General features: G+C 56.5%; 222 protein-coding genes, 6 tRNA genes and 1 pseudogene (2 of these 229 running past the window's edge). 138 read left to right on the forward strand and 91 right to left on the reverse strand.

Going from position 1 to position 230,686, the window contains the following annotated elements:
• Positions 1-1,379, forward strand: partial view of a tetratricopeptide repeat-containing sulfotransferase family protein gene (locus tag Q0915_RS06785; protein WP_299481140.1) — the 3' portion only. Its footprint begins 193 nt before the window's first position; the window shows 1,379 of its 1,572 coding nt (coding positions 194-1,572); its start codon lies off the left edge, out of view; it ends in the stop codon at positions 1,377-1,379.
• 32 nt (positions 1,380-1,411) lie between these two features.
• On the opposite strand, the gene Q0915_RS06790 is transcribed toward Q0915_RS06785, so the two are convergent.
• Genes Q0915_RS06790 through Q0915_RS06800 form a run of 3 tightly spaced genes read right to left on the reverse strand, consistent with a single transcriptional unit; the run spans position 1,412 to position 4,862 of the window.
• The gene (locus Q0915_RS06790) at positions 1,412-1,972 is read right to left on the reverse strand and encodes a hypothetical protein (RefSeq protein ID WP_299481142.1); all 561 of its coding nucleotides are present in this window, start codon (positions 1,970-1,972) and stop codon (positions 1,412-1,414) included.
• A complete protein-coding gene (locus Q0915_RS06795; protein ID WP_299481144.1) occupies positions 1,969-2,664 on the reverse strand; it encodes a DUF1214 domain-containing protein in 696 nt (231 codons plus the stop codon). Before Q0915_RS06795 ends, Q0915_RS06790 begins: the two co-directional genes overlap by 4 nt.
• Positions 2,661-4,862 carry a PBP1A family penicillin-binding protein gene (locus Q0915_RS06800; RefSeq protein WP_299481146.1) on the reverse strand — a complete coding sequence of 734 codons (2,202 nt, stop codon included), beginning with the start codon at positions 4,860-4,862 and terminating at the stop codon, positions 2,661-2,663. The genes Q0915_RS06795 and Q0915_RS06800 overlap by 4 nt, the downstream gene beginning before the upstream one ends.
• Before the next feature lie 232 nt (positions 4,863-5,094).
• Here Q0915_RS06800 and Q0915_RS06805 point away from each other — a divergent pair, with 232 nt between their 5' ends.
• Positions 5,095-5,556, forward strand: a complete 462-nt coding sequence (locus tag Q0915_RS06805) for a YcgN family cysteine cluster protein (protein ID WP_299482133.1) — start codon at positions 5,095-5,097, stop codon at positions 5,554-5,556.
• Here Q0915_RS06805 and Q0915_RS06810 read toward each other — a convergent pair.
• Positions 5,553-6,236 (reverse strand): TetR/AcrR family transcriptional regulator, encoded by a 684-nt coding sequence (locus tag Q0915_RS06810; protein ID WP_366525249.1) that lies wholly within the window; start codon positions 6,234-6,236, stop codon positions 5,553-5,555. The genes Q0915_RS06805 and Q0915_RS06810 overlap by 4 nt on opposite strands.
• A gap of 65 nt (positions 6,237-6,301) precedes the next feature.
• Here Q0915_RS06810 and Q0915_RS06815 point away from each other — a divergent pair, with 65 nt between their 5' ends.
• Positions 6,302-6,883, forward strand: a complete 582-nt coding sequence (locus Q0915_RS06815; protein ID WP_299481150.1) for an NAD(P)H-dependent oxidoreductase — start codon at positions 6,302-6,304, stop codon at positions 6,881-6,883.
• A gap of 9 nt (positions 6,884-6,892) precedes the next feature.
• Here the strand turns inward: Q0915_RS06815 and Q0915_RS06820 are convergent, their stop codons facing one another.
• The 4 genes from Q0915_RS06820 to Q0915_RS06835 all read right to left on the reverse strand — a co-directional run bounded on the left by Q0915_RS06820 (position 6,893) and on the right by Q0915_RS06835 (position 10,628).
• Positions 6,893-8,245, reverse strand: coding sequence for a transglycosylase SLT domain-containing protein (locus tag Q0915_RS06820; RefSeq protein ID WP_299481152.1), 1,353 nt, complete (start codon positions 8,243-8,245; stop codon positions 6,893-6,895).
• 229 nt (positions 8,246-8,474) lie between these two features.
• Positions 8,475-8,990, reverse strand: a complete 516-nt coding sequence (locus tag Q0915_RS06825) for a DUF3833 family protein (protein ID WP_299481154.1) — start codon at positions 8,988-8,990, stop codon at positions 8,475-8,477.
• A 64-nt stretch (positions 8,991-9,054) separates the two neighbouring features.
• Entirely contained in the window at positions 9,055-10,059 is a 1,005-nt protein-coding gene (locus Q0915_RS06830) for a P1 family peptidase (RefSeq protein WP_299481156.1), read from the reverse strand.
• Between the two features lie 50 nt (positions 10,060-10,109).
• The gene (locus Q0915_RS06835; protein ID WP_299481158.1) at positions 10,110-10,628 is read right to left on the reverse strand and encodes a flavin reductase; all 519 of its coding nucleotides are present in this window, start codon (positions 10,626-10,628) and stop codon (positions 10,110-10,112) included.
• Between the two features lie 210 nt (positions 10,629-10,838).
• Here Q0915_RS06835 and Q0915_RS06840 point away from each other — a divergent pair, with 210 nt between their 5' ends.
• Positions 10,839-11,942: a branched-chain amino acid ABC transporter substrate-binding protein gene (locus Q0915_RS06840; protein WP_299481160.1), complete on the forward strand. Its 1,104-nt coding sequence runs from the start codon at positions 10,839-10,841 to the stop codon at positions 11,940-11,942.
• Positions 11,943-12,032: 90 nt separating this feature from the next.
• Here the strand turns inward: Q0915_RS06840 and Q0915_RS06845 are convergent, their stop codons facing one another.
• Positions 12,033-12,626, reverse strand: a complete 594-nt coding sequence (locus Q0915_RS06845) for a YceI family protein (RefSeq protein WP_299481162.1) — start codon at positions 12,624-12,626, stop codon at positions 12,033-12,035.
• A gap of 357 nt (positions 12,627-12,983) precedes the next feature.
• Between Q0915_RS06845 and Q0915_RS06850 the strand changes: the two genes are divergently transcribed.
• The 3 genes from Q0915_RS06850 (at position 12,984) to Q0915_RS06860 (ending at position 14,689) form a co-directional block, all read left to right on the forward strand.
• Positions 12,984-13,469 carry a L,D-transpeptidase gene (locus Q0915_RS06850; protein ID WP_299482136.1) on the forward strand — a complete coding sequence of 162 codons (486 nt, stop codon included), beginning with the start codon at positions 12,984-12,986 and terminating at the stop codon, positions 13,467-13,469.
• A gap of 267 nt (positions 13,470-13,736) precedes the next feature.
• Complete coding sequence (locus Q0915_RS06855; protein ID WP_299481164.1) at positions 13,737-14,351, forward strand: ferric reductase-like transmembrane domain-containing protein; 615 nt, start codon at positions 13,737-13,739, stop codon at positions 14,349-14,351.
• A 32-nt stretch (positions 14,352-14,383) separates the two neighbouring features.
• Positions 14,384-14,689 (forward strand): PepSY domain-containing protein, encoded by a 306-nt coding sequence (locus tag Q0915_RS06860; protein WP_299481166.1) that lies wholly within the window; start codon positions 14,384-14,386, stop codon positions 14,687-14,689.
• Between the two features lie 7 nt (positions 14,690-14,696).
• Here the strand turns inward: Q0915_RS06860 and Q0915_RS06865 are convergent, their stop codons facing one another.
• Together Q0915_RS06865 and Q0915_RS06870 are read right to left on the reverse strand one after the other, a co-directional pair.
• On the reverse strand, positions 14,697-15,905 hold the full coding sequence (locus Q0915_RS06865; protein WP_299481168.1) for a VWA domain-containing protein: 1,209 nt from the start codon (positions 15,903-15,905) through the stop codon (positions 14,697-14,699).
• A gap of 158 nt (positions 15,906-16,063) precedes the next feature.
• Entirely contained in the window at positions 16,064-17,002 is a 939-nt protein-coding gene (locus tag Q0915_RS06870; RefSeq protein ID WP_299481170.1) for a MoxR family ATPase, read from the reverse strand.
• A 167-nt stretch (positions 17,003-17,169) separates the two neighbouring features.
• Between Q0915_RS06870 and Q0915_RS06875 the strand changes: the two genes are divergently transcribed.
• Together Q0915_RS06875 and Q0915_RS06880 are read left to right on the forward strand one after the other, a co-directional pair.
• Positions 17,170-17,517 (forward strand): cytochrome c, encoded by a 348-nt coding sequence (locus Q0915_RS06875; protein WP_299481171.1) that lies wholly within the window; start codon positions 17,170-17,172, stop codon positions 17,515-17,517.
• Between the two features lie 147 nt (positions 17,518-17,664).
• A complete protein-coding gene (locus Q0915_RS06880; RefSeq protein WP_299481173.1) occupies positions 17,665-17,937 on the forward strand; it encodes a Usg family protein in 273 nt (90 codons plus the stop codon).
• A 12-nt stretch (positions 17,938-17,949) separates the two neighbouring features.
• Here the strand turns inward: Q0915_RS06880 and Q0915_RS06885 are convergent, their stop codons facing one another.
• The gene (locus Q0915_RS06885; protein ID WP_299481175.1) at positions 17,950-18,750 is read right to left on the reverse strand and encodes a methyltransferase; all 801 of its coding nucleotides are present in this window, start codon (positions 18,748-18,750) and stop codon (positions 17,950-17,952) included.
• A gap of 1 nt (position 18,751) precedes the next feature.
• Complete coding sequence (locus tag Q0915_RS06890; protein ID WP_299481177.1) at positions 18,752-18,988, reverse strand: DUF2007 domain-containing protein; 237 nt, start codon at positions 18,986-18,988, stop codon at positions 18,752-18,754.
• Positions 18,989-19,244: 256 nt separating this feature from the next.
• Here Q0915_RS06890 and Q0915_RS06895 point away from each other — a divergent pair, with 256 nt between their 5' ends.
• Positions 19,245-20,180 carry a polyprenyl synthetase family protein gene (locus Q0915_RS06895; protein WP_299482139.1) on the forward strand — a complete coding sequence of 312 codons (936 nt, stop codon included), beginning with the start codon at positions 19,245-19,247 and terminating at the stop codon, positions 20,178-20,180.
• An 88-nt stretch (positions 20,181-20,268) separates the two neighbouring features.
• Here the strand turns inward: Q0915_RS06895 and Q0915_RS06900 are convergent, their stop codons facing one another.
• Complete coding sequence (locus Q0915_RS06900) at positions 20,269-21,150, reverse strand: 4-(cytidine 5'-diphospho)-2-C-methyl-D-erythritol kinase (protein ID WP_299481179.1); 882 nt, start codon at positions 21,148-21,150, stop codon at positions 20,269-20,271.
• Positions 21,151-21,161: 11 nt separating this feature from the next.
• On the reverse strand, positions 21,162-22,946 hold the full coding sequence (locus Q0915_RS06905; protein WP_299481182.1) for a tetratricopeptide repeat protein: 1,785 nt from the start codon (positions 22,944-22,946) through the stop codon (positions 21,162-21,164).
• 276 nt (positions 22,947-23,222) lie between these two features.
• Between Q0915_RS06905 and ppdK the strand changes: the two genes are divergently transcribed.
• Both ppdK and meaB read left to right on the forward strand, forming a co-directional pair.
• The gene (gene ppdK / locus Q0915_RS06910) at positions 23,223-25,895 is read left to right on the forward strand and encodes a pyruvate, phosphate dikinase (RefSeq protein ID WP_299481185.1); all 2,673 of its coding nucleotides are present in this window, start codon (positions 23,223-23,225) and stop codon (positions 25,893-25,895) included.
• Between the two features lie 36 nt (positions 25,896-25,931).
• Positions 25,932-26,876, forward strand: coding sequence for a methylmalonyl Co-A mutase-associated GTPase MeaB (gene meaB / locus Q0915_RS06915; RefSeq protein ID WP_299481188.1), 945 nt, complete (start codon positions 25,932-25,934; stop codon positions 26,874-26,876).
• Positions 26,877-26,888: 12 nt separating this feature from the next.
• Here meaB and Q0915_RS06920 read toward each other — a convergent pair whose 3' ends face one another.
• The 3 genes from Q0915_RS06920 to map form a co-directional block, all read right to left on the reverse strand.
• Entirely contained in the window at positions 26,889-29,168 is a 2,280-nt protein-coding gene (locus tag Q0915_RS06920) for a bifunctional diguanylate cyclase/phosphodiesterase (RefSeq protein WP_299481191.1), read from the reverse strand.
• A gap of 173 nt (positions 29,169-29,341) precedes the next feature.
• Entirely contained in the window at positions 29,342-30,043 is a 702-nt protein-coding gene (gene radC, locus Q0915_RS06925) for a DNA repair protein RadC (protein WP_299481194.1), read from the reverse strand.
• A gap of 20 nt (positions 30,044-30,063) precedes the next feature.
• Positions 30,064-30,894: a type I methionyl aminopeptidase gene (gene map, locus Q0915_RS06930; RefSeq protein ID WP_299481197.1), complete on the reverse strand. Its 831-nt coding sequence runs from the start codon at positions 30,892-30,894 to the stop codon at positions 30,064-30,066.
• Between the two features lie 223 nt (positions 30,895-31,117).
• On the opposite strand from map, the gene Q0915_RS06935 reads away from it, so the two are divergent.
• From Q0915_RS06935 to Q0915_RS06950, 4 genes are all read left to right on the forward strand, one after another.
• A tRNA-Leu gene (locus Q0915_RS06935) sits at positions 31,118-31,203 on the forward strand.
• Positions 31,204-31,557: 354 nt separating this feature from the next.
• Positions 31,558-32,163 carry a VPLPA-CTERM sorting domain-containing protein gene (locus Q0915_RS06940; protein ID WP_299481200.1) on the forward strand — a complete coding sequence of 202 codons (606 nt, stop codon included), beginning with the start codon at positions 31,558-31,560 and terminating at the stop codon, positions 32,161-32,163.
• Positions 32,164-32,429: 266 nt separating this feature from the next.
• On the forward strand, positions 32,430-33,233 hold the full coding sequence (locus Q0915_RS06945; RefSeq protein ID WP_299481203.1) for an ABC transporter ATP-binding protein: 804 nt from the start codon (positions 32,430-32,432) through the stop codon (positions 33,231-33,233).
• 838 nt (positions 33,234-34,071) lie between these two features.
• Entirely contained in the window at positions 34,072-43,494 is a 9,423-nt protein-coding gene (locus tag Q0915_RS06950; RefSeq protein WP_299481206.1) for a DUF5801 repeats-in-toxin domain-containing protein, read from the forward strand.
• 110 nt (positions 43,495-43,604) lie between these two features.
• Here the strand turns inward: Q0915_RS06950 and Q0915_RS06955 are convergent, their stop codons facing one another.
• The 6 genes from Q0915_RS06955 to Q0915_RS06980 form a co-directional block, all read right to left on the reverse strand.
• Complete coding sequence (locus Q0915_RS06955) at positions 43,605-44,204, reverse strand: hypothetical protein (protein WP_299481209.1); 600 nt, start codon at positions 44,202-44,204, stop codon at positions 43,605-43,607.
• Positions 44,205-44,444: 240 nt separating this feature from the next.
• A complete protein-coding gene (locus Q0915_RS06960; RefSeq protein ID WP_299481212.1) occupies positions 44,445-45,026 on the reverse strand; it encodes a transglutaminase-like cysteine peptidase in 582 nt (193 codons plus the stop codon).
• A gap of 405 nt (positions 45,027-45,431) precedes the next feature.
• Positions 45,432-46,745, reverse strand: coding sequence for an HlyD family type I secretion periplasmic adaptor subunit (locus Q0915_RS06965; RefSeq protein WP_299481216.1), 1,314 nt, complete (start codon positions 46,743-46,745; stop codon positions 45,432-45,434).
• Complete coding sequence (locus Q0915_RS06970; protein ID WP_299481219.1) at positions 46,742-48,946, reverse strand: type I secretion system permease/ATPase; 2,205 nt, start codon at positions 48,944-48,946, stop codon at positions 46,742-46,744. The genes Q0915_RS06965 and Q0915_RS06970 overlap by 4 nt, the downstream gene beginning before the upstream one ends.
• A gap of 194 nt (positions 48,947-49,140) precedes the next feature.
• Positions 49,141-50,505, reverse strand: coding sequence for a TolC family outer membrane protein (locus tag Q0915_RS06975; protein ID WP_299481222.1), 1,365 nt, complete (start codon positions 50,503-50,505; stop codon positions 49,141-49,143).
• A 330-nt stretch (positions 50,506-50,835) separates the two neighbouring features.
• Positions 50,836-51,726 (reverse strand): LysR family transcriptional regulator, encoded by an 891-nt coding sequence (locus Q0915_RS06980; RefSeq protein ID WP_299481224.1) that lies wholly within the window; start codon positions 51,724-51,726, stop codon positions 50,836-50,838.
• Positions 51,727-51,840: 114 nt separating this feature from the next.
• Here Q0915_RS06980 and Q0915_RS06985 point away from each other — a divergent pair, with 114 nt between their 5' ends.
• The 7 genes from Q0915_RS06985 (at position 51,841) to Q0915_RS07015 (ending at position 59,276) form a co-directional block, all read left to right on the forward strand.
• Positions 51,841-52,998, forward strand: a complete 1,158-nt coding sequence (locus Q0915_RS06985) for an ABC transporter ATP-binding protein (protein ID WP_299481227.1) — start codon at positions 51,841-51,843, stop codon at positions 52,996-52,998.
• Positions 52,998-53,918, forward strand: a complete 921-nt coding sequence (locus tag Q0915_RS06990; RefSeq protein ID WP_299481230.1) for a sugar ABC transporter permease — start codon at positions 52,998-53,000, stop codon at positions 53,916-53,918. Before Q0915_RS06985 ends, Q0915_RS06990 begins: the two co-directional genes overlap by 1 nt.
• Positions 53,915-54,850 carry a carbohydrate ABC transporter permease gene (locus Q0915_RS06995; RefSeq protein ID WP_299481233.1) on the forward strand — a complete coding sequence of 312 codons (936 nt, stop codon included), beginning with the start codon at positions 53,915-53,917 and terminating at the stop codon, positions 54,848-54,850. Before Q0915_RS06990 ends, Q0915_RS06995 begins: the two co-directional genes overlap by 4 nt.
• Positions 54,851-54,971: 121 nt before the next feature.
• Positions 54,972-56,231: an extracellular solute-binding protein gene (locus tag Q0915_RS07000; RefSeq protein WP_299481236.1), complete on the forward strand. Its 1,260-nt coding sequence runs from the start codon at positions 54,972-54,974 to the stop codon at positions 56,229-56,231.
• A 78-nt stretch (positions 56,232-56,309) separates the two neighbouring features.
• A complete protein-coding gene (locus Q0915_RS07005) occupies positions 56,310-57,134 on the forward strand; it encodes a phosphodiesterase (protein ID WP_299481239.1) in 825 nt (274 codons plus the stop codon).
• A 177-nt stretch (positions 57,135-57,311) separates the two neighbouring features.
• Positions 57,312-58,487 carry an alpha-D-ribose 1-methylphosphonate 5-triphosphate diphosphatase gene (locus tag Q0915_RS07010; protein WP_299481242.1) on the forward strand — a complete coding sequence of 392 codons (1,176 nt, stop codon included), beginning with the start codon at positions 57,312-57,314 and terminating at the stop codon, positions 58,485-58,487.
• A 192-nt stretch (positions 58,488-58,679) separates the two neighbouring features.
• Positions 58,680-59,276, forward strand: coding sequence for an NAD(P)H-dependent oxidoreductase (locus tag Q0915_RS07015; protein ID WP_299481245.1), 597 nt, complete (start codon positions 58,680-58,682; stop codon positions 59,274-59,276).
• An 18-nt stretch (positions 59,277-59,294) separates the two neighbouring features.
• On the opposite strand, the gene phnE (Q0915_RS07020) is transcribed toward Q0915_RS07015, so the two are convergent.
• The 4 genes from phnE (Q0915_RS07020) to phnC (Q0915_RS07035) form a co-directional block, all read right to left on the reverse strand.
• A complete protein-coding gene (phnE, locus tag Q0915_RS07020; RefSeq protein ID WP_299481248.1) occupies positions 59,295-60,152 on the reverse strand; it encodes a phosphonate ABC transporter, permease protein PhnE in 858 nt (285 codons plus the stop codon).
• A 2-nt stretch (positions 60,153-60,154) separates the two neighbouring features.
• Positions 60,155-61,069, reverse strand: coding sequence for a phosphonate ABC transporter, permease protein PhnE (phnE, locus tag Q0915_RS07025; RefSeq protein ID WP_299481251.1), 915 nt, complete (start codon positions 61,067-61,069; stop codon positions 60,155-60,157).
• A 64-nt stretch (positions 61,070-61,133) separates the two neighbouring features.
• A complete protein-coding gene (gene phnD, locus Q0915_RS07030) occupies positions 61,134-62,042 on the reverse strand; it encodes a phosphonate ABC transporter substrate-binding protein (protein WP_299481254.1) in 909 nt (302 codons plus the stop codon).
• A gap of 89 nt (positions 62,043-62,131) precedes the next feature.
• Positions 62,132-62,953 carry a phosphonate ABC transporter ATP-binding protein gene (gene phnC, locus Q0915_RS07035; RefSeq protein WP_299481257.1) on the reverse strand — a complete coding sequence of 274 codons (822 nt, stop codon included), beginning with the start codon at positions 62,951-62,953 and terminating at the stop codon, positions 62,132-62,134.
• 300 nt (positions 62,954-63,253) lie between these two features.
• On the opposite strand from phnC (Q0915_RS07035), the gene Q0915_RS07040 reads away from it, so the two are divergent.
• From Q0915_RS07040 to Q0915_RS07070, 7 genes are all read left to right on the forward strand, one after another.
• Positions 63,254-64,126 carry a PhnD/SsuA/transferrin family substrate-binding protein gene (locus Q0915_RS07040; RefSeq protein WP_299481260.1) on the forward strand — a complete coding sequence of 291 codons (873 nt, stop codon included), beginning with the start codon at positions 63,254-63,256 and terminating at the stop codon, positions 64,124-64,126.
• Positions 64,126-64,941: a phosphonate ABC transporter ATP-binding protein gene (phnC, locus tag Q0915_RS07045; RefSeq protein ID WP_299481263.1), complete on the forward strand. Its 816-nt coding sequence runs from the start codon at positions 64,126-64,128 to the stop codon at positions 64,939-64,941. Before Q0915_RS07040 ends, phnC (Q0915_RS07045) begins: the two co-directional genes overlap by 1 nt.
• On the forward strand, positions 64,934-65,767 hold the full coding sequence (phnE, locus tag Q0915_RS07050; RefSeq protein WP_299481266.1) for a phosphonate ABC transporter, permease protein PhnE: 834 nt from the start codon (positions 64,934-64,936) through the stop codon (positions 65,765-65,767). The genes phnC (Q0915_RS07045) and phnE (Q0915_RS07050) overlap by 8 nt, the downstream gene beginning before the upstream one ends.
• Entirely contained in the window at positions 65,764-66,441 is a 678-nt protein-coding gene (locus Q0915_RS07055) for a class I SAM-dependent methyltransferase (protein WP_299481269.1), read from the forward strand. The genes phnE (Q0915_RS07050) and Q0915_RS07055 overlap by 4 nt, the downstream gene beginning before the upstream one ends.
• Before the next feature lie 241 nt (positions 66,442-66,682).
• Positions 66,683-68,107 carry a TrkH family potassium uptake protein gene (locus tag Q0915_RS07060; RefSeq protein ID WP_299482142.1) on the forward strand — a complete coding sequence of 475 codons (1,425 nt, stop codon included), beginning with the start codon at positions 66,683-66,685 and terminating at the stop codon, positions 68,105-68,107.
• A gap of 38 nt (positions 68,108-68,145) precedes the next feature.
• On the forward strand, positions 68,146-68,850 hold the full coding sequence (sfsA, locus tag Q0915_RS07065) for a DNA/RNA nuclease SfsA (RefSeq protein WP_299481272.1): 705 nt from the start codon (positions 68,146-68,148) through the stop codon (positions 68,848-68,850).
• A gap of 186 nt (positions 68,851-69,036) precedes the next feature.
• Positions 69,037-69,303, forward strand: a complete 267-nt coding sequence (locus tag Q0915_RS07070; RefSeq protein WP_299481275.1) for a hypothetical protein — start codon at positions 69,037-69,039, stop codon at positions 69,301-69,303.
• A 104-nt stretch (positions 69,304-69,407) separates the two neighbouring features.
• Here the strand turns inward: Q0915_RS07070 and Q0915_RS07075 are convergent, their stop codons facing one another.
• The 5 genes from Q0915_RS07075 to Q0915_RS07095 form a co-directional block, all read right to left on the reverse strand.
• Complete coding sequence (locus Q0915_RS07075) at positions 69,408-69,938, reverse strand: L,D-transpeptidase (RefSeq protein ID WP_299482145.1); 531 nt, start codon at positions 69,936-69,938, stop codon at positions 69,408-69,410.
• A gap of 317 nt (positions 69,939-70,255) precedes the next feature.
• Positions 70,256-70,765, reverse strand: a complete 510-nt coding sequence (gene gpt / locus Q0915_RS07080) for a xanthine phosphoribosyltransferase (RefSeq protein ID WP_299481278.1) — start codon at positions 70,763-70,765, stop codon at positions 70,256-70,258.
• Positions 70,766-70,779: 14 nt separating this feature from the next.
• Entirely contained in the window at positions 70,780-71,526 is a 747-nt protein-coding gene (locus Q0915_RS07085; RefSeq protein WP_299481281.1) for a molybdopterin-binding protein, read from the reverse strand.
• 73 nt (positions 71,527-71,599) lie between these two features.
• The gene (locus Q0915_RS07090; RefSeq protein WP_299481284.1) at positions 71,600-72,799 is read right to left on the reverse strand and encodes an FAD-dependent monooxygenase; all 1,200 of its coding nucleotides are present in this window, start codon (positions 72,797-72,799) and stop codon (positions 71,600-71,602) included.
• A 14-nt stretch (positions 72,800-72,813) separates the two neighbouring features.
• A complete protein-coding gene (locus Q0915_RS07095) occupies positions 72,814-73,059 on the reverse strand; it encodes a zinc-finger domain-containing protein (RefSeq protein WP_299481287.1) in 246 nt (81 codons plus the stop codon).
• 203 nt (positions 73,060-73,262) lie between these two features.
• On the opposite strand from Q0915_RS07095, the gene Q0915_RS07100 reads away from it, so the two are divergent.
• Together Q0915_RS07100 and Q0915_RS07105 are read left to right on the forward strand one after the other, a co-directional pair.
• Positions 73,263-74,018, forward strand: a complete 756-nt coding sequence (locus Q0915_RS07100; protein WP_299481290.1) for an alpha/beta hydrolase — start codon at positions 73,263-73,265, stop codon at positions 74,016-74,018.
• Positions 74,019-74,073: 55 nt separating this feature from the next.
• The gene (locus tag Q0915_RS07105; RefSeq protein ID WP_299481293.1) at positions 74,074-74,958 is read left to right on the forward strand and encodes an alpha/beta hydrolase; all 885 of its coding nucleotides are present in this window, start codon (positions 74,074-74,076) and stop codon (positions 74,956-74,958) included.
• A gap of 100 nt (positions 74,959-75,058) precedes the next feature.
• Here the strand turns inward: Q0915_RS07105 and Q0915_RS07110 are convergent, their stop codons facing one another.
• The gene (locus Q0915_RS07110; protein ID WP_299481296.1) at positions 75,059-75,871 is read right to left on the reverse strand and encodes an enoyl-CoA hydratase-related protein; all 813 of its coding nucleotides are present in this window, start codon (positions 75,869-75,871) and stop codon (positions 75,059-75,061) included.
• Positions 75,872-76,036: 165 nt separating this feature from the next.
• Here Q0915_RS07110 and cysE point away from each other — a divergent pair, with 165 nt between their 5' ends.
• The gene (cysE, locus tag Q0915_RS07115) at positions 76,037-76,858 is read left to right on the forward strand and encodes a serine O-acetyltransferase (protein WP_299481299.1); all 822 of its coding nucleotides are present in this window, start codon (positions 76,037-76,039) and stop codon (positions 76,856-76,858) included.
• A 117-nt stretch (positions 76,859-76,975) separates the two neighbouring features.
• Entirely contained in the window at positions 76,976-77,191 is a 216-nt protein-coding gene (locus Q0915_RS07120) for a DUF3126 family protein (protein ID WP_299481302.1), read from the forward strand.
• 66 nt (positions 77,192-77,257) lie between these two features.
• On the opposite strand, the gene Q0915_RS07125 is transcribed toward Q0915_RS07120, so the two are convergent.
• Positions 77,258-77,971, reverse strand: coding sequence for a hypothetical protein (locus Q0915_RS07125; protein WP_299481305.1), 714 nt, complete (start codon positions 77,969-77,971; stop codon positions 77,258-77,260).
• 212 nt (positions 77,972-78,183) lie between these two features.
• Between Q0915_RS07125 and Q0915_RS07130 the strand changes: the two genes are divergently transcribed.
• Positions 78,184-78,510 carry a hypothetical protein gene (locus Q0915_RS07130; protein ID WP_299481308.1) on the forward strand — a complete coding sequence of 109 codons (327 nt, stop codon included), beginning with the start codon at positions 78,184-78,186 and terminating at the stop codon, positions 78,508-78,510.
• Between the two features lie 6 nt (positions 78,511-78,516).
• Positions 78,517-79,044, forward strand: coding sequence for a gamma carbonic anhydrase family protein (locus Q0915_RS07135; RefSeq protein WP_299481311.1), 528 nt, complete (start codon positions 78,517-78,519; stop codon positions 79,042-79,044).
• A 148-nt stretch (positions 79,045-79,192) separates the two neighbouring features.
• On the opposite strand, the gene Q0915_RS07140 is transcribed toward Q0915_RS07135, so the two are convergent.
• Positions 79,193-79,807: a transglutaminase-like cysteine peptidase gene (locus Q0915_RS07140; RefSeq protein ID WP_299481314.1), complete on the reverse strand. Its 615-nt coding sequence runs from the start codon at positions 79,805-79,807 to the stop codon at positions 79,193-79,195.
• Between the two features lie 751 nt (positions 79,808-80,558).
• On the opposite strand from Q0915_RS07140, the gene Q0915_RS07145 reads away from it, so the two are divergent.
• Positions 80,559-81,215: a transglycosylase domain-containing protein gene (locus Q0915_RS07145; RefSeq protein ID WP_299481317.1), complete on the forward strand. Its 657-nt coding sequence runs from the start codon at positions 80,559-80,561 to the stop codon at positions 81,213-81,215.
• A 296-nt stretch (positions 81,216-81,511) separates the two neighbouring features.
• Here Q0915_RS07145 and Q0915_RS07150 read toward each other — a convergent pair whose 3' ends face one another.
• From Q0915_RS07150 to Q0915_RS07160, 3 genes are all read right to left on the reverse strand, one after another.
• A complete protein-coding gene (locus tag Q0915_RS07150) occupies positions 81,512-82,573 on the reverse strand; it encodes a hypothetical protein (protein WP_299481320.1) in 1,062 nt (353 codons plus the stop codon).
• A gap of 585 nt (positions 82,574-83,158) precedes the next feature.
• Complete coding sequence (locus Q0915_RS07155) at positions 83,159-83,788, reverse strand: PilZ domain-containing protein (RefSeq protein ID WP_299481323.1); 630 nt, start codon at positions 83,786-83,788, stop codon at positions 83,159-83,161.
• 352 nt (positions 83,789-84,140) lie between these two features.
• On the reverse strand, positions 84,141-84,773 hold the full coding sequence (locus Q0915_RS07160) for a PAS domain-containing protein (RefSeq protein WP_299481326.1): 633 nt from the start codon (positions 84,771-84,773) through the stop codon (positions 84,141-84,143).
• Between the two features lie 552 nt (positions 84,774-85,325).
• Between Q0915_RS07160 and Q0915_RS07165 the strand changes: the two genes are divergently transcribed.
• On the forward strand, positions 85,326-86,111 hold the full coding sequence (locus tag Q0915_RS07165; protein WP_299481330.1) for a rhomboid family intramembrane serine protease: 786 nt from the start codon (positions 85,326-85,328) through the stop codon (positions 86,109-86,111).
• A 113-nt stretch (positions 86,112-86,224) separates the two neighbouring features.
• Positions 86,225-86,656: a CBS domain-containing protein gene (locus tag Q0915_RS07170; RefSeq protein WP_299481333.1), complete on the forward strand. Its 432-nt coding sequence runs from the start codon at positions 86,225-86,227 to the stop codon at positions 86,654-86,656.
• A 148-nt stretch (positions 86,657-86,804) separates the two neighbouring features.
• Here Q0915_RS07170 and Q0915_RS07175 read toward each other — a convergent pair whose 3' ends face one another.
• The 10 genes from Q0915_RS07175 to folE form a co-directional block, all read right to left on the reverse strand.
• Positions 86,805-87,071, reverse strand: coding sequence for a hypothetical protein (locus tag Q0915_RS07175; RefSeq protein WP_299481336.1), 267 nt, complete (start codon positions 87,069-87,071; stop codon positions 86,805-86,807).
• 67 nt (positions 87,072-87,138) lie between these two features.
• Positions 87,139-87,846, reverse strand: coding sequence for a NapC/NirT family cytochrome c (locus Q0915_RS07180; protein WP_299481339.1), 708 nt, complete (start codon positions 87,844-87,846; stop codon positions 87,139-87,141).
• Between the two features lie 31 nt (positions 87,847-87,877).
• Complete coding sequence (locus Q0915_RS07185; RefSeq protein WP_299481342.1) at positions 87,878-88,330, reverse strand: nitrate reductase cytochrome c-type subunit; 453 nt, start codon at positions 88,328-88,330, stop codon at positions 87,878-87,880.
• A 5-nt stretch (positions 88,331-88,335) separates the two neighbouring features.
• The gene (gene napH / locus Q0915_RS07190; RefSeq protein ID WP_299481345.1) at positions 88,336-89,259 is read right to left on the reverse strand and encodes a quinol dehydrogenase ferredoxin subunit NapH; all 924 of its coding nucleotides are present in this window, start codon (positions 89,257-89,259) and stop codon (positions 88,336-88,338) included.
• Positions 89,256-90,068, reverse strand: coding sequence for a ferredoxin-type protein NapG (gene napG, locus Q0915_RS07195; RefSeq protein WP_299481348.1), 813 nt, complete (start codon positions 90,066-90,068; stop codon positions 89,256-89,258). Before napG ends, napH begins: the two co-directional genes overlap by 4 nt.
• A gap of 26 nt (positions 90,069-90,094) precedes the next feature.
• Entirely contained in the window at positions 90,095-92,587 is a 2,493-nt protein-coding gene (gene napA, locus Q0915_RS07200) for a nitrate reductase catalytic subunit NapA (RefSeq protein WP_299481352.1), read from the reverse strand.
• A gap of 3 nt (positions 92,588-92,590) precedes the next feature.
• Positions 92,591-92,875, reverse strand: coding sequence for a chaperone NapD (locus tag Q0915_RS07205; protein WP_299481355.1), 285 nt, complete (start codon positions 92,873-92,875; stop codon positions 92,591-92,593).
• Positions 92,872-93,393, reverse strand: a complete 522-nt coding sequence (gene napF / locus Q0915_RS32075) for a ferredoxin-type protein NapF (protein WP_366525252.1) — start codon at positions 93,391-93,393, stop codon at positions 92,872-92,874. The genes Q0915_RS07205 and napF overlap by 4 nt, the downstream gene beginning before the upstream one ends.
• A gap of 376 nt (positions 93,394-93,769) precedes the next feature.
• Entirely contained in the window at positions 93,770-94,225 is a 456-nt protein-coding gene (gene hisI / locus Q0915_RS07210) for a phosphoribosyl-AMP cyclohydrolase (RefSeq protein WP_299481358.1), read from the reverse strand.
• 46 nt (positions 94,226-94,271) lie between these two features.
• Positions 94,272-94,907, reverse strand: a complete 636-nt coding sequence (folE, locus tag Q0915_RS07215; protein ID WP_299482148.1) for a GTP cyclohydrolase I FolE — start codon at positions 94,905-94,907, stop codon at positions 94,272-94,274.
• 287 nt (positions 94,908-95,194) lie between these two features.
• Between folE and Q0915_RS07220 the strand changes: the two genes are divergently transcribed.
• From Q0915_RS07220 to Q0915_RS07230, 3 genes are all read left to right on the forward strand, one after another.
• The gene (locus tag Q0915_RS07220; protein WP_299481361.1) at positions 95,195-95,647 is read left to right on the forward strand and encodes an iron-sulfur cluster assembly scaffold protein; all 453 of its coding nucleotides are present in this window, start codon (positions 95,195-95,197) and stop codon (positions 95,645-95,647) included.
• A 27-nt stretch (positions 95,648-95,674) separates the two neighbouring features.
• A complete protein-coding gene (gene yidD / locus Q0915_RS07225) occupies positions 95,675-96,028 on the forward strand; it encodes a membrane protein insertion efficiency factor YidD (protein ID WP_299481364.1) in 354 nt (117 codons plus the stop codon).
• A gap of 99 nt (positions 96,029-96,127) precedes the next feature.
• A complete protein-coding gene (locus Q0915_RS07230) occupies positions 96,128-97,909 on the forward strand; it encodes a radical SAM protein (protein ID WP_299481367.1) in 1,782 nt (593 codons plus the stop codon).
• Here Q0915_RS07230 and Q0915_RS07235 read toward each other — a convergent pair.
• Positions 97,904-98,803 carry a DMT family transporter gene (locus tag Q0915_RS07235; RefSeq protein WP_299481370.1) on the reverse strand — a complete coding sequence of 300 codons (900 nt, stop codon included), beginning with the start codon at positions 98,801-98,803 and terminating at the stop codon, positions 97,904-97,906. The genes Q0915_RS07230 and Q0915_RS07235 overlap by 6 nt on opposite strands.
• A gap of 129 nt (positions 98,804-98,932) precedes the next feature.
• Between Q0915_RS07235 and Q0915_RS07240 the strand changes: the two genes are divergently transcribed.
• The 3 genes from Q0915_RS07240 (at position 98,933) to Q0915_RS07250 (ending at position 102,504) form a co-directional block, all read left to right on the forward strand.
• On the forward strand, positions 98,933-99,385 hold the full coding sequence (locus tag Q0915_RS07240; protein WP_299481373.1) for an Lrp/AsnC family transcriptional regulator: 453 nt from the start codon (positions 98,933-98,935) through the stop codon (positions 99,383-99,385).
• Positions 99,386-99,536: 151 nt separating this feature from the next.
• Complete coding sequence (gene thrS / locus Q0915_RS07245) at positions 99,537-101,507, forward strand: threonine--tRNA ligase (RefSeq protein WP_299481376.1); 1,971 nt, start codon at positions 99,537-99,539, stop codon at positions 101,505-101,507.
• Positions 101,508-101,646: 139 nt separating this feature from the next.
• Positions 101,647-102,504 (forward strand): lysophospholipid acyltransferase family protein, encoded by an 858-nt coding sequence (locus tag Q0915_RS07250; RefSeq protein ID WP_366525253.1) that lies wholly within the window; start codon positions 101,647-101,649, stop codon positions 102,502-102,504.
• A 54-nt stretch (positions 102,505-102,558) separates the two neighbouring features.
• Here the strand turns inward: Q0915_RS07250 and Q0915_RS07255 are convergent, their stop codons facing one another.
• Positions 102,559-103,602: a hypothetical protein gene (locus tag Q0915_RS07255; RefSeq protein WP_299482151.1), complete on the reverse strand. Its 1,044-nt coding sequence runs from the start codon at positions 103,600-103,602 to the stop codon at positions 102,559-102,561.
• Between the two features lie 374 nt (positions 103,603-103,976).
• Here Q0915_RS07255 and Q0915_RS07260 point away from each other — a divergent pair, with 374 nt between their 5' ends.
• From Q0915_RS07260 to Q0915_RS07280, 5 genes are all read left to right on the forward strand, one after another.
• Positions 103,977-104,573, forward strand: coding sequence for a nitroreductase (locus tag Q0915_RS07260; RefSeq protein WP_299481382.1), 597 nt, complete (start codon positions 103,977-103,979; stop codon positions 104,571-104,573).
• A 2-nt stretch (positions 104,574-104,575) separates the two neighbouring features.
• A complete protein-coding gene (locus tag Q0915_RS07265) occupies positions 104,576-105,178 on the forward strand; it encodes a flavin reductase family protein (protein ID WP_299481385.1) in 603 nt (200 codons plus the stop codon).
• 301 nt (positions 105,179-105,479) lie between these two features.
• A complete protein-coding gene (locus tag Q0915_RS07270; RefSeq protein WP_299481388.1) occupies positions 105,480-106,781 on the forward strand; it encodes a transglycosylase SLT domain-containing protein in 1,302 nt (433 codons plus the stop codon).
• Between the two features lie 102 nt (positions 106,782-106,883).
• Complete coding sequence (locus Q0915_RS07275; RefSeq protein WP_299481391.1) at positions 106,884-108,038, forward strand: DUF2336 domain-containing protein; 1,155 nt, start codon at positions 106,884-106,886, stop codon at positions 108,036-108,038.
• A 159-nt stretch (positions 108,039-108,197) separates the two neighbouring features.
• A complete protein-coding gene (locus Q0915_RS07280; RefSeq protein ID WP_299481394.1) occupies positions 108,198-109,070 on the forward strand; it encodes a DMT family transporter in 873 nt (290 codons plus the stop codon).
• Between the two features lie 2 nt (positions 109,071-109,072).
• Here the strand turns inward: Q0915_RS07280 and Q0915_RS07285 are convergent, their stop codons facing one another.
• The 4 genes from Q0915_RS07285 to phnX form a co-directional block, all read right to left on the reverse strand.
• A complete protein-coding gene (locus Q0915_RS07285; protein WP_299481398.1) occupies positions 109,073-109,603 on the reverse strand; it encodes an Hpt domain-containing protein in 531 nt (176 codons plus the stop codon).
• Positions 109,604-109,707: 104 nt separating this feature from the next.
• Positions 109,708-110,520 (reverse strand): NAD kinase, encoded by an 813-nt coding sequence (locus tag Q0915_RS07290; RefSeq protein ID WP_299481401.1) that lies wholly within the window; start codon positions 110,518-110,520, stop codon positions 109,708-109,710.
• A gap of 135 nt (positions 110,521-110,655) precedes the next feature.
• Complete coding sequence (locus Q0915_RS07295) at positions 110,656-111,489, reverse strand: trypsin-like serine protease (protein ID WP_299481404.1); 834 nt, start codon at positions 111,487-111,489, stop codon at positions 110,656-110,658.
• A gap of 206 nt (positions 111,490-111,695) precedes the next feature.
• Positions 111,696-112,478, reverse strand: a complete 783-nt coding sequence (gene phnX, locus Q0915_RS07300; protein WP_299481407.1) for a phosphonoacetaldehyde hydrolase — start codon at positions 112,476-112,478, stop codon at positions 111,696-111,698.
• A gap of 470 nt (positions 112,479-112,948) precedes the next feature.
• On the opposite strand from phnX, the gene cyoA reads away from it, so the two are divergent.
• The 5 genes from cyoA (at position 112,949) to adhP (ending at position 117,961) form a co-directional block, all read left to right on the forward strand.
• A complete protein-coding gene (cyoA, locus tag Q0915_RS07305) occupies positions 112,949-113,869 on the forward strand; it encodes a ubiquinol oxidase subunit II (protein ID WP_299481410.1) in 921 nt (306 codons plus the stop codon).
• Positions 113,869-115,908 carry a cbb3-type cytochrome c oxidase subunit I gene (locus tag Q0915_RS07310; protein ID WP_299481413.1) on the forward strand — a complete coding sequence of 680 codons (2,040 nt, stop codon included), beginning with the start codon at positions 113,869-113,871 and terminating at the stop codon, positions 115,906-115,908. Before cyoA ends, Q0915_RS07310 begins: the two co-directional genes overlap by 1 nt.
• Positions 115,908-116,513 carry a cytochrome o ubiquinol oxidase subunit III gene (gene cyoC / locus Q0915_RS07315; RefSeq protein ID WP_299481416.1) on the forward strand — a complete coding sequence of 202 codons (606 nt, stop codon included), beginning with the start codon at positions 115,908-115,910 and terminating at the stop codon, positions 116,511-116,513. Before Q0915_RS07310 ends, cyoC begins: the two co-directional genes overlap by 1 nt.
• A 10-nt stretch (positions 116,514-116,523) precedes the next feature.
• Complete coding sequence (gene cyoD / locus Q0915_RS07320; RefSeq protein ID WP_299481419.1) at positions 116,524-116,829, forward strand: cytochrome o ubiquinol oxidase subunit IV; 306 nt, start codon at positions 116,524-116,526, stop codon at positions 116,827-116,829.
• 115 nt (positions 116,830-116,944) lie between these two features.
• Complete coding sequence (adhP, locus tag Q0915_RS07325; RefSeq protein WP_299481422.1) at positions 116,945-117,961, forward strand: alcohol dehydrogenase AdhP; 1,017 nt, start codon at positions 116,945-116,947, stop codon at positions 117,959-117,961.
• Between the two features lie 68 nt (positions 117,962-118,029).
• On the opposite strand, the gene mscL is transcribed toward adhP, so the two are convergent.
• Together mscL and Q0915_RS07335 are read right to left on the reverse strand one after the other, a co-directional pair.
• On the reverse strand, positions 118,030-118,464 hold the full coding sequence (mscL, locus tag Q0915_RS07330) for a large conductance mechanosensitive channel protein MscL (RefSeq protein ID WP_299481425.1): 435 nt from the start codon (positions 118,462-118,464) through the stop codon (positions 118,030-118,032).
• A gap of 199 nt (positions 118,465-118,663) precedes the next feature.
• Complete coding sequence (locus Q0915_RS07335) at positions 118,664-119,521, reverse strand: LysR family transcriptional regulator (protein WP_299481428.1); 858 nt, start codon at positions 119,519-119,521, stop codon at positions 118,664-118,666.
• A gap of 95 nt (positions 119,522-119,616) precedes the next feature.
• On the opposite strand from Q0915_RS07335, the gene Q0915_RS07340 reads away from it, so the two are divergent.
• The 7 genes from Q0915_RS07340 to Q0915_RS07370 all read left to right on the forward strand — a co-directional run bounded on the left by Q0915_RS07340 (position 119,617) and on the right by Q0915_RS07370 (position 125,624).
• Complete coding sequence (locus Q0915_RS07340) at positions 119,617-119,997, forward strand: tautomerase family protein (protein WP_299481431.1); 381 nt, start codon at positions 119,617-119,619, stop codon at positions 119,995-119,997.
• Between the two features lie 157 nt (positions 119,998-120,154).
• A complete protein-coding gene (locus tag Q0915_RS07345; protein WP_299481434.1) occupies positions 120,155-120,424 on the forward strand; it encodes a hypothetical protein in 270 nt (89 codons plus the stop codon).
• Between the two features lie 126 nt (positions 120,425-120,550).
• A complete protein-coding gene (locus Q0915_RS07350; protein ID WP_299481437.1) occupies positions 120,551-121,477 on the forward strand; it encodes a TAXI family TRAP transporter solute-binding subunit in 927 nt (308 codons plus the stop codon).
• 107 nt (positions 121,478-121,584) lie between these two features.
• On the forward strand, positions 121,585-123,447 hold the full coding sequence (locus tag Q0915_RS07355; protein WP_299481440.1) for a TRAP transporter fused permease subunit: 1,863 nt from the start codon (positions 121,585-121,587) through the stop codon (positions 123,445-123,447).
• 16 nt (positions 123,448-123,463) lie between these two features.
• Positions 123,464-124,042: a cupin domain-containing protein gene (locus Q0915_RS07360; protein ID WP_299481443.1), complete on the forward strand. Its 579-nt coding sequence runs from the start codon at positions 123,464-123,466 to the stop codon at positions 124,040-124,042.
• Positions 124,043-124,083: 41 nt separating this feature from the next.
• The gene (locus Q0915_RS07365; RefSeq protein ID WP_299481446.1) at positions 124,084-124,608 is read left to right on the forward strand and encodes a ricin-type beta-trefoil lectin domain protein; all 525 of its coding nucleotides are present in this window, start codon (positions 124,084-124,086) and stop codon (positions 124,606-124,608) included.
• Between the two features lie 374 nt (positions 124,609-124,982).
• On the forward strand, positions 124,983-125,624 hold the full coding sequence (locus Q0915_RS07370) for an aspartyl/asparaginyl beta-hydroxylase domain-containing protein (protein ID WP_299481449.1): 642 nt from the start codon (positions 124,983-124,985) through the stop codon (positions 125,622-125,624).
• Positions 125,625-125,704: 80 nt separating this feature from the next.
• Here the strand turns inward: Q0915_RS07370 and Q0915_RS07375 are convergent, their stop codons facing one another.
• From Q0915_RS07375 to Q0915_RS07405, 7 genes are all read right to left on the reverse strand, one after another.
• The gene (locus Q0915_RS07375) at positions 125,705-126,361 is read right to left on the reverse strand and encodes a hypothetical protein (protein WP_299481452.1); all 657 of its coding nucleotides are present in this window, start codon (positions 126,359-126,361) and stop codon (positions 125,705-125,707) included.
• Complete coding sequence (locus Q0915_RS07380) at positions 126,358-127,272, reverse strand: M23 family metallopeptidase (protein WP_299481455.1); 915 nt, start codon at positions 127,270-127,272, stop codon at positions 126,358-126,360. The genes Q0915_RS07375 and Q0915_RS07380 overlap by 4 nt, the downstream gene beginning before the upstream one ends.
• Before the next feature lie 14 nt (positions 127,273-127,286).
• A complete protein-coding gene (locus Q0915_RS07385) occupies positions 127,287-128,564 on the reverse strand; it encodes an HlyD family type I secretion periplasmic adaptor subunit (RefSeq protein ID WP_299481458.1) in 1,278 nt (425 codons plus the stop codon).
• Positions 128,565-128,626: 62 nt separating this feature from the next.
• On the reverse strand, positions 128,627-130,729 hold the full coding sequence (locus Q0915_RS07390) for an ATP-binding cassette domain-containing protein (RefSeq protein ID WP_299481461.1): 2,103 nt from the start codon (positions 130,727-130,729) through the stop codon (positions 128,627-128,629).
• Between the two features lie 8 nt (positions 130,730-130,737).
• Positions 130,738-131,658 (reverse strand): hypothetical protein, encoded by a 921-nt coding sequence (locus Q0915_RS07395; RefSeq protein WP_299481464.1) that lies wholly within the window; start codon positions 131,656-131,658, stop codon positions 130,738-130,740.
• The gene (locus Q0915_RS07400) at positions 131,645-132,538 is read right to left on the reverse strand and encodes a hypothetical protein (RefSeq protein WP_299481467.1); all 894 of its coding nucleotides are present in this window, start codon (positions 132,536-132,538) and stop codon (positions 131,645-131,647) included. Before Q0915_RS07400 ends, Q0915_RS07395 begins: the two co-directional genes overlap by 14 nt.
• A 59-nt stretch (positions 132,539-132,597) precedes the next feature.
• A complete protein-coding gene (locus tag Q0915_RS07405; protein ID WP_299481470.1) occupies positions 132,598-132,939 on the reverse strand; it encodes a hypothetical protein in 342 nt (113 codons plus the stop codon).
• Positions 132,940-133,442: 503 nt separating this feature from the next.
• On the opposite strand from Q0915_RS07405, the gene Q0915_RS07410 reads away from it, so the two are divergent.
• The 6 genes from Q0915_RS07410 to Q0915_RS07435 are packed head-to-tail and all read left to right on the forward strand — an operon-like array spanning position 133,443 to position 139,102.
• The gene (locus Q0915_RS07410; protein ID WP_299481473.1) at positions 133,443-134,459 is read left to right on the forward strand and encodes a radical SAM/SPASM domain-containing protein; all 1,017 of its coding nucleotides are present in this window, start codon (positions 133,443-133,445) and stop codon (positions 134,457-134,459) included.
• The gene (locus Q0915_RS07415; protein WP_299481476.1) at positions 134,456-135,361 is read left to right on the forward strand and encodes a hypothetical protein; all 906 of its coding nucleotides are present in this window, start codon (positions 134,456-134,458) and stop codon (positions 135,359-135,361) included. Before Q0915_RS07410 ends, Q0915_RS07415 begins: the two co-directional genes overlap by 4 nt.
• 3 nt (positions 135,362-135,364) lie before the next feature.
• Positions 135,365-136,345 (forward strand): phosphotransferase, encoded by a 981-nt coding sequence (locus Q0915_RS07420; protein ID WP_299481480.1) that lies wholly within the window; start codon positions 135,365-135,367, stop codon positions 136,343-136,345.
• 14 nt (positions 136,346-136,359) lie between these two features.
• Complete coding sequence (locus Q0915_RS07425; RefSeq protein ID WP_299481483.1) at positions 136,360-137,511, forward strand: glycosyltransferase; 1,152 nt, start codon at positions 136,360-136,362, stop codon at positions 137,509-137,511.
• Positions 137,508-138,419 (forward strand): hypothetical protein, encoded by a 912-nt coding sequence (locus tag Q0915_RS07430; RefSeq protein WP_299481486.1) that lies wholly within the window; start codon positions 137,508-137,510, stop codon positions 138,417-138,419. The genes Q0915_RS07425 and Q0915_RS07430 overlap by 4 nt, the downstream gene beginning before the upstream one ends.
• Entirely contained in the window at positions 138,416-139,102 is a 687-nt protein-coding gene (locus tag Q0915_RS07435; protein ID WP_299481489.1) for a hypothetical protein, read from the forward strand. Before Q0915_RS07430 ends, Q0915_RS07435 begins: the two co-directional genes overlap by 4 nt.
• A gap of 149 nt (positions 139,103-139,251) precedes the next feature.
• Here the strand turns inward: Q0915_RS07435 and Q0915_RS07440 are convergent.
• The 5 genes from Q0915_RS07440 to Q0915_RS07460 form a co-directional block, all read right to left on the reverse strand.
• A tRNA-Thr gene (locus Q0915_RS07440) sits at positions 139,252-139,327 on the reverse strand.
• Between the two features lie 742 nt (positions 139,328-140,069).
• The gene (locus Q0915_RS07445; RefSeq protein WP_299481492.1) at positions 140,070-140,819 is read right to left on the reverse strand and encodes a hypothetical protein; all 750 of its coding nucleotides are present in this window, start codon (positions 140,817-140,819) and stop codon (positions 140,070-140,072) included.
• 284 nt (positions 140,820-141,103) lie between these two features.
• Positions 141,104-141,925: an RNA methyltransferase gene (locus tag Q0915_RS07450; RefSeq protein WP_299481495.1), complete on the reverse strand. Its 822-nt coding sequence runs from the start codon at positions 141,923-141,925 to the stop codon at positions 141,104-141,106.
• 232 nt (positions 141,926-142,157) lie between these two features.
• Positions 142,158-142,661, reverse strand: coding sequence for a PaaI family thioesterase (locus tag Q0915_RS07455; RefSeq protein WP_299481498.1), 504 nt, complete (start codon positions 142,659-142,661; stop codon positions 142,158-142,160).
• 24 nt (positions 142,662-142,685) lie between these two features.
• On the reverse strand, positions 142,686-143,192 hold the full coding sequence (locus tag Q0915_RS07460) for a MarR family winged helix-turn-helix transcriptional regulator (RefSeq protein ID WP_299481501.1): 507 nt from the start codon (positions 143,190-143,192) through the stop codon (positions 142,686-142,688).
• Between the two features lie 388 nt (positions 143,193-143,580).
• Here Q0915_RS07460 and Q0915_RS07465 point away from each other — a divergent pair.
• The 47 genes from Q0915_RS07465 (at position 143,581) to Q0915_RS07695 (ending at position 182,093) form a co-directional block, all read left to right on the forward strand.
• Positions 143,581-143,665 (forward strand) — tRNA-Tyr (locus tag Q0915_RS07465).
• Positions 143,666-143,687: 22 nt separating this feature from the next.
• Positions 143,688-143,761: transfer RNA gene (locus Q0915_RS07470), tRNA-Gly, on the forward strand.
• 169 nt (positions 143,762-143,930) lie between these two features.
• Entirely contained in the window at positions 143,931-145,121 is a 1,191-nt protein-coding gene (tuf, locus tag Q0915_RS07475; protein ID WP_299481504.1) for an elongation factor Tu, read from the forward strand.
• Positions 145,122-145,229: 108 nt separating this feature from the next.
• Positions 145,230-145,305, forward strand: a tRNA-Trp gene (locus tag Q0915_RS07480).
• A gap of 103 nt (positions 145,306-145,408) precedes the next feature.
• Positions 145,409-145,606 (forward strand): preprotein translocase subunit SecE, encoded by a 198-nt coding sequence (gene secE / locus Q0915_RS07485; RefSeq protein WP_299481507.1) that lies wholly within the window; start codon positions 145,409-145,411, stop codon positions 145,604-145,606.
• Between the two features lie 53 nt (positions 145,607-145,659).
• Positions 145,660-146,190 (forward strand): transcription termination/antitermination protein NusG, encoded by a 531-nt coding sequence (gene nusG, locus Q0915_RS07490; protein WP_029060809.1) that lies wholly within the window; start codon positions 145,660-145,662, stop codon positions 146,188-146,190.
• A 175-nt stretch (positions 146,191-146,365) separates the two neighbouring features.
• On the forward strand, positions 146,366-146,794 hold the full coding sequence (gene rplK, locus Q0915_RS07495) for a 50S ribosomal protein L11 (RefSeq protein WP_299481516.1): 429 nt from the start codon (positions 146,366-146,368) through the stop codon (positions 146,792-146,794).
• Between the two features lie 4 nt (positions 146,795-146,798).
• Positions 146,799-147,497 (forward strand): 50S ribosomal protein L1, encoded by a 699-nt coding sequence (rplA, locus tag Q0915_RS07500; protein WP_299481519.1) that lies wholly within the window; start codon positions 146,799-146,801, stop codon positions 147,495-147,497.
• Positions 147,498-147,813: 316 nt separating this feature from the next.
• Positions 147,814-148,332, forward strand: a complete 519-nt coding sequence (rplJ, locus tag Q0915_RS07505) for a 50S ribosomal protein L10 (protein ID WP_299481522.1) — start codon at positions 147,814-147,816, stop codon at positions 148,330-148,332.
• Between the two features lie 59 nt (positions 148,333-148,391).
• Complete coding sequence (rplL, locus tag Q0915_RS07510) at positions 148,392-148,772, forward strand: 50S ribosomal protein L7/L12 (RefSeq protein WP_299481525.1); 381 nt, start codon at positions 148,392-148,394, stop codon at positions 148,770-148,772.
• A gap of 265 nt (positions 148,773-149,037) precedes the next feature.
• A complete protein-coding gene (gene rpoB / locus Q0915_RS07515) occupies positions 149,038-153,174 on the forward strand; it encodes a DNA-directed RNA polymerase subunit beta (protein ID WP_299481528.1) in 4,137 nt (1,378 codons plus the stop codon).
• Positions 153,175-153,265: 91 nt separating this feature from the next.
• Positions 153,266-157,465 carry a DNA-directed RNA polymerase subunit beta' gene (rpoC, locus tag Q0915_RS07520; protein ID WP_299481531.1) on the forward strand — a complete coding sequence of 1,400 codons (4,200 nt, stop codon included), beginning with the start codon at positions 153,266-153,268 and terminating at the stop codon, positions 157,463-157,465.
• 74 nt (positions 157,466-157,539) lie between these two features.
• On the forward strand, positions 157,540-157,833 hold the full coding sequence (locus tag Q0915_RS07525; RefSeq protein ID WP_299481534.1) for a regulator: 294 nt from the start codon (positions 157,540-157,542) through the stop codon (positions 157,831-157,833).
• Between the two features lie 670 nt (positions 157,834-158,503).
• Complete coding sequence (gene rpsL, locus Q0915_RS07530; RefSeq protein ID WP_006936459.1) at positions 158,504-158,875, forward strand: 30S ribosomal protein S12; 372 nt, start codon at positions 158,504-158,506, stop codon at positions 158,873-158,875.
• Between the two features lie 12 nt (positions 158,876-158,887).
• Complete coding sequence (gene rpsG, locus Q0915_RS07535) at positions 158,888-159,358, forward strand: 30S ribosomal protein S7 (protein WP_029060801.1); 471 nt, start codon at positions 158,888-158,890, stop codon at positions 159,356-159,358.
• Between the two features lie 24 nt (positions 159,359-159,382).
• Positions 159,383-161,458: an elongation factor G gene (gene fusA, locus Q0915_RS07540; protein ID WP_299481537.1), complete on the forward strand. Its 2,076-nt coding sequence runs from the start codon at positions 159,383-159,385 to the stop codon at positions 161,456-161,458.
• 47 nt (positions 161,459-161,505) lie between these two features.
• Positions 161,506-162,696, forward strand: a complete 1,191-nt coding sequence (gene tuf / locus Q0915_RS07545) for an elongation factor Tu (RefSeq protein WP_299481504.1) — start codon at positions 161,506-161,508, stop codon at positions 162,694-162,696.
• Between the two features lie 72 nt (positions 162,697-162,768).
• Positions 162,769-163,077, forward strand: a complete 309-nt coding sequence (rpsJ, locus tag Q0915_RS07550; RefSeq protein ID WP_006936455.1) for a 30S ribosomal protein S10 — start codon at positions 162,769-162,771, stop codon at positions 163,075-163,077.
• Positions 163,078-163,099: 22 nt separating this feature from the next.
• Positions 163,100-163,810: a 50S ribosomal protein L3 gene (gene rplC / locus Q0915_RS07555; RefSeq protein WP_299481540.1), complete on the forward strand. Its 711-nt coding sequence runs from the start codon at positions 163,100-163,102 to the stop codon at positions 163,808-163,810.
• A complete protein-coding gene (gene rplD, locus Q0915_RS07560) occupies positions 163,810-164,430 on the forward strand; it encodes a 50S ribosomal protein L4 (protein WP_299481543.1) in 621 nt (206 codons plus the stop codon). The genes rplC and rplD overlap by 1 nt, the downstream gene beginning before the upstream one ends.
• Positions 164,427-164,720 (forward strand): 50S ribosomal protein L23, encoded by a 294-nt coding sequence (locus tag Q0915_RS07565; protein ID WP_152501370.1) that lies wholly within the window; start codon positions 164,427-164,429, stop codon positions 164,718-164,720. The genes rplD and Q0915_RS07565 overlap by 4 nt, the downstream gene beginning before the upstream one ends.
• Positions 164,721-164,736: 16 nt before the next feature.
• Positions 164,737-165,570, forward strand: coding sequence for a 50S ribosomal protein L2 (rplB, locus tag Q0915_RS07570; RefSeq protein ID WP_299481546.1), 834 nt, complete (start codon positions 164,737-164,739; stop codon positions 165,568-165,570).
• 12 nt (positions 165,571-165,582) lie between these two features.
• A complete protein-coding gene (gene rpsS / locus Q0915_RS07575) occupies positions 165,583-165,861 on the forward strand; it encodes a 30S ribosomal protein S19 (RefSeq protein ID WP_022998243.1) in 279 nt (92 codons plus the stop codon).
• A 2-nt stretch (positions 165,862-165,863) separates the two neighbouring features.
• Complete coding sequence (rplV, locus tag Q0915_RS07580; protein WP_299481550.1) at positions 165,864-166,244, forward strand: 50S ribosomal protein L22; 381 nt, start codon at positions 165,864-165,866, stop codon at positions 166,242-166,244.
• Positions 166,244-166,972 (forward strand): 30S ribosomal protein S3, encoded by a 729-nt coding sequence (rpsC, locus tag Q0915_RS07585; protein WP_299481553.1) that lies wholly within the window; start codon positions 166,244-166,246, stop codon positions 166,970-166,972. The genes rplV and rpsC overlap by 1 nt, the downstream gene beginning before the upstream one ends.
• Before the next feature lie 47 nt (positions 166,973-167,019).
• Positions 167,020-167,433, forward strand: a complete 414-nt coding sequence (gene rplP, locus Q0915_RS07590; protein WP_299481556.1) for a 50S ribosomal protein L16 — start codon at positions 167,020-167,022, stop codon at positions 167,431-167,433.
• A gap of 20 nt (positions 167,434-167,453) precedes the next feature.
• The gene (gene rpmC / locus Q0915_RS07595; protein ID WP_299481559.1) at positions 167,454-167,654 is read left to right on the forward strand and encodes a 50S ribosomal protein L29; all 201 of its coding nucleotides are present in this window, start codon (positions 167,454-167,456) and stop codon (positions 167,652-167,654) included.
• A gap of 10 nt (positions 167,655-167,664) precedes the next feature.
• Positions 167,665-167,895: a 30S ribosomal protein S17 gene (gene rpsQ / locus Q0915_RS07600; RefSeq protein ID WP_299481562.1), complete on the forward strand. Its 231-nt coding sequence runs from the start codon at positions 167,665-167,667 to the stop codon at positions 167,893-167,895.
• A 69-nt stretch (positions 167,896-167,964) separates the two neighbouring features.
• Positions 167,965-168,333: a 50S ribosomal protein L14 gene (gene rplN, locus Q0915_RS07605; protein WP_008191626.1), complete on the forward strand. Its 369-nt coding sequence runs from the start codon at positions 167,965-167,967 to the stop codon at positions 168,331-168,333.
• Positions 168,333-168,650, forward strand: coding sequence for a 50S ribosomal protein L24 (gene rplX, locus Q0915_RS07610; protein ID WP_299481565.1), 318 nt, complete (start codon positions 168,333-168,335; stop codon positions 168,648-168,650). The genes rplN and rplX overlap by 1 nt, the downstream gene beginning before the upstream one ends.
• Positions 168,643-169,200, forward strand: a complete 558-nt coding sequence (rplE, locus tag Q0915_RS07615) for a 50S ribosomal protein L5 (RefSeq protein WP_299481568.1) — start codon at positions 168,643-168,645, stop codon at positions 169,198-169,200. Before rplX ends, rplE begins: the two co-directional genes overlap by 8 nt.
• 21 nt (positions 169,201-169,221) lie before the next feature.
• Positions 169,222-169,527 carry a 30S ribosomal protein S14 gene (gene rpsN, locus Q0915_RS07620; protein WP_152501378.1) on the forward strand — a complete coding sequence of 102 codons (306 nt, stop codon included), beginning with the start codon at positions 169,222-169,224 and terminating at the stop codon, positions 169,525-169,527.
• A 12-nt stretch (positions 169,528-169,539) separates the two neighbouring features.
• The gene (rpsH, locus tag Q0915_RS07625) at positions 169,540-169,938 is read left to right on the forward strand and encodes a 30S ribosomal protein S8 (protein WP_297586241.1); all 399 of its coding nucleotides are present in this window, start codon (positions 169,540-169,542) and stop codon (positions 169,936-169,938) included.
• 40 nt (positions 169,939-169,978) lie between these two features.
• On the forward strand, positions 169,979-170,512 hold the full coding sequence (rplF, locus tag Q0915_RS07630) for a 50S ribosomal protein L6 (RefSeq protein WP_299481572.1): 534 nt from the start codon (positions 169,979-169,981) through the stop codon (positions 170,510-170,512).
• Between the two features lie 12 nt (positions 170,513-170,524).
• Positions 170,525-170,887 carry a 50S ribosomal protein L18 gene (rplR, locus tag Q0915_RS07635; RefSeq protein ID WP_299481575.1) on the forward strand — a complete coding sequence of 121 codons (363 nt, stop codon included), beginning with the start codon at positions 170,525-170,527 and terminating at the stop codon, positions 170,885-170,887.
• A 41-nt stretch (positions 170,888-170,928) separates the two neighbouring features.
• A complete protein-coding gene (gene rpsE, locus Q0915_RS07640) occupies positions 170,929-171,495 on the forward strand; it encodes a 30S ribosomal protein S5 (protein WP_299481578.1) in 567 nt (188 codons plus the stop codon).
• Between the two features lie 41 nt (positions 171,496-171,536).
• Entirely contained in the window at positions 171,537-171,734 is a 198-nt protein-coding gene (rpmD, locus tag Q0915_RS07645) for a 50S ribosomal protein L30 (protein WP_299481581.1), read from the forward strand.
• 22 nt (positions 171,735-171,756) lie between these two features.
• Positions 171,757-172,224, forward strand: coding sequence for a 50S ribosomal protein L15 (gene rplO / locus Q0915_RS07650; RefSeq protein WP_299481584.1), 468 nt, complete (start codon positions 171,757-171,759; stop codon positions 172,222-172,224).
• A gap of 49 nt (positions 172,225-172,273) precedes the next feature.
• Positions 172,274-173,602, forward strand: a complete 1,329-nt coding sequence (secY, locus tag Q0915_RS07655) for a preprotein translocase subunit SecY (RefSeq protein ID WP_299481587.1) — start codon at positions 172,274-172,276, stop codon at positions 173,600-173,602.
• Positions 173,599-174,195: an adenylate kinase gene (locus Q0915_RS07660; RefSeq protein WP_299481590.1), complete on the forward strand. Its 597-nt coding sequence runs from the start codon at positions 173,599-173,601 to the stop codon at positions 174,193-174,195. Before secY ends, Q0915_RS07660 begins: the two co-directional genes overlap by 4 nt.
• A gap of 180 nt (positions 174,196-174,375) precedes the next feature.
• Entirely contained in the window at positions 174,376-174,744 is a 369-nt protein-coding gene (rpsM, locus tag Q0915_RS07665) for a 30S ribosomal protein S13 (RefSeq protein ID WP_299481593.1), read from the forward strand.
• A 71-nt stretch (positions 174,745-174,815) separates the two neighbouring features.
• Positions 174,816-175,205, forward strand: a complete 390-nt coding sequence (gene rpsK, locus Q0915_RS07670) for a 30S ribosomal protein S11 (protein WP_006936427.1) — start codon at positions 174,816-174,818, stop codon at positions 175,203-175,205.
• Between the two features lie 90 nt (positions 175,206-175,295).
• A complete protein-coding gene (locus Q0915_RS07675) occupies positions 175,296-176,318 on the forward strand; it encodes a DNA-directed RNA polymerase subunit alpha (RefSeq protein WP_299481597.1) in 1,023 nt (340 codons plus the stop codon).
• An 83-nt stretch (positions 176,319-176,401) separates the two neighbouring features.
• Complete coding sequence (gene rplQ, locus Q0915_RS07680) at positions 176,402-176,827, forward strand: 50S ribosomal protein L17 (protein ID WP_299481600.1); 426 nt, start codon at positions 176,402-176,404, stop codon at positions 176,825-176,827.
• A gap of 189 nt (positions 176,828-177,016) precedes the next feature.
• The gene (locus Q0915_RS07685; protein WP_299481603.1) at positions 177,017-179,191 is read left to right on the forward strand and encodes a methyl-accepting chemotaxis protein; all 2,175 of its coding nucleotides are present in this window, start codon (positions 177,017-177,019) and stop codon (positions 179,189-179,191) included.
• A 131-nt stretch (positions 179,192-179,322) separates the two neighbouring features.
• On the forward strand, positions 179,323-180,780 hold the full coding sequence (locus Q0915_RS07690; protein WP_299481606.1) for a DegQ family serine endoprotease: 1,458 nt from the start codon (positions 179,323-179,325) through the stop codon (positions 180,778-180,780).
• A gap of 8 nt (positions 180,781-180,788) precedes the next feature.
• Positions 180,789-182,093 carry a replication-associated recombination protein A gene (locus tag Q0915_RS07695; RefSeq protein ID WP_299481609.1) on the forward strand — a complete coding sequence of 435 codons (1,305 nt, stop codon included), beginning with the start codon at positions 180,789-180,791 and terminating at the stop codon, positions 182,091-182,093.
• Positions 182,094-182,123: 30 nt separating this feature from the next.
• Here Q0915_RS07695 and Q0915_RS07700 read toward each other — a convergent pair.
• Positions 182,124-182,966 (reverse strand): annotated as a pseudogene (locus tag Q0915_RS07700) (adenylate/guanylate cyclase domain-containing protein); the annotation flags it as partial.
• A gap of 476 nt (positions 182,967-183,442) precedes the next feature.
• On the opposite strand from Q0915_RS07700, the gene Q0915_RS07705 reads away from it, so the two are divergent.
• From Q0915_RS07705 to Q0915_RS07715, 3 genes are all read left to right on the forward strand, one after another.
• Positions 183,443-185,833, forward strand: coding sequence for a patatin-like protein (locus tag Q0915_RS07705; RefSeq protein ID WP_299481612.1), 2,391 nt, complete (start codon positions 183,443-183,445; stop codon positions 185,831-185,833).
• Positions 185,834-186,014: 181 nt separating this feature from the next.
• A complete protein-coding gene (locus tag Q0915_RS07710) occupies positions 186,015-186,689 on the forward strand; it encodes a hypothetical protein (protein ID WP_299481615.1) in 675 nt (224 codons plus the stop codon).
• A gap of 307 nt (positions 186,690-186,996) precedes the next feature.
• The gene (locus tag Q0915_RS07715; protein WP_299481618.1) at positions 186,997-187,725 is read left to right on the forward strand and encodes a hypothetical protein; all 729 of its coding nucleotides are present in this window, start codon (positions 186,997-186,999) and stop codon (positions 187,723-187,725) included.
• A 499-nt stretch (positions 187,726-188,224) separates the two neighbouring features.
• Here Q0915_RS07715 and Q0915_RS07720 read toward each other — a convergent pair whose 3' ends face one another.
• Together Q0915_RS07720 and Q0915_RS07725 are read right to left on the reverse strand one after the other, a co-directional pair.
• Positions 188,225-188,875: a hypothetical protein gene (locus Q0915_RS07720; RefSeq protein WP_299481621.1), complete on the reverse strand. Its 651-nt coding sequence runs from the start codon at positions 188,873-188,875 to the stop codon at positions 188,225-188,227.
• Positions 188,876-189,347: 472 nt separating this feature from the next.
• Positions 189,348-190,103: a PEP-CTERM sorting domain-containing protein gene (locus Q0915_RS07725; protein WP_299481623.1), complete on the reverse strand. Its 756-nt coding sequence runs from the start codon at positions 190,101-190,103 to the stop codon at positions 189,348-189,350.
• Between the two features lie 551 nt (positions 190,104-190,654).
• On the opposite strand from Q0915_RS07725, the gene crcB reads away from it, so the two are divergent.
• Positions 190,655-191,038 carry a fluoride efflux transporter CrcB gene (gene crcB / locus Q0915_RS07730; RefSeq protein WP_299481626.1) on the forward strand — a complete coding sequence of 128 codons (384 nt, stop codon included), beginning with the start codon at positions 190,655-190,657 and terminating at the stop codon, positions 191,036-191,038.
• 125 nt (positions 191,039-191,163) lie between these two features.
• Positions 191,164-192,183, forward strand: coding sequence for an RluA family pseudouridine synthase (locus tag Q0915_RS07735; protein ID WP_299481629.1), 1,020 nt, complete (start codon positions 191,164-191,166; stop codon positions 192,181-192,183).
• Between the two features lie 11 nt (positions 192,184-192,194).
• Here Q0915_RS07735 and Q0915_RS07740 read toward each other — a convergent pair whose 3' ends face one another.
• The 3 genes from Q0915_RS07740 to Q0915_RS07750 all read right to left on the reverse strand — a co-directional run bounded on the left by Q0915_RS07740 (position 192,195) and on the right by Q0915_RS07750 (position 194,313).
• Positions 192,195-192,698: an ATP-binding protein gene (locus Q0915_RS07740; RefSeq protein ID WP_299481632.1), complete on the reverse strand. Its 504-nt coding sequence runs from the start codon at positions 192,696-192,698 to the stop codon at positions 192,195-192,197.
• Positions 192,699-192,759: 61 nt separating this feature from the next.
• Positions 192,760-192,930, reverse strand: a complete 171-nt coding sequence (locus Q0915_RS07745) for a hypothetical protein (protein WP_299481635.1) — start codon at positions 192,928-192,930, stop codon at positions 192,760-192,762.
• 66 nt (positions 192,931-192,996) lie between these two features.
• The gene (locus Q0915_RS07750) at positions 192,997-194,313 is read right to left on the reverse strand and encodes a DUF2778 domain-containing protein (protein ID WP_299481638.1); all 1,317 of its coding nucleotides are present in this window, start codon (positions 194,311-194,313) and stop codon (positions 192,997-192,999) included.
• Positions 194,314-194,712: 399 nt separating this feature from the next.
• Between Q0915_RS07750 and Q0915_RS07755 the strand changes: the two genes are divergently transcribed.
• Together Q0915_RS07755 and Q0915_RS07760 are read left to right on the forward strand one after the other, a co-directional pair.
• Positions 194,713-195,393, forward strand: coding sequence for an HAD-IA family hydrolase (locus tag Q0915_RS07755; protein WP_299481641.1), 681 nt, complete (start codon positions 194,713-194,715; stop codon positions 195,391-195,393).
• The gene (locus Q0915_RS07760; RefSeq protein ID WP_299481643.1) at positions 195,393-196,166 is read left to right on the forward strand and encodes an ATP12 family protein; all 774 of its coding nucleotides are present in this window, start codon (positions 195,393-195,395) and stop codon (positions 196,164-196,166) included. Before Q0915_RS07755 ends, Q0915_RS07760 begins: the two co-directional genes overlap by 1 nt.
• Before the next feature lie 45 nt (positions 196,167-196,211).
• Here the strand turns inward: Q0915_RS07760 and mgtE (Q0915_RS07765) are convergent, their stop codons facing one another.
• From mgtE (Q0915_RS07765) to Q0915_RS07785, 5 genes are all read right to left on the reverse strand, one after another.
• Positions 196,212-197,633, reverse strand: coding sequence for a magnesium transporter (mgtE, locus tag Q0915_RS07765; protein WP_299481647.1), 1,422 nt, complete (start codon positions 197,631-197,633; stop codon positions 196,212-196,214).
• Positions 197,634-197,709: 76 nt separating this feature from the next.
• A complete protein-coding gene (locus Q0915_RS07770) occupies positions 197,710-198,441 on the reverse strand; it encodes a proteasome-type protease (RefSeq protein WP_299481650.1) in 732 nt (243 codons plus the stop codon).
• A gap of 74 nt (positions 198,442-198,515) precedes the next feature.
• Positions 198,516-199,334: a transglutaminase family protein gene (locus Q0915_RS07775; protein WP_299481653.1), complete on the reverse strand. Its 819-nt coding sequence runs from the start codon at positions 199,332-199,334 to the stop codon at positions 198,516-198,518.
• 27 nt (positions 199,335-199,361) lie between these two features.
• Positions 199,362-200,312 (reverse strand): alpha-E domain-containing protein, encoded by a 951-nt coding sequence (locus tag Q0915_RS07780; RefSeq protein ID WP_299481656.1) that lies wholly within the window; start codon positions 200,310-200,312, stop codon positions 199,362-199,364.
• A 6-nt stretch (positions 200,313-200,318) separates the two neighbouring features.
• On the reverse strand, positions 200,319-201,743 hold the full coding sequence (locus Q0915_RS07785; protein WP_299481659.1) for a circularly permuted type 2 ATP-grasp protein: 1,425 nt from the start codon (positions 201,741-201,743) through the stop codon (positions 200,319-200,321).
• Positions 201,744-202,066: 323 nt separating this feature from the next.
• On the opposite strand from Q0915_RS07785, the gene Q0915_RS07790 reads away from it, so the two are divergent.
• Positions 202,067-203,599: an acyl-CoA carboxylase subunit beta gene (locus tag Q0915_RS07790; protein WP_299481662.1), complete on the forward strand. Its 1,533-nt coding sequence runs from the start codon at positions 202,067-202,069 to the stop codon at positions 203,597-203,599.
• Positions 203,600-203,655: 56 nt separating this feature from the next.
• Here Q0915_RS07790 and Q0915_RS07795 read toward each other — a convergent pair whose 3' ends face one another.
• The gene (locus Q0915_RS07795; protein ID WP_299481665.1) at positions 203,656-203,970 is read right to left on the reverse strand and encodes a hypothetical protein; all 315 of its coding nucleotides are present in this window, start codon (positions 203,968-203,970) and stop codon (positions 203,656-203,658) included.
• 260 nt (positions 203,971-204,230) lie between these two features.
• On the reverse strand, positions 204,231-204,704 hold the full coding sequence (locus tag Q0915_RS07800) for a hypothetical protein (protein WP_299481667.1): 474 nt from the start codon (positions 204,702-204,704) through the stop codon (positions 204,231-204,233).
• Positions 204,705-204,915: 211 nt separating this feature from the next.
• Between Q0915_RS07800 and Q0915_RS07805 the strand changes: the two genes are divergently transcribed.
• From Q0915_RS07805 to Q0915_RS07830, 6 genes are all read left to right on the forward strand, one after another.
• Positions 204,916-206,928, forward strand: coding sequence for an acetyl/propionyl/methylcrotonyl-CoA carboxylase subunit alpha (locus Q0915_RS07805; protein WP_299481669.1), 2,013 nt, complete (start codon positions 204,916-204,918; stop codon positions 206,926-206,928).
• Positions 206,929-207,015: 87 nt separating this feature from the next.
• Positions 207,016-207,669 carry an HAD family hydrolase gene (locus Q0915_RS07810; protein ID WP_299481672.1) on the forward strand — a complete coding sequence of 218 codons (654 nt, stop codon included), beginning with the start codon at positions 207,016-207,018 and terminating at the stop codon, positions 207,667-207,669.
• 102 nt (positions 207,670-207,771) lie between these two features.
• The gene (locus Q0915_RS07815) at positions 207,772-208,044 is read left to right on the forward strand and encodes an acylphosphatase (RefSeq protein ID WP_366525256.1); all 273 of its coding nucleotides are present in this window, start codon (positions 207,772-207,774) and stop codon (positions 208,042-208,044) included.
• Between the two features lie 138 nt (positions 208,045-208,182).
• On the forward strand, positions 208,183-209,403 hold the full coding sequence (locus Q0915_RS07820; protein WP_299481678.1) for an NAD-dependent epimerase/dehydratase family protein: 1,221 nt from the start codon (positions 208,183-208,185) through the stop codon (positions 209,401-209,403).
• Positions 209,404-209,411: 8 nt separating this feature from the next.
• Positions 209,412-210,278 (forward strand): glycosyltransferase, encoded by an 867-nt coding sequence (locus tag Q0915_RS07825; protein WP_299481681.1) that lies wholly within the window; start codon positions 209,412-209,414, stop codon positions 210,276-210,278.
• Complete coding sequence (locus Q0915_RS07830; RefSeq protein WP_299481684.1) at positions 210,254-211,147, forward strand: NAD(P)-dependent oxidoreductase; 894 nt, start codon at positions 210,254-210,256, stop codon at positions 211,145-211,147. Before Q0915_RS07825 ends, Q0915_RS07830 begins: the two co-directional genes overlap by 25 nt.
• A gap of 6 nt (positions 211,148-211,153) precedes the next feature.
• Here the strand turns inward: Q0915_RS07830 and lipB are convergent, their stop codons facing one another.
• Positions 211,154-211,867: a lipoyl(octanoyl) transferase LipB gene (lipB, locus tag Q0915_RS07835; RefSeq protein ID WP_299481686.1), complete on the reverse strand. Its 714-nt coding sequence runs from the start codon at positions 211,865-211,867 to the stop codon at positions 211,154-211,156.
• Between the two features lie 96 nt (positions 211,868-211,963).
• On the opposite strand from lipB, the gene Q0915_RS07840 reads away from it, so the two are divergent.
• Both Q0915_RS07840 and Q0915_RS07845 read left to right on the forward strand, forming a co-directional pair.
• Positions 211,964-212,230, forward strand: a complete 267-nt coding sequence (locus Q0915_RS07840) for a FliM/FliN family flagellar motor switch protein (protein WP_299481689.1) — start codon at positions 211,964-211,966, stop codon at positions 212,228-212,230.
• Positions 212,231-212,351: 121 nt separating this feature from the next.
• A tRNA-Leu gene (locus Q0915_RS07845) sits at positions 212,352-212,438 on the forward strand.
• A 388-nt stretch (positions 212,439-212,826) separates the two neighbouring features.
• Here the strand turns inward: Q0915_RS07845 and Q0915_RS07850 are convergent.
• Positions 212,827-213,531 (reverse strand): VPLPA-CTERM sorting domain-containing protein, encoded by a 705-nt coding sequence (locus Q0915_RS07850; protein ID WP_299481692.1) that lies wholly within the window; start codon positions 213,529-213,531, stop codon positions 212,827-212,829.
• Positions 213,532-214,137: 606 nt separating this feature from the next.
• On the opposite strand from Q0915_RS07850, the gene Q0915_RS07855 reads away from it, so the two are divergent.
• A complete protein-coding gene (locus tag Q0915_RS07855; protein ID WP_299481695.1) occupies positions 214,138-216,873 on the forward strand; it encodes a DEAD/DEAH box helicase family protein in 2,736 nt (911 codons plus the stop codon).
• A gap of 100 nt (positions 216,874-216,973) precedes the next feature.
• Here Q0915_RS07855 and Q0915_RS07860 read toward each other — a convergent pair whose 3' ends face one another.
• From Q0915_RS07860 to Q0915_RS07885, 6 genes are read right to left on the reverse strand one after another with little or no spacing between them, the layout of a single operon-like run.
• The gene (locus tag Q0915_RS07860; protein ID WP_299481698.1) at positions 216,974-218,767 is read right to left on the reverse strand and encodes a tetratricopeptide repeat protein; all 1,794 of its coding nucleotides are present in this window, start codon (positions 218,765-218,767) and stop codon (positions 216,974-216,976) included.
• A 21-nt stretch (positions 218,768-218,788) separates the two neighbouring features.
• A complete protein-coding gene (locus tag Q0915_RS07865) occupies positions 218,789-219,745 on the reverse strand; it encodes a hypothetical protein (RefSeq protein ID WP_299481701.1) in 957 nt (318 codons plus the stop codon).
• 39 nt (positions 219,746-219,784) lie between these two features.
• Positions 219,785-220,177 carry a DUF4150 domain-containing protein gene (locus Q0915_RS07870; protein WP_299481704.1) on the reverse strand — a complete coding sequence of 131 codons (393 nt, stop codon included), beginning with the start codon at positions 220,175-220,177 and terminating at the stop codon, positions 219,785-219,787.
• A gap of 16 nt (positions 220,178-220,193) precedes the next feature.
• The gene (locus Q0915_RS07875) at positions 220,194-221,255 is read right to left on the reverse strand and encodes a pentapeptide repeat-containing protein (protein WP_299481707.1); all 1,062 of its coding nucleotides are present in this window, start codon (positions 221,253-221,255) and stop codon (positions 220,194-220,196) included.
• Positions 221,252-224,224, reverse strand: coding sequence for a DUF2169 domain-containing protein (locus tag Q0915_RS07880; RefSeq protein WP_299481710.1), 2,973 nt, complete (start codon positions 224,222-224,224; stop codon positions 221,252-221,254). The genes Q0915_RS07875 and Q0915_RS07880 overlap by 4 nt, the downstream gene beginning before the upstream one ends.
• A gap of 54 nt (positions 224,225-224,278) precedes the next feature.
• Positions 224,279-224,983 carry a DUF3540 domain-containing protein gene (locus tag Q0915_RS07885; protein WP_299481713.1) on the reverse strand — a complete coding sequence of 235 codons (705 nt, stop codon included), beginning with the start codon at positions 224,981-224,983 and terminating at the stop codon, positions 224,279-224,281.
• A 484-nt stretch (positions 224,984-225,467) separates the two neighbouring features.
• Here Q0915_RS07885 and Q0915_RS07890 point away from each other — a divergent pair, with 484 nt between their 5' ends.
• Together Q0915_RS07890 and Q0915_RS07895 are read left to right on the forward strand one after the other, a co-directional pair.
• Entirely contained in the window at positions 225,468-225,803 is a 336-nt protein-coding gene (locus Q0915_RS07890) for a hypothetical protein (protein WP_299481716.1), read from the forward strand.
• Complete coding sequence (locus Q0915_RS07895; protein ID WP_299481719.1) at positions 225,800-226,702, forward strand: sigma-70 family RNA polymerase sigma factor; 903 nt, start codon at positions 225,800-225,802, stop codon at positions 226,700-226,702. The genes Q0915_RS07890 and Q0915_RS07895 overlap by 4 nt, the downstream gene beginning before the upstream one ends.
• Positions 226,703-226,754: 52 nt before the next feature.
• Here Q0915_RS07895 and Q0915_RS07900 read toward each other — a convergent pair whose 3' ends face one another.
• Complete coding sequence (locus Q0915_RS07900) at positions 226,755-227,387, reverse strand: DUF4437 domain-containing protein (protein WP_299481722.1); 633 nt, start codon at positions 227,385-227,387, stop codon at positions 226,755-226,757.
• Positions 227,388-227,707: 320 nt separating this feature from the next.
• Here Q0915_RS07900 and Q0915_RS07905 point away from each other — a divergent pair, with 320 nt between their 5' ends.
• From Q0915_RS07905 to mgtE (Q0915_RS07920), 4 genes are all read left to right on the forward strand, one after another.
• On the forward strand, positions 227,708-228,289 hold the full coding sequence (locus Q0915_RS07905) for a hypothetical protein (protein WP_299481725.1): 582 nt from the start codon (positions 227,708-227,710) through the stop codon (positions 228,287-228,289).
• 322 nt (positions 228,290-228,611) lie between these two features.
• Positions 228,612-229,703 carry a fatty acid desaturase gene (locus Q0915_RS07910; protein WP_299481728.1) on the forward strand — a complete coding sequence of 364 codons (1,092 nt, stop codon included), beginning with the start codon at positions 228,612-228,614 and terminating at the stop codon, positions 229,701-229,703.
• Positions 229,704-229,775: 72 nt separating this feature from the next.
• Positions 229,776-230,093, forward strand: a complete 318-nt coding sequence (locus tag Q0915_RS07915; protein WP_299481731.1) for a hypothetical protein — start codon at positions 229,776-229,778, stop codon at positions 230,091-230,093.
• Positions 230,094-230,249: 156 nt separating this feature from the next.
• Positions 230,250-230,686, forward strand: partial view of a magnesium transporter gene (gene mgtE, locus Q0915_RS07920; RefSeq protein WP_299481734.1) — the 5' end (the start) only. 979 nt of this gene lie beyond the right edge of the window; only the first 437 of its 1,416 coding nucleotides appear in the window; it begins with the start codon at positions 230,250-230,252; its stop codon lies beyond the right edge, outside the window.

Genomic DNA, 230,686 nt, shown 5'->3' on the forward strand with positions numbered 1-230,686 from the left:
CTGCACGCAAGGCCGGCAAGCATCCGCAGGTCCATCAGCTTCTCGGCATAGCGCTCATGAATGCCGGTGACGTTGACGGTGCGCAGGCCTCCTTGAAAAAGGCGGTGTCGCTTGCACCGAAAGAGGCTGATTTTCACGCGCAGCTCGGCGATTTGTATCGCATCAAGAGACAAGCCGTGATGTCACGTCAAAGCTACCTTAGGGCGCTGAAACTCGACCCCGAAAACGGGTACGGACTGGTTGGCATGGGCCAGCTCGAAATTACGGTCGGCAATATCGATGAGGCGATCGAATGGTTCGAAAAGGCCATTGATTGCAAGAAAGAGATGCCGACGGCATTTCAGTGCCTGAGCCTTGCCCGCTCGTTCAAGGAAAAACCGGCAGAACTTGACCAGATCGAAGCTCTCATCGGCGACGGTTCACCGCGTCCGGGGCCGGACCAGGCAAATCTGCATTGGGCAGCCGGCAAGATCTATCACGACATCGGCGATACGTCGCGCGGGCTAGAACACTATCAGGAAGCACGCAAGCTGCATTATCCGCCCTTTGATCCGGGCGCCTATGAGGACCGAATTGCCTTCACGAAGGAAGTCTTCAACGAGGATTTTTTCGCAAACCACACGGACGTTGCGGACACGTCCGAAAAACCTGTCTTCATCTTCGGTCTGCCGAGATCAGGCACAACCCTGATCGAACAGATTGTGAGCTGCCATTCGCAGGCGGCAAGCGGCGGTGAGATACAATTTTTCAGGCATCTGCAGGAAGAAATGGGTCTCAAGGGACAGCCGAGCGCCGCCCTTGAAAACCGGCTCAAGAACATTGACCCCAAAGAGTTCAGGCGGATCGCCCGTAAATACCTGGCGATCCTCGATGGCATTGACCGCCGCGCAGACCGCGTGACTGACAAGATGCCACACAACTATGAGATGGTCTGGCTGATGAGCCTGCTGTTTCCGAAGGCGACATTCATTCACTGTTCCAGATCGGCTGCCGACACGTGCATCTCATTGCTGTCGCATCCTCTTTCCCCAGCGCACAATTACGCCCTGACACAGGATACGGTCGGCAGGTACTACCGGACATATGCGTCGTTGATGGACCACTGGCAAAAGGTGGTTCCGGTCGATATTCATACGCTTGCCTATGAGGCGCTGGTTGACGATCAGCGAGCCGAAAGCGAGACGCTGCTGTCACATGCGGGATTGTCGTGGGAAGACGCCTGTCTTGAGTTTTACAAGAGCGAGAGCCCGGTCACGACGTTCTCCAACACCCAGGTCCGTCGCCCGATATTCCGTTCTTCGCTCGGGCGGTGGCAGGGCAAGGAAACTCACTATCAGGATCTGTTTGCCGCACTTGGTCCTTTCGCGCCCCAGGCCTGATCCAAATCATTGAAGGGCAGTGCCGCCGCAAGTCAGCCGATTGTTCCGCAGGTCGCCGACTTCAGCGCGACATCGACGGCATTCGCCTTGGAGGGGTGTGGAACATGCGCTCTCAACAGAGCGAATCCGCTGATCTCGTCGGTTTCGATGACAATGAGGTTTTCCAGGTTTTCAGGCGGGTTTTCTCTGAGTATCGACAGTTGCGAAGGCGTCAGGACCAGCATGGACAAGCGATCGGCACCCGCCGTTCGATTGTTCAGGCTGTAAAGGGTTTCGCCGGCCGAATTGAACAGGCCGATGGACCAGAAGGACGTCGGGATGCCCGCATCAAACAGAACGGGGCCATCGACAAGCTGAAACCTGCAGGCCGCGTGTTTCATCGAGGGATCAAGGTCCGGCAGAGCTTCCTGCTGCGGTCTGACGTCCGGTAGCAGGTTAAACTGTCGGTCCGGTCCGTATTCAGCGATATTGTCGTATGCGCTGTGCTGCACGTTCAGCGGGATGCCGAAGACCACGAGCACATGAATAATGACCGCAAGGAAAACGGTGGCGAAGGCTCCAAGCGTCATTGAAAATCGTGGCGACAGGGTCATGGGCAGGCCTGTCTTTCGATGGTGGGCAGCTGGATGCCATCGAGCGCTGCTCCTGTTGTCACGGGCGCATCATAGAGCCGCAACACAATACGCAACCCGTCGCTGGCATTTGCAGCTGCTGCGAGGGGCAGCCAGTTTCCCGAATGCGGATTATTTGCCACGCTGATTTCAAAGCTTCCATCCTGATTTCGAAGCAGGCTTTGACTGTCAAGATAAACGCGGCCTGGAAGCGTTTGGACCAGGTGGCCATCACCGTCCGTCACGGTCAGCGTCCACAACCGCGCTGCGGGGGTCTGTCCAGAAATCCTGTAGACGCATGTCGGATCAAGCAGGTGTCCGGCACTGTCCTGCCGCGCGACGAGCGCCAACCCTTCTCCGGAAGCAAGCGGCACAACAGCTCCGCGGGTGTAAATCGCAACGGAGTAGGGATCTGCTTCGGCGGTTCCCGCTTTCGGGTAGGCTTGCCAGGGACCTATTGTAACTGCGTTGAGCGGTTGTTCGCGCTCAATCATCACATACGCGGAACTTATGCCAAGGAGTGATGCAAATCCGACGATGATCGACAGGAAAACAAGGGTTCTAAAGGGCCGGGTTTTGTGCGGACGAATGGCCAGGGGCAAGTCCTGAACGTGCCAATCCGCCTCGCCATATCGTATCTCGGCAGGCTGTCCCGGCGATCCAGATCCAGTCATTGAGCCGCCGCGAAGTCGGTCTGGGCAGGATCGTCAGAGGTGTCCAGCTTTGCGTTTTCTTTTTCGATCAACTGCCGCATGTCTCTGCCGATCCGAAGCAGCAGCCCCTGGGTCCGGCGCTTCAAAACGCGCGGCTGGGAGAAAACGGTCGTTTTTTCGGCAACCTTTGTTGTCGACGGTTTTGACAGCCGCGGCAATGTCTCGGGATCGACGCCTGGCATGCTGGCAAGTTCAATGCCGTTATGGGCATAATTCATGTAGAGCTGCCATGTCATCGCAGGCAGACTTCCGCCGGTGACGCGGCGCGTTGAGGTGAAATCGTCATTTCCAACCCAGACGGCCGTCGAAAAGTTCCCGGTGTAGCCAACGAACCAGGCGTCACGATAGGCGTTGGTCGTTCCGGTTTTTCCGGCAGCGACGACACCGTCAATTCTTGCCCGTCTCGCCGTTCCGGCCTCAACCACATTGACGAGGATACCGTTCATCATGTGGACCTGCTCTTCGGGCAGTACCCGTTTGGGCGTAGAGGCCTCGTCGCGCTCTCGCCTGTAGAGCAATTTGCCATCGCTGTTCCGCACTTCCAGTATCGCATAGGCGGGCGCAGAGAAACCGCCGTTGGCGAAAGTTGCATAGGAAGACGCCATGTCGATCGCAGTGACTTCCGACGATCCGATCGGGAGCGAGATCGAGTTTTCAAGTTCGTGGGTCAGGCCCATCGCATAAGCGGTATCGATGATTTTCTGGCGCCCGAAATCGAGCGAGAGACGGACAGGGATAGTGTTGATGGATTTGGTGAGCGCCGTCCTGAGTGTCACCGGTCCGCGGTAGCTGCGGGTATAGTTTTTCGGGGACCAGTCGCCGATCCAGACCGGTCGATCCGGAACGATGCTCTCCGGCGTGTACCCGTTTAGAAAGGCCGTCATATAGACGAACGGCTTGAACGATGAACCGGGTTGGCGGAGCGCGTTGACGGCTCTGTTGAACTGACTTTCGCCGTAAGAGCGCCCGCCCACCATGGCCACGACGCCACCGTCCGGGATCATCGAGACCAGCGCAGCCTCGCCGGCATCGCGCAGTTTACCGTTGTCACGCAAGATGGTTTCAACAGCGAGGTCGGCCTGACGCTGCAGGGCAGGGTCGAGCGTCGTGCGAACCGTTACGATACGGTCACGGGCGAGGGCGGGATTGCGTCTTGCAAGCTTCTTGACCTCATCAAGGGCCCAATCAAGAAAATACTCGGGCAACTGCTCCTGGGACCTGTCGACGGCAAGCGCCGGATTGCGCCGTGCTCCGATTACCTGGCCTTCGGTCAGGAGTTCCGCCTGAACCATGTTCGTCAGCACTTCGTTGGCTCTTGCACGGGCCGCAGGCAGGTTGATGTGCGGTGCATATTTTCCCGGCGCCTTGTAGAGGCCGGCGAGCATTGCGCTTTCTGCAAGCGTCAGCTCGCGCACGTTCTTGTTGAAATAGAATTCCGACGCTGCCGTCACCCCGAATACGCCGCCGCCCATGTAGGCCCGGTCGAGATAAAGTTTCAGGATTTCCTGCTTGGTGAGATTGGCTTCGAGCCAGAGCGCGAGGTAGGCCTCTTTGATCTTGCGGCTGAGGCTGCGTTCATTGGTGAGAAACAGGTTCTTTGCAAGCTGCTGTGTGATCGAAGACCCGCCCTGGACGACGCCTCCGGCGCGCGCATTTTCAACCATCGCACGGAACGTCCCGACAGCATCGATGCCGAAGTGAAAGAAGAAACGGCGGTCCTCCGTGGCGAGCGTTGCCTTTACGAGAGAGTCCGGAATTTCCTCCAAGGGAACGCTGTCATTCAGCACGATCCCTCTTCGGCCGATTTCCTTGCCGAACCTGTCCTGGAACGTTACGGCGAAATCGTCGGTCGTTTTCCAGTCCGCATACCGGGTTGCCTCAAACGCAGGCTGCGCAAAGGCAAGGACAACGATGAAGCCCAAAAGACCGAATGTCAGGCCGTCCGAGGACAATTCGCTCAGTCCGCGCCAAATGCCTTTTGCCCGAAACCGGCGCAAAAACGCATCGTAGCCTTCGATCGTCCGGCGCAGTGCCGATCCGGTCTTCCAAAGAGCCGTGTCGACAAAGGCGTCAGCCGACAGAAAGAAGCGCCGGATACGATTGCTTTTGCGTGGTGCTTCGTCACCAGCGTGCCGGTTCGATTTTGGCCCTTTTGTCACGCGACAGCGTCTCCGGATGAGGTCTATTTCATTCAAATTAACCCGATTTGCATCGACTGCAAACAGGCTGCTGCAGGCTTTACTGTTTCCTCCCAATTTATTGATATGCCGCGGGAAAGCTGAAACCGAGCGATCCCAATACGCTGGTTGCCGCGCAGACGCCTACGTGCTACGCGCTCATTCCGGATAGAAACGGGTGCCAAGAGGCACAAAACCGGCAACAGGTATGAAAATGGACGAGCGTCCGTTCTGGAAGACAAAGTCGCTTGAAGAGATGTCACCGTCGGAGTGGGAATCGCTCTGCGACGGCTGTGCACGCTGTTGTTTGAACAAACTGGAAGACTGGGATACGGGCGAAATCGTCTGGACCAGGGTCGCCTGCACATTGCTGGACGATGAAAGTTGCCGCTGCAAGGACTACGACAACAGGGCGGTGACTGTGCCCGACTGTATTCAGCTCACACCCGCAGAGGTCCGGACACTCACCTGGCTTCCGCCAACCTGCGCCTATCGCCTGGTGCGGGAAGGGCAGGATCTTTACTGGTGGCATCCGTTGGTGTCAGGTGACAGTGAAACCGTGCATCAGGCCGGGATTTCCGTTCGGGGACGGACGGTTCCCGAAGATGGCATGCCGTTGGAAGACTATGAACAGCACGTGGTGATGTGGCCGGGCGAAGCGCCGGAAGACGGCTAGGCAGTAGATGTCACGGGCGCCAGTACAAAAGCCTCAACATGGCGGCGGAGCCTTGTCTCAAGCACACTGCGGTCGGTCAACTGGTGGCTTTTCAGGAGAATTGCGCCGTGGATCATGAAGGCGATCAATCCGTCAACCATCTCTATCGGGGTGCGGTCGCGACGCAGCGCCGGTGATATTGCGTCTGAACTTTGCCAGAGTTCAAGAAAGCCTGCGAGATCCGCATCGAGCGCGTCCAGCGTTTCAACGAATTCAGTTGCACAATTTGGCTTGGTGACGCCGATATTGTCGAGAAACAGCCGCAAGATTGTCGGACTGTCCGTAATCACGTCAATCATCGCCATCATGTTCCGGAGCAGTTGCCCGACCGGATCTTCGAGACCTGCCGCCGGTGTGACATCTTCCGCCGAGATTGTGCGAAGCGCGTTCAAGCGATCCAGAAGTACATGGGACAGCAAGCCGTCCATGTCTCCATAGTGAGAGAAAACTGTTCCCTTCGCGACCCCGGCTTCCGCCGCCACCGCTTCTGCCGTGACCAGTTCCAAGCCATGTTTCCTACTTAAATCTCGTGCTGCTTTGAGGACCCTTGCGCGTGTCTCGATGCTGCGCTGCTGCGGTTTTCGCGTCATGTAACCCCATTGTAAATTGACCGCGGTCAAAAATTCTTGACTTCCGAGCATAATGGAGCCTAAAAGTGACCGTGGTCAATTTTTGACAATTTCCAGGTTCACAGGCGAACAAACCCATGACACGAATACTCATACTTGATGGACATCCTGCGAAGGGCTCCTTCTGTAGCGCGCTCGCGGCGCAGTATGCGCGGCAGGCAGGGCAGGCGGGGCACGAGGTGCGCAGCTGGCATCTCTCCGACATGGACTTCAATCCTGACTACGGCACATCAGACTTCGACGGCGGTCCGCAGCTTGAGCCCGATCTTGAAAGTATCTGGCACGATATTGTCTGGTGCGAGCATATCGTGCTCGTTCATCCTCTCTGGTGGGGTGGTCACCCGGCCAAACTGAAAGGTCTGTTTGATCGGGTGCTTCTCTCCGGCAAGGCTTTCAAGTATGTGGCCGGCAAATCCATTCCCGAAAAGCTCCTAACGGGGCGCAGTGCTCAGGTGCTCGTAACCGCAGATACACCTGGCTGGATATTCCGTTGGATCTATGGATCAGGCATCAGAAAGCAGACGGAAAAACAGATCCTTGCCTTTTGCGGCTTCAAGCCGAAGGGGTACCACGTCTTCTCGCCGATACACGGATCGGACGGCGCTGATCGCGAGAAAATGTTGACGAGGGCAGGACAGCTCGCCCTCAAGGCCGCATGACGTTACAGATCAATCGGTTCCCGCCGCTTTTTTGGCGGCGGCGCCGGCCTTCTGGTGTTTCCGGTCGTTATGAAACACCACGTAATACTGGTAGATGTTTCCGACATATTCGATCGGCTGGCGACCGACTTGCGCCGCGACAATCCACTCTACATTTCCGAACCACTTGTCCGGATCGTAACCCTGTTTCTTCGCCTGCTCGCGAAATTTTTCAAAACGACTGGGTCCTGCGTTGTAAGCGGCCAATGCAAAGAAGGTCTGGTCGGCCTGATCCTTGTCGAGGTCAGAAAAATACTGATTGGCGATGTAGCGAAGATACTTGACCCCAGCGTGCACGTTGTTGTCCGGGTTCGCAGCTATCCCCGTGATGTTGATCGGATTTCCCTCCGCAGTCGAAGGCTTGATCTGCATGAGGCCGACCGCGCCAGCCCCGCTGCGCGCCTTTGGATCAAATCTAGATTCCTGGAAGCTTTGCGCCGCGATCAACAACCAGTCAAAATCATATTCATCGGCATATTTGCGAAAGAGACCGGTGAATTTTTCAAGTTCCGCCTCATAGTCTTCGTCACGCATGTTCCTGAGATATTCGGCTTCCTGGAGATACTTCTTGAATACCAGATTGCCGATGAGAGTGCCTTTTTTCACGGTCGCGGCAAAATCATTGATCGCTTTGAGAAGGTCAGGTGCGTTGGGGCGCACGGCGATCGCAATTTCCCCGTTCGTGCGCACAGCCGCGTCTGGATGTAATTCCAGACCGTCCAGGACTTCCTGCCAGAGTTCTCCCTTGTGTTGATCCACGATTGTCATCGGGACGGTGCCTGCGGCGACCAGTTCCAGGATGTCTTCGTCTTCCATCCACTCTTCGGCAAATTCTATCTCAATGGTCTTTCTGCCCTCTCGCGCAAATTTGCGGTTCAGGTTTTCCAGGCTCTGATAGTAGGAGGCCGATTTGCGGACGTAGACCTTGCGGCCGGAAAGGTCCGCCGGCGCGGTTATCTGCGGCATGTCGTTCAGGGTAACGGGAACCTCGTGCACGTCCTGGAGGAGCGGCACGGAAAAGCTGACGAGCTTTTTGCGCTCGTCTGTAATTGTAAGGTTTCCGAGTGCTATGTCGCCTCGCGAGCGGGCAAGATAGGTGAAGAGTTTGTCGCGCGGGGTCGGGATCAGAACGACTTCGAAGTCGATGGTCTTCTTTCCCTGTTTCTTGACGAGATACTTCTCGAGTTCCATTGCCAGGTCTACCGAAACACCTCTTTGAACGCCTTTGTCGATAAAGTAGCCGGTTTTGGAAAAAGGGATCAGAACCCGCAAATAACCGCGTTCCAGGATCGTATCGAAGTCCCCTTCAAAGGTGCGGGTCAACGTGTCTTCGAGCGTAGTTGCAAGTGGACCAGTTGCTTCACTCGCGTGAGTGCTGCCACTGTTCGATTGAACCGCGAAGCAAAAGGTGAACAAAAAACAAAAAAATACGCCTATGTATTGTGAAATATCTTTTTTCATGCGTGCCTCGGAAGAAGAGATCTTCATTCAATTTAGGCGTAAGTCTCTTCCTTGTTCAAGCAGGCGGCGATATTTGATTTGTTCCGCAGAGTTATTTGGTGAAAGTCAGGTCAACCGTTCCGATGGTGAAACCTGCCTTCATGACCCTGGCAGTGTTGCGAACCGTTCTTCGATCGACCTGAGTTAATGTGTCGTCGAATTTGAGCAACAGAGGACCGTTTTCCGTTTCCAGCTCCGCGACGTAGGAAAATCTGAGAGCGCCACTATCGTCTGTTCTCACGTTGGTCGGCGCAATTACGTCGGCTCTCTGGCCGATATAGCGGCCATCAGCAACCTTTTGGAAGAACCAGGTTTTCGTGTCCTTTTCGCCGTCCTCATAGACGAAGTCTTCGCGCAGGCGCAGCGTGAAGGTGCGTGCGTTCCAGGTGCCTGTCAGATAGACCGTGAATGGGCGATAGACACCTGCGATCTTGCTTTCAAAGACGCCCTTGCCGACCGTTTTGCCACGGAAGAATTCCTCAAGCACCAACTGCTTGGCAGTTGCGGTTGCAGGGGACAATCCAAGCACGAGGAGAGTTACGATGAAAGCTATTCGGAAGCGCTGCATTTGCGAGAAACCTTCAGGCGGTTGATCTGACCCGAATACGATTTCACGTCGGCTTCAGATCTGCCTATGCCCCGAATTTCTGTTGCCAGGTTGGAACGGGATCCCCCTCGGCGGGCGTGGCATTGTAGATCCCCCGAGCGATTGCGCGGGCCAGACAGGACGCAGCAGCGGCGCCCAGACGGACCATGTCCTCCAGGCCGTTTTCCAAGTTGCGCTGACCGGTGGAGAGTGCAAAAACCAGATCGCCATCCAGCGGCGTGTGGGCAGGCCAGAGGGCCCGTGCCAAACCGTCATGCGCCATGACGGCCAGCCGTTTGGCTTCGCCCTTCGTCAAAACCGCATCGGTTGCAACGGCCGCAATCGTTGTGTTCGCCCCGGCCTTCAACGCGTCGAGTTTTGTGCGCACCTGGACGGCATCTTTGGGGAAGGGGACGGCCATACCGAGGCCACCGAATTCATCCCCGATTTCAAAGGGTGCTGCCCAAAAATGGGCACTGTCACCAATTGTGGCGCGGCCAAGCGCATTTACCGCAACGACAGCGCCAACGGTAATGCCATTGTCGAGTTGTTGTGAAGCGGAGCCAAGGCCGCCTTTGATATTTGCCGTCGTTGCACCCGTTCCGGCGCCAACAGATCCGAGAGAGAATTCATAGGCGACTGCGTCCAGTGCCGAACGACCGAGATCTCGATAAGGGGCCGCCTGGCCCCAGCTCTTGTCGCCGCCGTTCAGGAGATCGAAGAGGATCGCGGTCGGAACGATCGGGACGCGAACGGGGCCGACCGCGAATCCGTATCCCAGATCCGCCAGACGGCCTTGGACACCTGCGCCTGCATCCAGGCCGAACGCCGAACCGCCCGCCAGTACGATGGCGTCAATCTTTTCAACGGTCTGTTCGGGTTCAAGAAGCGCGATTTCCCGGGTGCCCGGCGCGCCGCCATGTATGGCGACCGATGCGACCGCGGGCTCTTCGGGAAGAAGAACCGTGGCCCCCGATTTCAGGTCTTTGTCAGACGCGTTGCCGACTTTGAGACCTGGAACATCTGTGATGAGATTACGGGCACTGGACATGAGGTGGGATCCCGACAATGACGAGCGTTACTACTTTGGGCTTTCGCTTCTCAGGTGTCGAGACTTTTGTAGCCGCGCCTGACATAAAGAAGCGACTTGCCGGGATCGGTCATGCGCAGATCGACCACCGTCCCAACGATGATCGAGTGCGTACCCATTTCCGTTACCGAGAATATTTCACAATCGACACTGAGCCGGGCGCTGTCGAGAGCCGGACAGCCGGTCGCCAGATTTGTCCACGCGCTTTTCGCAAAGCGTTCCGCCATTTCGAGTTTGTCCCGCCCGGCGAAGGTGTCCGAGATCTCCTGGTGATCATCGCTCAGCGTGTTCAGACAAAAGCACCTGTTTTGCAGAACCGCGTCATGCATGCGCGTTTGCCGGTTGAGACAGATCAGGATGCTCGCCGGGTCGTCACTCACGGAACATGCAGCGGACACCGTCGCCCCGAGCTTGCCTGCCTTGCCGTCGGTCGTGACCACATGCACCGCCGCCGCGATGCGGCTCATCGCCTCGCGGAAACTCTGCGGTTCGAGCGGCAGCCGGCCCTGCTCAGAAACGGGTTGTGACATGGCTTCTGCTCCTTGCGCGGGCGGCGGAATCACTGACATCCTGCATGTGGCCTGAGTTTAGACACCTGCCTTTGCCTTGCCTATAGCAAATAGGCCTTGAATACCCGAGGGACACGCGTCTGCCGTCGTTCAATTTGTTTGCCCGGATTGAGATTTCCGCCGTTGAACGATAGGGATGGACGCGTGTTTATGGATGCCGTGGAGTGCCGGATGACCTTTCGCCAAATCACAGTCGGCGTTGCGCTATGCGCCAGCGGTCTTTTGACCTGCTCGGCGCAGGCGGACATTCCGATTGCCATCGCGGGGCCGATGGATGGCCAGTTTCGGGATCTTGGCGCGCAAATGCTTGCTGGTGCCGAATTGGCGGTGGCCGATGTCAATGCCGCCGGAGGCGTCAACGGCGAAATGCTGACATTGGAAATTGCCGACGACGGTTGCGACGCCGACAAAGCTGTTGCGGTTGCCAACCAGCTTATCGGCAAGAATGTCGCTTTCGTTGCCGGGCATTTCTGCTTCAACGCGTCTATTCCGGCGAGCGAGGTCTACGCAGAAGCAGAGATAGTCCAGATATCGCCGGCAACCACATTGCCGAAATTCACCGACGAGCGACCGGGGGCAGGCGTTTTCAGGCTTGCGCCGCGGGACGACCAGCAAGCGCGGGTGGCCGGACGGTTTCTGGCTGAAAATCATGCGGGAGACAGGATCGCAATCCTTCACGACAAGACGGCCTATGGAAAAGGGCTGACCGACGCAGTCAAATCGGTGATGTACGATCTTGGTAAGTCCGAGAGCCTTTCGCTCGGCTTCGACGCGGGCGAAGACGATTACCGTTACCTGGTCTCGCAGCTTGGTCTGGAGAATGTCGGGGTCGTCTATCTTGGCGGGTATCATCCCGAAGCGGGCCTGATCAAGCTTGAGATGGATCGGCAAGGTCTGGATGCGGTGCTCGTTTCGGGCGATGCGTTGATGACAGAAGAGTTTGTTGCCGTTGCTGGTCCCGCCGGTAACGGGACGCTACTAACCTATCCGCTCGACCCTCGTGACATTGCCGAGAGTGCCGGCGTGATCAAGGAGCTTGAAGACGCGGGGAAATCCGCGGACCGCTACGCGCTTGCAACCTATGCTGCCGTTCAGGCATGGGCTCAGGCAGCAAATGCCGCTGGAGATACCGGCTACGAGGCGGTCGCCGATGCCCTTTCGACAGGGACCTTCGAAACGGTTCTCGGAGCTCTGGAATTTGACGAAAACGGCGACAGCAATCTGCCGGGTTTCGTGATTTACGAGTGGCGCGACGGGACCCCAAGACTGAAGTGAGTTGCACCATGCGTGTTTCTTATGGGTCAAAAACAAAGAGCACGCCGCCGCGAGGCGTACGTGCACTCTTTGATTTCGGAAAGAAGTTTATCAGCCGCGGCGGCCACTCCCGCTGATCTTGATGTTCACCTTGTCGGCATAGATCGGCAGTCCGGCATCCATGCCGTAAAGAGAGCGGAAGAAGCCGCCCGAAACTTCGAACCCGACACGGCCGTTACCCTGATTGCCTGTGATGGTTACAGCCAGTTTGGTGCGTTGCCGTTTGCCGCGCAGGGACAAAACGCCTTCAACCTCTGCGGAGTATTTGCCTGTGATGCGTATCCGGGTGCTCTGGAATATTGCAGTCGGATATTTGGCGACATTGAACATGGCGGAACTCTTCAGGAAGCCTGTTACCTTGTCGTTATTCGTGCTGACGCTGGACAGATCGATCGTAACGTTGACACGGCTTTTGTCAGGCCGCTTCTGGTCGAGGATCATCTTACCCGAGACCTTGTTGAACGCGCCGGTTACCGGGCGGCCACCGAGGACACGTACGGAGAAACCGGTGTCAATGTTGGACGGCGAAAGCGTATAGGTGCCGGAAATGGAACCGGCTGCGGCAGGAACTGCCAGCGAAAACAACATGCCAAGGCCCGCACACGCTGCCAGCACGCCGGAAAGTTTGGATCGAATAGATAGCATTTCAAAATTCCTCTTAAAGATCTCAGGGACACCCGGCTGGTGGAAACGATCCATTTGTCTGGTTGACGTTTTTCCGATGGCCGTGGACCTTCCGAAGTATCGGTGTATTGGGCACTGAACCCCAGTGACGGCCGTCACAGTGAAAGCGCCAGACACAATCGCTTTACGGAGCAAAAGGGCGTTCGGGTCTTCTGCTGCAACGAAGGTGATCCGGCGTGATGTGCCAACATGTGCATTAACCTTTCTGTAAGAAAGTAGCGGCGCCAGCCTTCTTTCAAGGGCGGTCACGCGGTATTTTCCCTTCAAAACCAGGGAAATTTCATGCGTTCAGGGTCCCGTTTGAAGATAACGTCGTTGATGCTTGCGCTGGGTATCGTCCTCAGCTTGCAAGCCACCGCTTCGGCAGCTGAACTTGTCGGCTTCTCCGACCACAGGTTTCGCCCTGGCACAATTGTCATCAGAAATTCGGAAAAACGGCTCTATCTGGTTCTTCGTGGAAACCGCGCCATTCGCTACAAGGTCGCTGTGGGCAAGTCACGCAAGGCATGGACAGGACACGCGCAGATTACCGCGAAGTTCATCAGGCCCGCCTGGTCGCCATCATCTGAAGTCCGCCGCGACTTTCCGCATCTGCCAAATGTGATCGAAGGGGGCGCGCCGAACAATCCGATGGGAGCGGCCGCGATGACGCTCTCCAATGGCAATTATGCCATCCACGGCACGAACAGACCGGGTTCAATCGGGCGCGCCGTTTCCTACGGCTGCATCCGCATGGCGAACAACGACATCCAAGACCTGTATCAACGGGTGGGTGTGAGGACGCAAGTGGTGGCATTGCCATAAATGCTGCCAAGCATATCCAGGGACAGCATGCCGCATTTAGTTTCGAAAGTTTGAAACTATAGTGATTGCCGGGTCTTCTCCGGCCCAGCGAAAGACCCCACCGGTTCCGCGTGCCCCAACGCGGTGCCGGTGGGATATTGAGTCATGGATGTGCTCACCTGTTACATCTTGCGACAAATCAGGACCTTTCCAGGGATAGGATTGCGACACATGCCCGGTATCGTTCAGTTGACTTAAGGTCGGGTCAACGGACGGCGGGATAGGGCAATGGGTGTCTTGAATGTAGCGAATTCCAGGGCTTTCATCTGGGGGCTTCTGGCTTTGCCGTCGATACCGATGGTGTTGGCGCTGACAAGCGGAACAGCTGCGGAAGACGGACGCCCGGCAACCGAATTCCTGCTCCATCCGACCGGTGAATTCGCCGCAAGGTTCATGATCATCTCCATGATCATTTCACCGTTCCGGCTGATGTTTCCGAAGAACAAGTTCTGGTTCTGGATGCTTCGCCGCCGCCGGTACTTCGGCGTTGCAGCTTTTGCCTACGCCGCGGCGCACACCATTCTTTATCTCATCGACATGGGCTCGTTGCAGGCGGTGCTCGGAGAATTCTGGGCGCTGGGTATCTGGACCGGCTGGCTTGCGTTTTTCATCTTTTTGCCGATGGCTCTGACGTCGAACGATGCGTCCATGCGTCTGCTGGGCCGTCGCTGGAAGCCGTTGCAGCGCTTTGTCTACCTGGCAGCTGTTGCGACACTGCTTCACTGGATGTTCGTGCATAACGAATTCGGCCCGGCCCTGGTGCATTTCGTGCCGTTATTGCTCCTGGAGGCCTATCGGATCCAGCGGACCTATCTGACCGGGTCAACATCGGCACCTGCCTGAAAGACACGCCTTCAAAACGAAAGGACGACGTCATGAACCTCACACTTCATACCGCAATATCTTTGCTGATGTGCGTCTTCACATTCCCGGCCTGCGCCACAGGGCTTTACGAGTGTGCGCCAACGGAAAGGTCATCCTGGCTCACTCAGGACGAGGTGACTGAAAAGCTGATCGGAGAAGGTTGGCAGGTGCGCAGAATGAAGGAAGACGGCGGCTGCTGGGAAGTCTACGGTACAACTCCGCAGGGCCAGCGCGTTGAAGTCTATCTTGATCCGGTGTCTGGAGAAGTGCTGCTGATCAACCAGCGCGGCACAATTCTTTTCCGGAAAGACAGCTGAGGCGCCTTCATACCCACTTTCTTGGATCGTTGGCCGGCGATTTCGAGCGATTGCCGGCAAGCGCGGCCGCGAGGTCAGCGACCGCGTCCAGCGAATGGGCGGCGCGAAACTCGTCGACATGCGGCAGCATTGCCCGAATGCCCTTTGCCTTTGCCTCGAACCCTTCGAACCGCAATAGCGGATTGAGCCAGATCAGGTGCCGGCAGGATCTGTGGAGGCGGTCGATTTCCCGCTCCAGATCCTCGTCGGTATCGCGTTCCAGCCCGTCGGTGATCAGGAGAACCGTTGGTTTTCCCGAAAGAACGCGCCGCGACCAGCGCATGTTGAACTCGTGAAGCGCCGTGGCAATACGTGTCCCTCCGGACCAGTCTTCCACGCCTGAGGAGCAGGCCTCTAGCGCCTCATCGGGATCCTTCATGCGCAATTGACGGGTGACATTTGTGAGCCGCGTCCCGAACAGGAAGGTGTGTACGTCGCGGCGTTCGGCAATGACGCCGTGAAGGAAATGCAAAAGCAAACGGGAGTATTGGCTCATGGAACCCGAAATGTCGCAAAGCGCGACCAGGGGAGGGCGTTTTTCGGCAGGCTTGCGGAATTTGAGGTCGATGATTTCACCTCCGGCGCGCATGGATGCCCGCAAGGTTTTGCGTGGATCAATCCGGCCTCTTGGCGCGTGTGTCAGTCGCCTGAGCCGGATCTTGTCCATGGGCAGGGCCATCGCCCGCAAAGCCCGTTTCGCCTCGATGATTTCCTCGGCCGTCATCTGCGCGAAGTCTTTGCTTTGCAGGAGTTCCTTCCCGGAGACCGTGAACTTGGCGTCGATTTCGATTTCCGGGACCGTCTCTTCCGCAACCCGTTCCTTGGCTGCCTGGAATGCCTGTGACACGCGGGTCTGCCCGGCTTTCGGTTTTTCCGGAGCACCCCTGGGTGGGGCGACCGGTGAGAGTATGGAGAGCATCTTTTCGATCAGGCCCCGGCTCTGCCAGTAAATCCGAAATGCTTCGTCGAACAGGACCTTGTGCTCACGCTTGCGGATAAAGACAGCGTGCAGCGTCCAATAAAGATCTTCGCGGTTCTCTATGCCCGAAACCTCGACCGCATTGACCGCGTCGACTACGGACGCCGGACCGACGGGCATACCGGCCTTGCGAAGCGTCCGAGCAAAATAGACGATATTGTCGGTAATCCTGGAGCGGACTTCAGCAGGAGCCTGCAACGCTGCCTCCCAATTGCGGTTCTGAGGACGGTTCGTAACCGAAGCACAGGCCCAATGACCTCAGGAGCGCGCTAATTCGTGTAGTCCTCAGGGGACGTGCTGCACCGGTACAGCTGCGCGTTCGAGCGAAAAAGGTCCGCATGGAAACAACCACAGCGTCAGACCGCCGGCATAGACTGGGCCTGAGGGATATCTTTGCGAATTTCGTCGATCATGTGCCGCACTTTCGAGCCGCGTACGCGTTCAATATCATCCTGATATTTTAACAGGACGCCTAGCGTGTCGGATGCCAGATCGGGGTCGAGCGCCATTTCGTTCAACTCGGAGAGCGCAGTCGCCCAATCAAGTGTTTCAGCGACCCCCGGTTGCTTGAACAAATCTTCATCAGCGCGCAGTCTCTGCACGAAGGCGACCACTTCGTGTGCCAGACGTTCCGAGGCCCCCGGGACCTTGCGTCTGACGATCTCCAACTCGCGCTCAGCGTTCGGATAATCGACCCAATGATACAGGCAACGCCGCTTCAGCGCGTCATGTATCTCGCGGGTGCGGTTCGTGGTGATGATGACGATCGGGGGCTCATCGGCCTTGACTGTCCCGAGCTCGGGAATGGACACCTGACTGTCCGCCAGGACCTCAAGGAGGAAGGCTTCAAATGCTTCGTCGGCCCGGTCGAGTTCATCGATGAGGAAGACCGGCGCTCCGTTCAGGGATGGTTCCAGCGCCTGGAGGACAGGGCGCTTGATGAGGAAACGCTCGTCGAAAATCGATTTGGACAAATCCGCATGTTCTGTTTCGCCCGCCGCTTCCGCGACACGGATTTCAACCATTTGTGCCTGATAATTCCACTCGTAGACTGCTGATGCGATATCCAGACCTTCGTAGCACTGCAGGCGGATCAGGTCGCGGCCAAGTGTCTCGGACAGCACCTTGGCGATTTCTGTTTTTCCCACGCCGGCCTCGCCCTCCAGAAACAGTGGCCGTTTCATCTTAAGCGCAAGGTGGAGCACAGTTGCCAGCGATCTGTCCGCGACATATCCCGCCTGATCCATGAGATTAAGCGTATCGTCGATGGATGCGGGAAGGGGTGTCGATGTCATAGATCCTCCAGGCGTTCAACAATTCGCACATAATATAGGCAGCAGAGCGGTCAGGTCAGCCCGGACCAAAGTAGACCGGTGAGCAGGACCCACGTGATAGCCCTAATGGGATTGAGTGCGCCAACCATCTATAAAACGGGATCATTATTCAAGGGAGACATAACGCCTTGGCGATTCTGAATAAAGGTCTCGTTTTCGCAATGCTCGCGGCATTGACAGGTTCGGCCAATGCTTCTGACGGTGCGTATCCGACCGATCCGGCGAGCGTGGCAACCGGTCTTGAGCTGGCCGAGATTCACTGTGCGATGTGTCACGCGGTGGGAGCTGAGGATTCGAGCGCACAGGACGGTGCGCCCGCATTTAGAGAGTTGTCGAAACTGTATCCGCTGGAAAGTCTCGAGGAACCCTTGGCGGAAGGGATCGTAACCGCGCATGAAAACATGCCGGAATTTGCATTCGAACCTGATGACATCGATGCGTTTTTGGGGTACCTGACCACCATTCAGACGCAATAAGGTTTCTTTGCAGGGCTATGGTGTGGTGTTAGCAGCCACTCAAGAGCGCTGCTAAAGTTCTGTTTGTAAACAAGAATTATCAGAAAGTCGGATTTGGTTAACCGGTGATCCGTGACACTCTTTTCTTGCGACAAAGAAAGGATTGGCATGAACACCAGCTCAGACTTTGAAAAACGCTTCTTTGGATACGGCCTGTTGACGGCAGAGATTCTCTACAGACTGCCCGACCATCCAAAGTTTCTGCAAAGCTTTCTCTGGCAGACGGAAGACCTGGCACCGCAGTTTCCCGAGCTGACAAGGTTTCTTGAATTCTGGGAACGAGAAATCGAGGGGCGGATACACTCGGTTCGGGTGGCACACCAGAATCTGATCGACCCCGTCGATTTCAGATATGCCGACGGAGAGATTCTGGTTCACTGACGAGAGCTGGTATCAGCGCGTCAAAAGCTCCAGGCCCCTGCCATCGCGCATGATGCTTCTCGACTGTTCGGTAAAGTCCGACCCGGCACCTTCGTGTAGGACGAACCCGGGCATCAGTCGCATGGGTGCCTTGCTTGCCCGAATGGAGCGGACAAGCACGCGCGTCGCCGCGGCGTCGGGGCGCGGGCGCAAAGGAATAACATCGATCGATCCGAAACGGCCCTGAAGAACGCCCAAAAGTTCCTGCAGGCCATCGGCGCGGAAGATAATTGTGAGGCTGCCGCCTTCCTTCACGATGTCCGCGGCGGTTTTCGCCCAGGGTTCAAGACCGCGTTCATCGAGCATGTGAGCATCGGCCCGTGCCGAGTTTGGCGACGCGCGAAATCTGTCAGCCTCATAGTAGGGCGGGTTCATGATCGCGTGATCCGCCATCGACGGCATCAGGCCGCTTGCATGACGAACGCGACCCTTAGCAGTGACATCGGCATGCAACAGACTGACCCGGTCTCTGAAGTGCATATTCTCAGGATCGTCGAGTGCTTTTTTCGCCAGGGCCAGCACCGCTTCATCAATTTCAACCAGGGTCACGGTCACGCCGGGCAGGCGGGTGGCGGCGCAAAATCCCGCTGTTCCGACACCGGAACCGAGATCAACGATGCGGCCGGTTGTGCCTTCGGGTAGCGCAGCAGCCAGATAGACTGCATCAAGACCAGCGCGGTGTCTTCCCTTCTTCGGTTGGTAGACGTAAACCTGCCCGCCCAGAAACGCATCACGCGTCACACCGTCCTGTCCACCGGGTTGGGACCCGCTCATCTTAGAAGTTGTCTTTCTCAGGACGCAGTTCATGCTCCAGTCCGGCGTCCCGCACGAGGCTGCGCGCTTTCTGGATCTGGTCCGCATCCACCAATATGCGCCTCGGGATCATCGCAAGGGAGCCCTCCATGATGCTCATATTGCCATCTGCGACAAAATGCTTGATTCCAGCCTCCTCAAGGATGGATTCCAGAAAGGAAATGAGGACGGGATCGTTGGTTCGGACTAGTTCTTCCATTTGTTTTCCGGGCTTAGCGGCTTGAAGGCGGGCGCTTGGCATAAACACCCCTTCAAGCTGGTTTACAGCAAAATCAGCTGATTGTGGCATTTCAACAGTTTGTCAACTGACTGGCGTCTTGCCCCGGACGCGTTCGCACCATATTGTCCGCACAAATATTCAGGGAGTGCCATAAGTGGCCGTTGTCGCAACATATTCTGACAGTCAGTCGCGCCGTCCAAGTATCCAGGCGCTTGTGGACCTAGTGTCCCCGGGCATGACCGAAGTGAATGAGCTGATTCTTTCCAAAGCGGGCTCCAATGTGGAATTGATTCCGGAGATCGCCAAGCACCTCATCTCATCCGGTGGCAAGCGGCTGCGGCCCATGCTGACGCTCGCATTCGCGGATATTTTCGGATATCAGGGCAACGGGCACGTCACCCTGGCCGCAAGCGTCGAGTTCATGCATACGGCGACCTTGCTGCACGACGATGTCGTCGATGAAAGCGATATGCGCCGCGGTAAGCTTGCCGCGCGTAAGCTCTGGGGTAACCAGGCAAGTGTTCTCGTCGGTGACTACCTTCTCGGACAGGCGTTCAAGATGATGGTCGATGTGGGCTCGCTTGAGGCTCTACATATTCTTTCATCCGCATCCGCCGTGATCGCCGAAGGCGAAGTGCTCCAACTGGGAGCTGCGAAGAACATCGCGACGTCCGAAGCCGACTACCTACGGGTGATTGAAGCCAAGACAGCGGCACTTTTTGCAGCTGCTGCTGAGGTGGGTCCGGTCATTGCGTCGCAAAACGCGGGAATGAAACAGGCTGCCCGTACCTATGGGCTCGAGCTTGGTTATGCATTCCAGCTGGTTGACGATGCGTTGGACTATGGCGGGTCTTCCGCAGAGCTTGGCAAGGACGTTGGCGACGATTTCCGCGAAGGCAAAATAACGCTGCCGGTGGTCTTTGCCGTCGCACGCGGTTCCGATGAAGACCGGGCTTTCTGGAAACGCTGCATAGAAGGCGAAGCGGTCGAGGACGGAGATCTCGAACAGGCGATCGAGCTTCTGAAGAAATACGATGCGCTCAGCGACACTGTTCTCCGCGCGCGCGAGTATGGCGACAAGGCGCTCAGGGCGCTGGACGCGCTCCCGCCGGGTCATCACAACGATGCCTTGGCGGACGCTGTGGCATTTTGTATTGCGCGTGTGAGCTAATAGCTGCGCGCTTCTTTGGCAAAACCGACTGTGTGAGCGGCGGCACGACACTTTCGTGTGGCACAGTTGCGCGTTTCCGGGCGCCTTTTCAGGAGACCGCGCCCGACGCGATCCACCATTCAGGGTGTGCAACGCGCAAGGACCGCTCGACGTCCATGGATACAGTCTCGTCGCACAGGCCAAACACGGTGGCGCCAGATCCTGACATCCTCGTCAAAAGCACGCGTTCGTCGGATTGCAGGGCGGTAATCGTCTCGCCGATAACGGGACAAAGATCGATCGCCGGTATTTGAAGATCGTTCCTGCACTCTTTCAGAAACGCAACCATCGTCTCAAGAGCTTCAAAACTGTCCGGCAGTCCGGTCATGGGTGGATTGTCTTTTTGCGTCAATGCGTTGAAGATTTCAGGAGTAGAAACATCGACCTTGGGATTGACGAGAACGATCCCGCCTTTTGGCAATCGCGGCGCGGGCAGCAACTTGTCCCCGATGCCGCGCATGATCCGGGGTTGCGCGTTGAGGCAGACCGGCACATCAGCGCCGAGCCTTAGGGCGAGCTGATGGAGTTGGTTGTCCGGGAGACAGACGCCCGTAAATTCCTGCAGCAAACGCAAGGCAGTCGCGGCATCACTTGAGCCGCCGCCAATGCCGGAAGCAACCGGCAGGCGTTTGCTGAGCGTCAGTTTGATCTTGAAGTCGGAAAGTCCGGCGCTTTCAGCAAAAAGTTCTGCCGCCTTGAGCACGAGGTTGCTTTCAGGCGGGCCGTCAAGATCGTGTGCAAACGGGCCTTCGACTGTGCATTGCAGCGTATCAGAGGCCTCTATTGCAAGCCTGTCGCCGATCTGAGGAAAGACCACCAGCGAATCCAGAAGGTGGTACCCGTCCAGACGCCGGCCGGTGACATGAAGCGCCAGATTGACCTTCGCCCGGGCAAGCTCTGCCCGGGGATGCGCTCTCTCTGGAGTGGTCATGGTGTCCGGCGTCACCCGCCGTTCTTGTCGCTGTCCGCTTTTGCAGCGTCTGTCGCCGGCGTATCCTGGAGGCCGTTGGCGATCTTTTCGAGAATTTTCGGAAGATCTTTCTCCGTTGGGCCGAGATCACGTGCGTGGTTCCACTGGAACCGCGCTTCGTTGCGACGGCCAACCTTCCAGTATGCATCGCCAAGATGATCGTTGATGACGGGGTCGGCGGGGCGCAGTTCGATGGCACGCTCAAGCTCTTTCACCGCTTCTTCGAAGCGGCCGAGCCTGTAATAGACCCATCCGAGGCTGTCGACGATGTATCCATCGGTCGGGCGCAGCTCGACGGCTGTCTTGATCATCTCAAGGGCTTCATCGAGCTTCAGGCCCTGGTCGACGAGCGAATATCCCAGGTAGTTGAGCACAAGCGGCTGGTTGTTGTTTAGTTCAAGCGCCTTGCGAAAATCGGCTTCCGCAATGTCCCACTTTCCAAGACGTTCCCGGCTGATACCGCGGAAATACATCAGGAGCCAATGTTGCGGCTCGAGCTCGGCTATCGTGTCGATGCCTTGCGAGTAAACGACTTCCGCCTCGTCATATATTTCATGGGACCGCAGGATGTTGCCGAGGGCAATGACCGCTTCAAGGTCCGACGGGTCAGCAGTGATCAAGACCTCGAGGTGCTCGCGCGCCTCTTCGATCTTTTCCAGGGCATTATAGTTCAGCCCGACCTGAATTTCGGCTTCGCGTTTCAGGACACTGTCGTCGGGCACGCGCATGAATGCGTCTATGGCCCGCTCTGGCTGTTCCATGCGTTCAAAAACACTTCCCAGCGCGATCGCAGCAAACTCGGCATTCGGATCCATATGAAGCGCAAGTTGCAGGTAGGATGTCGATAGTTCCTCGCCGCCATCACGTCCAATGACGGCACCCAGACCGTAAAGGATTTCCGCCATGCCCTGAGCCGGATCGCTCACCATCGGCGGAATGACCTCTCCGCTCTCCAAAAACGCCCTTGTTTGTTCGATCTTGGGATGGCCGCGGAACTGCTCGTCATATTGGTCAAGGACAGCAATGGCGTCCTGCTTCCGGTCATTTGCCGCAAGAATTCGTGCATAGGCATCCACGACACGGATTGCCGCCTGATCGAGCGCGTAGGCACCTTCGATCGTTCTCAGCGCGTCTTCGTTACGTCCTGCCGCAAATTGCAGATGCGCTTTGTGCGTTGCCTTGAAGACCCCGAACCAGTCGGGGCCCTGAAGATTGTCGATGATGGTCAGGGCTTCGTCGATCTTGCCGCTGCCATAGAGAGACCAGGCGCGGGAGATGCCTACGGACAGTTGCGCAAGTGGCCCATTCCGACCGGCTGCAAGCGTTTCATCTGCTTCCGGGTAACTGCCTTCCACAATACGTTGCCCGCCAAGCGTCAACTGGGCCAGGAAGTTCTTCAGACCGGCTTTTTCCAATTCGCTTGCGTAGTGGACCGCGTCGTCAACTTCGCCATTGGCGAGTTTCAGAAGAAATGTCCTTTCAAGAAGCATCGTGTTGGTCGGATCGGCGGCGAGGCTCTCTTCGTAGAAAGCAGCCGCGTGACCGTAGTCTTTCTGGAACCCTGCCAATCGGCCCGACAGGTAGCTGCCGGAGAGTGTCAACGGCAAATTGGACGGGGTGCCGAAGACCTGAGATGTTGAATCTGTCTCAGCGATCGCGGAAACGGGTGTCAGCGCTATGGCGCTTACCAGGGCTAGAGCCTTCAACCTGGAATTCTTGAAGTCCATCCGGGAAACGGCACCGGCCAAGTTTGTCATTATTCCTCGCACAATTCGATCGATGGGCAGAAGCATCTCGCTTATTGCCCTTGAGAATGGCGTCTTTAAGGCTGTGCGGCAAGGCGTCCACGAAACTTTCTGAGGGTTTAAATCCTTTTGATTTTGCCCGCCGTTGGAAATCTTTCGTAACGGGCGGAAACAATGCGGCTTTCGACCAAAAAGGACTTGAAGACTATTCTTTGCCGTAGCAGGAATGTGCGGCGCAAAAAATGACGGGGACGTATCGTCTCCGGAGCCACGCGAGGAGAATATCAAATGGCCAAGTGGGTCTACAGTTTCGGCAATGGTGCGGCAGACGGTGCAGCGGAGATGCGCAATCTGCTTGGAGGAAAAGGCGCCAATCTTGCTGAAATGAGCAGCCTCGGCCTACCGGTTCCGCCCGGATTTACCATCACGACGGAGGTCTGCACCTGGTATTACGAGCACGAAAAAAGCTATCCGGATGAGCTCGCGGCGCAGGTAACGGCGGCGCTCGATCAGGTCGGCTCCGCCACCGGACGCAAGTTTGGGGACCTCGAACGCCCGCTCCTTGTTTCGGTTCGCTCGGGAGCAAGGGTTTCGATGCCCGGCATGATGGACACCGTGCTTAACCTCGGACTGAACGACGAGACAGTCGAGGCGATTGCAAAGGAAGCAGGCGATCGCAGGTTCGCCTATGACAGCTACCGCCGTTTTATTCAGATGTACTCGGATGTCGTTCTCGGTCTCGATCATCACGAGTTCGAGGAAATCCTGGAGGACTACAAGGAGCGGAATGAACTTTCGCTCGACACGGAAATCGACGCCGACGCGTGGCTTGGCATTATCGAGAAATTTAAGGCACTGGTGGAAGAAGAGCTAGGAAGAGCATTTCCGCAGGATCCGCAGGAACAGCTTTGGGGCGCTATCGGCGCTGTCTTCAGTTCCTGGATGGTGCCACGCGCAGTCACTTATCGGCGTCTCCATGACATTCCAAGCAGCTGGGGCACGGCAGTGAATGTCCAGGCGATGGTGTTCGGCAACATGGGCGAGAGTTCGGCAACAGGCGTTGCATTCACGCGGAACCCTTCTACCGGCGAGAATGCGCTTTATGGCGAGTTTCTGGTCAATGCGCAGGGCGAAGACGTCGTTGCCGGCATTCGCACACCACAAGACATAACGGAAAAAGCCCGGATCGAGGCGGGCTCTTCCAGTCCGTCCCTGGAAGCTCTGATGCCCGAGGCCTTCGGGGAATTCCAGACGATCTGTTCTAAGCTGGAAGCCCATTACAAGGACATGCAGGACCTTGAGTTCACGATTGAAAAGGGCAAGTTGTGGATGCTGCAAACGCGTGCCGGCAAGCGGACGGCCAAGGCAGCACTGAAGATTGCCGTCGACCTGGTCGGCGAAGGCGTGTTGAGCGAAGCCGAAGCCGTCGGCCGCGTCGAGCCCGGCGCTCTTGATCAGCTGCTCCATCCCACCATCGATCCGTCGGCTGAACGCGATATCGTATCGACCGGATTGCCGGCGTCGCCGGGCGCTGCGTCCGGGGCGATTGTGTTCACCTCCGACGAAGCGGAAAAGGCAAAGGCTGAAGGACGGAAGACGATACTGGTTCGCGTCGAGACAAGCCCGGAGGATATTCACGGCATGCATGCTGCTGAAGGTATTCTGACCAGCCGCGGAGGCATGACCAGCCATGCCGCCGTTGTTGCCCGCGGTATGGGCAAACCTTGCGTTTCGGGTGCCGGAATGTTGCGGATCGACTATCGCAACGGCGTGATAAACGCTGGCGGGCGCCAGCTGAAAGAAGGCGATGTCATTACAATCGATGGCGCTACAGGACAGGTGCTTTCCGGCGAAGTCAAAATGCTGCAACCCACGCTTTCGGGCGACTTCGGTACGCTGATGGGCTGGGCCGATACTTTCCGCCGCATGAATGTGCGCACAAACGCGGAGACACCCCAGGACGCGAAGGTCGCCCGGGAATTCGGCGCGGAAGGTATCGGGCTTTGCCGGACGGAACACATGTTCTTCGAGGGCGAGCGGATCGTTTCCGTGCGCGAAATGATCCTGGCCGAAACGGAAGATGGCCGTCGTGCTGCGCTTGCAAAACTGTTGCCGATGCAGCGTCAGGATTTCAAGGATCTGTTTGAAATCATGCACGGTTTGCCGGTCACCATCCGATTGCTCGATCCGCCCTTGCATGAGTTTCTGCCGAAATCTGAAGAGGAACTCAGTGAAGTCGCCAGGGCTATGGGAGCCGATCCGGAACGTCTCAGAGACCGGGCGCTTGCGCTTGAGGAATTCAACCCGATGCTCGGCCATCGCGGATGCCGGCTGCTGGTTTCCTATCCCGAAATCGCTGAAATGCAGGCACGGGCGATTTTTGAAGCGGCCGTCGAGGCTGCAAAGACGACGGGTGCTCCAGTGGTGCCGGAAATCATGGTTCCTCTGGTCGGTCTCAAGGGCGAGCTGGACCACGTCCGGAAGAGTATCGAGGCCATGGCCAGGGCGGTCACCGAAGAAACCGGCACGGAACTGACCTATCAGATCGGCACGATGGTTGAGCTTCCCCGTGCAGCCCTGAAGGCTGCTGAAATCGCTGAATCTGCAGAGTTCTTTTCATTCGGGACGAACGATCTTACCCAAACGACCTTCGGAATTTCCCGTGATGACGCGGCATCTTTCCTCGGCACATATCAAAGCCGTGGGATCCTGGAACAGGATCCGTTCGTCTCGCTCGATCCGGATGGTGTCGGTGAGCTGATCAAGATGGGTGTGGAACGGGGGCGGTCGACCCGCAAAGACATAAAACTTGGCATCTGCGGAGAGCACGGCGGAGATCCAGCCTCCATTTCGTTCTGTGAAAGTGTCGGGCTCCATTATGTGTCTTGTTCGCCGTTCCGGGTTCCGATCGCCAAGTTGGCTGCGGCACAATCAGCTCTGAGACATGGCAAACCGGCCTGACCAGTTGCAGTTCCCGGCACCTTGCGAGGTTCTATCTTGAGCGGGTTTCCATCACTGGCGGAGTTGCGTGCGGGAAGCAAGCGTCTGCTGGCGCGGGTTCTGACCCGCCTGGAAACCCACGCGCAAGAGACCGAAACGGCACTGTTCCTTGACAGCGCCTGCAAGGGTGCCGTGGGCCACGTCTTCGGGCTGACCGGACCGCCAGGTGTCGGCAAATCAAGCCTGACCGATGCCCTGATCAAGGCCTATAGATCTGAGGGAAAGCGGGTTGCTGTGCTCGCGGTAGACCCGTCATCTGCGATCACGGGCGGTGCGTTATTGGGCGATCGCACCCGGCTCAAGACGGACCCTTCCGACGACGACGTTTTTGTCCGTTCGATGGCTGCGCGCAGTCGCCTGGGTGGGCTTTCCGATCATTCCGTTGCCGCAATTTCGGTTCTGAGAGCGGTCTGCGACCTTGTGATCGTTGAGACCGTCGGTATCGGTCAATCTGAAGGAGATCTTAAACAGGTCGCGGACACCGTCTTGTTGTGTATTCAGCCAGGCTCCGGGGACAGTCTTCAATTCATGAAGGCGGGTATCATGGAGCTGCCCGATCTCGTCGCCGTCACGAAATCCGATCTTGGAGCGATGGCGAGGAGGGCGGCATCAGATGTCTCGGGCGCACTATCGCTCAGTCGGCAATCCAGCGCCACGTGGAATGTGCCGGTGGTTCAGGTTTCCGCACAGACGGGATCCGGAATTGCGGAGCTGATCGCGCATGCCGCCTCCCATCATGCGTATCTGCAAAATGGCGATTTGTCTGAACGGCGCCAGCTTCAGCATGTTGCGTGGTTCAAGGACATGGTGCGCACCGAATACGGCCGTGAAGGGTTAAGGTCGGCATCTGCCGACCCTTCGGGCTGGCTTGTCCGGGCGCGAAACAAGCCCTTTCAGAGTTTTTCGAACTTTACAGCCGAGTTCAGGCGGCCCGTCATTTGACAGACGGCTCTCTCAGCCTTCCGCAGCCCGGGGCTTTGCTTCGAAACTTCCTGCAAGTTCTTCCGAATTCTCGTTATGGAAGTCTTTCAGGAACTTGCTCAGGGCGACGCTGGTGAGCGGTCTGGAAATGAAATAGCCCTGCATACGATGACAATCGTGAACCTGGAGAAAGCGGATCTGATCGATCGTCTCAATGCCTTCGGCAACGATCGTCATTCCAAGTGCCTTGCCGAGCTGAATGATCGAGACGAGGATTGCCTCCGCTTCCGGATTCCCGTTCATGTCGGATACAAAGTCACGATCAATCTTCAGTGTGTCGAATGGGAACCGGCGAAGATAGCTCAAACTGGAGTAACCCGAGCCAAAGTCGTCCAGGGCCACCTTGACCCCCAGGCCCTTCAGTCTTCTCAGCGCATTCAGAACGGAATCGTCGCGCCCGGCAAACACGCTTTCGGTGACTTCGATTTCAAGCCTTTGCGGCGGCAGGTCGTTTGCCGCCAGTATGGCCATGACCTTTTCAACAAATCGGGGATGCTTGAACTGGTTCGGAGACACATTGACCGAGACAACGACACCCGGCCAGTCATGCGCGCGTGCGCAGGCCTTGTTCAGAACCCAGATGCCGAGATCGTTGATGAGCCCCGTTTCCTCTGCGACCGGAATGAATTGGGACGGCGGCACGACGGTTCCGTCTTGTTTGGTCCAGCGGGCAAGCGCCTCCACCGAGACTATTTTCTTTGCATCCGTGTCGGATTGCGGCTGATAGGCCAGATCCAGTTGGTCATTTCGAAGTGCGAGCCTGAGTTCGCGGGACATCTCGTCCTTCGATTGAACATGATGTTCCATTGTGGGCTCAAAGAAGGACCTGCGGTTCCTTCCGTTCTCCTTCGCGTCGTAGAGCGCGATGTCCGCCTTTCGCAACAATTCGTCCGGGTTCTTCCCATCCTTGGGCGCAACGGCCGCTCCCATTGAGAGACTGGCAAAAATCTCGCGGCTGCCGACCTTGACCGGCCGGGCTATTTCGTCCTGGACCTGATCCAGAATGTATTCCAGCCACTCGTCGTTTTCGCATTTGCTGATGACCATGGCGAACTCATCGCCGCTGATGCGCGAGACGACGCCATTTCTAGGCAGAACCTGTTTGAGGCGGTTTGCTACGGCGACGATCACCCGGTCACCTGCGGAGTGACCGAGGGTGTCGTTGATATCCTTGAAGTGGTCCAGGTCGATATAGACGACTGCCGTGTTTGTGCCATTCCGGTCGCCATCTTCAAGCGCATTTGTCAGGAGAGCCTGGAAGCTGGACCTGTTGGGAAGGCCAGAAAGCGCATCGTGGCTGGCGGCGTGAACAGCCTTGGCTTCACTTCGCGCAAGTCGCTTGGTCATTTGACGGGTGAACATGGTCACTGCAATGACCACGGCGGCAATCAGGAACGCCGCAACCGCAAGAAACGGATTGATGCGCTCCAGCATCTGTGTTCCCGGGCGGCTGGCCTGCCAGGCGATGACGCCAATGTTCTCACCTCTGGGAGATTTCAGCTGATAGGTGCCGACGCCGCTTCTGTCCGTCTGCTCGTTTGCCAACACAAACCCGTCGAGGCGGGACATGTCGGAGATCCTGGCGAGCTTCTGGCCGCGCAGTGGGATCATGCTCACCAGCACCGCCGGCGGCTGCCTGTCGGCAAAGACCGACTGGATTTGAGGAACGACCGCTGCTGCCGTGAACATGAAGGGTTCGCCGGTCAGCGGCACCACGCCGGTTTCAGCGATCGACAGGTGTGTGTCGCCGTTTTGCGGCATGAAACGGAAGAGGCCCGAAGGGGTCTTCTTGAAGGATGTGATGTAACGCGCACGGACTTTGGCGATGGCAGGCCGCAATTCATCCAGCACCTTCGAAGTCATCCAGTCGCTTTTTTCGTCATGTGCATACACCGACGCGACATCAAATTCTGAATCAACCAGGACCGATCTCGTAAAGCCATGATTTCTGGAGAGCCAGTTCATCATGTTGTTGCGGATCCAGTTTTCATTGGGAACAGGATCGTTCACGGCGTGGAAAGCTTCATCCCAGATGACCACACCGGTTTGCTTTTTGGATATGTAGTTTTGCGAGAGTTGCACGGCGCCGGCGAGAAGCTTTTGCTGCGATTCCTCGGCTGCTTCGTCAGACAGTCGCGCCGACCAGTTCATCAGCCCGAAGATTGTTGCTACGGACGTCATCACTACGATCAGCATTGGGAAAATGATCGCGCTTGCGATGTGCCCACCGGAGTTTTTGATTGATCTGTTCATGCAAAGGCCCAGTTGATGTGGGCCGAGTATCAGACAGGCAGGTTAAAGAATGCTCCCAAGATATTAGTAAAATAACGGTAAAATTGTAACAAACCTCGATATGTTTCAATATTGAGGCATAAAGTGCAGACTTTCCTTTGAAAACTGCCAACAAGAAATTTGTATTTTTGGTTTCAAATCAGTTGAAGACCACGAAGACTTACATTGTTTCTCAAGCCGATAATGATGTGGTCGTGCACTTCAATTCCGAGCGGCTTTGCAATTTCGACGATCTTCTTAGTCATTTGAATATCCGCGCGGGACGGGGTCGGATCTCCGGATGGATGATTGTGGACAAGTATAAGGGCTGTCGCGGAGTGTTCGAGCGCGCGGCGGATAACTTCACGCGGGTAGACAGGTGTATGGTCTACGGTTCCGGTTTGCTGCACCTCGTCCGCGATCAATCCGTTTTTCCTGTCGAGGAACAATATGCGGAACTGTTCAACCGGGCTCAGTTCCATCGAAGCCTGGAGGTATTCGATGACTTTCGACCAGGAATCGAGCAGTCGTCGCTCACTCAGTTCAGCGCGATGGTACCTGGCAATCGCTGCGTGAACGGCTTTTATGGTGTCGATGCTTACATCTGAAAGGCCTGATATTTCCCGCAGCCGTTCGCGCGGTGCCGCCAGGACGGCCGAGAACGATCCAAACCGCTGAAGCATCGCTTTTGCAATCGGCTTGGTATCCCGGCGCGGTAACGCGGAAAACAACAGGAACTCCAGAAGCTCGTAGTCTGCGAGACTGTTCTCTCCCGACTTCCGGAACCGCTCCCGAAGTCTTTGGCGATGCCCCTTATTGTCCTGCGCCGCCGTGGAAGCGTCCGGATTTTCCGCCACCTGTTGATCTCTCGCTGCGTCTAGTCGTTGGGGCGTCCGGGCCTGTGTATGCCCCCTGGCGACGTGGTGAAGATTTCACAACCATCGGGCGTGATGCCGATGGAATGTTCGAACTGTGCGGAGAGCGACCTGTCCCTGGTGACGGCTGTCCACCCGTCGCTCAAAACCTTCACGTGCGGACGGCCGAGATTGACCATCGGCTCGATCGTGAAAATCATGCCGGGCTTCAGTTCCACACCTTCGCCCGGACGGCCGTAATGCAGGATGTTGGGCGTGTCATGAAACAAAAGGCCAAGGCCGTGACCACAGAAATCGCGAACGACCGAGCAGCGCTGCGCCTCGACATAGGTCTGGATCGCCGCACCGATGTCGCCGGTGGTATTGCCCGGTTTGGCAGCCGCGATCCCGCGCATCAGGGATTCATAAGTTACGTCGATCAGCCGTTCGGAGGCACGCTTGAGCTGTCCAACCGGATACATCCGGCTTGAATCTCCATGCCACCCGTCGAGAATGAACGTAACGTCGATATTGACGATGTCGCCTTCGCGTAATGCCTTGGTGTTCGGGATGCCGTGACAGACGACGTGATTGATGGATGTGCAGCAGGACTTTGTATAGCCCCGGTAGTTGAGTGTTGCAGGCAGCGCGTCGTGATCAGCCCCGTACTGGTAGACGAAATCGTCTATTTCCTGTGTGGTCGTACCCGGTTTTACGATCGCTGCGAGTTCATCAAGGCAGGCGGCCGTCAGCTGACCGGCGCGCATCATGCCTTTAAAATCTTCCGGTCCGTACAATCTCACCTGACCGGTATTTTTCAGCGGAGCTTCCGCAGCATCGATGTAGCTGACCATGGGTTATCACGTCTCGGTATTGGCGCTGTCTGCGCAATATAGGATGGGTATTGCAGCGGGCACATTTTTTCTTTGTCCTCCCTGTTCACATACCGCCCGGCGCCGTTATTTTCAAATGCCGTTTCGCCAAAATGAGGCTGCCGTGGATACTTCCTGCCGAATTTACCAAAAGCATTGCCCGCCGCTTGCGAATTTCTGCAAGGCCGGATAGGTGAGGGAACAAGCGGGCGTGGTGGAACTGGTAGACACAAGGGACTTAAAATCCCTCGGCCCTAGGCTGTACGGGTTCGAGTCCCGTCGCCCGCACCATCTTCGAAATTGCCGCCCCGCAGGCCCGCGTCTTTTCATGCATTTTTTCGCCTCGACATCTTACGACAATTTGAACCGCGTCAAAGCACGCTGATGTACCAGTCAGTAAGATCGCTCTTTTGAGCAGGGTAACAGATGTTTTGCTACACACGGGAAATTGAATAACTTCGACTATCAACGAAGCAGTTAATGAGTAAATATTACGTGATACTTTTGTAAGTCATCTGAAAATCGAACAATTTCACATGTTTTTGAAAATAAATCTATCAGTGTTCAATTGAGAATAATCGCTGTCGTGCGCATCTTCTGAATAGCGGCATACTTAAGCTAACGCCTATTTCAGAAGGTGCGATCATGTGCAAAAAAATACTTGCGGCCGGACTGCTGAGTCTCGGTCTCGTAACATCGGCAAATGCCGGCTCGGTCGGTTTCCAGGTGAATGATATTCTCGGTACGCCGTTTTCAGGAACAGTCGTTGATACTGGTGCCTGTACACTTGGACCAGACTGTATCGGTTTTCTCATTCCCCTGAATGGAGATACGAAATCGCTCTTCCTGGGGTTTGATTCCGTGAGCACGACGTCTGCTTCGGTCTTGAACCTGACATTCCAGGATCTGGACCTTGCAGGAGTGAACGACCCCTCGCGGCTTCTGGAGCAAGTCTCCGTCTTCAATGGCGGTGGTGATCTGCTTGGAGCCTTCACCGATGTCAACGACCCGGGTGTTTCAGGCGACAATGACATTCAGTCAATTTCGATAGCGCTCGGCGTGCTACCTGCCAATTCGTTTTTTGCGCAGCTGGACTTTTCCGTGCAATCACGGCTCAAGGGCGGCAACACTGCTGAGTTTTTGGTGGCCGAAATACAGGCTGTGCCCGTTCCTGCAGCCCTTCCTTTCCTGATGGCCGGCCTCGGCGCTCTGGGCTTGATGGGTTGGCGCCGGAATCGTTCCGCGGCTTGATATTGCAAGCAAACGAGGCGGCCTTTCGGGGCCGTCTTTTTTCTGGCATGAGCCAAAGCGTTGGCCAGAAACGTCCGCTATTTTCGACACACCACTGTAACCCAATACGAGCGCGCCATTCCCTTATATCAGGCATATCTGGGTTTCGTTTACCAGGATGCACATCAGCTATGAGCAGTTTCGGCGCGAGCGAGCATATTCGGTGTTGAAGAGGCGCTTCGCGCACTTTAAGCATTCCCGGTCTGAATGTGACTTGTGACCGGAAAATGAAGCGTCAGCTTGCCGAAGATCCCGCCATTGTCTCCCTGAAGGGCGTTTCGAAAACGTTTTCGAATGGAACCGTTGCGCTGGATGATGTCTGTCTTAGCGTCAGGCCGGGAGAAATTCTGTCGCTTCTTGGACCTTCCGGCTGCGGTAAGTCGACGGTGCTGCGCATCATCGCCGGCCTTGCAGAACCGAGCGCCGGTAAAGTGACCTGGCCACAGGAACCGGCAAACAGGCTTGAGCATGATCTGAGTTTCGTGTTTCAGGAACCGACGCTGATGCCCTGGGCGACGGTTTATGAAAATATCCGCTTGCCTTTGCGACTGAAACGCGTAGCGGAGAAGACAGCACGTGCGGACATTTCAGAAGCCCTCGAGATGGTCGGGCTCAGCCAGTTCGCCGAGAGCTATCCGCGAGAATTGTCCGGCGGCATGAAAATGAGAGTTTCGATAGCGCGTGCCCTGGTGACCCGGCCAAGGGTCCTGCTCATGGACGAGCCCTTTGCTGCTTTGGACGAAATCACGCGTTTCAAGCTGAACAATGATCTGCTGCATCTCTGGCAACGATTTGATCTAACGATCGTTTTTGTTACGCACTCTGTATTTGAGTCCGTTTACCTGTCCGAGCGGATCGCAATCATGCGATCCCGCCCTGGGCGTGTCGCCGACGAACTGGTGATTGATACACATCTTGAACGCAATGATGCGTTCAGAACCTCACCGGAGTACGCAGGTCTTTGCGGGCGGGTGTCGGCTGCTCTTCATGACGCCATGAGCGGGGAAGAGGACATAATTGAACGGGTGTGAGCCCGAATAAGACAAATGCTCCCGATAAATTTGAGCGCTCGTGCTCGGGCATAGCTTGCTGACTTCCGCCAGTTTGCCGCATTTCAGCCGCAAACCATGTGCGCAACCAGATTACACAGCCACTGATTTCCACAGGCGGACCGTTAATGAATGCGCCGCAGTAGGGCTAAACACAGTGCTATGCGAGGCACACGCACACACTGAGGTGTATTGCCGTAAGTAAAATCAAGTTTTGAATTCACGCATTGAGTGAGTGCCTTGATTATATGATGGAAATCTAAAATATAATTGCAGTTCTTAAGTCTCTCTGTGAATATTGATATATGGAAATGGAAAGCCTTTTCCGGAATTAAAGTAAAAGCGTGGAGTGTGTCATCTTATTATGATTATAGGGGGCTTAGTGCATTATTTGTATGGTATTTCCGCGCCCATACTCTGAATTGCGGTCTTGTGAAATCGTCAGGCCACCAATTGAATACTAAGTGCGGCGACCTTATTTCAGGTGTGTAATGTTGAAATCGGCTGGCCTGATGTAATTTGAGGATTTCGTGCGTAAATTTTTGGGTTTTGTCGCTTTCTGAAATATTATTTCTGGAATGGTGTTCGTGAAGTTGTATTAGTTAACAAAAAAACTTGACTAGTATTCGTGAATTACTGAAGTTTTGCGCTCCGATCCTGATTGCGATGAGCGTTAAGCCGCAATTTTGATCAAATCGCATCATCAGTGTTTACCTTTTCTAAAGTTAATGTGCACGTGACTTCCCTGCTTGGTGAAAAAATTGTAAATGTTGGAAGCCTGATTTTAAAAAAATGATCACAAAGTGCAGAGTGTTTGGCGATGAACGAGTTTGTCCGCATAGCGCAAGCGACCCCTTCAGCAGCAACAGACAGCGCTTCAGCGATTGCTGAAGGCAATGGGCCATTGCTGATCGAACGTCCTCTTGCCCAACAGAGCATAGTCATGCTCAAGGGGGCTGACCAGCTTGTCGACTTCCGGCAAATCCTCGATGAGACGATCTCATTTTTCCGTATCGACGGTGATTTGCAGATGATCTTCGCCGACGGTGGCATGATCATCATCCAGGACTTCTTTTCGGGCGAAAGTGTCGCCGACCTCCTCATTGTCGGCGATGAAGAGTTCTTGTCTCTCGACGATTTCATCTCACTTGCCAATCTCCAGGTGGCGGACGAAATCCAGACGGCGGCGGGTGACACTAGCAATCTGGCGACGGCTCTTGGCAGCCCGCAAAGTTCCGGGCAGACATTCGAGCCAACCGATATCGGTTCCCTCGGTGACGGCCTGGGCGTGGCTGATCTGCTGGTCGGGGAAGGCCCCACGGAGCGCGGTTTCATTGTCGATGATTTTTCAGACGCTGAAGAAAACACATCTCCTGACATCGGTACGCCGGTCGACAGCACGCTTGACGAACAAAACCTTCCTGAAGGCACCGATCCGAACAACCCAGTCTCCGCAACCGCGAGCCTGGATGTGTTTTTCGGAGACAATGCCGGCGGCGACGTCAGGCTTGAATTCGACGGATTGCCAAGCGGTCTGACGTCTGATGGCGACGCTCTGGTCTTCGGCGTGACGAGCAATGCTGACGGCGGACAGACCCTCACGGCGACCAAGTCGGGATCAGGCGAACTCGTTTTCACGGTTACGTTGAACGTCACCGGTGTCGGCGCATCCTTGGGTGGTCAGTATACGTTTGACCTTTTCGGCAACCTGGATCACGTCGCCGACGGACAGGGTGACATCATTCCGCTGGTTTTTGGTTTCAATGCGATCGACGCCAACGGCGACACCGACAGCGACGTCTTCACAGTCAATATCATCGACGACCAGCCTGAAGGGGGCGAATCCGAGCAGGCATCGTTTGACGAACAGGCCTTGAGCAATGGGACCGACCCGGGATCGTCGGCGCTGGTGGCGAGCGGTGCCTTGAACATCCTTTGGGGTGCCGACAACGCAGACAGCGCGAGCGATGGCGCCGCGCAAGATACACCGGGTGGCACCGGTAACCGATCTGTGGTCTTTGCTGCAGTTCAACCCACTTCGACCAAGGCAACAACGTCCGACGGTGTGACGCTCGATTTTGAGTTGTCCGAAAACGACACGGTGCTAACAGCCTATAAAGGCGATGGCCGACTGGACGCGGACAAGATCTTCGAAGTGTCGCTTTTCGACGATGACACCGGATCCTACACGTTCGAGCTTTTCGGCAATATTGACCACGAAAACGGGCAGACCGATCCCTGGATCCTTGATTTCGCCGCGCTGGCCAGCGATGGCGACGGCGACATTGTGCGCACTGATTTCAGCGTCGAAATAGTCGACGACGAGCCGGAAGCAGGCGATGCCGTACAACGTACGGTGCAGGAACATGATCTAAAAAACGGAACGGATCCGGACCCGAGCGCACTTACCAAAACGGGCGATCTGAATATCGTCTGGGGAGCGGACGACGCGGATGCCGCCAACGATGGCGAATTCCAGGACACGCCCGGCGGTCCCGGCAATCGCTCGGTCGTGTTCGCCGCGATCGCCGATCAACCGACCCAGACGACGACCTCCGGTGGTGAGGCGCTGAATTATGTTCTTTCCCAGAACGGTACTGTTTTGACCGCTTATCGCGGCGCAGGCCGCATGGATGCGGACAAGGTCTTCGAGGTCTCGCTTTCCGACGATGGAACCGGGTTCTACACCTTCGAGCTTCTAGGTAATATCGATCACAATCCGCCGGGATCAAACGGCCAGATGGTGGCCTGGAACCTGGATTTTGCATTTGTTGCCGCCGACGGCGACGGCGATACGGCCACAGGCGAATTCCGTGTGACAGTGGTCGACGACGAACCTCTTGCCGGTACAGCAGAGCAAAGCACAGTTGCGGAACATGATTTGCCAACCGGAACGGATCCGGACGCCGTTGCCCTCGTGCAATCGGGCGAGCTCAATGTCATTTGGGGCGCCGATGATGCCGATACCGATGATGTTGATACCGATGATGCAGGCGGTGTTCAGGACACGCCCGGCGTAACCGGCAACCGGTCCATCACCTTTGCGCCGATAGCGGACCAGCCGACACAGGAAACAACGTCGGACGGCGTTACGCTTGAATACGTTCTTTCTGCAAACGACACAGTTCTGACCGCCTACAAGGGTGCGGGCCGTCTGGACGCAGACAAGGTTTTCGAAGTCTCGCTGTCCGATGATGGAACAGGCTCCTACTCCTTCGAACTTCTTGGCAATATCGATCACACGAGCGGACAGACAGAGTCCTGGGATCTGGACTTTACCTTCGTTGCAAGCGACAGCGACGGCGATACCGTGCAAGGCGATTTTCGTGTGACAGTCGCAGACGATGCGCCGATAACCGGTGAAGCTGACCTCGGAGTTGTGGAAGAAGAAGAGCTGGAGGGCGGGCTAGACGATCCTTTTCCGTTTGATCTGGACGGTGCTGCCAGTCAGGCGGGGACACCGCTCACCAACAGATTTTCCGGCTCGCTGAACATTGTTTGGGGTGCCGACGACAATGACACCGCCGATAGCGATCTCAACGGGTTGCCAGTGCAGGATGATGCGACCGGTGCGGATCAGCGATCTGTCATATTCTCCGACGTAGCAGACGGTCTCATCGCAGACCCGGCCAGCATAGTGTCTGTCCTCGACGGAAGCGGGGACACTGTCGATCTAACTTCGCTGACATCTCGCGGGGATGCGCTGAGCTTTGTTCTGTCCGGCGATGGCACGCAATTGACCGCCTATGCCGAGTATGGCCAAGCAGGGGAACGCAGCGTATTTCGCGTTGCTCTATCTGATGACGATAGTGGATCTTATACGTTCATTCTCGACGACGTTCTGGATCATCCAATTCAGGATACGACGCCGTTCGATGAGGATGCGCTGTCGCTGAGCTTCAATTATCTTGCTGAGGACAGCGACGGCGATCGCGCAGCCGGCAGTTTTGAGGTGCTCGCGATCGACGATGGTCCGCTGTTCCGGACCGACGATATTCACACGATCGATAGTCTGGTACCGGTTGCCTTCACCGAGACAGCTGATCTGCGTATTCCGGCGGACGGAACAAGCGGCACGATCTTTTCCAATATCGAGGTGACAACGCCGGGAACAATTCTCGACGTCAACGTTTCGTTGGAAGTGCAGCACAGTTTCAGCGGCGATTTGCTTGTCTTTCTGGTGCACCCGGACGGTACGGAAATCAGGCTCATACAGGATTCCTTTGAGCGAACACAGCCGGTGGACGGGGTTGTGTCGTTCGATGATGATGCTGCGACCAGCATTGGAACAGGGAATACGAATATCGTCGGCACATGGCTTCCCGACAGTAGCCTTAACCTCGACTTTTACGAGGGCCGTGATCAACTTGGTGTTTGGACGCTGCAGGTAACAGACGCAAACGGCGGCGACGTCGGTCAGCTTGTGTCGTGGACACTCGACATTCAAACCGGGGTCTCCGCAGTGGTTGACGAGGACGATCTGTCGACCCAGCGCGGGGGCGGTATAGACGACAATGTCGATGGCAACAACGATCAGGCAACCGGCGACAATTCTACCATTACAAATGCCCTTTTGGACGGTGACAGCGACCCGACGACCGTATTCGGCAATCTCGGCGTTCTTTGGGGCGCCGACAACGAGAACAGCGTTGAAAACGGTGGCGCAAGCGCAGGAATAGGAGACCGCGCTGTAACCTTTATCGAAGGTGCGGGCGGAACGATTGAGAGCCTTGAGGCACTTGGTTTGACCTCAAATGGGGATGCTCTCAGCTACAGCCTGAATGCGGCGACCGACCTGCTGACCGCCACAGCTGGCGGACGCGTTGTGTTCACCGTCGAACTTTTTGACACGGACACTGGTTCCTTCAAGTTCGATCTTCAAGATGCTTTGGATCATCCCTCCGGCGAAGCCGAAAACGACATCATCCTCAATATCAGTTTTGTCGCCACGGACAGTGACGGTGATACAGGCACATCAACGTTTTCTGTCGCAGTTGATGACGATCTGCCGATTATCGGCGACGACGCTGATGTTGGTGAAATCAGTGAGGGCGCTAACAGCCCGATCACCGGAAATCTGGACATCTCATGGGGTGCGGATGCCGGAGATGCCGGTACCGACGGAACTACTCAGGACACACCAAGCGGTACAGGCAATCGCTCGGTCGTGTTTGCGGCCATTGCCGACCAGCCGACACAGGCAACCACATCCGACGGCGTAGCGCTTGAATATGTCTTGTCTGAAAACGATACGGTCCTGACGGCCTATCAGGGCGTGGGTCGCCTCGACGCTGACAAGGTGTTCGAGGTTTCGCTTTCCGATGACGGAACAGGTGCCTTCACGTTCGAGCTTCTCGGCAATATCGACCACGTAAATGGACAGACGGATACCTGGGACCTCGACTTTGCTTATGTAGCTACCGACAGTGATGGCGATACAATCGCGGCCGAATTCCAGGTGACGGTCTCCGACGGTGCGCCGATTGCCGGAGCAGCGGATGATGTCACGGTTGAAGAATCCGATCTTGCCAATGGCACGGATCCGGACGCGACCGCTCTCACGCAGTCGGGCAACCTGAACATCACCTGGGGCGCCGACGATACGGATGCCGGGACGGACGGAACCACTCAGGACACGCCTGGTGGAACGGGTAACCGGTCTGTCGTCTTTGCCGCTATTGCTGATCAGCCGACGCAGGCAACCACATCCGACGGTGTTGCGCTTGAATATGTCTTGTCTGAGAACGACACGGTCCTGACGGCCTATCAGGGCGCCGGCCGTCTGGACGCGGACAAGGTGTTCGAGGTCTCGCTTTCCGATGACGGAACTGGTGCCTACACGTTCGAGCTTTTCGGCAATATCGACAACGTCAATGGACAGACCGACACCTGGAACCTCGACTTTGCCTATGTCGCCACTGACAGTGACGGCGATTCGGTGGACGGCGACCTGCGTGTGATCGTCACGGACGACGAACCGCTTGCCGGAGCGGCGGACGATGCCACGTTTGAAGAATCCGATCTTGCCAATGGAACGGATCCGGACGCGACCGCTCTCACGCAGTCGGGCAACCTGAACATCACCTGGGGCGCCGACGATACGGATGCCGGGACGGACGGAACCACTCAGGATACGCCTGGTGGAACGGGTAACCGGTCTGTCGTCTTTGCCGCTATTGCTGATCAGCCGACGCAGGCAACCACATCCGACGGCGTTGCGCTTGAATATGTCTTGTCTGAAAACGATACGGTCCTGACAGCTTATCAGGGCGCAGGCCGTCTGGACGCGGACAAGGTGTTCGAGGTCTCGCTCTCCGATGACGGAACTGGTGCCTATACGTTCGAACTTCTTGGCAATATCGACCACGTCAACGGGCAGACCGATGCCTGGAGCCTGGACTTTGCCTATGTCGCGAGCGACAGCGATGGCGACACGGTGTCAGCCGAATTTCGCGTCACGGTAGGGGATGATGCTCCGGAGATTGATCTTCGGGTGGAAGATTATGTGCGCATCGACGAAACCTACGGACTGCACAGCGACAACGTATTCGATCCGTTCACCGGAGAGTATGATCCCGATGTTGTTGCGCTTTTTGAAGATGTCAGTCAGCCGGGTTCGGACGACGACCTGATTGGCCCGATTTACGCGAGTTATGGTGTCGTCGGATTCGATGTCAACGTTGGTGCCGATGACGATGCAGACATCGACCTGTCGCTGCGCATCGACGATGCAGCTTCGGGCCTCACGACGACGGAAGGGGACGCCATAACCCTTTCTCTGGAAGACGGCCTTGTCGTTGGACGGATTGCAAACGGTGACGCTGTTTTTGCGGTTCATATTGACGAGAACGGCGAGGTCAGCATCGTTCAGTTCCAGTCATTGAGCCATCCGGACACATCGACTTCGGATGAGCACATCACGCTCGATGGCAAGATCTCGGCAGTGCTTACTGTCACGGACGGGGATGGCGACGTCGTATCCGAGGATGTTTCGATCGGTGCTGACGTCACATTTGACGATGATGGGCCTTCGGCGTTCAGACGTGGATCCGGCGTTACCCAAAACGAGACTGCTGCTGGAACCATTGTTTCCGGTCAGCTCCAATTCGATGGCGGTGCCGACGGCGCGACAGTGACCGGAATAGACTTCATTTCCAATGGAGACTACATCCGCACGATTGACCCGGACGCGAGTGGCGGGGACCGCCGTGGCTCGCTGAGTGCCGACGGTCAGCCTATTGTCTGGTCGAGTGCAACTGATGCCAACGGTGTTATTACGGTCACTGCGGTCCTGGAAGGCACGGCGACCACCGCATTCGAGATCATCATTAATCCGGACGGTAGCTACACGTACCAGCAATTTGTCGGTTTCGACCATCCAGACGAAAATGAGACCGGCCGGGACGATCAACTCACGTTCCGCATGCGCTTTACTGTCACCGACGGTGACGGAGACCCGGATACGGCAACTGCTGTGTTCAGGGTACGGGACGGCGGACCGGAGATCGGCGTGGTGGCCGATGCCCTGGTGGAAGAAGACGGTGTGCCGGCACTGGCAGGTATCGATCTTGCGATCGACTGGGGTGCGGACGATGCCAATGACGACGGCGGCATCCCTGGAGACCGCTCAGTCGCTTTCGCGGAGCCGGTTGCCGAAGACACGATATCCTTCTCGGACGCCAACGGAACGCTCGACGAGTTGTATTCAGGCGGCGAACTGGTCAATTTCACCTTCATCAATGGCGTTCTCGTTGGATATACAGGCGCGGTTCCTGGAGGCACAACGGACAGCAACGTCGTCTTGATTGCGGCTCTTTCTGACGTTGGAACAGGCAGCTACGACTTTTTGCTTGTACAACCGCTCGATCACACAGCGCCGGTTGGAACGGATCATTATCTTGATCTGAGCTTTGCGTACGCTGCGACGGACGCGGATGGCGATGTCAGCGAAACCGCCACGTTTACGGTGCGTGTCGACGCGGCCGGAACCGTGACACCAATCGATTATTCAAACCTGAGTACGGGCGTTTTCGTCAATCTTGACGACACCGCACGCACCTATCTTGGTCAGACGGTCGCTGCAGAAACGGCGACCGATCGCGACGGCGTCGACCCGGCCGTTATCGGTATCGACAGTGTTTCCGGCCTTGATGATGCAGCAGGAGGAACGGGTAACGACGTTCTTGTCGGCAACGACAACGACAATACCTTGTCAGGCAACGATGGTGATGACGTTCTCGTCGGCCGGGGAGGTTTCAACCTCCTGGACGGCGGCTCGGGTTCAGACACGGCTGACTATTCCGACAACGAGGAGGGTATTGTCGTAAGGCAGGATCTGGGTTGGGCGACTGACGCATCCAACCTCGATTCGGGTCTGGCGAATCTGATTCAGGGCATCAACAACAACACGATCGCGCATGATGATCTGGTCAGCGTCGAAAACATCAACGGTAGCCAATTCGACGACTTTCTCTTCGGTAACAACGAGTCGAACACGCTTTCGGGCGGTGACGGTGACGATGACATATTCGGACTGGGCGGTTCGGATACGCTTATTGGGGGCGAGGGGAATGACGAGCTCTACGCCATCCTCGGCAATAACAAGCTGATTGGTGGGGCAGGTCAGGATCTGCTCGTAAGTGGCGCTGGATCCGATGAGTTTGTGTTCGCCGCAGGCGAAGGCAGCGCAACGGCAGCCGGAGCAGACCGCATTCAGTTCTACAAGGACGGACTCGATACGATCGTAATTACCGGAGGCCTGACCTTTGCCGACCTGGTGATTGGTGATGATGGGGCCGGCAACGCGGCGATCTTCGAAACTGTCAACAACCAGTTTGTTGCCGTGCTGACCGGAATCTCATCCGCTGTTCTCACTTCTTCGGACTTCAGTTTCTCTTCCGACCCGATCGTCCTCGATCTTGACGGCGACGGCGTGGAACTTGTGTCTGCAGAAGATGGTGTTGCGTTCGATCTGAATGGCGACGGGCAGGCCGAGGTGTCTGGCTGGGTCGGAGCCGATGACGGGATCCTCGTCATGGATCTCGACGGGTCCGGCAAGATCGAAAGCGGAAAGGAAGTTTTTTCGGAAGTTTTCAACGAAGGCGGTTTTGCGGATTCGCTGGAAGCCCTGGCTTTGCTCGACAGCAACGGTGACGGTTTGATCGATGCGAGCGATGAAGCCTTCACGGATCTCAGGGTCTGGCAAGACGTCAACACCGATGGCGTTTCGCAGGACGGTGAGTTGTCGACGCTGAGTGATCTCGGCATCGAGTCGATCAACCTCAACGCAGGCCAAGTCTACAAGACTGTCAGCGGAAACACCGTCTATGCCGAGGGCACTTACCAGACTGTCGACGGAAGCACCGGCAGCTATGCCGGCACTGCGTTCAACACTCTCGGCGGTGGTGAGCATGACGCGGACGAGACGACAAGACAATCAACGGCAATGGCAGCCGGCATTGCGCTGGTGCTTTATTCCGCAACGGCGCAAGAAGTCGAGGCGGGACTGTCCCAGATTGCAGTCACCGGTGCTCCTGAGCACGGTGAAGTTTCCGTCTCAGAAGACTTCACTGTGACGTTCAATCCCGCTGCAGGGTATGAGGGTGCCGATTCAGTTGAGCTTGCACTTGTCTATGCCGATGGTTCTGTTGTGACCCGGGAAGTCGAGATAGAAGTACGCGCTGACGAAACCACCTCGACCTCCGAACAGGCTACGGCTGCAGAGTTACCAGGCGCCAGCCTAGACAACGAGACACAGACAGAAAGCCTTGTTGCTTCGGCTTCAGCCGATGTTGCCGAGCTGGGTGCTCTCGTTACAGGATCGGTGATCAGGGGCGACGACGGTGACAACATCCTGGTCGGCACTGATGGAGATGACGTTCTGATTGGCGGTCTTGGCATCGACACTTTGACCGGTGGCGGTGGCGCTGACACATTTGTTCTCAATTCGCTTGCCGAAGCCGATATCATTACGGACTACTCATTCGCAGACGGCGACAAGATCGATCTCGGGGAGCTTCTCGAAGGTGCGTTCGCAACAGCTGCGAATGCCGGTGACTTTGTCCGCGCTGAAAAACAGGCGGATGGCGAAGTCAGGCTGGAAGTTGATCTGGACGGTCAAGGCACGGCGCACGACTGGCAAAGCGCGGCGACCCTTCAAGAGCATGGTTCTATGGGCGAAACGATCCGCGTTGTGCTCGACGTGGAAGGAAGCGAAGCGCAAATCCCGGTAAATGTCGCCTAAGATATTGAGCTTTAGGAATAAAAAAAGCGGGCTTTTGCCCGCCTTTTTGGGTCTGACGTCATGGTTCAGGCGTTGACCCCTGCAGTTCGAAAGTCAGAGACGAGTTGAATTCAAGCTTCGCGATGTCTTCGGCGACGCAGGAGAAATGCACCTGCAAGGCCGGTTCCCAAGACTGACAATCCGGCAATGATCGCGAGCGAGCGGGTCGCGTTCGGAATATCAGCCATAGCCCTGCTCGGCGAAAGCAGCGATGTTCCACCCTGGATGCTCGATGTCGTTGATGGTGCGTTTCCATCCTGGGTCAGCAATATGGTTTCAGTTTCGAGTGAAATGTAGCCTTTGATTGTTCCCGCTGGCGTTCCCGGATTTTTAATATCCTCGACCACCGCTTCAACCATTTTTCGTTGCTCTGCGTCAGGTTTAGAAGCAGACCCTCCTGCGCTCAGGATCTCAGCTCCCTGGGCATCCTGAAGGGCGATGCGCGCAAGGCCGGTTTCTCGGCTCGCGGCTTCAAGAACGGTCCGCAGATATGTTTCCAGCTCGCGCGTCTCCACGCTTTCCGGCTGTTCGGTTGCGAGCTCGACAAATTCCGGAACGAGCGGCAATGTCGCCAATTCTTCCAATCTCAGACGTGGGCGGATCAGGTTTGCGTCCTCAAGAGCACTGACGAGTTTCGCTCGCTGCTCTGACGCGAACTTTTCCTCCGCCACCAAGGTGGACCTTTGCCGATCCGCCAAAAAATATCCGCCGGAAATGACACAGGCCGACAACACACAACTGACCACAGCCAGGCAAAGCGCTGGTGTGAGCACAAGGGAGCCGCGAATCAATCCGGATTGTTTTTGCTTTTTCATAGGCAGCGTATAACACGCCTGCCTGCGCAGGGCAGGTGTCGAAGACTATTTCGCCCTGATGTGCCGCAGGCGTGCCAGAATGTGACGGCTTTCCGCTCAGCGTGTTGCGGACTTAAGCCGTGCGGCCAGATTGACCGGTTTGCCCGCGTTTGGCATGTGGCTCCATTCGCCGGCAGCATTCACGGAATAGAGCGCCTGATAGTGCGGAAGATCACGCTCGAACCGGACGCGTGAGAAACGGTTGTCCAGAATAAGCCACTTGCCATTGTGCCGAACGGACAGGACGGCATGATATTGGCGGGCTGCCGTGTCGCGCAATACAACGATGCGCATGTCCTCATCCTTGACGCCAAGGTCGCGGAACAATGCGTATTTCAAGATGGCATAATCTTCACAGTCGCCTGCACGCCGGGTGAGTGTCTCTACCGGGCTCGCCCAATATTCGGCCTTCTTATAGAGAAAGCTGTCTTCCCGATAGGCCAGCAAGCGGTTGACCATGTAGTTGACTTTCGGGATCTGCAGACCGCGCCGCAACGGGCTAACCTGGTCCAGGATTGCCGAATAGGCGCGAAATCCGTGCCTGGTTCGACCAGCGTCTTGCGCCGTTCCTTCCAGTTCCGAGACTGCACGTTGCCAGCGTTGCGAAACAGGCGAAATCGAAACAGGTTTGCCGCGCAAGCCAAACAGTCTTGTCGGAGTGGGGGCAGCGGATTGCGCAGCGGGCGCGTTTAATGCGAATTGTCGGTTTGCTCGTGCCGGCTTGGATCGCGGTTTGCCAATGGGATCAACGCGCGTTTCCGACAATGCTATCCGGGTCGCCGATTTGACCTGACTCGGCACACTGTGAGGCGTTGCGGAGGAGGCTGTCTCGATGGAAACGTCACTGAAGACCCCGGCGTCTGTTCTGCCAGACGAAAGGGCTGGGGTATCCTCAGCAGATGAAGCGGCAGACAACAGGTTCAACGACAGGCCCAAAATGCATGCCTGCCAAAACGAACGCAATACTGTCCCGCTCACAGCCGGTTGTGCCGGTGCGGTTGCTCCGTGATCCATCTGCCGATCGCCTCGTTTATTGCCGAGACGTCAGCGCTCCCTGAGTGCTTCGTCCCGAACTTTCTTGATCGGCTTCAAGATGTAGTCCAGGACCGTTTTCTCCCCGGTTAATATATCTATCGAAGCAACCATTCCTGGTATTATTGGTAAAGGTTCAGTGTCCGAGCCGAGGTAGTTTTTATCTGTTCTTATCATGACGCGGAAGAAACGATTGCCTTCCTCGTCTTCAGTGGTGTCCGCACTGATCCTCTCCAGATTGCCCTCGAGCCCGCCATATATTGAAGAGTCGTAAGCCGTTATTTTTACTTGTGCTTTCTGGCCCGGATGAAGAAACGCGACGTCTTTGGGCCGGATTTGCGCCTCGATCAGAAGCGTGTCTTCGAGGGGCACGATTTCTACCAGATCCGCCGCGGGCTGGACCACCGCACCGATTGTCGTGATGTTCAGTTTGTTAATGATGCCCTTGACCGGAGAAACGAGTTCGGTTCTTCGCACCCTGTCCGCGGCCCCCCTCAACGTCTCGTTGATGACGGCGAGTTCGCCGCGGGCTTCGGCGAGCTCCTGGCTCGCTTCGGAGACAAACGTTGCAACGGCGCTGCTGGAGCGTTCATTCGCTTCCTCGCGCGCTGCCAAGGCTCTATTTACCGACGCCTTTGTGATGGCCAGCTCGCCTTCGCTTTCCTTCAATTGGCGTTGCAATTGCAGGAACTCGATCTCAGGCAACACCTTCCGCTCATAAAGGCTCTGTTTGATTTCGACTTCCCGTTCCATGATTTCGGTAACGGTTTCGAGCTTTGCCTGTTTCGCAAGCAGTTCCTGGTATTCCTGCTCGCGCTGCGAGAACTGGTTCTGAAGAACGCGCAATTCATTGTCCAGGCTGGCTTTTTTGTCCTGATAGACGTTTTCCTCTTCCCGAATTAGGCCAGGCGCTTCATGCAACAATTCTTCGGGAAACGCCAATGGCTGCTGGTCGGCCTCAGAATCCAGCCGCGCGACACGTGCCATCAGCGCCCAACGGCGCTGCCGGATTTCGCCGAGTTGAGAGGAAAATGTCGTGTCGTCGATTTCGATCAACGGCTGACCTTCGTCGACAATGTCGCCTTCTTCGACGAAGATCTTCTCGACAATTCCCCGTTCCGGCGCCTGGACAACCTGGATCTGGCGTGAGGGGACAACGCGTCCGTCTCCTCGAGTGACTTCCTCAAGGGTCGCGAAATAGGCCCACGCCAGCATCACGACAAACAACACCAATCCAATCCGGATTACATTTGTGGTGTATCGCGGCGGTTTCGTCTGGATGATGTCGCGAATGTCGTGGGCGTAGTTCCAGTCGTCCGACCTCATGACGCGCCACCTTGTGTGCCTTGCTGGTTCGCAGCATTGACCGCGCCGAGCTCCTGGAGCTTTTTCAGGACCTCCTGGCGTGGACCATCGAGAGCAAGCTTGCCGAAATCGAGCGTGATGAGGCGATCCGTCAGTTCAACGAGGCTCATGCGGTGCGTGCTGATAATGACGGTCGTATCAGGCGAGTTGAAGTCCATCAGTCGTGTGATCAAACGGCGCTCTGAGGCTAGGTCGAGATGACTAGAGGGTTCATCAAGGAAAAGAACGCGTGGTTTTCTCAAGAGAATGCGGGCCAGCGCAACTGCCTGCTTTTGACCACCGGACAGGAAACGGCCACCTTCACCGACCTGCAGGTCGTATCCAAGCGGGCTTTGCGCCACAAATTCCTCAACACCGGCAATCCGGGCTGCTTCAACGAGTGCATCGTCGTCTGCAAACGGGTCTCCAGCGCTAATGTTTTCGCGGACTGTGCCGCTGAAGAGCACATTGTCCTGTGAAAGAAATCCGACATTTGACCGCAGGTCCGCCGGGTCGAATTGACGGGTGTCGGTCCCATCAATCAACACCGTACCGTTTGATGGGTAGTAAAGTCCGGATACCAGGCGGCCGATCGTGCTTTTGCCGGAGCCAACGCGCCCGATCAATCCGACCGTCTCGCCTGGCGTGATCTTGAAGGAAATGTTCTTGAGACTGTCGTCTTCAGCGCCCGGATACCGGAAATTCACGCCCTTGAACTCTACCGAACCGGACGCGATGCGCTTGTTGACATAGGTTCGCCCGGGCTTGCGCTCGGTGTCCGTCGACATGACTTCGTCAAGGATCTTGTAGGAGTGGAGCGTCTGGCGCAGGCGTGTGAGGGTATTGGCAACGTTGGCAAGCGGTGCGAGCACCCGCCCGGAAAGCATCATCGCGGCAATCAGCGCGCCCATGGTGATGTCGCCGCTCTGGATGAGGTAGACGCCCCAGACAATGATGGCAATGGAAACGGACGCCTGAACCAGCCCCGTGCCTGTTTGTGCGATCAGCGCCCAGAACCGCCCCTTCATGATGGCCGCGCTGCTTGCTGCGACAGAGCGTTCCCACTTGGTTTGCATGCGGCCTTCGGCGTTCAAGGCGCGGACCGTATCAAGGTTGGCAATGCTCTCGACCAGAATGGAATGGCGGATTGCGCTTTCCGTGTGTGACTGCTCGATGGCACCTGAAAGTGGAGCCTGCACAAACAGGCTGATAGCGAGCACCACCGGCACCGCGATCAATGGCACGATTGCGATCGGTCCGACCAGAAGAAACAGGACCGCGACGAAAATACCGATGAAAAAGACATCGATGATCGAAACCAGAGAAGACGACGTGATGAACTCGCGAACGTTTTCAAACTCACGGATGTGGTTGGCGAACTGACCAGAGCTGACAGGGCGCTTTTCGAAGTCGATCGCAAGCGCATGCGCAAAAATCTTGCTTGCAAGCGCATTGTCTGCCTGCTTGCCGGCAACGTTGATGATCTGTCCACGTGCGATTTTTAGGACAAAGTCGAATACCAGCGTGAGTATGACACCGATTGCCAATGCCCATAGCGTCGGTATCGCGAAATTCGGTACCACGCGATCATAGACATTCATTGTGAACAACGGAGAGGCGAGGGCCAAAAGATTGATCAGGAGAGCCGCGACCGCAACATGGATGTAGTCGCGCCAGAAGGTCGAGATCGTGCTCCAGAACCAGTGTCCCCGTGGCCCGAGCGCACGTTCGCTCAAGCCGGAAGAGTCGTTCTCTGGCTGGAAAAAGATGGCGTAGCCGCTGTAGCTGCCGCGGATTTCATCTAACGAGTGTTGACGCTTGTCCGATGACCGCGACGGGTCAACAAGCTCGACGGTTCCTGCCTCCTTGTTCATGCCGGTGAGCACGAGCATGTCGGAATTTTTCATCGCGATGATACAGGGAAGCGCCGGGAGCGGGATCGTGTCCAGTTCCTTCTTGTCCGGCAGGACATTCAAGCCGCAATTGGCAGCTGCGCGGCCGAGTATACCCACTGTTAGCCGGCTTCCGGCCTTCGGCAATCCGTTCCAGATCACGGAATCGGTTACGTGGAACCCATGCACGCGCGCAATGTATTTCAACGCGCTTGCAAGCGGATCGTTGTCATCTGACCCCTGCGGTGCGGTGTTCTTGTCTGAAGTTTCTTCGGTGCTTTTTTGCAGCATATTGGGTGCGGGCCACGGGCTTTGTCACCGTCCAGGTCTTTTCCAGAAGCGGGTCGGCCTGAGACATCCGGTCTATGCAACACAACGTGGTGCCCGAATAAGGCAGAAGCGTTCTGGAAAGTTCCTTCCTGCGGTCTTCTACGTAAATTATTGGTTTGCCGGTGTTCCGGCAAACCAAATATGCGTTTGAAACGTTAGAATTTACGTAACGGCTCGAGGTTGAGCGGATTTCTGGGCAGGATTGTCGCCGCCTCGCGCTGGCCGTCTGCCGCTTCAGGTGGAGGAGATACGCTCAGATAGGCCAGCAGGTCTCCGGATGTCGCCCTGAGCTGGTACGTGGAGAACGCATAAACAGCGCGGACGGAAATCAGTTCGATTTCGCTGTTGAAAAGCGCGTTCTCGGCGTTCAGGACGTCAAGCAGCGTACGCTGTCCGATGTCGTATTCCTGCCGGTAACCCTCGACCACCTGTCTGTTTGCGGAGAGTTGTTCGCGCAGCGACTGGATCCGGTTGGTTGTCGTGCTGACTGCGGCGAAGGAGCGCTGGATGCCTTCCTTCAGTTCCCGCCGAACCCGGTCAACGCGAATCTGTGCCTCAGTCAAGCGCTCGCTGTATTCCTGGCTCAGCGCCGTGTCACGACCGCCATTGTAAAGGTTCCAGGAGAACACGAGCTTGCCGGAATATTCGTTGTTCCGGCCTTCGATGCCACCGACATCGTCGCCAACGGTCGCCTGTCCTTGCAAAGCGACTTCCGGCAAAAAATTGCCTTTGCTGGCTTCGAACTCAAACTTGGCTGCATCCGCGTCAGCCAATGCAGCCCGAACTGTCGGGTGCGTTTGGACCGCGGAATCAACCAGCTGATTGACAGATCCGCCGGGGAGACTTGCCGGCTTTGCAGGTGCAAGCGAGGCGGGCTTCTTGCCGACGACCCGTTCAAATTTCGCGATCGTGTCGAGGAGGGACTGTTGTACTTCAGAAACAATCACCTCGGCGGCAGCGACCCGTTCCCGGGCTTGTGCAAGGTCCGCAGCACCGGTTTCGCCACCTTCGAATCGGGTTCGAACATCGGAGAAGATGCGCCGGTGTTTTTGGACGTTCATTCTTGCTTTTGCGAGAATGGCGGTGCTTCTGAGCACGTCAATATAGGATTCAACCGCATCGAGCGCGATTGCCTCGGACCGCTCCATGACGCGCAAAGCGGCACCGTCAACCCGTGCGCTCTGCCGATAGATCTCGTTCACCGACGTGAAGCCGTCGAAAAGCAGCTGCTGAACAGTCAGGGTGAATTCTTTTGAAAACCGCCATTTGTCGTTTTCGTCGGCGCTGAATGAATTGGGCCGGTCCAAACGTTCGGGGCCGAGTTCAGCAGAAAGGTCCAGAGTGGGAAGGAACGCGCCCTGCGAGCGACGATACTCATAGTCACGCGCACGCCTGTTGGCCGCAGACTCCAAGACGTCCGGATTTGTCGAGACAGCTTCCTGAACGATCTGCCGGAGATCCGCCGCATAGGATCCTTCCACCAGACACACGCTCAAAAGGAGGGCCGCTATTGTACGCATAGACCACAGTGCCACTTTTTTGTTTTTGTTCGGGTGCACACTATTATACCTTCGCCCGCATGCCCATGCCTAGATTGTTCTGCATGGCGTGTAATCATTCCTGGTGTTGCTATCGCGCAACGAATTCAATGTAAAGACCGCATTTTAGCGAGTTTTTTAATCTTTTGTTTACTATAGTTTGAAGTTTTTTAAACAACTAAAAAGTGCATCCCAAGTTGAAGCTGCAAAAATCGGGTAAAAAACCGTTATTCAAGAGCGCTTTTGATCCAACGCGTGGAATAACTTGCCCATATTTATTTGTGGATCAAATTTCAGAAATAGGCGCGCGGCCTAAAAGCCTCCACCTGCCCGAACTTCGACGGCGACGTCGAGAAAGCTCCGTATAAGGCGAAGTTCGCGCTTGTCCGCCGGTATTGCGATGCAATCGCGGTATTCTTCAGGCATCTCTTCCACATCGACGGCGACGAGATTGTCTGATGGAAAGAGGCTCCGTTCAAGCAACAAGCCTATCCCGAGATTGTGAAGCACAGCTTCTTTGACCATTGGAAAAGTCGTGGTTCGCAGGATCCTGAAAAAGTCGAGATTGTATTCGTGCATCTTGGCGCGCACGATCTTCTGCGTGAGGGATCCGTCTTCCGGCAAGACAAGTGTTTCAGCCTGCAGGTCTCGCAGCGAAATGCTGTTGCGTGAGGCGAGGGGATGATCTTTGCGCATATGCGCCTTGTATCGTGATCTGCGAAGTTCGTGGGTATAAAGGGCGGCGCTTTCCTCAGGTTCGGTTGCGATTGCGATATCGATCCTGCGCTCGGCGAGCAGGGTCATCGCCGTTGTCCAATTGAAGAGAGTGAAGTCGATCTGCACCTGAGGATAAAGTTTTCCGTATTGCGCAACGATCGGCATTGCGGGGCGGGGGGCATTTGCGATCAGCCTGATATGGCCGTCGGTGAGGGCGCTGAAGTCGCTCACTTTTTCATTGACGAGCTGTTCCATCGTCGCAAGGCGGTCGGATATGGCAAACAATTCTGTACCTGCGCGAGTCAATTCCAGTCCACTGCGGCGCCGGACGAACAATTGCGTACCCATCAACGTTTCCAGTTTGCCAACGTGCTGTGTGATCGATGATTGGGTGACGCCAAGGACATTTGCGGCCAGCGAGAAGCTGCCTTCACGCGCAACATAGGTGAAAGCCTTGATCTGATAGGGACTTGGAGGGGTGTTCATGACAGTTCCGTGTTAACAGCGCTGCCAAACCTTAGCTCGCATTAGAAACACTAATATTACGTCACATCCGTTTTATTCTGTCTGTCTAGGTTGCCCGGGAAACGGGAGCCTTAGATGACTGCGATTTCATTATCGGCGATAGAAAAGAGTTTTGGGACGACCTCGGTTCTGAACGGAATCGACCTCGACATTGCAGATGGCGAGTTCCTGACGCTTGTCGGACCGTCAGGATGCGGGAAATCGACCCTCTTGCGGATACTCGCGGGATTGGAAGCACCAAGTGCGGGTGCTGTTGTGATCGGTGGCCGGACTGTGAACGACGTGCGACCGGCCAGGCGAAACCTTGCGATGGTGTTTCAGTCCTATGCGCTCTATCCGCATTTGACGGTTGCGCAAAACATGGCGACACCGCTCAAACTTCGCGATCTTTCGATTGCCGGTCGTTTGCCGCTGTTGGGGCCTGTCCTCGCCCGCGGTCAATACAAGGCAATTGTGGAACAGGTTCGCGAAACCGCGCAGATCCTGAAGATCGATCATCTGCTGGATCGCAAACCCGGTCAATTATCGGGCGGGCAACGGCAAAGAGCGGCACTAGGCCGTGCCATGGTCCGCAAACCCGTTGCTTTCCTCATGGACGAGCCACTTTCCAACCTCGATGCCGCGCTGCGCATTCACATGCGTTCAGAGCTCGCCGAGTTGCACCGCTCATTGAAGACGACATTCGTCTATGTGACACACGATCAGGCCGAGGCATTGACGATGTCCGACCGGATGGCAGTTATGATGGACGGCGAGATCCTTCAACTCGGCGCGCCGCAGGCCGTCTACAACGATCCTCAGGACATACGGGTTGCTGAGTTTGTCGGCGCTCCCAAAATCAATCTCCTGCCAGGTTCGCTCGACAACAACGGATACGCCCGCTGCGGCGAAATCGTGCTGTCGCGTGCAGCAACGAAGGGTGTTGTCGGGTCGGTCAGCATCGGGCTGCGTCCCGAACACCTGTCTCTGAGCGACAAGGGCGCGCCGGAGGCGCTTTCGGGACAGGTCGTGCACAAGGAAAATCTGGGGGCCGACATCTTCCTGCACGTATCGGTTCTGAACGGCTCTCAAAGGCTTGTTGTGCGGGTATCGCCGCATGAAGGGCAGGGAACTTCCTTCGGCCAGACGGTCCACATCATTCGCGAACACGGCCAGGCGCTCGTCTTTGGCAAGGACGGCAAAAGGCTGGATCTGAAGAATACCGACACCGGCACCGTTGCCGAGGTGGCGTGATGCAGACCGCGAAGGCGCACTGGTGGTTTGTCGGCCCCGCCCTGTTTTTGATGGTTGTCATCCTGCTGATGCCGATTGCCATTGCAGGTGCCTTGAGCTTTACCAGCTACAGTCTCGGAAACCCGGGTGCCGAATTTGTCGGCCTGGAGAATTACGAGAAGATCTTCACGCGCTCCACTTACGAGAAAATGTTTGGGGCAACCTTCCGGTATGTCTTCGTCGTCGTGCCGCTGTCCGTGGGGCTTGGCATTGGAGCAGCGCTCCTGATCAATTCCACAAGGCGCTTCGGCGATCTCTACAAGACGATCTATTTTCTCCCCGTCATGGCGGCACTGATTGCAATGGCCATCGTCTGGGAGTTCGCCTTCCATCCGACAATCGGCATCGTCAATTCGACGCTCGAAAGGGGCTGCGGATCGTTTCTGGAGGCCTGGTCCTGGTATGCGACGGGCTGCGAACGCAGCTTCCCGCTCTGGCTGACCGACCGCGACTACGCGATATGGACCGTGGCCTTCATTGGTGTGTGGCAGGGCTTCGGCTTCAACATGGTGCTCTACCTTGCCGGGCTGACGTCCGTGCCGCGCGAGCTTTATCACGCCGCCGAGATGGATGGAGCCGAGACCGCCTGGGACCGGTTCCGGCTGGTCACCTGGCCCATGCTTGGCCCGACAACCGTCTTCGTCGTCACGATCTCCTTCATCCGCTCCTTCCAGGTTTTCGACACGGTCGAGGCGTTCTACCCGCAGGGGGGAGGGCCGTCGAAGTCGGTCTATGTGATGATGTTCGCAATCTACGAAAAGGCGATCCAGCAAAACCTGATGGGCATTGGGGCCGCGATTACCGTGGTCTTCCTGGCCTTCGTCATGTTCCTCACGCTGATGCAGCGCTGGCTCGTTGAAAGAAGGGTGCACTACACATGAGCGAGGCAAGCCTGCCGGCGACAAGCCCGGTTTCCCTTCCTGCCTTCCGGTTTTCGGCGGCTGAGACGATCAAGCATGTCGTCCTGATCCTCGGAAGCCTGATCGTTCTGCTGCCGTTCTACGTGATGCTGAGCTACAGCTTCAAAAGCCCGGCAGAGATCATGCAGAACACGGGCGGGTTCTTCGGAACGCAGGAGCTGTTCCGGGACGACTATTGCATCAAGCTCGGCAGGGATGCCGCCGACTGCATGGTGACGCCGTTCATCTACAACTATACCACGGCATTCGAAAAGGCACCGCTGATCCGCTACCTCTTCAACGGCGTCGTGGTGACCGCATCGATCTTCTTCATTCAGGTGCTTGTCGCTCTGCCTTGCGCCTACGCGCTTGCCAAGCTGCGCTTCTGGGGACGGGAAGCCGTCTTCGGCCTCGTTCTCTTCTGCCTGCTCATCCCCGTCCACGCCATTGCGCTGCCGCTCTACATCATGCTGGCGAAGCTCGGCCTGACCAACACCTACGCCGCGCTTGTCATTCCGTGGACGATCTCGGTCTTCGGCATCTTCCTGATGCGGCAGTTCTTCATGACCGTTCCCGACGATCTGATCGATGCGGCGCGCATGGATGGCATGAGCGAGTTTTCAATCATCTGGAATGTGATGCTGCCGACCGCAATCCCCGCGCTTCTGGCCTTTGCGATCTTTTCGGTCGTCGCGCACTGGAACGACTATTTCTGGCCACGCATCGTGGTCACCGGAGACCGGTCCCTGTTCACGCCGCCTCTCGGCCTTCGCGAATTCAAGGGCGATGCGGATGGCGACAATTTCGGACCGATGATGGCCACTGCGACCATCATCGTCGCGCCCTTGATCGTAGCCTTCATGATCGCGCAGAGGCGCTTCATCGAAGGCATCACCCTGTCGGGGATGAAATGACCCGGCCGATTTGCGGGACCGCCAGGAGGCGGTCCCATCACCGAAATCCCACTGAAGGGATCACCAGGGAACGGGCGAGTTTGGCGACCTGCCGTTCCCCCGGCAACAGACGGAGAGTTCCATGAAAAAGACCCTCACCGCAATAGCAATGCTGTTCGCGGCTTCGGCCGCACAGGCTGAAGACAAGATTACAATCGAGTTCGCTTATCCTTACAGCCACTTGTTCGATGTGACCTATGAAAAGATCCTGCCCAAGTTCAACGAGCAGCATCCCAACATCGACGTGAAGATCCGGGCGACCTACGAATCCTACGAAGACGGCACCAACACCATCCTGCGTGAGGCAGTCGCCGGCACGTTGCCCGACGTCACCATGCAAGGCCTCAACCGCCAGGCGATCCTTGTCGAGAAGGGAATCGCCAAGTCGCTTGAGCCCTTCATCCTCAGAGAGGAAGACTTCGCCAAGGACGGGTATCACGATGCCATGCTGGCACTCGGCACGTTCAACGACGACATCTACGGCCTGCCGTTTTCGGTCTCGCTTCCGGTAGGTTACTACAACATGGACGTCATGGCGAAGGCCGGAATCACGTCCGCCGATCAGCTTCCCAAAACCTGGGACGAGGTTGTCGAGGTGTGTGGAACGCTGCGGGAAGCGGGCGTGAGGAACCCGATGTTCTGGGGCTGGAACATCACCGGCAACTGGTTCCTGCAGGCACTGATGTGGTCGCAGGACAAGGCGACCATGGAAGGCAACGAAATTCAGATTGCATCGCCGGAGGGCCTGAAAGCCCTTGAGACCATGAAAGGCATTTTCCGGGGCTGCGACATGCAGAACATCGAGTGGAAGGCAGCGCTTGCATCCTTCTCCGCCGGTGAGATCGGCATGATGTTCTGGTCGACTTCTGCGCTGGGCGCGGTCGAACGTGCCAAGGGCGATTTTGAGCTGAAGACAAACGAATATCCGGGTCTGGTTTCAAGCGGTCCGATGGGCCTGCCGGCTGGTGGCAACGCCGCCATGCTGGTCTCCACCAGCGACGATCCGAAGGTTCTGGACGCGTCCTGGAAATGGCTGAAGTTCATCACCTCCGGTGAAGGCGCTGCCGATGTGGCCCGCACGACCGGCTACATGCCGCCGAACAAGGCCGCCAACGAAGTCATCCTTGCCGATTTCTACAAGCAGAACCCGAACAAGGAAACGGCCGTGCGTCAGCTGCCGCTGCTGCGCGATTGGCAGGCCTACCCGGGCGACAACGGCCTTGCGATCACACAGGTGATTTATGACGGCATCGAGGGCATCGTCACAGGTGAATTCGAGGACATGGGAGAACTGCAGGAAGAACTGACCGAAGAAGTTCAGGACCTGCTGCCGTCCAATTAATCCACACTTCATTCCACGACATGCTGCTGCCCGTGCAAACGGGCAGCAGTTCAATCCGAACAATAACCGGAGGAAGACGTGAAACTTCTTCAGCTGACCGATATTCACCTGACGACGCCCGGTGAAACCATCGGGGGCCGCGAGCCTAACGACAATTTCAAAAAAGCACTCGATCATGCCATCACGCATCATCTGGACGCGGATGCGCTGGTCATCACAGGCGATCTATCCGACTGGGGCGACCGTGCCGACTACCTACGGCTCAAGGACCTGATCGCCGCCACGCCGGTCCCGGTCTCCCTATGCATCGGCAATCACGACGAACGCGACGTGTTCGCCTCCGTCTTTCCAGAACTTGTCGACGAAAACGGCTTTGTCCAATCGGCCCTGGATCTTCCGGGAGGCCGCGCACTCCTTCTCGACACGTGGGGCCCGAATTCGCATGCAGGATTTTACTGCGACAAGCGCCTGCGCTGGCTTGACGCGGAGTTGAGCGCAGCGCCGGATCTTGTCTTCCTTTTCATGCATCATAACCCTGTCCCGATTGGCATTGCGCCGATGGACAAGATCATGCTGCAGGATGCCGAGGCATTCGGAGCTGTGGTGAGGAAACATAAGTCCAGGATCCGGCACATCTTCCACGGCCATTGTCATCTGCCGCTGTGCGGGTCGCTCCACGGCGTGCCCTTCAGTGCACCGCGCGGAACCAATCACGCCGGCTGGCCGGATTTCGGAAATGGGGGAAACCTGAGCGCGTCGGACCTCTGTGAAAGCTACGCGGTCATCCTTGCCGACGAAACGTCCGTCATGGTCCATATGGTCGAATTTGGCTATCAGGGTGAAATACGGCGCGAAGGATCCCCTGACTATGCTGACTGGAATCGGTTGACCATGGTCAGGTGAAGATCGTCTCAAGTTCCTTGGCGGTAAGGGATCCGGCGGCCGCCAAGGCCGCTTTGTCACAGTCTCTTCCTGAAACTGTCACAAATTGCTCGGCGTTTAGGGGTAGAAGGCCGTTTTTCTGATAAACACCGCCGCCGTTCCGATTCGCTCCGGAGCGTTGCAAAGCTGGAGCGTGATATGACTTTTGCCGACAAGATATTGCCGACGGGAAGTGAAGTGACTGTTCTCAAAAATGCCAAACTTGTGATGGCCAACGAAGTCGTCCTTGGTCACCTGGCTTTCTCAAAAGGGCGCATTGTGTCCGTCGATGCCGGTGTTGCGCCGCACTCCGGCGAGGACCTGGAGGAAGACTACCTGGTCCCCGGCCTTGTTGACATTCATACCGACCACTTCGAAAAGCATGTTTTCCCGCGTGCGCATGTCAGGTGGGACCCGCTGAGGGCGGCGCTGGCGCATGACGCACAGATCATCGGCAGTGGAATTACAACAGTCTTCGACAGTCTGTGCGTCGGCGCGACGATCAAGAACCCGGAGCGCCGCGAAATCCTGTCACCCATGGTCGACGCCCTGGAAACCGCGCAGTCTGCCGGAATGCTTCGCGCCGAGCATCTGGTGCACCTTCGCTGCGAGATAACCGACGCTGAAACGGCGCGGTTGACGGAAGAAAATATCGGCAAGGAAATCGTGCGGATGGTGTCGGTCATGGAGCATCTTCCAGGGCGCCGCCAGAGCAAGGATATCGAAGGTTATATCCAGCGGCGTATGGCCGACAGCGGCGAAACCCGTGCGGCCGTTGAAAGGGACGTTCAGGAACTCCTGAACCATTCCGACGCGATTAGCGAAGAAGTCCGCCCCGCAGTTGTTGCTCTGGCCCACACGCATGCTCTGCCGCTGCTCAGCCATGACGACACGGAACTTCATCACATTGACGAGGCAGTTGCAGAAAACATTACGATCTCCGAGTTTCCCTGTACGCTTGAAGCAGCGCGCAAGGCGAAGCAGCACGGGATGCATGTGGTCGGCGGTGCACCAAACGTTTTGAGGGGCGGCTCGCAGTCCGGAAATGTGGCCGTAAGCGACCTGATGCTGGAGCAGCTCGTCGACATCCTGGCGTCGGACTACGTGCCGCGTTCCATGCTCGACAGTGCGTTCATGATTGCGAGCGAAGGATCCTTCCAGGAGGACCTTGCCGCAGCGATACGTCTGGTGACCAAAACGCCGGCGGAAGTCGCGGGCCTCAGCGACCGCGGCGAGATTGCCACTGGGCGCCGGGCAGATCTTCTCCATGTCGGCATGCATGGCGGACATCCGTTTGTGAAGCGGGCCTGGGTCGCCGGAACGCGCGTTCTGTAGTCTGGGATCTGATAGAGCAAATGCGAGCGATGCCGCATGAATGATCCTGCGGCCCGCTTTCCCGTGTGCGTATTTTTCCCTTGATCTCCAGTTAACTTGAGGCACTAGAAACTTCAGTCCTGAGCAGGATCCCATTCTCGCCGTTTCGCGATCCTGACACGCATTGGGTGTGACTTAGACTGGAGCATTTGCATGCATGTTTTAACCGTTCTGGACCATCCCGATCCGGCTTCTTTTTCCGCAGCTGTTGCCCGGAGATTCATGGATGGCGTTGAAACAGCGGGTCATTCTGCTGAACTCATTGACCTGCATGCGGAGGCGTTCGACCCGCGCTGGACGATGGCGGATGTCGAAGCAGATGGAAACGCGAGCGCGCTGGCTGATGTCGGGCGCGAGCAGGCCAGGATTAGCCGGTCGGATGCGATTTGCCTTGTCTTTCCGCTGTTTTGGTGGGGGATGCCCGCGATGACCAAAGGCTGGGTGGACCGTGTCTGGAGCTGGGGCTGGGCTTATGACCAACTCGACGATCCTGAGCTATCCCTGCAGCGCAGCCGGCCGGGCATCCTTCTTGTGCCGGCGGGAGCCCGTTCTGATGAAATGGAAGAAAAAGGGTATCTCGCGGCGCTTGGAACCGCGTGGATACAAGGCACATTCGGCTATTTTGGTCTTTCACCGCGCAGGCTCAAACTGCTCTGTGGATCCGAGGGCTCGCCTGAGCGCCGGGCGCAACTTCTTGAGCAAAGTTTTCAGGCTGGCCGGGAAGTCTTCTCGGCCGGAAACGGCGGATAGGCTCTAAAATCCCTTCAGTTAATTCTGTTTTCTGTCGTCCTGACCGATGATCCGCTTGCGCAGAAAGCCTGAAAGCCCGTCAATCAGGTAGACCGTCAGGATGATCAGAAAGATGATCGACCAGGCTTCCGGCCACTTGTAGGCGCTGATCCGGTCGGCCAGCAGAAAACCGATGCCACCAGCGCCGACAATGCCCAGGATCGTGCCGGAGCGGGTGTTGGATTCGAAATTGTAGAGAATGACAGACAGGATAACGGGCAGGGCCTGCGGCAGGATTGCGAAGCGAATGGTCTGCAGGTTTCCGCTGCCGGACGCTTTCAGACCGTCAACCGGTTTTTTCGACGTGTTCTCGATAGCCTCGGAAAAGAGTTTTGACAGGGTTCCAACTTCCGAGACAGCAATGGCCAGGATCCCGGCGAGCGGGCCGAGGCCAAAGGCACGAATAAAGATCAGTGCAAGGATGATCTGTTCGACGGCGCGCAGCGCATCAAAACCGCGCCTGGCACTCAGACGCAACCAACTGAACGGCATGATGTTCTTGGCGCCAAGAAAAGCAAGGGGGAAGGCAACGACCGCGCCCAGGAGTGTGCCCATGAAAGCCATGGCTACCGTTTCGCCAAGTCCTTTCAGGATTTCGCTCCATTCTTCCCAGGTCTGCCAGATGTAAGGCGGAAACATGAAGGAAAGCACGCTGCCGAAACGTGTCAGTCCTTCCATGATGCGGCTCGGCGAAAAGCCGAAATCCCATAAACACCAACCGGTCAAAAGGACAAAGGCAGACCAAACGGCAATGCGCCGCAGTTTGGTCCTCAAGGGAGTTTGGAAAGCGCCAGGGACCAGTTGTCTTGCCGCGTTGAGCTCTGAGGCGTTGTCCATGGTCACACTCCTTTGCCAGTCAGACCAATGATCTGGTGCCGGACTTTTTCACTGATCATGTCGATTAGGATGACGGTAACGAAAATGATTACGAACAATGCGGACAGATCGGTATATTCCTGCAGCGACATGGCAACGCGAATTTCCTGGCCGAGGCCACCAGCTCCGACAAAGCCGATGATCGAGGAAGCGCGCACGTTGATTTCAAAGCGCAGCAGAGTGTAGCTGATGATGTTAGGGACAACCTGCGGAACGATCCCATAGCGGATCTGGTCGAACCAGGAGCCGCCGGAGGCCTTGATGCCCTGCACCGGACGCATGTCGGCATTTTCGTTGGCCTCCGAATAGAGCTTGCCGAGCGCTCCGGTCGCGTGAAGACCGATCGCGAGCACACCGGCGAGAGGACCGACGCCGAAACAGATTACGAAAATCAGCGCCCAGACCAGTTCGGGAACAGTGCGCACGATTTCCAGATAGCGGCGCGTCAGATTCAGCACAAAGGCACTGGGAGCCAGATTGCGCGATGCGGGAAAGCTTAGCAGAAAGGCTCCGACCACCCCAAGCAACGTCGCCAGATAGGCAATCAGGATCGTCTCGATCAGAAGTTCGAGCCAGACTTGCCAGCGCCAGAACCAGTTCGCGATATCCGCGCCGAGCGTGTCCCAATGCAATACGGGCAGCGTCTTGTAGAGATATTCACCCAGTCTCGGCAGGCCTGCCCAGATCTTCCACATCGACACCCGCTCGCCATTGGCAAGCGTCACGTCGGTCATGTCGAAGAAGCCGCCGATCCACGCCGCCGATAAGAAGCAGACCACAAAGAGGAATGTCGAAATCGTGTTGATGCGCAGCGCAGATCTGCGTGCTGCTGCGTAGTCCAGTTCGAACTGGTCGACTGCAGGGGAAATAGCCGTCATTTTAGGCACCGTCGATCCGAATGAAAAAGGGAGGTGCCAGGGCACCTCCCTTTCAGGTCAAATGTCAGCCGCGGCGCTCTTTTTTCAGCCAGTCGCGCATGTCGACAATCCACTGATAACGCTCATGATCGACGCGTTTCCATCCGGCCTGCGGGCTGTCATCGCCGCCGCGCATTGCGTTGAAGGCGTCAAAGTCTTTTTCCGGGATGGCCTCAACGGCGGTCGTCATGTCGGCAATCAGATCGGCCGGCAGATTAACACGGGCCGAGAACGGTCCGCTGGTGATTTCCGGGCTTTCCCAGATCGGGCAGACGACACCTTCTTCGATCATCCCCTTGGTGATCATGCGTTGCCAACGACCGTCGGTTTCGTTGTTCTGCCAAGTCGCAGCAGCGTCATACTGCTTGTTGACGACGCCAAGAACGCCGGTCTCATGTCCGCCGGAAAACGGGATTGCCGAAAAGTGTTCCTTCGGATTGTAGCCCTGCTGCACCATGTTGAAATAGGGCACCGCGAAGCCGGATGTGGAATCGGGATCGGCGAAGGCGTGCACCTTGCCCTTCAGGTCGTCCAGAGACTTGTAGCCGCTGTCACAGCGGACCATCACGACCGAGTAGTAGCCGCTCGAGCCATCCTTGTTGAGACGGGTCAGAAGCGGTACGACACCGCCGTTCGTCTCTGTATAGGCAGCGGCGTAAGAAGAAGAGCCGAAGAAGGCAAATTCGATCTGATCGGCTGCGATGGCCTGGATCACGCCGTCATAAGACCCGGCAGTAAAGATCTCAACTTCGACGCCGAGTTCCTTTTCGAGATATTCCTCGAATGGCGTGTAGCGTGCGACCCGGTCTTTCTCGTTTTCGCCGGACAGAATGCCGAACTTGAGGGTCTTGTAGTTGTCCTTCCAGCCTTCCGCCATGGCTGTAGAGGCTGTGAGAACGACAGCCGAGACTGCTGCTGCGAAAATAGCCTTCATCAGTAGTGCTCCATATTCGCCGTGTTGAACGGCTGGTCCACGCGGCCGCGGCCGCTAAAAACGCAATTGTTGCTTTGCACAGCTGCGCGTTATGCCCCGACGGCCTGCTTTGGCTGTCGTGACGAGACTGGTGAAAGGGAAGTGGAGGTGACGGCCTCATCGATGTCGTCGCCCAGGGTGTCGGTTCCGTAAATCGCCCTGACCCTGTCCGTCGTCAGAGCCTCCGGCGTACCGTCGAAATGAACCTTCCCGGCGCGCATTGCGACAATCCGGTCGCAATATGCTCGTGCCGTATCAAGCGTGTGCAAATTGACGAGGACGGTCAGACCGTCGGCCTTGTTGATCTGCCGAAGGGCTTCCATGACCCGTGTCGCATTGGCCGGATCGAGAGATGCGATCGGTTCGTCTGCAAGCATGATGCGCGGGTTCTGGACAAGCGCTTTGGCAATGGCGACCCTTTGCTGCTGTCCGCCGGACAGCGTTCCGGCCCGCTGCAGCGCCTGCGGGACCAGATCGAGACGGTCGAGCGCCTGAATCGCAAGCGCTCTGTCTTCGTCGGTGAAGGATTTGAGCATTGATCGCGCAAATCCCGTGTGTGCAATGCGTCCGACCATGACGTTGGTGAGAACGTCCATGCGCTCGACAAGGTTGAACTGCTGGAAGATCATGGCGCAGGAGGCACGCCACAGGCGCAGATCCCGCCCCTTCAACGCGGTTATGTCCCGGCCCTCATTGACGATCGAACCATGCGTTGGATCGGAGAGCCGGTTGATCATCCTGAGCAACGTGGATTTGCCGGCTCCCGAGCGGCCGATAATACCCACCATCTGTCCTTCCGGAATGGCCAGCGAAACGCTTTCCACCGCGGTCAAATCTCCAAATACTTTCGACAATTGTTCGACGACCAGCATCGCACCCTCCGTGAAGCCGGAGAGGCAACTACCAAAAATCTGCGTTGGGGAGATGTCTATACGATTATACTTTTATGATTTTTTATGACACGTCGGAGATTTTTATTTGCCGAATAAAAATTAAGTAGAAGAAAATCAAAGAATAATTTGTGATTTTTGTGTTTTTCTAGCGAATTATCAAAATAATAACAGAAGAGAATTTCGTAAAAACTACATATTTGTTTCACATTTGACGGTCGCTTAGTCGCTAGGGTCGCTCCGCTTTACTGGCTTGCTCTTGGCTCGTTTGGAGTTCCTATCATGAGATTTCTGAAATCCGCCGCTTATGCGGTTGCAGCGCTCGCGCTTTCCGTCACATCCTCCCTTGCAGACACCTACAAATTGGCCGTTACGGATGTCGAAGGTCTTGAGCGTTTGCAGCTCGAGTGGGGGCCGTTCAAAGAAGCCCTGGAAAATGCGACCGACCACACATTCGAGTTCTTTCCGGTCACCAGCCGCACCGCCGCTGCCGAAGCGCTGCGCGCGAAGCGGGTCGACTTCGTGGTCACCGGTCCGGCCGAGTATATCGTCATCAACAAGCTGACAGACGCGACGCCTCTGATTGGCCTCGGACGCCCGGACTATTACTGCGCCATCGTCGTGCGCGCCGACAGCGGGATTACCCGTCCGGCGGATCTGAAAGGTAAAAAGGTCGCCTTCGGCGATATCGGATCCACCTCCAACATGCTTTGCCCGATGCAGCTCATGGCCGATTACGGTATCGATCCAGTCAAGGATGTCGACAAGCTTCATACGTCCCGCAACATTGCCCACGAAGCTCTGAAGAAGGGCGAAATCGCAGGCATGGGAACCAATCACAATTCCTGGACCCGCGTGCGCAACAAGGACGACAGCGTCCCGAACGGTTTCTTCCGTGTCATCGCGCGTTCAGGCGACTTGCCGAATGACATGCTCATGGTTGGGTCGCATATCGATGCAACAGCTGCCGAGGGCGTTCGCAAGGCGATCCTCGGCAACAAGGATGCCATTGTCACCGCGATCCTGCAGCACGAGGAAAACGACAAGTATAACGGCATGGATCTGGTCGCGATCGAGGATGGCGCCTACGATCTGGTTCGCTCGATGTACACGACTGCGGGTTTTCCGCAGTATGACAAGTTCATCGGCGAATAATGGCTCAGGCCCAAATAGATTTCGCCGGTGCGTCAGCGCCGGCGAAGTTTCCGACGCCGGTGAACTCAGCAGGTTTTCGCGATCTCGCCGTTCAAGGTTTGTCTAAATCGTTCGGCGCCGACCGAACCGTTCTGCGCGGGGTCTCCTTTTCGGTGCGGGCGCAAGAAGCCGTTGCGCTGATCGGTTCCAACGGGGCGGGGAAGTCGACCGCCCTTAGGTGCGCCCTGCGCCTTGTCGAACCGGACGAGGGTGACATTCAGCTTTTTAACGAAGATGTCACGAGCGCTCGCCAGCACCGGCTGCGCAAATTGCGCGCGAACGTCGGATTCGTCTTCCAGAAACACAATCTCGTTCCGCGCGTCTCGGCACTCACCAACGTCATTCATGGAAATCTCGGACGGTCAGGCGGGATCAGAGGGTGGTCGCAACTGTTCGCGCCGGTATCGCTCCGCGAGCGCGCCATGCACTGCCTTGAGCGCGTTGGACTTGCGGACAAGGCGCTCCAGCGCGCCGACCAACTGTCCGGCGGCCAGTCGCAGCGCGTGGCCATTGCCAGAGCGCTGATGCAGGACCCCAAGTTGATTGTCGCCGACGAACCTGTTGCTAGTCTCGATCCGGTCGCCGGGCACGAGGTGATGGAACTGTTCCACAAGCTGACACGGGATGAAGGCATAACGCTGCTGTTCACGTCTCATAATATTGAGCAAGCCCTCAGCTATTCCGATCGTGTATTGGCCATCAAGCAGGGTGAAATCGTTCTGGACGGGGCAAGCAACACGTTGTCTTCCGCAGATCTGGGGAAACACTATGGCTGACATCGGCTACAGGCCGGAGCGCGGCCTGCCCCAGCGTTTCGAGCGACCCGGTGCCTTGCGGTTTACCTTTTACGTCGCCCTGGCTGCTTTCGTGCTTTGGTCGTTTCAGGGGGCGGGCTGGTCGTTCTCTGCGCTTGTTTCCGGCGGGCCGGCACTTGTCGATTTTCTTTCAAGGGCATGGCCGCCTTCGGCGGAAAGGCTTCCTCAGCTCGCGGAAGCCCTGCTGGAGACGTTTCAGATGGCGCTCGCGGGCACTGTCATCGGAATAATCGTCAGTCTGCCGCTTGCCATTGTCGCGGCCAAGGGCATGACGGGTCCGGGGATCATCAGCCGGAGCCTCTACTCCGGTTCGCGTCTGCTGATTGCGCTCTTCTGGACTGTTCCCGATCTGGTGTGGGCCCTGGTTTTCGTGATCACGGTCGGTTTGGGCCCCTTCGCCGGAACGCTCGCGATCGACGTCGATACGATCGGCTTTTGCGGCAGGTTCTTTGCTGAATCCATGGAAGATGCCGAAAAGGGTCCGAGCGAGGCACTCACGGCGGCAGGTGCAAGCAAGCTTGATACGGTCTTCTGCGCGGTCGTTCCGGCCGCAATGCCGTCTTTCATCACCACCTCCCTGTTTGCACTTGAAAAGGCGACACGCTCATCAGTCGTGCTCGGCCTGGTCGGAGCAGGCGGGATCGGGATCGAATTGAAAGTCGCCATGGACTTTTTTGACTACCAGCTCGCCATGACAATCATCTTGATGATCTTTGTCCTGGTGCTGTGTGTGGAGAGATTGGGCAATTTTGCCCGCAACAGGATATTGGAAGGATCGCCACGATGAGCACAAGCTACTCTGCCGAGAGGACCGATACGGCGCACCTTGCGTGGGAAAAGCGCTGGCGGACCGAAGAAGGGCGCGCGGACTGGCTGCGGCCGAACGAAGATGTTTCGACGCTGATAGCCGAACTGGAACAAAAAAGGCCCTTAAAGGCACTCGATTTGGGATGCGGTGTCGGCCGGCATGCTCTGGCCTTTGCCCGTGCCGGTTTCGAGACCCACGCCATGGATTTGTCTCAGTCAGGCCTCGACCAGCTCAAAAACAGTGCCGAGGCGCATGGTCTGGAGGTCTCAACGCACCATGCTCCGATGACGGAGTTGCCCTTTGCGGATCAGTGCTTCGATTACGTACTCTCCTTCAATGTAATCTATCACGGCGACCCGGCGATTGTTCAAAAGGCGATTTCCGAAATTGCGCGTGTTTTGAAACCGGGTGGGTACTACCAGGGCACGATGCTGTCCAAACGAAATGTCAATTTCGGCGTGGGTACGGAGATTGCTCCGGACACCTGGGTGAGGGAGGGTGACGACGACAAGGACCACCCGCACTTTTATTGCAACGCCGGCGAATTGGTTCAGCTTTTCGACGCGTTCGAACTCATGAGCCTTGACGACAAGAAACACAGCAAGCCGGGTTCGTGGCATTGGCACATGATTGCAGAGCGGACCGGCTCCTGAATTAAAACCCCACCAGCATCCATACTGCTTTTTCTCCCCCGGAGATTGTGCGCGGGAAAGCGGTGCCGTGTCGGCGCTGCTGGTTCATCGACGTCGATCTTCCGGGGGAAGGCTTATGGATAGCATTGGAATTCTTGCAGAAAAGCGTTAGGACGGTGAACTGGTCCCTGAAAAGGGGATCCGTGCGAGGTAATACAACGGTATTCGGGATGAGTTCTGCTTGATTTCACTCAGACCAGTTTTGAACGTTCTCGGGTTCCTGTATGTCGGCCTTGCGACCGCCATGCTCATTCCGGCAATCGTTGATGTTGCCCAGAAAAACGCCGACTGGCAGGCCTTCGTCTTTTCCGCCCTTTTGACCGGCATGATCGGAATGCTGCTGTCAATCGCGGTGGGCGGCTCCCTGCGGGAAGGTCTGGATACCCGACAGACATTCATCCTGACGACTCTTTCCTGGGCGACGCTGCCTGCCTTCGGTGCTTTGCCGTTCCTGTGGCTCGGGATCGGGTATGCCGATGCTGTTTTCGAGGCCGTTTCGGGCTTTACAACCACCGGCTCGACGGTTCTGACGGGGCTCGACGGATTGCCTCCCGGTCTTCTTGTCTGGCGGTCCATGCTGCAATGGATGGGCGGTGTCGGGATTATCGTCATGGCCATCGTCCTGTTGCCGTTTTTGCGGATCGGCGGGATGCAGCTCTTCCAGAGTGAAAGTTCCGACCGCTCCGAAAAAATCGTGAGCCGTTCCGTGGAGCTGATCCGTCTGATCGGACTGGCCTATCTGTTCCTGACCGTGCTGTGCATCGCGGCCTATCTGGCCACTGGCATGGAACTCTTCGACGCGTTCAACCACGCACTGACGACAATCGCGACCGGGGGCTATTCAACACACGACGAATCCTTCGGTTACTTCAAGAACCCCGCGTCCGGCTGGGTCGCGGTTGTCTTCATGATCATCGGAGCCCTGCCGTTTGTCCTGCTCATTCAGGCTCTTCGCGGCCATCCGCTGCAGCTTTGGCGAGACCCACAGGTCCGGGCCCTTTTGGGGTTTCTTGCGCTGGTCTCCCTCACGCTTACGGTTTATCTCGGCATAAACATGCGGTTTCCCTTCGAAGAAGCCCTGTTGCGCGCCACGTTCAATGTGGTGTCCATCGTGACGGGCACTGGATACGCCCTTGGCGATTTTTCGCAATGGGGCGCACCCGTTGTCGGGATCACGCTGTTGCTGATGTTCGTTGGTGGATGCACGGGGTCGACGACAGGCGGGATCAAGATTTTCCGTTTTCTGGTCTTTTTTGGAACCGTGCGCGCTCATCTACGCAGGATGGTGCGCCCTCACAGGATCATGTCGGAAGAATATGCCGGAACGCGGCTGACGCCCGAATTGTCATTCTCGGTCCTGGCCTTTCTTGTCGTTTACATGGGCACTGTGGGCATCATTACCGTGGCCCTTTCCTTTTTCGACCTGGATCTGGTCACCGCCATATCTGCTGCCGCGACATCGGTCGGCAATGTCGGCCCTGGGCTTGGACCGGTTATCGGCCCCGCCGGTCATTTTGCGCCGCTTCCAGATGGTGCCAAGTGGCTGCTGTCTTTTGCGATGCTGGTAGGGCGTCTGGAACTTTTTACCGTATTTGTCCTACTGGATCCGGATTTCTGGTCCAAGTAAGCCCGGTGCTTCCATCTTTTGACGCTTAGGGGAACGACATGAAATTTGCAGCACCGCTGGTCGGCGGCCGTCTTGTCAAGCGCTACAAGCGTTTCCTTGCCGACGTCATCCTGGACGCGAACGGCGAAGAAGTCACAGCCCACTGTGCCAACCCTGGTTCGATGTTGGGTTTGAAGGAGCCCGGTTCACGCGTCTGGCTGTCGCTCTCGGATAACCCGAAGCGAAAACTAAAATACTCGTGGGAGATCATCGAGGCAGATGGTGCTCTGGTCGGCATCAATACAGCGCATCCCAACAAGCTTGTGGAAGAGGCAATCGAAGATGGACGCATCGACGACCTGACCGGTTACGCGTCGCTGCGGCGGGAGGTCAAGTACGGCAAGAACTCCCGCATAGATATCCTGCTTGAAGGTGCGGATGAACACAAAACCTATGTCGAGGTCAAGAATGTGCATCTCATGCGGCAAGCCGGACTTGCGGAGTTCCCGGACAGTGTGACGGCGCGAGGCGCAAAACACCTGCACGAACTCGCCGACATGGTTGCGGAAGGACATAGTGCTGCGATGGTTTTTCTCGTGCAGCGGCCGGATTGTTCCACGCTCAGCCTGGCGGCTGATATCGACCCGGCCTATGCATCCGCGTTTCAGCAGGCAAAAGAAGCCGGTGTTGCAGCCTATGCCATTGGATGCGATGTCCGGCAGGATGGAATCGACGCTGTGAAGCCGGTCGCCATCAAGGTCTAGATCAATGAACTTTGTCTTCCGGGCACGATCTGCCAGTTCGCGTGCCGATGCCCGACCGTTGTATTCAAAGTATCAGACAGTCCCGAAGCCGATACAATTGAATCCGGTCGCGAAGCACGATTGAAACCTCGGATTTCCATCTTCCGGTTGTCAGCAACGAAGCTGATCCAAACCAAGGAGATTGAAATGAAACTGACTGTCAAAATTCTGTCCGCTTTTGCCGTTACTACGCTCGCTTTCTCGAGCCTGCCGACCGCAGCAAATGCTGCAAACCACGTTGTCCACTGTGCGGATGGTACGGTGTACGATTTTGGCCCGGATGACGCGATCAGCGCCGAAGTTGCCTGCGCCAACCACGGTGGCATCAAGCAGACACCTTTCAAGGCATCCAAGATCAAGCCGAACAGCTCCGGTTCCAAAGGCCTCAACGTGAAGCGTACCAGCACGCGCTGATACCGGCTTACGGATCTTCTCTCTGAAAAACTTGCGCCTTGACCCGTTGCGGTCAGGGCCGCAAGCCCGTTTTCGTTTTAGTTTTCCGGGCCCAAATCGCCCGGTCACGCCTGACGCACGACGATCGGCGTCCCATTCGGGACCCGATTGTAAAGGTCTATGACGTCCTGGTGCAGCATGCGTACGCAGCCCGAGGAGACGGCCTTGCCGATCGACCAGGTCGCCGACGTTCCGTGCAACCGGTAGAGCGTATCCTTGTTGCCCTCGTAGATGTAAAGGGCGCGCGCACCAAGGGGGTTCTCCAGACCAGGCTCCATGCCGCCCCGATACTTTTCCAGCTTCGGTTCCCGTTCGATCATTTCTGCAGGGGGAAACCATTTCGGCCAGGGCCGTTTGGCCGCAATCCTTGCACGACCACCCCAGGCGAAGCCGGCACGGCCGATGCCGACGCCGTAGCGCATTGCTTTGCCGTTCTCCATGGTCAGATAGAGAAACCGGTTCGGCGTATCGACGACGATTGTGCCTGCAGGTTCCGAAGATGAATAGTCGACCTGGCGGCGATAGTAGACCGGGTCGATCTTGCTGATATCAACGGCCGGGACCGGATAGGGTTCTTCAGGCATTGCCCGGTACATCTGAACGAAATCGGGAGATATCGAGTCCTTGGCTTCAGGCGCTCTGGCGACAGCGCGTGAGCCCGGCCGTGGTGGCAGGCGGCCCGAAATATTTCCGGACTGGCATCCGGCGGCAAGGGCTACCACAGAACATGCAAGGAACAGACGTCTGTTCAGCATTCACGATCCTGCAAAAGAACTTCAGTTTCACCGATCCGCATGGGCGGCAAGCAAATCACTCAATAGCAGGATTGTTCAGCCTGGCGCGTGACAGTCAACTCCACGGGCGGTGTTACCTGTGGGCAGTCACTGCTGCCGGTCTTTTTCGTGCGTTCGGCTCAACCTGCCGTGTCCTTTGACAGCGGCGGCTGGAACTGCCAGCCCATGTCCCAGGGGAAATAGATCCAGGTGTCCTGTGAGACCTCGGTAATGAACGTGTCGACCATGGGAACGCCAACCGGCTTGGCGTAGACCGTCGCATAGTGGGCCTTCGGTAACATTCCGCGCACCACCTTGAGGGTTTTTCCGGTGTCCACGAGATCATCGATCACGAGCACACCGCTGCCTTCGCCATCCTCAAGATCTATGACTTTCGGGTCAATTGGCTTGATAACCTTCAATTGTCCCTGATTGTCGTAGTCGTGATAGGAGGCGATGCACACGGTCTCAATCGTCCTGATGCCCAGTTCGCGTGCCACGATGCCGGCGGGAACCAGGCCACCGCGGGTAATGCACACGATCGCTTTCCATTCGCCTTCGCTCGACAGCCGCCATGCGAGAGCGCGGGAATCGCGGTGGAACATGTCCCAGGATACGGGGAAGGCCTTGTTTTGGGTGGAATTTTCCATTTTCAACTCGCTTGTTATGATCCCAGGATTTCCGCAACTGCTTGAGCGACATCCCTTTTTGCGGCGTGCAAAACATCTTCGTCGCGAGACCGGATGACAATCTGGGTCGTGAACTTGCCGTCGGAAGCGTTCGGATAGGAGCCGATCAGGGTCTCGGGATGCGCTTCCTGGATTGCGGCCAGCCGGTCCGCGATCCGGCTTTCCGGCATATCGGCGGCTACCGTTTCCGAGAGCATTTTCTTGCCGGTTTTCAAGGTGGGCGAAATTGCGTCCATCATCGCCTGCATGATTGAGGGAACACCCGCCATGACATGCACGTTTTCAATCCTGAAACCGGGCGCCTTGGAGACTTTGTTCTCGATCAGGTCCGCACCTTCCGGGATACGCGCCATACGCTGGCGCGCAGGCGTAAACTGGCCGGGCGCATAATGCGTTTCAAGGAGCGCCACGGCGCGCGGGTCGAGGTTGAGAGGGACATCAAATGCGGCTGCGACGCTTTCGGCGGTGATGTCGTCATGGGTGGGGCCAATGCCGCCGGACGTAAAGACATAATCGTATTTGGATCGCAACGCATTGACGGCCAACACGATTTCATCGCGCTCGTCCGGAACAACCCGGACTTCTTTCAGGTCGATCCCGAGCGAAGTCATGTAATCTGCAACAAAACCGATATTCTTGTCCTTGGTGCGGCCGGACAGGATCTCATCCCCGATGACCAGAAATGCAGCCGTTACAACATCATCTGCCTTCTGTCCGGTCATTGTCGCTCTCCCTGAAGCCTGGATGGGGTTTGGCTTTATCTCAGCTTTGAACAAGGCTCAAGCGAAACAAGATCTATTGATCCGGCGTCCAGCCATAAATCCGGTCGAAACGCTCAGCCAGACGTTTCGGTTTCGTGAGGCGCAACACCGTATCGCGGGCAAACGCCATCGGTCCGGAGAAGTGGAACGTTTTGGCGTTGCCGTGGGAGATGCCCTGAATATGTGCTGCACGCGGCTTGCGGTCCCGCTCGAACGATCTGAGCGCAGAGGGGATATTCGCAACATCATGTGGCAGATGCCTGGCGAGAATCGCGGCATCTTCAATGGCCATTGCCGCTCCTTGCGCCATGAACGGCAACATGGCGTGTGCGGCGTCCCCCATCAGTGCAATATGACCATGTGTCCAAGGGCCCGATGCATCCACGCTGCACAATGCCCACTTCAGCCATTGGTCCGGGGTGTTGAGCAGGTTTCTTGTTTCCGCGGGCCAATCCTTGAATACACGCAGAACGGCGTCCTTGTCCGCTTCGGCAGACCAGGTTTCATCGCTCCAGTCTTCTTTGGCCAGCGCGACGACATTGAGTTTACGCCCTCCGCGGATCGGATAATGCACGAGATGCGAATCCCTGTGCAGCCACAGGCCTGTGTCCCGGGCGAATTTCGGGTCGACCTGCTCGATCGGAACCGTCGCCCGATAGGCGACCTGGCCGCTGAAACGGGCGTTCATATGCCCTGGAACATGCGCCCTGGTCTTGGACCAGACACCATCGGCACCAATCAGCGCCTTGCAGTTCAGATTGCGGGTCTCGCCATTCTCGCGGAAAATGCAAACCAGATGATCGTATGGCGACGCGGTGAGGTCCTTGACCTCGCTGGATAGCCGCAATGTGATCCCGGGCGTTTCTTTTGCCTTTTCGAGCAGAACCCGCTGCAGATCTGCCCGGTGGATCACCCAGAACGGGTTGCCATGGCGCTCGTGAATGAATTTTCCGAGCTCAACACGGGCGAGCTGACGTCCTGAATTCGCCGACCAGATCCGAAGCCCGTCAGGCGCATAGGCAAATGGTTCAAGGTCTTCAAGCAGGCCGAGTTCGGCAAGTACCGAACACGCGTTCGGAGAGAGCTGAAGGCCGGCTCCCACTTCGGATATTTCCGTGGCACGTTCCAGGAGCACAATTTCATGTCCCTGGCGGCGCAGAGCCAAGGCAGCCGTCAAGCCGCCTATGCCGCCACCTGCAATGACGATCGGGTGCGTGCCGTCTGTGTCGGTCATCGGCCGCTCTCTTTTCAGGCGGCCTCCGGCGTCCAATTGCAGTCGTTCGGGGACGATTCATCTGCGTTGAGCGTCGGATCAAATTTGTAGAGCGTGGAACAATACGGGCAGACGATTTCGCTTTCGGTGCCCATATCCAGGAAGATATGGGGATGATCAAACGGTGGTCTTGCGCCGATGCACATGAATTGGCGTGCTCCGATTGCAACTGAATCGTGTCCGCTGGTGTTCTGAAAGTGCGGGACAACCTGATCCGCCATTGCCACAAACCTCTTTGACTTGCGGGGATGCTCCCCGACACGGAATTTCGGTGACCATACCTATTCGAAATTGGAAAGGGTAGAGGCCTAACTGCCGCATTCCGACATTTGTGAAGCAGACCGGATTTCTTCTTTGCAAACAGAGAATATCCACTTACGATAAGGTCACATACGTTTTCCGTTTACGTAAAGGTCATCAATTAATGGCGCGTGTTGAGGTTGGGGGTGTCAAGATCGCATATCTTGACGAAGGTGAGGGGGATCCCATCCTGCTCATTCACGGATTTGCGTCCAACAAACAGGTAAACTGGCAGTATCCTGGGTGGGTCGACCTTCTGGTCAAGGACGGTCGCCGCGTGATTGCCATAGACAATCGCGGGCATGGGGAGAGTGAGAAACTCTACGACCCGGCGGACTACGGTGCCCCGCTGATGGCGGAAGACGCAAAAGGTGTCCTGGATCACCTGGAAATCGAGACAACCGATGTCATGGGCTATTCCATGGGCGCCCGGATTTCGGCTTTTTTGACGCTCAATCATCCAGACCGCGTTCGCAGGGCGATTTTCAGCGGATTGGGCTATGGAATGGTCGCCGGGGTCGGAGATCCTGAACCGATTGCATCTGCTCTTGAAACGGACCGGATCCAGGACATCAACGATCGCACCGGCCGGGCCTTTCGGGCATTTGCCGATCAAACCGGGTCCGACCGGCTGGCGCTTGCGGCCTGCATGCGTTCATCGCGGCAGAAAATTAGCGAAGAAGATGTTGCAAACATCGACAGGCCGGTTCTGGTCGCTGTCGGGACAAAAGACGAAATCGCCGGATCGCCGCACAAACTCGCAAATCTGATGCCGCATGCCGAAGTGCTGGAAATTCCCGGGCGCGATCATATGGTCGCGGTGGGTGACAAGGTACACAAGCAAGGTGTTCTTGCATTCCTGAATAACGTGGAAGCCTGACGGGTTACGTCGCGCGCGGAGGGCGGCAACTGCGACGGTTTTTCTTGGAGGATCTATGGGACCGAAACGCGTAGAGTTTCAGGGAGCGGAAAAAAACAGCCTGATTGCAGACCGTTACGGCGAAGGCAACCAGCCCGTGATTCTATTGCACGGCGGTGGGCAAACGCGCCACTCCTGGGATGCTGCGGCGGCGCGGATCGCGACGCTTGGCCATCCGGTGTATTCGCTGGATCAGCGCGGTCATGGGGAAAGTGACTGGGTTGCATCCGAAGAATATGGCTTTGTCGAATTCGCCAGGGATCTTGTCGCAGTTACCCGCCAGGTTTTCGCGATGCATCGGGCAAAACCCGTTGTTGTTGGCGCTTCACTCGGAGGGTTTGCCGGTATGCTTGCTGAAGGGCAGGAAAATCCCGGGGGTCTATCGGCGCTTGTCCTGGTTGACATCACGCCCCGCATCGACATGGGTGGGGTCAGCAAGATCATCGGGTTCATGGGGGACCGTGTCGAGGAAGGTTTTGCCGATGTCGCAGAAGCGGCCGATGCGATTGCCCGCTATCTGCCGGACCGTGCGAAACCGAAGGATCTGTCCGGGCTTTCCAAGAACCTGCGCCTTCATGAAGATGGCCGGTACCGCTGGCACTGGGATCCGGCGTTCCTGAAGTCGCGGCAACACCGCGACCCGGAACTGGCGGAGAAGATCCAGGCCAACATGGTGTCGGCGACTGGCAATCTGGACCTACCGGTTCTGCTTATCCGCGGGCGAAACTCTGAGCTTGTTTCCATGGAACATGTCCGGGAGTTTCTGGACCATGTTCCGCACGCAAAATTCACGGATATCCAGGATGCCGGGCACATGGTTGCCGGTGATAAGAACGACGTTTTCGCAGCTGCCGTCGAAGACTTTCTGATTGATCTCAAGGCAAGTTCGCGTGTGGCGTGATCTTTTATTTTTATCAGTAATTTATTGAAACTTTCTCATGTTTCAATTTAGTCCAATCACGCTCTGAGTGACCACTCGCCGTGCTTTCGAGGCCCGGCTGTCAGGAGCCTTTGAAATCTGGCTTTCGTTTTTCCAGAAAGGCGCGGCACCCTTCGCGGTAATCCGAGCTTTCGATACAGAGCTGTGCGACCAGCCGGTGCTGCTCGAGTTCGATATGACCTGATTGTTCGGAAATCTCGTCGATAGCGCGTTTTGCCGCTGCAATCGACAACGGCGCATTTGAACAAATGGTGGCGCAGAGCGTCTCGACGCGACCACTCAGGTCTTCAGGCTCGGTGATTTCGTCGACCAAGCACATGGTCAACGCTTCTTCGGAGGTAAAACGGTCTCCCGTATAAATGATCCGTTTTGCATTGGATGTGGAAACGGCACTGAGGAGATCGGTCAACGCATCGGGAGGGTAGGCCAAACCGAGTTTTGCAGCGGGTATGCCGAAAAAAGCGGATTTTGAAGCAATTCTAAGATCGCAGGACAGCGCAAGTCCGAGACCGCCTCCCAGGCAAGGCCCTTCAATTGCGGCGACGGTCGGAATGGGTAGTGACTTCAGCGCCTTGAAGGCGGCTACATTGATTTCGTCATAGTGCATCGCCGCCGAAGGCGTTGCGCGGGTCGCTTCAAATTCAGAGATATCCGCACCCGCGCAGAAGCATTTGTTGCCCGCGCCTTTCAAAACACAGACCCGGATGTCTCCGGCAGCCGCTATCTGGTCTGTAAGGTCAGGAATACGCGCCCAGGCTGCAAGTGACAGCGCGTTTCTGCGCTCTGGTGCGTTCAGAACGATTTCGGCGATCCGGCCGTTGATTTTTACGAAAGGATTTGTGCCATTTGCCTGACTTTGTTCACTTTCGGCCATTCTTTTTCTCTATTCCCTTCACCGAAGCCGACGATATCGGGAAACGGAACGTTTCGGGTTTCATAAAAAGGCTTCATATCTGATATCACCAAGTTTCATTTTGGAATATCAGTCGACAGTCCTATCTTAAGGGACCGTTGTGACGGCTTGAAAAGGAGACTGCCAATGTCGGCACCTAGACCTAAGTCCGACGTGAAGCGCGTTCCGACACATGATCCGGTCTGGCAGCAATTGCGCGAAGAAGCGCAGCAAATGGTTGCCTCTGAGCCCGCCCTTTCCTCATTCGTTTATGAGACCGTTCTGAATCATGACAGCCTGGAAGAGGCTGTGCTGCACAGGCTCGGAGATCGTCTCGGGCGGGATGTCGTATCGGCATCGCTTATTCGTCAGACCTATCTGGAGGCGCTGGCCGACGAACCTGAGCTAGCCAAGATCTTCCGTGTCGACATCGTTGCCGTATTCGACCGGGACCCCGCATGCTCCCGCTATCTGGAGCCGGTTCTCTATTTCAAGGGCTTTCACGGGCTTCAGACACACCGCCTGGCAAATTGGCTCTGGCGTAAGGGCCGCAAAGACTTCGCTCTCTATCTTCAGAGCCGGGCCTCTGAAGTGTTTCAGATCGATATCCATCCGGCGGTTCCTGTCGGGCGCGGTATCTTCATCGACCACGGAACGGGGATTGTCGTCGGCGGTACCGCTGCGATCGGTGACGACGTTTCAATTCTGCAGGGCGTGACGCTTGGCGGGACCGGCAAGGAAGGTGGCGATCGCCATCCGAAGATCCGTCACGGTGTTTTGATCGGTGCCGGGGCCAAGGTGTTGGGAAACCTCGAAATTGGCCATTGCTCCAGGATCGCGGCCGGATCGGTCGTTCTGGCCGATGTTCCCGAAAATACAACTGTCGCTGGAGTGCCAGCCAGGATTGTCGGCAAGGCGGGATGCTCTGAACCGGCGCGAAGCATGAACCAACTGCTCGGCGACAGCTAAGTTGCGGTTGCACAAAAAGGAAGCGGGGGAAAAATTGCGGAAAGGGTTTGGCATTTAGGGCTGGTCTTATAGGGTCCGCGCGACTAAATAGCAGACGGCATTGACAAGGAGAACGCCGTGAAACCCGATGAAATCCGCAAGATCGAAGCTTACCTGCGTATGAAGTTCGAGTTGTCGAGCATTCAGGTGCGGGCTCGTCCGCGCAAGGATGATTCTGCAGAAGTCTATATCGGTGAAGAGTTCATCGGCGTCATCTTCCGCGACGACGAAGACGAGGATCTGAGCTGGAACTTCCAGATGGCAATTCTGGAAATCGATCTGGACGAAGTCTGATTTTTCGAGCACCAATTCAAAACGGCGGCCTTTCTGCTGGAAAGCCGCCGTTTTTGTTTGTTCGGCTCAACCGGAACGGAATGTCATGATCTTCTCGATGATGGCGCTGTCGATCTGCCGCCAATCCTGCAAAAGGTCCTGATTGAAGCGGTATCTCAATTCCAGACCGGAAGACATGACGATCGCGCGATGGCAGATGGCGTCTCTGCCTGATCCGGCCCTGCGGCAGCGCGCGATAAATCCGCCTGGTTTTTCCGGATCATATGCAATGAGGTCTCTTCCAGCGGCGCCGCGTGCCGACAGCCGCAAAATCTTCAGGCCACCGGGCCCGCTCAACTCGCCCCCTCGCGCAAGTCTGCGATAGAACGGGTCCAAACGCGCCCGCATGCTTTCACGGCCAGGATTGAATTCAAGTTCAACGACCAGCACCTGATCATTCAAACCGTATCGCGCCAAAGTGCTTCCGGACTGTACCGGTTGAAGGTCCGGCCATGTCATCGAGAGTTTCAGGGCCTTCAGGTTGCCTTCGCCGGTTTGCGCCTCCATGCGCTGACTGCGCATTGCAATATACTCGGCTGGAAGGTTGAAACCCGCCTGACCGACCTTGATAGACACGGGACCGGTAACCGATGCGAAGGCTTCAAACGAATTCCAGTTCCGGGTCCAGTAAGCAGCCCGTTCAGCGATGTAGGCGGCACTCAGGAGGACAATGGCAAGCACCAGCGCTGTGAACCGGCGCGGCTTGACGCCACTGGCTACCGGGAGCGACATCGGGATCACGGGAGGATCCCCTGATGACCTGGTGCCCTTCGATGGCACACATTGTGCCGAAACGAAACACCTGTCCCGAATGAGGATGTCCCGGCAGTTGTCTTATGTAGTCCAAATTGCGGATTTTTGCCCATTTGCCCGTCCGGCACAGTCTTTGCTGTTGACCGTTTAGAGATTGTTAATCACTTTCCAAGTGCTGAGTTAATAAGAGGTTAACGGGCATGTTCTTCGATCTACTTCTCGTTGGATATATTGCGAGCGCGGGCTTCGTCGCGGCAGGGGTTCTCGGGAGTCTTTATCAGCTCGTGACCAAGCAACCTGCGAAGTTTTCTTTTTCCGGCGAGAACGTGTTCGCGTTTCTGGTTGAGGTGTTCCTGTGCGTGTTTGCAGGGCCCTTCATCATCATGCGCAACGCTATTCGTGGGCGGAGGCTCGAGAAGCGGCCGCTTGGCTGGCTGGTTGCGTCTTCCACGATCGCCGGCATGTGGAGCATGTGCTCCGGCATTATGGTCATGAACGTCGCTCTCATTGTGGCTGGATATACCTGAGGTCCCATGCCGATCTATGCACTGGGCGACCGCTCGCCTGCCTTTCCGACAAGTGATGCTTTCTGGGTCGCACCGACAGCGACGCTCATTGGCGATATTCGGTTGAATGAAGAGGCCAGCGTCTGGTTCGGCGCCGTGCTGCGGGGTGACAATGAACCGGTGACGATTGGCGAACGGTCAAATGTACAGGACGGCTGCGTGTTCCATACCGACATGGGGTTCCCGCTCACCATTGGCGCAGACTGTACCATTGGACACAAGGCGATCCTTCACGGCTGCACGATTGGCGACAACACGCTGATTGGAATGGGAGCGACAGTTCTCAATGGTGCCGTGATCGGCTCGAACTGCATCATCGGCGCGAACGCACTTGTCAGCGAAGGCAAGGTCATTCCGGACAATTCGCTTGTCGTCGGCGTTCCAGGCAAGGTGGTGAGAACTTTGCCTGAGGATGCCGCCGAGAACATTCGTTTGTCCGCTGCCGGATATGTTCAAAACTGGAAACGCTACAAGGCGGGATTGTCGGAGATATAGCTCGCGGCACCAATCCTCGCGACTGGAAAAGACGGGAACCGGCCTGCGGGGGCGGGCCGGTTCCCTGGATCCGGTCGTGGTAGGGATGGGGAGGGTGGGGACGCGACCGGATCGTCCTGACGGCCTTATGAGGGGCCGATCCCTATCCTTATTGGGATACGCTGCTGACCGTGGTCACGCGTGTATCGGATATGCCTGTCCACTTGACGGGCGAACTTGCTGACTGGCGCTTGATGTAGCGATATGGCGTCGAATACCACGGCAGAACGGCTTCGACCTGGTTGTCCAGGATCATGTCGCCGTGATCCGTCCGGACCGTCAGGACGGCGTGACCGGAATTGGACACATCCTTCGCAACAGTTATCAGAAGTGCGCTTTTCGGCCAGCCGGCCTCGATCAGCACACGTTGCTTTTCAAGGACGTATTCTTCGCAATCTCCATATCCGTTTACCGGATAGGACCAGTGCTCGACCGTGCCGAAGAGATCGTCGTCGGTCATTGGCCGGATGCGGCGATTGACCTCTGCGTTAATTGCGATCAGTTGGTTCCATCGTGCTTCGTCCAGTTTGACGACGACAGGCTGATACTGCTCTTGCGGGCAGGCCCACCGGTTGTCCCGGCAGAACTGTTTGTGACCGATTGGCGCTTTCACAGCGGCTTTCATGTCCATGAACCTTCCCGGGTCGGCTTGCGCCGCTGTTCCAGCGAACATCCCGGTGAAAGCTATTGTGAATGCGAACAGTGTGTTTCCAAGTAAATTCATCGTAACGCCCTCCCCAAGGCAGACGTACGATGACTTATTGCTTTTTATTTCGCGAAAAAAATCGAAGTAAAAGCTAATTTATACTTTAATCAACTTTGATTTTAATTTGAATAAAATGAAATATGCTTTTTAAGCGTGTTTGAATCGATATTTATTAAAATTGTACCGATCTTCTGGAAAGCGTTGAGATTGCAAGAGAAATAGCGTTTCCGATTGCCTGGGAGTTGTGCCCTCGGTGGAGCATCCGTAACGCCTGTTCTGATGAAATTGGGCATGCAGACGCCGACTTTGCGCCTAGAAAAATTTCGTCAATTTGTGAAACAAAATTCGTGTCGAGGGGTGTCCAAGGCAACCTGTACGTAAATCAACCGGTTTCAATCATCTTCTTCTCACGTTCGCTACCCGATTTGGGTGCGATCAGATTGACACTCAGTGTTGGACAAGCAGCTTCCGCTATCCTGTTGCCTCCCATCTACACGCTATAAGTGCCGCGGATTGAAGGTGAGGATCGGCTCAGTCAACCGGAATGATGCTTCAAAAGGCGCGGGTCCCAAGTTCGGGGCACTTTTTTGGAGTTTTTTCACGTCGACATACCGAAGCGCGGTCTCAGATTTGCGGTCAGGCAATCATGCCGGAGAATGCACCTGACCATCCGAGCCAATTCATTATGCACTTCATAAGTTGAACTTTTTGATGCCCCAATTCAGGAAGATACCTCTTGCTAGAGAGGTTGAGACTTGGATCCCGACAATTGAAGAAATTCCTGAAGATCGTCATCTCCGCGTTTGCGCTCCTGATAGTCGGACTGCTTGGCTTTGGAGCAAAAGGCTACTATGACGCGACTACCGACGCGGACGATTTGAGCGCGCGGGCAAATATTCTTCTTGCAAGTCAGCTCGGAGGGGCTTCTTTGGGACCTGAGCGCTTGCGACAGCTGCTGGCTGTACAGGACCCGCAATTCGAGCAACATGGCGGCGTGGATTTAACAACTCCAGGCGCAGGGCTAACAACCATCTCTCAATCACTGGCCAAGCGCGTTGGTTTTGAAAACTTTACGCCGGGTATCGGAAAAGTCAGGCAAACCGGTTACGCGCTAGGTTTGGAGAGAGAGCTGAGTAAAGATCAAATAATGGCGCTTTGGCTGGACACGTTAGAGATGGGGCGTGGACCAGGCGGTTGGGTAACGGGTTTTCATCGTATGAGTGAGGCTGTATTCGGCGCGCACCCGCATGAACTGGATGATCACGAATATCTGTCTCTTCTGGCGGTAATAATTGCACCAGGACGCTACCAAATCGGCTCTGATGACGATGCCTTGGTCGATCGGACGGTTAGAATTGGCCGGCTTGTGTCGGGAAAATGTGCACCGATCGACAATTCTGATGTTTGGTTGGAAGGATGCAGCTAGCTAAGTTGAGCCGCAAATCGACGGCAGGGATGTAAATTTGGTCCACGGCACCGTTCCGTTCGAAATCAGTCTCATGTTTTCCAGTTGCTGTGAGTACCCACACAAAAGGGTTTTCTCCAACAAAACCCGGGCTTGTTTTAAAAAAGGGGTTCAAGTTCAGTCTTTGCTGAGCAGGACGTGCGGGCAGCTCTTGGCCCGTTTTAGCAGTGAACCTTAGGAAAATGCTGCGTTCGAAACACGTTCGATGAACACCGAGCGGGCGTCTGGCGCCCGCTCAGTCGCTTTTCTCAGTGGCCTCAGAAACCGATCACTTCCTTTGCTTTTTCTTCAAGGTTGTCCATGATCGCGTCCTTAAGGTCATCTTTGAGCGGCGTGTCGTGGATATTGCGCTCCAGCAAACGGGACGAGGACAGCTCCCGCGAAAGATAATACGCAACCGCCTGTCCGCCGAATCCCTTCGAGAAATTGGCCTTCTGTTGATAGATCGGGTTTACGCCCTGGAGGCCATAGCGCCGTGCACGCTCCATCAGGCCCATCACGAACTGATATCGCTGCAGCCCGCTCATCTGGCGAGCGTGCACAACGCCTGCATCAAAAAACTCCTTTTCACCCGGCAGCTTGTCGTGAAGGGGGTAGTTGTGCCCGTTGAAGAGCTCCGTCGCCACGCCGTTCGCGAACGCTTCATAGTATTTCATGCGCAGTTGACGAACCCGATCGTTTTCCGGATGCAGCTCCTTGAGTGGCTTGAGCAAACCCTTTGCCAGAGCTTGGTGCGGCGATAGGAGATCTTTGCCGCCACTGAAGGCTTCGCCCACGAGAAAGTCGGTCAATTCCTTCTGGAAATTGAAGTCCTGTGAGTTCGGGACGTGATCCTGAACGCGGCGGTAAATGGACTCTCGTGTTTCCACGACGAGTTTCTCTCCTTCGGGAATGTCGATGTTGCGCTTGTCCCACCGCTTATCGAGGATCGTACGCCTACGACGGCGCTCCTCGTTCTTGTGGGCGCGTTCCACCACGTGATTGATCAAGGCGTCTCTAAACGGGGCCAGAATGAGCCCTGGCGTAGCGCCGTCAAACATGAAGTTGAAGCCGTGGGGACCAGGCTTGTGGCAGCCGACATATTCTTTCAGATACCAGTTTATTTCTGCAGGGTCGTATGTCTCGAAGTTGGCATAGGCCACTTCCTCCGCGGGGATACCGTCGCAGAGTTTGCCGATCGTCTCCCAGCTGTCACCCGTATCGACTTTGATGACGGTTCCGCACTTTACCCAGACACCGTTGCGCGTCTGATGCTCACGGTTTTGTGGAAAGAATTCTTTGGGGATGGGGTTCTCAGGCCTTTTGATTTGTACGCGCATCAGATGACTACCTCTTATCCGAGCCTTGTTTGTGTCTTGTTGGGAAGCAGAAAGTAGTCAAATTACCAGAACGCACCCGTGTCGCGTGTCACTCGCAATTCGTCGTTTGTGATCACATTCATTCGCGGCAGTGCATGGTTTCATAATGGCACGGTTTCCGCGACACAGAGGTAACCGAAAAGCCGCGCGGCAAAGCTTCAAGCTCATATTCGGATTTGAGCTTTTTTCGATTTCGATCAGGGCGACCGGCGCAGTAATCCAAATTCCGGGTTTCTTGACCGGCACTTCAGTAGCGGTGCGCTCACGCAAATCAGGAAACTCGGTTTTGTCAGACCGTTTGATTCCAGTGTCAAAGGGATAGCGCGGTACGCTCGACGGTGGCCGACTTCGGCTTAAGCAGTGGCACTGAGCTGTTGCTTACGATCGTCTCTGGACCAAAGACTTGGTCAGACGAACAGCGACCTGACGCCGATGTCTTAGGAAACGCCGCCCACATGTTTTGCCCGCAAGGATTTTTGATTCGAGCAGCCGAAAGCACACCCTGCAATCAGCGCGGTCGTGTGAAAATCTCTGTTTGAGAAAGGCTTAGTCAGGCGCTGAAATATGGTGTTCCAGCAGTTCGCGGTTCTGAACGGCCGCAAATTCCACCGCGATGCCGCCTTCGATGCGGCGAATGACCCGTGCCTGCATTTTTCCGAGTGTAATCGGATCACCCATTTCAGGCATGCTGTCGGTTGCAAGCGCCGCGCCGGAAAGTGACACGTCGATTATCCGGCAGACATGTTCAGAGCCGTCCGGCAGGATCATCTTGGTCATCGGATTTTTCGGAACAAACCGGTCATGACGCCTGTCTTCAGGCAGATTGAGCTCATCCCTGTTGGCAAGCCAGGTCAGGACGTTTGCAATCTTGTCGCGTTTGCGGGCCGTATTTCGAAGCTCAACCGCGAAGCCACCGTCGATGACACGCGAGATCCGGCCTTCAACACGGCTGAGATGATCCAGATAAGCAATGACACGTTCGCCGACACGTCCTTCCACAGGCGTAATCATCGCCATTCCGCCAGGTGACATGTCTATGATCTGGCAGGGGTATTCCCGTCGGTCTTCCAGCATGAAACGGCCAAGTATATCAACCTGAACACGCTGATGCCGCCTGCGGTCCGTAACTTGAAGCGTTTTGCTTCCTTCTGGTGCTGTTGCCAATCCGGCGTCCATGCCTGCTCTTCCAAACAGTGTGTCTCGCACCATTCTGGCCGAAACCGAATCCCCAAACGTCTCAAACACACTTTAGGCAGCTGGGGTTAACGATGTGTAAGAATATGAACAGAAGCAGTCGTTTCGAGCTTAAAAAGTTTATTTGGATACCGGCAACGCGAAGCAGCGGACATGGCGCGCTATAATTGTTCGTGTCTTCTCTGCTACTTAGGAGGGCTGGGCAGGAGGCGATTTCAAAGTGTCATCAGGACACTGTCGGGGAAAAATCTCGCCAAGCGCGAAAATCCGAAAAATTCCGGATTTTCATTGGTTTCGCAAGATCTCACGCAGTTTGGACAATCACGCAGCAGGATCAGGATTTGCCGCCGCTATAGACCGTCAGGTGGCCGACCTTGCGCTCCGCACCTTGGGGGAGCGGTGGCGCCGGCATGTTCATGCCCTCTGCTGTAAATCTCGGCAAAATAGGATTAACGGTGTTCCGCGTTTCGGTAAAGAAAGGGCGCTCATCCGGCCAGACGAGACGCAGACTGCTGATGGACTGATTCAGAATCGGATGCAGACCGATCCAGTACGGTTTTTCCATCGGTGTGCAGCTGCCGAGAATTCGAATACGTCCTTCGCCGGGCACATTCAGCGGAACAAGCAGCATTTCCATATGCAAAATCTGATCGCGCTCGGTGTGGCCACTCACGCCGATGACCGCTGCGGCCGCGTCTTCCGTGATGGCTGCGACAAGGCTCTCCAGCGCTTCCCGGTCCTTGGTGCTCCAACCGCGAAGAAAGTTCCTGCCCTTCAGTTCTCTGCAATGGGCTGAGCACAGACGCGTCCCGGCAAGCCGGTATCGAACGTCCTGGGGACCTTTCGTTTCCAATATGAATGTGTCCCCCAGCAATCCGCGGATCTCGCCGGGATCGACTTCGCTGCGGTTGGGGGCAGGGCGGGCGCCGCGCAGGTTGTCCCAATAAGAATACAAAGTTTGCGTCACGCCATGTTTCATCTTGCTTCGCCTCATCGCCAATATGCGCCCCTTGTTCCGTCTCAAGACAGGTGTTGTTTCAAAATGGGGCGTTCATCCGATTCCGTTTTTGTTTGAGGACTACTAAGCAGATGGCGTGCCAAGTGACTGAAGGTCCTGGAACAATGATTTGCCCGGGCGCGTTAGGGTTAATGGTGGCTGATGCTTGTCTGGTTGCGCAGGTGCTGGCAGATTAACGTTCTGTTCAGGCAAAGACGGCTGTCCCCGGAAACCGGGAATGATACGCCTCGGGCTGAAACGGGAAGGCACAGAAGCAACAATTCCTGAGCCTGCCTGAACGACAGGAAAAACATTCTGGGCGGACGTGTGGGGACGCGACCGGTAAGGGAAGAAAGGAGCGCTGGTGCTAAAGGTGTCAGCGCTCTTTTCGTAGGCAGGGACCGGCGATCCCCAATCCTCCTTTCATTCACTTAATTGACAGAAACGGCACTTTGCGTTCACGGCCGCTCTTGTTTTGTCGGTGATCTTGCTTAGAAGAAGGAAGAGAAAGGCCGAGATTCCATGAACGTTTATAAATTCGACGAAGAGCGAAGCCGGCGCGAGCAGGCCGAAAGGGAACAGCAGCCACGACGACCCAGCGGTCCGCCGGCACTGAACCTGCCTGACATCATCGTGTGGCTCGCCGGGATACTGATTGCGATCCATCTCGTGCGCATGTTCATTCTTCCCGTTGCATGGGACAATCTGGTCGTCGTGCTTTTTGCGTTCTGGCCGGTCAAGTATTCAGTTTTGGCCAACATGTCTGCGCTTGATCTGGCCTCGAGCCTTTGGGCGTTTGTCACTTATTCGCTGCTGCATGGCGGCGCGACGCATATCATTTTCAATCTTCTCTGGATGGCGATCTTCGGTAGTGCCGTTGCGCGCCGGTTCGGGGCTGGGCGTTTTCTGCTCTTTTCGGCACTGTGTTCGGTTGGCGGCGCGCTTGCGCATTTGGCGACGCACTGGGGCGAGACTGTTCCAATGGTGGGGGCATCGGCCGCGATTTCCGGGCAGATGGCCGCCGCGATCCGCTTTGTATTTGAACTGGGGGGCCCGCTTGGCGCGTTCCGCCGCACAGATCGTGCAGCGTATTTCGTGCCGGCGCAGCCGCTCGCCGACTGTTTCCGGAATCAGCAGGTGCTCGTTTTCGTTGCCGTCTGGTTCGGGCTCAATCTGTTTTTCGGCATCATGAGCGGTCCTGCGGCCGGACAGCCGGCAAGCGTTGCTTGGCAGGCGCATATTGGCGGTTTCGTTGCAGGATTGGCGCTGTTTCCGTTTCTCGACCCGGTTCCTCAACGCCGATTTTGAAAAAAGCGGTCGATCGGACGCATCCTTAGTGGTTTTCGGGACTGCATTTTTTTGCCATGATACCTAAGTCCAATACCTGCGGGTTTTTCTGGCGCTGAGGGAGGTACTAATAGATGACCGTTGCCGCAATCCTGAGTGGGAAGGGCCACGAAACCATTACTGCAAGCAGCGATACGCCGCTAAGCGATATTTGCGAAACCCTGGCAAAGAAAAAGATCGGTGCAGTGGTTGTATGCTCCAAGGACAAGGCCATAGAAGGCATTGTGTCGGAACGTGACATCGTTCGCGCTATCGGAACCCAGGGCACCTCGTCCCTGCAGTTGCCAGTCTCGAGTGTCATGACCAAAGAAGTCGTGACTTGCAGCGAAGCGAACAGTGTCAACGAGGTCATGGCGCGGATGACGCAAGGCCGGTTCCGTCACATGCCCGTTGTCAAGGACGGCAAGCTGACTGGAGTGATTTCGATCGGGGATGTTGTGAAACACAAGATCGCGCAGGTCGAACTCGAGGCGGAGCAGATGCGCAACTATATTTCAATGTCCTGAGTTATTTCCTTCGAATACACCAGGCCGGCCACTCGGTCGGCCATTTTTTAATAGTCAGTCGCAGCAACTGGCCCGCTGACGGATGACATTCAGGTCAAAAGACGGGCTTATTCATAAGAATACAGACGGCACATGTGATCGGCATGGCTTAGACCGTCGCACCCTTATGCCGGATGACACATCCGAGGCTTCCGGCGAGGATCCCGACCAACACGGCGATCGAAAGGTCGAACATGTGAACTTCCGCCATGTTGAAACCGGCGAATACGAAGGTTTCGGCGACGCCGACGATACCTCCCATGGCTGCGGCAAGTATCCAGTTCCGGGTCATCATACCAAGCGCCAGCCCCAGGATCCCCGGAAGGCTGAATATGTTGCCGCCAATAGTTCCAAGTAGGTCTAGGATACCGAGCATGTTTCAGCCTTTTCTATTGTGCGATGGCATGTGGGCGCCGGCGTCCTTATCCCCAGCGCCCGGTTGATCAGTTTCCGGAAAGGTCGGAGACGAAAGAGCGGATTGCGGCGACATCGTTTGGCGGATCGGCCGGTATCGAATTGCTTGCCTGTAGTTCTTCGATGACCTGTTGATAACGCTCCTGGTAACCTGGGGCCAGGTCATGAGCGATACCCTGATGGCAGTCGATACACGTCATGTTGTTGTCGATTGCGCGCTGATGTTCCGAAGCTGCGCGCGATTCCTGGATTGTGAAGTCCATATACTTGAAATTGTGGCAGTTGCGGCATTCACGGCTGTCGGACAGCTTCATCTTGCGCCAGACAACAGCCGCCATTTCAGACCGGTGAGCCTCATACTTTTCAGGTGTGCTGATGGTACCGGCGATCTCGTGGTAGACGTCCTTTACCGCCATGATCTTGGCTTTGAGTTTGTGTTGCCATTCGTGCGGTACATGGCAGTCGGAGCAGATTGCGCGCACGCCCGAGTGGTTGGAATAGTGAATGGTCGTGCGGTACTCCGCGAGGTTGGTTTCCATGGTGTGGCAGCTGGTGCAAAACTCTTCCGTGTTGGTGAGTTCCAATGTCCAGTGGAAACCACCCCAAAACAGAATGCCTCCAAGAAACCCGGCAAGCAGCACAAAGCCGGCGCTCAGTACGGCGGTTGGAGTCCAGAACCAGTTCCAGGCACGGCGAATCGGATTGCCCCGCTTCCCGTTTTCGGAGTTTTCAGACATGTTTGAAGGCTCCTTCTAGCGGTATTCAGCGTCAGCGGGAATTGATGGGGGAGGAGGGTTTGAACTGGTTGTCGACCAAAGCGGGGACATCAGCTTGCGGGACGTGGCACTGGGTACAGAAATATCGTGTTCCGGCAATTCGATCGAGTTCGTTTCCTTCGCGATCCAGGTAGTGGGTCATCGACAGCGTCGGTGCGCCGCGCTCGCCTGCCTTGGTCCAGTCATGGCAGGACAGGCACTGATTTGTGCGGATATCGATCTGGTACTGCGTGATTGAATGGGGGATGAGAGGCGGCTGCTGACGATAGTTCCGTTGTACCCGTCCCACTTTTTCTTCCCATTTGAAATCCGGGCCAAGCCTGTTCAGCTCATCGACCGGATCGGAGCGCATGGCGTTGACTTCCTGCTGCTGGGCTATGCCGAGCCCTCCGATGCCCATAATTATGGCGAGAGCGGCGATACCCGCGAGAACCGGCTTCTTCATCGAGGTCACTCCTTGTGCATCATATTTGCAGCGCTCTGTTCGGGCGCGGATTTCAGAGGCGGTTCAACGACGCTTTCGTCGAACCGGTGCGTGAAGGCGAAAACGTTCTGGGCGCAAACATCGATGCAGGCGCCGCAGTTGGTACAGTCGCCCGCAAGAATGATCGGTGAGCTGCCCGGTGCGCCTTTCAGCGCAAGCGAAATTACCTGCATTTCCGGGCAGACCGCATAACAGTCCATGCAATTGTCGCACGCCGAGCGCTTCGCCGCGCTCACCCGCAGGAGGGCGGTCTTCCCAATCAATCCATAGAATGCACCGACAGGACAGACGTGGCCGCACCATCCCCGCCGGGAAACGAAAAGGTCAAAGAGAAAGACCGCGGCCACGATGATCCATGCGGTTCCCAGCCCGAAAACAAGGGCGCGATGCACGATGGTTATGGGATTGACGGTTTCCCAGGCGATCGTCCCTGTGCCAAACGAGACCGCCAGAACGGTTGCGAGCACCCATAACCTTGCGGAACGTTTGGGTTGCCAGCCTTTGGGAAGGTCGAGGCGGCGATGAAGCCAGTGGGCAGCATCCGTAACCGGATTTATGGGGCAGACCCAAGAACAGTAGACCCGGCCACCGACAAACAGGTACGCGGCGAGCACGATCAGGGCTCCGATCAGCGCAACGGCGGACGGCCAATGACCTGCAAAAACGCTTTGAAGCGCCACGAAGGGATCGTTCAAGGGCAGAACATCGAGTGTCAGGGAACCGGCAAGCGTGCCCTTCGCGATCCACAAGCCAAACAGGGGGCCTGTCAGAAACAGCATCAGGAAGAACAGCTGGCTTGATCTTCTGAGCAACAGATAGCGTCTTGATCCGAGCCAACCCTTTGCTTCCAGGGCTTCAAATCCGACCGAGGCATGGGTGTTGGCACTCATTGCCCGCTCCCCGGTATTTTGAAGGACGGTTCGAAGCCGCCCGGCGCTGCAAGATTGTCTGTACCCGGGCCGGGCAGCCGATCGGGCAGGTCAATCAATCCATCAACAAGGGGCGCACCGTGCTTTTCCTTTTCTTCCCAGCCGCGGCGGTAATGATCGGCGGACGCTCCACGGGCAAGACGGACAGGCAATACCTTGATGGCGGATTCCGGCAGGACACAGCTCTTTTCGCACAGGCCGCACCCGGTGCAATGATCAGCATGGACCGTTGGTGCGAATATGGCGTGATGGCCGGACCTCTTGTCGTGCGAGGCCTCCAGCGTGATTGCTTTGTCGATCGACGGGCAGACGCGGTAGCAGACATCGCAGCGCAATCCATCGAAGTTCAAGCAGTTTTCCTGGTCCACCAGGACTGCGGTGCCCATACGGGCATCGTCAATGTCTTCCAATGAAGGATCGAGCGCCCCAGTCGGGCAAGCTGCAACACAGGGGATGTCATCGCACATTTCACACGGAACATCGCGTGCCGTGAAATAGGGTGTTCCGGTTGCCGGTCCGTCGGCTCCAAGATCAGCAAGCATCAGCGTGTCGAACGGGCAATCGCGGACGCACAATCCGCAGCGGATGCAGGCGCTCAGGAAATCGTCCTCTGCGAGGGCGCCGGGCGGGCGCAAAGCGTCCGCCGGCAGGGCCCGCGCATCGCGCGCCACATAAGCAAGCCCGAGCCCCGCGACCGCACACCCGCCCGCCATGCGGGCCGTGTCGGTCAGGAACCGGCGTCTTGATTGTGTGAGCTGTGGCATTGCCATGGCACGTTTCCCCTGGGCAGAAGCGCTTAAGCGCGCTCCACCTTGCAGGCGCATTTCTTGAAGTCGGTTTCCTTGGACAGCGGACATGTTGCGTCCAGTGTCAGCTTGTTCGTCAGCTGGCCCTCGTCGAACCAGGGCATGAACACCAGTCCTTCCGGGACTTTGTTGCGGCCCCGGGTTGCCAGCTTGCTGCGCACCTGGCCCCGGCGCGTGGACACCATGATTTCCTGTCCGTTTCGCAGGCCGCGTGCTTCGGCGTCAGCCGGATGCATGTAAACGACCGCAAGTGGGAAGGAGCGATGCAATTCGGGAACGCGTCGCGTCATGGATCCGGAGTGCCAGTGCTCAAGAACACGACCCGTGCAGAACCAGAGATCATATTCCTCGTCCGGCGATTCCGCCGCAGCCTCATAGGGTGCGAAGATTATCTTGGCCTTGCCATCCTTGTGGCCGTAGAAGCGGACTTCTTCTCCGTCAGGGACGTAAGGATCGTAGCCCTCGCGGAACCGGTAGAGCGTTTCCTTGCCATCGACAACCGGCCAGCGAAGGCCACGGGCCTGGTGATAAATGTCGAACGGCGCAAGGTCGTGCGCGTGACCGCGGCCGAACTCCGCATATTCCTCAAAGAGGCCTTTTTGCACGTAGTAGCCGAAATGCTCCGCATCGTCGTTATGGAAGCCTTCGGCCGTCTCGCTCAGCGGGAACTTGTCGACCTGCCCGTTGGCAAACAGCACGTCGTACATCGTCTTGCCGCGATGCTCCGGCATCTTGGCGAGCAGTTCTTCCCCCCAGACTTCTTCCACCGTAAAGCGTTTGGCGAATTCCATCAGTTGCCACAGATCTGACTTGGCTTCGCCCGGCGCTTGAACCTGCTGGCGCCAGAACTGGGTGCGGCGTTCCGCATTCCCGTACGCGCCTTCCTTCTCAACCCACATCGCGGTTGGCAGGATCAAGTCTGCTGAAACCGCCGTCACGGTGGGGTATGGATCCGAGACGGTGATGAAATTCTCAGGATTGCGATACCCGGGATAGCCTTCTTCGTTCATGTTGGGGGCAGCCTGCATGTTGTTGTTACACTGCACCCAATAGGCGTTCAGCTCTCCGTCTTTCAGTTTCCGGTGTTGCAGCACAGCGTGAAAACCGGGTTTCGGCGGGATTGTGCCCGCGGGGATCTTCCAGGCTTCCTCGCAGATCCTGCGGTGTTCATCATTTGCAACAACCATGTCAGCCGGGAGCCGGTGGGCAAAGGTGCCGACCTCGCGAGCGGTGCCGCAAGCTGAAGGCTGACCCGTCAGTGAGAAGGGTGAATTTCCGGGCTCGGAAATCTTGCCGGTCAAAAGATGCACATTGTAGCAAAGCGAATTGACCCAGGAGCCACGGGTGTGCTGGTTGAAGCCCATCGTCCAGAGGCTCATGACCTTGCGCTCTGGATCTGCATACTGCTCTGCCAGCCGTTCCAGCTGCTCAGCGGGAACTCCAGAGAGCTCCGACGTCTTGTCGACGCTGTATTCGGCAACCGAGGCCGCGTATTCGTCGAAACTGATCGGCTCCAGTTTGCCGGAGTCCGGATTGGCAGCCGCTTCCTGGAGCGGGTTCTCCGGGCGCAACCCGTAGCCAATATCGGTGGCGGTTTTCGTGATGTTCACGTGCTTGGCCATGAAGTCTTCGTTCACGCGGCCAGTCGTGATGATGTGGTTGGCGATGTAGTTCAGGATTGCCAGATCTGACTGCGGTTTGAAGACGATGGCATTGTCGGCAAGTTCGAAGGAGCGGTGCTCGAACGTGGACAGGACATGTACCTGTGCACCGGGCTTGGTCAGACGTGTATCGGTAAGCCGTGACCAGAGGATAGGATGCATCTCCGCCATGTTCGAGCCCCAAAGCACGAATGTGTCGGCGTGTTCAAAGTCGTCATAACACCCCATCGGTTCGTCGATACCGAAGGTGCGCATGAAACCGACGACCGCCGAGGCCATGCAGTGGCGCGCATTCGGGTCGATATTGTTGGAGCGGAAACCGGCCTTCATCAGTTTTGCAGCCGCATAACCTTCCCAGATCGTCCACTGGCCCGAGCCGAACATGCCAACGCTTGTCGGGCCCTTGGCCTTGAGCGCCGCCTTCCATTTCTCGGCCATCACGTCGAAGGCCTCGTCCCAGCTGACCGGTTCAAACTCGCCGTTCTTGTCGTAGGCGCCGTTTGATTTGCGCAGCATTGGTGTTGTCAGCCGGTCTGCGCCATACATGATCTTCGAAAGGAAGTAGCCCTTGATACAGTTCAGGCCGCGATTGACGGGAGCATCCGGATCGCCCTGTGTGGCAACAACGCGTCCTTCCTTGGTGCCAACGAGCACCGAGCAGCCCGTTCCGCAGAAACGGCAGGCTGCCTTGTCCCATCTGATGCCGGTTGCCTGCACCTGCCCTTGGGCAGGCCCGCTGCCGATCGAAAGACCTGCTGCAGAAGCTGTTGCGGCAGCGGCTGTGGCCTTCAGGAATGTCCTGCGGGATTCAGAGATTGTCATGGCTTAGTCTCCGACTTGGCTCGATTGGGCATTTGTTGAAACGGCATCTTCCGCCGCAATATCTTCAAAGTGGTGGTAGGTGAGGGTGACCGAGATGACACCGGGGATCTGGTGCAGCTCCATAATCAGCTCCGACGCTAGTTTTTCAGGTGTATCTTCAACCACCACGACGAGACGGCCATCCTCACCGTCTGCGTGAATTTCCACCCCGTTCAGCGCATTGATCTGATCCCGGACGCTGTCGACCGAGCGGCTGGATGCGTGAACGAGGCAGCCGCAAATATTCATGTCGGGCCTCCTTCCTGATCCAGTTGAATCATTTTGAAACTCACCGCTTTTGCTGGACAGGCATATGAACATGCGCCGCAACCGGTACATTGACCAAAGTCAAGAACCGGTTCTGACTTGCCGCCGAGCGTCAGCCGGAATCGGATGGCTCTTGGTTCGCAAACGTCCTCACACGCCCGGCAAGTTATTCCCTGAAGGGAGAAGCAAGCGTTTGAAATTTCCGCTTTCCAGGGCCATGCAAGGTCGGTGGAGGGGTCGAGCGCGCCTGTCGCGCACGCATCGGCACAAGCGCTGCAAAACGTGCAAGCGCCGAGAGAAAAATCCACTACCGGCCGGCGGTCGCCAGCGAGGACGATGATCTTTTCCGGACACGCCTTAGCGCAATCGTTACAACCGGTACAAAGTTCTGAAAAACTATTCTCGGCTGCCCAAGGCGGACGCATCCCATCCACCTTTGCTTCAGTGGACAGTTTTAGGAATGCGCGCCGGCTAACCGAGACTGCGGTTTTTTCCGACATCACATCAGTCCGACCGGAGACCGCGTGAACGCCGTGGTAACCCGGCTGCGACTGTCTGGTTTGCCAAACGGGTCAACTGGTCTTCAAAAACCGATGGAACACCTTGTGCCGTGAACGCCGTCCACCCGGCTTGCCGGGTGTGATTGCTGTATTCTGCCATAACCTCTCCCTCAGTATGGACAGAAACAGAGAGCTGTTATGGTTCTTTGCCCTCAACGCGAGCTTAGGCCGTCGGACACCATAGAGGGTATAAGGGTTACTACGTAAGACGTTATTTCATAAGATTCGAAACAAATATAAGATACTGTAAAACAGAGATAGTTGACCCTTGATCATGCTTGAGATGCACAACGATTCGCGTAAAGGAAGCTGGTCTTCAGCCTTTACCGTAAACCTCGGCGGGGTCGTAAACTCTTTCGGCTTCAACGCGTTCAAGGGCCGTGGAACCGTCGGCGGGACTGACAACTTTCCGGAAAAAACATGAGCGGTAGCCGACGTGACAGGTCGCGCCATTGCCCGCGACGCTGACTTTTAGCACGAGCGCGTCCTGATCACAGTCAGTGAGGATCTCGTGCACCGTCTGAATTTGGCCGGAGGTTTCACCCTTCTTCCAGAAGCCCTGTCGGGAGCGGCTCCAGTACCAGGCCTCTCCCGATTGAATGGTTCGTGTCAGAGCTTCTTCATTCATGTAACCGACCATCAGAACTTCACCCGATTTGACATCGGTGACGACGGCGACGATCAGGCCGTCGCGATCGAATTTCGGCATAAGGAACGAACCGTTTTCAACGGCATCCTTGTCACCGCGTTCCTTGAACGGAGAGTTGCACATGAAGGGTGGTCCTAGCCTTACTGTTAGCAAGCAAGGACCAGACGGGTTATAGGCCCTTGCCGCGCACCATGGACATGAACTTGGCCTGTTCGGCCGGATCGTCCTGGAAAACGCCCGTGAATTGTGTGGTGATCGTCGAGACACCCTGTTTTTGAACGCCGCGCATGGTCATGCACTGATGTTCTGCTTCGATCATCACTGCCAGGCCTCGCGGAGCGAGCGCATCGTCAATGACCGATGCGACTTGCGCCGTCAAGTTCTCCTGCGTCTGCAGCCGCTTTGCATAAATATCTACAACACGGGCGAGCTTCGACAAACCGACAACGCCTTCAGCAGGGTAATAGGCGATATGAGCTTCGCCGATAAAGGGAAGCATGTGGTGTTCACAATGCGAATGAAACGGAATGCCACGTACAAGCACGATATCCTGGTACCCGCCGACATCTTCGAATGTCCGCTCAAGGTGCTCTGCAGGATCTTCAAAATAACCGCCGTAGAGTTGGCTGAGCGCCTTAACGACCCGCTTCGGCGTATCCACCAGGCCTTCGCGATCCGGGTCGTCGCCCGTCCACGCAAGTATCGTTCGAACGGCGGCTTCGACTTCTTCACGACTTGGCCGGAGCAACTGTTCAGGAGATTTTCTTTCAAATCTCTTCTCTACCGGCTTCAGGACTGCGTCCATCGGGATCCTCGCAAATTTACCCTTGTCACTCGTCATACGGCGCTCGTTCTTGCACAGATCAAGAAGTCCTCGCTTGAAGGCCGGGGACCTTTATCATACTCCACACAAAATGCGAACGCACAGTTTCTGAGCGGGTTGAGCCGGCTGCAAGCGCACTTGCGTCACCTACAATTACCGACTGCGACCACTCTGCCCCTTGCGAAATTGCCGTGGCGTCTGATCTATATATATGAAAGCAAAGCGCCATCAATGTGTCGCGCATCACAGGCTTTCACGAAGAGGCGAGAATGCTTGACGACATCTACAATGCAAAGATCCTTGAATTTGCAGGAAACATTCCGAGAATAGGCCGTCTAGAGCAGCCTGACGCAACGGCGAAGGCGCATTCCAAGCTTTGCGGTTCGACGGTGCTCGTTGACATCCGCGTGAAGGACGGTGTGGTGACTGACTTTGCCCACGACGTAAAAGCCTGTGCTCTGGGACAAGCCTCGGCCTCGATCATGGCCCAGAATGTGGTTGGCGCAAGCGCTGAAGAGCTGCGCGACGTACAGAAATCCATGCGGGCAATGCTGAAAGAGGGAGGAGATCCGCCATCCGGACGGTTCGACGACCTCAAGTTTCTGGAACCTGTACGCGAGTATAAAGCACGTCACGCCTCCACGATGCTGACCTTCGATGCCGTCGTCGACGCTCTGGATCAAGTCGACGCCAAGGCAAAGGAAGACGGGGCTGCGGCCTGAGCCGCATAGAGCAACACGAACATTTTCATGTGCAAGTGTCCGGATAGCGCTTCTCACCAAAAAGGCCACCTGTCTCTCGCAGGACATGCGGCAATCGGTCTCATCTGGCTCTACCGGCATTCACTGTCGCTTTTCATGGGGCGCGGCTGCCGTTACGCGCCAACCTGTTCCGATTATACCGAGCAGGCGATCAGAAGGTACGGTTTCTGGGCTGGTGGCTGGATCGGTCTGGCACGCATCTTGAGATGCAATCCCTGGGGGGCATCCGGCTTTGATCCGGTGCCCGACGTATTGCCCGAACGATCAGTGTGGTTCATGCCCTGGCGCTATGGTCGCTGGACCGGGCGCCATATTCCCAGAGAACACAGGCTGGATGAATGAGAGCGCCCGTCCGCTATGAGCGGTCCCAATCAATAAGACGTTGACCTAAAGTAACCTGGATGCAACGCTCTTTTCCTGGCTTTAGGGCAGGGGACGGATATGGACGCGCGTGACTTTCACTTCGTAATGATCAAGCCGACTCACTATGACGATGATGGCTATCCGATCCAGTGGCTGCGCTCCGCGATACCTTCCAACACCCTGGCCAGTCTCAACGGTCTTGCGGAGGCCGCACGGGAGCGAAAGGCGCTTGGAGAAGACGTTCGGATCCACCTGCACACATTTGACGAAACCAACAAACGTGTGCACCCGGAAAAATTAGCCAGGGATATCCGCAGGCGGGGTGGCAAGGCGATGATTGCCCTGGTGGGCGTTCAGTCCAACCAGTTCCCGCGCGCAACAGACCTTGCCCGCAAGTTTATGGCAGAAGGATTGCAGACCGCGATCGGCGGGTTCCATGTGTCAGGCTGCATCTCCATGCTGGACGAGATGCCGGCTGAATTGGTCGAGCTGCAGAAAGAAGGCGTCAGCTATTTCGCCGGTGAAGCAGAAGAGCGGCGGCTGGACCAGGTGTTCCGTGATGCATGGGCGGAAGATCTGAAACCGCTTTATGATTTCATGGCCGATCTGCCATCTCTGGAAGGCGAGCCGACACCGATCCTACCGCCCAAACACATCCAATTCACTGCCGGTTCGCATTCCAGTTTCGACCTGGGACGCGGCTGCCCGTTCCAGTGTTCGTTCTGCACGATCATCAATGTCCAGGGCCGCAAGAGCCGGTTCCGCTCCGCCGACGATCTCGAACAGATCATCCGCGACAACTACGAGCAGGGCATCAACAGGTTTTTCATTACGGACGACAACTTCGCACGTAACAGGGAATGGGAACCGCTGTTCGATCGGCTGATTGTGCTGCGCGAAGAAGAGAAGTTCGACATCAAGTTCATCATCCAGGTGGACACGCTCTGTCACCGCATAGAGAACTTCATCGAAAAGGCGACCAGGGCCGGGGTGAACCGGGTCTTTATCGGTCTTGAGAACATCAATCCGGACAATCTGCTTGCGGCCAAGAAGCGACAGAACAAGATCACCGAGTACCGGGAAATGCTGCAGAAATGGCGGGCCCACGGCGCTACGACCTACGCCGGCTACATCATCGGATTTCCGGGTGACACCAAGGAAGCGGTGTTGCGCGATGTGGAGATCATCAAGAACGAATTGCCGCTAGATCTTCTGGAGTTTTTCTATCTGACACCACTGCCGGGATCTGAGGACCACAAGGTCCTTCTTTCCAAAGGTATCTGGATGGATCCGGATCTCAACAAATACGATCTTAATCACCGGGTATCGCACCATCCCAAAATGACCGATAGCGAATGGGAAGAAGCCTATCGGGAAGCCTGGGAAAGCTATTATTCCGACGCGCATATCGAAACCGTTCTAAGGCGTGCCGCCGCCCACAAGAAGGGGCGCCCGGGAAACAAGCTGTTCCTGATGATGTGGTTCAAGCTCATGGTCCAGTGTGAGGGAGTGCACCCGCTGGAGGGTGGCTATTTCCGGCTGAAATTCCGCAAGGACCGCCGCAGCGGATTGCCGATTGAGAGCGCGCTCTCCTTCTATCCGCGTTACATCTGGGAGGTCGTCGCAAAGCACTGGGCTTATGTGTCGTCGACCTGGCGTGTTTACCGGATATACCGCAAGGTCAAAGCGTCGCCCAACCGTCACAGCTATTCGGACATTGCCATCAAGGAGATCGAAAAGGATAGCGAGGAAGCCCTGGCCATGATCCAGGAAACCCGTGGAGGCGTCGAAGCGGTCGCAAAGACAGCTCGAGATGCATCCATCGTAAAGGCAGCCAAGAAGAGAGCGGTTGCCTCATAGGGCGGCACCGGACGTTTTTTTTCTTCCCGGGATCCGCCAGCCGAATGTCATCCCCATGGCGGCCGTAACAATGGCCGCGGCGCCCACAAGCTGCACCGCCTGCAACGCGTGGCCGAACGCTATGTAGTCCACGACAATGGCGACGACCGGATAGATGAACGAAAATGCTCCTTGAAGGTAGGTCGGAAGTTTCTGAACGGCGCCATACATCAGAATGTACATCAGTCCTGTATGAACCGCGCCTAGAGTGATCAACGCGCCCCAGGCGATACCGCCTTCCGGAAGTGCCGACCAGCTGACGAAGGGCGCAAGCATCAATATGCCGACACAGACCTGAATGAGTGCGATCAGTTGCGGCGGCGTTCCCGTGAGTTTTTTCGTGAGGAGCGCGGCAACCGCCCAGAAAAAGGCGGCGCAGAAGGCCAGCAGAATTCCGAAGGCGTAATTCAATCCGCTCGCCTCAGGACCACCCGGTTTTGCCTGAACGATCAGCATGACACCCAAAAACGCGATCGCAAGCCACGAAAGTTTGGTTGCGGTAATGCGTTCCCCGAGAAAGAGGGCGCCAAAGCCGACCAGAATAAAGGGCTGAGTATTATAAACTGCGGTCGCGACGCCTATCGAAGCTTGACCATAAGCGCTGAATAGCATTGCCCAGTTCAAGACGATGGCGACACCGCCGAGTGCGGCCAGTAGAAGCTGGCGCAAAGTTATCCGCCGGCCCAAAACACCCTGAGCCGCGCAAATTACCAAAAGCGCAAACGCACCGAAGGCGCAGCGCCAGAATACGACATCTATTGCCGCTTCTCCCGACAGTACGACGAAAAATCCGTTAGTGCCGAGAATGGTCATGGCGGCGCTCATTTCCACAGCACCGCGAAGTGTCTTGTCCATATCTGCCTCGCCCTGTTTGTTGGCATGGCAATCTTGGCAAACCGGGCGAGCGCTTTCTATGTGGTAAGTTAGATGATATCGTAAATTTTCCTTATTATCTTAAGTCAAAGCACCAGTTGGATTCATGAAATGAAACTGGATGACGCGGATGCGAAAATTGTCGAAGCGCTGATCATGGACGGCCGCATGTCCCTGAAGGATCTTGCCGCCCAGGTCGGATTATCATCGCCGGGGGTCTCGGAACGGATCCGCCGCTTGCAGGAGCGCGGCGTGATCTTGGGGTTTTCTGCCGAGGTTGACCCAAAGGCGCTGGGCTACAGTCTTCAGGCTATCGTCCGGATACGTCCGTTGCCTGGCAAACTGCATATCGTGCAACAGCTGATCCAGGAGATTCCGGAATTCTGCGAATGCGACAAGGTGACCGGCGACGACTGCTTTATCGCGCGCCTCGCCGTGCCGTCGATTGAGCAGCTGGACGGTATTCTCGACAAGATTGCCGACAAGGCGGAAACAAGCACATCGATTGTCAAATCACAGCCCATCCGGCGGCGTCCGCCACCGCTTGTTTCGCAGTTGCCATAACCCCATTGAACAATTTGGCCTGCAGATCTGGAAGGGCTGCCACCCGCAGCAAAGGGTTGCCGTTTTGCGCCGAATACCCTATCAGCAGGCGGTCCATTTTCCATCGAACAGCTTACCTGCCTTGTCTGCAGGAGTGAGCAGGAGAAAAAAGATGATCCAACTGACTTTTCCCGACAATTCCGTGCGCGAATACGAGGCAGGCACCACCGGTCTTGCCGTTGCCGAAGGCATTTCGAAGTCGCTCGCCAAAAAGGCGGTCGCAATGACGCTCGACGGTGAACTGCGGGATCTTTCCGACGCCATTTCCACCAACCATGCGATTGAGATCGTGACGCGTGACGATCCGCGGGCGCTTGAATTGATCCGCCACGACGCGGCTCACGTGATGGCCGAAGCCGTGCAGGAGCTTTGGCCCGGTACGCAGGTGACGATCGGCCCGGTTATCGAGAACGGATTTTACTACGATTTCAAGCGCGTACATCCGGACAGTGGTGCGGATTGGCCCTTTCATCCCGACGACCTTCAGGTCATCGAGAAAAAGATGCGTGAGATCATCGCCCGTGGTGCTCAATTCACCAAGGAAATCTGGTCTCGAGACGAGGCCAAGACCTACTTCGCGGCGAAAGGCGAGGACTACAAGGTCGAACTCGTCGACGCGATCCCGGAAGATCAGGAGCTCAGGATTTACAAGCAGGGCCAGTGGCTGGATCTGTGCCGCGGTCCTCACATGGTCTCCACGCGTCAGATTGGCGATGCCTTCAAGCTGATGAAAGTGGCGGGCGCTTATTGGCGCGGTGACGCCAACAACGAAATGCTGAGCCGCATTTATGCGACCGCCTGGCACAATGAAAAGGAGCTCAAGGGCTACCTTCATATGCTGGAGGAAGCAGAAAAGCGCGATCACCGCAAACTCGGACGCGAAATGGATCTTTTCCACTTTCAGGAAGAAGGTCCGGGCGTTGTGTTCTGGCATCCGAAGGGCTGGGACATGTTCCAGAACCTGATTGCCTACAAGCGCCGTGTTCTGAAGGACGACTACAAGGAAGTGAATGCACCCCAGGTGCTGCATACGTCGCTCTGGGAGACCTCCGGTCACTGGACCTGGTACAAGGAAAACATGTTCTCCGTGCAATGTGCCGATCCGGAAGCGGAGGACGATCGCGTTTATGCCTTGAAGCCGATGAACTGTCCGGGTCACGTGCAGATCTTCAAGCATGGATTGAAAAGCTATCGCGACCTGCCGATGCGCCTTGCGGAATTCGGCGTCGTCCATCGCTACGAGCCCTCAGGTGCCTTGCACGGTCTGATGCGCGTTCGCGGCTTCACACAGGACGATGCGCACGTCTTCTGTACGGAAGAGCAGCTCGCCGAAGAGTGCCTGAAGATCAATGACCTTATTCTGTCGGTCTATAAGGACTTCGGCTTTGACGAGGTGGTGGTAAAGCTTTCGACCAGGCCTGAAAAACGTGTCGGTACCGACGAGATGTGGGACCACGCGGAAGCGGTGATGGATGACGTTCTGAAACAGATCGAAGCCCAGTCGGGAGGACGTGTCAAAACCGATATTCTGCCGGGTGAGGGGGCGTTCTACGGACCGAAATTCGAATACACGCTTCGTGATGCCATCGGGCGGGAGTGGCAGTGCGGGACGACCCAGGTCGATTTCGCTCTTCCGGAACGCTTTGGCGCGTTCTACGTCGACAACAACGGCGAGAAGAAAACACCTGTCATGGTCCATCGGGCAATCTGTGGTTCCATGGAGCGGTTCCTCGGGATCCTGATCGAAAACTTTGCCGGTCATTTTCCCCTGTGGTTCGCACCGCTGCAGATCGTCGTTGCCACGATCACTTCCGAAGCTGACGGATATGGGCAGGAAGTGGCCGATCTTCTGAAAGCAAACGGTCTAAAAGTCGAGACGGATTTCCGCAACGAGAAGATCAACTACAAGGTCCGCGAGCACTCGCTCGCCAAGGTACCGGTCATCATTGTGTGCGGAATGCGCGAAGCGGACGAAAGAACCGTCAATGTCCGCAGACTTGGTTCGAAAGACCAAAGATCGATGGGACTGGAAGAAGCGGTGTCGGCTTTTGTTAACGAGGCGACACCTCCGGACTTGAAATAATTGTGAGCGACCCGAAATACGGGGAAATGTTACATCTTGCACATTGCCCTTCCGTTAGGGCAATGTGCTGTCAAATTGGTGATACATAGCGTCTGGTATTGGGCTCCATAGTTACCAGAGCGACCCTAACCTGAAGATGATGGCTGCCGTGGATTACACAGAATTCAGCTATGCCAACCCGGAACATCCACCGCTGAAAAGGTGGACGATAAGGACCATTGAGGGTCTTTCAGGGCGCCGGAAGCTCATCGACGTTTACGAAGTGTGGAAACACACCATGGTCGACACTTCAGATAATATCTGGAGCGACCTTCTGGGTCTGATCAATCTGAACGTTTCCGTAGAGGACGGGGAGTGGCCCCCGAAGGATTTGCCGGAAGGTCCGCTGGTTCTGATAGCAAATCATCCCTATGGCATTGGTGATGGGCTTGCGATCCTTTCGCTCGCAGAACAACTGAACCGCCCCTTCAAGATCCTCATCAACAATGAACTCTTGAAAGTTCCCGAAGTTCGCCCGTTTTCCCTGCCGGTCGATTTTGAGGAGACCAAAGAGGCACTCAAGACCAACATGCAGACCCGGAAAGAGGCCCTGCGCCTTTTGCAGGAAGGTACGACAATAATCGTCTTTCCGGGTGGCGGTGTCGCGACAGCTGCAAAACCTTTCGGGCGCGCCGAAGAGCTTCCTTGGAAAACCTTCACGGCAAAGATGATCAGATCATCCAAGGCGACGGTTCTGCCGCTTTACTTCGACGGCCAGAATTCCTGGCTTTTCCATCTCGTCAGCAAATATTCCCTGACCTTGCGTCTGGCTCTGCTCGTCCGGGAGTTCCGGCGGATTGTCGGATCAGTGATGACGGCGCGCGCCGGGCGTCCAATTCCGTTCGACACCTTGAGTGGCTTCAAGGATCAAAAGGAAGTCATGGATTTCCTGCAGACAAAGGTTTTGGAAATGGCACCCGCGGAGCCCGCCAAACGTCTGCTAGGCCGACGCGGCTGACGACTACTCGATTTTTTGAGACGATAGAAAAACCGCTTCCGGCGTGAGGCGGTTTCAGTTGGCGCTCGAGGTGCCCTGTGTTGCAAGTTCACTTATCGACGTAACGACCTCCACCTCTCGATCCTGTCCCGGCGCGACTTCGAAGGTGTGCAGATAAGTCCGGCCGTTGTTTCTGGCGAGGGCTTCGTATTCGCCTTCCGCCAGGACAAAATCGGGAAACGCGCCCGTTGCTTCCACAACGACGTGTCCACCGGCGCTCAAAACGGACCACGTGGTGTTGGCGATTGCTTCGCCACCACGCTCGTTGACGAGCTTCAAGGTTATGTCTGCGGCTTTGTGAAGAATAGTTGCTTCGGTCAGTTTGCCCGGCAGAACCTGGATATCTGCCCGGATCACGGCGTTGACGTTACCGTAGCGACTGACGACGTGGTAAGTGTCAGCGCCGAGACGAATGATCGAACCCGGTTTGATGTTCTCAACGACCTTGTAGCGTTCGCCGCGCTCGTCGAACGACATGCCATAGACGTCGAACGTCACTTGCTCCTGATCTATGGTTTCGCCGTCCTTCATTGCCGCACCGAACTTAATACCGCCGGCATTCAGCGTGAGCATTTTCGACTGAACTTCCTTGCCGAGTACGACGCGGTTGGTCGATTGAGCATATCCAAACGCCGTGTGCACTAGATAAGAGCCTGGGTCGAGCCGGAATTCGGCGTCACCTCCCATCGAAGTCGCAACCAGTTCCAACCGGCCGTTCGCATTTGTCGTGTCGGAATAGATGCGCCAGACCAGTCCGTCATCCAACGGCTGACTGTCCTGTGTCAGCTTGGCCATCAGATAGAGGGCGCCCTGGTCCAATCCTTCGCCACCGGGTGCGGCAAGAGAGCGTAATGTTGGAGCGTATGATGTCTCGACGTCCGAGAACAGCGGTTCGGGCTCTCTGTCGAGCAGATTGATGATCTGGTCTTCACGCGGAACAGACGGCGCGTTGGGATCCGGCTTGGCGGCTGGAGGCATGGGCGCTTCCACAGTCTGTGCCACCGATGCAACGCCCTGGAACATGATTACCGGAACAGCTATCAAAAAAGCACGCAACATATTGGTCACGCAACGCTCAACCGTCGTGCTCTTAAAGACAGATCCTGCTTCCAACATGCCCACTTCGTTATCTTTTTCGACCGACCACAGTTACGGCCATCCGTCGTTTATACCAATTCAGGTTGGCGCGGTACACCGGTTTAAATTCAATCGTGCGCCAGCACAATGAAACAGGTCAATGCACACCACGCACCTGCACAAATACTGGATACTGCGCCAACGATCCGCGTTTGCCCCTGAATGACAGATCTGAGCGCAGCAGCTAATGGGCCTGAAAATCAGGCAAATTCAAGACCTGGATTCGAAAGTTGACAATTTCAGTCAATGAATTAGGTGGATTGTCACAATCGCAACTGTTCAATGAGTGTTGTCACATGCCTTCCTCCAACGCCGGCTCACCCGCGGTCCTGGACTTCCTTCGAAAACGGCGGTCGCATCCCTCGGTGACGATGACGGAGCCCGGGCCAAGTGAAGAACAGTTGCGCGACTTCCTGACGATCGCTGCCCGTGTTCCCGACCACGGCAAACTGGCGCCCTGGCGTTTCATCGTCTTCAGGCGTGAACATGGCGAGGCAATCGGCAGAAAGCTTGCTGAGATCTGCGAGCGGAAAAACGGCCCCCTGGACGAGGACCAACGCCAAAAGGAATTGACCCGTTTTCTGCGTGCACCGCTTGTTGTTGGCGTTGTGAGTACCGCGAGCGAGCATCCGAAAATTCCGGTTTGGGAACAGCAGCTTTCCGCGGGCGCAGTTTGCATGAACCTTGTCAGCGCTGCTGCCGCAGGTGGTTTTGTGTCTCAGTGGCTTACTGAATGGTACAGCTTTGACAAGGAGGCGGCGTCATGGCTTGGTGCTGCCGAAACCGAACAGTTTGCCGGGTTCATTCAAATCGGTACGCCCACGCAGACACCCGTTGAAAGACCGCGTCCCGAACTTTCCACTCTGGTACGTGAATGGAGCAATACCCTTTGAAGATGTTTTACGATACTGAGCTTAACGATCATGGTCTGCCGCACAATCCTTTCAAGGCCATCGTATCCCCGCGTCCAATAGGTTGGATCTCCACGCTCGATGGCAACGGTCGCGCCAACCTTGCGCCATACAGTTTTTTCAATGCAGTGGGTGATCGCCCGCCGATCGTGATGTTTTCGTCATCGGGTTACAAGGACAGCGCCGCGAATGTCGCAGAAACGGGAGAGTTCGTCTGCAACATGGCGAGTTGGGATCTGAAGGACGAAATGAATATCTCATCAGCTGCTGTCGGCAGCGAAACGTGCGAATTCGAACTGTCCGGACTAGAGATGGCGTCTTCGCGCTTGGTGAAAGCGCCCAGGGTCGCCAGAGCAGTGACGGCACTTGAGTGCAAGCATCTTAAGACGTTGCGGTTGGAAGATCTCAGCGGCGCCGAAACGGATAACTGGATCGTATTCGGTCAAGTTGTCGGCATCCATATAGATGACAGCATCATCGTTGACGGCAAAGTGGACGTGACCCGTTTCAAACCGCTCTCGCGGCTTGGTTACATGGAATATGCGGCAATCACGGAAGTCTTCGATATGGCTCGGCCGAAGGTCTGATCTTTCTTAACACGTCAATCGTTGCGAAAAACATGTACCAGGGACATGCGACTCGGAAGTCCGACCGATTCCGGTCAAAAAGGTGCGATCAACGATTTGCTCTTTTCCCAAGAAAAAGAGCTATTTCCGGTCGATTTCCACTTTTCCTGCATTCAACATGGTGAGATGTGCCTAAGGCTGAAAGAAAACGCAGAGACAATTGCTTGGATATCAACTGCGTTATGCCTCGTTAAGGATTTGTTAACCATTCAGGCGCGAAAGTTAACGAAGTAATAATCAGTTCCGTCGAGGAGACAGGGTCATGCATGTCGCTGACACACCCTCGGTCGCGTCTCGGATCGAGCTTGCGTTTCAGTCTGCGAGTAGCTCAACGGGTACGTCTTTCGACTACCTTGTGAAAACGGCTGCGCGCGAATCCTCATTCAATCCATCGGCGAAGGCCAAGACTTCCAGTGCAACGGGTTTGTTCCAGTTCATTGAGTCGACGTGGCTTGAGACGATGAAAGAGGCCGGCCCCAAGCATGGTCTGGAGAAGTTTTCCGATCAGATCGAACGATCGAAAAGCGGAAAATTCTATGTAAAGGACGCTGAAGTGCGGCAGGAGATTCTCGATCTCAGAAAAGATCCGGAAATCTCTTCAATGATGGCCGGTGCACTCACGCAGAAGAATTCCACCTACCTTGAGCGAAAGATCGGGCGTACGCCGACCGACGGCGAACTTTACATGGCGCATTTTCTCGGTGCACACGGCGCGAGCAGGCTGATTGATGCCACAAATGCCAATCCCGAGATGCGCGCCGACAAAATGTTCTCGTCGCAGGCGCGCGCCAACAAACCGATCTTCTTCCACAGCAACGGCAAGGCCCGTTCGATGCAGGAGGTTTACGAAGTTATCGTGTCCAAGCACGACGCGGTGACGATGATTGCCGAGGCGAACACCAAAACCAATCTGAGAGCGCCAGGCGTGTTGACGAGCGTTGCGGCGTTGCCTGCGTCGAAACCGGTAAGTGGGGCACCGGCCCCAGGCCAGGAACAGTTCGACCCGCTTTCACTTGAAAAAGCAACGGCGTTCGCGATGCGTTCCAAGCCGCTGTCTCCGGCACAGCAGGCTGCCGTGGCCGCAGAACTGCCTACTTCAAATACGCTTGCCTTTGCGCAAACGTCGGTTCCGCTCCATCAAAGGGAAAACGCAACATCGGCCGAAGCCGGTTCGTCTCAGGAAACTGGAGCTGAGCGGGCGGTTGCCACGGCCGCAAGGCCAGCTGCACCTCAGGATCCAAAGGAAGCCGCGATCAATGGATCATCGGAGAGCATCGCAACCAGCCGGGTTGTTTCCGCCTTCGCGGCTACAGAAACCTCAAGCCCTTTTGAGGCATTGTTCCGAAATGACGAGGAATCCTCTGAAGCGGGTGTGAACCCGAGATTCGCAGCAGCTTTTGCTGCCGTGGAAGAAGCTGCGATGTTCAGCGCTTTGACGGGGGCGTCGAATCAAGTCGCCGCGCAGGAACTTGCACTGGCGGATCAGGGCGGTCCGCTCGATTTGACACGATTCTTGAGATTGAAAGCAGAAGAGGAGCAAAAGGACCTGCTGCCACCTGCCTGACGAAGTTTCGGCTCGCAGATATTGGCAAAATTATGGTGAACCGATCGTTAACGTCTTTAGTGCCAGAATACCGACTGACTCGCACAAAGACTGATTGCCGCCATGACCGCACAAAACCTTTTGCAATTGAATGAAGATGAAAATCTCGACAACGACATTGTTGCTGCAAGCGAATTTGCACAACGATATTTGGCTGCCGAGCAAGGCAGCCAGGAGCAGGCAAGCATGGCTGCCGCGCTGACCGTGCTCCTCGATGACCCGAGCAGGGGTATTCGAAAGGCAATCGCCAGTGTTTTGGCATCAAGTACCTATGCCCCCGCTCATGTGGTGCGATGCCTTGCAGGCGACGTCGATGAGGTTGCCGTTCCCATTCTGAAATCCTCCCCGATTCTTTCGAATGCGGAGCTGGTCGATCTGCTCGCCGAAGGCAGCGATGCTGTCCAGTGCGCAATCGCCGAGAGAGAAGGGCTGCCTGCGGCGATTAGTGCTGCTGTCTGCGAAGTTGGAAGTGAGAGGGCCTGCCAGGCGCTCTTGAGCAACTCGAGCGCTCAGGTGCTGCAATCCTCAATGCTACGGCTTGCTCAGAGGTTTGAAGATCGCCCGGACATCTGCGATCAACTCCTGAAAACTGCAGACCTTCCGCTGGCAAACCGCTATGAGTTACTCATGCGCCTTGCCGAAAGCCTCGACGACCATCCGATCGTTCTGGAGCGTGTTCCTGAAAACCAGAGGCATACATTCCTCAGCGATGCGGAAGACAAGGTTGTTCTGAGACTGGCGCTCGAGGCGACGGAAGAGGAGCTTCCGGATTTTGTCGAACACTTGCGGCTTCGCGGAAAGCTCAATACGCGTCTGCTTCTGCGCTCTGTTTGCTGCGGGCGCTTGCGTTTCTTTGCGGCGGCCCTTGCCAATCTCGGACAAGTGCCGCTTCCAAGACTTGCCAGGCTGCTTGTGACTGTCCGGCGTTCTGCGCTTCAGGCTGTCCTCAGAAAAGCCGGACTGCCGCTTCGCGCGCATCAGGCTTTTCTTCTGGCGATAGACATTGCACGCCAGGCGGATGCGGACTTCACCTATGACCTTGCTCTTGACGAAGCGCGGATGCTGACAGAGACGCTGCTTGAGGAAATGCAGGACGGGGCCCTCGGTGCCGACGAAGATGTTGCCGCTTTCCTTCGCCGGTTTGCGATTGAAGTTGCGCGGCTTGAGGCGAGGCTGCTTGTCAAGAACGGCTCGCTTCAGATAACGGCAGCCGCCTGATTTGTCTCTGTGTTAAGCTCGCACCAGCACAGTCTCTGCAATCAAATCTTCAAAACCGGTCTGCAAACGTGGATATGCGGCTTGCCGGGTTATTCGGCCGGTGATTAGGTGTCGTCCTGTTTTCTACAAGGTGGCACCATGCTCTCTTCGGCGGCTAGCGTGCGCTCACAAGCAACGGTCGGCATCCTGCTCATGTGCGTTGGGATCGCCAGCCTCAGCATAAGTGACGCAATCGCAAAAGCACTAACGGCTGGCTATCCGGTCATTCAGATCCTTTTCATTCGCAACCTCATTGCACTCCCGTTCGCGGTGTTAATTGCGTTGAAAATGGGTGGGGTAGGTGCGTTGCGTTCCTACAGACCGACCGCCCATCTGCTGCGCGGCATTCTGTGGCTGCTTGCAGCCATGATATTTTTCACCAGTCTGAAGCACCTGGATATCGCGGAGGCAACGGCACTTGTTTTTGTAGCGCCTGTTTTCATCACCGCGATCTCCGCGCTCTTTCTGAAAGAAATTGTCGGTTGGCGGCGCTGGCTTGCGGTTTTGGCAGGTTTTGTGGGTGTTCTGATCGTCGTAAGGCCTGGTGCCGGGACATTCCAGTCAGCCTCGGTTCTTCCCGTAATCACCGCAGTTTTTTACGCGGTTCTGATGATCAGCGCCCGCTGGGTGGACCCTCGTGAAAGTGTCTGGACGCTTATGCTTTACCTTGTCGGAGCCGGTGCTCTGCTCAGCGCAATCTTTACGCCGTTTGTGTGGGTTGGCATCCAGGCAGCGGATATCTGGATGTTTTTGGGCATTGCGATATTCGGCACGGCCGGAATCACTCTGATCACGCAGGCCTTCCGGTTTGCGCCGGCTGCAACCGTTGCGCCGTTTGAATATAGCGCGCTTATCTGGGCAACGTTTCTTGGGTGGTTTTTCTGGAATGAAATACCGGACATGCTGACGTATGTCGGTGCAGGTGTAATCATCCTGAGCGGGTGTTACATTGTGATCGGCGAACAGCAGATCAGCACCAAAAAGACGGACTGACCCTATACAGCGTCGGCTTCGTCCTTCTTGGGAAACTGCTTCAGAAAGTCATCGGTCACGATTGTAAGTGTCTCCAGCAGCTTGACACCCATACTGTTTCCGTCGTCCTTGGCGCCTTCCATGACCATTGCGCGGATGGCCGCGACATAGCGTTCGGCCAACTCGGCCGGAAGCTTTTCCACCGAGGGAACGGTTTCAATCAGATGGCAGAAGCTTGCGGCAACCTGTCCCACCAGCGGGAAACCAAGCGTAAGCGCCTGGCCCTTGATGTTATGTGCTGCCTGAAAGAGGGGCGCGACAGTCTCGTCCGACATTCCGTCAGACTGAACGCCTTCCCACGCCTGCATCAGAGACGCCGTCTCGTTGACCATCCAGCTTCCGAAATGGGTTGAAAGCCGGGCGATCGCAGCCTCTGCGGCCTTGACCGGATCGAATTTCTTGGCTTCCCGCGGCGTTAACTCGCGCACCTTGCTGCGCAAATTGTCCGGTGGCGTCAAGATCTCGTAGTCCTGGTCCAGTGCGGTATCGGCCATGGCTGAATAATTCTCCAAAAGCGCCTTTGTGCGGCGTTCCGGGCCTATTATCCGAGCACAGGCTTAACAGGGTGTTGCCAGTGCAGTGTTTCAAGAATTTATCATTAATACCGGAACATTTCGGTGAGGATCCGCTCGTCCCAACCGTGATCTGAATCGAACATGATCAAGCCCTGGACCGTTGCAGACTCGCGGACTGTCACGTGTGTCACACGCCGGATCTCGGTGTGATCAGCTGACGCGCTTACCGGGCGCTTCTTCGCTTCGAGGATTTCGATCTCTACCTGAGCCCTGTTTGGTAGCAGAGCACCACGCCAACGACGCGGACGAAACGCACTGATCGGGGTCAAGGCGAGCAGCTGTGCCGAGATCGGCAATATGGGGCCGTGAGCCGACAGGTTATAGGCTGTGCTTCCAGCAGGTGTTGCAACGATGATGCCGTCGCAGACAAGCTCCTCCAGCCTCATCCTGTCATCGACGGAAACCTTCAGTCGCGCGGCCTGTGATGTCTGTCGCAGAAGGGAGACTTCGTTGATTGCAAGCGCTTCATGGACGTTTCCGTTTTCATCGAGCGCTGTCAACTCCAACGGTCGGATCGTCGTGATGTCGGCTTTCGACAGCCTCTCGACAAGTTCATCTTCACGATACTCATTCATGAGAAAACCGACCGAACCTCTGTTCATTCCGTAGATCGGCTTTCCACTGCTCATATGGGCGTGAAGTGTCTGGAGCATCAGCCCGTCGCCACCGAGTGCGACGATGACATCGGCGTCCTTTACAGCCACATTGCCGTAGAGGTTTGACAATGCCTCTATGGCACGTTTTGCGTCGTCAGTTTCGCTCGCGACGAATGCGAGTTTTTCTGGCGAGACAGGCGTGAAATCGGTCGATGCCGGAGGGGGCGATGCTTGGTTCATAGTCCAGCGATCTTCTTTGCAGACGGCGATCCCGGCGGCTGGTCAGGTGCCCGGTTTGAGCTTGCAGCCACCAAGCTGACAACGAGTACCTTAGCCCGCAATTGTCCTGACCGGTAGTGACTTTTTACTTTCACTTCAATTCGGCTGCGACTGAAGCTCTTGATTTGTCGCGGGAATCGGATCTTCGACGGGCTTTTCGCATGTTGCCGTCTCCACGAGATCCTGCCATTCCAAAAAGGGGACCACGATAGAGCGCTCGTCATTTATCTTGGCCGACATCACCGCTGCAACACGTGGGCCGAACAGGGTGTTGACCATGAGCGGTCCACCTGACGCGCCCGTCTCCGTATTGCAGTCGGTTATCCAGACATTCGAATTTGCGCCGATCACAGAGCACGAAGACACGACCGTCGGCAGGAATGGCCGGCTGCGTCTGTATCCGACGGACAGAAAACGGGTTGACGCTTGAAGACGCTTGGATTCTTCCTGCGTCAGGGGCGGCAATGGAAAGAGGTCGCTGGGTTCCTTCAAAACGATAAGACCAACGTCCTTGTGAATCTCGCTGATCCTGGGGCGTGAACGCGAGACATAGCCTTCAACCGTCAGCAGACATTCGGCCTCCAGTCGCGCTGCGTATTCATCGCGCCGGACACCTGCAATAAAGAACACTTCGTCGGCGGGGATGACCTTTTGCGTTTTTGGTGAAACGATGCAATGCGCGGCTGTCAGGACCACATTTGGCGTAACCAGGGTCCCGGTGCAGCTGGAAACCGAACGATACCCGCCACGGTTCACGCGCCCAATGGAATGCCAGGGGTAGTCTGTGCTGTCGATGACCTTCAGTTCTGCAGTAGCGGCGGCTGGGGGGACTGGCCCCATCAATGCCACAACAACGAGAATTGCTGTCAGCCTGACCATGTTCTTCAAAAGGGTCAGGGCAGACAGTTCGCTTCTCTGGGATTGATGCATAGTGTCCGGCCCTGCCTCATTCAACACGTTGGCGCCCACGCGTATCAACAGTTCCCTTTTCCAACGCGAAGCTTTCTAGTGGCCATAGTAGTCCCAGACTTTCATTCTTGCCAACGACCTTTCGTTGTGGTGCCGGCGACCGAACGCACACAAGATAACTGGTGACGCCAACAAGAGCTTTCATCAGTGGACTATCCAGGCGTTCGTTATGCGGCGTCCAGCTTGTCGATCAATGACGGCAGGTCGGCAACCGTATCGATGACGTGGTCTGCACCCGCGTTCTTAAGCTTCACCGTGGCGTGCCGGCGCAGAGCGTCGATTTCCGATTCTGAGAGAGCGGCGAGTTCAGCTGGCGTCTTACCTGCGTAGTTCCCCGACAAGGCGAGGCCGACGGTCAGGCATCCTGCCGACACACCTTCGGCGATACCGGGGACTGTGTCGTCGACCTTGATCACGGCCGCCGGCGGATAGGCGACGAGGTCTACAAAGCACTTGTACATTCCAAGCGGGCCGGGGCGTCCTTCTGGCAGGTCATCGGAACAGACCAGATTGTCCGGCTCATAGCCTTGTTCGGCTGCTTTCGGCAGGACATGCTCCATGATCGAACGGGTATAGCCTGTCGTAGAGCCGATTTTCAAACCTCTTTCCCTCAGGGACCTGATCATGTCTGCAGCGCCCGGCACAAGTTCGGCGTAATCCGCAACAACCTTTTCGTTCATGGGCACGAACACTTCATAGACGCTGTCGACATCCGCATCGGTCGGAACACTGCCGTATTTCGCCTGCCATTGCGCTGAAATGTCGGGGTCGTCCATCATGTCGCGGATGTGATCCCACTTCGGTTTGCCCATTGGACCGCGTGCCTGATCGATCGTCGCGGTGATCCCGAAGGTCTCGTATGCTTTGACGAAGACGCCCATTGGCGCAAATGACCCGAAGTCGATCATTGTTCCCGCCCAGTCAAAGACGACGGCTTTGAATTTGCTCACTTTGTTGTCCTTGTGAGGAGATGTTGGCGATTGTTTTCCCGCCAATTGCAAAGGCAGTCAAGACACTGCGGCGTGCAGTCTGCGCTGCAGTGCCGTAAGTGCGATCAGCGATCCAGTCCGCCGCTTGTCGACACAGCGGAGATCGAAGGTTTGAAGAAGTGGCGGTCACCGCTGTTCCGAACAATCCGGATCCCTTGTTCTTCGGTTTGTTCTTTCGACTGTCGCCATTTGGAGCTCGGGCGATGTCGTGAATTTCAGTTCAAAGTGCGTTGTCTGGGTATGCTTTGACGAATTTCACATCAGTGCTCTTTTAAAGAGCGACACGCTCGGCTACGCTCCAAATCAGTCAGGTTTATTGTTTTTCGTTGCTGTTGCAACCTGTTGACTTGGGGGACGTCGATATTGACTAACCTCTTGTATTTACGGCGATACGGGGCGGATTTGCCCCGGCAGGGGGAGCATATACCAAAGTGAATACCGCGCATTCGTTCCCCCTGGTTGTTAAACGACTCCCGATTATATTCGTACTGGCTTTGACCCTTTTGCTCCAGGGGTGCGGTCTTTCAGACGCGCCGGTGCTTTTTCCGAAGGGGCCGATTGCGCTGGCGGAAAGAGATCTTCTGTTTACTGCCTTCCTTTTGATGATGATCGTGGCGATTCCCGCGATTGTCCTTACGCTTTTTTTCGTCTGGAGGTACCGGAGCGGCTCCGACAAGGCTGCATATACTCCCGACTGGGAAGGGTCCTGGAAAATAGAAACGGTCGTTTGGTTCGTGCCGGCTGCAATCATCATTGTGCTTGGAACGCTCGTCTGGCAGGCCACCCACAAGTTGGACCCCTACAAAGAGCTTGCCTCGGACAAGCCGGTTTTCAACGTTCAGGCCATTGCGCTCGACTGGAAGTGGCTGTTCCTATATCCCGAACTGGGCGTGGCAAGTGTCAACGAACTTGCCTTTCCTGCGGACCGCCCGCTTTCCATTGAAATCACCTCTGATACGGTCATGAACTCGCTGATGATCCCTGCGCTGGGCGGCCAGATCTACGCCATGGCGGGCATGCGTTCCGAACTCAACCTACTCGCGGACGAACCGGGGGTCTTCATGGGGCGCAACACGATGTTTTCGGGCGACGGATTTGCCGACCAGCACTTCAAGGCCAGGGCATTGAGCGAAGAAGATTTCACCAGTTGGAAAGACAAGGTATTGGCTGAAACGGCAAAGCTCGATGCGGAGACGTATCTGGAATTGCACAAACAAAGCGTCGCCAATCCCGTCACCTACTATTCATCCTTCGAGAATGATCTCTTCAAACTGATCCTGCGCAAATATGCGCCGATTGTCGGCCCTTACGAGAGCAAAGCGGCTGAACTCATCTGCAGGGGGGCTGCGTGATGCTGGGGCGGCTGACGATAGACGCAATACCGCTGTACTCCTGGGTTGCGATGGGAGGCGCCGCTGTCACGGTCGGCGGCGGTCTCGCCGTATTCCTGCTGATCACCTATCTCCGCGCGTGGAAAGTGCTCTGGACCGACTGGCTGACAAGCGTCGATCACAAGAAAATAGGCATCATGTACGTGGTCCTGGCACTCGTGATGCTGGTTCGCGGTTTTGTCGACGCTCTGATGATGCGTGCGCAACAGGCGATTGCGCTCAACAGTGAGGGATATCTACCGCCGGAGCATTTCGAGCAGATCTTTTCCTCGCACGGCACGATCATGATCTTCTTCGTGGCAATGCCGTTTCTGACAGGACTGATCAATATTATCGTGCCCCAGCAAATCGGGGCACGCGACGTTGCGTTTCCTTTCCTGAACTCCGTCAGTCTCTGGATGACGGCGGCGGGTGCAGGCCTGGTTCTGATCTCGCTCGCGGTCGGCAAGTTTTCGACCGCCGGCTGGACGGGCTACCCGCCTTATTCAGGCATAGATTACAATCCGGGGGTCGGCGTCGACTATTGGCTCTGGGCCCTGATCGTCTCCGGGGTCGGAAGTACCGCGTCGGGGATCAATTTCATCGTTACGATCGTCAAGAACCGCTGCCCGGGCATGACCTACATGCGCATGCCGATGTTCACCTGGACGACGCTGTGTATCTCGATCCTGATCGCATTTGCGTTTCCGGCGCTGACGGTTGTTGCCGCGCAGCTTGCCCTGGACAGGACGCTCGGCTTTCATTTCTTCACAAACGGTGACGGAGGCAACATGATGTTGTTTGCGAACCTCTTGTGGATCTGGGGGCATCCGGAGGTTTACATCCTCATCCTGCCGGCCTTCGGTATCTTCTCTGAGGTCGTGGCAACGTTCTCGCGAAAACGTCTCTTCGGCTACACTTCGCTGGTCTACGCAACGGCCTGCATCGCCATTCTTTCGTTCACCGTCTGGCTGCACCATTTTTTCACGATGGGGTCCTCGGCAAACGTGAATGCGGTGTTCGGGATTGCAACAATGATCATCGCTGTTCCGACCGGTGTGAAGATCTTTGACTGGATGTTCACCATGTACCGGGGACGGATCGAGTTTCATCCCTCGATGGTGTTTACAATCGGGTTCATGGTGACCTTCGTGATTGGCGGCGTTACCGGTGTGCTGCTTGCACTGCCGCCTGCCGACTATCTGATGCATAACTCGACATTTCTGGTGGCGCATTTTCACAACATGCTGATCCCCGGCGCATTGTTCGGCTACTTTGCAGGACTGAATTACTGGTTCCCGAAAGCCTTCGGTTTCAAGCTCGATGCCAAATGGGGCATCCGATCGTTCTGGTTCTGGATCATCGGTTTCTATCTCGCCTTCATGCCGCTTTATGTGCTCGGGTTCATGGGGATGAGCCGGCGCATGGAGCATTATGCGGATCCGAACTGGCAGCCCTATCTGATCGTTGCGGCGCTGGGTGCTGTCTGTGTTCTATGCGGGATCGTCTGTATCGCGATCCAGCTTTATGTATCGGCGAAAAACTGGGGATCAGCCCGCGATGTTACCGGTGACCCCTGGAATGGACGCACCCTGGAATGGGCGACCGCGTCTCCGCCGGCACCCTACAATTTTGCCGTCCTGCCGGAAGTGCGCGACATTGATGCCTTTCACGAAATGAAGCTCGGCGGCGTCGCCTATCTGCCTCCGGGCCGATACGAGGACATCGTCATGCCCAAGAGCAGCGGGCTCGGGCCCATCCTGGGAGCGCTGTCCTTCGTGCTCGGCTTCGCCATGGTCTGGTACATCTGGTGGCTTGCAGCTGTTGCATTTGTGCTCGCGCTGGTCTGTGTCGGCATACGGGCCAGCGACGACAATACGGACTTTGTGCTGCCGGCCGCCGAAGTCGCGAAGATCGAGGCGGAGCGACTGGGTCAAGTCACCGAAGCTGACATGCATGACATGCGGGATTTTCAGCCGATTGGTCCGGCATCCGGTGCCCCTTTGGCGGGGAGAGTATGATGGCTGACAGCGCGCAGGTTGCCGAACTTCTGGAACACGAAGAGAAAAAGTCGCTGGAGTCGCGCGAGTTCGGCTTCTGGGTCTATTTGATGACCGACGCGATCATTTTTGCGCTTCTCTTCGCGTCCTACGTCGTGTTGTCGAAAAATTCGGCAGCGGGCCCGACGTCAAACGATCTGTTTGACCTTGGGCACACGGCCGGTGAAACGGTCTTGCTGCTTGTTTCCAGCCTGACATTCGGTTTGGCGACGATTGCAATGGCTGCGGGCCAATCCGGCCGGGTCGTTCAATGGTTATTCGTCACGTTGCTGCTCGGGCTTGGGTTTCTGGCCATGGAAATGGTCGAGTTCTACGGCATGATTGCGAAAGGCGCCGGTCCCGGCACAAGCGGTTTCCTGTCAGCCTTCTTTACGCTTGTCGGGACCCATGGTCTTCACGTGGCATTCGGATCTCTCGGGATCTGTGTGATGATCGGTCAGGTTCTGATCAAGGGCTTGACGTTGCCCGTGCGCTCAAGGCTGCTGAGGCTCGGTCTCTTCTGGCATTTTCTCGACATTGTCTGGATCGGGATCTTCTCGGTCGTTTATTTGCCCGGTGTCATGTAGGAGGCGGATCGTGGATCATTCGACAGAACGCAATCTTTCAACCTACCTCACCGGATTTGCGCTTGCCGTCATTCTGACCGCCATTCCATTTGCTCTTGTCTGGGGCGGACTTTTGACCGGGCCTGCCGTTTATGTCGTGATCGCCGTGGCGGCCGTCATACAGGTGCTGGTTCATCTGGTTTTCTTTTTGCACCTGAACCTTAAATCGACACCGGCTGAGAACCTTTTCTTCCTCGTCTTTGCAGCCGTCCTCATTTTCATCATGGTCGGTGGCAGCCTCTGGATCATGATGGATCTCCATCACCGGATGATGTGACCTGCCGGATACATCGCACGTACTTTTTCCCGGGTAGATTGCGCTCGGTCAATGACGACAATCGATATTTCGTGCGAGCAGTTCTCTTGTCTTGAAACAGGCATAGGAGCAGTTCATGTCCACGATGAAGGCCGCCGTCGTTCGCGAGTTCGGCGCACCGCTTGATCTTTGCGAGGTAGAAAAGCCCGAAGTTAAGCCTGGCAAGGTCGTCGTCAAAGTGATGGCGTCAGGCGTTTGTCACACAGATCTCCACGCTGCCAATGGCGATTGGCCGGTAAAGCCGAGCCCGCCCTTCATTCCAGGGCATGAGGGTGTCGGTGTTGTCGCGGAAATCGGGGAGGGCGTTACCTCGGTGAAGGAAGGCGACCGGGTCGGAATCCCCTGGCTGCATTCCGCCTGCGGTCACTGCAAACATTGCACGGGAGGATGGGAGACGCTCTGCTTTGACCAGCAGAATACCGGCTACAGTGTCAACGGCGGCTTTGCGGACTACGTGCTCGCCGATCCAGACTATCTTGGGCATCTTCCCGACGGACTAGACTTCGCGCCTGCCGCCCCTGTGCTCTGCGCAGGTGTGACTGTCTACAAAGGCCTCAAGGAAACCGACACACGCCCAGGCCAAACCGTTGTCATTTCTGGTATTGGTGGGCTCGGGCACATGGCGGTCCAATATGCCAAGGCAATGGGGCTTCACGTCATCGCGGTCGACATTTCGGACGACAAGCTGGATCTCGCCAAAACACTTGGCGCAGACCTGACCATCAACGCCTTCAAGACCGATCCTGTGGCCGAAGTTCAGGCCGGAGGAGGTGCCGAAGGTGTTCTGGTGACTGCGGTTGCCGGCAAGTCCTTCGAGCAGGGCGTCGGCATGCTGGCGCGCGGCGGAACAATGAGCCTCGTCGGTCTGCCACCCGAGGATTTCCCGCTGTCGATCTTCGACACGGTGCTCAATCGCAAAACCATTAGGGGGTCAATTGTCGGGACGCGTTTGGATCTTGCAGAGTCGCTCCAATTTGCCGCCGAGGGAAAGGTTGCTTCCCACTATTCGGAGGAAACGCTGTCGGACATCAACAGCATCTTCGACCGGATGAAAAAAGGTACGATAGACGGCAGGATCGTCATGGCGATCTGAATGCAAACCTTCTCTGGCGCCGACAGCCCTTGTATTGCTGCCGGCGCCAGATTCTTGAAACGCTTCGGTCAGGCTTTTGCTTTCAAGACATCGCGTATTTCAGCAAGCAGCTCTTCCGTTGTAGGCCCTTTGGGTTCCTCCGGCGCGGGTTCCTCGGCGGGCACGGCGGCATCCTTGATCCTGTTGACCGCCTTGACCAGCATGAACACCACCCAGGCGATGATCAGGAAGTTGATGACAGCCATGATGAACGCACCATAGGCAAAGACGGACGCACCCGCCTCCCGTGCGGCCTCAAGCGAAGCGCCTGCAGGGACGTCGCCTGCAAGAACGGCATAGTTGTTCGTGAAGTCGACCCCTCCCGACACAAGGCCGATGATCGGATTGATCAGGTCGCCGACGAGAGATGTCACGATAGCTGTGAAGGCCGCACCGATGATGATACCAACGGCCATATCCATAACATTGCCTTTGGCAATGAAATCCTTGAATTCATTAATCACAATTCCCTCCCAGACTTTAAGCCACTCTGCAGGTACCCATCCAACCTGCGAAAGTAGACCCTACAAAAAAATACTGACCCGTGTCATTTTCCAATTTCGATAAGCAAGGGCGAAATTTCTTCACCAACCCAACGTCATTGGAGCCGTAACCGTCCGGAATGCGCCTGACAGGGACGTCAAACGAAACTGCGTGCCGGAGCTATGTCTGAACCGCGCCCTTGAGCGCCGCCGACAAGGCATTGACGGCATCATTCGGCCTGCCGGCGTTAACGCGCGTGTGAAGGACAATCGGTAGGGAAGGGAGGGCCGGGAGGCCGAGCTTAGGGCCAACTTCTATGGCCCCGAATGGCAGCATGCGGCGGGCAAGGGCTGCGACCCCCATACCGGCCATCACTGCCGCGGAGACAGCAGTCACACCGCCACCAGTGAACACTTCTGTCCACGCAATTCCTGCGTCGTCGAGGAGCTTGCCCGACATGATACGCACACCGCAGGGTTCAGGCATTGTGGCCACCGGCAGGGGTTCGTTCGCGCGATGCTGCCACCCATGTGCGGCAAACCAACCAAATCTCTCATCAACAAGAAACATCCCGTCGGTGCGACCATCGTGAAGCCGGACGATGACCGTGTCGAGTTCATGCCGGTCATAACACTTCAACAATTCACCAGAAGATCCGATCCGAATCTCGATCAGAAGATGACGATCCTGCTCGTTCATGCGCGAGATCAGCAGCGGAAGTTCAGGACCTGCAACGTGATCACTGATCCCGATCCTCAGTCGTTGCCGTGTCCCGGTCAGGGCTGCCAATGCGCTGTCGTGTTTTTTCAGCAGTTCGCGGGCATGTTCCAGGAATGTCGCTCCCTGTGCGGATAGCTGGACATATCTTGGTGTTCGTTCCACCAGGCGGCAACCCAGACGCTCCTCAAGCCGTTTCAGTTTCAGGCTGACGGTTGATTGGGTCGCGTTTGTTGCTTCTGCCGCCCGCGTGAAGCTGCCTAACTCTGCAATTCGCACGAAAGTTCTGACAGCGTCGAGATCAAGCACTCGATCATTCATTTAGATTCTCAATTTTTGATATCTCTATTCATTGTTTAACTAAATAGCAGGGCCGGTACTAGGGTGAAATCGGACAAACCGCAAAGGAGCCCAGAATGCCACTCGTTCATGTTTCCCTCAGGACCGGAAAGTCAGATAGCTACAGACAGGCCATCTTCGATGGCGTTTACCGGGCAATGCATGAGGAATTCAACGTGCCCGAAGACGACCAGTTCATGACGGTCACCGAACACACAGCCGCGAATTTCCGATATGGCGCTTCTTATCTTGATATCCACCGCAGCGACGATCTTGTCTTTATCCAGATCACCGCGAACAACACGAGGACGCTAGAGCAGAAGAAAGCGCTCTTTCGGCGTGTTGCGGAACTGCTCGGCGAGGAGCCGGAAATCAGACCCGAAGATGTCTTTGTCAGTCTTGTTGAGGTCGAAAAGGAGAACTGGTCGCTTGGCAACGGTGTTGCGCAATACGCTTAAACCAATAGAGTTCAAGTCTCGGGGAGGCCGGACGGTAGTGTTCGGTCAGCCGTAAGGCCAAAAGCGCCCGGCGTGGTGGCAAGGTGCGAACCTGGCCACCGGACTTTTACAATCGTTCGCCGGCATCGGGCCCTGCCAACCAGATGGAGAAAGTGCTGTGCAAATACGCCCCATCCTTCAGAGCATGCTTATGTGTTCCTCGATCATGATGGTCTTCTGGCCTGCCGACGCGCGTGCGGACTGCAAGGCGGATATAAGCAAGGTGGAATATGCGATTGACCACGCAAAGCGGGGCGGAATCGAAGTTACCACGGCGGAAAGAATGCGGGCCCTGCTTCAGGATGCCAACAAGGAACGCAAGGCAGGCAATGAGCAGAAATGTCAGGAGCTCATCAACGAGGCCAAAAACATGGGCAATGTGGAGTGACTTGGCGTCATGCAGATCTCGCCGGCGAATAAGCAAATCAGATAATCGATAGCAGCTAAAATATCGATAAAAATATTGATTACGAACAAATATCGTCTATCCTGAGCGCGAAATCGGGAGGAAACGATGTTTGACTTTGTTAAATCGACAAGCCTTGCTCTCGGGCTGCTTGTTTCAGCGACGTTCGCGCATGCAGAAGAACTGCGGATCGGTACGGCGAGCCTTGGCGGCGCCTTCTATCCGATGGGGCAAAGCATCTCCAATCTCGTCAACAAATATGCGGGCGGGGATATCTCAATGGTTCCGGTCGTGACCGGCGGATCGGTCCAGAACCCCAGGCTCGTCGACAGCGGCGAGGTCGAAATCGCGATCACCAACAACAATCTCGCGGTGCTGGCAATCAACGGAAAAGGCCCCTACAAAAGCGGTGCAATCGACATGAGCGCGGTTGCAGCCCTTCATCCGAGCGTCCTGCACATGATTGTTCTGGACGGCTCCGACATCAAGACGATCGAGGACATCAAGGGCAAGCGTGTCGCTGTCGGTCCGGCAGGTGGCGGAACGCTCGGTTTCATGAATTTCCTGCTGCCTTTGCACGGCATGTCAATGGATGACATCACGCCGAGTTTCCTGTCGTACTCCGACGGTTTCAGCCAACTGAACGATGGCAACGTCGATGCGGCATTTGCGTTGTCAGGTTATCCGGCAGGCGCGGTCATGCAGGCCGCGGCCGGCAACAAACTGCGTTTCATCAGCTTTTCCGACGGTATGCTCGACAAGGCATTGGAGAAAAACGGTGCCTTCAAGGCAGTCGACATTCCGGCAGAAGTCTATGACACGGCAGAGCCCGGAACAGTGATTGGCGTCAACAACATGCTGGTCGCGCCGAATTCTCTTCCGGCGGACACAGTCGAGAAGATCGTCGCTTCGGTTTTCGACAATCTGGAGGAGTTCCAGGCAGAAAATGCCAACGCCAAACAAATAGACCCGGCGAACTCTCTGAACCTGGCGATACCTCTCCACGAAGGTGCGGCCCGTTACTTCAAGAAATAAAAAACAGAAGACGGACCAGCAGCGCCCGGGCCCGCTTCAGGCGGGCCCGTTTGCAACTTTGAAGAAATGGACACCGCGTGCGAACCGAGGACACTGGGACATCCCTTTTGAGCAAAGAGAAAGTCGTGCTTGCGGTAGCCTTCTGCCTCGGGCTGTTCCACCTTGCCGTCGTCTCCGGTGTCGTTGCGATTTCCACGATGCCGCTGCGCCTGGTGCACGTCGCATTGGCGTTTTCGCTTCTATTTGTGCTCCGGCCCGCTACCCAAAAATGGGCAGGAACGAGGGCAAATCTCGTTTTGTCATGTGTTCTCGTTCTCGCCGTGCTTGGCGCGAGCCTCTGGCTGATCACGCGCTGGAAGGCAATTGCCTTCAGTGGAGGCCTGACAACGGATGGTGACTTTTATGCCGGTCTTGTCATTCTGGTCCTTGTTTTCGAGGCGGCGCGCCGCGGCGTGGGCCTGATCCTCGCGGTCATCACGTTTGCGTTCTTCTGCTATCCCTTCATCAGCCCCCATCTGCCGGGAATATTGAACGGGCGCGGCTACAGTCTTGAGCGGATGGTTCTGTTCCTGACGACGGACACGCAGGGTGTCTACGGTATTCCGATCGGGGTGGCCGCGACCTATATCATCGTCTTCACGATCTTCGGTGCCATGCTGTCCCGGTTTGGGGCCAGCGACTTTTTCTTTGAAATCTCCATCCGGCTGACCCGGGGACTTCGAGCTGCGAGCGCAAAATCCGCAGTGCTCTTTTCCACCCTTATCGGAATGGTCTCCGGCTCTGCGGCCGGCAATGTTGCGGTAACCGGCACGGTCACAATTCCCATCATGAAACGGGAGGGCTATCAGCCAGCCCAGGCCGGTGCGATTGAGGCGGTTGCGTCAACAGGCGGGCAGCTGATGCCACCCGTCATGGGGGCAGCTGCCTTCATCATGGCGGAGATCGTCGGCGTTCCCTATACCTCGGTCATGGCCGTTGCCATTCTGCCGGCGCTGCTCTTTTTCGGTTCAGCCTTTTTCGTGGTGCACCTGCAGGCGGTCAGATCCGGGATCGAACCAAGGGCGGAGGATCAGAGTGACGGGCGTCCGCTCGGTGAAGTTCTCCTTCATGGCGCGCCCTTCATAGGCGCATTTGCAGTGCTCGTCGGCCTGATGCTCAGCGGATTTTCACCTTTCAAGGCGTCCCTGTGGGCAATGGCCGTTCTCGTCGGGCTCGACGTCGTGAAATCGCGCCGGATCGATCTGGAATTGATCAGGAAGATTGCTCTTAGTATTGCCGAGGGGTCGCGCAACGTCATCACCATATCGGCCGCCTGCGCGGCCGCCGGCGTTATTTCAGGGACGCTTGGGATTACCGGGCTTGGTTCGAAGATAGCGCTGCTGATCGACGTCGCATCCAACGGTCAACTGATCCTGGCACTGCTCTTCACGATGATCGCATCGATCGTTCTGGGAATGGGCCTTCCGACCACCGCTGCTTACCTGATCCTGGCAACGGTGGTGGCGCCGGCGCTGGTCAAATTCGGCGTACCGATGCTGACCGCACATTTCTTCGTTTTCTATTACGGCTGCATCTCCACCATTACGCCGCCGGTGGCGCTTGCGTCCTATGTTGCCGGGGGGATCGCCGGGGCCGATGTCAACAAGGTTGGCTGGACGGCCGCATCCTACGCCCTGACGAGCTTCGTTCTGCCGTTTGCCTTTGTCTTTGGTCCTGGGATCTTGATGCAGGGCGACAACCTCGGCAATCTTCTGGCAGTGATCACCGGCTTTGCAGGCGTCGGCGCGGTGGCGGCCGGTGTGGTTGGATGCATCATTTCACCGCTTTCCTGGCCGAACCGCCTGGTCGCCCTCGGCGCAGGCCTTTGCCTGCTCATTCAGACCTGGCCAACGGCACTGGTCGGTGCCGTGTTGCTTTCGATCCTCCTGGTCCAACAGAGAGCAGCGCGGCAAGTCTCCTTGAAATCCTGAAGCAAATGGAACTGACATGGCGAGAGAATTCAGACGGGTTGTCACCGGGCACGATGAAAACGGCGTGGCGATAGTCGAAAGCGACGGCATCGCAACAAATCGCCTGCAGCGGGAGAACCGGCCGGGCGTAACGCTCACCAATTTCTGGCGCACCGATGGAACGCCTGCCGAATATGACGGCGCAACGGAGACCTGCGACGGGCCGCTCACGTTGCACCCGCCAAAAAACGGCAGTGTCTTCCGCGTAGTTGAATTCATGCCCGAAGATCCGGAAGTGATGAAGTCGCTCGACGGCAAGGCAGCCTTTGCCGAGATGGGGGCAGGGGACAACATCGTTGAAAACGCCCGCCACCCGTGGATGCACAGGACCGACAGTCTCGATTACGCGGTGGTCCTGACAGGCGAGATCTATATGCTGATGGATGAAGAGGATGTGCTCCTGAAGGCCGGCGATGTCGTCATCCAGCGGGGTACAAATCATGCCTGGTCCAACCGGGGCACCGAACCCTGTTCCATCGCTTTCGTGCTTGTCGACGGCGTGACACAGCGCAGTGCCAGCGAAGAAAACCTGAAAGGCATCCCGAAACGCCCGTGATCATTGCGCAGCCGGGGGGCTGACCGAAGAAGGACATTCACATGCGTTTGACTTTTGTGATCGCTGCCTGCCTGGCTCCAGCCACCGCTGCGCCGGCTTTGGCGGAGGCTCCGGATCTCAAGACCCCGGCACCGGTAATCTATCTTGCCGATAATCTGGATGAGAAGGACAATCTCGGCTGGTGCATCGATACGTTGGGCCGCGGATATTCGGAAAACCTGCAGACCCACTCCTGCAAGCCGCAGGGCGGCGACGTGCAGTTTTCGTTCGACGCTTCCTCGGGCCAGATCCGCTCGGTCGAATTCAGCGGCAAATGCATGGAACTGATCGCCCCCGATGACCCCAAAATTGCCTTCGGCCTCAGGGATTGCTCCGACGGAAATGAGACCCAGCAATTCGCGTTCGACACAGCCAGTGGGCGCATTACGCCGAAAGACCAGCCGGACAATTGTGTCGCAGCTGGTGAGGCAAGCCGCAGTGCGGGGCCGTTCATGTCCCGGGATCTCATCCTGGCACCATGCGCGTCAGCGGACGCGGCGATGATCACGTGGCGGGAGAAGAAATAGGGGAGCTTTCCCAGCCTAACGCCTGTTTCTGCACCGAACGCCTGTTTGTCACCATGCGGCGGGTGTCTTTCATCATCTGATGCGCAGTCGATCGTCAGATCCGGGCTGCCGGAGCGCCGTTGTCACAGGGTATGAATTTTTAAGTCCGAAACGGTTGCCTACTGCCAAGCAACACGTCGGTCTTGTTAGTGCAGCATATGCTGCTGTCAAAACGTCAGCAGGCGTGCTATCCTTAAAGTTGTAATTCCAAGAAATAAACTAATAAATAAATCTAAAATCAAAGCACTTTTCATTCGTTCCAACAGTTTTCAGTCTGACAAAAAATATTGAGCGGTTTGAAGTCATTTTCCAACAAGAATCGCGGAGGCTCAATAATGTCAGTCGATGAGTTAAGCTTGGTTGAAAGAGATTTCGGAGATAATGCTTTTTTTTATTCAACTAAAAGCTATCCGAGATTTAAAGCGCTTCAGGATAATTGGAAAGATATTGCGAATGAGTTGCGTCATTTGAATGCGCCTTTAACCCCGATCGATCGGGTCGACAAGACGCATGCGCAGGTTTATGCCGAAGTCAAAACGTGGATTGCGTCGGGCGGGGAGTACGGGTGGCTGAAAGGATGGGGCCCAGATGGCGCCAACGAATCCTGGATTCAGTACGGATTGATTTTCGAAGACGCCGTGGTTCCATTCGTTCCCGACCGATTGTCGCGAACCTGCAGTCTTTTGAAAGCGATTCCCGGCATCAGGGTGGGTGCATTCGTCACTATGCGGCCGTCAACGTTTTTACCGGCGCATCAACATCCTGAACTCAAGGAATGCGGCGCACTTCAAATGCACCTGACGCTAAGCGCGTGCGAGGAAGGAAACTATTCCTATCTGAATGTCTGCGGGCAGTTCCGGCAACACGTACCGGGTGACTTGTTTGTTTTTGACGGATCGAAGGAGCATTTCGCTCTCAACGCGTCGAACGGTGACCGGACAATTCTGTATCTGGAATTTTACAAGGACGTCATCTGACACGATCCGACTCCATCGCTTGTGCGAAAACTTTTCGCGTTCGGACCACACACTGACTTCATATGGAAACCTAAACGATCTTATTTTACCCCTATCGTCATAAGTCGGCGGTAAAAGCCGAACGTTTGCTCCTCAAGACACAAACGTTCCGAAAACGGCGTTGCGTTTTCAAGATCCGTCAGATCGCTCGGACACGAGATGTGCCCGTTGAGTTCGGGGGCGGTATTTGCCTGAATGCACACGAGTTTGCCTTCTGGGATCAGCGCGAACCAGGCCGAGGGGTCCGACAAATGCTCCCAGGACGTCGTGATGATCGTATCAGGGCGAAACCGCACCGGGCGCCGCGTACCATCTTCACGAATGCGGTCGAAACGAGCTTCTGTGTAGTTAAGTTCAAATGCATCCGCCAAGCCGGAGAACGCGCGCAAGTCATCCATGACGAACTTTCGCAGCAAGACGTCGGCCGCTCTGGCGCTGTCCACGTCAATATCAATTGTTGCCACGCGCCGGCACAAGTTCGGCAATTGCGTCAGAAGGAAAAGAGGCAGGACACCCACCCAGCCACCGACAACCAGGATACTGCCAAGGAAACGGCCGTTCTCGCCCAGTCTTTCGATCAGCCAACGCTTGCTGTTCAGTTGTCCGTCACTGGTTGCATCAATCCAACCGGCGTCAGGATGTGTTTCAATTGCCCTGACGAGCGATTTCATCACGGGACCAAGCTCAGCTACATTCATGAGCTTGCCTCCGTTGGGACCAAATCATTCCGCTTCAACTGGTGGCCTTCAAATTCGATGGGGACTGGATCACCTTCGAAAAGCAGGACTTCAAGGTCGCGCACCGAACCTCTTACCGCGTGAATATGCAGATGAGGTTCGGACGTGTTCCCTGAATTCCCGACATAACCCAAAGCATCTCCAGTTGAGACGGACTGTCCCTGGCGTACGAGCGGTGCGCCCTTGAGATGTGCCAGGACGATTGTTGCTTCGTCGCAGGCGAGAGCCACAAAGTTTCCGGCAGGTGCGTTGGTATTCGTCGTTCCAATCGCTTGCTCCGGCGCGCCTGTGCCGACGATGACAACTTCACCGGCGCATGGTGCGACAACCTGCATTCCATAAATGGTGTAGTCATCGAGCCTTGTCGGCATAAGCCCGACTGCCCTGCGACCCTTGGGATTTAGGGCCGTTAGGTCCAATGCATAGCGCTGAGCCCTGACGTGGTGGTGGGCATTCAGGAGCGCACTGTTTCCGCCTTGCGTGACGAATATCTTCCCGTTCGGAACAGGATTGGCGAGTTTGACTTGCTGCTGAGAGCCGGCGCTTTTGTCGGAAGTGGTTAAGATCGCCGCAGGCAGGGCGCCGATCACGAGCACTGCCACGCGTAAATCTAACAATGACGGCTTTCGTACGCGCGCCAAAAACGGGACACGTTGGGTCGTTGCCAGTATCACGGCGGCGGTGACCAGTAGGATGACCAAGGCAGCGGGTCTGTAGCTCATGCCAAGGATCGATCCCGGGAGGATCTGATGAAAGAAGCCAAGTACGAATATGCCGAGCGACAATACGGTCAGGAAAGCGACAAGGTTGCCTTTTCTCAAAAGAAGAAGCAGTCCAACAAACACAGCCGGAACAACTAAATAGAGTGTCACGATAAGACCCATATTCAACGTTCCCGGAGCGCAGTGTTCCAACCGCGCAAGATTGGTTCGAGCAGAAAGTCCACGATACGGCGCTCGCCGGTACTGATGTTGACGAGGGCGGAGAGGCCGGGATGAAGACGCACGCTGCTCTTTTCCGGATCAATGATCCGCAGATGGGCAATGTAGCTTGTGTCCGCGGAGCTTTCGGTCTGATCGCGGCTCAGTCTTCTGGCGTCCGTCAGGAGCGACGACGTTGAGATCCTCTGCTCGCGATCGGCTGCGGTGTCCAGACTGATACGTTCAACGATGGCTTCGAGGCCACTGTAGCGGGAGACCGAAAACGCTTCCAGACGAACGACAGCAGACTGGCCAGGCTCCACGAAGCTAATGTCGCGGTTGCGGATCCGGGCAACGATCTCGACTACGGCGCCATTCGGTACGATTTTCATCAGTGGCTCGTCAGTTTCAACCCATTGAGAAAGTGCACTGCGGCGCGTTTCCTGAACGATCCCCGAAATCGGAGCACGCACGAGATGGCGCTTTATGCGTGCCTCAAGGACACCTATCTCACCCCTCGTTCTTGCAATCGCTTCATCGGCGCTGTGTAGCTCCTGGTAAAAGGCTGCCTGCCTTCCGGTGAGGTAGCCCTTGCGCTCCGCGGCAATGTGCTCGGAGCTCGCGTCCAGCTCGCTCTTTCGGGCATCCAGCCGTTCGGCTTCCGACAGAGCCTGAACGAACTCAAGTTCCATTTCGATCTCTTCAAAACGTGGTGTGACACCGCGCTTTACCAATGCCGCAATTGCCGAGCGACGATCGCCAAGCAGATCAACCCGTTCTTCTGCACGGCGCGCTTCAGTCTCGACGCGCCGCAGCTCAGCGGACACTTCCGCTGCCTCACGGTCAAAAATTGAGAGTTTGGCCTTGGTTTCAAGGCGCATCGTCTCGATGTAACTTCGCCATTTGCGGCGCAATACGTCGTCGCCGAGCGACTCTTCAAACGGGTCGTCTTCCGCGCCGGTTAAAAGTGCCTGAACCGCAAGACGCTGCAACTGCAGTTCCGATAACCACTGTTCCTTCCAGTCCCGTTCCAACCGCAACTGGGTGTCATCGAGCCGCAGCAACGGGGCACCTTCTGAAACCTGATCCCCGTCCTTCACCAGAAGTTCCAGCAGAATTGCGTCGGTTTGTGCTGCGATCGGGCGTGTTGCATAGGCGGAGACCACACGTCCGGGCGCCGTTGCAACGATATCGACGCGGCCGAAAACGGTGCCTGCCGCCAATACGGCAAAAAACGCTATCATTATCAGCGCTAGCCTGTTGAGCGATCCAGGGCGCGGCGCAACGCGATATGCTGATTGGAGTGTCATTGCCTTTCGACCTCGGTTAGCGGATTGCCGTGTCTGCCGTCTTGGAGTTGACGCGGAACCAGGGAGAGAGGGTCCGCTTCCGCCACACTTTTTTCAGACACCACAAACACCCTGTCGAATTTCCGGGCGACTGCAGGATCGTGGGTCGTCGCAATAATCGTGGTACTGCGCCCAAGGGAGAGCAGTCTGTCGACTACCCTTGCCTGTGTTTGAGGATCCAGTGCGCTTGTCGGTTCGTCGAAGACAAGGTTGGCCGGGCCGGTAACGATCGCACGCGCCAGATTGAGACGCTGACGTTCGCCCAATGAAAGTGTTTCGGCTTTCGCGGGCACAACCGACGCAACGCCTTCAGGCAGATCCTCGACGAGTTCTTCAAGGCAAACCTGCTGCAGCGCGGACTCGACTTGTTGCTCGGAAATCGCTGCATTGCCAACCGCGACATTGTCATAAATTGTGCCAAGGAACATGGACGGCTGTTGCCAGACGACACCGAAGCAACGTCTGTATGCCGTCGGGCTGAGCTGGGTGAGGGCAGTGCCGCCGTACCGGATCTCTCCTTCGCTCGTTGCGATCAGTCCAAGGATGAGTTTTAGCAAAGTTGTCTTGCCTGCACCGGACGGCCCCATGAAAGCCACATGTTCTCCGGGCAGGATCTCCAGATCGATGTCTTCCAGGATGGGCGGCTGTCCGGGCTCTGCCGCGTAGGAGACAGATTGAAGAACGAAGTGGCCGGGCCCCTTGCACGGCAATTTGCTAAGGCGTCTCTCCTGTGCCTCAAGCGGCAGTGCAAGCGCCTGGTTGAGTTCGGCAGCCGCTTGCCGGATCGTTCCAACGGCGCTCAAGCTGCGCCCCAAGGTCCTCAAGGGGCTGAGCAACAAGACGACAAAGAGATTGAAGGCGATGAACTGGCCCAAGGTGAGTGTGCCTGCCAGAACGGCTTGCGCTCCGAACCAAAGGATACAGATGCGTGTCCCGTTGCGAACGGTTTCGAACGTGCGCTCCACAATCGCCCGGTTGTCGCCGGCCCCGGCAATTGCCGTTGCATTTGCTGTTGCAAGTTGGGCTTGCCAGGCGCGCCAAAGACGGTTTTCCAAGCCCATCGACTTGATCGTTGAGAGATTGTCGAACGTTTCGGTCAGAATGCGTTCATTAAGGACGCGTGCCTTGTGACGTTCCTCATCTCTTGAAACGGCGCGCCGGGCGACAAGGATCGAAAGAGGAGCGCCGATGAGAAGACCGGCAAGAGCGAGTGATGCGAGTGTCGCATGAAGCGCGAAGAGGATCAGAAGCAGGATGATTGCAAAGAGCAGGTCGATGACCAGCCTGATCCCGACCAGTTCCAAAGCGGACCGAAGGCGGTCGATACTCCTGAAGAGGCGCGGCAGGCTGCGGGGATTGATCCGCTTCTGCAACTCGCCCGGCCGGGCTCCCAAGAGATGGTCAAATATGTGGGAAGAGATTTCGCGGTCGAGATCGGCCGACGCCTCATCCGTGAGTGAATCGCGTGCGGTGACCAGAACCAGGCGGAATATTTCGGCGAAAATCAGCCCCAGGACAATCGTGTCCAAGGTGCCTACACCATTCTGGACCAGCACCTTGTCGAAGATGAGTAGTGCGCCGACTGGCAACAACAGAGTTCCAAGCTGAGCAAGCAGTCCGGTGAACATAACCGTGCCGAGACGGGCGCGGTTCTGCATTGCAAATCCTTGTATCAGCTTGAATATTGACGGTGACTGGTCCCGCTGACTGTCGGAAGGAGAGATGACGACGAGATACGTCGGAGCAACCTGTGCCTCAAAGTGTTCAAGTGCAGTCTTGTCGACGACAGCTTCATCGGACCTTGAAAAGATCACTTTGTTTCGCGAAGTCTGCCTTATGATCGCAGGGCCGTTTTTGCCAATAACAAGTGCTGGCAGCGGCGCCGCACGAAGTCTTGCCGGGTCATATGGCCATACGTGAACGTGTGCCGGCGCCAGTTCTTTCAGGACATCTGCATCGGCCGTTTCGCCAAAATCATCCAGCACATTCTCCAACGCACCTGCGTTAAATCCGTGTGCTTCGAAAAACGCGGCTATCAAACCATTGCTAAACCGCCTCATTTCAGCACCTATGCTTCTCGCCGTGCCTCAAACGACTTGTAGGCCCATCCGGCCAGGCGAGCACCTCTGGCGGTCCATTCCCAGGTGCCCATCGAGCCAAGGCGAAGGTCTCTGCCGGGATTGAAGGCTTGTTCCGTCAGCTGAATATCCCTGCGCCGATATTGGCGTTTTTCCGGATCGCCATGCCACAAATGGGTGATTTCACAATCCACCCAACCAATCCGGCCAGCCGTTGCAAGCGCTGCACGCTCTGCCCAAAACAGAAAGTGATCCCTGTAGTCCATGTTGTCCCGGAAGACCTTGTCGAAACAGCCTGAGTCGAGTTCGCCTGTGAATGCGTGAGCCATCAGGTGATCTCCGCTGCCGGAAAGACAGGCGTCATACAGACCGCATTCGCGCAGCAGGTCCCTACGCGCTGCCCAGGCATATCCGGTGTGGCCGTGCTCGGCGTAGACGGCCGGACTCGGCCCGCCCGTGATGCCAAGCCGCGCGGCAAATCCTGAAACAATGTCTTCGATAGCCGGCTCTGAGCCAGGTTTGGCGAGACGACGACAGTGCGAAAAACACTGCACGACGGGTGTATCATCCAAAGCTCCGGACGTCGCTTCGGCCCATGTTCTGGCGGACTCTCCGAACAGCAAATCGACGTCGCACCAGGCGACTTTCGTATATTTTTCAGGGAGAAGCGAAACGATGCGGTTCAGCAGTCTCTCTTTTTGCCAGAGCAAGGAGGCTGTGTGGACCGCGTAAAGGTTCTCGACTTTTCCATCCAGTCGGCTTGAACCGTCACCGAAGATCAATTCGGCAACGAAGAGGGGGATCTGGCTTCGCCGCAGCTCTTCCTGAAAAATCGAGAAGTTCTTTAACTGCCAGTCATTGCCGAGCGGATCATAGTAACAGGCTATAACGCACAGATCATCGTGAGGCATGTTCGATCTCGTCCTCGCAACGTTGCTCAAAATAGGATTCCAGAAGACGCCGCTGCTTGTCTGCGTTCTCGGTCCACTCCCAGGCACCGCCATTGACGCGCTTTAAATGGTGTCCGGGATCGAACCCCATCCGATCGAGCAGGACATTGCGGGTCACATATTGGCGTCGTTGAAACGAGCCGTGGCTCAGATGGGTAATCGTGCCGGGAACGACGCCCAAACGCAGCATCTGTCCTGCGCCAGGCAGGTTATTGCACCAGTCGCTGAACCGCCGTCGCAGCGCACCTTTGCCCAGCAAACGCGACACACACCGGCACGCGCCAGTGCCTGTGAAAGCATGCGCCATGACATGATCTGCGCCACCGATAATGCACTCGTCGAACAAGCCGTTTGCAAGCACCTCGCGCCGCGCCGCCCAGGCGTATCCTGTATGACCATGGCTGTTGAAATCGGCACCGGCCAGTTCGCGTGCGCGCGTCACATTCGACGCGTAACTGGTTACGGGAGATTGCTCCGGAAGTGCGCTCTGGCGCACTTGCTGAAAAATCTGGGCGACATCACAGCGTTGAAGTGTTTCAGCCGTTGCTTCGAGCCATTCCGGATTTTCAAAAATTACGTCACCGTCGATCCAGGCGATGGCATCGAATTTCTCGATCAGACGCGAGATCGCGAGGTTCAGAAGCCGCTCCTTTTGCCACATGACAAAACGGCACGGAACGCTGATCGAGGCCTTTGCCTGTGTGACACCGTCAAAAACGCCTTCGACGATCGTCAGGCAATCCGAGTGCTTTTCAATCGCAGCTACAAAGGCGCGATGGTTCTGCAGCATCACGACACTTCGCAGCGGATTGAAGTAGGCGCTTACGATCGCAACACGCATTCCCACTCATCCCCTCATGAAGGTTGCCCCCCGGTCACTCGGCAGCAACCTTCAACTTGTCAACGTGTCTGAGCCATCTGGCTCATCGACATGTGATCGGCATCCACCGACATTGCTGCGGAGACAGCAACCGCGGCGGCGACGCTTGCGGCGACAGCCGATACAGCCGAAGAGACCGCGGAAACGGCCGCTGGCCACGCTGCTACAGTTCCTGGATGTTCCAGGTTTCCGTCATGTGTGGGGCACGAAGCAGTGACCTTCTCGGCGACGTCCGGGTCCAGTTCCAGGCCGTGTTCTTCCACGAACCTCAGGGGATCTGCCAGGAAATCATAAAGGTCACGATCGGATTTCATGGCTGCGGCCATCACGGCCTCCTCCACCGTAGGAATTTCCAGTTGCATAACCTGCTCCTTTCATTTGCTCGGTAAGAGATACATTGGTTACTACCAATGAGTGTATCCTATCGCTTCATAATAATAATTTCCAATAATTATTTCAGGAAATCAGTAAAAATTAGGAAAAAATGAATTTCAATCTAATTTTGCTGTAGCTTATGATGATTTATCGAAAAATTTGCTTGATTATTGATTTTACTAAAGAAGAAAATTGATTTTCTTACTCAAAGTTTGAACACATTTCTCCGACACGCTTAACGCTGGATTTTGCGCCGGCGAAAGTCTTGCGCATTTTGTGAGTGTTATAATTATCTGAAAAATATATATTTTTCAGACGGCCTTGTGAGGTGTGTACGAAGTTTCATTGAATGAGATAGTAAAAATAGAAATTAATAAAATTATCTATTTAAAGTTGAAAAAGATTTTTTTTTATACAAAGATAAAGGACAGAGTATACCGAATTCTTTGAGTTCGAAAGATCGACTGTAGCTATGTTAGGTGGAGAGATAATGACGTCGCCAAGCAAAGTCTTTCCGATGCGGTTCAACTCGCTCGTTATTGAGACAACAACCAGGTGCAATGCGAAATGTGCCATGTGTTATCAGTCGGTTGGTCCGAAGGGATCCGACAACTGGGGAATTCATGAGTTGAAACGCGATACGCTGATGCGGGTCATCGATGATGCTATCCATATTCCCAACCTTCACAAACGGCTGCACATTTCAGGGGGAGAAGCTTTCCTCGACACAAAGCTCGTGATTGCTCTGCTGAGCAGAGGTCGGGACGTCGGATACGACGAAATTACCCTCACGACGAATGCCTTTTGGGGTAAGTCGCCTGAAGCTGCCGACAAGATCTGCCGACAGCTCCTGGACTGCGGTGTGACCGACATGGAAATCAGTTGGGACTATTGGCACACCGACTACATCAAGGCTGAGCGCGTCGTGAATGTTTTGCGTGCTGCGCGCAAACACAGTGTCAAGACGACCCTCCGCGTGTTGACGAGCAAGTCGCACAGCGCTGGCGAAGCGCTTTCCCTGTTAGGTGAAGGCTGGAAAGAAGCAGACTCGGTTATGTGGGGCAAAGTGTTCGGCACCGGACGGGCCGCGACCAAGCTTGGTCCTGCCGAACTTCATCCGGAAACATTGGCGCCCGGCGAGACATGCCACAATTTCCTGAACCTGACCGTGAACGCAAAAGGGGAAGTCTTTCCCTGTTGTGCGGGTCTGGACCAGACTGACCATGTCGGCCTCGGGCAGGTCCATGAGGAGCCGATCTCAAGGATTGCAGAACGCATGTCCAATAACCTTTGGCTCCGCAAGCTTGTCTTCGAAGGGGTCGTTGCAATCGAAGAGGTTGTCAAAGAAAGCGGCTATGCTTTTGAGCCTGAAGAGAATACGGGCATGTGCACGCGGTGCTGGTCTGTCTTTCGTGACCAGGGGGCAACGGAAATCGTCAAGGCGCACGGGCGCAAGATTGGGCGCGAAATCGTCGAGAGGGCACTGCGTCGCCCGCGCGCGGCATGAGCGCGCCGGATAATCTCAGGTCACTGGCGGGGGGAAAACCCTCGCTGGTCACCGAACGGATGGGGTCGGTTTCTGTCTTCGCCGAAATACGGCCAGACGGCAAAGGCTGGGTGACGCCCGCCGATCGGCTGGGAGACTGGTTGAACCACTACAACCTTTATTTTCTCACGTCGGCGGGTATCAGCGAAGGGCATAATCTTCATTGGCTGTATCATCGGGAAGTTACGGTGAAGGGTGAAGATCTTTATCGCCTGCCGGATGAACTCAAGCGCCTCAACCAGCGCATAACTGACCTGTCCATGGTCATGACATGGCTTGTCTCCTTAACCGAACTGATGCAATTGACGCAGCCGGCTGAAGAAACCATCAAGGACCTGGGCCTTGGCTCAATCTGCCTGTCGATCGCAGAGGAGGAGCGCGGTCTTGTGAATGCCCAGTGCGCCAAGTGCATCGAAGACCTTTGCGACGCCGGTATCGGATTGTCCATAATCGGTCGGACCGATGCGCTTCAGGAGATCGGCGTATTTGGCGGAGACCCCATGAGCAAGGCTTCCGTCACCCTGATCCAGCGGCGGCTGGGGGGTGATGTCGAGGAGCTGCCGCGTATCGGGCGGACAAGGCCTTGCAAGACGCGGCTGCATTTCGTGCTGGATGCACGCGGTTTGATTTACCCGTGCATGGGCCTTGTACACATTCCATCATGTGCCCTGGGCACCATCGACGATGATCTGGCGGAACTCGTCGACGAACGCGAGCACCAGGCGTTCGACCTTGGCACGCTGATCGAGCGCGGACCGGATCTTCCCGAAGTGCTCGAGGAAAAACTGCCCGATGGTGTTCCGATCGACTGCTATGCGCACCGTCGTCAGATAATAGCCAGGACTTGTAAAGCCGGGAGTTGACGGGTGCACACATATCTGCAGAAGCAGTCGGTCGTACCCGCCGCGCTCGAGACACCTCAAATGGTCTCAATCCTTGGCAAATCCTTCGGACTGCGGGATGCCACGATCGTGACGAACCCGGCCTTGCGCGATGGGTTTGTCGCCGTCAGCCACGACAAACCTTACCTGATGCGTCTGGATCCGGCGGGGGAGACCGACCGGCGCCGAGTGGCGTTCGAACGATCCTTTGCCGCGCAGTGCAGCCGGTCGCTTGGCTGGCCCGCATGCCTGCGGACCAATCTGGATGAATGGTCGAGCACCGTCGTCGTCGAGGGGCGGGACCTGCTCCTCAGCGGCGAGCAGTATCTGCATCAGTCTCACCGCGTCAAAAGCCTGGATGACTTCAAGGCGCTCGCCGAACACATGGCGCGTTTTTCAAAGTTCAAGCCCCAGATCGAATATGACGATGAGGCAGCGCCGCGGCTCGATCCGCAATTCCTTCGAACCGTCGCCTGCCCGAAAATCATTGCGGTGAGCGCTTATCCCGGATGGGTTGAGCCGACGATTGCATCTCTTCTCGATCATGTGGAAACGGAGTGTTCGACGCTTCAGTGGGAGATCAACCACGGTGACGCCCACGAAGACAATGCGCTTGTTGCCTCGGCGGGCGAGGCTTTCTTCGTCGATACTGAATTCGCGTGCCTTGCGCCCGCCGGATACGATATTGCGACCCTTATCTGGGACATCTACATGCGGCGCGGGAAAGACGACGCACTTTTCTTTTGCCGTCTCATGCGCGATGCCGGATTTCAATCACCGGAAGTGGCAAGCAAACTGACCGCGCTCATGATCATGCGAAAGGTCTGGTGGCTTGGCCTAAGGGCCAGCCGAAGCCGCGACGGCACAATTCCAAGCAGGACATTCATCGAAGAACAGCTGGAGGCCGCGCTCGCCATACGGATGGATCAGCATCGTTTTGCCTCAGAGTTGAGCGGAAAGCACTGAGGAGGAGCTGATAAATGGAGCCGCAGAACAGTTTCTCCGACGCATGGGATGACTTCTTTCTTTTGCCGCGTGACCTCGACATCTGTACGAGGCCAGGCAATCGGCTTGACGTGCTTCATGTGACAGCCGCGCTGGATTGGCCGTGGCCCTTGCCGGGTTGGTTTGCGGAAAAATCCTCCCGCTGGTGCGCACGGCTCTCCTCGCTGGGTTACAACGCACGCGCCTTGGTGCCGCAAGCCGTCTTGCCGGGATGCAGCCGTGACGATCTTATCGAGATCATTCTTCGCCTGCGGCCCAGAATGGTGGTTTCGAGAGCATTCGCATTGCGTGGCAGGGACCTGGAACGATTGGCGCTGGAGCAGCCCGACGTCTTGTTTCTTCAATCAAACCACACGCCGAACAGCTTTTTGCTGGAGCCGGGCTCCGCGTCCCCCGAAGGGTGGCTGGAGGCGGTGGAGGCTGCCAGAAGATCCCCGTCGGTCTATCTTTCCAGCGTCGGTGAAAGAGATGTTGCGGGAACCTCTCATCTGGCGGGGCCTGGAAAGATACTCTGGATCGCCAACCCTTGCGATACGAAGCTAATCCAGCAGCCAATTGGCGATCGTGAGGACAGAACGCGGCTGTCCATCGGATTGGGCGGGCGCAGCAACCACCAGAAGAACCTCAAGAACCAGTTGGACGCTGTTGCCCTGGTGGCGCGCACGCGTCCGGTCGAACTTGTTCTCTTCCTGGGGCACGAATGCGCCCCCGGTATCCGCGAGAGCCTGCGCCGTTATGCCCACGGCGTCTTTGACGCGCTTCATCAACCGGTGCGGATCTACGACTTTGTTCCGCCACATCTGCTTTCAAGTCATGCGCGCGCCGAAATCGATATCTTCCTCCAAGGGTCTTTCGACGAATCGTTCGGTTACCTGAATTGGGAAATGATGGCGGCTGGTGTTCCGACCCTGACGTCCAACGATATCGAAGTGCCTGGCACAATAACGGCGAACCCTGTTGATATTGTTGGCATGTCTGGGGCCATCCTTCAAATTGCGGACGATCTGCCTGCTTATCGGGAAGCTGCAATCCGCCGCGCGCAGGAGGTCGCGCTCCGCAACAACAGGTGCTTCGACCGGGTCTTTGAAGCCTTTCTGGGGCAGATGATTGCAGAGGTGAAAGCTTGAACAGCCATGACACCGCCGTCGTCACGTGCGTCTTTTCAGCGACTCCGGGCAGTGCACGGGCAAAAAACCTTGGCGCTTTTCTCGATGCCCTTAACCGGCAGGACGTGCCCGTTTTCGTTGCAGAGCTTGCCTATGACGACATGCCTTTCCTCCTGCCCGAAAGCGCCTGCGTCCTTCAGATTCGCACGCGGCATCACTCCTGGCACAAGGAGCGGCTTCTCAATCTGGCTGTGCAGTCGCTCGACCAGGTCTATGAAAAGATCGTCTGGGCCGATTGCGATATCATCTTTGAACGGCATGACTGGCTGGTCGAGACTTCGAGACTGCTTGACGACGTTGCGGTGATGCAGCCTTTCGACATGGCTCTGAGGGTCGCAGAAGAAGGGCAGGCCCAAACGGATCCGGAAATGTCTTTCGCCGCAAGTTTCGTAAGTGGCCGTACGGATCTGAACGGCGGCATGTCCGCGCATGGACATACAGGATTTGCCTGGGCGGCCCGGCGATCGCTTTTCGAGGGGCCGGGATTGCTGGACATATGTCTGTCCGGTACGGGGGATCACCTCATGGCGCACGGATTTGTGGGGGATATGACGTCCCACTGTGTCTCGCGCCTTCTTGTCGGAGCTCCCGGCTACGAAATGGCGTATCGAAGGTGGTGTCACGCGGTTGCCGATCTTACCGGGGCGAGGATTTCGGCGATCGAGGGGACAATAAGGCACTTGCCACATCCGACCGGCGGCGGGCACAGCTACCTGCGACGGAACTTCGATCTCCTGCGCATTGGCTATGATCCGGATCGCGATCTTGCTGCGTCTGACGATGGTCTTCTGCATTTTCTTCACCGCACGCCTGATCATGAAGCATGGCAGGCGCGCCACTTTCCGACCAACGAGGTCAGGGCACCGTGAGCAGCTCCATTCAACCGAAGTCGCGCTACAAGGTCGTTGACATCGTCGACCCGGCAAACAGCCGGACGCGTGATCGTTTCGAGGCCTATCGTCACGACACTGTGCTGACGTCTCAGGACGATGCATTGGTCGGAAATTACACGGCTGAAAAATTTGCGGTCGATGACCAGATCGCGCTCTACGTGATCATGGATTGCGAAGAGGACCGCATCTGCGGTTTTTCAAGCCTCTTCCGGCCCTCGCACTGGCCTCATGAAGTCGGCAGGGTGGGCAACCGAAGCTGGATCGACAAAAACTTCCGGTCCAGCAGGTGGGAGCAATCGGGCCGAAACTCTTCCGGCTATGCCTATGGTATCCGGGATTTTGTGTCGATCATGACGCGTGCAAACGTAAGCACCTGCAAAGAACACGGCATTGAACTCATGCTGATAACGCGCGAAGCGCAGGCAGCGCATAGAAACCAGATTGGCAGGCTTATAACCGTTCTCGACAAGCAGCTCGTCTGGCAAACAGATTTCACCGGCTACTATTCGACATATCCGGGACAAACGCGCAGCTGCTGGCAACGCGCCATATTCAGTGAACTGATTCCAGGGGCCCGGCAGCACATCCACCGCATTCCCAGGATCACGCACGACGAATACATTCATCGCTACAGTTCCAACCCGATCCTGGAAAACTAGGGGCCTCAGAACTTTCATGCCAGGTCGGTGAGCGTTTGTGCCGGGGTTTGTCGTCCAACGCGGTGACACCGCGTTGGGAACGGCAGAATGTTGCCTGAACGCCGGCGAAAATGCAGGTGCTTATTTCGCAATCTGAATTGTTGGGAAACTGGTGCCGGCAGCAGGATTCGAACCCGCGACCCCGAGATTACAAATCACGTGCTCTACCAGCTGAGCTATACCGGCGCCGGGGATGGCTTCTACCAGATTGGGCGCGCTTGTCCATGCTTGAAACGAAATTTTTCGCGCAAGGCAAAAGAAAATCTGCCAAGTGTCTTGAAACACGCGGGAAATTGGATGGCGGCTGTGGATAATAGGTTGGCTGGCAGCGCTAATAGAAGGTCAATGGCGGGCAGGCACAAGCGTCCGGCAACGGTGGTTGATGTCAGGTCGAAACCCTATCCGCAACTCGCGGCCTTTGCTTTGCGTTGAGACCTCTCAGCAGCGCAGAACAGTTTCTCGCTTCGGAGACAATATCCAAGGCGACGTACTTCGTGAACAACTGGGTTTGACCCCGGCTCAAGGCCGGGGCAGCTGAGTTGCCGGGCAGGACTTTGTGACGGAAGGGGCGTTTGGCTCCGACTCGGGGACAGGGTGGCCGCAACGGGTTTGATCCCCTGATGCTAGGGGAAGTTTGTATTCGTTGTGTCGTTCGCGCTGAGCTGACCGTTTTGAAAATACACGTTTTGGCATTCTCTGCGCCGTCCCGGCCATGAGCCGGGATCTCTCAGCAGCACACAACAGGTGCTTGCTTCAGTGAAAAGTTACAAGGTGGAATACTTCATCAGCACCTTGGAATGGCCCCGGCTCAGGGCCGGGGAAGCAGAGGCGCGTGGCAGGACTTTGTAGTGGAGGGGTGCGTTTGGCCCCGGCTCAAGGCCGGGACAGCGGTTGCCACATAGAGAGATTCTTTTGAGGGGGCTGGAATTTAGAACGCAAACAGTTTGCCGGACATCAGCTCGCTGCGGATATCAAGGGCGAGATCGGCTTCCTGCTGGAGCGGTATCGAGCTGGCAAACGCGGAGATGGTTGCCCTGATGTTGTGTTTGATCTGTGCGCTTTCGGGAAGTCCGATTTCGGCGACGAGATTGTCGGCATGGATGCGTAGTGTTCGGGTTTCGCTCAAATCCGTCAGGCGCAGCGCGGCAATGGTCCTGTTTGCGTCGATCTCCAGGGCATTCACCTTGCCGTCGATCGTGACGACCGAGTTGCTGCTTTCCAGGTTGAAGGTCTCGGTTTGACCGACCAGCGAGACCTGGGAGTTCGTTCCTGCGACCGATATGCCCTGAAAGTGTCCCTTGAAACTCGCGATCGTCGCCTGCTGGTGAATGGAAACGGAAACATCCGTAGGCAACTGGGTTTCCAGCAGGACGCTGCAACGTCGGGTGACGCCCGTGTCGCTTTGTTTGAACTGGAGATTTACATAAAGGCTCGCCTGAATGGCACGCGTTTCCACGATAGGCCGGCAGCTTTGTGCGCGCAGGCCCGACTTGACCACATGCAGCATGGCCGGCCCGTCCTTGGAGGTGGTGACGTTGATCTTGCTACTTTCACCTTCGAAGATGACATTCCTGATCTGGCTGAAGTCGATCTCGGAAAACGGATCGGCATGCGCGGGCATCGCCGCGGTCATGCAGAACAGAGCCGCGAAAGCTGCCTTTGAACCGGTGATATTCATCACGCCCATTCCAGTTGTTTGCGCGACCGCCCGGCCATCTGCCGTTTCGCCAGGCAGTTTGCGAAGTGTACCTCACCGCATTGCTCATGCCAAAACCAGCATCCGCTTGTATCAAGAGGAGAAGGTTGCCTCTTCCCCCAAGGCTCTCAGCGGATACGAGCATCGAGCGATGCGCCGGGGAACAGGATAGGACAGAGTTCACGTAAATTGCGAGAAGAAAATTTAAAACTATTACGGGAAAATTTCGAACGAATTTTGCTTGTGACGAGCCGCTTGGCCGCCGATCAAAGCTGCATTTTCATTCGCGCCACATAAAGCGAGAGAACCGCCGCGTTGGAGACATTCAGGGAGCGGATTTCACCTGGCATGTCGAGGCGGGCAAGAAGTCCGCAGGCCTCACGCACGCCCTGACGAACGCCTTTGCCTTCAGAGCCGAGAACGAGGACGGTTTTGTCCGTGAAGGTGGTGTCCTCGAGGCTCGCGGGACCGTCACTGTCCAGCGCGATGCAGCCGAAGCCCTTTTCTTTCATTTCGCTCACGAACCTTGCCATGTTCTTCACACGTACATGCTTGATCATGTCGAGGGCCCCGGATGCCGATTTGGCAAGAACAGGGCCTTCTTCCGGGGCGTGGCGTTCGGTGGTGACGACGGCATCGGCGTCAAGGGCAACCGCCGATCGGAGGATTGCGCCGACATTGTGCGGATCTGTGACTTGGTCCAGCGCCAGCACAAGACGGGCACCTTCCAGGTGTCCCGCGCCATAGGCGGGCAGGGGATCGGCCTCCAGGATCATGCCCTGGTGCACAGCGTCCTTGGTGACCATCCTGTCGAGCGCGCGCGGCATCATCGTTTCCACCGGCACGTCGATCGTAACGCCGCGCTCAACCAGACGGTTCTGCGCGTTTTCGGTTGCGAAGAGTTTCAGCCGCTTCCGGTCTTTGTTGGCAAAGGCAGCCTCGACCGTGTGGAGGCCGTACAAAAGGACCGGACCTTCCGGCGGCAGACCGGGCCTGCGGGGCGCGGGCTTTCCACCAGTCTTCTTTTTGTAGAACGGCTTCTGACCCGAACGCGGTCCGGGACGGCCTGATTTTGGGTTTTCCGTCATGGCGATTGCTGTAGCGGCAAATGCAGCGGAGGGGAAGGGGCTTGTCCGTTCTCAGGCCGGATCACGCAGACCTGTAGGGTGCCGTCCCGGCCTTGCGCCAGGACCCTTGGTGATTGCTGCATTTGGCCTCGGATCGGGTCCGGGGCGGCGAAGAGGAAAGGTGCTTGAAAGGCAACCCGAGCGCTGTCGGGGTTTTGAGCCTGCTATAGAGTTCAAAGTTTCAACTTGAGGCTCAAGACGGCTTGAGGATCATGCAGCTCACCGTGCCATGGGCGATCAGTTTCCCCTTGGCGTCCCGCAACTCGCCTTCCGACGTGGCCAGTCTTGAGCCGCGGTGGACGATTCGGCCCTCACAGACAACTTCGCCGCTGCCGGGATGAAGCGGGCGGACCATATTCACGTTGAGCGATGTGGTCGTATAGAACTCACCGGGCTTCAACGTGGTGTGGACGGCGCAGCTGAGCGCCGTGTCGATCAGAGTAGAAATCCAGCCGCCGTGAACGGTACCGAGCGGGTTGAGGAATTCCTTGGCTGGAAGGCCGGAGAAGACCGCTCGGCCCTCGTCGAATTCCTTCATTCTTATATTGGAATGAATCATGATCGGCGGGGCGGGCAGCTCACCTGCCATCATGTGCTTGAAAATGTCGAGCCCTGTCATTGTCGCAAATGCCGACATGGGGAGAGCGCCGAGTTCGTGGGTTTTGCCGTTTTCGGTGATCGTGTCCGTGTTACTCATAACCTGTCCTTGTGAACCTGCGTTTCAATCGCCGCCGGACGCGGCTTCCTTGTCCTTGTCTTCCAGAATGTGGACGGCCTTGCGAAGGGCGGACATGTGGCCGCGAACGGCATCCGAACCCTCTGGACCCAGCAGCGTGCTCAGCTCTGTCTGCGCTCCCGTCCAGGCCTCATGGATCTCGATCACCTTGGATTCGCCCGCCGGTGTCAGAACCGGCAGCACGGTGCGTCCGCCGGTTTCGCGGCGTCGGATCAGGCCGGCGGCCTCCAGAGGCTTGAGATTGCGGGCAAGGGTCGAGCGGTCAATGCCGAGATAACGGGCAATCGCAGAGGCTGAGGGAGCCGAGCCATCGGCTATGACGGCAAGAAGCTGCGCCTGCGTCAGTTCCAGCCCGACGGAGGACATGTGCCGATTGTAGTGCCGCGTCAGGAGATTCGCCGTGCGGCGGGCAGTGTGACCAAAGCACGTCCGGCCCATTGCGGTGAAATCAATGTCGTCAAGTGAAGAGCTCATTTGTTGTAGATACAACATGCAACTTTCCTCTTCAACCACTATCTGTCCTGTTCACTGCTGCAACTGTTTTTCGGCTTGCGAAAACGGGTTGATCAGCGGCAAATCATTGGTGCGAAATTTGTCCACAGGCACGCATAGAAGTTGCCTGGAACGCTGGAAAAACGGCGAGAACGGGTGACATTTGGCACAAGCACATGCACTCTGGCTCAAGAGGTGACCGGAGTGATCCCCAGCGTTCGAAGCTACCGTTTCGAGCGTCATGTTGATTTTGTTCAATTCTTTGCAAAATCGGCGTTGACACGGCTGGTCCGCATCTGCATAACACGCGCCACAGGATTGCTCGCCCCTTTCGGGCGGGTTCTCCGGTAAGCCATCCTGATCGCTTCGGCGTGAAGCAGGACGAGATGGAGGAGTGCCCGAGTGGCTAAAGGGGACGGACTGTAAATCCGTTGGCTATGCCTACGTTGGTTCGAATCCAACCTCCTCCACCATCGTTCCTGGTTTGCTCGTTGTGCGGGTGTAGCTCAATGGTAGAGCAGCAGCCTTCCAAGCTGACGACGAGGGTTCGATTCCCTTCACCCGCTCCATCAAGGGGCTGACCGGAGTGTCCGGAACGGAAGGCTCTTTCGCCCGGAAATCCTGACAGAAGTTCTACGGGAAGCAATTCGTCGCTCGCGGATCTGTCCAAGGCGTCGGAGCGAATCCCGCTTCGAGCCTATAGAGACTGAACCGAGTATTGGACAGAGAGCGACGCCGATGGCGAAGGAAAAATTTGAGCGCAACAAGCCGCACGTTAACATTGGCACGATTGGCCATGTTGACCACGGCAAGACGACGCTGACCGCTGCAATCACGATGACGCTGGCTGAGGCTGGCGGCGCAGAAGCGAAAGCCTACGACGAGATCGACGGCGCGCCTGAAGAAAAGGCCCGCGGCATCACCATCTCCACGGCGCACGTTGAGTATGAGACGGAGAACCGTCACTACGCTCACGTTGACTGCCCTGGTCACGCTGACTACGTGAAGAACATGATCACGGGTGCAGCGCAGATGGACGGCGCGATCCTGGTTGTGTCTTCAGCAGACGGCCCGATGCCGCAGACCCGCGAGCACATCCTGCTTGCGCGCCAGGTTGGCGTTCCGGCTCTTGTTGTTTTCATGAACAAGGTTGACCAGGTCGACGACGAAGAGCTTCTTGAGCTCGTCGAAATGGAAATCCGCGAGCTTCTGTCTTCCTACGAGTTCCCGGGCGACGACATTCCGATCGTCAAGGGTTCGGCTCTTGCAGCTGTTGAGAACCGCGATGCGGAAATCGGCCGTGATGCGATCCGTGAGCTGATGGCTCAGGTTGACGACTACATCCCGACGCCAGAGCGTCCGAAGGATCAGCCGTTCCTGATGCCGATCGAGGACGTGTTCTCGATCTCCGGCCGCGGTACTGTTGTGACCGGCCGTGTTGAGCGCGGTATTGTCAAGGTGGGTGAAGAAGTCGAGATCGTCGGCATCAAGGACACCACGAAGACGACGGTTACCGGCGTTGAAATGTTCCGCAAGCTGCTGGACAGCGGCGAAGCGGGCGACAACATCGGTGCTCTGATCCGCGGTGTTGGCCGTGAGGAAGTTGAGCGTGGCCAGGTTCTTTGCAAGCCGGGTTCTGTGACCCCGCACACGAAGTTCAAGGCAGAAGCCTACATCCTGACGAAGGAAGAAGGTGGCCGTCATACGCCGTTCTTCACCAACTACCGTCCGCAGTTCTACTTCCGTACGACAGACGTTACGGGCGTTGTTTCTCTGCCGGAAGGCACGGAAATGGTGATGCCGGGCGACAACGTGTCGGTTGACGTTGAGCTGATCGTGCCGATCGCCATGGAAGAAGGCCTGCGCTTCGCGATCCGCGAAGGCGGCCGTACCGTCGGCGCCGGCGTCGTCGCGTCCATCATCGAATAAGATGAATTCAGGTTGCCGGGTCTTGTACCCGGCAACTGCCCCTCTTAAGTCTTGCGATGCGTGGCTTCAGAGGGTATCAGGAGCAAAGTCGTCTCGGCGGCTCTCTGAAGGGGTATAGCTCAGTTGGTAGAGCGACGGTCTCCAAAACCGTAGGTCGCGGGTTCGAACCCTGCTGCCCCTGCCAAATTGCTCTTGATTAAATCGCCTCGAGGGCTTAAAGAGTTTCCTCGAGTGAGGCGCGCGGAGTTTTTCGCGCGCCCACTCGTATTTAACAGACCGGAATCGGAATGGCAAAGACCAATCCCTTTAAATTCATCCAGGAAGTGCGCGCTGAAACGTCCAAGGTGACTTGGCCAACGCGCAAGGAAACGGCTGTGACCACCGCTATGGTGTTCGTCATGGTCTTGATCGCCTCAATTTTCTTCCTCGTGGCGGATCAGTTGATGAGCCTTGGGATCGGGTATCTTCTGGGTGTCGGCGGCTGAGTAAGACCGACCGTCCGGTTTGTAGACAAGAACAAGAAACGGAACTGAGAACCATGGCCAAGCGCTGGTATATTGTGCATGCCTATTCCAATTTTGAGAAGAAGGTCGCCGATTCCATCCGCGAGAAGGCCGAGCAGAAGGGCTTGACCGATCTGTTTGAGGAAATCCTCGTTCCGATGGAAAAGGTCGTTGAGGTTCGTCGCGGCCGCAAAGTGGACGCTGAACGCAAGTTTTTCCCAGGCTATGTCCTGGTTAAGATGGATATGACCAACGAGGCCTTCCACCTGATCAAGGATACACCGAAAGTGACCGGGTTCCTGGGCGCGGACCAAAAGCCGATGCCGATCCCGGAAAAAGAAGCCCTGCGAATCATTAACCAGGTGCAGGAAGGCGTCGACAGGCCGAAACCTTCGGTCAGCTTCGAAGTCGGCGAGCAGGTACGCGTCTCCGACGGTCCGTTCGCGTCCTTCTCCGGACTTGTCGAAGAAGTCGACGACGAGCGTGCGCGTCTCAAGGTTGCAGTGTCCATTTTCGGACGCGCTACACCGGTGGAACTGGAATTCGGTCAGGTGGACAAGCTCTGACTGGCTGCCGTCCCGAAGGACGGCATTGAGTGCCCGGTAGACGGCCCATGTGGTCGACATCCGGGATTTTGGGTGGAAGGTTCAGGCATTCTTCGCCGGATGCCAAAGAAGGGGCCGGACCACCAACTCCCAGCCGGCTGGATCGCCGTCCAGCTGCGAATGATTGGAGAGATTCATGGCGAAAAAAGTTGAAGGCCTCCTGAAGCTTCAGGTGCCGGCAGGCTCTGCTACTCCGTCGCCGCCCATCGGGCCGGCGCTCGGTCAGCGCGGTCTGAACATCATGGAATTCTGTAAAGCGTTCAACGCGCAGACCCAGGATGTTGAAAAGGGTGCTCCGTGCCCGACCGTGATTACATATTACTCCGACAAGTCGTTCACGTTCGAAGTGAAGACGGCGCCGGTCAGCTTCTTCCTCAAGAAGGCCGCCAAGCTGCAGAAAGGGTCCCAGACCCCGGGTCGCGGCACTGTCGGTTCCGTCACCAAGGATCAGGTGAAGGAAATCGCCGAGGCGAAAATGAAGGACCTGAACGCCAACGACGTCGAGGCAGCAATGCTGATGGTCGAAGGTTCCGCCCGCTCCATGGGCCTTGAGGTTAAGGGGTAAGATCATGGCGAAGGTTGGAAAGCGTATCAGTTCTGCGCGTGAAGGCATCGACCGCAACAAGCTTTATTCGCTTGACGAGGCAGTCGGCCTCGTGAAGGGGCGGTCCAAGACAAAGTTCGACGAGACTGTCGAAGTTGCGATCAATCTCGGCGTTGATCCGCGTCACGCTGACCAGATGGTCCGCGGCGTCTGCGTATTGCCGAACGGCACCGGTAAAAACGTCCGTGTGGCTGTGTTTGCCCGTGGCGATAAGGCTGATGAAGCCAAGGCTGCCGGCGCCGACATCGTCGGTGCGGAAGAATTGGTCCAGGAAGTGCAGGGCGGCAAGATCGACTTTGACCGCTGCATTGCCACTCCGGACATGATGCCGCTGGTCGGCCGTCTCGGCAAGGTGCTCGGCCCGCGCGGCCTGATGCCGAACCCGAAGGTTGGAACGGTCACGCCCGATGTCACGGCAGCTGTCAACGACGCCAAGGGCGGCGCGGTTCAGTTCCGTGTTGAGAAAGCCGGCATCGTTCATGCAGGCGTTGGCAAGGTGTCCTTCTCGGAAGAAGCGATCACACAGAACGTTAAAGCTCTGGTGGACGCGGTTCAGAAGGCAAAACCGTCCGGCGCCAAAGGCTCCTACCTGAAGCGCATCGCGGTGTCTTCCACGATGGGCCCGGGTGTAAAGATCGATCTCGCCAGCGTTTCCGGCGAGTAATCCGGTTCGCCGGATTGAAGCAAGATTTCGGTCTTTCGACCGAATAGACCCGGCGGTTCGCTGCCGGGTTGCCCTGTCCGAGACTGCAGGTGCCGGGAGACCGGCTTAAGCGATTGAGGCCTGCATAGATGGGTGAGAACCGAATTCTCCGCGCTTGCGGATGACCGACGTTCGAACCAGACCTTGCCGCGCGCACGCCGCGAAGGTGAGGGGACAGGACCCTGAGCGCCGCTTTCAAGGTGGTTCCGGGTTCGGAACCACCGCGGGGCGGCAAAGGTAAACCGGTGGCGGCAACGCCACCAAATGGAGAAGGCAAGTGGAAAGAGCGGAAAAGCACGAGTTCGTGACGTCTCTCAACGATGAGCTGGCAGGTACCGGCGTCGTTGTCGTCGCGCACTATGCAGGTCTTTCGGTTGCGCAGATGACCGCATTGCGGGCATCTGTACGCGAAGCCGGCGGATCTGTGAAAGTCGCAAAAAACCGCCTCGTGAAACTCGCCCTTAAAGGCACTGACCTTGAGCATATCTCCGACCTGTTTCAGGGCCCTACCGTTCTCGTTTATTCCGAGGACCCGGTAGCCGCACCGAAAGCAGCCGTCGACTTCGCCAAGGCCAACGACAAGTTGGAAATCCTTGGTGGTGCTCTTGGAACGACCAACCTGAACCCGGAAGGCGTCAAGTCTCTGGCAACCATGCCGTCGCTCGATGAGCTGCGTGCGAAACTGGTTGGCATGATTCAGACCCCGGCATCCCGGATCGCTCAGGTTGTCAACGCACCGGCCGGGCAGCTCGCCCGCGTCTTCAATGCGTATGCCACGAAGGACGAGGCCGCGTAAGGCGTCCAAAACACTGTCTAGAGAAACCAACACTGGTTCGAACTTAAGGTACTAAAAAAATGGCTGATCTTGAAAAGCTCGTAGAAGAACTGTCCGCACTGACCGTTATGGAAGCTGCTGAACTGAGCAAGCTTCTGGAAGAAAAGTGGGGCGTTTCTGCTGCTGCTCCGGTCGCAGTTGCTGCTGCCGGTGGTGCTGCTGGCGGCGATGCTGCTGCTGCTGAAGAGAAAACTGAATTTGACGTTGTTCTGGCTTCTGCCGGCGACAAGAAAATCAACGTCATCAAGGAAGTCCGTGCGATCACCGGTCTCGGCCTGAAGGAAGCCAAGGAACTCGTTGAGTCCGCTCCGAAGGCTGTCAAGGAAGGCGTCGCTAAGGACGAAGCTGAAGAGCTGAAAAAGAAGCTGGAAGAAGCAGGCGCTTCTGTCGAGCTGAAGTAATAAAGGCCTTTGCCTTTTGGACGGTCCCGGTTTCCGGGACCGTTTGTTGCCCCGGCGGGTCCGACCCGTTTCCGGGGCAAACGCACCACTAGGGCAAGCTGACTCGCAGCGATGCAAATCAGATGTCCTGTGCCCCATAACCCGGTCAGCCTTTGCGCAGTAGGTTGATCTTGGGGGACGGTTTTCCGAAGCGCCCGGGCAGGGCAGCCCGATTGGACAAGGGGCGTTTCGGGAAGCCGTTACCCGGCCGATAAAAGGAGCGACAATGACCCAAACGTTCAACGGTCGCAAAAAGGTCCGTAAATACTTCGGATCGATCCGCGATGTCGCGGCAATGCCTAATCTCATCGAGGTACAAAAAGCATCCTACGACCAGTTCCTGCAGGTCGACGAGATTCCGGGCGGTGGCCGCAAGATTGAAGGCCTGGAAGCGGTCTTCCAATCCGTTTTTCCGATTTCCGATTTTGCAGGCACGTCCCTGCTGGAATTTGTTTCGTACGAATTTGAAGCTCCCAAATACGATGTGGACGAGTGCCGCCAGCGCGACATGACATTCGCAGCGCCGCTGAAGGTCACACTGCGCCTCATCGTTTTTGATGTTGATGAAGACACCGGCGCCAAGTCGGTCAAAGACATCAAGGAACAAGACGTCTACATGGGCGATATGCCGTTCATGACGGACAACGGTACGTTCATCGTCAACGGCACCGAGCGTGTGATCGTCTCACAGATGCACCGTTCCCCCGGCGTGTTCTTCGACCATGACAAGGGCAAGACCCATTCCTCGGGCAAACTGTTGTTCGCTGCGCGCGTCATCCCTTACCGTGGGTCCTGGCTCGACATCGAATTTGATGCCAAAGACATTGTCCATGCGCGTATCGACCGCCGGCGCAAGATCCCGGTGACGTCCCTGCTGATGGCACTTGGTCTCGATGGTGAGGAAATCCTCAACACCTTCTACAATCGCATCGACTACACCCGTCAGGCCGACGGGTCCTGGCGCATGCCGTTCGACGGCGCACGGTTGAAAGGTACCAAGGCATCCTACGATCTAATTGACGCAGACAGCGGCGATGTTGTCGTTGAAGGCGGACGCAAGATTACCGCCCGTACGATCCGCCAACTCAGCGAGAAGGGCATCACCGCACTGAAGGTGACGGACGAGGACCTGCACGGACAGTATCTTGCCGAGGATATCGTCGACATGCAGAGCGGCGAGATCTTTGCTGAGGCCGGCGGTGAAATCACCGGCAAGCTCCTGGAAGAACTGATTGAACGCGGCTATGACGAGCTGACGATGCTCGATATCGACCACGTGAACACCGGTCCCTACATCCGCAACACGCTGTCGGTCGACAAGAACGAATCCCGCGAAGATGCGCTCTTCGACATCTATCGCGTCATGCGTCCGGGTGAGCCGCCCACGATCGATACCGCGGAAGCCATGTTCCAGTCGCTGTTCTTCGACGACGAGCGCTACGACCTTTCTGCTGTCGGGCGCGTCAAGATGAACATGCGCCTTGATCTGCAGTGCGAGGATACCGTCCGTACGCTGCGCAAGGAAGATATTCTCGAGGTCATCCGGGTTCTTCTGGAACTGCGCGACGGCAAAGGCGATATCGACGATATCGACAATCTCGGTAACCGCCGCGTCCGGTCCGTGGGCGAGCTGATGGAAAATCAGTATCGCGTCGGATTGCTGCGCATGGAGCGTGCGATCAAGGAGCGTATGAGCTCTGTTGAGATCGACACTGTCATGCCGCAGGACCTGATCAACGCGAAGCCGGCGGCTGCTGCCGTTCGCGAGTTCTTTGGTTCCTCGCAGCTGTCACAGTTCATGGATCAGACGAACCCGCTGTCGGAAGTCACTCATAAACGTCGTCTTTCGGCGCTTGGTCCGGGTGGTCTGACACGCGAACGTGCCGGTTTCGAAGTGCGTGACGTGCATCCGACCCACTATGGCCGTATCTGCCCGATCGAGACCCCTGAAGGTCCGAACATCGGTCTGATCAACTCGCTCGCAACCTTTGCCCGCGTGAACAAATACGGCTTTATCGAGAGCCCGTACCGCAAGGTGACCGACGGTGTTGTCACGAACGAGGTCGTTTATCTGTCCGCGATGGAAGAAGCCAAGCACTACGTGGCTCAGTCCAACGCCGAATATGATGCCGACGGCCGGTTTACCACCGAGCTGATCACCTGCCGCCACGCCGGTGAGAACATGATGGTTCCGTCCGACAAGGTCGATCTGATGGACGTCTCGCCGAAACAGCTTGTGTCTGTTGCGGCCGCGCTCATTCCGTTCCTGGAAAACGACGACGCCAACCGTGCTCTGATGGGCTCGAACATGCAGCGTCAGGCCGTTCCGCTGGTGCGCGCCGAGGCGCCGTTTGTCGGAACCGGCATGGAGCCGATCGTTGCGCGCGATTCCGGTGCCGCCATCGGTGCCCGCCGTGCCGGTGTGGTCGACCAGGTGGATGCGACCCGTATCGTTATCCGGGCGACTGAAGATCTCGATCCGGGCAAGTCCGGCGTCGACATCTACCGGCTGCAGAAGTTCCAGCGTTCCAACCAGAACACCTGCATCAACCAGCGTCCGCTAGTGCGGGTAGGGGACCGGGTCCACAAGAGCGATATCATCGCTGACGGCCCGTCCACCGACCTCGGTGATCTGGCACTCGGCCGGAACGTGCTTGTCGCGTTCATGCCGTGGAACGGTTACAACTTCGAAGATTCCATCCTCTTGTCCGAGCGGATCGTGTCTGACGACGTCTTCACCTCCATTCACCTGGAGGAATTCGAAGTCATGGCGCGTGACACCAAGCTCGGCCCGGAAGAAATCACCCGCGATATTCCAAACGTTTCGGAAGAAGCGCTCAAGAATCTCGATGAGGCCGGCATCGTCTACATCGGTGCCGAACTGAACCCGGGTGACATTCTCGTCGGCAAGATCACGCCGAAGGGTGAGAGCCCGATGACACCGGAAGAAAAACTCCTGCGTGCCATCTTCGGTGAAAAGGCTTCTGACGTTCGCGACACATCCCTGCGCCTGCCGCCAGGTGTTTCGGGTACGGTTGTCGAAGTGCGCGTCTTCAACCGCCACGGCGTTGAAAAAGACGAACGCGCAATGGCGATCGAGCGTGAAGAGATCGAGCGTCTTGCGAAAGACCGTGACGACGAGCAGGCGATCCTGGACCGCAACGTCTACGGCCGTCTGGCCGAGATGCTGATGGACAAGAATGCTGTTGCCGGTCCGAAGGGCTTCCGCAGCGGCGTTCTGACTGGCGATGTTCTCAATGACTTCCCACGGTCGCAATGGTGGCAGTTTGCCACCGACGACGAGAAGTTCATGTCCGAGATCGAAGCCTTGCGCGGTCAGTATGACGACAGCCGCAAGCGCCTTGAGCAGCGGTTCATCGACAAGGTCGAGAAACTGCAGCGTGGCGACGAGCTGCCTCCTGGCGTCATGAAGATGGTCAAGGTCTTCGTTGCCGTGAAGCGCAAGCTGCAGCCGGGCGACAAGATGGCCGGCCGTCACGGTAACAAGGGCGTGGTCTCCAAGATCAACCCGTGCGAAGACATGCCGTTCCTGGAAGACGGGACCCATGTCGACATCGTGTTGAACCCGCTTGGCGTGCCGTCCCGCATGAACGTCGGCCAGATCCTGGAAACGCACCTCGGATGGGCCTGCCGCGGCATGGGCAACCGGATCGGCGAAATGTACGAAGAGTACAAGCGCTCCGGCCAGCTGGACGAGCTTCGTGGCAAGATCGTCGAGATCTACGGCGACAACATGAAGGGCGACAACGTCCAGCAATACGACGACGAAAGTGTCGTGCGCCTGGCGGATCAGCTGAAGAAGGGTGTCTCCATCGCGACGCCGGTCTTCGATGGGGCCCGTGAGCCCGATGTTGTCGAGGCGCTGAACATTGCAGGCTATGACCCGAGCGGCCAGTCCGTTCTCTATGACGGTCGTACCGGTGAAGAGTTCGATCGGAAGGTGACTGTTGGCTACATCTATATGTTGAAGCTGCACCACCTCGTCGACGACAAGATCCATGCCCGTTCGATCGGTCCGTACTCGCTTGTCACGCAGCAGCCGCTGGGTGGTAAGGCGCAGTTCGGTGGCCAGCGCTTCGGGGAAATGGAGGTCTGGGCGCTTGAGGCCTACGGTGCAGCTTACACGCTGCAGGAAATGCTTACTGTCAAGTCGGACGACGTTGCCGGCCGTACGAAGGTCTACGAGGCCATTGTTCGCGGCGACGACACGTTCGAGGCAGGCATACCGGAAAGCTTCAACGTGCTTGTGAAGGAAATGCGGTCACTGGGTCTCAACGTTGAACTGCAACGTACTGACGTACCCGCGATTGCCGAAGAAGAAACTGCAGACGCTGCAGAATAACCCCGGCAACGGACCCAAATGACTTGGCGTGCCGGTTACGGGGAAGGGTGATAAGACCCGTTCCCCGGCCGAGCATCGAAGGAGACGGACCATGAATCATGAGGTCATGAACCTGTTTAACCAGCAGGCTCCCACACAGACCTTCGACAATATCCGGATTTCGCTTGCGAGCCCGGAAAAGATCCTGTCCTGGTCTTTCGGCGAAATCAAAAAGCCGGAGACCATCAACTACCGTACGTTCAAGCCCGAGCGTGACGGTTTGTTCTGCGCGCGTATTTTTGGTCCGATCAAGGACTACGAATGTCTTTGCGGCAAATACAAGCGCATGAAGTACAAGGGCGTCATCTGCGAAAAATGTGGCGTTGAAGTCACCCTTTCGCGCGTTCGCCGTGAGCGTATGGGTCACATCGAGCTCGCCGCTCCGGTTGCCCATATCTGGTTCCTGAAGTCGCTCCCGAGCCGGATCGGCCTCCTGCTCGACATGACGCTGAAGGACCTGGAACGCGTTCTTTATTTCGAGAACTACGTTGTTCTGGAGCCGGGCCTGACCCCGCTCAAGCAGCACCAGCTTCTCTCTGAAGAAGACTTCGTTGCCGCTCAGGACGAATATGGCGAAGACGCATTTACCGCGATGATCGGCGCGGAAGCGATCCGCGAGATCCTGATGAGCATGGATCTTGAGCGCGAAAGCGAAAAGCTGCGCCAGGAGATTGCCGAAGCGACGACAGAGCTGAAGCCGAAGAAGCTGGCCAAGCGTCTGAAAGTCATCGAAGCATTCATGGAATCTGGCAACCGTCCGGAATGGATGATCATGACGGTTGTTCCGGTCATCCCGCCGGACCTGCGTCCGCTGGTTCCGCTTGATGGCGGTCGGTTCGCGACGTCGGATCTGAACGACCTTTATCGTCGCGTGATCAACCGGAACAACCGTCTGCGCCGTCTGATGGAACTGCGCGCACCGGACATCATCATCCGGAACGAAAAGCGCATGCTGCAGGAGTCCGTCGACGCGCTGTTCGACAACGGTCGCCGCGGCCGCGTCATCACGGGTGCCAACAAGCGTCCGCTGAAATCGCTTTCCGACATGCTGAAAGGCAAGCAGGGCCGTTTCCGTCAGAACCTTCTTGGTAAGCGCGTTGACTATTCAGGCCGTTCGGTGATCACCGTTGGACCGGAACTGAAACTGCATCAGTGCGGACTACCGAAGAAGATGGCGCTTGAACTGTTCAAGCCCTTCATCTATTCGCGCCTCGACGCCAAGGGCTTCTCTTCGACTGTCAAACAGGCGAAGAAGCTGGTGGAAAAGGAGCGCCCGGAGGTCTGGGATATCCTTGATGAGGTGATCCGCGAGCACCCGGTTCTTCTGAACCGCGCCCCAACACTTCACCGTCTCGGTATCCAGGCGTTCGAACCGACGCTGATTGAAGGCAAGGCCATCCAGCTGCACCCGCTCGTCTGTTCGGCGTTCAACGCCGACTTCGACGGTGACCAAATGGCTGTTCACGTGCCGCTGTCGCTGGAAGCTCAGCTTGAAGCGCGGACACTGATGATGTCCACGAACAACATTCTGCACCCGGCAAACGGTGGCCCGATCATCGTTCCCTCGCAGGATATCGTTCTCGGGCTCTACTACCTGTCGATCATTGCGGAAGGTGAGCCCGGCGAAGGCATGGCCTTTGGCGACATCGGTGAGATCCATCACGCGCTGGCCAACAACGTCATCACGCTGCACACCAAGATCAAGGGCCGTTACAAGTCCATTGATGCGGACGGCAATCCGACGTCCGAAATCATCGAGACGACCCCGGGCCGCATGCTGATCGCTGAGCTTCTGCCGAAGCACCATGAAGTTCCTTACGAGGTCTGCAACAGGCTGATGACCAAGAAGGACATCTCCAAGATGATCGACACGGTCTACCGTGCCTGCGGTCAGAAGGAGACGGTTATCTTCTGTGACCGGATCATGGAACTTGGCTTCAAGAACGCTTGTAACGCCGGCATCTCCTTCGGCATGGACGACATGGTCATTCCGGATACCAAGCAGAACCTGGTCGCCGAAACCGCATCGCTCGCGACCGAATACGAGCAGCAGTACAATGACGGTCTGATCACCCAGGGCGAGAAGTACAACAAGGTTGTCGACGCCTGGGCGAAGTGCACCGACAAGATTGCTGACGAGATGATGGCCCGCATCAAGGCGGTCCAGGTCGATGAGGAAACCGGGCGTCAGAAGCCGATGAACTCGGTCTACATGATGTCGCACTCCGGTGCCCGTGGTTCGCCCCAGCAGATGAAGCAGCTTGCCGGCATGCGCGGCCTGATGGCCAAGCCAGACGGTTCCATCATCGAGAACCCGATCATTTCGAACTTCAAGGAAGGCCTGTCCGTTCTGGAGTACTTCAACTCCACGCACGGTGCCCGTAAGGGTCTGGCCGACACGGCCTTGAAGACTGCGAACTCCGGTTACCTGACACGCCGCCTGGTGGATGTTGCCCAGGACTCGATCATTCTGGAGAATGATTGTGGTTCTGAACGCGGTATTACCGTCGCTCCGATCGTCGATGCCGGTAACGTCATTGCTTCGCTCGGTATGCGCGTTCTTGGTCGCACGACCGCAGAAGACGTCGTCAACAACCAGACCGGCGAAATGCTTGTTCCCAAAGGCAAGCTTATCGACGAGAAGGACGTGGAGGCGATCGAGGCTGCAAAGGTGCAGCAGATCAAGATCCGTTCGGTTCTGACATGTGAAACCGAGACCGGTGTCTGCGCGACATGTTATGGCCGTGACCTTGCACGCGGTACCCCGGTGAACCTTGGTGAGGCTGTCGGTGTCATTGCCGCACAGTCCATCGGTGAGCCCGGTACGCAGCTGACCATGCGGACGTTCCACATCGGTGGTACGGCGCAGGTTGTCGACAGCTCGTTCATCGAATCGAATGTCGATGGCACGATCAAGATCCGGAACCGGTCCGTCCAGCGCGATTCAGATGGCAATCTCATCGCGATGGTGCGCAACATGTCCATCGTTGTCATCGACAGCGACGGTAATGAGCGCGCCGTCCATCGTGTTGCTTACGGCTCGAAGCTGCATGTCGACGAAGGCGACTCCGTCAAGCGTGGTCAAAGGATTGCTGAATGGGATCCTTACACACGGCCGATGCTTGCTGAAGTTGACGGTGTCGTGGACTTCGAGGACCTGGTTGATGGTGCGTCCGTTCAGGAAACCGCCGACGAGGCAACCGGCATCACGAAGCGTATCGTCATCGACTGGCGGTCCTCGCAGCGTGGCGCTGATCTCAAGCCGGCGATCGTCATCAAGGACGACAAGGGTACGATCTCGAAAAACTCGCGCGGATCCGATGCCCGCTTGATACTTTCGGTTGACGCGATCCTGTCCGTTCAGCCTGGCTCCACGGTCAAGGCTGGTGACGTTCTGGCACGTATTCCGCTGGAAAGCGCCAAGACCAAGGACATCACCGGTGGTCTGCCGCGTGTTGCGGAACTGTTCGAAGCCCGCCGTCCGAAGGATCATGCAATCATCGCGGAAATCGATGGTACGATCCGTTTCGGCCGCGACTACAAGAACAAGCGCCGCATCATCATCGATCCGGCAGAGGATGGCGCGGAGCCCGTCGAATACCTCATCCCGAAAGGCAAGCACTTCCACCTTCAGGAAGGCGATGCAATTGAAAAGGGTGAGTACATTCTCGACGGCAACCCGGCGCCGCATGACATTCTGGCCGTCAAGGGCGTGGAGGCACTGGCTGCCTATCTCGTCAACGAGATCCAGGAAGTTTACCGTCTGCAGGGTGTGACCATCAACGACAAGCACATTGAAGTGATTGTCCGTCAGATGCTGCAGAAAGTCGAAATCACCGATCCGGGCGATACCGAGTTCTTTTCGGGCGAACAGATCGACAAGATCGACTTCGAGGAAGCGAACGAAAAAGCGATCGACAATGCACGGGATCCCGCAAAAGGCGTTCCTGTTCTCCTTGGTATCACCAAGGCGTCGCTGCAGACGCGGTCCTTCTTCTCGGCAGCTTCCTTCCAGGAAACGACCCGTGTCCTTACCGATGCAGCGGTCAACGGCAAGACCGATCCGCTTGTCGGCCTGAAGGAAAACGTCATTGTCGGCCGTTTGATCCCCGCTGGTACCGGCGGTGTCATGAAACGTATCCGCAAGATTGCCTCGCATCGCGACGACCTGATCCAGGAAGCGCAGCGGCAGCAGTCTTCGGAAAGCGCAGCCGAAGGGCTGCTGGAAGACATGACCGGCGCGGCCGAATAACCGGCCTCATCAAAACGATCGAAAGGCCGCCTCCGGGCGGCCTTTCTGTATGTGCTCCATTTGAGGGTTGAACAATGAACGACAACGACGCTGAACTAGATCCTGTTGTCTATATCGTCATCGGCCGCGTCTGGGAGAACGAAGACGCGCTTCCTGAAGACGCCATCAAGATCCATGCGCTGCTGACCGCACCAGACGAAGACGACGCGGTGCGCAGAACACTGGAAGCTCTGCAGGGACAAGGTTTTGCGGAGGCGGAACTCGATCAGATCGGCGTCATGGATGGTGAACCTGACGATCCGCTCCATGAAGGAGCATATCAGGATGCGCTTGCCGGAAACGTTGCGATTGTGACATTCACCGACTGACACCTTTGGAGGGGGTATCGCTCATCCTCGGCTCCCTCAGGTTGTCCCTCCGATCTTGCATGACTGGGTGCCCTGAATTGCAGAGCGCCTGCCAGGCTCTGAGAGCCGCACCGGCTCTCAAGGAATACCGCGTAAAATCAACGAGTCGGTGAGATCGGCGTGTGCCGCAAGGTACGATAAGTTCGTCAAGATCCCGGCGAGTTTGGACACTGATTCCTGCGATTGAATCTCCGGCGGAAACAGGCGCGAAACAAAATTACACAAACGGCGCATCATACGTGCACTAAATTATGCCAGCTAACTGATTTCATGTCGAAAATTCGCATCCATACGATGTCGTGCGGGTACTTGCGGTTTTTTCTACAAAGCACTTGACGCAAAGGGTGCATATGAGTAGGTTCCGCGCATCCCAAGGGCAGGCGGTAAGAGTGAACCGTCCAGCGCTGATCAAAGGCGCAGGACCCAATCCTCTTAAACGCTGCCGGGTATATATAGGCGAATACGCGTCGATTGCATGACCGTGGGGCAACTCGTGGTCCTCTGGTTTTTCGCAGCGCCGGCCGCTCCTAGGAGCGTGCGGGCGCGATTTTGCATGTTTATTGGCTTGCAAGATCCGTGGAGAACTGCAGTTGCATACGAATTTTTGGATGGACAAGGTAAAGGGCAAAGAATGCCGACCATCAACCAGTTGATCCGCAAGCCGCGGAAAGATCCGCCGAAGCGGAACAAAGTGCCGGCCATGGAGGCCTGCCCTCAGAAGCGTGGTGTTTGCACCCGCGTATACACGACGACGCCGAAGAAGCCGAACTCGGCTCTGCGTAAGGTGGCCAAGATCCGCCTGACCAACGGCTTCGAAGTCATCGGCTACATCCCGGGTGAAGGTCACAACCTTCAGGAACACTCGGTGGTGATGATCCGTGGCGGCCGCGTGAAGGATTTGCCGGGTGTTCGCTACCACATCATCCGTGGTGTGCTCGATACCCAGGGCGTCAAGGATCGTAAGCAGCGCCGTTCGAAATACGGCGCCAAGCGGCCGAAGTAAGGAGCACATTAGATGTCCCGTCGTCACCGCGCTGAAAAACGCGAAATCAACCCGGATCCAAAATTCGGGGATATGGTCGTCACCAAATTCATGAACTCCATCATGTACGACGGCAAGAAGTCCACAGCCGAGCGCATCGTTTACGGTGCTTTCGACGTGGTCGAGAACAAGACCCGCGAGAACCCGATCGAGGTTTTCCATGCGGCTCTTGAAAACGTTATGCCGCAAGTGGAAGTCCGCTCCCGCCGTGTTGGTGGTGCGACCTACCAGGTCCCGGTCGAGGTCCGTAACGAGCGCCGTCAGGCTCTTGCGATCCGCTGGTTGATTACCGCTGCGCGCAACCGCAACGAAACCACAATGGTTGACCGCCTGTCCGGCGAGCTGCTCGATGCAGCCAACAACCGTGGGACCGCAGTTAAGAAACGTGAAGATACGCACCGGATGGCAGACGCCAACCGCGCGTTCTCGCACTACCGCTGGTAAAAGTTACTTCGAAGGGCTGACGCTATGTCGCGCACGCATAAAATCGAGGACTACCGTAACTTCGGCATCATGGCACACATCGATGCCGGTAAGACCACTACGACCGAGCGGATCCTCTACTACACTGGCAAGAGCCACAAAATCGGCGAAGTTCATGATGGTGCCGCCACCATGGACTGGATGGAGCAGGAGCAGGAGCGTGGCATCACGATCACCTCTGCTGCTACGACTGCGTTCTGGAACGACAAGCGCCTGAACATCATCGACACACCGGGCCACGTTGACTTCACCATTGAAGTTGAGCGTTCGCTGCGTGTTCTCGATGGCGCGGTTGCACTTCTCGACGCAAACGCAGGTGTTGAGCCGCAGACCGAAACAGTCTGGCGTCAGGCTGACAAATACAACGTTCCGCGGATGATCTTCGTCAACAAGATGGACAAGCTGGGCGCCGATTTCGATCGCTGCGTCACCATGATCAAGGAGCGCCTCGGCGCAACGCCTCTGGTCATGCAGCTGCCTGTTGGCGCTGAGAGCGAATTCGCCGGCTGTGTCGACCTTCTGAAAATGAAGGCTCTGATCTGGCAGGCGGAGAACCTAGGCGCTGCCTGGGACGAAGTTGACATTCCGGCCGATCTCGCTGATCGCGCACAGGAAATGCACGACGCTCTGATTGAGACCGCTGTCGAAGTCGACGAAGAAGCCATGGAAGCCTACCTGGAAGGTGAAGAGCCGACCACGGAAAAGCTGAAAGAGCTGATCCGTAAGGGCACCATCAGCGGCGAGTTCGTACCGATCTTCTGTGGTTCGGCGTTCAAGAACAAAGGCGTTCAGCCACTGCTTGACGCTGTTGTCGACTTCCTGCCGAACCCGGTTGAAGTTCCGGCCATCAAGGGTATCGATCCGAAGACGGAAGCTGAAGTCGAGCGCAAATCGTCTGACGAAGAGCCGCTTGGTCTGCTGGCGTTCAAGATTGCCAACGACCCGTTCGTCGGCTCCCTGACGTTCTGCCGTATCTATTCCGGTGTTCTGAACAAGGGTTCGTCCCTTCTCAACACTGTAAAAGACAAGCGTGAGCGTGTCGGCCGCATGATGCAGATGCACTCCAACTCCCGCGACGACATCGATGTGGCCTATGCAGGCGATATCGTGGCGATCGCAGGCCTGAAGGACACCACGACCGGCGACACCCTGTGTGACCCGCTGAAGCCGGTGATCCTGGAGCGCATGGAATTCCCTGAGCCGGTGATCGAGATTGCCGTTGAGCCGAAGACCAAAGGCGACCAGGAGAAGATGGGCCTTGCCCTGAACCGACTGGCAGCAGAAGACCCGTCCTTCCGTGTGAAAACGGACGAAGAATCCGGTCAGACTATCATCGCCGGCATGGGCGAGCTGCACCTGGACATCATCGTTGACCGCATGAAGCGCGAGTTCAAGGTCGAGGCGAACATCGGTGCACCTCAGGTTGCCTACCGTGAAACCATCACCAAAGTTGCCGATGTGGATTACACCCACAAGAAGCAGTCGGGTGGTTCCGGTCAGTTCGCTCGCATCAAGCTCACAATCGAGCCGTCCGAGCCGAACGAAGGTTATGTCTTTGAGAGCAAGGTTGTCGGCGGTAACGTTCCGAAAGAATACATTCCGGGCGTTACCAAGGGTATCGAGAGCGTCATGTCCTCCGGTCCGCTGGCAGGCTTCCCGATGCTCGACATCAAGGCAACGCTGACCGACGGTGCATACCACGACGTTGACTCTTCCGTTCTGGCCTTCGAAATAGCCGGCCGTGCCGGTTTCCGCGAAGCAATCCAGAAGGCCGGCCCGAAACTGCTCGAGCCGATCATGAAGGTCGAGGTTGTCACACCTGAAGACTACATGGGTGACGTTATCGGTGACCTGAACTCCCGCCGCGGCCAGATCGCCGGCACGGAGAACCGGGGCATTGTGACAGTTATCACCGCGATGGTTCCACTCGCCAACATGTTTGGCTACGTGAACAATCTGCGTTCCATGTCTCAAGGCCGCGCCCAGTACTCGATGGTGTTCGATCACTACGAGCAGGTGCCGCAGGCTGTCGCCGAAGAGGTTCAGGCGAAATACGCCTGATCCCAGCCTCTTAACGTCAAAAAGAAATAGAGAAACGGAGTAATCCGATGGCGAAGGAAAAATTTGAGCGCAACAAGCCGCACGTTAACATTGGCACGATTGGCCATGTTGACCACGGCAAGACGACGCTGACCGCTGCAATCACGATGACGCTGGCTGAGGCTGGCGGCGCAGAAGCGAAAGCCTACGACGAGATCGACGGCGCGCCTGAAGAAAAGGCCCGCGGCATCACCATCTCCACGGCGCACGTTGAGTATGAGACGGAGAACCGTCACTACGCTCACGTTGACTGCCCTGGTCACGCTGACTACGTGAAGAACATGATCACGGGTGCAGCGCAGATGGACGGCGCGATCCTGGTTGTGTCTTCAGCAGACGGCCCGATGCCGCAGACCCGCGAGCACATCCTGCTTGCGCGCCAGGTTGGCGTTCCGGCTCTTGTTGTTTTCATGAACAAGGTTGACCAGGTCGACGACGAAGAGCTTCTTGAGCTCGTCGAAATGGAAATCCGCGAGCTTCTGTCTTCCTACGAGTTCCCGGGCGACGACATTCCGATCGTCAAGGGTTCGGCTCTTGCAGCTGTTGAGAACCGCGATGCGGAAATCGGCCGTGATGCGATCCGTGAGCTGATGGCTCAGGTTGACGACTACATCCCGACGCCAGAGCGTCCGAAGGATCAGCCGTTCCTGATGCCGATCGAGGACGTGTTCTCGATCTCCGGCCGCGGTACTGTTGTGACCGGCCGTGTTGAGCGCGGTATTGTCAAGGTGGGTGAAGAAGTCGAGATCGTCGGCATCAAGGACACCACGAAGACGACGGTTACCGGCGTTGAAATGTTCCGCAAGCTGCTGGACAGCGGCGAAGCGGGCGACAACATCGGTGCTCTGATCCGCGGTGTTGGCCGTGAGGAAGTTGAGCGTGGCCAGGTTCTTTGCAAGCCGGGTTCTGTGACCCCGCACACGAAGTTCAAGGCAGAAGCCTACATCCTGACGAAGGAAGAAGGTGGCCGTCATACGCCGTTCTTCACCAACTACCGTCCGCAGTTCTACTTCCGTACGACAGACGTTACGGGCGTTGTTTCTCTGCCGGAAGGCACGGAAATGGTGATGCCGGGCGACAACGTGTCGGTTGACGTTGAGCTGATCGTGCCGATCGCCATGGAAGAAGGCCTGCGCTTCGCGATCCGCGAAGGCGGCCGTACCGTCGGCGCCGGCGTCGTCGCGTCCATCATCGAATAATCGACAGCCGGGCCTGCCGGTGGAACTCAAGGTAACGCGGGCAGGCCCGCAGTCTTATTGGGAACAATAACAATGAACGGTCAGAATATCCGGATCCGCCTCAAGGCGTTTGACCACCGTATTCTCGACGCCTCCACCAAGGAGATCGTCAATACGGCCAAGCGGACCGGTGCTCAGGTACGGGGTCCCGTGCCGCTGCCGACGCGGATTGAGAAGTACACTGTGCTTCGCGGACCGCATATTGATAAGAAAAGCCGCGATCAGTTCGAGATGCGTACGCACAAGCGTCTTCTCGACATCGTTGATCCGACGCCCCAGACGGTGGACGCGCTCATGAAGCTCGACCTGGCCGCTGGTGTCGACGTCGAGATCAAGCTCTAAGGCGGGGTCAAGGGGACACATCATGCGTTCTGGAGTGATCGCTCAGAAAGTGGGCATGACCCGCATCTACAACGATGCAGGCGAGCATGTTCCAGTCACTGTTTTGCGGCTGGAAAATTGCCAGGTGGTTGCCCACCGGACTGACGAAAAAAATGGTTACACTGCGCTGCAGCTCGGCGCGGGTACCCGCAAAGTTAAGAATACGCCGAAGGCGCTGCGCGGTCACTTTGCTGTTGCAAAGGTTGAGCCGAAGCGGACTGTCGCCGAGTTCCGTGTAACTGCGGACAACATGATCGACGTTGGCGCGGAAATGACCGCCGATCACTACGTCGAAGGACAGTTCGTTGACGTGACCGGTAACTCTATCGGTAAGGGTTTTGCCGGTGCGATGAAGCGTCACAACTTCGGTGGTGGCCGCGCATCTCACGGTAACTCGATCTCGCACCGTTCACATGGTTCCACGGGTCAGTGTCAGGATCCGGGCCGCGTGTTCAAGGGCAAGAAAATGGCCGGTCATATGGGCGACGCCCGCGTGACCACGCAGAACCTGAAGGTTGTGCGCACTGATGTTGAGCGTGGCCTGATCATGGTCGAGGGCTCTGTTCCGGGCGCCAAGGGCGGCTGGATCCTGGTTCGCGACGCGATCAAAAAGGCGCTGCCGGAAAACGTTCCGGTTCCGGGTGCATTCAAGGCATCCGAAGCGGCTGAGGCTGCCGGGAAGGAGAGTGAGTGATGGAACTCCAGGTCAAGACCCTCGAAGGTGGGGCGGCCGGTTCGATCACGGTGTCTGACGAGATCTTTGGTCTCGAGCCGCGCACCGATTTGATCCACCGAGTGGTGCGCTGGCAGTTGGCCAAGCGCCAGGCGGGTACCCACAATACGCTGCAACGCGCGGATATTTCAGGTTCGACGAAGAAATTCGTCCGCCAGAAGGGTTCTGGCGGCGCACGTCACGGCAACAAGAAAGCCCCGCAGTTCCGCGGTGGTGGCAAGGCGTTCGGTCCGAGCGTTCGTGATCATAGCCATGATCTGCCGAAAAAGGTTCGTGTCCTCGGCCTGAAGCACGCTCTGTCTGCCAAGGCTAAGTCCGACAGCATAGTTGTTGTTGAAGACGCCAAGGCAGCGGAAGCGAAGACCAAGGCTCTCAAGGCACAACTCGGCAAACTTGGGTTGACCAGCGCCCTGGTAATCGACGGCGCAGACGTCGACAACAACTTCGCGCTGGCCTCGCGCAACATCCCGCATGTGGATGTGCTGCCGATCCAGGGCATCAATGTTTACGACATCCTGCGCGCCAACACTCTTGTGTTGACCAAAGCTGCGGTGTCCGCACTTGAGGAGCGCTTCAAATGAGCAAACTTCCTCACTACGACAAAATCGTCGGCCCGGTGATCACCGAAAAGTCGACGATGGCTTCTGAAGAGAACAAGGTTGTCTTCAAGGTTGCCAACGATGCAACGAAGCCGGAAATCAAGGCCGCGGTCGAAGCACTGTTCGGCGTCAAGGTCACGGCAGTGAACACCCTGGTCCGCAAGGGCAAGGTGAAACGCTTCCGTGGACGTCTTGGCCGCCAATCCGACTTCAAGAAGGCCGTCGTTACGCTGCAGGAAGGTCACGCAATCGACGTGACCACCGGGCTCTGAGACGGGGACTTAGAAAATGGCACTTAAGACATTCAATCCGACGTCCCCAGGTCGCCGTCAACTCGTTCAGGTTGATCGCTCCGGCCTTTACAAGGGCAAGCCGGTCAAGACACTGACCGAAGGCCTGTCCAAGAAGGGTGGCCGCAACAACACAGGCCGTCTGACGTCTCCGAACCGCGGTGGCGGTCACAAGCGGTCGTACCGTCTTGTCGACTTCAAGCGTCGCAAGTGGGACGTTCCGGCTACTGTCGAGCGTCTTGAATACGATCCGAACCGGACCGCATTCATCGCCTTGATCCGCTACGAAGACGGTGAACTCAGCTACATCCTGGCGCCGCAGCGCCTGGCTGTTGGCGACACTGTCGTCGCTGGTAACAACGTTGACGTGAAGCCGGGGAATGCGGCGCCGCTGGCAAGCATCCCGGTCGGAACGATTGTGCACAATATCGAGCTGAAGCCGGGCAAAGGCGCCCAGATCGCTCGCTCTGCCGGTGCATTTGTTCAGATCGTCGGCCGCGACCAGGGCTACACGACGCTTCGCCTGATGTCAGGCGAGCAGCGCCGTGTGCTTGGAACCTGCATGGCTTCCATTGGTGCTGTCTCCAATCCGGACCACGCCAACATCAATCTCGGCAAAGCAGGCCGTTCCCGCTGGCTTGGCATTCGTCCGCATACACGCGGTGTTGCCATGAACCCGATCGACCACCCGCATGGTGGTGGTGAAGGCCGGACCTCCGGCGGTCGTCATCCGGTTACTCCTTGGGGTAAACCGACCAAAGGTAAGCGCACGCGGCGCAACAAGCAGACCGATAAGTATATCGTCCGCAGCCGCCACGCGCGTAAGAAGTAAAGGACAAGGATCGTGGCACGTTCGATCTGGAAAGGTCCGTTTGTCGACGGGTATCTGCTGAAGAAGGCGGACAAGGTCCGTGAGTCCGGCCGGAACGAGGTCATCAAGACCTGGAGCCGCCGCTCAACGATCCTGCCGCAGTTCGTCGGTTTGACCTTCGGCGTCTATAACGGTCAAAAGCACGTTCCGGTGCTGGTGTCTGAAGAAATGATCGGTCACAAGTTCGGTGAGTTTTCGCCGAGCCGGACCTATTACGGACACGGCGCCGACAAGAAGGCGAAGAGGAAGTAACGATGGGCAAGCCGAAGCGTGAGCGGACGCTCGCTGACAATGAGGCGCGGGCAATGACCCGTATGATACGCGTTTCCCCGCGTAAGCTGAACCTCGTTGCGGCTTCAATCCGCGGCAAAAAAGTCGGTTCCGCTATCGCGGACCTGACATTCTCCCGCAAGCGTATTGCACAGGATGTCAAGAAAACGCTGATGTCCGCCGTTGCAAATGCGGAAAACAATCATGACCTGGACATCGACAACCTGGTGGTTGCCGAAGCCCATGTTGGCAAAGCTTTTGTCATCAAGCGGTTCCAGGCCCGTGCACGCGGCCGGGTCGGACGGATCGAGAAGCCTTTCTCGAACCTGACCATCGTCGTGCGCGAACTTGAGGAGACTGCCTGATGGGACATAAAGTAAACCCGATCGGCATGCGCCTCGGGATCAACCGCACCTGGGATTCCCGCTGGTACGCGAACAAGAACGAATACGGCGATCTTCTCCATGAAGATTTCCGCATCCGTGAATTCCTCCTGAAGGAATTGAAGCAGGCTGCTGTTTCCAAGGTTGTGATCGAGCGCCCGCACAAGAAATGCCGCGTGTCCATCCACTCCGGCCGTCCGGGTGTGGTCATCGGCAAGAAGGGTGCGGACATCGAGCGTCTTCGCAAGAAGATCGCCGATATCACGAATTCGGAAGTGCATCTCAACATTGTTGAAGTGCGCAAGCCGGAAATCGATGCGACCCTGGTCGCCGCGTCGATCGCACAGCAGCTGGAGCGCCGTGTTGCTTTCCGCCGTGCCATGAAACGGGCCGTTCAGTCCGCCATGCGTCTCGGCGCACAGGGCATCCGGATCAACTGCGGCGGCCGTCTCGGTGGTGCGGAAATCGCACGTATCGAATGGTACCGTGAAGGCCGCGTTCCGCTTCACACGCTTCGTGCCGACATCGACTACGGTGTTGCAAGCGCGCATACGGCTTATGGCGTGTGCGGTGTGAAGGTCTGGATCTTCAAGGGTGAAATTCTGGAACATGACCCGATGGCGTCCGAGCGTCGCGCAACGGCTGCTTCCGAAGGTAACCAGGGTGATCGCGGCGGACGCCGGGATCGGGGCCGCGAGCGCGCAGCTTAAGTCAAGCTGCCTGCCGCTCGTAAGACAAGAAAGACGAGAGAAGAACGATGCTGCAACCGAAGCGCACAAAGTTCCGCAAGCAGCACAAGGGCCGCATCCACGGCTTGTCGAAGGGGGGCACCGACCTCAACTTCGGCGCATTCGGTCTGAAGGCTTTGGAGCCGGAGCGTGTTACCGCACGTCAGATCGAAGCGGCCCGTCGTGCTATGACCCGTCACATGAAGCGTGCGGGTCGTGTATGGATCCGCATCTTCCCGGACGTTCCGGTTTCTTCGAAGCCTGCTGAAGTCCGCATGGGTAAGGGTAAGGGTTCTCCGGATTACTGGGCTTGCCGTGTCAAGCCGGGCCGGATCATGTTTGAAATCGATGGTGTGCCGGAAGACATTGCGCGTGAAGCCATGCGTCTTGCTGCCGCCAAGCTGCCGATCAAGTGTCGTTTCGTTCAGCGTATCGGCGACTAAGGCAGGCGAGGAGTTAAGCCATGAAGGCGACCGATGTACGGGCCAAGACCCCCGATGAGCTCCGCGGTGAGCTCGAAGGCCTGAAGAAAGAGCAGTTCAACCTGCGCTTCCAGAAAGCCACGGGTCAGCTTGAAAACACTGCGCGTGTCCGGCAGATCCGCCGTGATATCGCGCGTATCCAGACGATCATGCGCGAAAAGCGCGTGTCGGTAAACGCGTAAGGAGACGGCAATGCCAAAGCGAATCCTGCAGGGCACCGTTGTCAGCGACGCAAATGACAAGACGGTGACGGTAAACGTGGAGCGCCGCTTCACGCACCCGCTGCTGAAAAAGACTGTGCGCCGGACGAAGAAGTACCGCGCGCATGACGAGACCAATCAGTACAAGGTTGGCGACGCTGTTCAGATCGAAGAGTGCGCGCCAGTCTCGAAAAACAAACGTTGGACCGTGGTTACCCAGTAACCACGCTCCATTCAGTGAGCATCAGGCGCCCGTGACCCGAGCGCCAATAGAAGAACAAGGCAGCCAGTCATGATTCAGATGCAAACAAACCTCGACGTCGCCGACAATTCCGGTGCCCGTCGTGTCATGTGCATCAAAGTGCTCGGCGGCTCCAAGCGCAAATACGCCCAGGTCGGAGACATTATCGTCGTCTCCGTAAAAGAGGCTATTCCGCGGGGCCGCGTTAAGAAGGGCGACGTGATGAAGGCTGTCGTCGTGCGCACGGCTAAGGATATCCGCCGTCCCGATGGCAGCGTGATCCGGTTCGACCGCAATGCGGCCGTGCTGGTCAACAATAACAAGGAGCCGGTCGGCACCCGTATCTTTGGTCCGGTGCCGCGTGAACTCCGGGCAAAGAACCACATGAAGATTATTTCGCTCGCGCCGGAGGTGCTCTGATGGCTGCGAAAATCAAAAAAGGCGACACGGTTGTCGTATTGACGGGCCGTGACAAGGGCAAGTCTGGCGAAGTGATTCAGGTTCTGCCGACTGACAACAAAGCGCTGGTACGCGGGATCAACATGGTTCGCCGCCACCAGAAGCAGACCCAGACGCAGGAAGCTGGCATCGTGTCCAAAGAGGCACCTGTTCATCTGTCCAACGTCGCGCTGGCCGATCCGAAAGACGGCAAGCCGACACGCGTCGGTTTCAAGATACAGGACGATGGCACCAAAGTCCGCGTGGCCAAGCGTTCGGGAGACCTGATCGATGGCTGAGACAGCTTATGTGCCGCGTCTGAAGACGCATTATAATGAAGTCGTGCGCGACCAGCTGCTTGAGAAGTTCCAGTACAAGAACGTCATGCAGGTTCCGCAGGTCGAAAAAATCGTGCTGAACATCGGCGTCGGCGAAGCTGTGGGCGATTCCAAGAAGGCCCGCACCGCTGCTGAAGACCTTGCTGCGATTGCAGGCCAGAAGCCGGTGATCACCAAGGCGAAAAAATCCATCGCGACCTTCAAGGTCCGCGAAGGTATGCCGCTGGGTGTGAAAGTGACCCTGCGCCGCCAGCAGATGTACGAATTCATGGACCGTCTGATCACAATCGCGTTGCCGCGTGTTCGTGACTTCCGTGGCCTGAACCCGAAGAGCTTCGACGGTCGTGGCAATTACGCCATGGGTATCAAAGAGCACATCGTGTTCCCGGAAATCGAGTACGACAAGGTCGACCAGATCTGGGGCATGGACGTGATCGTTTGCACCACGGCGCCAACGGATGATGAGGCGCGCGAGCTTCTGCGCGCGTTCAACTTCCCGTTCACGAAGTAACGGGCAAGGAAGGGAACGACGATGGCGAAGAAAAGCGCAATCGAGAAAAACAAGCGCCGCGAGAAGCTTGTCAAGAAATACGCTGAGAAGCGCACCGCTCTCAAGGCGATGGCGAAAGACGAAAGCCTGTCGCTGGAAGAGCGCTACAACGCGCGTCTGAAGTTGGCGAAACTGCCGCGGAACTCCGCGCCGAACCGCGTTCGCAACCGTTGCGAAGTGTCCGGCCGTCCGCGCGGCTTCTACCGCAAACTGAAGATGTCACGTATCGCGCTTCGTGAACTGGGCTCCCTGGGCAAGATCCCGGGCCTGGTCAAGTCGAGCTGGTAAGGAGAAACTCCGATGGCAATTTCTGATCCGTTGGGGGATATGCTGACCCGGATTCGCAACGCCCAGATGCGTCGCAAAAACAAGGTCAGTTCACCAAATTCCAAATTGCGTGCACACGTACTTGATGTGCTTGCAAAAGAAGGCTACATCCGTGGCTACACCACGGTTGACTACGAGGGCGGTAAGTCCGAGTTGGAAATCGAACTGAAGTACTTCGATGGCGAGCCGGTTATCCGCACAATCGAGCGGGTTTCTAAGCCGGGACGCCGGGTGTACTCTTCGGTGAAAAACATCCCGCATGTCTCGAATGGCCTGGGCGTGTCGATCATCTCGACTCCGCGCGGTGTCATGAGCGACCATCAGGCGCGTGATGAAAATGTAGGTGGTGAGGTTCTCTGCCGCGTCTTCTGATGCGGCTTCCTCGCCTTTAAGCAACGACAAGGTTGGTCATATGTCTCGTATTGGCAAAAAGCCAGTCCCCGTGCCAAGCGGGGTAACGGCATCGATCGACGGTCAGACGGTTACGATCAAAGGCCCAAAAGGCGAAAAGTCTTTTGTGCTCAACGATCTCGTTCTGGCCGAAATGACGGATGACGGGATCAAAATCGATCCTCTCAACAGTTCTAAACCGGCCCGTTCCATGTGGGGAATGAGCCGGACGATGGTGTCGAATCTGATTACCGGTGTTACCGATGGTTTCAAGAAAGACCTCGCGATCACTGGTGTCGGTTATCGCGCCCAGGTTCAGGGTCAAAACCTTCAACTGGCGCTCGGTTTCTCGCACGACGTTGTCTATCCGATACCGGATGGCATCGACATCAAGTGCCCGAAACCCACGGAAATCAGCATCACCGGTACCGACAAACAACGTGTCGGCCAGGTAGCGGCTGAAATCCGCGAATTCCGCCCGCCGGAGCCCTACAAAGGCAAAGGCGTACGTTATGCAGGCGAGTTCATCGTCCGCAAAGAAGGCAAGAAGAAGTAACGGACCTGGATCATGGCGAACAGCAAACAAGCTTTCGAGCGCCGCCGCGATCGCGTGCGTCGTTCGATCAGGAAGGCCGCCGGCGAGCGTCCGCGTCTTTCCATCTTCCGCTCGTCTAAGCAGATCTACGCCCAGATCATTGACGATGCGAAGGGGCATACGATTGCCTCTGCTTCTACGATCGAAAATGATCTCAAGGGCAGCCTGAAAACGGGCGCCGACGTTGCAGCCGCAGCTGCCGTTGGCAAGCTTGTCGCAGAGCGCGCAGTAGCCGCGGGCGTCAAGCAGGTCGTGTTCGACCGTGGCGGGTACATGTATCACGGGCGCGTCAAAGCGCTTGCCGATGCAGCTCGTGAAGGTGGACTTGAATTCTGACCAGCGCCCGTTGGCGCTCTTAAGAACGGAAGACGTATAATATGGCGAGACATGAAAATCGCGATCGCGACGAGCGAGACAGCGAATTCGTCGACAAGCTCGTTCACATCAACCGCGTTGCAAAAGTGGTCAAGGGTGGCCGCCGTTTCGGATTTGCAGCACTTGTTGTGGTTGGTGACCAGAAGGGCCGCGTCGGCTTCGGTCATGGCAAGGCGCGTGAAGTGCCGGAAGCCATCCGGAAAGCAACAGAAGCCGCAAAGCGCACGATGATCCGCGTGCCGTTGCGCGAAGGCCGCACGCTTCACCACGATGTGGAGGGCCGTCACGGTGCAGGTAAGGTTTTGCTGCGTGCAGCACCGGCCGGTACCGGTATCATTGCAGGCGGTCCGATGCGCGCTGTGTTCGAAACGCTCGGCGTTCAGGACGTTGTTGCCAAGTCGCTGGGGACCTCGAACCCTTACAACATGGTTCGCGCAACGTTTGCTGCCTTGAAAAAGGAAGACAGCCCGCGTTCCGTCGCTGCCCGCCGTGGCCTGAAGGTCTCAGTGCTGCAGTCTCGGCGTCGTGACAACAACGAAGAGGCGGCTCCGGCTGCCGCTGAGGCTTGACCTTAGCGGCTCCGGACCCCAGCTGTGAGAGGGTAGGTTCCATGGCGAACACCGAAAAGACTGTTACGGTCGAGCAGATCGGCAGCCCGCTGCGCCGTCCTAAGGACCAGCGCGCGACGCTTGTCGGTCTCGGCCTGAATAAGATGCACCGCCGTTCCACGCTGAAGGATACTCCTGAAGTCCGCGGAATGATCAACAAGGTTCAGCATCTCGTTCGCGTTGTCGACGACAACGCATAAGATCGGGGTGAGGAGAAAAACAATGAAGCTCAACGAACTTCGTGACAACGAAGGAGCCGTCAAGGAGCGCATGCGCGTTGGCCGCGGGATCGGGTCCGGCAAGGGCAAGACCGGCGGGCGCGGCGTAAAGGGGCAAAAGTCCCGTTCCGGCGTTGCGATCAAAGGCTTTGAGGGCGGCCAGATGCCGCTGCATCGCCGTTTGCCGAAGCGCGGCTTTACGAACATTTTTGCCAAGGACTTCAATACCGTGTCTGTTGGCCGTGTTCAAAAGGCGATTGACGCAGGCAAGCTGAACGCTTCCGAGACTGTCACCGTCGAAGCGCTCAAGGCTGCTGGCGTTGTCAAAAGGGTCCGCGACGGTGTTCGCATTGTTGCCAACGGTGAACTCACCGTTGCAGTGACCTTTGAAGTTGCCGGTGCCTCCAAGGGCGCTGTCGCAGCAATCGAAAAAGCGGGCGGCAAGGTTGCCGTTCTGGGAGCTCAGGCTTAACGGCCTGGGCTTTTCCCGTTTGTGGGCAAGCATACGACCGGAGTAGGGCATGGCATCGGCCGCCGAGCAACTGGCTTCAAATCTAAATTTCTCAGCATTTGCCAAAGCTGAAGAACTCAAAAAGCGCATCTGGTTCACGCTGGGAGCGCTTTTGGTTTATCGACTGGGCACTTATATTCCAATGCCCGGCATTGATCCGATCGCTTTTGCGCAGATCTTCAGCCAGGCTCAAACCGGCATCATCGGCATGGTCAACATGTTCACCGGTGGTGCGATCGAGCGTATGGCGATCTTTGCGCTCGGCATCATGCCTTACATTTCCGCCTCCATTATCATGCAGCTGATGACGACGGTCGTGCCGTCACTTGAGCAGCTGAAGAAGGAAGGCGAACAGGGCCGAAAGGTCATCAACCAGTACACCCGCTACGGAACGGTCGTTCTGGCTGCTTTCCAGGCTTACGGTATCTCGGTCGGCCTTGAAGCTCAGAACGTGGTTACGGATCCGGGCTGGTTCTTCCGTGCTTCCACGGTGATCACGCTTGTCGGCGGCACGATGTTCCTGATGTGGCTGGGTGAACAGATCACCTCCCGCGGCATCGGTAACGGTATCTCGCTGATCATCTTTGCCGGTATTGTCGCCGGATTGCCGTCCGCGGTCGTTCAGACACTTGAGCTTGGAAGACAGGGTTCTCTTGCCACCTGGATCATCCTGGCGGTAATTATTCTGGCCGTTGCCGTCATCGGCTTCATCGTGTTCATGGAGCGTGCGCAGCGCCGTCTTCTGATTCAGTATCCGAAGCGCCAGATGGGCAATCGGATGTTTGAGGGCAATACCTCATTCCTGCCGCTGAAGCTCAATACGGCCGGTGTTATTCCGCCGATCTTTGCATCCTCTCTGCTGCTTGTTCCGGCAACGTTTGCCGGCTTCAACCAGGGCGGCGGCAACGAGTGGCTAACCTACATCACTGCGGCGCTTGGTCACGGACAGCCCTTGTTCATGATCTTCTATGCCGCCATGATCATCTTCTTCTGTTTCTTCTACACGGCGATCGTCTTCAATCCGAGCGATACGGCCGACAACCTCAAGAAACACGGCGGTTTCATCCCGGGTATTCGTCCCGGGGAACGGACCGCGCAATACATCGACTTCGTCCTTACGCGTATCACTGTCGTGGGTGCGATATATATCACCATCGTTTGTCTATTACCCGAATTCCTCATTTCGGCGACTGGCGTTCCGTTTTATTTCGGAGGAACCTCTTTGCTGATTGTCGTGAGCGTGACAATGGATACAGTATCCCAGATCCAGGGCCACTTGCTTGCGCATCAGTATGAAGGTCTAGTGAAAAAAGCGAAACTCAGGGGGAAACGTCGATGAGGTTGATTCTGGTTGGACCGCCAGGGGCGGGTAAGGGGACGCAGGCTACACGTCTCGTCGAGAAATACAGCATCCCGCAGCTGTCCACCGGAGATATGCTTCGCGCCGCTGTTGCAGCGCAGACACCGGTCGGCGTGAAGGCCAAGGAAGTAATGGATGCCGGCGGGCTTGTGTCCGACGAGATCGTTGTCGGGATCATTCGCGACCGCATCGGTGAAGACGACGCCAAGAACGGATTTATTCTGGACGGCTTTCCGCGCACTCTTGCGCAGGCCGAGGCGCTTGATCAAATGCTGCAAGACAGCGGCTTGAAGCTGAATGCCGTTTTGGAGCTTCGTGTTGACCAGACGAAACTCGTCGACCGGATCATAAAACGTGCCGAGGATGCAAAGGCCGCAGGGGAGCCGGTTCGCAAGGATGACGACCCTGAAGTCTTCAAGCAGAGGCTCGAAGCCTACAATCGGGACACTGCGATTGTAGTGCCATATTACGAGAAGACAGGGCTTCTTTCCGTTGTGGATGGCATGCAGTCAATCGACGAAGTGACCGCTTCTGTTGAATCCATTCTGCAAGGTCTTGACGAGAAGGTTTAAGGGCGGTAAAGAGCGCGCTCTACCAAACAGTTTAGCCGGTTTCACTTTAGTGAGATCGGCCTTCTCTGTGCCGGGGCCACCCCGGCATTTTCGTACCCCGCAAGGGCCGGACTCCACCGGACGCGGGCTTTACCCACTGCGGCTATCCTTCATGGTTGCCGCGCTAACATGGAGATCAACGTGGCACGTATTGCTGGCGTTAACATTCCAACGAACAAGCGCGTCGTCATCGCGCTTCAGTACATTCACGGTATCGGTGCGAAGTTCGCTCAGGAAATCGTAGCGAAGAACAATATCGATTCCTCACGCCGTGTGAATGAACTCTCAGACGCTGAAGTTCTGTCCATCCGCGAGACCATCGACCGTGACTACATGGTTGAAGGCGATCTGCGCCGTGACACTGCGATGAACATCAAGCGCCTTATGGACCTTGGCTGCTACCGCGGCCTGCGTCACCGTCGCGGCCTTCCGGTTCGCGGTCAGCGGACGCACACGAATGCACGCACCCGCAAGGGTCCGGCAAAACCGATCGCAGGTAAGAAGAAATAATCAACACGCAGCGATCGGTGGTGGAGCTGCCGGAATTACGGCAGTGACGAGATCGAAACAAGGATTACAGAATGGCTAAAGACACGACGCGCGTGCGTCGCCGCGAGCGCAAGAACATCTCTTCTGGCGTTGCGCATGTGAACTCTACGTTCAACAACACAATGATCACGATTACAGATGCGCAGGGAAATGCGATTTCCTGGTCGTCTGCCGGTGCGCTTGGTTTCAAGGGCTCTCGTAAGTCCACGCCTTATGCTGCACAGGTTGCTGCTGAGGACGCTGCCAAAAAGGCGGCAGAGCACGGCATGCGCACGCTGGAAGTCGAAGTCCGTGGTCCGGGTTCAGGCCGTGAGTCCGCATTGCGTGCTCTGCAGGCTGCCGGTTTCCTTATCACGTCCATCCGTGACGTGACGCCGATACCGCACAATGGCTGCCGTCCGCGCAAGCGCCGCCGCGTCTAAGGCTTTGAGGCTTTAGGTACCTGTTTCTCCAAATGGCAAAGAATGGCCCGGTCATGAAGAACCGGGCGGGATAGCCGAAGGGACGAAAACGTGACCATTCAGAAAAACTGGCAAGAACTGATCAAGCCTACGAAGCTCGAGATTAAACCGGGTCACGATCCGCGTTTTCTGGCAACGGTGGTTGCCGAGCCTCTTGAGCGCGGTTATGGCCTCACATTGGGCAATGCACTGCGCCGTATCCTGCTGTCCTCTCTGCAGGGTGCAGCCGTTACGGCCGTTCAGATCGATGGTGTTCTGCACGAGTTCTCGTCAATTCCGGGCGTCCGCGAAGACGTTACCGACATTGTCCTGAACATCAAGGAAATTGCCATCCGCATGGAAGGCGAGGGTCCCAAGCGCATGGTCGTGCGCAAGCAGGGGCCGGGCGTTGTGACTGCCGGCGACATCCAGACCGTCGGTGATGTAGAAGTTCTCAACCCTGAACTTGTTCTGTGTACGCTCGATGAAGGCGCTGAAATCCGCATGGAATTCACCGTCAATACGGGCAAGGGCTATCATTCTTCGGACCGTAACCGTCCGGAAGATGCTCCGATCGGCCTGATCCCGGTCGACAGCCTTTACTCTCCGGTCAAGAAGGTCTCCTACAAGGTGGAAAACACCCGTGAAGGCCAGGTTCTTGACTATGACAAGCTGACCCTGACTGTCGAAACCGATGGTTCCGTCAAGCCAGATGATGCCGTGGCATTCGCCGCACGCATTCTGCAGGATCAGCTTTCCATTTTCGTCAATTTCGAAGAGCCGCAGCGCGAAGTCGCCGAGGACACCGTTCCGGAACTCGCGTTTAATCCTGCTCTGCTCAAGAAAGTCGACGAGCTGGAACTGTCTGTCCGGTCTGCAAACTGTCTGAAGAACGACAATATCGTGTATATTGGCGATCTCATTCAAAAGACCGAAGCGGAAATGCTGCGGACACCGAATTTCGGCCGCAAATCGCTCAACGAGATCAAGGAAGTTCTTGCTCAGATGGGTCTCCATCTTGGCATGGAAGTCGCCAACTGGCCGCCAGAGAACATCGACGATCTCGCCAAGCGCTACGAAGATCATCAGTATTAAGGGGCGTACGCGTCCCTAAGGGTTCAACCGGGCAAGTGCTTGAAGGAAAAGAGCGGACTGCCTGACAGAAAAAGGAGAGGGCCATGCGCCACGGTAAATCCGGCCGCAAGCTCAACCGGACCTCTAGCCACCGCAAGGCTATGTTTGCAAACATGGCAGCTTCGCTGATCAAGCACGAGCAGATCGTGACGACGTTGCCGAAGGCCAAGGAAATGAAACCGATCATCGACAAGCTCATCACATTGGGCAAGCGCGGCGATCTTCACGCACGCCGCCAGGCTATTTCGCAGATTCGCGACACTGCGATGGTTGCCAAGCTCTTCGACACGCTCGGAGAACGCTACAAGGACCGGAACGGTGGTTATTCACGTGTTCTGAAAGCCGGCTTCCGCTATGGCGACAACGCTCCGATGGCTGTTATCGAGCTCGTCGATCGTGACCCCGATGCACGGGGAGCAGATGACCGGGCGCGTGCAGAGGCAGAAGAAGCTACAGAAAACGCAGCGTAAAATTCTGTTCAGTCCAAGCATTCTTAAAGGCGGGCATTAGTCCGCCTTTTTGCATTTCAGGTGTTTTGCTTGTTTTTACGAAGCACTCTATTCCGAATAATGAAACTTTGATTATCGATGAATTAAGGAACAACTCCTAGATTCGGCACAGCACCCTTATGTGTTCAAGGTTGGGTTGGGAGAAAAATTGTGTTCACCAAATCGTCTTCTCACGGGAAGAAGTCGTCTTCTGTTCGTCTTTCCTTTGTGATCCCCACGCTGATGATCGTGATAACTGTCGCCGCCTGCGCCGCGGTCGGGGTTATCGGATACGTCACCGGTAAGGATGGATTGCAAAAGGCTGCTGAAGCTGAACTCGCCATGGTCATCAAGGCCCGTTCGGCGCTGCTTGAGAGCAAGCTGAAATCGGCTGAAGGGGAGGTTGTCACGCTGGCCTCCAGTGTGGGAGATGCCCTGAACACCCTCGGTCAGGCATCCATGAACCTGGAAAAGGAGCGTGAGGAGATTGTCGGTCTCTTTCAGGCACCCGCTACGCCTGAAGAGCGCGCTGCCCTGATCGGTGCCGAGCAGAAGACAATGTATGCGTGGCGCCACTCCGAGGCACACCCGGCAATCTACAATGTCTGGAAGAACGGCGGCTACGCCGACATCTATCTGATCGATCCAGCCGGTGTCGTTCTTTATTCCGTCACCAAGGGCGATGAGTTTCTGCTGAAGTTGGGTGATGGCGGTGCTGTTGATGGGACCGGCCTTGAGCAGGTGTTCAAATCCGCAATCGAATTGCAGGAAGGGGAAGTCGCTGTCACGTCCTTCGCGCAATATCAGCCAGCCGACGGAGAAGGGTCCCTGTTTCTTGCGTCACCGGTTTACCTCAATACCTTTGGCGCGGTCAGTCTCAATGGTGTTGCGATCTTGCGGCTTGATACTTCTTTCCTGAACAACATTGTTGCCGATCGGGAGGACCTGGGCGAAACCGGTCAGGTCTACGTTGTCGGTCAGGACGGGACGATCCTGAGCGACATGCCGCTGGCAAGTGAACCGACCTCACTCAAAACCGCTTCGACAGCAGCGCCTGTTCTGGCTGCGACGGGAGGTATTGATTCTGCCGAGATCGTTACGGGCGAGGACGGTGTTGCAGACCTTGTCGTTGCGCGTGCGTTGGCCTTCCAGGACCAGACCTGGGCGATAGCGGCTGAAAAGAGCGTGGATGAAACGCTCGCGGCCGTCACCAACATGAAAAACCAGATGTTCATCTGGTCGCTGGCAACCATTGCGATTGCAGCGGTTATTGCGCTGTTCTTTTCCCGTTCGATTACAGGGCCCTTGTCGAACCTGGTTGGTGCGCTGAACGCCATCGCATCCGGTGATCTTGGCGCGGAGATCAAGGCGGCAAGCCGGAAGGACGAAATTGGGGATATCGGCCGTGCCGTTCTGCAGATCCGCCAAAACGCGGCGGACGAGAACGAACGGCGGGCCGCCGAAGAGGCCGATGCCGCCAGGTCGCAGGCCGAGCAAAGACAAGAGATGCTCGCAAACCTCGCAGGCGAGTTCGAGTCGACTGTCGGTACCGTTGTCGACAAGGTCGCGCGTTCTGCGGCATCGCTGCGGCAATCTGCTGACAAGATGCGCGATATGACGGATACGGCGGGCGAAACCTCGGCCAATGCCGCGACAATGTCTGAAGAAGCTCTGAGTGAGGTTGAGTCGATTGCTGCTGCATCGGATCAGCTCTCCGGTTCCATTCAGGAAATTTCCAGCCTGATCGAAAGATCGTCCAACGTCGCTGCCGCGGCGACCAAACGGGCGGAGACGACGAATGATACCGTCAAGTCGCTCGCGGAAGCTGCCAACCGGATCGGCGAAGTTGTCACCTTGATCAGCGATATCGCGGACCAGACCAATCTACTGGCCCTGAATGCCACGATCGAGGCGGCACGTGCCGGCGAGGCGGGCAAAGGCTTTGCGGTCGTGGCTTCGGAGGTCAAGGACCTTGCGTCGCAAACCGGTAAGGCGACGGGTGAGATCCAGCAGCAGATCGATGCCATCCGGAACGCGACCGATGCCGCCGTGGGCGCGATCGGTGACATTCAGAAGACCATCGACGACATTACGCAGTCGGTGAGCGAAGTTGCGGCTGCCGTGACCGAGCAGAGTTATGCGACCCAGGGCATCGCGGAAAACACGCAAAGGGCCGCAGGCGGGACTTCCAAAGTGACGGAAGACATCCGCAACGTCTCCACATTGTCGAACGACACCAATGTCGCCGCTCAAAGCTTTTCCCAGGAAGCGGCGGACATGGCGTCGGATGCGGAGCAACTGGACCAGGAAGTCCGCAGTTTCCTCGATCAAGTCCGCTCCGCCTGACGGCATTTTGAACGATAAATTGAAGAGCCGCCGGTATTCCGGCGGCTCTTTTGTTTTTGTGTTTGCCTCTCTGACACCCTATCTGCCATGTATCGCCGTTACGGAATAAGATTCGAGAGAGGGGCCCGGCAATGCGCCTTACCAATTCAAACAGATTTCGCCCTTTGTGCCGCATCCTGCTTGCCGCTCTGACCGGGCTCCTGGCAACGTCGGCCTTCGCCCAATCGGTTGAGCCGTCGCCCGCGGATCTGCGACTGGTTCCGCAGAATGAAGCGCAAATAAAGCTGTCCTTTGCCCCGGTGGTGAAACAAGTCGCGCCTGCAGTGGTGAATGTCTACGCAAGCCGGAAAGTCGTCCGCCGGCAACGCGTGTCACCGTTTATGGAGGATCCCTTCTTTCGCAGATTTTTTGGGCAACCAGGTGGCCGCCCAAGCCAGCCGCGCGAACGCGTGGAATCCTCTCTCGGCTCAGGCGTGATCATTACCTCAGACGGCACCGTCATTACCAACCACCACGTCATCAAGGGCGCTGACGAGGTCAGAGTGGCGCTCAGCGACCGCAGAGAATTCGACGCCGACATCGTGCTCATGGATGAACGTACCGATCTGGCCGTGCTGAAGATCCGCGAAGAAGGACCATTTGAGCACGTGAGTTTTGCCGACTCCGACAGTCTCGAAGTCGGCGATATCGTGCTTGCGATCGGCAACCCGTTCGGCGTCGGGCAAACGGTCACGCAAGGGATCGTGTCGGCACTTGCCAGAACGCAGGTCGGCGTCACTGATTTCCAGTTCTTCATCCAGACTGACGCCGCAATCAATCCGGGCAATTCCGGCGGAGCTCTCGTCGATATGACCGGCAATCTGGTCGGCATCAACACGGCAATTTTTTCACGCTCAGGTGGATCAAACGGCATTGGCTTTGCGATACCGGCCCATATGGCGCGATTTGTGGCACAGGCAGCCGATCAGGGTGGCAAGGTTCGCCGCCCCTGGTTGGGTGCAACGGTGCAGATGGTCAACGCCGAAATTGCCGAAGCTCTGTCTCTGGACCGGCCGCAGGGTGTCCTGGTGACCGCGGTGTTCGACGGCTCGCCTGCGCACAAAGCAGGGCTGGAGGTCAGCGATCTTGTCATTGCGATCGAAGGCAAGGAAGTCGTCGATCCCAATTCCTTCGGATACCGCTTTGCCACGAAAATGATCGGTGAAACATCCGAGTTTCGGATTGTAAGGGAAGGCCAGGAGGTCTCGCTTTCGGTTCCTTTGGTGCCCGCACCGGAGACCGTCCCCCGCGACACGCGCCAATTGCGCGAGTATTCGCCTTTTGAAGGAACGACGGTCATGAACCTGTCGCCGGCAGTTGCGGAGGAAATCGGCCTGGAAGGTGTGTTTGAGGGCGTCGTGATTGCGGCGGTAAGCCGTGGTGGTGCTGCAAACCAGGTGGGTATGCGCCCGGGCGACATCATTCGCGTGGTCAACAGCAAGAAGGTGGAATCGACACGGATGCTAGAGGCAATCACAAAGACACCACCTCGGGTCTGGCGGCTCGAGATCGAACGGGACGGCAAGCTTTCGAAGCTCGAGGTGAGATAAAGACGGCCGTGACCGATCTTTTCGAAGCATCAGGACTTGCGCAAAGCGGGCCGCGCCCGCTTGCTGACCGTATGCGCCCGGCCAGGCTCGATCACGTCGTCGGACAGGATCACCTTCTGGGTCCTGAAGGCACGCTGTCGCGGATGTTGAAAACCCGCACGCTCGGCTCCTTGATATTCTGGGGGCCACCAGGGACCGGAAAAACGACGATCGCGCGATTGCTCGCGAATGAAACTGATCTTGCCTTTGAGCAAATATCGGCGATCTTTTCCGGCGTTGCGGACCTGAAGAAGGTGTTCGAGGCCGCAAGGGCCAGACGCATGGGCGGCACGGCAACGCTTCTGTTCGTGGACGAAATCCATCGCTTCAATCGCGCACAGCAGGACAGTTTTCTTCCCGTTATGGAAGACGGCACGATCACGCTTGTTGGGGCGACAACTGAGAACCCTTCCTTTGAGCTCAACGCCGCACTGCTGTCCCGCTCACATGTGATGACGTTCCACTCGCTCTCGATCGAAGCGATCAACCAGCTGCTCGACCGGGCGGAACAGTTAGAGGAAAGGCAGCTCCCGCTTGATCCTGAGGCGCGGCAGGTCCTGGTCCGTATGGCTGATGGCGACGGACGCTCGGCTCTGACGCTTGCAGAGGATGTCTGGCGTGCCTCCGCGCTGGACGAGGTCTTTGATGCGGACCGGTTGCAGGAGATCGTGCAACGGCGTGCCCCAATCTATGACAAGAGCGCGGACGGTCACTACAACCTGATTTCCGCCTTGCACAAGTCCGTTCGCGGGTCTGATGCGGATGCGTCCCTTTATTGGTTCTGCCGCATGCTGGACGGCGGCGAGGACCCGATGTATCTCGCAAGGCGCCTTATTCGGATGGCCGTTGAAGACATCGGCCTTGCTGATCCCAACGCCCTGGTTCAGGCGAATGCGGCAAGAGACGCCTACCAGATGCTCGGTTCTCCGGAAGGGGAACTGGCGCTCGCCCAGGCAGTGATCTATCTGGCCACCGCGCCCAAGTCCAACGGCGCATATGTTGCCTACAAGGCGGCTATGCGCGATGCGAAGTCCAGCGGCTCGCTGCTGCCGCCCAAACATATCCTCAATGCACCGACCAAACTGATGAAGCAGGAAGGATACGGTGCCGGCTATCAGTACGACCATGATGCGCCAGACGGTTTCTCCGGCCAGAAATACTTTCCCGACGGCATGGACAGGAATGTCTATTACGACCCGCCGGAACGCGGTTACGAACGTGACCTGCGAAAACGGCTTGAGTACTGGAGCAAGCTGCGCAAGGAAAGAGGCTGAGGCCAGTGCCAGTGCTTGGCTATAAGACGGTCAATCGTCGGTGTGGAGCCGGTCCAGTGCGCTTTTCAAGGATGAAACCAACAGCGTTCTTTCTTCTATGCTGATGGTTTCGTGAAGTCCGTCGGTGATCGCGATGAGATCTCGTGTCATCAGAGTGACATTCACGAGCGGCGGCGATTTCGGTTCGTCCGATTTCAGACCAACAACCTCGTAAGTCGACACGGGGTATGCGATCCCCTTGACGTTGACCTCCCCATTGGACGCACACGTGATCTGGTCTTTGACCTGGGAAAATGTTTCGAATGAAATCAGGATCGATCCGGGTTTGGCCAGGGTCTCCAACCGGGACGCTGTATTCACGCCGCCGCCGATGATCGTATAATCAAGCCTGTCATTGCTGCCGAAATTGCCGACGGTGCAGTAGTCCGTGTGGATACCCATTCGGCACTTCACGGGCTTTGCGATACCCGCTTCACGCCACACATGTTCGAGCTCGCGCATCCGGTTCTGCATTTCGATCGCCATGCGGACACAGGCAAGAGCATCCTCGGTGACACCTCTTGTTTCCGGATCTCCGAAGAAAATCACGATGGCATCGCCGACATATTTGTCGATGGTTGCCCCATGCTTCAGCGCGATATCGGACATTTCCGTCAGATATTGATTGAGTATGTTTGTGAGGTCTTCCGACTCAAGCCGGTCGGCTATCTCGGTAAAGTCGGCAATATCGGAAAAGAAGACAGTTAGTTTCTTGCGCGTCGAGGCAATCTTGACTTCCTGCCGCCCCTCAAAGATCGACTTGTAGACCTGAGGCGAAAGATACTTCGCCAACTGTTTCGACAGTGCTTCCATGCGCGCAGACTGTTCGGCGAGTTGGTCTTCCACCGCTTCGCCATGTTCGATGGTCGCCTCATATAGAAGACGCAGATCTTCCAGTTCAGAGCGAAGAGACTTGTTCTCTTCCCTGAGAACACGGGCAGGAGAGGGTCTGGATGGTTCTGAAGTATTTTGCCCTGCGTTTTTTTTCTGGGTCTTCTTCATCTCGCGTTATCTGGTCTTGAGTATGTGCACTGCCAATTGCCTGGCTGCCGGTTCCGTACGGAATCAGAAAGAACAGCATGAGACACCTTAGCGGAAAGACACCCGCCGTAGCGTGAAAAAGTGTAACGCCCCGTGTAGCTGCTGCTTCGTAAAGCCTACTGCGCCACACATTTTTCCTTCGAAAGCGTGATCAGATATGATTACGCTGGCATGCGTTCAATTCTTTGTATCGGCGCATCCATGGCCATTTAAGGAATATGACAATTCTTTTCTGATAGACCATTCTCATCAGTCCGGCTGGCAGTTTTATGAAGGAAATCGAACTCAGACTTGCACTTGTGCTTTATGGCGGAGTTTCACTCGCCATCTACATGCATGGCGTAAGCCGCGAGATCCTGAACCTTGTCCGGGCCTCCAGCTACCGGCTGGACAGAAACGCAGGAAGCGCTCAAAGCGCTGAAATGCCGCCACTTCAACCTGTTCAACGCGCCTACCAGGACTTGCTGGACCTCTTGTCCGGCGTCGCCGATATCCGCGTCGTGGTCGATGCGATTGCCGGTGCCTCGGCAGGCGGCGTCAACGGCATCATGCTGGCGCGCGCGATCGCGCACGATCTCCCACTGGAAAGCCACAGCGAGATGTGGCTCGAAAACGCCGACGTCACCCGGTTGTCACGACCTCAATCCGGTCTGTCGCGCTATCTGAAACTGTCGATTTCACCCGTTCTCGACCAGCTTATTTCCAGCCGTCTGGACAAGCAGATCAAAAGTGTGGAAACGCGGGAAAAGCTTCGCCAGTTCATGCAGGCCCGGTGGTTTTCCCCGCCATTTTCCGGGGAACGGTTTATTGGGTGGATGCTGGATGCGTGCCTGAAAATGGAGACCGGCAACAGCTCCGACCGAACGCTCATTCCGCGCGGACAGACGCTCGATCTGTTTGTGACGATCACCGATTATAACGGCGTCAAACGCAGGATACTTCTGGACGATCCTGCCTTCGTAGAGGAGTGGGATCATCGGCGCATCCTGAAGTTCCACGCGGTTCATCGCACGCGCGGGTTTGTCGAAAGCCAGTTCGATGCCGACAACATTCCTGAACTGGTCTTTACCGCCCGGGCGACATCGTCCTTCCCTGGTGCCTTCCCACCGGCCACGGTTGCCGAGATGGAGCGCGTCCTTGCAAAGTCGGGGCATGCATGGCCCGGTCGCGAAGCGTTTCTCGGCCGCGAACTTTGCCTTACGCCAGACACGACCGCCCAGCATTGTTTTGTCGATGGCAGTGTCGTCATGAACAAGCCGTTTGCGCCGGTGATCGAAGTCATCGAGGAAAGACCGGCCGCACGCGAAGTTGCCAGGCGCCTGATCTATGTCGACCCGGCGCCGGTGGACATGAGCGAAAACAAAAGCGGCCCAATGGAACTTCCGGGTTTTTTCAGGGTCATTCTGGCGTCCCTTGCGCACATTCCCCGAAACGAACCGATCGGCGATGATCTGAAGGAGCTTGAGCAGAACAACCGGCGCAGCCGCTGGCTTGCGCAACTGATTGATGCGACCGGTCCGGTTGTCGAACAGGCCGTCATGCCCCTGTTGCCCAAGCGCAGGTCGATCACGGCGGAAGTTCTTTCCAAATGCCGGCGCGATGCCACCAACACTGCATTCGAGCAGGCTGGCTTTGCGTTCCTGAATTACCAGTCGCTGAAACTGCATGCACTTGCAGAGCGACTTGCAGGACTGACACACAGACTTGGCCATACTGCCGACTTGCCGATACGGGAAGAGGCGGTTCTGTCGCTCTTTTCCAAGCACTTCAACACGCTTTCGGCCGAGAGCAAGGACGGACTTGGCCGGACGGATCCGCATATCATTGCGTTGCTACGCGGTCTCGATGTCGACTATCGCATTCGCCGGCTGCGATTTGCGATCCGCAAACTCAACGGATTTTACCAGCACGGGAAGGCGACCTCGCTTCCCGTCCCGGATGCCAATGCTCTCGATCACCTGAAAGGACTGCTCTACGAGCAGATCGACCATCTTGGCTGGCGATGGACAGAACGGTTCTTCGGCGGAAAGAGCCGAGAGCTTTCGGAAGGACTTCTTGCCGTCACCGCATCAGGCAACTGCGGCACCGAAGAACATGTTGAACCGTTCCTGGAGGGTCTTTCGAAAATGATGGGCCTGGTCGATCTGGACCGCCTGCATGACGAGCTCTTCGCCGAGACAGCCTGCGATCTTCTCGACCGGGAACGGCATTTGTCTCTTTTGCGGTCTTATGTCGGTTTCGGGTTCTATGACCTGATCACGTTTCCGGTTCTTCAGAGAAACGACTTTTCGGAAGTCACCGAGATCCTGGTCGACCGGATCAGCCCCCGCGATGCCGCCAGCCTTTACACCGAAGGCTTTGAACTGAAGGGAAAGGCACTCAATTCCTTCGGAGCGTTTTTCAACCGAAGCTGGCGCGAACACGACTATCTCTGGGGGCGCCTTAACGCCGCCGACAGACTGGTCAGCATCGTTCTGTCTTCAGCCGGGGAGGGAACGTTGCCGCAGCAGCAGATCAATCAAGCCCGCGCGCGCATCTTCCTTGCCATCTTGGAAGAAGAACGCGACAAACTCGCAGCAATTCCCGAAGAGCTTGAACGCGTCGATACTCTGATCCGGTCGATCTACCCCGATTTTGCCCATGTTGCGGAAGAGGTTTGATGTTTTCCCCGGGGGCTTTTTTGTGCCAAAGGGCGTAATTGCAGCTGGCTGAGGAGATCTCGATAAGAGCCTTTCAGATGGCTTGGCCCTTGCCCGAACATGTCAGGTTTGCTTCCTTGAAACTGGCGCAATTGGGTTGCGCTGCATGAACAGCGCGCAGCGAAGCTGAGGGACGTATGAAATGTTGCTGACAATCGACCACGTCATGTTCCCGGTCTATCTAGGTGATCAACTGCTTGATGAGGTGGAGTGGACTTGGAAAGACAGAGGGTACGGGCGTGTATTTCGTGAACCTGAACGACGTGAATTTCTGCCACTTTATTGCCAGAGTAGACAGTTCTACGTCGAATATTTGTCCAACCGCTCCACGTTTTCTTACTGGAGCAACGCTGTTTTTGTCGTGGTGCCAAAAGAATTTTGGGATTATTATAAAGAACCTGCTCTTGTATCGGAACATTTTCTAGTTCCCTATTTCGGATCCGGATATCAACTTGTGAGCCCGGACTTTCCGCACTTGAACAGCAAGCTGGAGGGCAGGTCAGACGAAGCGTTCAAGCTTGTTGTTTCACCTGATCTATTCAAGGTCCTGTCGAACGTTGCCGGTCAAAAATGGTCAATGCCTGACTTCGTTTCACCGCATAGCGATTTGAAGCACATGCACGATGTGGCCGTTCTGGATTCAGAAGACCGTCTTGTTGCGCCGCTCTATCAAGCAAATCCATCGCTCAGAGGTTTTTTTGAGAATCTTGTGCAGACTGAAAGATGCGCGGGCTTGGACAGCTTATTTGCCGCGCATCCGAGCATCGGGAACGGAAGCATAGGCTTTTTCCAAGTTGAAAAGCGCTCTAGCTCCTAATTTCAATCGAAAATAGTTGTAAAGTGTAACTTTTAACTTTTTAATTGCATTTGAATGATCTTACAAGTATGAAAGTAAGGCAACTGGGTAACCTGAAATCGTCTTATTCCACACATTCACAGTTTTGATTTCGACTTTCCGTCGCATTCAATATCTGAGCGTTGTGAAGAGTTCGTGCTGCGATTTCATCAGATCTCAAGTCCAAATGTTAGGTAGCGGGAAATTCGCGTTTTTCCGCAGTGGATGAGTGTCTCAAAGCACTCTGGTTCAAGCATGTTTTGTGCGACGGCTAGCGAAGGTCAGGCAGATGAGACGAACCATTTCTGGAAATCTTCCACTTGGAAAACTTCGGGTAGTTGCCCTTACTGCGCTCGGTTGCCTTTTGGCGTCAGCGGCGGCGAATGCGGTTACTTATTCCGAAAAGCTTCAGGGAGATCTGGATGCGTTTTATTCGCTGTCCCTGCCGCTTTCCGATGGCTTGAACACCATCAGCGGAACAGCAGGCATGTGGCGTTATCTCAGTGGTGAAGTCGATATCGACCACGACACGATCAATTTCTCTGCTGCGCCGGATACGGTAATCAATTCGGCTTTCATAACGGTCTCGGCAATCCGGCAATCCGGCTTTGTTAAGGACGGCTGGGGACAGGTTCGTATTCAATCAGTTGCGAGCGGTGATGAGGAGCAGTTGAGGTTCGATCTTTTGACACCAGCACCGGGTTATTACTACAACTCCGGCATTCCCATAGATCTGCCCGCGAAGTTTGAGCTTCCTATCGGTGCAGCGCTTGCAAGCGCCCAGAATCTCGGTTCTCCGTTGGATTTCAATTTGTTCTTAAGAGGTGTCGGCAGCGGCGATTTCAAGTTTTCGAGCGTTATTTTCTATGACTATCAAGTCGAGATAGATGCGACACTGAAACTTCACACGCCTGTACCGGTACCGGCGGCATTGCCACTTCTCGGCTGTGCCCTGGGGTTGCTGGGTTTAGCGGGCTGGCGCCGCGGAAAGCGCGCTGCATCGCAAGTAAGTCGTTAGTAGCTGCACAGATAGCATCGGCGTTGGTACAAGTGACGAGCGGCGTTCAAGGGAAGGTTGTAAATAGGGGCAGAAGCTGAACTGCTGAAGGCTCTTGCGGAGTTGATAATGGATTTGTCACCGACGACATTGGACGGGAGTGTTTTGCAACTGTTGCCGACACCACTATGGAAGGCCAAATGGCACGCGAGCCGCCTTGAATCGTCTAGCTAAGTAGGGATTGTCCTCTAAGGGGGGTAGGCGACGACAAAACAGTACTAACGTCAAAAGCGATGTTATGTTGATGGTAAGGGCGCAAGCGTGAAGCTGCAATTTATAGCCCCAGAAAAGCCTTTAGGCAGCGGCTTTGACGAGATCTTCATTTGGAGTTTGAGGTCGGTTTGGGCTGTTTCGCTGGCCGTGGTGTCGCCAATCAAGGCTTCAATGTGCACATATTGCCGGTATAGACTACACGGGTTGAAAGCGGCAGGTCAGCCGCTTTCATTGATCTCAATCGGCCCTATTGGCTGAACTTTTTGCGATAGCCGCATGCCGCACCAAAAAAACAGATTGTGCCTGCTAATAGTGGCAGCGCAGCAGGCACGGGAACTGGTGTCACAAAACTGAGTGACGCAATGTTTGCCTGAAAGTAATCGACGCCCTTGTCATTCTCGCCAAAAAACCAGAAGTAAGCATCTTTTTCGTAATCTGAAAGAGCAAGGCTCTTCGGCAATGCTAGGCGATCCAGCAGGTCTAGATTGGAACTAAGAAGAACAATTTGATAGGAAATCACATCATATGAGCCGAGAAGGTCCGTGCCGGTGACATGTGCATTCAGGATGATCCCGTCGCCCCAATAGATTGGGTCATCGAAAACCTGGATGTGCGTTAAACGATCCGATACTGACGTTCCAAGGAAAGATGCGCTGGTTCGTGCTTCAGGGTTGTCGTAGTCCGCATAGTAGCCGTTGTCATATGTCAACTTTTCCTCAGGATCATAAGCAAACTGGCCAAATACTTCATCACCGATAGCGGGTGTTCTCAAGCCAACAAAACTCGATGAGCCCGATACTATCTCAGCGGTAAAACTGTATGTGACCGGTGCAGAAACTGCCAAATTCGTTAAAGCTAAAAAAGCAAATGCACAAAGCATTAGTCGTATTAGATTCACAATTGCCCCCAATGCGTAAGTAGAATTACAACTTGCAGCACCTCACTAGCGTAATGGTTGCAATGGGTCAAGAGCATTAACTCGCGAAAAAGTTGCGGAATGTCTGAGCGTTTCAGTACTCAATTCGAGAAGCAAGTTTGCCCGCAAAGAACTCTTTTCTAAAACTACCGAGTCAAGATTCTCGACTGACCCGTCAGCCCTGCTTAATAAGGAGGTTCCGTCCATAAAAGGCGGCTTGATGCGTGTTTATCTAATAGTTCCTAGTCGGGTCATTCGTACAACGCAATACTGACAACATTACTGTTGAGCCAAAGCCTACAAAGCATGACGAAAAACGGTTCGATCGAAATAGGCCAAAAAAGAAATAGACCTGATCGTGGCTTTGAGTTTTGACGCAGTTTTTGCGTGCAAGCCACCTTGTATCGTTTGACCTTAATAATTGGCCGTCTTTTCAATAACATACAGTATGAAATTAACGATTAATTTTGGCGCTAGATCTCTGTCTTCGCCATGCGGACAAGCCCAAAATACCAATCCCTGCCAAAAGCACTGAGAGTGTCGTCGGCAAGGGGATAGGCGTCACACTTTTTGTGGTCTGCGCGCGCACAGTGTCAAAGGCAGGTGCGTTACTTGCTTCTCTGAAAACGCGGAACACGAACTCATCAAATCCATCAGCGTCGTGCCACCCATAAATTGCAGGCAGCATCAAACCAATGTTTTCCGAACCGCTCGAAACCAGGGAGCCTTCAAGCAGCGTGCTCCAGGCAATCGTGTATGGATCTCCGCCGACGACGTTGCCGGTTCCCAAGATCATTTCGAGGCCGTAAAACAATTCCGCTGACGATGTGCGGATGGTGAATTTACCTTGCACGCCCGTGCCGTACATATAGTTCCCGGTAAATGGCGTTGGTCCGGCGGCAATGCCCGGGTGACTGCTACATCCTGCAAATCCGCATCCATTGTTGTTGAAGCTGAGATTGGAACGGGAAAAAGCCATTCCGCCTTCAAAATACGGGTTCTCAGTCAGCGCCAGGTTGCTCTCAAAATCTGCCATCAGATCAACACTTGAAACCGCCGATCCGGCTCCTTTTGTGAAGACGGTTGCGGCTTGAAGAGATTGAGAGTTGATGAGTGCCAGCCCGACGAGTGACGTCATCCAGAAAACGAATTTCGAGAAGTACATAATGCCCACCCCGATTTGAAGCCTCTGATTATCGTTAACACGCATAAAGAGCAAACTCCATATTTTGTGTTCATAGCGTGTGTCTGAGGTGCCTCGCATCCGGGACTGATGGTTTTAGCGAGACTGTTGGCCAACTAATGAGAAGGAAACGCTTCAACAGTCTTATGGAGGGATCAGTCAGGGAGCATGGAAAGCGAAAAAAGAGAATAGGAGACAGCAAGTGTTCGAACATGTCCTTGTTGGTGCCGATGGCCCAAATTCAACCAGTTCATGCGGATTGGAGCGCTCATTGAGCCGCCAGGGCCGTTTGGATTCGGGCCATCCTAAGGGTCTTATCAATTGAACCGGACCAGTTGATTTCAGAGCGCGAAAGTCAATGCACAGACTGAGAAAACTGTATGAAAATAAGACAAGAAAACAACGAGTTACTTGTACTAACGGACTCTCCTCGTATGACTGGAGCAAAAAGTTGAGCGGCGGCGATTTCTGAGCAACAAAACTTGCGCTATGGAAGGATTTGCGAAATCTCCTGTACAATGGGTGATATGCAGCCGAAGTTCTTGAAGAATCGGTTGTTTGAACGTAACGGAGACAGCTTGAAACATCTTCTTCTTGTCATGCTCGGCGGTGGCATCGGCGCCGGGGTGCGGCATCTGGTGGCGCTCCTGACACTGAGGCTCTTCGGTACGGGTTTTCCGGTTGGGACGCTGACCGTCAATGTGGTCGGATCTCTGGTGATGGGGCTTCTGATCGGGTGGCTGGTGAAGTCCGATTTTCAACATGTTCAGACTGTCCGCTATTTCATCGCAACCGGCATACTTGGCGGGTTTACGACGTTTTCCGCGTTCTCGCTGGATACTTCCGTGCTTTGGGAACGGGGCGATACGCATCTTGCGTTGATATATGTAGTCGCGTCCGTTCTTCTGTCGATCGGGGCGGTCTTTGCCGGATTGATGATTGCCCGGCAGGTGGTCACCTAAGTTTCCCTTCCAATCCGGACTGTTTGAGCCTATACGCTCCGGGAAGAATATTTGTGCGGCGCCATTGTCCCGCATGCCCGGTTGACAGCGATCCATTCCGGTCCGCAGCCCGATTTGAGAAAAACATGTCCGCGATTGAACAAAAACATGTAACCGCAGATGAAGCGGGCATGCGCCTAGACCGTTGGTTCAAGGCGCATTATCCGGGTCTCGGATTCGGACGGCTGCAGAAATTGCTCCGTACCGGGCAAGTGCGGGTTGACGGCAAGCGCGCAGAAGCCAACACGCGCATCGCCAAGGGCCAGATGATCCGGATCCCGCCGCTCGGTGTCGAACTGCCCGCGGATGACAAGAAAAACGCCAGGCCCAAATCCACCAAACTGATTGCCGATGACCGCAAGGCGATTGAAGAGATGCTGCTCTTCGAAGACAATCAGGTGATGGTTTTGAACAAACCTGCAGGTCTCGCGGTCCAAGGCGGGTCAGGGCTCAAGCGGCATCTTGATGGCATGCTGGAGGCCTTTACAGACCGGAAGGGCAACAAGCCGCGTCTCGTCCACCGCCTCGACCGTGAAACTTCGGGCATCATCCTGGTCGCCCGCACGCGGCAAGCCGCTCAGGAGCTGACAAAGGCGTTCCGGCATCGCAACACCCGGAAAATCTACTGGACCATGCTGGCGGGTGTTCCGAAACCGAAGCAAGGCCGCATTTCGACGTTCCTGGCACGAAGCGAGGGCGAGGAGCGGATGCGCGTGACCCGGCAGGGGGAGGATGATGCCCAGCACGCGGTCTCGCTCTATTCCGTCTTTGAGCAATCGGCGCAGAAACTCTCCTGGGTCACGATGAAGCCAGTGACCGGACGAACGCACCAGTTAAGGGCCCATGCCGCCCATATCGGCCATCCGATTATCGGGGATGACAAGTATTTCAACATCGAGAACTGGGAGCTGCCCGGCGGCATTCAAAATCGGCTGCATCTGCTCGCGCGCCGGATCGTCATTCCGCATCCGTCCGGCCACGGCATGATCGACGTTTCCGCACCGTTGCCGCCGCACATGCAACAAACGTGGAACCTCCTGGGGTTCGATGCACGCGACTACGATCCGGAAGCCGACGACCCGGACGAGACGCTGATCAGGCGTTGAACCCGGTCAAGCTATTGTTCGTCCCGTCCCGGTTTGTATAGGCGGACGTTGAAGCCTTCGGCATCTGTCGGTGGCTGAAAGTGTCTGCTGATCCTGTCGAACTGCTCATCTGACACCTGAAATTCGTGCGTTCCCGCAGCATTGCGCGCTCGAAGCCTTTGTTTGCAGATTTCGTCCGGGACATCGATCAGATGCAATTCGTGACGGCAGTCGGCCGCTTCGTATATCCGGCGCGTCCATTCCCGTGTTTCCACCGTGTTGGCGGCGAAATCGAGAACCACCGATAAACCGGCGCGCAAGAGCGTCACGACATGCGGCTCCAGTGTCGTTCTAAGCATCGCGGAGTATTTGACGTAGTCGGACAGTGTTTCGAGATGATCCGAATAAAGACCCTTCAGCCAGACATCTTCCGAAAGGAGAACAGTGCCTGGAACAGCCGCCAGTGAACGGGCCAGCGTCGATTTTCCGGAGGCCACCTTGCCGCAAATGAGATGCAGCATTGCTCCCTTGCTCATGTGTCTGCCCGCTCCTTAGGCCGGTGAAGCACACAATTACCTGCATGCGGATGGTGGGATGTCAAAACCCTTGAAAAAGCGCGCTCAGTATCACGGTGAGAAACGTGACCACACCTACGCCGGCAACAAGCTTCCAGGCATCAGAGCGCTTCTTGAGACCTGGCCAGCCAAGCGGTTTGATCACCTGGATCGCGGCAATCAGGATCAGCAGCACAGCCAGTATCTTGGTCAATGAAGGGCTCCGGACAGAACGGTAACGTATCCGCTCTAAACAATCTGCCGCCGGACCGCAACCCGTCTAGGTTCCGGTGCTGCGATTGAGCGCTGCCATGTATTTCGGAAGCTTGTCCATGGAAGGAACCACGATGATTTTTTTGACCTTGCCGGCTTTGAACGCCTTCAGGAATTTGTTGTAGTCCTTGAAAGCGACGCACCCATGCGATCCGTTCGTACGGCGCAGGAGGGGCGAGTGGGCGAGCATACCGTCTCTGCCCTTCATAGCTGCCAGATCACGCGGTAGCATTCTGACGGCTTCAACACCGTGAAAGCGCCGCTCACGCATCCTCAGATCGTAGATATTCGGGGGAGTCGGTCCGAGGTTTCTCACGTGGGAATATTTAGGATTGTCCTTCCGGTGGCCAATGCCTGAATGCGCCTCAAGTTTGGTACCGTCGGGCATATGCACCGTTGCGGCACTGATATCGTATACAGCGATACCGCTGCCACGCCCGGGAAGTCCGCCTTTCAGGCCGCTAAAGAGTTTGCCGATACCGTTGAATGCGCCGTTTTTTTCCTCTTCAGGATTCCCGGGTGTGGCATAGGCGAGGACGGGCTGTGCCGATCGAACCGGAGCGCTGTTCCGCTCTTGCGCGACCGCGGCTGTTCGAACCGGTATGTCAGGCTTTGTGCCGGGGATTGGCGTCGACAGCGTTTCATTCCGGGGAATCGAGCCGGTAATTTCGTTGTCGAGAGGGGTGTCTCCCGGCAGCGATGCAGCGATGTCCGGATCCGATTGCCGATCTGCTTCCAACGCCGTTGCCTCGCCAAGTGCAGCAACTTCCAAAGTCGCGTCGTCGAGAGGTGAGGGTACTGATGGGGCAGCGCCACGTGCCGCGGCATTGCCAGCTGCAAGTTGCCTGGGGGCAGCGTTTTCCTTGCGCGCGGTGTCGATGTATCGCGCAAATCTCAGATGCGTGAGTTTCGCGGTGAGCTTGATGCGGGCAACGCTTCTTGCTTGTGCGTGCGAATGCGCGCGAGCGGCCTTTTGGAACACATCGTGCGCATCCGGCGTGGCGCTCGGTGATGAGGTGGAGGACCTGGGTGCAGGTTCAGCAGTCTTTGGCCCACCGGGTGTTGACGAAGTGCTTATCCCGTTAGTCACAGCAACAGGGTGGGTTTGCCGTTCGTTCATGCTGTGTGCCAGCTTCAGGTGCCGCTGATCGTCAACGGACAGAGAATGATGAGATGGTGTTTCTTTCTGGCCGAACAGGGTCAAAGATGCCGCGGCGCCGGCAAGTCCGATGGCCAGGACTGCGATCAAAACAGCGAATGACCGCTCTTCCTTAAACGTCCTGGCACGTTTCTTCAGGCTTTTTGCCGGTGTTTTCAATCGCATCAACGCACAACCACCCTACTGGCCGCAGCAGGTAACGCTCCGGTCTCAATCACTTTCAGTTTGGCGACAAACAGTCCCAATTGTCCGCGCCCACCCAGGCACTAGTATCCGGCGTTATGGTAACCGGCCGGTTTACGAACATGGTTAACGAAACCTTGCGCACGCGGACCCGAAAAACATCATAAAGAGGCAAATTTCGGGCGTTCGCGCTTAAAACCGGTTATCCAAAGAATGGGGGAGTTGCGAGGGCAGCCTGTGGAATTCGTGATGGCACAGTAAACCGCGTCCAAGTTGCTCCGATCAAAGGAAAGAATTGGTCTTGAAAGGGCTCGGGCTCTTGACCCGCACTGGAAAACCCTTCACATGCGAGCCATCAGCTGAACAGGCAAAAGGCTCCCGATGTATTTGATCATTTTTGACGTCGACGGCACGCTGGTCGACAGTCAGGACACGATTTTCCACGGTCTTCAGGTCGGGTTTGAAGCGGTGGGTCTTCCCATGCCCGACCGCAAGACGGCCTTGTCCATCGTCGGGAGGTCGCTTGAAGAAGCATTTACGGATCTCGTCGGAGAAGGGCACCTTGAGAAAGTGCCGGCGATGGCCGATGCATACCGGCAGGCGAAGTGGGCAAGGCGCGCGGAAGGGCTTGAAATCGATCCACTCTATCCCGGTGCGAGAGAGGCAATCGAGCGATTGCATAAGCGGGACGAATTTCTGCTCGGCATTGCGACAGGCAAAGCGTTGCGCGGTGTCAGGCACATGCAGGAAACGCACGATCTGCACGGCAAGTTCGTGACGATCCAGACAGCTGACACGTCCCCCTCCAAACCGCATCCGGACATGATCGAACGGGCCTTGTCGGAGACAGGTGTGCTCCCGGAGATGGCTGTCATGATCGGTGACACGGGTTTTGATATGAAGATGGCAAAAGCTGCTGGTATTCACGCCATTGGTGTCACCTGGGGGTACCACGATCATTCAAGGCTCGCTCAGGAAGGAGCAAACCGGATCATTCATGGGTTTGAACACCTGGACAAGGCCCTGAAAGATGTCTTGAAATTTGACGAGGTAACAGTGTGATGCGCGACTTTCTTGAAACCTTGCATGAAGAAGTGGCCAAGGATCCTGAACAGCGTGCACGCGAGCTGTCCAGACGTGAACTGCCGAAGCGCTTCTATAAGGAAGCATCCCATGTTTTTGCTGACGAGGGCTTTGCAATTGCGCTGGACGGCCGCACGGTGAAAACGCCGGGCAAAACAACGCTAACCTTGCCCAATGAAGTTGTTGCAGCTGCGGTAGCGGCTGAATGGGCGGCGCAGGAAACCGTCATCAATCCCGCCACGATGCCTTTGACCCGGATTGCCAATTCGGCGCAGGACGCCGTGGCAAATCGCTTCGATGAAGTGGCAGACGACATTGTCTTGTTTGCCGGCAATGATGCGCTCTGCTACCGGGCCGATGATCCCGAAAGCCTGGTCGATACACAGCGCCGTCTCTGGGACCCGGTTGTTGACTGGGCCGGAAATCTTCTCGGAGGACGGTTTGTCTTGATCGAAGGTGTTATTCACGCGGCGCAGTCCGACGAGGTGCTTGCAGGCTACAAAGGGCGCATATCGGGCGAAACGCCGCTGCGCCTTGCAGCGCTGCACACCGCGACAAGCTTGACCGGTTCGGCCATTCTGGCTCTTGCCGTACTCGAAGGTTACCTGAACGCGGACGCAGCCTGGACAGCGGCACATGTTGAAGAGGACTTCAACATCGAGCGCTGGGGAGAGGACGCGGAAGCCGTTCAGATCCGTGCGTACAAGCGAACCGAGTTCGATGCAGCAGTCCTGGTCCTTGAACATACCTGACGGCGCTGCTTCCAGCAAAAAAATGCTGCTTTAGGCCCATTTCGCTCACGCCATATAGAATGTCGTTGCCATCAAAAAGAAGATGAGCACGCCGAGTACGTCGTTTGACGATGTAATGAAGACGCCGATCGCCATAGCGGGATCGATGCCTATCTTGTCGAGAATGATGGGAACGGTTGCGCCGACCATCGCAGCAAGCGTGGTTACGCATAGCAGAGACAATGAAGTGGCAAGCGCCAGGCTGCCGGGCGCTTCGAGCGGAACGATCAGGGACGCGATCAGCACCAGAGCGCCCAGGATGACGCCCGCAATCGCGCCATTGAAAAGAGCGGCGACAAATTCTTTCATGAGCCGAAAAACAATGTCGCCGGACCAGAGAGCACCCGTGGCAATACCCTGCACGGCGACCGCCGAGGCTTGAAGCCCCGCGTTGCCGGCCATGGACATGGTCACCGGGATAAATGCAGCCAGGATGGCGGCCTCGGCAAGCTGGTCTTCGTAAGAGCCGACCACGGTCGCTGCAACGCTTGCACCGACCAGACCTGCAAGCAACCAAGGAAGGCGGCCGCGCACAATTCTGAAAATGGTGTCGTCGGAGCGCGCCTCACCGGAGACACCGCTCATGAGCAGCATGTCCTCGTTCGCCTCGTCGGCGGCAATCCTCGTCAGCTGTTTTGGCGTTATCCGGCCGACGAGTTGCCCGTTGCCGCTGACCACGGGAACCGTGCGCATGTCTCTTTTGCGGGCAAGGCGGAGAACCTCTTCCTGATCGGTGTCCGCCGAAACAGCGATCACGTCCCTGTTCATGAGTTTCCTGAGCGGAACATCTCCCTGGGCAAGCAGAAGTCTGCCAACCTCGACCGTGCCGGTCAGCTTTCCGTTCGCATCGGTGACGTAAACCGTGAAAACTTTCCGGATGCGGCCGGCTTCTTCGCGCATCTGCTCTACAGCTTCATCTGCGGTGCAGTCCTCGCGCAGCGCCACGAACTTGCTCGCCATGACCCGCCCGGCCGTATCGTCCGCATAAAAGCCCCTTGTCGCGATATCTTCGACATCAGGAAGACGCGCAATCAACTCGTCGGCAACGTCGTCCGGAAACTCGTTGAGAATTTCGATCGCGTCTTCAGGATCGATGCCGGCGAGAATATCGCGAAACTGCTCGAGCGTTGATTCTTCCATCAGGATCGAGCGGAACTCCGGCCGCAGTTCGGCGACCACCTTTATCGATGGATTGGCGGGCAGCCACTGGAAAAGCTTACGGGCGTGCTTGAGCCGCAACCTTGTTAGCAATTGCATGACATCGATCGGGTCCCAACGCTTTAGCAACTCGACAATCTGAGCGCGCTGGCCCACCTTGATCATGTCTCTGATGGCTTTGAGCGTATCGTCGTTTGCGTCCAGCGGTTCCTGCGACGTTTCCCGCGTCCATGCGACAGGTTCGAGTTCGCTCGCGGTACTGCTGCTCATGTGGACACTCTCCGGATCGTCCTGTCCGCTTCTAACGACGCTTTATGACGGCTTCCTGACGGGCCATGAACGCAGCTCAGACGTCAAATTCGTCGATGTCGCCGAAGGCTGCGCGCAATTTTTCAGACCATCCGTGGGAAAGCTTCTGGAAATAGGGATCGTCCTGCTCGATACGAACCTGCCGGTCGGTTGAAAACGTGTCCGTGTTGTAGAGCAACATGTCGATTGGCATACCGACCGAAAGGTTTGAACGGATCGTGGAATCAAAGGACAGCAGAACCAATTTCGCGGCTTCACCAAGACGCATATCCGCCCGCGTGACGCGGTCGAGAATAGGCTTGCCGTATTTGTGCTCACCAATCTGCAGGAAGGGCGTGTCCTCGCCGACTTCAATAAAGTTTCCGGCAGCATACACCTGGAACATTCTCGGCGCTTCGCCTTCGATCTGACCACCGAGAATGAACGTTACGAAAAAATTCTCTGCGCTTGTCGCAAGCGCTTCGCCATCGATGGATTCCACCTCTCTGACCGCACTGCCGACAAGCCGGGCAACCTGAAACATGGTCTTTGCGGTCATCAGTGTCGCCCGGTCATTGTCCGCTGAGGTGATGTGTTCGCTCAGAAGCGAAATCACGGCCTGGGTAACTGCGAGATTGCCGGCGGACAGGAGTGTGATCACACGCTCGCCTGGCTCTTCCCAGACATGAAGTTTCTTGTATGTGGCAATGTTGTCGACACCGGCATTGGTGCGCGTGTCCGCAGCGAACACAAGGCCGCGATCCAGTTTCAAGCCGACACAATACGTCATCCCTGAGCCCCTCAGACGTTTCCCTGTGAACTGTTAGCACAGCGCAGCAGGAATGAATGCCTGAAAATCGACTTTTACTGCTGCTGTTGAAAAACTGCCTGGGTCACGTCGACTTCGACCAGCAGATTTTCTTCCAGACCCCCGAACCTGATGCCGCGGATCGGGGCAGCGGACCGGGAGTCCAGTCCTGCGGTCAGTCGAATGTATCGATCTGTTGGGCAAACAGCGTTTGAAACGTCGAACCCGGTCCACCCGAGACCTTCGATGAGAACTTCGGCCCACGCATGGTGCGCTTCAGATGCCTGCTCTTCTTCCAGAAGCAGATACCCGGAGACGTAACGGGCGGGAACGCCGAGAGATCTGGCAGCTGCTATGAAAATGTGCGCGTGGTCCTGACAGACACCTTCGCCAGCCGCCAGTGCGGCCGAGGCGGGGGCGTGCGTTTCAGTGACGCCGATCTTGTAGTCGACCTTATCCCTGATCGCATGCATCAGCGCGTGAAATCCCGAGATACGATCTTCGGTTTCTGCATGCGCGGCGAGCCTGCGGATCGCCTGGTTGGATTGGGTGAGCGGCGTCACGCGCGTATAGATTCGCGGCGGCACGATCACATCCGTCTCGTGCCCCAGAATACCATTCGTATCCCGCGTCTCAACGATGCCGGTTGCAACAATTTCAACATCTTCCACGGGTTCGCCGCGCGAAACCATATGAACCCGGTTGCCGAATGCATCCTTGTAGGTCGTGGCTCTCGAAATGCCCGGTGCGTCGATAGACCATTCCAGAACCTTCTGAGCCGGTCCGTTTTCAGGCGTCAGGCGCAATTGCTGCATCGCGTTTGCCAGCGGTGCGTCATAGCGATAACGGGTGGTGTGTCGGACTGTCAGTTGCATGCGGCACCTGGAAGAAGAGTGTGTCGGTCAGGAAAAATTGTAGTCTTTGGAAAGCTCGAACGCGAATTGATTGTTCCTGCCGATAAAGTCGGTGAGATAGTCGTGCAGGCCGTCCTGATAGATTTCCCGCATCTGTTTTTCAGACAAACTGAGGGCGATTTCCTTGGCCAGATCGAGGCTGGGTTCTTGCGCGCTGTAGAACTGCGCGAGGTCTTCTGCGGTATCCGCAATCCAATTGTAGCAATGGGCCAGGGAACGCGGCATCTCTTTGCGTAATATGAGGAACTCGGCAATGTTGAAGGCCCGCAGCCGTGCATTCGGATAGGCAAACCTGTAGCTTCTGCGTCCAGAGAGAGCTCTGAGAATTGCAGACCACTGGTACTTTTCCATGGACCCGTCATCGACGATGTCACTGTCCGGCAACAGAGACCAGTACTGTGTGTTCAGGATCCGGGCGGTGTTGTCGGCGCGTTCGACAAAGTTACCCATTTGAGAGAAGAAATAGCCGTCATTGCGCAGAACGGTGTTGAGCAATGCGCCGCGGAACAGATGGGCCCGCTGGTTCACCCAGGCCAGAAAATCGGGCAATCTTTCCTGCGTGATCGTTTGCGGATTGACCTCGTTAAATTCGATCCAGGTCGTGTTGATCGCTTCCCACAGCTCAGCGGTTATTCCAGTGCGGACCGCGCGCGCGTTGTTGCGCGCCAGTTCCAGGCTATTGCGAACGCTGACCGGGTTTTCCTTCGAAAACAGCAGGAAAACGGCGACGTTGCGGATATTCACCTCGTCGTACTTTTCCTTGAACTCAGGCTCGCAGCCTGAGCAGGCCAGCGCGAATGCCCAATGCGTGCCGTGTTCCTGGCCGCGATGAGACATGATGGCCCCGCGATAGGCAACTTCCAGCAGACGAGCCACATTTTGGGCCCGCTCATGATAGCGGGACATCCAAAACAGCGAAGAAGCGGTTCTTCCAAGCATTAAATGTCAGTCCTCAAGTACCCAGGTATCCTTGGTGCCACCGCCCTGGCTCGAATTGACGACCAGGGATCCTTTTTTAAGCGCAACGCGGGTCAGACCGCCGGGAGTGATTCTAACCTGGTCGCCAATCAGGACGAAGGGCCGCAGGTCGACATGCCTGGGCGCAACACCGGACGCGACATGCGTCGGGCAAGCTGACAGAGCAAGCGTCGGTTGAGCGATATAGTTGGAAGGTGTCGTCTCAAGCACCTTCCGGAATTCCGCAATCTCGCGCTTGGAAGCCGTCGGGCCGATCAGCATGCCGTATCCGCCGGATCCGTGTACTTCCTTGACCACGATGTCCGCCAAATTGTCGAGCACATAGGCGAGGTCGTCTGGGCGCGAGCAATTCCAGGTGGGAACATTGTTCAAGATAGGTTTTTGACCCGTGTAGAACTCAATGATGTCAGGGACATAGGCGTAGATTGCCTTGTCGTCGGCAATTCCGGTTCCAGGCGCGTTGCAGATCGTGACGTTGCCGGCCCTGTAGGCATCGAAGAGCCCCGGAACGCCGAGCATGCTGTCAGGATTGAAGGTGAGGGGGTCCAGGAATGCATCATCGATGCGCCGGTAGATGACATCCACCTGTTCCGGTTGGCGCGTTGTGCGCATGAACACCTTGCCCGCATCAACGAACAGGTCCCGTCCTTCGACCAGCTCCACGCCCATTGAATCCGCCAGGAACGCGTGTTCGAAATAGGCGGAATTGTAGATCCCGGGTGTCAGTACAACGATTGTCTGGGCGGATTTTGCCGGATCCGGGGCGACGCTTTCGAGCGTTCTGCGCAGGAGTTCGGGGTATTGTTCGACGGGCGCGACGGCATGCGTCTGAAAGAGTTCGGGAAACAACCGCATCATGGTTTCACGGTTTTCCATCATGTAGGAAACGCCGCTTGGCGTGCGGGTATTGTCTTCCAGAACGTAGAACTCGTTTTCTGAGACCCGGACCAGATCGGTCCCGATGATATGGGCATAAACCTTGCGCGCAGGGGTAAATCCCGCCATTTCGGGAAGGAAAGCCTCGTTCTGAAGAACAAGGTCGGCGGGAACAATGCCTGCGCGGAGAATTTCCTGGCGATGATAAATATCGTGCATGAACGCATTCAGCGCGCGCACTCTCTGGTCGATGCCGGCTGAAAGCCTGCGCCATTCAGAAGCTGAGATAATGCGGGGAATGGGGTCGAACGGAATCAACCGTTCCGTCGCTTCCTCCGCCCCATACACAGCGAAGGTGATCCCGAGCCGGCGGAAGATCGTTTCAGCATCTCGGCTCTTTTTTGTCAGGAAATTAGCGGGTTTGTCTTCGAGCCAGGCTGCGAGCCTCGAGTAGGGCGATCTCGCGCCGCCAGCATCGTCGAGCATTTCGTTGAAGAAAGTCCGATCGTCCGCCATTGCCTCCCCTTCGGCTATTTTACTTGTTGGGCAATCATGACAAAATTCTGAAGTGTGTCAAAGAACAATATCGCGGCTTGCTTGCCTAGTATTTGAGCAGACCCGATAACCCGGTTGTGTGCGCATCGTGTTGCTCAGACCAGGGCCGGCACTTCGTGGCGTATGTCGTGGTTGGAACATTCAGCCAGGCGCTTTTGCGCCGGTTACGGCCAATTGGCATTGAAAAAAGCGCACCTTTGTTGTGGCGCTTAAGCCCATGTGCTGACTTTGCCTTGATCCCGGAACGTGTTACGGCCTCATGAACTGCGTAATTGGAGGATCCGATGAAAGAAGTTCTGGCCGAATTGGAACAGCGCCGGGAAACGGCACGGCTCGGTGGTGGCCAACGTCGGATCGATTCGCAGCATGCCAAGGGCAAGCTGACTGCGCGTGAACGTATCGAAATCCTGCTCGACGAGGGCTCTTTCGAAGAGTTCGATATGTTCAAACAGCACCGCTGCACCGATTTCGGAATGGAACAGCAACACATTCCCGGCGATGGCGTCGTGACCGGCTGGGGCACGGTCAATGGGCGTACGGTGTATGTGTTTTCAAAGGATTTTACGGTTTTTGGCGGATCGCTTTCTGAAGCGCACGCAGAAAAAATCACGAAATTGCAGGACATGGCGCTGCAGAACCGCGCGCCGGTCATCGGTCTGTTCGATGCCGGCGGTGCGCGCATTCAGGAAGGCGTTGCAGCGCTCGGCGGCTATGGCGAAGTCTTTCAGAGAAACGTACTGGCTTCCGGCGTCATTCCTCAGATTTCGCTCATAATGGGGCCTTGCGCCGGGGGCGACGTCTACTCACCCGCGATGACCGATTTCATCTTCATGGTGCGCGACACGTCCTACATGTTCGTGACGGGTCCCGACGTCGTCAAAACGGTTACGAACGAAACTGTAACTGCTGAAGAATTGGGCGGCGCTTCGATCCACACCACAAAGTCTTCGATTGCCGACGGAGCGTTTGACAATGATGTCGAGGCCCTGCTGGAAATGCGACGGCTGATCGACTTCCTGCCGATGAACAATCGGGCGGAACTGCCAGAGTTGACCAACTACGACGACCCGGACAGGATCGACACGAGCCTCGATACGCTTGTTCCCGACAATCCGAACAAGCCCTACGACATGAGAGAGCTGGTTCTGAAGACCGTCGACGAGGGCGACTTCTTTGAAATTCAAAAGAACTTCGCAGGCAATATCATCACCGGTTTCGGCCGCATCGAGGGCCGTTCCGTCGGTATTATAGCAAATCAGCCCATGGTGCTTGCCGGCGTCCTTGATTCCGATGCGAGCCGAAAGGCGGCACGGTTCGTCCGCTTCTGCGATTGCTTCAGCATTCCGATCGTTACTTTCGTTGATGTTCCCGGCTTCCTTCCCGGAACGTCGCAGGAGTATGGCGGGCTCATCAAGCACGGTGCGAAACTCTTGTTTGCCTATGCTGAAGCGACCGTTCCCAAAATCACTGTGATCACACGGAAAGCCTATGGTGGCGCCTACGATGTGATGAGCTCAAAACACATTCGCGGTGATATCAATTATGCTTGGCCGAGCGCTGAAATCGCAGTGATGGGGGCAAAAGGAGCTGTCGAAATTCTCTATCGCTCCGAGTTGAGCGATCCAGACAAAATCGCCAAGCGGACAAAGGACTACGAGGATCGTTTTGCGAATCCCTTTGTCGCTGCGGAGCGCGGCTATATCGATGACGTAATCCGCCCGCATTCTACTCGGCGGCGCGTGTCCAAGGCGTTGGCGCTGTTGCGGTCGAAGCAGGCAGAATTGCCGTGGAAAAAGCACGACAATATTCCGCTTTGAGGCAATGACGCAGATGCATTTTGCGAGTGCGGGCTGGCCAAACCGGCCCGATTGCATCAGTTCCAGCGATTGAATCCGCCACGCGGAAACAGCGGTTCCTTGCACTCGTAGGCTACTGGGCACTTGCGGTTGTCACGAGTCGGCCCGTACTGAACGAATAGCTCCTGATTCCAATCACAATAGCTACGGTTGGAAACGAACATCGAATAGGTGTACTGACCCGTCGTGAAAACGACCGCGCCATGCTGCCTGACCATGTTCTGCGCCTGACTGCAGGACATCTGTCGCAGGTCCGGTCTGGCCTCCGCAGCGGTTGTCACCAAGACGCCTGTAAGCGTCAATGCGGCAAATGCGAGCCGGCAATTTTTCATATCTGCCTCCGTCGGTATCTGACTGCAACAAAAAACAAGTCAATCCTTGAACCGGTTTCAAATTGACCTTGAGATAAACCTGAATGCGCCCTGGCAGGGCGCTTCACACCTTCGAGTGTGCGTCAAGGATTGCGTGTGCAGTGTGATCGTCACCACATAAAATGCCATTTAAAGGACTGGTGCACCAGCGTTAGCCGGTGGAAAAGCCGGAGGGACTTTTCTTCATGCGCCTCTTGGCACTGCCGGAACTTGATCAGATCTCAGGAGCGGGCTTTCTGTTTCTGCCAATCCGTTGGGCAAACAGCGCCCGGTATGACATTTGCCGCACCTTTGAGGGAAAACCCTGCATAGCTGTTGTCGTGGTACTTGACCGCCATGGTATTAGCTGAACGCAGCTTGTGCCAAACATAGCCGAAACTGTCGGAGCATGTCGCGCAACCGCTGCCGACAAGCCCATGCTCATTGACGGGCAACTCCAGAATATCCGCATCCAGGATGAGCTTTATCCGGCTTCCGGCGGGCGGCAATTTGCCCTGGATCTCGACATGCAACATGGTGCCGTTCACAGACCGTTTGGGATGACACCAGATGACGAAATTCGAGCCGACATTGTTGGTCGTCCAATAACGCGTAAAACCGTCTGCTTGACCGCTGTTCCATTTGCCGATGGTTTCACCAAGGGCTGTGCCACAAAACGAGCACAACAAGACGGCAACGGCGAAAAGGTGTTTCATGTCAACTCCCGGATATCCGTCAAATTATCAGGGAGACGCGTTAATTTAGCGTAATGGTTGCGCTTTGTTTCGAGGATAATGCTTTAACCCTGAACACGATGCGGGAGACCGGTCCGCAACACCGCCAAAACACCTCTCGCCCTTTGGCTAAGTTGCACGGTCACGGACTGCGGCCTACAAACGGGGAAACAAGCCAGCCGGGTGGAATTAGATGTTCTCAAAAATTCTTGTTGCCAACAGGGGCGAGATTGCGTGCAGGGTGATGAAAACCGCGCGCCGCATGGGGATCAAAACCGTAGCGGTCTATTCAGACGCGGATCGGGATGCGCTCCATGTGGAAATGGCCGACGAGGCCGTGCATATCGGACCTGCCGCTGCCGCCGAGAGTTACCTGATTGCAGAGAAAATCATCGACGCCTGTAAACAGACCGGCGCGGAAGCGGTGCACCCCGGTTACGGATTTTTGTCGGAGCGTGCCAGTTTTCCCGAGGCCCTGAAGAAAGAGGGCATTGTCTGGATCGGGCCAAACTCTCGGGCGATCGAGGCGATGGGCGACAAGATCGAATCGAAGAAATTCGCCAATGATGCCAATGTCAGCACCGTGCCCGGTTATCTCGGTGTCATAGAGACACCGGACCAGGCCGTGGAGATTGCCGGAGACATCGGTTATCCGGTCATGATCAAGGCGTCGGCCGGCGGCGGCGGAAAGGGCATGCGCATTGCCTGGAATGCCGAGGAGGTGAGGGACGGCTATGACCGCTCAAAATCCGAAGCTGCCTCATCCTTTGGCGACGATCGGGTATTCGTCGAAAAATTCATTGAAAACCCGCGCCATATCGAGATCCAGGTGCTTGGCGACAAACACGGAAACGCGATCTACCTGGGTGAACGTGAATGCTCGATCCAGCGCCGGAACCAGAAGGTCATCGAAGAAGCGCCTTCGCCGCTTCTCGACGAGGAAACACGGCGCAAGATGGGCGAACAGGCAGTCGCACTGGCAAAGGCCGTTGACTATGACAGCGCCGGGACCGTTGAGTTTGTTGCCGGACAGGACAAGAGCTTCTTTTTCCTGGAGATGAATACGCGCCTGCAGGTGGAGCATCCGGTGACAGAACTGATCACCGGCGTCGATCTTGTCGAACAGATGATCCGCGTAGCAGCTGGCGAAGAGCTTTCGATTGGACAAGACGATGTCAAGCTGAACGGCTGGTCGGTCGAAAGCCGGATTTATGCAGAAGATCCTTATCGCAATTTCCTGCCGTCAATCGGCCGTCTTGTCCGTTATCAGCCGCCAGAGGAAATTACCGGCGATGAAGTGACAGTCCGCAACGACACCGGGGTCGTGGAAGGGTCCGAGATTTCGATGTTCTACGACCCGATGATCGCCAAATTAATCACGCACGCCCCAACGCGGGACCAAGCGATCGACGCCATGAGCACTGCGCTCGATGCGTTTTACGTCGACGGCATCCAGCACAACGTGCCGTTTCTCACGGCTTTGATGAACCATCCGCGCTGGCGGTCGGGCGCACTGGCGACAAGTTTCATTCAGGACGAATATCCTGAAGGTTTCTCGCCGGCGGTGCCCGATGACAATGCCTATTCCGTGCTCGCCGCGGTTGCCTTGTCGATGGGGGCGCTGCAACGCGAACGCCTCGATCATCTGCCGGGGAGGCTGAGGCCGCATTCGGGCGCGATGCGGGAGAACTGGGTCGTCAAACTGGACAAGACATACGTGCCGATCCGCATAGCGGCGGGTTATCCCGGTACTCCGGTTGAACTCGACATAGCCATTGGTGACGGACCGATATTGAACGTGGAATCGGACTGGAACCCGGGCGATGTGCTGTGGTCGGGCAAGGTCGGCAACGTGGACGCAACGGTTCAGATCCGGCCGACAACGGGCGGCTACCGCCTCGATTGGCAGGGCTACTCCGTCATCGCAAGCGTCATGACGCCGCGCATTGCCGAGCTCGACCAGCTCATGCCGGAAAAAGTGCCGCCGGATACGTCCAAGATGCTCTTGTGTCCGATGCCCGGGCTCGTGGTTTCCATTGCGGTTGGCGAAGGACAGGAAGTCAAGGCAGGCGAACAGCTTGCAGTGGTGGAAGCCATGAAGATGGAAAATGTGCTTCGGGCGGAGCGGGATTGTGTTGTCACTGCAATCAAAGCAGCGCCGGGAGACAGTCTCGCCGTCGACGCCGTCATCATGGAGTTTTCCTGATCCCCGATTGACTTGGCGTTCGTTCCAAATCTAATGAAGCGGCCCGGAAGATGCCTTTCGGGCCACTTTAATGATTCCCTGGACCCTATGACCTATTCGACCATTTTGTTCGACCTTGACGGAACGCTCACGGATCCGTTCGAAGGCATCACCCGCTCCATTCAGCATGCGCTCGACAAAATGGACGCACCGGTTCCGGACGCCAAGGAACTCCACTGGTGCATCGGGCCGCCGCTCTGGGACAGTTTCGAAGTGCTCTTAAACACGTCTCACAGGCCCGAACTCGATCGCGCCGTGGCGCACTACCGGGAGCGCTATACCGTTCAGGGCCTGTTCGAGAACACACTGATAGACGGCATCCCGCAAGCGTTGCTGTCGCTTCGCGACGCGGGGCTTGATTTGCATGTGTGCACGTCGAAGCCTCATGCTTATGCCGGCAAAATCGTTGAGCATTTCGAACTGACGCCGCACTTCGGCAAGGTTTACGGGTCTGAACTGAGTGGTGAACGCTCGGCAAAAACCGAGCTCATTGCTCATATCCTGGAAGAAGAAGGTCTCAAGGCTTCGGAAACGGTGATGATCGGTGACAGGAAGCACGACCTCATCGGCGCGAACGCAAACGGCGTGGCGGCCATCGGTGTGTTATGGGGATATGGCAGCCGGGAAGAGCTGGAAGCTGAAGGCCCGATCCTCGTTGCCGAAAAACCGCAGGATATATTATCGTTACTTCAGTCTAAGTAGCGAAGCATGTGCTCCACTTATTCACCGCATGAACAGATTGTGGTGGTGGTGCCGGGTCTCGCCCTCGAGTTGGATTGAAGGAATGTCATGGAGGCGGATGCCTTGACCGTTCACGTACTCATCGAAGGCCGCGTCCAAGGGGTCGGGTTTCGGGGCTGGTGCGCGGAGGAGGCACTCCGCAGAGGCCTTGCCGGATGGGTTCGCAATCGCAAGTCCGGCGCTGTCGAAGCGGTTTTTTCAGGGGCGCCGAACCAGGTCGCCGATATGCTCCAAGCAGTCACGAAGGGGCCGAGATTTGCCCGGGTGAACGCGGTCAATGACCTTGATCCAGTCGAAACGCCGAGCGGCCGTTTTGAGGTCAGGGAAACTGCGTAGCGAGTTGGCCTTTGGCCGAAAATATATATCAATCCTGAAGTTCAATATTGATCTGTCACGTAAATATCGCAATCATCTGATTTCTCGTATGTATCAATCGGAATCTTGTTCCGAACTGCGCAGCCAGGGAGAAATCACGTGAAAATTGCGATACTCGGTGGAGATGGTTTTGTCGGGTGGCCCACGTCGTTGCATCTGTCCGCTCTTGGGCACGAAGTTCATGTTATCGACAATCTGAGCCGGCGCTGGATAGATGCGGAACTTGGTGTTCAGTCGCTGACGCCGATGGACTCCATTCAGGAACGCACGCGCATCTGGAAGCAGGAGACGGGCAACACGATCCAGTTTCATCTGATCGATATCGCAGAGACCTACGAGGTTTTCAAAAGCTGGCTGTCGGACAACCGCCCGGACGCGATCATTCACTTCGCCGAACAGCGGGCTGCGCCGTATTCGATGAAGTCCGACCAGCACAAGAACTACACGGTCAACAACAACGTCAACGCGACCCATCATCTCCTGAACGCCATGGTAGAGCTGGAGCTCGATGCGCACCTCATTCACCTCGGTACGATGGGCGTTTATGGCTATTCGAATGTCGGTGCAGCCATTCCCGAAGGCTATCTGAACGTTGATGTTGAAACGCTTTCAGGCGGCGCGGCGCGGCAGGAAATTCTCTACCCGGCAAACCCGGGCTCGATCTATCACATGACGAAGTGTCTCGATCAGCTTCTGTTTCAGTTCTATGCCAAGAATGACGGCCTCAGGATCACGGACCTGCACCAGGGAATTGTCTGGGGCACGCATACGGATCAGACCCGGCGTCACAAGCAGCTGATCAACCGGTTCGACTATGACGGCGACTATGGAACCGTGTTGAACCGGTTTCTGATCCAGGCGGCCATTGGGTACCCGTTGACCGTGCATGGAACAGGCGGACAGACACGTGCCTTCATCCACATCCAGGATTCAGTGCGCTGTATCGAGCTTGCCCTGAAGAACCCTCCGCAGAACGGGGATCGTGTGAAGGTCTTCAACCAGATGACGGAAACCCACCGGGTGAGGGATCTCGCGGAAATGATCTCGGGGCTGACCGGCGCGCGCGTGGCCTATCTTCCCAATCCGCGCAAGGAAGCGCCGGAAAACGACCTCGTCGTTGAAAACAAGCAGTTTCTGGAGCTGGGTCTCGACCCGATCAAGCTGGAGGACGGGCTGTTGTCTGAAGTCGTCGACGTCGCGAAGGCCTTTGCCTATCGGGTGGACCGAAGCCGGGTGCCTGCCGTTTCGGCCTGGACCAGAGAGATCGCAACGGAAATCGAACACGATCCGGAGCATCCCAGACTGAAATCGGTCTCCTGAGGTCCGCGATGACTGACGGTCCCAGCTTTGACCACGCCCCAGGGTCGCGCACTGCCTACGTGACCCTGGTCACCAACAGGGACTACGTGCTCGGCGCGACGGCTCTGTTGCGGTCCCTGCGGCGGACGGAGACCGAAGCCGACCTTGTGGTATTGTGCACACCCGGTGTCTACGACGACGATCTTGCAGCCCTTTCGCCATTTTCGCCGCGTCTGGGCCATTGTGAGCGCCTGCCGACATCGCAAGCGTTCAATGAGAGGCACGAAAGGGGCAGGCTCCACAAGGCGGCGCCGTTCACCAAGGGCGGAAAACCGTCCTTCCATACGCCGCTCGACAATTTAGCAAAGCTGAGGCTCTGGCAGCTTGAAGAGTATGAGCGCGTCGTCTTCATCGATGCGGACGCCCTGGTGCTTCAAAACTGCGACAAGCTGTTCGAATTCCCAGAATTCTGTGCAGCTCCGAATGTCTATGAGAGCCTCAGAGACTTCCACCGGTTGAACAGCGGGGTCTTCACGGCGCGGCCAAACAAGGCAACCTACGGCAAGATGCTGGAAGTACTCGACCGGCCGGACAGCTTCTGGTGCCGCACGGACCAGACCTTTCTGGAGCACTATTTTCCCGGCTGGCATGGTTTGCCGGTTTTTTACAACATGCTTCAATATGTCTGGTTCAATCTGCCGGACCTTTGGAGCTGGCAGCAGATCCACATTCTGCATTATCAATACGAGAAACCCTGGCAGGCGGGCCACGACAAAACCGACCGTCTCAAGCCCCTGATCGATCTCTGGCAGGCCTTTGCGACCGGTGAGGGGATCCCGGCGGACACGACCTTGTTGCCTGGGCCATCGGAATGGGCGGATCAAAAGGCGTCCTGATGCAAGTTCTGATCACGGGAGCGGGCGGCACGGTCGGGCGGTTTTTGACGGAGCGGATGCTGCTTGACGGCCACCGCGTCACGTCCCTTGGCCGCAAGCCGATTGAGAATCGGCCGGCTCGATTTGCGCCTTTTGATCTTACCGACAGCGAACCCCAGCTGCCGGTGGCCGATGCGCTCATCCATTGTGCACTTCACCATGAGCCCGGAAAGTTTCGCGGCGGCGAGGGGCAAGATCCGGAGCGATTCTGGCGCTTGAACGTGGAGGGAACAGCTTCCCTTTTTCAGGCCGCAAAGAGATCCGGCTGCCGGTCGGCCGTCTTTCTTTCCAGCCGCGCGGTCTATGGCGATCAGCGGCAGGGTGAAGCCCTTTTGGAAACCGACCCACCGGCGCCGGATACGCACTATGGCAAGGTGAAGCTTGCCGGAGAAAAGCACCTTGAAGCGCTCTGTGACACCGGCTTTTCTGGGGCCGCGTTGAGAGCAACCGGCGTCTACGGCATGCCGCCAGGGATGACGCGGCACAAGTGGACTGATCTCTTTGAAAGCTTTGTGTCCAGCGCGGAAATTGCGCCTCGTTGCGCGACGGAAGTGCACGGCGAGGATCTGGCGTCCGCGCTGTCGCTGGTTCTGAAGCACCTTGAAACAGCGCGCAGGTTTGAAACCTTCAACGTCTCTGATCTTGTTCTTGACCGGGCCGAACTCTTACAGATGTTCAGCGTCGCCAGAGGAATGGACGGTAGCCTTCCGGCCAAATCAGTCTCGCTGCCGGGTGTCATGGATACCGCAAAACTCCGGCGGCTCGGCTGGCGCCCTGGCGGGATGGCAAAACTGAACTCTTTTTTGGAGGCTTGCTGCGCGCAATCCTGAAACTTGTCAGTCTTGCGTATGCGTAACCGGCCCGAAAATTTTCTCAAACTCGGCGCGCAGCACACTGTCGTTCTCGGCCATGGTCACGGGAATGCCGAGATCGACCAGACTGGTGACACCATGCTCCGTCACACCGCAGGGCACAATGCCGGAGAAGTGCTCCAGGTCCGGTTCCACGTTGAAGCTGACCCCGTGAAACGAGACCCATTTGCGCAACCGGATACCGATTGCGGCGATCTTGTCTTCAATATCATGGCCGCGATCAGGACGCCGGACCCAGACGCCAACGCGGTCCTCGCGGCGTTCGCCGCGGATGTGATAATGCCAGAGCGTATTGATGAGCCAGGCTTCGAGCGCGGAGACAAAGGCCCTGACGTCCTGCTGACGCCGCTTCAGGTCCAGCATGACATATGCAACGCGCTGACCCGGCCCGTGATAGGTGTGCTGTCCGCCGCGGCCGGCCCGGTAGACGGGGAAGCGGTCCGGCGCGACGAGATCGCTGTCGCTTGAGCTGGTGCCGGCGGTGTAAAGAGGCGGGTGCTCGAGCAGCCAGACAAGCTCGCTTGCCTCGCCTGAAATGATTCTCTTGACCCGTTCATCCATTTCAAGGAGCGCTGTCTCATAGTCGACGAGATCGTCAGAAATACGCCACTCAACAGGCTCAGTCCCGGAAATCGGCAGAAAACTGAAGGAAATCGTGTCTCTTTCGACAGGTGACATGTGGATGACACTTCTTTGTTTTTTGAGCTGGCTGGCCGGGCCGTGATATGGTGAGGCGCTGGCGGGTATCGCCCTATTTAAGGATCCTGACGTCCGATGACCACCTTTGACGAAATCAAAGTCGATATTTCCGTTGTGCTTGGCGAGAGCGAAATGCCGGTTCATCAGCTTCTTCGCATGGGCCGGGGCGCGGTGATCGATCTGGATGTGGCCGAAGACGATGACGTCAAGATCTACGCGAACAATACGCTGGTCGCGCGCGGGCAGGTGGTTCTGCTGGGTGAACGTATCGGGATCTCGATAACGGAAATACTGATGCGTCCGCCTGAAGTCCGCCCGATGCGCACCGACGGGCCGCTCTGAAGCTACGGAAAAGAAAAACAGTGTCCTTGTGAATTATTGTATTTTCGGCCCTTGCGCCCCCAAAGCCCTTTTGCTACATGGGGCGCCTCGACGCTGAACAGCGCCGAAAACAATCGAATATGCGGTCGTGGCGGAATTGGTAGACGCGCAGCGTTGAGGTCGCTGTGGGGTAAAACCCGTGGAAGTTCGAGTCTTCTCGACCGCACCATTCGATGGTTTAGATTTGTTTCAAAGGGCCACTTTCGAGTGGCTTTTTTGATTTCTGCTCCTCTTATCAGCTCATTGTTATCAATCTGCCGTGCCGGGCCTTCCCAAAGAGGGCCCTGATCGGATATCTGAAGTTTTCTGGGCAAATAACTCTTAGAGACATGGCCAGTTTCACTATTGGCTGACTTGCAACATTTGATGCACGTTCTCTACGTTGCCGGTATCCCATGACCGCGTGTCAATCTGTAAGGGCTGCCACACGCTTTGCGGCATCTGTGCAACCGCCAAAGTAAAACAGTGTCCCGAACCGCATTTGGCAATAAATAACGATTAGCGCGACCCTTACGAGGAGCATCTTGTTCCAGCCATCGGCTGTCGGATTTGAAAGATCAGTAGCGATGCTTCCTTCGCGCTACGACGCCCAAACCGACCAAAGTCGTCAGGAGGAGTGGCAGCCCTGCAGGCAGGGGGACGACAGAAACTTTCGCAATCTCGACTCGGAAGTTATCGAATCCCGCAGTGTTTGTCGAAGGCGTACCGAAGGTGCCGTTACTGGCAAAAAAGCCGAATGACATGACGCCGCCGTTCCCTGAGAAATCGAGCGTGCCGCCACTGATCGGGTTGAACTGTAGCGAACTCAGAGGCCCGGTTGTTAGTCCAACCCAGCCTGAGCCGTTGAGAACCTGGCCCAGTCCAAAGGTGAAAAAATTTCCGTCCTGTCGAACAACAGCCCCGGCACCCATTGCTCCGGCGGGACCGCTTACTGCATTCAGATCAAAACTGAAATTGAGCGACCCTATCGCGCCCTGACCAGACGGATCGTAGGTCGCGGCTTCGTAGATATGTGCTGCAGCGACATTCGAAGCCACTGCTGTGCTGACTTGGCTCACAATTGTACGAAATGCGCCAGGATTGCCCCCGTTTGCGACTTGTGTGCCCGAGAAGACAAAGCTGTCATTGGGTGTGTTGTCCGCAATTTCCGTGGCAGACCAATTGATGTTTACGAATTCAGTATCGCTGATAACCGTCGCGCCCAAAGCGGTGACAGGTGCGAATACGGAAAGAATTAGTGCTGCCAAGAGAGATCTAATCATATTATTACCCTGCGCTAGTTATTGATATTTATTTAATCGAGTTTAATAAACTGGTATCTATCATATCGTCTAAACTTAAAACGATATTAGCAAAAATCATCAATATTTTCAAATATCTTTGTTTGTCTGGTTGTGTGGCTTCGGTCACAGTAATCCTTGCAGTATTTCACTCTGCAAATGAAATGCGGGCAATGTCGCGCCCTTGCTCAGCCTCGGTATCAAATTTCCGAGGCTTACTGCGATGATAACTAAAGTCAGAACGGGAATACCGGAGCCAATCTTTGCCATGTGCTGGCCGGGTCATACACCGCAAGGGGAGCTGCAAAGCCTTATTTCTGTTGGATCTTTTTCAGAAACCTTCGAGCGCGTCGTCACGGCCTGCGGCTTTCCCCTTTTACTGCGAACGGTTTTTTGAGTTTTTGTGGGATTGTCAGCAAGATGAACTCTCACCAAACAAGTGCACCAGATCATCCCGCCGTTGCACACTCCTGAAACATGTGTGCACCTGCGCCGTTTAGCCATGCATTTATCGGGCTTCCCAGATAGGTCCCTTGCGGGGTATCGATAGTTTCAGATTTTTCAAATTTGAAAGTTGCCGGGTAAGCGTTGGAAAACCTTCAGTTCAAGTATCCTTGGCGGGCCTATCAGAAACGCGTTCTTGATGAGCTGACGTCGCATCTGGATGATGCGCAGCTTCATGTTGTTGCAGCACCCGGGTCCGGCAAAACCGTTCTCGGGCTGGAGGTAATGGGCAGGCTGGCAAGGCCAGCGATTGTCTTTGCGCCTTCTCTTGCGATCCGGAACCAGTGGAAACACCGGCTTATTGATCTGTTTCTTCCAGAATGTGCGGATCAGGGTTGGATTTCGATGGATATCCGGCGGCCGGCGCTGCTGACCATCACGACCTATCAGGGCTTTCACGCGGCGCTTACCGGGGCGGCCGATGAAGAAACCGGGGAGGCGGCAGATGCGGCAGACCTGGATCTGGTCAGGCAGTTCAAGGAGATCGGCGTCGGCACCCTGATCTTCGATGAGGCGCATCACCTGCGCAAGGACTGGCAAAGGTCGCTGGTGGAACTGAGGAACGCGTTGCCGCGCGATGTAACGACGGTTGCGTTGACGGCCACGCCGCCCTACGACGTCAGCGCGTCGGAATGGGCAAATTATGAGGATCTGTGCGGGCCGATCGATTGCGAGATTTCGGTCCCCGAACTGGTCAGAGCCGGTGATCTTTGCCCGCACCAGGATCTCATCTGTCTGGCGTCGCCGACTGCCTCGGAAACGGAATTCATCGATGCGTTCTGGAAAAGCGTGAACGCCTTCGCGCATGGTCTATTGAACGACAATGCGTTTCTTTCCTGCCTTGAGACCATTCCCTGGTTTTCAGCGCCTTTCAAATATGAAGAGGAGATCTTTTCAAACTCCGCATTCGTTGTTGCAGCGCTGGTGTTTTTGAAGGCGGCCGGAAGACCGGTGCCCAAAGATGCGCTCGCGCTCTTCGCCGTGGAGTTGGAGCACCTGCCTGCGCTGGATCGCGATTTTCTGGAATCACTGGTCACCGGTGCGACCTCGGGAGATGCATCAAGGTGGTTTGAGGACAACGGGTTAAGGCAGGAAATCCTGAAAAACTTAAGATCCTTTGGTGCGCTGCGGCGCGGCAAGCCCATGCTGGCTGAGGTGGATGAAATCGACCGACGCCTCAGAAACAGTCTCGGCAAGATCCAGAGCATCAAAACTATTGTCGCGGCAGAAAGCTCCAGCCTCGGACCAGCCCTGCGGATGGTGGTGCTGACGGACTACATCTACCGCGACCTGACACCGTCGCCGGGCCAGCAACACTATGAGCCAGTCAAGATTGGAGCTGTTCCGCTTTTCGAAACTCTTCGGCACAAGGGCGAGTATCTCTACAAGGTCGGATTGCTGACTGGCTCGCTGGTGATCCTGCCGGTGGATGCCATTTACTTGTTTGAGAGCGCTGCTGCGCAAAAGGGAATTGGGAAGCAGGATTTCAACATGCGACCTCTGCCGCATGACGCTGACTACGCCGAGATTGAACTGAAATCGCGCTACCGTCACGAGACTGTTCATCTTGTGACCTCCGTGTTCGAGCAGGGAGGTGTCACGATCCTCGTTGGAACGCAGGCACTTTTGGGTGAGGGATGGGACGCGCCCTGCATCAACACGCTCGTATTGGCCTCCACTGTCGGCTCGTTCATGCTGTCCAACCAGATGCGCGGACGGGCAATCCGGATTGACCCTGACAAGCCGAACAAGACTGCGAATATCTGGCATCTGGCCTGCGTTAACAGCCTGGAACAGCAGGTTTCGCTCGAAAGTGTTCGCAACAAAGTCCAGTCGCTGAACCCGATTACTCCGGCGAAGACTAATCCTGCTCGCCTGAGCGGTCTGCTTGGCGATGACTGGGACGATCTCAGTAGGAGGTTCCGGGCATTTGAGGGATTGAGCGTTGCCGACCCGCCCTATATCGAGACGGGCATTGGCCGTATGGGGTTTCCGGAGGCCAGCTGGATCCACGAAACCCTGGAGCACCAAAATGCGAAGGCATTTACCAGAAGTGCGAAGAGGGATTTGCTGTTCACGCGTTGGCGTGGGGCTCTCGAAACTTTTGGCGAAAAAGCCCTGTTGCGGCGTATGGTGACCACCCGCAGACCGTCGCAGACCTGGGTCTATCGGAACCAGATGAGTTCGCTTGGTCTGGGCTCTGTTCTGGTAACGGCAATTCTCGTGATCCTGTCTCAGAAGGATCTTCCGCCCGGTATTCTCGCGTTCATGGGTCTGGCCGTCGTGGTGGTGTTTGTCTTTGCACTCAAGGAGGGCGGAAATCCGCTGCGCACGATCCGTCTTGCCATTCAAAACAGAACGCTGCGCGGGAACATGTCGCAACTGGGGCAGGCGGTGTTGCAGACCATGATCCACACCGGCGACATCAGGACGCCTCTGGGAAAACTGACACTCACTGTCAATACCTATGCTGGTGACAGTTTCTGCACGCTGGAAGGCGCTGAAGCAAAGGAATGCGCCCTGTTTCTCGATGCGATGAAGCAATTGCTGGGGCCGATTGAAAGCCCGAAATATTTGATCGTCCGTCGCGTCGGCCTCTTCGGCAAGAAGATGGTCGACTATCATCCGGTTCCCGACAGGATCGCGCGAAGGAAGGCGGATGCAGAGGTGTTCCTGGAACGCTGGACGGCTCTTGTCTCGGATGCCGATCTCGTCTCCGTCAGGTCGAGAGAAGGGCGCAGAGTTCTTCTCCAGGCACGGGCTGATGCATTCGCTTCACACTTTGTGCCCCAGGCAGAGCTGTTGGGCCGGTGGGAGTGAATTAAGAAGCGAGTTGGCGATCAACTCAAGTTGAGGCAATAGCCTTGAATTACGGTCTGGTCGCAGCATTCGTCTGAGACTGTAGGACGGGCCTGAGGGGTCAGGCGTCTTTGAATTCGAGTGCCGCCCGTAGGGCAGGTTTGGCCGCTGCCCAGTCAGGTCCAACCGGCGAAACAATGCGTTTCACGGACGGGTACCAAAGGCTGCTGGTCCCGTCTCCTGCCCAGTACCATTCGTGATTTTCCTGAAGCAGGGCGATACCCGGGCGGCCAAGCGCGCCTGCGATATGCAGCGGCACCCCGTCCGGGCCAACGACCATATCCAGGCAATCGATCAGATTTACAAGGTCGCCGAGGCTTTCCAGAGCCTTGCCGGCGTCCAAAACACCCGGCCAGGTGCGCAGCTGGTGGCGGCTGTCATCGAATTGCAGGCTCACCGGAACAATATTCAGATCTGAAAGAATGTCCTGCAAATGATCGATCAAAAGGCCGGGCGGGCGGGCCTGCCAAAAAACACCGATGCGCAGTCCTCTGTCTTTCGGCAGCGCGGCATCCCATACGGCCCGCCGGACCGGGTCCGGGGCGAGATAAGGGGTGAAAGGCGTCTTTTCAGGCGCGTGGAGAATGGTACGGGCGCAAAGATCCGCCAGAAGGTCCGGTTGTTCTTCCTGCACCTCCGTCTGCCACTGAAGCTTTGCAGCGCATTCAAGCCGTTCCCAGACGCTTCTAAGTGGCGTCTTTCCGCTCAGCTCCACCGGGCCGGAGCCCGCCCAGGTGTTGGCGAACCGCATCAGGACCAGTTCGTCCGGAAGCGGTGCATAGGGCGGCAGCGCGACTTTCACCGGTGAGGTAGGGCGTTCAACCGGTAACGCCCGCCGCGTCGACCAGGACCGCCAGCTCTCCTCGACGCGGCCGCGCGCCAGAAGGGCTTCCTCGCGCAAGCTGGCCACGGGATCGGACGATTGAAGATCACTGGGAAGCTTTTCGCACATGGCGAGCAATTGCTCCCAGTTGCCGGCGCTTTTCAGGAGCTTGAGGAAGGCAAGCAGGCGGGATTGGTCCTGAGGCGCTTTGCGCAGCCAGGCGGCGCAATCTGCGAGCGCCCGCGCGGTCTCGCCACGCGCAATAGCGATTTCCGCATCCAGGACCACCACCGGCGCATAGTCGGCATATCGCTTTTTGATCCTGTCCGTCAGTTTCTGCGCTTCGGAAAGCGCGCCGCTCAGCAGATAGATCTGCGCCAGGCCGGCGGTAACATCCGCATTCTGGGGGGCCTGCAAGTGGGCCTTCTTTGCGAGTTCTCCCGCCAGGCTGAATTCACCTGTCATGCAGCGCAGACGCGACATTCCCGTGAGTGCCGCGACGTTGTCAGGCCGTAGTTCGAGCGCCTTTTCGAACATGGCAAGCGCTTCTGCAAATTTCTGCTGCTCCAGTTCGAATTTCCCGCAAGCTGCGAGTACGTCGGCATCACCCGGTGCCAGTTCCGAGGCTTTTGTCAGCCACTCCGCTGCCGCGCTGCGTTCGCCGGCAAAGTTGTGAACCTGGCCCCGCAAGAGGACTGCGGCCAGATAATCAGGGTCCGCGTTGTTGGCCTGCTTCAGAAATTCCAATGCGTCGGACGTCCGGTTCTCAAGCAGGGCCAGATTGGCCAGGTTGGTCAGGACGGCCGGGCTCTCAGGATCGATTTCATGGGCGACCTGCAGCAGATGTTTCGCATCCGCTATCTTGCCGGTCCGCGCGAGCAGTCCGCTTTTGGCGTTCAGAGCAGTTACGTCCTGGGGGTGGCTGTCCAATACCTGGTCCAGCAGGTATTCGGCATCCTCGAATTGGCCCTTGCCCATCAGCGTTTCGGCCGCAGCGCATTTTTCAGACGACGTCAGGTTCATTTCCGGCATGATCCGCGGCTGATCGGAATTTTAGGAGGTCAGAATATTCATTCCCGAAGCGAGTTTGATGCCGGACTTGTTCAGGATGGCGCTGGCCTGCTTGACCTCCGCATCCTTTGTTTTCACCTGGGTTACCGTTCTCTGCACCGCGAGGTTTGTGATGCTCACACCGATATTGGTCGCACCTATGGACATACCTGTCGCGGATACGGACATTCCGGTTGCCGAAACTGACATGCTCGACACGGTTATTCCGAGCAGCAGGTTTATTGTGATGCTGATTGAGAACGTGATTGTGAGGGTTCCCCCGATCAGGAATGAGAACGTCCCACCGTAGTGTTCGGACATCGTCGCCCCACCGAAGCGGCTGTGGGTCGTTCCTGTCGTGACCGCGATTTCGTCCTTCAACTGCGTTTTCCACTGCCCGGAAGAATTGAGCTTGGCATGATATTCGGTGCCGACGGTCAACTCGACACCTGTATCGCTGTTCAAGTTGATCTGGTTGTCCGACTTCAGACGAATGTCCTGCGCCGTAGCGGGCTGTACATCGGTGTAGCTGCCGGTTGAGATTACGAAGCTCTGCCCGGAATGCCGGCTCAACCCGGCCGTGTGGACATCGTTGGTACCTGAAATCGTGGTTGAGTTGTTGCCTTCAATCGTCTCCGTGACATTCCCCCCGACGTGGAGGTCGAGGTTCGCCTTGTACTGCTGATACGCATCCTGGTTGATCGTGAAAAAGAGACCCCCAGTGGTTTGTACCAGCACACCGCTGGCCGGATTTTCCAGGTGGCTTGGCGAGCGTGCGCCTTCCTCGGCCGCGTCGTATTCACCGAGCCTCAGGAAGCTGCTGTTGTCGATTGTCAGCGCGCTCGTCGCTGCGTCCTTGCTACCTGTGTCCGGTAAAAGTAGCGTGGTGTTGAGGAGTTCGTTCGGATTGGTCTGTCCGGCGCGATAGTCGGCGTCGTCGACGGTTGTTGGATCTGTCATGCCGTTCTCCTGTCAGACTTTCGGGTCCAGTTTCCTGTTTCAGCTCAGGGCCATTACAGAAAACTGGCTCGGAACCAGCGTCGTACCGGGTGCATTCGTTGAGTTCTGAAGCGTTGTTCCAGTCAGCCTGGTCGCCGGGGCTGTGCCGTAGAAAACCGCCACAGAACCAATCAGATACCGGGACGGTCCGATGATCGTGCCCGAAGCCACACCCATTGCAACGCCCGCTTCATCGCCACTTGTGATCGTCGTCGACGTCAGCATGTTATGCGCCAGACCGCCGCTTAAGAACACATTGAACACGTTGGGAACCGCTGTCGAGGATAGCGCTATATTCACGAAAGGCGTCGGAACCGGTCCTGCCGGGGTCGTGACGTTACACACATCCGGCATTCCCAAGCTGGTCGTACCGTTCTGGTTGTTGCAAAACACGCTCTTTCTCCTCCCGCTAGCCGATGGCCCGTGGATCGTAAATTTCGCAGATCAGCCGCTGCTGATCGGTTTGACGGACTGAGCCGTGTGCACCGTCGGTCAACGCCGAGGTCAAGCTCGCATTGTGGAAATCAGCAAGGTTCAAGGTAGCACGCGACAGGTTTGCGCCCTCAAGATTGCAATTCGCCAGGTTTGCCAGTCGAAGATCGCTGCCCGCAAATTCGGTGCCCCGGCAATCGGCCTTGTCGAATTGCGCCTTTTCGCAGGAACTGGCCGAGAGGTTCGCCATACGCAAATCGCTGCCGCTGAAGTTCGCCATCTCAAGACGTGCGCCAGAAAAGACTGCTTCTTTCAGGTTCGCGTTGCAAAACAACGTCATCTCCGCGATTGCCCCGGCAAAGGAGCTGCCCGCCAGTTCGCTCCCGACCAGCAGGCTGCCGCTCAAGTCGGCGCGTTCGAACCGGCATCCATTCATGTCGCTTTCCATGAATGTGCACTGCATGACCGGCGTATCCGAGAAGTCGATCCCGGTCAGATCGCACCGCAGGAACATTACGGATTGGCAGATCACTTTCTCGAAGGCCGCATTCGACAGGTCGATGTCTACAAAGGAAGTGGTATCAAGCAGCGCGTCGTTCAGATTGATCTGCGCGCTGGGGCAGTCGACGAAAGCGCATTTTTGAAACGCAGCGCTGCTGAAAACGAGATAACTGAGATCAGTCTTCAGGAACTGGCAGCCGACGAGGTTGCTGCCGCTCAGATCGCTGCCAGCAAGGTCTGTATCGAGAAACGAAACACTTTCCAGATGTGCTCCCGCAAGGTTTGCCCGACCGAGCGCAGACTTAACAAAAACTGCGTCGTCCAGATTTGTGTGGTCAAAGATCACCGAATCCAGGTTGCACTCGCTGAAAATACTGCCGCTGAGATCAGCGCCTGTCAGATTGGCCCCCGTGAAATTACACTCCACGAAGTTTCCTTTTGCCATCTTCATCCCGCTAAAGTCGCAGCCGGACAAGTCGGCTTCAAGCACAGGCTCATCATAGCGTATGAAGTCGGCAAGATCTTCAGGCGTGATCATACCCGTGCCTCCATGTTGGTCAGCTCCATGTTGGAACGGGTGAAATCGGCAAAGGCGAGTTTGGCATCGGACAAGTCGGTGCGGAAGAAATTCGCCGACCGGAAACTGCTTTGCCGCAAGTCGGCGCCGTGGAAACTTGCGCCCAGGAGATTGGCACCGAACATGTCGGCGCCACGAATCCGCGCGAACGCAAACAGGCTCTCCTTGAAGGAAGCGAGCCGCATGTCGGCAGCTTCCAGATTGGCGGAGGCCAGATTGCAGCCGTTGAAGATGGCGCGGAGGAAATCGGCCTCCGGCATTCGGGCGTCCTGCAGACCGCATTTGGCGGCTTGAACGTCCGTGAACTTTACAGATGTCATGTCGGTGGGCCCGAACCAGCCGCACTCGTCTAACGTGGCCCGGGAAAAGACAGCGGCACGAAAGCTCGTGTCCGCAAAACTCGCCTTTTGGAGTACCGCGTCTGACCAGTCCGATGCGTCAAGGGGGCAGGACAGGAACACGGTTTTTTCAAGACGTAGTCTGTCGGCTTTGAGCTCAGTCAGATCGCAGTTCACAAAGGAACAGTCTTTCAGGGTTGCACCGCTCAGGGTTGTGTTGGGAAGCGCGCACTCTAAGAAAGTGCAGTCCTCGAACACGGCACCGGAAAAGTCGCAGCCGGAAAAGTTTGCGCCGACAATGGTCGATCCGCTGAACCGGGCCTCTCGGAAACCGCATTGCGTTGCACCGACTTTCGAAAGGTTCGCCCGTGTCATGTCGGCACCGGAGAAATCGGCCTTAGAAAGGGTAGCGCCGGCAAAGACGGTGTCAACAGCGTTGGCCCGGCGAAGGCGCGCGCCCGAAAGGTTACAGGCCTCCAGAAAACTTCCGGTCAGATCCACACCGTCGTGTTCAAGCGCACCCAAGGATGCACCTGCCATGTCACGTCCTGCCAGTGTGCCGCCATTGGCCACGTGGTCACGGATGTATTCGCCAAACCGAGCTGCTGCCAGCTCTCCCAAGGGCGTCAGGGGCGCGATCTGCTCCGCAGCATTTCGCCGTGCGAAAAGCAGGGCGTCATCCAGGTTCTCTTCGGCCTCAGCGAGTTTTGCTTTCGCCTGCTCGGCGCCTGTATCCCCGACAGCCGGGTCTGCGGGCGCTTGAGAAAGAGCGGACGTTATTGTGTCGAGCGGCGTAGAGCCGTCTACCCCACCAGCTGCCGGAAAGCTCTCGGCAAGATAGGCAGCAAGTGCATCGTCCCCACCGGTTTCTATTTCTGCAGCGGCTACGTCGCCGAGCTGGAGCTCCTCAGCACTTCCTGTCTGGGGCATGTTCTCAACCAGCGTTCTGGCGGGCTCCATGAGTTCAGACGAGAGCGAGCCGATGAAACGGTTGCGCGCCGCCTCGAAAGCGCTCTCTGCATCGGGTTCCGCGGGTACCTGCTGGTCAGCGGGCGCAACTTGCTTAAATCCCTCGAGGAGCGCGTTGAGTTCACCCTGTGGCAGAATTTCGTTGGTGCCCGGAAGGAAGCCTTTGCCCGTCGAAACCGCTTCCACAGACTGTCCCAATATCTCGGGATTTGCTTTGGGAATGTTGCTTTTGGGCAGCTCAAGCTGGTTTAAAATCCCGTCCAGCTCCGCCAGAGCCACGTTGGCTTTGAGCTCAGCTTCCTGCTGCAACTCCTCCGCATCCGATATCATACGCGCAAAATCGACATCACCGCGTTCCAAGTCTTCCTTGCTTGGCAGCATGAAGGGTCGGACATCGGGGTCGTCGATCGCCGGGACGAGTGATGCTGGCAGGCCGCATTCGGCGAAGTGGTGCTTCAGCCGCCATTGCCTGCCTTCGGCCCACTTATCCAGCCGAGCCTTGGTCTCGGCAATCCGCGCCTGCTCGCGACGTGCGGTTTCCTCAGGGTCCTCCTCAGGCGACAACTGGCTGTCCGCAAGAAGGTACTTATAGCCTTCGTCCGGATCGCTTCGGAGATCGTAGACGTGCTGATAATGCTCGGTCGAACGGGGACTGTCAGCGAGCCATTCATAGGCGATCATGATGTCGCTGATCTCGGTTCCGTCCCGGTCGGAAACGTCGATGAAACCCCGGTTCACGACCACGCCCTTGAGTTCCGATCCAAAGATCCATGCCGTGTCCGTGCGCAGCCGCACTTCGATCAGGCTACTTCCTGATCCGGCTTTGACAACAAAAGCCCGGGCCCGAACGCCCGGTAGCCGGCTTTGTACATCTGGTGCGTTCGCGGACATGCCGACCACCCGCACCGGCTCATCTCCTTGAAAGAAATGGTCAAAACGCTGCGGATGAGGAGCAGACATGTAGTAGCGCGGGTCGAAGTCGTCCGGCCACTCTGGCATTTTCAGTGATGTCCAGGCCTTGTCGAATGTGCCGGTCAGCTTCATGCGGGCAGGATCGTCCATCGCGATCGGGCCAACCAGAGCGGGCTGGGGCCGATCGGTAATGGTTTTGATCTCCAAACCTGACAGCTCGACATTCGGCAGCGGCGCACTACCGGTATGAGCGACGAGATCGGCGGAAACAGATCCGCGCCCTACCGGATTGCCAGCGTAGCTTTCGCCCCCGAATGCGCGCTCAGGTGTCAGAGGCATCTCATTGAAAGGGACCGGCTGGGAAAGCACCGGGCCGTCCGGGCCCGCTTGCCATGTCCGGTCGCCGAATACCGACAGCTTCCTTTGCAGGCTTCCCACAGATACAGCCACGTTCATTGCCTGCACGGGCTCCGCAGACATCGCCTTGCCCGCAATGAAGAATTCGCCGGATGGCTTGGGATAGGCCGCGTCGAAGATTGCGCCCTTGGGCAACTCCTTGGCCACGATGGGCCAAAGCGCGGCGTCGGCGAGAATGTCGCGCGGGTCAAGAAGATCGAACGCAGTCAAGGTCGAGATGACAAACAGCCCGGCGCCATTGTGCGGGACGGTTTTGGTCAGTAATCCAAGACGCAAGGGTTTGAAAACGCGCATGCTCGAAACCTCGAAGTCCGGCAAAAGCAGGCCGGTGGGAACTACGTGATGGCGTTAGCCCATGGAAATGCGTTTGCCATCCAACCGTACGTCTTCTTTGGCGACCGTCAGCGCGGATCCGGCTTTGGTGAGCACAACTTTCTCTGCCTGAGTCTGAATATTGCCTGCACGCAACTGGTCCGTCTCTTCAATCCGGTCAATCCGGTTCCGAGCGCGGAACGAGCTTGTCTCAAAGCTTGCCAGGTGTTTCCGGGCGCTGGTGACAATGTCCTGCATCGACGTCATGAGTTTCCTGCCGACCATCGCGACCTGGTCAGCCGTCATCAGGATGGCGTCGAAGCGGAGCGCCATACTCTTGCCGGAGACTTCGACCTTTCCGCCTGCCTCCAGTCGCAGATTTCCGCCGGCCAGCTTCAGGTCCTGTGGCGTTCCATCTTCTGCGGGCGCATTGAGTGTGATCTCTCCGGAAGCGGTGCCGGTCCGCATAAGCACGTCCGTGACAAACAGACCTTCGCGGGTCTGCAGGAGTGCAACCACGTCGCCTGGTTCAGGATTTAGAAGGCAAGATACCGCACGGCGTGCGGACAAGATTTGCGCGGAACACCGGATTTCGAATTGCAAACCGTTTCGGGAAATGATTTCACCCGAAGCACGTTGCGTCAGTACTTCGGGCAGAGGCGCAACAATATTTCTTGGAAAACCAGCCTCGTCTGTTTCAACGTCGGCTTCACAGGCTTTTGCGTTTGTCTGCAACCCCACAATTATCTCCAATACGGACTTAGGAATGCGCACCCGATTGGTGGCTTCGAAGCGAATGACCGTTTTTATTAAGTCTAGAATTCACCAGTACGGACATGTGGTCAAGCGTGATTAATATTTTTCGCGAGCAGTAGACGGTGGGAATCGGGATATGGAAATATTTGCTGAGAAATTTATTCAATTTGCAATGATAAAATGACATATCTATCCTTTTAGACTTAATCTGGCTGGTTGCTTACTTTTGGTTATTTGGCGTAAGGCCGTGGTCATTGTTTTCAAATTCGGCGATACAACTCCCGACCGCATCCGAAGTGGTATGAACCGGTGTCAGAAGTGTCTCCTTGGGGCGCTTAGTTCATGCCGCGCATCAATGAGCGAACGTCGCGCGGAAGTTCTCTGATCACACCCGTATCTTTTTGCGATCCTGAAACGTCACTGTTGAAGCGGGGCGTTTGTCTCGTACATCTTTTGCAAGGAGAAGCACGTGACAACTGGACCTTATCGTAAGCTCATTCGCTATCAGGTGCGGCCCGAGAGGGCTGGTTTGAACCGGCAGCTGCTCACGAAGCTCGTCGATGATCTGCACCGAACCACGCCAGTTGATTACGGCTTTCTGGCATTGCAGCTCGGCGAAGGGGACTTCCTTCATGTGTCGCTCGTCGACAGGCCGGACGGGGTTGCGCCGCTGCATGAGCTGGAGGGGTTCCAGGCCTGGTCAGGCGACCTTGCGGGCCGGACCATATCCGGACCCGACTTTGAGGATGCCAGGTTTATGGCTTCCTATGAGCCCTGGCGGATCGCGAAGGTATTCGAAAAATGAGCCTGCAGAGCGCACACCCGAATACCGGGTACGGAGGCGTCATGTATGACAGGGACGCTTTTGAACGGAGCCTCGCTGTGCTTCGCCCGAAAATTCACCGCTATTGTACGCGTATGATCGGCTCGGCGCTTGAGGCGGAGGATCTGGTTCAGGACGCCTTGTCGAAAGCCTATGCAAGCTGGCCGGAGGAGGGTGTTCGCAATCCGGAGGCCTGGCTCTTGCGGATTTCTCACAACAGGGCTCTGGATTTCCTGCGCGCCCGTGCAAAACACGGGTTTGACGCCTTGGAGGACCATCATATTGTCAGCGGAGACATCGAACCGCTTGACGCGGTATCAGACGCATCGCTTGCCCTTTCCGTTCTTATGCATTTGACGCCTTTGCAACGGAGCGTCGTCTTGCTGAAAGATGTTTTCGGGTATTCGCTTGCCGAGTGCGCCGTCATTCTGGAGCAAAGTACAGGCGCGGTTAAGTCGGCCCTCCATCGCGCGCGTCAAAACCTGAAAGGCCTCGACAGAAACCACGTCGAGGAGATGCCCAGCACGCTTGCGGACAAGGAAGCGTCGTTGCTGCGCAAATATGTCAGCCTGTTCATGTCCCGCGACTTTGTGGCGGTGAAGGACCTTCTGCTTGAGGATGTGCGCCTTGATCTGGTTGCCAAGGTCAAGAAGCGCGGAAAGTCCGAGGTTTCTCACTATTTCGCAAATTACGCCGACATGCATGATCTTGATCTGACGGCAGGATGTGTCGAAGGAAGAAGCGCAATCAAAGTGACGGATGCGAGCGGCGGTGACTATCTGATCATTCTCACCTGGAAGAGCAATGGCGTTGCGAGTATCCAGGATTTTCACTTTGCACGGTATGTGCTTCAGAACAGTGTATTTCAGGCCCTGACCTGAGGACGAGACCGGAGGCGGGCGCAAAACAAGCGCCCGCGCATGCCGCTGGCTATCAGTCTGCCGGAAAGATGTCGAAATGGCCTTCAATCCTGAAATAGGCCACACAGTCTCCGTCAGCACCACAAGCATCATCGTGATCGGCGTCTCCGTCCTGCCAGAGATTTGCGCCAACCGGCAGCCGCGTCGGGCCTTCATCTTCGAGTGCCCAGTGCCGGTAATCGCCTTTGACAACGAGGCCGCGATACGTGTGGGTGTGTTCGTGAGGAAAGCCTGGAAAGCCGGGCTTGAATTTCAGGAAGAAGCTGCTCGGAGCCTCGCTCTCACGCTCGCCCCAAACCCAGGCAAGACTTACGTTCCCATTGGTATTCGGGACGTCCTGCCAGGGAATATCGTCGGCGGGCACCACTTTCGCCTCATCAATGCCGAACCTTGTCTCTTCTTCCAGAAAGAGGAGGCAGCCGTCCGAAGCCATACAATTCAGCGATTTCTCTTCGCCGGCAGGAGTTTGCAGATACCCTCCAGATCCCACGGATATGTCGCCGGTTCGGATCTCGCCGGCCAAAATGACTGCCTTGGCAGCGTTGCCGTTTTGCGAAAGCTGATGAGTGTCTCCTGTCCGCAGTGAAAGGTAGCTTCCGCTGGCCCCATCCTCCTCGGTCCAGGCAGATGTTCTTTCGCCCGGCACAAGGGTGGCCGGTGCGGGGTGCCAGCCCCAACTAGGTTGGTTGTCGGCCAATGCCGGCGAGATGAGTAGTACTGAACATACGGCTATTGCAGAAACGCGACAAAGCGGATTGGTTTGAATTGGCATGGAATTGTCCCTGGTTTTCCGTTCTTTGAACGTCAAAACGTCAACGTTCGATGGAAAGACGAAACCGGGAGTGGAAAAGATACGGCCCTGAAAAAGGACCGCCTGAAGATTGCCCGCAATTCAAGGCTCTGCGATAGTCGGATTTTCCCTGTCTGCCAACACAATGATTTTTCAAAAAGAGCCGTGGAGTAAATATGAAGACCCTCTATTCAGGCCTTGCGTCCTTAACCTTGCTTGCGGTCTCAATTCCAACCACTTCAAGCGGTCTTCTGGCGGAAGATGCCGGAATTGTGCCAAGCAACGTCTCAGGTGTTGAGATCGTGCCGGTCGATGGCGACATTTTTCGCTACAAGGCCGTTCTGGTGGATACGGACGGCAGCGCGGATCTCTATATTTTCACGGATGCGGGGAACGGTTGGGTCGAGGCTGCGCATGCGCGCGATATTGCCTGGCGAGGCGGGTCTTACGGCCAATCGCCCTGGCTTGAGGCAACCGGGAACGGCTCGCTCAAGGTCTATTCCGAAAACGCCTCGATCGGCCGGAGCCGCTGGGAGCAGGTGCTGACAATCGCGTACCGGAACAACACGTTTGTGGTGGCCGGCTACACGCTCTCCTACTACGACACCCTGGATGAGGCCCTATCGGGGACCTGCGATGTCAATCTTCTTACCGGCAAAGGCATCCACAAGGACACGCCTTTCCGGACTTCGCTCAAGGCCTTGCCGGTTCAGAACTGGACGATGGATACGCAGCCGCAGGAATGTTCTGCTTCCTGACTTTTTGGAGCAACTGCAGCACCGTTCGGTTTGTCCAAAAAAAGTAGTTTTCGTTGCGTCTCGACACAATCCATCTGAGAACGCTGGCACGATCCTGTCGATCCGGATGCCGTCGATCTTTCCAATGCTTCCTGAAATGAACGCACTCACTATTGCGGTGGTTGCGCCGTGATCACATATCCATGGTCGTTCGAACTTTGTTGGCCATCTGTCGATAGCGCGTTGAGTGGTGCTCGTTTTGCGAGAAAATTCTGCCTACAAATATCCATGATTGCAAGTTATGGCGCTGTGATAAATCAAAATCACCAAGTGATGTGAGACAATGCCAAATTACCAGCCAAAGAGTGCGTTTTCATCGCGGCTCAATGCCCGTGCGGGCAGATATCTTTCCCTCAGCAAAACGGGCAGGTTCGCCGATATAGGCCAATGGTTCAGATCCTGCCTGCTGTTTCTGTTCTGTGCCGCAGTCTACAGTCTGACTTATACGGATATCGCCCCCTGGCTTCTGTTGCTTTCTGCCGCCGTCCTGGGGGCAGGCATCTACACCTTGATCGCGACGGTTTGTCATGATGCGGCCCACGGATCATTTGCCACTTCAAAATGGGTGAATGCGATTTGCCTGTTTGCCGGGTTTTCGCTCATTGGAGTTTCGGGAAAGCTCTGGGCAGAACGTCATCTGCGGCTTCATCATATGTATCCGAACATTGCCGGAACCGACATTGATGCTGACGGGTCAAGCTTACTCAGGCTGTCACCGTCCAAGCCCTGGCGTACATGGCACAGGTTTCAATGCTGGTATGCCGTTTTCCTGTATGCGCTTGTACTGCCACACCTCGCGTTTGTGGAAGATTTTGAACACCTTCGCAAAGCAAGACGTACCTGGCCGGACAAATTTTCGGGTGTCTGGCCGATTGTCGAGTTCGCCGCGTCAAAGACCATCCACATTTGTCTCTTCCTGGTTTTGCCACTTGTTCTGACAGAGCACGGTATTGCGTTTCTTGCATGCTATTACATCGTGTTCGTGTCTTGCGCGTCCTTGTTGTTTGTCGCGATAAATGTTGGCAGTCACATTAGCGATGCAGCCGAATTTTTCGATCCCGACAGTGACGGGGACCTTCCACTCGATTGGGCGCATCATCAAATCCGGACCGCAGTCGACTGGTCACCGACTTCGAAACTGGCGATTGCACTGACGGGCGGCGCAAATGCCCACAGCGCCCATCATCTCTTTCCCCGGTTTGCACATACGCACAATCGGGCGCTCAGCAGGATGGTGATAAGGACCGCGCGGGAGTTTGGCGTGTCACTCAACATACTGGCCCCCTGGGAGGTTTTGCGTGCACACATGACCCATCTATACAAGATGTCGCTGCCTCCACAGATCGTCGATGGATCGCGCGCCGGGGGCGGGTGAAATCATTTGCCAGAGCAGCGTTTCTGTTGCACCAGAGAGCGTCTTTTCCGGATCACAGGTCGAAAGCGCGGCATGGGGAAAATCAAACTCAGTGCAACCTTTTTGGTTGCAGGCTTGATACCGCTTTTTGTCGTGTCCGCTTCGATTGCCCAACCGCTTTCGACAGATCCGGCGCGTTTCGGCGCCATGACGTGCCAGCAGCTCTGGTTTGTGGAACAGAAAACGCTCGCTGAGGGGAGGGTGTGTCTGAAAAGCGAGCGAGCGAAACGGGCGTTCCGGCGTTTCGATCGTTGCATTTCATCGAGCGAATCCATTTTGCCGGTGAAGACGCGCTCCTATCTTGAACAGCTTCGCAAGGTTGCCCGGGGAAAGGGATGTGCCGGATTTTGAACAGATGCGGACTGTGCCGAAAAAACGATGACAGCCTGCATCAGTTAGAAGAATGCGGGCCTGTGGACCATGACCGCTTTTGCGGTGGTACTTTGCGTTCGCAAAGGCTAGTTCTGAGCATGTAGGACCTGAAACATCCGGCAAGGGGGGCAGAGCATGAGCGAAGCAGCTGAGCTTGACATCACGGCCTCCCCGGAACCGCAGATACCGGTTCGAGACGAGGAAGAGCGGCTCAATCCCGATTTTATTGCAGCGGTTGAAGATGCAATCGAAGCCGAAGACCGAACGTCTCTAAGGGGGCTTGCGGGCGACCTGCACGAAGCCGATACCGGCGACCTTCTTGAAACGCTCAATGCTGACGAACGTGCGGCCTTTATCCGCCTTCTTGGGGAGGAGTTCGACTACACGGCTCTGACGGAGACCGATGAGGCCGTTCGACTGCAGGTTCTGGAAGACCTGCCCAACGACGTGATCGCCGAAGGGCTGGGCGACCTGGATTCCGATGATGCGGTCTACATTCTGGAAGACCTCGACGAGGTCGACCAGGCGGCTATTTTGGAAGAGCTGCCATATTCCGACCGGGCTCAGCTGAA

The sequence above is a fragment of the uncultured Roseibium sp. genome, from assembly GCF_947494555.1.
Classification (GTDB): Bacteria; Pseudomonadota; Alphaproteobacteria; order Rhizobiales; family Stappiaceae; genus Roseibium.

Bases quoted from the DNA above. Each gene is read 5' to 3' on its own strand.
- Q0915_RS06790 (WP_299481142.1), bottom strand. From the start codon at position 1,972: ATGACCCTGTCGCCACGATTTTCAATGACGCTTGGAGCCTTCGCCACC.
- Q0915_RS06795 (WP_299481144.1), bottom strand. From the start codon at position 2,664: ATGACTGGATCTGGATCGCCGGGACAGCCTGCCGAGATACGATATGGC.
- Q0915_RS06805 (WP_299482133.1), top strand. From the start codon at position 5,095: ATGGACGAGCGTCCGTTCTGGAAGACAAAGTCGCTTGAAGAGATGTCA.
- Q0915_RS06810 (WP_366525249.1), bottom strand. From the start codon at position 6,236: ATGCTCGGAAGTCAAGAATTTTTGACCGCGGTCAATTTACAATGGGGT.
- Q0915_RS06815 (WP_299481150.1), top strand. From the start codon at position 6,302: ATGACACGAATACTCATACTTGATGGACATCCTGCGAAGGGCTCCTTC.
- Q0915_RS06825 (WP_299481154.1), bottom strand. From the start codon at position 8,990: ATGCAGCGCTTCCGAATAGCTTTCATCGTAACTCTCCTCGTGCTTGGA.
- Q0915_RS06830 (WP_299481156.1), bottom strand. From the start codon at position 10,059: ATGTCCAGTGCCCGTAATCTCATCACAGATGTTCCAGGTCTCAAAGTC.
- Q0915_RS06835 (WP_299481158.1), bottom strand. From the start codon at position 10,628: ATGTCACAACCCGTTTCTGAGCAGGGCCGGCTGCCGCTCGAACCGCAG.
- Q0915_RS06840 (WP_299481160.1), top strand. From the start codon at position 10,839: ATGACCTTTCGCCAAATCACAGTCGGCGTTGCGCTATGCGCCAGCGGT.
- Q0915_RS06845 (WP_299481162.1), bottom strand. From the start codon at position 12,626: ATGCTATCTATTCGATCCAAACTTTCCGGCGTGCTGGCAGCGTGTGCG.
- Q0915_RS06850 (WP_299482136.1), top strand. From the start codon at position 12,984: ATGCTTGCGCTGGGTATCGTCCTCAGCTTGCAAGCCACCGCTTCGGCA.
- Q0915_RS06855 (WP_299481164.1), top strand. From the start codon at position 13,737: ATGGGTGTCTTGAATGTAGCGAATTCCAGGGCTTTCATCTGGGGGCTT.
- Q0915_RS06860 (WP_299481166.1), top strand. From the start codon at position 14,384: ATGAACCTCACACTTCATACCGCAATATCTTTGCTGATGTGCGTCTTC.
- Q0915_RS06870 (WP_299481170.1), bottom strand. From the start codon at position 17,002: ATGACATCGACACCCCTTCCCGCATCCATCGACGATACGCTTAATCTC.
- Q0915_RS06880 (WP_299481173.1), top strand. From the start codon at position 17,665: ATGAACACCAGCTCAGACTTTGAAAAACGCTTCTTTGGATACGGCCTG.
- Q0915_RS06885 (WP_299481175.1), bottom strand. From the start codon at position 18,750: ATGAGCGGGTCCCAACCCGGTGGACAGGACGGTGTGACGCGTGATGCG.
- Q0915_RS06890 (WP_299481177.1), bottom strand. From the start codon at position 18,988: ATGGAAGAACTAGTCCGAACCAACGATCCCGTCCTCATTTCCTTTCTG.
- Q0915_RS06895 (WP_299482139.1), top strand. From the start codon at position 19,245: ATGACCGAAGTGAATGAGCTGATTCTTTCCAAAGCGGGCTCCAATGTG.
- Q0915_RS06900 (WP_299481179.1), bottom strand. From the start codon at position 21,150: ATGACCACTCCAGAGAGAGCGCATCCCCGGGCAGAGCTTGCCCGGGCG.
- Q0915_RS06905 (WP_299481182.1), bottom strand. From the start codon at position 22,946: ATGACAAACTTGGCCGGTGCCGTTTCCCGGATGGACTTCAAGAATTCC.
- ppdK (WP_299481185.1), top strand. From the start codon at position 23,223: ATGGCCAAGTGGGTCTACAGTTTCGGCAATGGTGCGGCAGACGGTGCA.
- Q0915_RS06920 (WP_299481191.1), bottom strand. From the start codon at position 29,168: ATGAACAGATCAATCAAAAACTCCGGTGGGCACATCGCAAGCGCGATC.
- map (WP_299481197.1), bottom strand. From the start codon at position 30,894: ATGGTCAGCTACATCGATGCTGCGGAAGCTCCGCTGAAAAATACCGGT.
- Q0915_RS06940 (WP_299481200.1), top strand. From the start codon at position 31,558: ATGTGCAAAAAAATACTTGCGGCCGGACTGCTGAGTCTCGGTCTCGTA.
- Q0915_RS06945 (WP_299481203.1), top strand. From the start codon at position 32,430: ATGAAGCGTCAGCTTGCCGAAGATCCCGCCATTGTCTCCCTGAAGGGC.
- Q0915_RS06950 (WP_299481206.1), top strand. From the start codon at position 34,072: ATGAACGAGTTTGTCCGCATAGCGCAAGCGACCCCTTCAGCAGCAACA.
- Q0915_RS06965 (WP_299481216.1), bottom strand. From the start codon at position 46,745: ATGAGGTCGGACGACTGGAACTACGCCCACGACATTCGCGACATCATC.
- Q0915_RS06970 (WP_299481219.1), bottom strand. From the start codon at position 48,946: ATGCTGCAAAAAAGCACCGAAGAAACTTCAGACAAGAACACCGCACCG.
- Q0915_RS06975 (WP_299481222.1), bottom strand. From the start codon at position 50,505: ATGCGTACAATAGCGGCCCTCCTTTTGAGCGTGTGTCTGGTGGAAGGA.
- Q0915_RS06980 (WP_299481224.1), bottom strand. From the start codon at position 51,726: ATGAACACCCCTCCAAGTCCCTATCAGATCAAGGCTTTCACCTATGTT.
- Q0915_RS06985 (WP_299481227.1), top strand. From the start codon at position 51,841: ATGACTGCGATTTCATTATCGGCGATAGAAAAGAGTTTTGGGACGACC.
- Q0915_RS06990 (WP_299481230.1), top strand. From the start codon at position 52,998: ATGCAGACCGCGAAGGCGCACTGGTGGTTTGTCGGCCCCGCCCTGTTT.
- Q0915_RS06995 (WP_299481233.1), top strand. From the start codon at position 53,915: ATGAGCGAGGCAAGCCTGCCGGCGACAAGCCCGGTTTCCCTTCCTGCC.
- Q0915_RS07000 (WP_299481236.1), top strand. From the start codon at position 54,972: ATGAAAAAGACCCTCACCGCAATAGCAATGCTGTTCGCGGCTTCGGCC.
- Q0915_RS07010 (WP_299481242.1), top strand. From the start codon at position 57,312: ATGACTTTTGCCGACAAGATATTGCCGACGGGAAGTGAAGTGACTGTT.
- Q0915_RS07015 (WP_299481245.1), top strand. From the start codon at position 58,680: ATGCATGTTTTAACCGTTCTGGACCATCCCGATCCGGCTTCTTTTTCC.
- phnE (WP_299481248.1), bottom strand. From the start codon at position 60,152: ATGGACAACGCCTCAGAGCTCAACGCGGCAAGACAACTGGTCCCTGGC.
- phnE (WP_299481251.1), bottom strand. From the start codon at position 61,069: ATGACGGCTATTTCCCCTGCAGTCGACCAGTTCGAACTGGACTACGCA.
- phnD (WP_299481254.1), bottom strand. From the start codon at position 62,042: ATGAAGGCTATTTTCGCAGCAGCAGTCTCGGCTGTCGTTCTCACAGCC.
- phnC (WP_299481257.1), bottom strand. From the start codon at position 62,953: ATGCTGGTCGTCGAACAATTGTCGAAAGTATTTGGAGATTTGACCGCG.
- Q0915_RS07040 (WP_299481260.1), top strand. From the start codon at position 63,254: ATGAGATTTCTGAAATCCGCCGCTTATGCGGTTGCAGCGCTCGCGCTT.
- phnC (WP_299481263.1), top strand. From the start codon at position 64,126: ATGGCTCAGGCCCAAATAGATTTCGCCGGTGCGTCAGCGCCGGCGAAG.
- phnE (WP_299481266.1), top strand. From the start codon at position 64,934: ATGGCTGACATCGGCTACAGGCCGGAGCGCGGCCTGCCCCAGCGTTTC.
- Q0915_RS07055 (WP_299481269.1), top strand. From the start codon at position 65,764: ATGAGCACAAGCTACTCTGCCGAGAGGACCGATACGGCGCACCTTGCG.
- sfsA (WP_299481272.1), top strand. From the start codon at position 68,146: ATGAAATTTGCAGCACCGCTGGTCGGCGGCCGTCTTGTCAAGCGCTAC.
- Q0915_RS07070 (WP_299481275.1), top strand. From the start codon at position 69,037: ATGAAACTGACTGTCAAAATTCTGTCCGCTTTTGCCGTTACTACGCTC.
- Q0915_RS07075 (WP_299482145.1), bottom strand. From the start codon at position 69,938: ATGTACCGGGCAATGCCTGAAGAACCCTATCCGGTCCCGGCCGTTGAT.
- gpt (WP_299481278.1), bottom strand. From the start codon at position 70,765: ATGGAAAATTCCACCCAAAACAAGGCCTTCCCCGTATCCTGGGACATG.
- Q0915_RS07085 (WP_299481281.1), bottom strand. From the start codon at position 71,526: ATGACCGGACAGAAGGCAGATGATGTTGTAACGGCTGCATTTCTGGTC.
- Q0915_RS07090 (WP_299481284.1), bottom strand. From the start codon at position 72,799: ATGACCGACACAGACGGCACGCACCCGATCGTCATTGCAGGTGGCGGC.
- Q0915_RS07095 (WP_299481287.1), bottom strand. From the start codon at position 73,059: ATGGCGGATCAGGTTGTCCCGCACTTTCAGAACACCAGCGGACACGAT.
- Q0915_RS07100 (WP_299481290.1), top strand. From the start codon at position 73,263: ATGGCGCGTGTTGAGGTTGGGGGTGTCAAGATCGCATATCTTGACGAA.
- Q0915_RS07105 (WP_299481293.1), top strand. From the start codon at position 74,074: ATGGGACCGAAACGCGTAGAGTTTCAGGGAGCGGAAAAAAACAGCCTG.
- Q0915_RS07110 (WP_299481296.1), bottom strand. From the start codon at position 75,871: ATGGCCGAAAGTGAACAAAGTCAGGCAAATGGCACAAATCCTTTCGTA.
- cysE (WP_299481299.1), top strand. From the start codon at position 76,037: ATGTCGGCACCTAGACCTAAGTCCGACGTGAAGCGCGTTCCGACACAT.
- Q0915_RS07130 (WP_299481308.1), top strand. From the start codon at position 78,184: ATGTTCTTCGATCTACTTCTCGTTGGATATATTGCGAGCGCGGGCTTC.
- Q0915_RS07135 (WP_299481311.1), top strand. From the start codon at position 78,517: ATGCCGATCTATGCACTGGGCGACCGCTCGCCTGCCTTTCCGACAAGT.
- Q0915_RS07140 (WP_299481314.1), bottom strand. From the start codon at position 79,807: ATGAATTTACTTGGAAACACACTGTTCGCATTCACAATAGCTTTCACC.
- Q0915_RS07150 (WP_299481320.1), bottom strand. From the start codon at position 82,573: ATGCGCGTACAAATCAAAAGGCCTGAGAACCCCATCCCCAAAGAATTC.
- Q0915_RS07155 (WP_299481323.1), bottom strand. From the start codon at position 83,788: ATGGACGCCGGATTGGCAACAGCACCAGAAGGAAGCAAAACGCTTCAA.
- Q0915_RS07165 (WP_299481330.1), top strand. From the start codon at position 85,326: ATGAACGTTTATAAATTCGACGAAGAGCGAAGCCGGCGCGAGCAGGCC.
- Q0915_RS07170 (WP_299481333.1), top strand. From the start codon at position 86,225: ATGACCGTTGCCGCAATCCTGAGTGGGAAGGGCCACGAAACCATTACT.
- Q0915_RS07175 (WP_299481336.1), bottom strand. From the start codon at position 87,071: ATGCTCGGTATCCTAGACCTACTTGGAACTATTGGCGGCAACATATTC.
- Q0915_RS07180 (WP_299481339.1), bottom strand. From the start codon at position 87,846: ATGTCTGAAAACTCCGAAAACGGGAAGCGGGGCAATCCGATTCGCCGT.
- Q0915_RS07185 (WP_299481342.1), bottom strand. From the start codon at position 88,330: ATGAAGAAGCCGGTTCTCGCGGGTATCGCCGCTCTCGCCATAATTATG.
- napH (WP_299481345.1), bottom strand. From the start codon at position 89,259: ATGAGTGCCAACACCCATGCCTCGGTCGGATTTGAAGCCCTGGAAGCA.
- napG (WP_299481348.1), bottom strand. From the start codon at position 90,068: ATGGCAATGCCACAGCTCACACAATCAAGACGCCGGTTCCTGACCGAC.
- napA (WP_299481352.1), bottom strand. From the start codon at position 92,587: ATGACAATCTCTGAATCCCGCAGGACATTCCTGAAGGCCACAGCCGCT.
- Q0915_RS07205 (WP_299481355.1), bottom strand. From the start codon at position 92,875: ATGAATATTTGCGGCTGCCTCGTTCACGCATCCAGCCGCTCGGTCGAC.
- napF (WP_366525252.1), bottom strand. From the start codon at position 93,393: ATGTCGGAAAAAACCGCAGTCTCGGTTAGCCGGCGCGCATTCCTAAAA.
- hisI (WP_299481358.1), bottom strand. From the start codon at position 94,225: ATGTGCAACTCTCCGTTCAAGGAACGCGGTGACAAGGATGCCGTTGAA.
- folE (WP_299482148.1), bottom strand. From the start codon at position 94,907: ATGGACGCAGTCCTGAAGCCGGTAGAGAAGAGATTTGAAAGAAAATCT.
- Q0915_RS07220 (WP_299481361.1), top strand. From the start codon at position 95,195: ATGCTTGACGACATCTACAATGCAAAGATCCTTGAATTTGCAGGAAAC.
- yidD (WP_299481364.1), top strand. From the start codon at position 95,675: ATGTGCAAGTGTCCGGATAGCGCTTCTCACCAAAAAGGCCACCTGTCT.
- Q0915_RS07230 (WP_299481367.1), top strand. From the start codon at position 96,128: ATGGACGCGCGTGACTTTCACTTCGTAATGATCAAGCCGACTCACTAT.
- Q0915_RS07235 (WP_299481370.1), bottom strand. From the start codon at position 98,803: ATGGACAAGACACTTCGCGGTGCTGTGGAAATGAGCGCCGCCATGACC.
- Q0915_RS07240 (WP_299481373.1), top strand. From the start codon at position 98,933: ATGAAACTGGATGACGCGGATGCGAAAATTGTCGAAGCGCTGATCATG.
- thrS (WP_299481376.1), top strand. From the start codon at position 99,537: ATGATCCAACTGACTTTTCCCGACAATTCCGTGCGCGAATACGAGGCA.
- Q0915_RS07250 (WP_366525253.1), top strand. From the start codon at position 101,647: ATGGCTGCCGTGGATTACACAGAATTCAGCTATGCCAACCCGGAACAT.
- Q0915_RS07255 (WP_299482151.1), bottom strand. From the start codon at position 103,602: ATGTTGCGTGCTTTTTTGATAGCTGTTCCGGTAATCATGTTCCAGGGC.
- Q0915_RS07260 (WP_299481382.1), top strand. From the start codon at position 103,977: ATGCCTTCCTCCAACGCCGGCTCACCCGCGGTCCTGGACTTCCTTCGA.
- Q0915_RS07265 (WP_299481385.1), top strand. From the start codon at position 104,576: ATGTTTTACGATACTGAGCTTAACGATCATGGTCTGCCGCACAATCCT.
- Q0915_RS07270 (WP_299481388.1), top strand. From the start codon at position 105,480: ATGCATGTCGCTGACACACCCTCGGTCGCGTCTCGGATCGAGCTTGCG.
- Q0915_RS07275 (WP_299481391.1), top strand. From the start codon at position 106,884: ATGACCGCACAAAACCTTTTGCAATTGAATGAAGATGAAAATCTCGAC.
- Q0915_RS07285 (WP_299481398.1), bottom strand. From the start codon at position 109,603: ATGGCCGATACCGCACTGGACCAGGACTACGAGATCTTGACGCCACCG.
- Q0915_RS07290 (WP_299481401.1), bottom strand. From the start codon at position 110,520: ATGAACCAAGCATCGCCCCCTCCGGCATCGACCGATTTCACGCCTGTC.
- Q0915_RS07295 (WP_299481404.1), bottom strand. From the start codon at position 111,489: ATGCATCAATCCCAGAGAAGCGAACTGTCTGCCCTGACCCTTTTGAAG.
- Q0915_RS07310 (WP_299481413.1), top strand. From the start codon at position 113,869: ATGCTGGGGCGGCTGACGATAGACGCAATACCGCTGTACTCCTGGGTT.
- cyoC (WP_299481416.1), top strand. From the start codon at position 115,908: ATGGCTGACAGCGCGCAGGTTGCCGAACTTCTGGAACACGAAGAGAAA.
- adhP (WP_299481422.1), top strand. From the start codon at position 116,945: ATGTCCACGATGAAGGCCGCCGTCGTTCGCGAGTTCGGCGCACCGCTT.
- Q0915_RS07335 (WP_299481428.1), bottom strand. From the start codon at position 119,521: ATGAATGATCGAGTGCTTGATCTCGACGCTGTCAGAACTTTCGTGCGA.
- Q0915_RS07340 (WP_299481431.1), top strand. From the start codon at position 119,617: ATGCCACTCGTTCATGTTTCCCTCAGGACCGGAAAGTCAGATAGCTAC.
- Q0915_RS07350 (WP_299481437.1), top strand. From the start codon at position 120,551: ATGTTTGACTTTGTTAAATCGACAAGCCTTGCTCTCGGGCTGCTTGTT.
- Q0915_RS07360 (WP_299481443.1), top strand. From the start codon at position 123,464: ATGGCGAGAGAATTCAGACGGGTTGTCACCGGGCACGATGAAAACGGC.
- Q0915_RS07365 (WP_299481446.1), top strand. From the start codon at position 124,084: ATGCGTTTGACTTTTGTGATCGCTGCCTGCCTGGCTCCAGCCACCGCT.
- Q0915_RS07370 (WP_299481449.1), top strand. From the start codon at position 124,983: ATGTCAGTCGATGAGTTAAGCTTGGTTGAAAGAGATTTCGGAGATAAT.
- Q0915_RS07375 (WP_299481452.1), bottom strand. From the start codon at position 126,361: ATGAATGTAGCTGAGCTTGGTCCCGTGATGAAATCGCTCGTCAGGGCA.
- Q0915_RS07385 (WP_299481458.1), bottom strand. From the start codon at position 128,564: ATGATAGCGTTTTTTGCCGTATTGGCGGCAGGCACCGTTTTCGGCCGC.
- Q0915_RS07390 (WP_299481461.1), bottom strand. From the start codon at position 130,729: ATGAGGCGGTTTAGCAATGGTTTGATAGCCGCGTTTTTCGAAGCACAC.
- Q0915_RS07395 (WP_299481464.1), bottom strand. From the start codon at position 131,658: ATGCCTCACGATGATCTGTGCGTTATAGCCTGTTACTATGATCCGCTC.
- Q0915_RS07400 (WP_299481467.1), bottom strand. From the start codon at position 132,538: ATGCGTGTTGCGATCGTAAGCGCCTACTTCAATCCGCTGCGAAGTGTC.
- Q0915_RS07405 (WP_299481470.1), bottom strand. From the start codon at position 132,939: ATGCAACTGGAAATTCCTACGGTGGAGGAGGCCGTGATGGCCGCAGCC.
- Q0915_RS07410 (WP_299481473.1), top strand. From the start codon at position 133,443: ATGACGTCGCCAAGCAAAGTCTTTCCGATGCGGTTCAACTCGCTCGTT.
- Q0915_RS07415 (WP_299481476.1), top strand. From the start codon at position 134,456: ATGAGCGCGCCGGATAATCTCAGGTCACTGGCGGGGGGAAAACCCTCG.
- Q0915_RS07425 (WP_299481483.1), top strand. From the start codon at position 136,360: ATGGAGCCGCAGAACAGTTTCTCCGACGCATGGGATGACTTCTTTCTT.
- Q0915_RS07445 (WP_299481492.1), bottom strand. From the start codon at position 140,819: ATGAATATCACCGGTTCAAAGGCAGCTTTCGCGGCTCTGTTCTGCATG.
- Q0915_RS07450 (WP_299481495.1), bottom strand. From the start codon at position 141,925: ATGACGGAAAACCCAAAATCAGGCCGTCCCGGACCGCGTTCGGGTCAG.
- Q0915_RS07455 (WP_299481498.1), bottom strand. From the start codon at position 142,661: ATGAGTAACACGGACACGATCACCGAAAACGGCAAAACCCACGAACTC.
- Q0915_RS07460 (WP_299481501.1), bottom strand. From the start codon at position 143,192: ATGTTGTATCTACAACAAATGAGCTCTTCACTTGACGACATTGATTTC.
- tuf (WP_299481504.1), top strand. From the start codon at position 143,931: ATGGCGAAGGAAAAATTTGAGCGCAACAAGCCGCACGTTAACATTGGC.
- secE (WP_299481507.1), top strand. From the start codon at position 145,409: ATGGCAAAGACCAATCCCTTTAAATTCATCCAGGAAGTGCGCGCTGAA.
- nusG (WP_029060809.1), top strand. From the start codon at position 145,660: ATGGCCAAGCGCTGGTATATTGTGCATGCCTATTCCAATTTTGAGAAG.
- rplK (WP_299481516.1), top strand. From the start codon at position 146,366: ATGGCGAAAAAAGTTGAAGGCCTCCTGAAGCTTCAGGTGCCGGCAGGC.
- rplA (WP_299481519.1), top strand. From the start codon at position 146,799: ATGGCGAAGGTTGGAAAGCGTATCAGTTCTGCGCGTGAAGGCATCGAC.
- rplL (WP_299481525.1), top strand. From the start codon at position 148,392: ATGGCTGATCTTGAAAAGCTCGTAGAAGAACTGTCCGCACTGACCGTT.
- rpoB (WP_299481528.1), top strand. From the start codon at position 149,038: ATGACCCAAACGTTCAACGGTCGCAAAAAGGTCCGTAAATACTTCGGA.
- rpoC (WP_299481531.1), top strand. From the start codon at position 153,266: ATGAATCATGAGGTCATGAACCTGTTTAACCAGCAGGCTCCCACACAG.
- Q0915_RS07525 (WP_299481534.1), top strand. From the start codon at position 157,540: ATGAACGACAACGACGCTGAACTAGATCCTGTTGTCTATATCGTCATC.
- rpsL (WP_006936459.1), top strand. From the start codon at position 158,504: ATGCCGACCATCAACCAGTTGATCCGCAAGCCGCGGAAAGATCCGCCG.
- rpsG (WP_029060801.1), top strand. From the start codon at position 158,888: ATGTCCCGTCGTCACCGCGCTGAAAAACGCGAAATCAACCCGGATCCA.
- fusA (WP_299481537.1), top strand. From the start codon at position 159,383: ATGTCGCGCACGCATAAAATCGAGGACTACCGTAACTTCGGCATCATG.
- tuf (WP_299481504.1), top strand. From the start codon at position 161,506: ATGGCGAAGGAAAAATTTGAGCGCAACAAGCCGCACGTTAACATTGGC.
- rpsJ (WP_006936455.1), top strand. From the start codon at position 162,769: ATGAACGGTCAGAATATCCGGATCCGCCTCAAGGCGTTTGACCACCGT.
- rplC (WP_299481540.1), top strand. From the start codon at position 163,100: ATGCGTTCTGGAGTGATCGCTCAGAAAGTGGGCATGACCCGCATCTAC.
- rplD (WP_299481543.1), top strand. From the start codon at position 163,810: ATGGAACTCCAGGTCAAGACCCTCGAAGGTGGGGCGGCCGGTTCGATC.
- Q0915_RS07565 (WP_152501370.1), top strand. From the start codon at position 164,427: ATGAGCAAACTTCCTCACTACGACAAAATCGTCGGCCCGGTGATCACC.
- rplB (WP_299481546.1), top strand. From the start codon at position 164,737: ATGGCACTTAAGACATTCAATCCGACGTCCCCAGGTCGCCGTCAACTC.
- rplV (WP_299481550.1), top strand. From the start codon at position 165,864: ATGGGCAAGCCGAAGCGTGAGCGGACGCTCGCTGACAATGAGGCGCGG.
- rpsC (WP_299481553.1), top strand. From the start codon at position 166,244: ATGGGACATAAAGTAAACCCGATCGGCATGCGCCTCGGGATCAACCGC.
- rplP (WP_299481556.1), top strand. From the start codon at position 167,020: ATGCTGCAACCGAAGCGCACAAAGTTCCGCAAGCAGCACAAGGGCCGC.
- rpmC (WP_299481559.1), top strand. From the start codon at position 167,454: ATGAAGGCGACCGATGTACGGGCCAAGACCCCCGATGAGCTCCGCGGT.
- rpsQ (WP_299481562.1), top strand. From the start codon at position 167,665: ATGCCAAAGCGAATCCTGCAGGGCACCGTTGTCAGCGACGCAAATGAC.
- rplN (WP_008191626.1), top strand. From the start codon at position 167,965: ATGATTCAGATGCAAACAAACCTCGACGTCGCCGACAATTCCGGTGCC.
- rplX (WP_299481565.1), top strand. From the start codon at position 168,333: ATGGCTGCGAAAATCAAAAAAGGCGACACGGTTGTCGTATTGACGGGC.
- rplE (WP_299481568.1), top strand. From the start codon at position 168,643: ATGGCTGAGACAGCTTATGTGCCGCGTCTGAAGACGCATTATAATGAA.
- rpsN (WP_152501378.1), top strand. From the start codon at position 169,222: ATGGCGAAGAAAAGCGCAATCGAGAAAAACAAGCGCCGCGAGAAGCTT.
- rpsH (WP_297586241.1), top strand. From the start codon at position 169,540: ATGGCAATTTCTGATCCGTTGGGGGATATGCTGACCCGGATTCGCAAC.
- rplF (WP_299481572.1), top strand. From the start codon at position 169,979: ATGTCTCGTATTGGCAAAAAGCCAGTCCCCGTGCCAAGCGGGGTAACG.
- rplR (WP_299481575.1), top strand. From the start codon at position 170,525: ATGGCGAACAGCAAACAAGCTTTCGAGCGCCGCCGCGATCGCGTGCGT.
- rpsE (WP_299481578.1), top strand. From the start codon at position 170,929: ATGGCGAGACATGAAAATCGCGATCGCGACGAGCGAGACAGCGAATTC.
- rpmD (WP_299481581.1), top strand. From the start codon at position 171,537: ATGGCGAACACCGAAAAGACTGTTACGGTCGAGCAGATCGGCAGCCCG.
- rplO (WP_299481584.1), top strand. From the start codon at position 171,757: ATGAAGCTCAACGAACTTCGTGACAACGAAGGAGCCGTCAAGGAGCGC.
- secY (WP_299481587.1), top strand. From the start codon at position 172,274: ATGGCATCGGCCGCCGAGCAACTGGCTTCAAATCTAAATTTCTCAGCA.
- Q0915_RS07660 (WP_299481590.1), top strand. From the start codon at position 173,599: ATGAGGTTGATTCTGGTTGGACCGCCAGGGGCGGGTAAGGGGACGCAG.
- rpsK (WP_006936427.1), top strand. From the start codon at position 174,816: ATGGCTAAAGACACGACGCGCGTGCGTCGCCGCGAGCGCAAGAACATC.
- rplQ (WP_299481600.1), top strand. From the start codon at position 176,402: ATGCGCCACGGTAAATCCGGCCGCAAGCTCAACCGGACCTCTAGCCAC.
- Q0915_RS07690 (WP_299481606.1), top strand. From the start codon at position 179,323: ATGCGCCTTACCAATTCAAACAGATTTCGCCCTTTGTGCCGCATCCTG.
- Q0915_RS07705 (WP_299481612.1), top strand. From the start codon at position 183,443: ATGAAGGAAATCGAACTCAGACTTGCACTTGTGCTTTATGGCGGAGTT.
- Q0915_RS07710 (WP_299481615.1), top strand. From the start codon at position 186,015: ATGTTGCTGACAATCGACCACGTCATGTTCCCGGTCTATCTAGGTGAT.
- Q0915_RS07715 (WP_299481618.1), top strand. From the start codon at position 186,997: ATGAGACGAACCATTTCTGGAAATCTTCCACTTGGAAAACTTCGGGTA.
- Q0915_RS07725 (WP_299481623.1), bottom strand. From the start codon at position 190,103: ATGCGTGTTAACGATAATCAGAGGCTTCAAATCGGGGTGGGCATTATG.
- Q0915_RS07735 (WP_299481629.1), top strand. From the start codon at position 191,164: ATGTCCGCGATTGAACAAAAACATGTAACCGCAGATGAAGCGGGCATG.
- Q0915_RS07740 (WP_299481632.1), bottom strand. From the start codon at position 192,698: ATGAGCAAGGGAGCAATGCTGCATCTCATTTGCGGCAAGGTGGCCTCC.
- Q0915_RS07750 (WP_299481638.1), bottom strand. From the start codon at position 194,313: ATGCGATTGAAAACACCGGCAAAAAGCCTGAAGAAACGTGCCAGGACG.
- Q0915_RS07755 (WP_299481641.1), top strand. From the start codon at position 194,713: ATGTATTTGATCATTTTTGACGTCGACGGCACGCTGGTCGACAGTCAG.
- Q0915_RS07760 (WP_299481643.1), top strand. From the start codon at position 195,393: ATGCGCGACTTTCTTGAAACCTTGCATGAAGAAGTGGCCAAGGATCCT.
- mgtE (WP_299481647.1), bottom strand. From the start codon at position 197,633: ATGAGCAGCAGTACCGCGAGCGAACTCGAACCTGTCGCATGGACGCGG.
- Q0915_RS07770 (WP_299481650.1), bottom strand. From the start codon at position 198,441: ATGACGTATTGTGTCGGCTTGAAACTGGATCGCGGCCTTGTGTTCGCT.
- Q0915_RS07775 (WP_299481653.1), bottom strand. From the start codon at position 199,334: ATGCAACTGACAGTCCGACACACCACCCGTTATCGCTATGACGCACCG.
- Q0915_RS07780 (WP_299481656.1), bottom strand. From the start codon at position 200,312: ATGCTTGGAAGAACCGCTTCTTCGCTGTTTTGGATGTCCCGCTATCAT.
- Q0915_RS07785 (WP_299481659.1), bottom strand. From the start codon at position 201,743: ATGGCGGACGATCGGACTTTCTTCAACGAAATGCTCGACGATGCTGGC.
- Q0915_RS07790 (WP_299481662.1), top strand. From the start codon at position 202,067: ATGAAAGAAGTTCTGGCCGAATTGGAACAGCGCCGGGAAACGGCACGG.
- Q0915_RS07795 (WP_299481665.1), bottom strand. From the start codon at position 203,970: ATGAAAAATTGCCGGCTCGCATTTGCCGCATTGACGCTTACAGGCGTC.
- Q0915_RS07800 (WP_299481667.1), bottom strand. From the start codon at position 204,704: ATGAAACACCTTTTCGCCGTTGCCGTCTTGTTGTGCTCGTTTTGTGGC.
- Q0915_RS07805 (WP_299481669.1), top strand. From the start codon at position 204,916: ATGTTCTCAAAAATTCTTGTTGCCAACAGGGGCGAGATTGCGTGCAGG.
- Q0915_RS07810 (WP_299481672.1), top strand. From the start codon at position 207,016: ATGACCTATTCGACCATTTTGTTCGACCTTGACGGAACGCTCACGGAT.
- Q0915_RS07825 (WP_299481681.1), top strand. From the start codon at position 209,412: ATGACTGACGGTCCCAGCTTTGACCACGCCCCAGGGTCGCGCACTGCC.
- Q0915_RS07830 (WP_299481684.1), top strand. From the start codon at position 210,254: ATGGGCGGATCAAAAGGCGTCCTGATGCAAGTTCTGATCACGGGAGCG.
- lipB (WP_299481686.1), bottom strand. From the start codon at position 211,867: ATGTCACCTGTCGAAAGAGACACGATTTCCTTCAGTTTTCTGCCGATT.
- Q0915_RS07840 (WP_299481689.1), top strand. From the start codon at position 211,964: ATGACCACCTTTGACGAAATCAAAGTCGATATTTCCGTTGTGCTTGGC.
- Q0915_RS07850 (WP_299481692.1), bottom strand. From the start codon at position 213,531: ATGATTAGATCTCTCTTGGCAGCACTAATTCTTTCCGTATTCGCACCT.
- Q0915_RS07860 (WP_299481698.1), bottom strand. From the start codon at position 218,767: ATGCCGGAAATGAACCTGACGTCGTCTGAAAAATGCGCTGCGGCCGAA.
- Q0915_RS07865 (WP_299481701.1), bottom strand. From the start codon at position 219,745: ATGACAGATCCAACAACCGTCGACGACGCCGACTATCGCGCCGGACAG.
- Q0915_RS07875 (WP_299481707.1), bottom strand. From the start codon at position 221,255: ATGATCACGCCTGAAGATCTTGCCGACTTCATACGCTATGATGAGCCT.
- Q0915_RS07880 (WP_299481710.1), bottom strand. From the start codon at position 224,224: ATGCGCGTTTTCAAACCCTTGCGTCTTGGATTACTGACCAAAACCGTC.
- Q0915_RS07895 (WP_299481719.1), top strand. From the start codon at position 225,800: ATGAGCCTGCAGAGCGCACACCCGAATACCGGGTACGGAGGCGTCATG.
- Q0915_RS07905 (WP_299481725.1), top strand. From the start codon at position 227,708: ATGAAGACCCTCTATTCAGGCCTTGCGTCCTTAACCTTGCTTGCGGTC.
- Q0915_RS07910 (WP_299481728.1), top strand. From the start codon at position 228,612: ATGCCAAATTACCAGCCAAAGAGTGCGTTTTCATCGCGGCTCAATGCC.
- Q0915_RS07915 (WP_299481731.1), top strand. From the start codon at position 229,776: ATGGGGAAAATCAAACTCAGTGCAACCTTTTTGGTTGCAGGCTTGATA.